This window comes from Devosia sp. Micro-HW1 (assembly GCF_056341075.1).
This window is the reverse complement of the sequence record NZ_CP094375.1, coordinates 1,930,665-2,158,429: the sequence shown is the minus strand read 5'-3', so window position 1 is coordinate 2,158,429 and position 227,765 is coordinate 1,930,665. Positions and strand designations below refer to the sequence as shown.

Sequence of the window (227,765 nt, the reverse complement as noted above, 5' to 3'; positions counted from 1 at the left end):
ACCTGGGAAGGCCGAACAGAAATGCCGATCCGCGAGCCAGGAGACCTGCCTCAACACATACGTCCACCGGCGGGGTTTCCGGGCGGCGGCGATCTGTGCCGGGTTCAGCCCAGCCCTGTCGTCTCGTCCTCTGCCCCCGCACCGAATACCAGCTTGGGGAAATTGATGAACATCACCGTCTATAGCAAGCCCGCCTGCGTCCAGTGCACCGCGACCACCCGCGCGCTTGACCGCAAGGGCCTCGACTACACCGTGGTCGACATCTCCGCCGACGCCGACGCCTATGCGCGTGTCGAAGAGATGGGCTATCGCCAGGTGCCGGTCGTCGTCGCCGGTGATACCCACTGGGCCGGTTTCCGCCCCGACATGATCGGCGCGCTGGCCTGATTCTGAAACGGGGTAGGGCGTCAGCATGGGCGGCCTCGTTTATTATTCCAGCACCTCGGAAAACACCCATCGCTTTGTCGAAAAGCTGGGCGTGGGCGGGGTCAGGTTGCCGGTGGACGCTTTGAGCGAGCCACCGGTGATGGACGAACCTTTCGTGCTGGTCCTGCCCACCTATGGGGGCGGCGACGGCAAGGGCGCGGTGCCCAAGCCGGTGATCCGCTTCCTCAATATCGCGGGCAACCGCAATCTCATCCGCGGCGTCATCGCCGCGGGCAACACGAATTTCGGCACGGGCTATTGCATTGCGGGCGACATCGTCTCGCAAAAATGCGCCGTGCCGCTCCTCTACCGGTTCGAGCTTTTCGGCACCGATGAGGACGTCGCCAATGTCAGACAGGGACTGGAACGGTTTTGGATACGCTCACACTAGACCGCACGGAAGAACGCCCCGCCAAGGGTCAGGGCCAGGATCAGTCGCTCGACTTCCACGCCCTCAATGCCATGCTCAATCTCTATGATGACCAGGGCAAGATCCAGTTCGACAAGGACAAGCAGGCGGCGCACCAGTATTTCCTGCAGCATGTGAACCAGAACACGGTGTTCTTTCACAATCTGCGGGAAAAGCTGACCTATCTCGTCGAAGAAGGCTATTACGAGCAGGACGTGCTCGATCACTACAGCTTCAACTTCGTGCGCGATCTCTACGATTACGCCTATGACAAGAAGTTCCGCTTCCCGACCTTCCTCGGCGCCTTCAAGTATTACACCAGCTACACGCTGAAGACTTTTGACGGCAAGCGCTACCTTGAGCGCTATGAAGACCGCGTCTGCATGGTGGCGCTGGCTCTGGCCCGCGGCGATGAAGTGCTGGCCCGCAATCTCGTCGACGAGATCATTTCCGGCCGTTTCCAGCCCGCGACCCCGACCTTCCTCAATGCCGGCAAGAAGCAGCGCGGCGAGCTCGTCTCGTGTTTCCTCCTGCGCGTCGAAGACAATATGGAATCGATCGGCCGGGCCATAAACTCGGCTCTGCAGCTTTCCAAGCGCGGCGGCGGCGTGGCGCTGAGCCTCACCAATATCCGTGAGATGGGCGCCCCCATCAAGCAGATCGAGAACCAGTCCTCGGGCGTGCTGCCGGTCATGAAGCTGCTCGAAGACAGCTTCTCCTATGCCAACCAGCTTGGCGCTCGCCAGGGTGCGGGGGCCGTGTATCTGCATGCCCACCACCCAGACATCATGCGCTTCCTCGATACCAAGCGCGAGAATGCCGACGAAAAGGTCCGCATCAAGACGCTGTCGCTCGGCGTCGTGATCCCCGACATCACGTTCGAATTGGCCCGCGATAACGAGGACATGTACCTGTTCTCGCCCTATGACGTGCAGCGCGTCTATGGCGTGCCGATGACCGAGATTTCGGTCACCGAGAAGTACCGCGAGATGGTCGAGGACAAGCGCATCAAGAAGAAGAAGATCAAGGCGCGCGAATTCTTCCAGATCATCGCCGAGATCCAGTTCGAGAGCGGCTATCCCTACATCATGTTCGAGGACACGGTGAACCGCGCCAACCCGATCGACGGGCGCATCACCATGTCCAACCTCTGCTCGGAAATCCTCCAGGTCAGCGACGCCTCGGTCTATAACGAGGACCTTTCCTACGAGCATATGGGCAAGGACATTTCGTGCAATCTGGGCTCGCTCAACATCGCCATGGCGATGGATTCTGATGATTTCGGCCAGACCATCGAGACCTCGATCCGCGCCCTGACAGCCGTCTCGGACATGAGCAACATCACCTCGGTGCCCTCGGTCGCCAAGGGCAATGCTGAAAGCCATGCCATTGGCCTCGGGGCGATGAACCTCCATGGTTATCTCGCCCGCGAACGCATCTTCTACGGGTCGGAAGAAGGCGTCGATTTCACCAATATGTATTTCTACACGGTGACCTATCACGCCATCCGCGCCTCGAACCTGATCGCCACCGAGCGCGGCGAGACGTTCAAGAATTTCGGCAAGTCCAAATATGCCGATGGCAGCTATTTCGACAAATATACCGACAGGGAATGGACGCCCGCGACGGCCCGCGTTGCCGAACTGTTCGAAAAGGCCGGCATCCATATCCCGACCCAGGAAGACTGGCGCGACCTCAAGGCCAAGGTGCAGATGACCGGCCTTTACAACCAGAACCTGCAGGCCGTGCCGCCGACCGGCTCGATCTCCTACATCAATCACTCGACCTCCTCGATCCACCCGATTGTCTCCAAGATCGAGATCCGCAAGGAAGGCAAGATCGGCCGCGTCTATTATCCGGCCGCCTTCATGACCAATGACAACCTGGAATATTACCAGGATGCCTATGAGATCGGCCCGGAAAAGATCATCGACACCTATGCAGCGGCGACCCAGCATGTCGATCAGGGCCTGTCGCTGACCCTGTTCTTCCGCGATACCGCGACCACCCGCGATATCAACAGGGCGCAGATCTACGCCTGGAAGAAGGGCATCAAGACCATCTATTACATCCGCCTGCGCCAGCTTGCCCTTGAGGGCACGGAAGTGCAGGGCTGCGTCTCCTGCGCGCTCTAGAGGACATTGAGCATGAACGTCCACGTCAAACCCCTGTCCCGCGTGCGCGCCATCAACTGGAACCGTGTCCAGGATGAAAAGGACCTCGAGGTCTGGAACCGCCTGACCTCCAATTTCTGGCTGCCCGAGAAGGTGCCGCTTTCGAACGACATCCCCAGCTGGGCCACGCTGAAGCCGGAGGAGCAGCAGCTCACCATCCGCGTCTTCACCGGCCTGACTCTGCTCGACACCATCCAGAATGGCGTCGGCGCGGTACGGCTGATGGCCGATGCGCAGACCCCGCATGAAGAAGCGGTGCTGTCCAACATCTCCTTCATGGAAGCGGTGCATGCCCGCTCCTATTCGTCGATCTTCTCGACCCTGTGCCTGACGCCCGACGTGGACGACGCCTATCGCTGGTCGGAAGAAAACGAGTTTCTGCAGCGCAAGGCGCAGATGATCCTCACCCAGTATGAGAGCGGCGATCCGCTCAAGAAGAAGGTGGCCTCCACCTTCCTCGAGAGTTTCCTGTTCTATTCTGGTTTCTACCTGCCCATGTACTGGTCGAGCCGCGCCAAGCTCACCAATACGGCCGACCTGATCCGCCTCATCATCAAGGACGAGGCCGTGCATGGCTATTACATCGGCTACAAGTTCCAGCGCGAAGTCGAGCGCCTCACCGAGGCCGAAAAGCAGGAAATCAAGGACTTCGCCTTCGACTTCCTGCTCGAGCTCTACGACAACGAGACGCGCTATACCGAGGAACTCTATGACAGCGTCGGCCTCGCCGAGGACGTCAAGAAATTCCTCCACTACAATGCCAACAAGGCGCTGATGAATCTGGGTTATGAAGCCCTGTTCCCGCCCGAGGCCTGCAAGGTCAATGCCGCCATTCTCTCGGCTCTGTCGCCAAATGCGGACGAAAACCACGATTTCTTCTCGGGTTCGGGCTCGAGCTATGTCATCGGCAAGGCCATCTCGACCGAGGACGAAGACTGGGATTTCTGATCCCGGTACGGATTGAAAAGGGCGCCGCGGGGCGCCCTTTTGTCTGTCTAGCTTCCGCCGCCGCCCGCGGGCATCGAGAGCTGGGTCATCAAGAGCGCCAGCTCGGCCTGGCGGCTGGTACCAGTCTTTTCCATCACCGACTTGAGCTGGTTGCGGATGGTGGCGAGGCTCCGCCCGGTACTCGCGGCGATCTGGCTGACCGACTGGCCGCCGGCGATCTTTTCGGCGACGCCGATTTCGGCCGGTGTGAGGTCGAACAGCGCATGGACCAGCCGCGCATCCGGCGTGGTGCGGGTGCGATTGAGCACGACGATGGCCGAAGAGCTGCCGAAAATGTCATGCACGGCGCGGCGAATGGGGATCACCTGGATCACCCCGGCGATGAGGTTGCTCTGGCTGTCGCGCAGCGGGATTGAGCGCTGGCCATGGTTGGAGCCGAGGGTTTCGAGCGCTTGGGAAAGGCTGGCATTGGCGCCTGGATCGAGCAGAGCCAGGCGCTCGCTCATGCGCGTCGTCCAGACCGAACCGGCCGTGTCGAACAGCTCATTGGCGACGGTGATCCGGCCTGAAGGGGTCACGGCGGCCGCCGGCAGACCCAGATCGGCAAGGGTTTCGATCGTGGTGCGGACGCGGGCCAGGTCCGCCCGTGCCGTGATCATGGCTGAGCGCGCGAAGATGGAATAGACACTGTTGAGCGCCGCCAGCGCGTCGCCGGTGATCGGGCCCTTGTCGTAATGCTGCTCGACATTGAGGATCAGCATGTCGTCCTCGGGCGTGCGCATCAGGAAGCCCGAAGCCCAGCCCATGCCACGTGGCCGGAACACGTCCCGCACGATGGGGTCTGACGAGGCATCGTCGAGACTGTCGTAATAGTCGTGCTCGTTGAGAAAGCGGGGATGGCCCACCAGGCCCTTGCGCATCACGGCTTCGGCGCGGCCGCTACGGGCCATGTAATTGCCCTCGAGAATATGGGCCCGCGCCTCGTCAAGAGAGGGCGAACAGAGGATATGCGCGCCGCGTTCATTGAGGGTGACGAGGCCGGTTCCAGCAGCTCCGGCAAAATCGCTCAGACGTTCAAGGACTTCGGGCCAGAATTCAGGAAGTAGAGCGGCCTCGTAGGCGCGTTGCTCAAGATCAAGAATAATATCCGACACGTCTCATCCTCCTGGATGCCCGGAATCCACTTTAACCAAGGTCTGCAAGATGTGTAGTGCTCCAGGTTGAGCGTAGAGTGAATTTTGTCGATGTCGTCACTTTTTGGATACGGTGACGGTCCTTTGCTTTATCTCGGCCCTTGGAACAAATCTCGCGCCGGAAATTAACGGCGCGTTAACACCGGGCTGACCGAAATAGTCGAGCGGGGGCGCAATCCCCGCCCGGTAGCGGGCGGCCTTTGACGAAAGGAAATGCCATGGCCCGCGTCCTGGTTCTGGGTGGAGATGGCTTCTGCGGTTGGCCGACGGCGTTGCATCTGAGCGCTCATGGCTACGAGGTCGGCATCGTCGACAATTTCTCGCGCCGCAGGATCGATGCCGAACTGGGGACCGAGAGCCTGACGCCCATTGCGCCGATGGACGAGCGACTGGCGGCCTGGAAAGCGGTGTCTGGGCGGGACATCGAATTCTTCGAGGTCGATGTGGCCGGCGACTACCGCGATGTCATGGCGGTCATCGATACGTTCTTGCCCGGCACGGTTGTGCATTTTGCCGAACAGCGGGCTGCGCCCTATTCGATGAGCTCTCCCGGACGCAAAACCTATACGGTCGACAACAATGTCAGCGGCACCCACAATGTGCTGGTGGCGCTGGTCGAGGCGCGGCGCGACATTCATCTCGTGCATCTGGGCACGATGGGCGTCTATGGCTATGACGCGGCCGGGCTCGAAATCCCCGAAGGCTATCTCGATATGCTGGTTCGGGGCCCGGATGGCGACAAGCATGACCGCTCGATCCTGTTTCCCACCGCGCCGGGCTCGGTTTATCACATGACCAAGTCGCTCGATCAGCTGCTGTTCCAGTTCTATGCCCGCAATGACGAGCTGCGCATCACCGACCTGCATCAGGGCATAGTCTGGGGCACCCAGACCGAGGAGACGCGCCTGGACGATGCGCTGATCAACCGTTTCGACTATGACGGCGACTATGGCACGGTTCTCAACCGCTTCCTCATGGAGGCGGTGGTCGATCATGCCCTGACCGTGCATGGCACGGGCGGGCAGACGCGTGCCTTCATCCACATTCAGGATACGGTGCGCTGCGTGCGCCTTGCCATCGACAATCCGCCTCAGCGGGGCCAGCGGGTCAAGATCCTCAACCAGATCGCCGAAACGCGGCAGGTGCGGGCGCTGGCAAGCCTGGTCGCCAGCATGACCGGGGCCAAGGTCGCCTTTGTCGACAATCCGCGCAAAGAGGCCGCCGAGAACGCTCTCTGGGCGTCCAACGCCACCTTCAGGGCGCTCGGACTCGATCCGATCCTGCTCGACCAGAAACTGCTCGAGGAAACCATGGAAATCGCCGAGCGCTTCAAGACGCGCTACAATCCGGCCGCGGTGCCGGCACGCTCGCTCTGGACCGACGCGCAAAGGCCCGGTCTCGCGTCCGAAGACCGGCGCGGCTAAGCCTTACGGGAACCCGCAATTCATGCCGCACGTTAAAGGCGGCATGGATAAGAGCGTCACTCCTGTCACCGATACATCCCTTAGCGCCCTCTGGTCTTTCGAGAGGGGGCGCTCTCCGCTTGTCGGTACTGCCATTCACGATGGCCACCATGTCTGGCCAGACCTTGTCGAGACCATGGCCCTCGACGAAGCCGGAAGGCTGCGCGAGGAGGATCCGTTCACAGCGGAGATGATCCAGGACATCGCCAATCGCGTCGTCGTGCATCGCTCGCGTTTCGAGGTCGATCTCAACCGGCCTGCCGAGGGCGCGGTCTACCTGACCCCCGAACAGGCCTGGGGGTTACATGTCTGGAACACTGCGCCGGAAGGGGAGCGGCTCAATGCCCTCCTCGCCCAGCACGCGGCCTACTACGCCATGCTCAAGGCGTTCCTAGAAAGCATCGTGGCCGAGCATGGGCGTTTCGTGCTGCTCGACATGCACAGCTACAATCATCGCCGGAACGGGGCCGATGCGGCCCCCACCGACCCGGACAAGGCGCCGGTCATCAATATCGGCACCTTCTCCATGGACCGGGCCCGCTGGGCGCATGTGCTCGACCCGTTCATGGCCGTGCTGCGCAAACAGACGGTCATGGGCCAGAAGCTCGACGTGCGCGAGAATGTCGCCTTCGAGGGGCGGGGCGAACAGACCCGCTTCGTGCATGAGCATTTCCCGGAGACGGGCTGCGCCATCGCCGTCGAATTCAAGAAGGTCTTCATGGACGAGTGGACCGGAGCGCCGGATCGCATGGTGATCGCCGAGCTGCGCGCCGCCATTGCCGCAAGCCTGCCCACCCTGCTCGATACCCTCGAGGCGCGGGCATGAGCGGCAAGGCCAGATCCGCCGGTCTCGACCTCGGGCAAATCGAAAAATGTCTCGCCAGCGACGGGCCGATCCGCCTTGACCTGGGCGGGCGCGGACGGCTCTATATGGACCGTCCCATGCCGTTCCTCGCCGTGCATGTGGGGCGACGGGCCGATCCGGCTGCGCGGGCTGCGGTCATGGCCAACTCGGCGCATCTGCTGGTGCGCAATCGTACCGATGCGGCCAGGGTGATTTCCCTTGTCGGCGCCGCCATGGCGGAGCGCTTCGGCGGCTTTCTGGTCATCGATATCGGTGAGCTGGCCGAGGATGACCTGGCCGAGGACGCGCCCTACCTCGCGCCATTCGAGGTCAGTGTCTCCGCCACGTCGGGGGCCACCATGCAGGCCGCCCAGGCCGATTTCGTCGGGGCGATGGAAAAAGTCGACGTGCGCTACCGGGCCCCGCGGATCATCCGCCAGGACATGGTCGAGGACCGCCATGCGGGCCTCGCCCAGAAGCTGCCGAAATATCCGGTGCTGACGGTCCGCTTTGCCCCCATCTACAAGGTGCCCAGGTCCCGCGCGGTCTATCCCGAACTGCGCGAGCGGCTGGTCGAAGCGGTGTTCGATGGCGCGCTGCGGGCCGCCCAGCGCTTCATCCGCGCCGAAACCAGTCTTTCCCCGGTCAGCCACCGCGCCCTTGGGCGGCGGGTGTTCCTCGATACGGTCAGCCGGGCCGACCGGGCCGTTGACGATGTGGCTTCGCGCTTCGATTTCCTGCTCGCCGTCACGCCCATCAATGCCGAGCCGGCCTGGGATGAATTCAAGGCCAGCGCTTTTCAACGCAAGCCCACCTTCCTCTATCGACCGCTCAGCGTGGACATATCGGAGGCCAAGCGGGCGCTCTGGGCCATCAATCTCGACCGTTTCGAGGATCCCGTACTGAGCGCGCTCTATCAGGAAAAGCAGCAGGAGCTGGACCTGCAACTGTCCATGCTCGAGGCGCGCGGCACGCGCCGGTTTCGCGAACTGGGGCGGGCGCTTTATCGCTCGGTCGAGCCGCGGCTCCTCGCTGCCGCCGGCGACATCCTCGAGGCAACGGCAGTCAGCCGCAGCAAGAATGAAGCGGAAAATGTCGACTATCGTTTCGTCGAGCGCCGGGCCCAGGCGATGATCGAGCGCTATGCCGGGCAGTCGAGCAGTTTTTCGGCCCGGATCGAAGTGCGCGACGACCTTCCGTCCGGGATGATGGTGTCCAATGGGCGCCTCCTGATCTCGCGCAACACCGCCATGTCGAAGGAGCGTGTCGAGGCGCTGTTGAGCCACGAAGTCGGGGTGCATCTGCTCACTTACTATAACGGCTCGGGCCATGGCCTGCTGCTGTTCCGCTCGGGCCTTGCCGGCTATGAGGGGGCGCAGGAGGGGCTGGCAGTGCTCGCCGAATATCTGGCCGGCGGCATGACCGTGCCGCGCCTGCGGCTGATCGCCGGGCGGGTACTGGCGGTGTCGGCGATGCTCGATGGCGCCAGCTTCGTCGACGTCTTCTCCATGCTGATCAAGGATCATGGCTTTGCCGAACGCACGGCCTTTACCCTGGCGCTGCGCGTCTATCGCGGCGGCGGCCTCGCCAAGGATGCCATCTACCTGCGGGGGCTTGTGGAGCTGCTCGGATATCTCGAAGGCGGCGGGTCGCTGGAGCCATTCTGGCTGGGCAAGATTGCTGCCGGGCATATCGGAGTGATGCAGGAGTTGAGCACGCGTGGCCTGCTCAAGCCTCCTGTCGTCACCCCGCAGTTTCTTTCCCTCAAGGGCGCTGATCAGCGCCTCGACCGGCTCCGGGCCGGCCTTTCCCCCATCGACCTTGTGGCCGCCTAGGAGCAACGCATGCGGATTGCCTTTTTCGTCAATGCCATCGAAGACGAGACCCCGAACTTTACCACCACCGTGCTGGCGCTGGCCGCGCTCAATCGCGGTCATGACATCTGCTATGTGACCCCGGGCGATTTCGTCCTACGCCCCGATGACAGCCTCGCCGTTACCGGCCTCGTCCTGCCGGCCAGCAATTACAAGAAGCCCGAGACCCTCTTCAAGGACCTGCAGGCGAGCCGGGACAGGCAGACCTTCGACGCCAGCGAGATCGACGTGCTGTTCCTGCGCAATGATCCGTCCCAGGACGCGTCCGACCGGCCCTGGGCGGCCAATGTCGGCCCGATTTTCGGGCGTCTCGCGGCAGATCGGGGGGTGCTTGTCGTCAATGATCCCGATGGCCTCGCCAAGGCACAGAACAAGCTCTACTTCCAGGACTTCCCGGCCTCTGTGCGCCCGACCACGCTGATCTCGAAGAATATCGAGGAGATCCGCGGTTTCATCGACAGCCAGAAGAAGGGCGCCATCATCAAGCCGCTGCAGGGTTCGGGCGGCAAGAATGTCTTCAAGATCGCCTCGCCTAAGGACCAGAACCTCAACCAGATCTTCGAGGCGGTGAGCGGGGAAGGGTATCTGATCGCCCAGGCCTTCATGCCCGAAGCGGGGGAGGGCGACGTGCGCTTCTTCCTCATGAACGGCAAGCCGCTGATGCGCGAGGGCAAATATGCGGCCTTCCGCCGGGTGCCGGCCAAGGGCGAGATCCGCTCCAATGTGCATGTGGGGGGCGGTCCGGCTCCGGTCGAAGTGACGCAGACCATGCTTGATATTGCCGAGGCGGTCCGGCCAAAGCTCATCCAGGACGGCATGTTCATCGTCGGCCTCGATATTGTCGGCGACAAGATTCTCGAGATCAATGTTTTCACGCCCGGCGGGCTGAACAACCTCTCGGAAATGTACGAAACCAATTTCTCCGAAACGGTCATCGTGGCGCTGGAAAAAAAGGCGGCGATCCGGCAGGCCTATGGCAGGGCCATCAGCAATCGCGAACTGGCAGTGCTTTAGCGGCTGCCGGACAAACCCAGCCTTTGGTGTGATAATTTCCGGGGCCGGGCTGGCTCTTGTGGAACAAAGGCACTAGCGTGGCGCTCCTGCCTTTGTTCCCTTCCGCGCTTGTTCGAGACGATCCATGGCCCAGACCAGCCTCTTCGCCCGCCTTGTAGCCCTTGTCGGCGGCGCTGCCGTCGCCATCCGCCATTCCGGCGATGGCCCGCGTCCGCCTGCCTATGGCACAACGCCCGCCATTCCCGATCCGAAGCCTCAGGGCAAGATCCCGACCCTCAAGATGCCGACGGCCAAGGGCTGGGAGGGCAATCACATGCCCACGCCCGCGCCCGGCCTCAAGGTCAATGCCTTTGCCCGCGATCTGGAGCATCCGCGCAACATGCATGTTCTGCCCAATGGCGACGTGCTCGTCGCCGAGTCCATGGGCGAGGAAGGCAGCGGGCCGCGTTCGCTGTTCGACCATGCCATGCATGCCACCATGAAGCGGGCCAAGGCCTCGGGCCAGAGCCCCAACCGGGTGACGCTGCTGCGTGATGCCGATGGTGACGGCGTGGCGGAAGAACGTCACGTGCTGATCGAGAATGTGCGCCAGCCCTTCGGCATCGTTCTCATCGGTTCGACCCTTTATGTCGGCGCCTCCGATGCGGTTCTGGCCTATCCCTATGCGACGGGCGAAACCCGGATCACGACGCCGGGCAAGACGCTCATGGACCTGATCCCGGGCGGTCACTGGACGCGCAATCTCATCGCCTCGGCCGATGGCACCAAGCTCTATGTGGCGGTCGGTTCGCTCAGCAATATCGGCGATGCCGGCATGGCGGCAGAAGAGAACCGCGCCTGCATCCACGAGCTCGACCTCCTGACCGGCCAGTCGCGCATCTTCGCCGGCGGCTTGCGCAATCCGGTCGGCATGGCCTGGGAGCCGGTGGGCGGCCAGCTCTGGACCGTGGTCAATGAGCGTGATGGCCTGGGCGACGAAACGCCGCCCGATTACCTGACCTCGGTGGTCGATGGCGGTTTCTATGGCTGGCCCTATTGCTACTGGAACCGGGTGGTCGATGACCGCGTGCCCCAGGATGCGGCCAAGGTCGCCTCGGCCCTTCAGCCCGATTATGCTCTGGGCGGGCACACTGCCTCACTGGGCCTGTGCTGGCTGCCCGCCGGCACGCTGCCCGGATTTGCCGCCGGCATGGCCATTGGCCAGCATGGATCGTGGAACCGCTCCAAGCTCTCGGGCTACAAGCTCGCCTTCGTGGAATTCCAGGATGGCAAGCCGGTCGGCATGCCGCGCGAAATCCTCAAGGATTTCCTTTCCCCCGACGAGCAGTATTCCTACGGTCGTCCGGTGGGCGTGGCCCTGGCCGGCGATGGTGCCGTGCTGATGGCCGACGATGTGGGCGATGTCATCTGGCGCGTGACTGGCGCCTGAATAGAGTGAAGCGGGGGTGTTTTACCCCGCTCACATTATTTTAAGTGCATCTGCGTAGATTCGGGCGAGATCAACAGCGAACTTCTTGGGAGAGGTCGCAGAACGCCCAAGAGAAGCGCGGTGTACACAAGTCCATCGGTCCATTCACGTCTTGCGGCGACCCAATATTCGGGTCGCTTCATCCTGGCCTATCGCTGGGTTGCCCTGTCTGTTGCCGTGCTCAGCCTGCTCTGGACCGCGTTCTTCGGCCTTCAGGGCAACTGGTTTCTGGCGAGTTCGCAATCTGTCGTCGCCGCGGTGGCGGTCTTTGGCGTGGTGCTGGCGACGCGGGGACAACTGGCCCGGGCGCTGCTCTACACACAGGGCGTGTTCCTGTTCTTCATCGGCCTTCTGTGTGTGGTCTTCGATGTCCCAAGCGCCGACGTGCCGCGCGTCTCGCACCTGTTTTTTCTGGTGCTGGCCATGGTGGGCTATCTCAATTTCAAGCGCCAGCCGTCGCGGACGCAGCAGGTGCTGATCGGCGCGAGCCTTGTCGGCTTCGTGGCCTTTGCCAGCAGCAATCAGGCCTTGCCGTTCGCCATGCCGATCTCCGACGAGGTGCGCCTTTATGGCGCCTAGGTCAATGCCGGCATGGCCACGGCGATGCTGGTTTGCTGCGTGTATTTCTTCCAGCTTGAGTTCGAGCGCGCCGACCGGCAGGCGGGCGATCTCAAGACGGCTCTCTGGGCCCGGCAGTTCGAGCTCTTCTATCAGCCGCAGGTCGACGCCGACGGCGCCCTGCTCGGCGCCGAGGCGCTGCTGCGCTGGAAGCATCCCCGGCGGGGCTATGTCTCCCCGGCCGAGTTCATCCCGCTGGCTGAAACGGCGGGGCTGATGAGCGAGATCGGCGCCTGGGTGCTGGATTCGGCCTTCCAGACCCTGGCGAGCTGGTCCAAGGGCGACGACACCCGTCATTTGACGCTGTCGGTCAATGTCAGCGCCAGCCAGTTTCTCGACGAGGATTTCGAGCAGACAGTGGTGCAGATGCTCGACCGCTACCGGATCGACCCAACGCGGCTCAAGCTCGAAATCACCGAAAGCGTGATGATGAGCAACAAGGACCTGGTCGCCGCCAAGATGCAGATTCTGCGCGGCATTGGCATCGGGCTGGCGCTCGATGATTTCGGTACCGGCTATTCGTCCCTCTCCTATATCCAGAGCCTGCCGCTGAGCCAGCTCAAGATCGACCGCAGTTTCGTTCAGGACGTCACCATCAGCGATCGCAGCGCCTCGCTGGCGCGCAGCATCGTCCAGCTCGGCCGCGACCTGGACCTGGTGGTGCTGGCCGAAGGGGTCGAGACCAAGGAGCAGTTCGAGTTCCTGCGCCAATGCGCTGCGCCGAGTTTCAGGGCTATTATTTCGGCCGGCCGGTACCGCTGGCCGAGTTCCAGTCGGGCCACCAGCGCCGGGCCGCCTGAGGGCTGGGCCGATTGAGGTCGGTGACGCCGGCATGGCTGTTCGGGCCGCGTGAAGCCGCTTCGCCGCCAGTCAGTTCCTGCCAGGCAATCAGGGCAATGACCTGCCAGCCCAGCACGCCGGCGCCATAGAAGGCGACATTCCGCGGAATGCATTGCTCGATGCCCATGATGATGATGGCCGGCATGATGAGGCCGAGAGCCAGCAAGCCAGAAGCCAGCGAGGCTTCGCGCTGCCTCCAGTAATGCGTGGACAGGACGAGGCAAGCCAGGATCAGGGCGCCAAAGCCGATTGAAACAATGATCAGGTGCAGGTTGGCGCTGAAATCCATGTCTGGCAGGCGGTTCCGGGCCGTTCCCAGGGGGAAGCCCTGTGCCCCGCGCGTCGGGAAGAAGCCCGCCAGCACGCAGCAGGCACCAAAGACCATCAGCAGTCCCGCCGCGAGGCGGGCGCCGCTCAATTGCCAGACGGCGAGGGCAAATACCAGTGTGAGAATGCCGCAAATCACGAAAGTAGCCACCATCAGCCAGCCTCGATCGCCCAGGCTCAGCATGGAAATCGTGTGCTGCTCGATGGAGAATCCGGGACGCACGCAGATTTCGACCAGCGTTACGACGATGAACAGAATGGCGGCGGCCAGGCCAGCGCCCAGCATCAAGGGATGGGTATTGGACACAGTCAAATGCCCCCTGGAGGCATTCGAGCGTCACGGGCCAGCCTCCATGCCCCGCGCATGACGTCATCGAGACCGGCCAGGCCGTTCCGACTCATCGTCCCCATAGGTGTGCTGAGGCCGGACTGTATCCTCGCGGAGTTTGGCGGGGAAGGGGCACGTCAACATTTGATTAACCCTTGCCAGGCGCCGACGACATCCAGGGTGACTGTGCTTTCAGAGGGGCAGGTTTCCACCCAGTTCGTCCTCGATATGGACGCGCACGATGTCGTCGAAGCTGGTCTCGGCGGCAAAGCCCAGCGACAGGGCGCGCGACGCATCGAAATTCTGCGGCCAGCCGGCGACGATGCGGGCAATGGTCGGGTCCGGCTCACGCCGGATCAGGCGCATGGCCCGTTGCCCGCCAAAGCGCTCGAGCGCGGCCAGTTCCTCGGCAATGGTGGCCGACAGGCCGGGCATGGTGAGGTTTCGGCGCTGGCCGAGCGGCATGGTATCGAGGCGTGCGCCGTGAATGAGGAAACCAACGGCCGAGCGGGGCGAGGCAAACCAGTGGCGCACTGTGTCGTCCACGGGCAACACGGATTCCTGCCCGTTCAGGGGCTCGCGGATAATGCCCGAGAAAAAGCCCGAGGCCGCCTTGTTGGGGGCGCCGGGACGCACGACGATAGTGGGCAGGCGGATGCCGACACCGTCGAGAAAGCCGCGCCGCGAATAATCGGCCAGTAGCAGCTCGCAGATGGCCTTTTGCGTGCCATAGCTGGTCAGGGGTGTATGGGCCATGTCATCGGGAATGGCAGCGGGCAGGGGCATGCCATAGACGGCAATCGAGGAGGCGAAGACCAGGCGCGGGGCATAGGGCGCGACCTCACCCTCCTTGCGAATGGCTTCGAACAGCAGGCGGGTACCGTCGAGATTGATGGAATAGCCCTTCTCGAAATCGGCCTCGGCCTCTCCCGAGACCACGGCCGCGAGGTGGAAGATCACGTCCGGTCGGCTGGCGGCGAGGATTTCGGCCGCTCCGGGCAGCGAGAGATCGGCAGGGACCGCCGAGATGTGGAATTGGGCCAGCGTCAGCTCCGGGGTGACCACATCGGCCAGCGTCAGCGCCGTGATCGCCTTTCCGCCGAGCTCGCCCGCCAGGATCAGGGCCTGGGTCAGCTTGCGCCCGACCATGCCGGCGGCGCCAATGATGAGAATATGCACGCCGGTCCTCCTTCGGTGTCCTGCCAATTGAGCATTGGCGCAAGGGGAACGTCCAGAGGGTAGAAAAGGCCGATGTCTTCTGACATCGGCCTTTGAAAGACGTGGCGGTCGTGGCGGGCCGCCACGACACCCTTAGTTGAAGCGGTAGCGCACTGTGCCACGGATTTCGTGGGCCAGCGAGTGGTTGATCTCGTAGGGATAGGTGGTCGCGTCGTTCCTGATCGAATTGATGTAGATGCCGCGATAGCCGATATCGGCGACGAGATCGCCATAGTCGACGCCGAAGCCGGCCATGATGGCGGCTGCCGGGGTCAGGTTGTGACCGACGACGTCCTGCGGACCGGCGCCCGGGGTCGTGGTATGGACATAGTAGTTATTGGCAAAACCGACGCCGGCGCCGCCATAGACGAATGTGCCTTTGCCCGGGCCGTTGCCGTCGAGATAATAATCGTAATAGGCGTTGGCCAGCACGATGGTCGAGCGCAGGTTGAGCGAATGCGGACCGTCAACCAGCGGTGGCGTACCGCTTACGGTGGCCGTCATGCCATCACTCGTGAAATTGTCGGCGGTGACGTCGAAGCGCACGCCATTGCCCAGTTCATAGCCGACGCCGACGCCCGCGGACATGCCGCCGCCCCAGCGGGTGACCGAAAGGTCGACACCCGTGCCGACCTGCGGGTGACGGGCGTGGTGGGCGCCGTGGGCGCCGAGAGCGACGCTGCCGCGCAGGTAAAAGGCGCCGCCCAGACCTGCATCCACGTCGGGGATCTCGATAACGGGGGGGAAGAAAATGTCCGCCGCCTGAGCGGTCGGCGCTGCAAAAGCTGCGGCTCCTGCCATCAGCACTGCTGCAAAAGAGGTACGCATGACGAAGTTCCTTGGGTTGCCACGACACCAGTCGATTGCAACCACTATCGGGCAAACTTCTTAAACAGCGCTTAACCCTAACATTTAACCCTACTGAATAGTCAAATACCGTGCTTTACGAGGCGTTACTTTACGCATCGTCGGGTTAAGTCCTTGTCAATACTTGTGGCGGCTCAGGCCACCTGGCGGATGGCGGTTTCGATCTGGCCCACCACGGTTTCCACCAGCATGGCGTCGTCGGCCTCGCCCATGACCCGGATCACCGGCTCGGTGCCCGATGCGCGCACAACAAGGCGCCCGCTGGTGCCCAGCATGGCATTGCCATCGGCAATGGCCTGGATGACCTGCTTGTGCTCGAGCGGCTTGCCCGACTTGAACTTCACGCTGCGCAGCAGCTGCGGCACCTTTTCGAAGCGGGCGCAGATTTCCGAGATCGGGCGCTCGATCTGCTTGAGCACGGCCAGCAGCTGCAGTGCCGCCACGAGGCCATCGCCCGTCGTGGTGAAGTCGCTGAGGATGATATGGCCGGACTGTTCGCCGCCCACGTTGAAGCCCTTGGCCCGCATGGCCTCGAGCACGTAGCGGTCGCCCACCTGGGTGCGCTCGAGGGTGAGGCCGAGGCCGCCGAGATAGCGCTCGAGCCCCAGATTGCTCATCACGGTGGCGACGATGCCGCCACCCATGAGCATCTGCCGCTCCATCCAGCTCTGGGCGATGACGGCCATGAACTGGTCCCCGTCGACGGCATTGCCCTTTTCATCGATGATGATGACGCGGTCGGCATCGCCATCGAGCGCGATGCCGATATCGGCGCGCACTTCCTTGACCTTGGCGGCAACCGCCTCGGGGGCCGTGGAGCCGACCTTGTGGTTGATGTTGAAGCCATCGGGTTCGGCGCCGATGGTGAAGACTTCAGCGCCCAGTTCCCAGAGGGCAATGGGAGCGACCTTGTAGGCGGCGCCATTGGCGCAGTCGAGCACGACGCGCAGGCCCGTCAGGTCGATGTTCCGGGGCAGGGTGCGCTTGGCATATTCGATATAGCGGGTACGCGCTTCCTCGTCGCGATGAGCGCGACCAATGTCACGGCCACGGGCCAGGTACCTGGTCATGTCGCTGTCGACCAGCGCCTCGATTTCCAGCTCCAGCTCGTCGCTGAGCTTGTAGCCATCGGGCCGGAACAGCTTGATGCCATTGTCGTCGTAGGGGTTGTGCGAGGCCGAGATCATGACCCCGAGATCGGCGCGCAGCGAGCGGGTCAGCATGGCCACGGCCGGGGTCGGCATCGGCCCCAGCAGATAGACATCCATGCCCACGGCGGTGAAGCCCGCGGTCAGGGCCTGCTCGATCATGTAGCCGGAGCGTCTTGTGTCCTTGCCGATCACCACGCGATTGCGATGGTCGCCGCGCACGAATTTCGTGCCGGCCGCCATGCCCACCTTCAGCGCCAGTTCCGGGGTCAGCTTGTCGCCATTGGCCAGGCCGCGAATGCCGTCGGTGCCAAAATATCTACGGGCCATGGGCTCGTCCCCCGATTCACTGGTCTTTGAGATTCAATACCACTTTGCGCGGCATTAGAAAGTGGATGGCAAAGCGAAAGGGTCGCCCGAGGGCGACCCTTGGCATTTTGGCCACAGTACCGTCAGCTTTCCGGCTGCGGTTCCATGCCGGTTTCGGGCGGGCTGTCCGGGCGCTTCTTGCCGGTCTTGCCGGCCGAAGGCACACCGGTCGCCTTGGGGGCGGCCGGGCCGCTGTCGTCCGGGCGGACCGGCTGCTTGCCATCCATCAGGGCGCGCAGCTCGTCGCCGGTCAGCGTCTCGAATTCGAGCAGCGCCTGGGCAATGGCTTCCCACTGGTCATTGTAGGTGGTCAGGATGTGGCGGGCAGAGGACTCGCCGTCCTCGATCAGCTTGCGCACTTCCTCGTCGATCAGCTTGGCGGTCTCGTCCGACATGTTCTGCGACTGGGTCACCGAATGGCCGAGGAACACTTCCTGGTCATTGGAGCGGTAGCGCACACGGCCGAGCTTTTCGCTCATGCCCCATTCCATCACCATGGAACGGGCGAGGTTGGTGGCCATCTGGATGTCGCCCGAAGCGCCCGACGTCACCTTTTCAGGGCCGAACTTGATGATCTCGGCCTCGCGGCCGCCGAACAGCATGGTCAGGCGCGCCAGCGCCTTCTCGCGGCTGAACGAATAGCTGTCGGTTTCGGGCAGGGTCATCACCATGCCCAGCGCACGACCGCGCGGGATGATGGTGGCCTTGTGGATCGGGTCGATGCCGGCAACCTTCAATGCGATGATGGCGTGGCCGGCTTCATGATAGGCGGTCAGCTTCTTTTCGTCATCGGTCATGGCCATGGTGCGGCGCTCGGCGCCCATCATGATCTTGTCCTTGGCGTCTTCGAATTCCTGATGGGTGACGAAGCGCTTGTTCTTGCGCGCCGCCATCAGGGCCGCCTCGTTGACGAGGTTCATCAGGTCCGCACCAGAGAAGCCGGGCGTACCGCGGGCCAGCACCTTGAGGTCGACGTCGGGGGCCAGTGGCACCTTGCGGACGTGAACCTTGAGCACCTTTTCGCGGCCCGAAACGTCGGGGTTCGGCACGACGACCTGACGGTCGAAACGGCCGGGACGCAGCAGGGCAGGGTCAAGAACGTCGGGACGGTTGGTGGCGGCGATCAGGATGATGCCCTCATTGGCTTCAAAGCCGTCCATCTCGACGAGGAGCTGGTTGAGGGTCTGTTCGCGTTCGTCATTGCCGCCGCCGAGACCGGCGCCACGCTGGCGGCCGACGGCGTCGATTTCGTCGATGAAGATGATGCAGGGTGCGTTCTTCTTGGCCTGTTCGAACATGTCGCGGACGCGCGAGGCGCCAACGCCGACGAACATTTCCACGAAGTCGGAACCGGAAATGGTGAAGAAGGGCACATTGGCTTCGCCGGCGACCGAGCGGGCCAGCAAAGTCTTACCGGTACCGGGCGGGCCGACCAGCAAGACGCCGCGCGGGATCTTGCCGCCCAGGCGTTGGAATTTTCCGGGATCGCGCAGGAATTCGACGATTTCCTCGAGATCCTGCTTGGCCTCGTCAACGCCGGCCACGTCCTCGAAGGTGATCTTGCCCTGGGTTTCGGTCAGCAGCTTGGCGCGCGACTTGCCAAAGCCCATGGCGCCGCCGCGGCCACCGCCCTGCATCTGCCTGATGAAGAAGAACCAGACGCCGATGATGACGAGGAAGGGCAGCCAGCTCGAGAGCAGGATCGACCAGAAGGGGCTCGATTCCGGCGCGCGGGCCGTGATGCTCACATTGGCATTTTCGAGCTTGGAGATGACATCAGCCCCATCGGGGATGATGGTTTCGAACCGCGTGCCATCACTGAGCTGGCCCGAGACCACATTATTGGTGATGGTCACGGTTGAGACACGACCCGCCTCGATGTCGCTCACGAACTGGCTGTAGCTCTTTTCGCCCACGGACATGGTCCGCGTCGAAGACTGGAAGACCTGGAACAGGCCCATCAGCATGAAGAGAATGACCAGCCAGATGGCGAAGTTGCGGAAGTTTCCGTTCATCAAATCCTGTCCCGGAGAGGCCAGCGCTCGGAGCGCGCCAGTGTTGGGGCGAATGTAAGACCCCCATTGGGGCGTTACAAGGGCAAGACCTCGGCGTTTCGTGGCCTTCCGTCCAGTCATATTGTCGCGACGGGGTTAATACGTTCTCACGGGCAAAAGGATGCATCGTGGCCATGCGCATGCGCCGGACAGCGCCGCCGCTTCCGGTTGGTGATTGGACGGACCCCGAGGCGGCTAGCGCCTCATGAGACAAAAAAACGAGACGCATACCGCCCCGGGGCGCCGGTTTTTGGAACTGTCCGGCGGTGGGGGATCGCTCGTCCCGTCGCGGCCGGACTGGAACCTGTGGGACAGGCAAAAGCCCCACCCGGCTCACCCGGCCACTGTTCGCCTGCAGGCCGCCGCGCCGGGTGATGCGGGGAGTATGGGGGATGGTGAGGGAGCGGGGATTACTTTTGCCCGAAACGTGCCGTCCCGCCCCCACGCAACGCGCGTGACCCTCGGCCTTGAGCCGAGGGCGTTTCACTTGCCGGTGTGATTTTGTGAGACGGGGACGCGAACAATTTTGTCGCTGCCCGCGCTCCTTCCAGGTGCAGAAGCCTCGGCTCAAGCCTGACGTGACGACCGGTGGGGCGGAAAATGCGGCGGAAACCAGTCGGGCCGGAGGCGACCCCTATTCGGACGTCAGGGCTAGTCGCGAGCTCCCAAAGCCGCCTTTGGTCGCCATCTTGAGTGCAAACTAATCGCCTCGGCTAGTGGGCGAGTTATCAGGAGGCGCGGGGAACACCACGATGCCGCCTCTTGTCTCCTCGATTGCCGTTCTACAGAGCTCTACAAAACGATGATTGTTGGGGTGATCTAGGATGAAAACGACCGCATCGTAAAGGTCTGATGTGCGCACGAGCGCTGTTCCCAATCGCTTTGCATTGGTCAGACACTTGGCCGTAAAATGATCCGCCCTCAGCGCGGGCTCAATAAGTCTGTAGGCATTGCCGAACAGCACTCCCTTGGCCGGTGCGGTTACCTCTTCTCGCTGAAAGTCTTCGTTGATATTAGACTCAAGCTGTCTAAACTTGGTGATGTCTACTGACGAATTTTCCTTGCCCTCCGACTCACCAATCATCCGGACTCCTGCGGGCCCGACGAAGATATGATCAATTTCTACGTCGCCCGCGCGGTAGTTCTCCACCGTGAAGCCAAGCAGTTGAAGAGCGGCCTCTATTGCGGCCTCCAAGGGCTTGCCGGTCTCGAACAGCAAACGCGAATGAGCCATCAAGGCCTCGGTTTTTGCCAGCTTTTCTTCTTTGCTGCTAACTAGCAGACCGACCTCGGCATCGATCCGCGCGACCTCCGCGGACAGCACCTCCACTTGCTTAGGTACAGGTGCGGTGGCTAGCCAATTGGGCGGCGGTGATATGGCTCCCTCGGCCCTAAGTGCTTTATCCACGGCGAGGAGTTGCGCAACAATGCCATGCGACAGCCGCTCAGCTTTGTCGGACCACATTTCGGGATCGTCGGTGTCGTACTCGATCATATTGAAGTATGGCAGCAGCACGAGGTGGCCCGACATACCCTTTGGTTTCAGCACAGAGCCAACTGCCGCTCCGTCCTTGGCGGCAAATATTGGTTTGCCGGCGCTCTCATCCAAAATAACTCGATAAGAGGCAACCTCCTTTAGAGTGTCCAAGAGACCTCTAAACATCCCGTCCGCCACTGTTATTTGTCGCCCTTTTGCATTTTTAACCGAGAGGCGAAACGGCAAAGCTTGGTAATTGTGTAGCGCGTAAGTGTTGTAGGACCTGCGACCTCTGGCGCCTACTTCATAGCCGCTGGCGCCGGAGTCTTCCTGATACTCAGCGAGAGTCACAAAGATCGTTTTGCCTGCCGAGAGGGCGCCGCCGATTTCCGTCGCCCAATGCTTCATTGCGGAACCCAGTTGCTTCGTACTTTCGATGTCTATGCAAGAACCGCCGCCACTAAATTCAATCCGGGTAAGGTATGGCAAAGTGGGATCGAATAGCGCGATGTCGTAATCCCGGAGCGATGCACCCGAGAAGTACTCGAACCGATCATCGACGTTGGGCAACGAGGCGTTAATCGTCACAACGGACTTCATACTTCCCCCAACAGCGCGAGGCGCCGCACTTAGTCAAACGAGCTGATCTTCTTAGAGCCCCGATCCAGAAGTCGGCAAGCTATCTCCATTACTGTCAAACTGTTAGACGCCGTTGCATAAATCAAGATTTCCGCACGCTTTTCATAGCCAGGTTCGCATTTCGTCGGCTTTGGCTGGGCAAAACTGACTGTCTTTTCACGTCTGCTTCTCTATGGCGTTTCCAGAGGCCGCCTGTCGCCTTTCCACCCCATCCCCGTCAAAACAAAACGCCCCGGCTCATCACCGGGGCGTTCTCAATTCAAGATATGTGCCGATCAGGCCCCCGCGGCTTCCTTGACCGCGTCCTGCACCTTTTCAAAGGCGCGGACTTCGATCTGGCGGATGCGCTCGCGGCTGACGTCATATTGCTGGGCCAGTTCTTCGAGCGTCGCCGGATTGTCCTGCAGGCGGCGGGCCTGGAAGATGGCGCGCTCGCGTTCGTTGAGCACGTCCATGGCCTTGTTGAGCATGCCCATGCGCTCGTCGAATTCCTCGGTCTCGCCCAGCGTGGTTTCCTGGTCGGGCGTGTCGTCGACCAGCCAGTCCTGCCATTCGGACGAGCCTTCATCCGCCCGCATGGGCGAATTGAGCGAGGCATCGCCCGAGAGGCGCGAATTCATCTGCACGACATCGGCTTCGGTGACGTTGAGCGTCGTGGCGATCTGCTTGATCTGGTCGGGGTGGAGCGAACCATCGTCGAGCGCAGCGATCTGGCCCTTCACCTTCCTGAGGTTGAAGAACAGGCGCTTCTGGGCGGCGGTGGTGCCGATCTTCACCAGGCTCCACGAGCGCAGCACATATTCCTGGATGGCGGCACGGATCCACCACATGGCATAAGTGGCCAGGCGAAAGCCCTTCTCGGGCTCGAAACGCTTGACCGCATGCATCAGGCCCACATTGCCTTCCGAGATCACCTCGGAAATCGGCAGGCCGTAGCCGCGATAACCCATGGCGATCTTGGCGACGAGGCGCAGGTGACTGGTGATCAGCTTCTGGGCCGCGCCGGGGTCGGCATGTTCCTTGTAGCGCTTGGCCAGCATGTATTCTTCATCCGCTTCCAGCATGGGAAACTTGCGGATTTCCTGAAGATATCGGCTAAGGCCGCCCTCGGACGAGAGCACAGGAAGATTGGTTTGGGCCATGACGCACCCCCTTTGCGGTATCCCCCGCCTCGCGCGGGCAGAAAAATCAGCCGCTGTCCGTGAGCAGGCACAGTGGCTGACGTGATGTATATAGGTCGCAGTTTGGCGATTTTAAGGGCCAGGCGTCGAACTATCGTTACAAATTCGACAGGTTCGCCCCAGCCGTCGCGGTTCATCGGTACAATACGATAAAAGCGGCCGGGGTTCAAACACCTTGCTGTGATGAAGGCGCGAGGGCGCTCTTTCCCTGCTTGCGGTTCGACTTTAGGCTGCGGCCATGTCTGAAATCCATATCCTGCCCGTTCCGGTTTTCTCCCTGCTCTGCAATGCGGCCTTTGCGCTGCGGCGCGAAGTCTTCGTCTGGGAACAGAAAGTGCCGGAGGAGGAAGAGCATGACCAATACGACCTCACCGCCACCCATTTCGTGGCCATTGCCGAGGGCGAGGTCGTGGGCACGCTGCGGCTGATCGACCTGCCCGAGCATGCCAAGATCGGGCGGGTAGCCGTGCATCAGGCTTTTCGTGGGCGGGGCATCGCCAGAAAGCTGATGGTCTCGGCCATGGACCATGCGCGGCAGCGGGGGACGGGCCGGTTCTATCTCACGGCCCAGTCCGACAAGCTCGGCTTCTATGAAAGCCTCGGTTTTGTGGCCTTCGGGCCCGAGTTTTTCGATGGCGGCATGCCGCACCGGGCGATGCGCGACTACGACCGCGACAGCGCCGTGCTGGTCGATTAGGCTTTCGTTAACGCATTAACCGGGCCGCCACTGCCCCGCCATCACGCTTGCGCTATGGTGCGCTTGTCGGCCCCCTTGCGCGCCCCATGCCGCGCCGCGGGGGGACCTGGATTGCCCGGCGTGTCGTGAACGCGACGGGGCAATCCCAAAAAAGATAGCCCGTTAACGGGAGGCGGGAGGAGCCGGCTCTGGAGCAACCAGGTGCCGGCTCTTTCTTTTTGTTCCAGAAATTCTGTCGGGAAATGCTGCGGAACGCCTCGCGCTTTGCATGCGTTGAGGGGACATAAACGGGCCGCACGACGCCATACCGGCAAAGTTTGCGTCGTACGGCCCTGTTCACACAACGATGAACCCTTGGAGTTTACTATGATCCGCACGCTTCTGACTACCTCGGCTGTTGCTCTGGTCCTCGGTACGGCCGCGATCGCCCAGACCCCGGCCCCGACCAACGAAGTCGCCCCCGCCAACGAGATGGCCCCTGCCAATGAAACGGCACCCGCCAACGAGATGGCACCCGCCAACGAAACCGCACCGGCTGATGCAACCACGCCGGCTCCGGCCGCTGACGGTGCTGCCCCTGCGGTCGATGCCCCTGCGGCGGACACCACCCTTGAGGCGGACGAGCCCTGGGATATGTCGGCCGGCTATATTGCGGGTGAAGGCGATGCCCTGGTTTCCGAACTGATGGGTGCCCCGGTCTTCTCGACCATGGGTGAAGACGCAGAGGAAATTGGCACGGTCAATGACCTGGTGATCTCGGTCGATGGCGAGATTCACGCCGTGGTCATCGGTGTCGGCGGCTTCCTGGGCATTGGCGAAAAGAACGTCGCCGTGGACTTCCAGGAACTGGAATACGGCATCGCCTTCGACAATACCGAACGCTGGGTGCTGCCCACCACCGCCGAAGCGCTGACCGCTGCTCCGGACTTCATCTGGGAAGATAATCTGGGTACCGATCCGGCCATGGCGCCGGCCGATCCGGCCATGGATCCTGCCGCTCCGGCCGATCCTGCCGTGGCTCCGGCCGACCCGGCAATGGCGCCGGCTGACCCGGCCATGGATGCTGACCAGACTTCGGTGAACACCTTGCCGCGTGAAGGTTATGCTCCGGTGGAAGTTGAAGCGCTGACCGCCGAAAACCTGACCGGTGCCATCGTGGTCGGCCCGGAGGGCGAGGATATTGCCGCAGTTGGTGATATTCTCCTGACCGCTGATGGGCAGGTCGATGCGATGCTGATCGACTTTGGCGGCTTCCTCGGGATTGGCGAAAAGCGCGTCGCCGTTGGCCTCGATAACCTCGAGTTTGCGGCCAACGAAAATGGTGATTTGGTGATCTACAGCGATTTCACCCGCGAGCAGCTCGAAGCACAGCCGGAATATGACGAAGCCACTTATGCCGAGGACCCGGCACAGCGCGCCACCGACATGTAATTGTCGAGGCGCGGGACTTCCGGTCCCGGACATGCAAAAGGCCCGCTTCGGCGGGCCTTTTCTATGCTGCACTTACATTATCGGCGCGGGTACGAGAACGCTGGCGGGGTCGAGCGTACCGGTAAATGGCTCCGCTTCATCGAGCATTTCCCGCGTCAGGTTGACCACCACACTGGGCCTTGCGCCGGCGCCACTGGTGAGCCCGGTGCTCAAGTCGATGGCGAATTGCTTTGCAATTCCATTGTCCCCGGTGACCGAAAGGATGCCGATATCCGTCCCATCGTTGGGAATGACGCCGGAGACCAGGCCCAGGGTTTCCCCGAAGGGATTGCGTACCAATGCCTGCGCAACGCCCGCTGCGGGCAGGGCGAAAATATCGCCTCCATCCACCGGTTCGAGGATCAGGTTGGCGGCCGTCGCCAGGCGGGCAGGCTCCGTCGCCAGTGTGCGGAAGCCATAGTCGAGCACGGCGCTTCTGCCCTCGGGGTCAATCCTCGATTCAAAATACATCCCCGGCGCTTCCGACACCGGCTCCTCGAATACCACGGCTGCAATCCGGCATCCGGACGGGGCGGTTGCCGTTCGCTCGAAATCTTCGGCCTGCGCCTTGCCCCCAATGGGCGCCAGTTCCCTGTCCAGCACCACCCGCATGGGGAGGCATGCGTCCTGCGTTGTGTCGAGGCTGGCAGTCTGGATCACGTCCGGATACGAACTGATGATATCGGGACGCGTCGCAAAGTCCGGGGTGCCGTTATAGGCCACCACGCCGCTGGCGAAAGCGGCCGCACAATCGGTGGCATCCGCCCAGAAGTCAGCCGTTACCGGCCCGACAGCCATGCCGGGGCCACCGAAGCGCGGGTCATCGCATTCGCCGTCGAAGGCCCACTGGCTGCTGTTGAGGCCGAAATCGATGGCCGCGTGCAGCACCTTGCTTTGCCGGGCCTCGATACGGAGCACCGCCACGACTTCCGCATCGGTCCGTGAGAAGTATTTGTAGGTCACCGTCACCACCCCCGCTTCCTCGCGGCCGATATTGAACGAGCGGATTGGGTGCTGGTCAGGGAATACTTCCACCTCGCCCAGCATGCAGCCGTCCGTCGGTCGGATGTCCTGGCGGTAGACATTCACTTCCGGCTGGCTGGAAACCGGAATCCGCACCGGAAGCTCGTAGGTGATGGTATCGCAGGTTGCTGCTACCGGAGGGGTCGTGTCGTTGGTGGCCATATCGGTGGCGGCCATGCCGGAAAGGGGAGAGACGGCCGAGCCGGGCACTTCTCGCGCCGCTACGGGCTCGGGCGGTGAATCGGTGGTTATGGCCAGGGTGCTGGTCACAGGCAATGTCTTTGGACAGGTCAGGCCGGTATCCATAAACATCGATCCAGCGCGGAAGAGCGGCTGGATCAGCACCGCATTCTCGAACGTCACATCGCCGATCGACAGGGCGCCGGCATTGATGCCGACAGCCCAATCGCCGGCAAGAACGGGACCGCCGCTCCAGCCCGGAACGATGTCGAGCGTGGTGGGGTAGAGAAAATCAGCATCGGCCTCACCGATCACCAGGCCGGGAGAGCGGCTGAGCGACGTCATCAGTCCAGGCGGATAGCCGAGCGAGACAATTGCTTCATCGCGAGCCATCGATCGGCACAGCATTGGCATGGGATGCTCGATGCGCGCGACTTCGACGTCCCTGGGGCGGATACGCAGCACGCAGAGGTCTACCGCCTCGTCGTCATCGCATTCCATGACATAGGCCGGGAAAACCTGCGCCAGACTGCCGAAATTGATCTCGTAGCGCCTACCGGACTTCTGTTCAGGCCGGACGACGTGCTTGGCGGTGACCAGGAGGCCGCTGGCATCGGCAAGAAATCCCGAGCCGACATCGAGCAGGGTGTTGGTGGCTTTTGAATAGACCTTGATCTGGAACACCGCCGCTTCGCTGGCAGCAGCGGGCGCCAGCATGCCGGCAGTGAGGACTAAGCCCCATAGAGCGCGTGAAGACATTTGTAGTCGCCCTCGCCGATCTGCATGTTCTGACCAAATTCCATACCGTTCTGCGTCCACCGTCGGGGAATTGGGTAGAGCATGATCGACGCCGGATTGAACTGTGGGTCGCCCAGACACGCATATTCGGGGCCGAACTTCTGGAAAATATTGTGTTCGACCATGCTGGCGGTCCAGCCTTGCCGCGCCATGTCAGCGATCACGACGGCCTTGTTCCAGACCACCGGATTGTTGGGATTGGCATGCTCGTGGCGCAGCCCCAGGGCGTGGCCGAATTCGTGGCAGACGGTCCGTTCGTCGGTCTGGGCCAGATGCATGGTCGGGCCGCTTTTGGCGCTGTTTCGACTTGCCCGGCCGATCAGGGAGCTGTTCTTGTTGGTTTCGAACAGCACCGAGATTTGCGCATTGCTTTGCGCGACGCCGAAGTCGAAAGCGAGGATGTTGCCGAGCGGCCCGGCCAGCCAGCGCGACGCCAGGGTCGCGACCCTGTTCCTCTTGTCCGCATTCCCATCGATGAAGTGGATGCCCAGGGTTATGCGCTCGCCGTTCGGCGTATTGCCGTCGCTGCGGCGCCACACGCTGCCGGCGCTGGCCGTGCCATAGGGGGTCAGGCCGGTTTCCTCGAGCGCGGCGGCAAACTGGGCGACGCCGGCCTCGTCCTCGGCGCTGGCGGCAATGCTCGATCCGCCTTCCGAGGTCCCGGTCTCGGCCTCGTCCAGTCCGATTTCGTCCACCGCGGCACAGATAAACTCGTCGTCCTGCGCCCAGACCGGTATGGCGCCGAGCAGTGCGTATGCCGATGTCGCCGCCCCAGCAAGCAGCAAAGTTCTCCGACTGATCATATAGTCCTCCCCAGACATGACTATGCAGAGCTTTGCGGCGATACTATTTCATCGGCGACAACTGTACAATTGAGTAAGTATTCTTGGCTTTTTGGGCGATGTTATTCATTTTGTTGAGAAATCAGGAAATAGGGCAAGCAAAAGCAAAGGCCCGCTTGCGGCGGGCCTTCTGGTTAGCTCCGAAGTAGGGGGGGACTTACTGACGGCGGTAGCGCAGGCGCGCCACTTCGTCATAGTTTTCCTGCTCGATCTTGTTCTGCTCGTCCTTTTCGCGCTGGTGTTCGCGCTGGTCGAGCAGTTCGACCTTCTTGAGGTCTTCGAGCGCCTCGGCCAGCGCGTCCTGCGCGGCTTCGAGCTTGCCCTTCATGTCATTGGCCGATGCCAGGAGATTGTCGCGGCGCGTCAGCGCCGCCTTGGCAAAGGTGGAATAGGCGAAATGGGCGACATCGGAAATGCCGGTCTTGGTATGCTCGATCTCGATCTGCTGGTCGAGTTCGGACGCCATGCGTTCGAAATCGGCCACCATCATTTCGATCTGCGTCACCTGGCGGCGCTTCTCGTCAACCTGGAATTTCTTGAGCCGGATGAGGCTCTCGCTGCGCGATTTCACGACCTGTACTCCTTACACACCAAGTCAGTCCGGACGGGCCGTACACATTCTGGCCTGCCCATCAGTTCCGCGCATCCGCCTCGGCGATCAGCTGGGCCAGCATCGCATAGCCCTCTGATATCGTCGTCGTCTCGTCCCGCTGCTGGCCCAGAAATGCCTCCAGCTGCGGGTTGATGGCGATGGCGCGGTCCACGTTTGGATCTGACCCTTTCCGGTAAGCCCCCAGCCGGATCAGTTCCTCCATGTCCGAGAAAATGGACATGAGCTCGCGGGCTCGGGACAGGGTGGGCCGGACATGGTCGGGCACGCATCCTGGCATGGTCCGCGAAATGGACCGGAGCACATTGACGGCCGGGTAACGCCCCCGTTCGGCAATGCCGCGCTCCATCACAATGTGCCCATCGAGAATCCCGCGAACGGCATCCGCAATGGGCTCATTGTGATCATCACCTTCCACCAAAACGGTAAATAGACCGGTAATGGAGCCCGAATTCGGTGTGCCCGGCCCGGCGCGCTCCAGCAGGCGCGGCAATTCGGTGAAAACGGTCGGTGGATAACCCTTGGCGGTGGGCGGCTCGCCGATGGAGAGGCCGATCTCGCGCTGGGCCATGGCAAAGCGGGTGAGGCTGTCCATCATGCAGAGCACGCGCTTGCCATGGTCGCGGAAATATTCGGCGATCGACATGGAGATGTAGGCCGCCTGCCGGCGCATCAGCGCGGCTTCGTCGGAGGTGGCGACCACCACCACGGCGCGGGCCAGGCCCTCCTCGCCGAGATATTCCTGGATGAACTCATGCACTTCGCGCCCGCGCTCGCCGATGAGGCCGATGACCGAGACATCGACATCGGTATTGCGCGCCAGCATCGACATCAGCACCGACTTGCCGACACCGGAGCCGGCAAAGATGCCCATGCGTTGGCCCTCGCACATGGTGGTAAAGGTGTTGAGGCAGCGCACGCCCAGCTCGATCGGCTCGCCGACGCGAGTGCGGTCATGGGCGGCCAGCGGAGACTGGCGCAGCGGATAGGGCGTTGCGCCGCGCGGCAGCGGTCCGAGGCCATCGATGGGTTCGCCATTGGCATTGACCACCCGGCCCAGCCACCCTTCGGAGGGATTGACCGAGCCGTCATGGCGGCGAAACACCGCCTTGCAGCCCATGCGCACGCCGCCCAGCTCGCCAAAGGGCAGGCAGAGGGCATGGCCGTCGCGAAAGCCGATGATCTCGGCGGCCAGATTGTTGCCGTCGGTGGTTTCGATGATGACACGGCCGCCCACGCGCAGCTCGCGCACCGGGCCGACGATCTCGATGAGCAGGCCCTGGACCGAGCGGACGCGGCCGAACACTTCCACGTCGTCGATGGAATCGATGGCCGAGATCAGCGCCTTCATGCTCATTGTGGGTTCACAGGTCGTTCATCATGGATAGCCAGGGGCGAGTCCGGTGCCGTACTTATGGTTTCCGGCGGGGCTCGAATCGCTCCCCGGGGCGAATCAGATCGTAACCGATCATTAACGCAAAAGCGCTATTGGCAGTGATGATCGGCGAATTGCGTCTGGTGGCGCAATTGTGGCGAAACTCCCCCCAAATGCCCGGAATGGTTGAGTCCCAAGAGTCTCTTGGAACCCTTTCTTAATGTAGTACCTTAAGAAATTTTAAGGGCATTTAGCGTGGTTTTTCAATAACTTAATATAAAGTTGTACTAACGCTCTTTGCGTATTGCGGATCGGAATTAAACTTTGTTAACTAGTTGGGCTTAGGCTTCAGTCATATCCAGTAGGGTTGGAGCGGGACAGGCAAAATGGCCTTGCCACCCGCGTGTTCCAGCAGGAACGAATGACAAGGGGAATATAATGCGGGTACTCCTTATTGAGGACGATAGCGCCACGGCGCAGAGCATCGAGCTGATGCTGAAGTCCGAAAGTTTCAACGTCTACACCACCGATCTGGGTGAGGAAGGCGTCGATCTCGGTAAGCTCTATGACTATGACATCATTCTGCTGGATCTGAACCTGCCGGATATGAGCGGTTACGAGGTGCTGCGCACCCTTCGCGTTGCGAAGGTGCAGACGCCGATCCTCATCCTCTCCGGTCTCGCTGGCATCGAGGACAAGGTCCGTGGTCTCGGCTTCGGCGCCGACGACTACATGACCAAGCCGTTCCACAAGGACGAACTCGTGGCCCGCATCCACGCCATCGTCCGCCGTTCGAAGGGCCATGCCCAGTCGGTCATCTCGACCGGCGACCTCATGGTCAACCTCGATACGAAGACGGTGGAAGTGCAGGGCGCCCGCGTGCACCTGACCGGCAAGGAATACCAGATGCTGGAGCTGCTCTCGCTCCGCAAGGGGACCACCCTTACCAAGGAAATGTTCCTCAACCACCTCTATGGTGGCATGGACGAGCCGGAACTGAAGATCATCGACGTCTTCATCTGCAAGCTGCGCAAGAAGCTCAGCGTTGCCACCGGCGGCAAGAACTATATCGAGACCGTCTGGGGCCGCGGCTATGTGCTGCGCGAGCCCGACGAGAACGACGTCTACAACGAGAACGTCGCCTGATCTTTCAGGCTTGCTGCGAATAGCAAGAACCCCGCGCCCCGGCGCGGGGTTTTTCGTTTTGGGCGAGGCTGCGTGAAGGACACGGTCTGGCCACCCGAACAGTTTCGCCCTCGGGCTCGACCCGAGGGCCACTCCGCCACCCGAAAAAGTCTCCATGTCGTGCGCGTCAACAATGGCCATCGGGTCAAGCCCGAGGGCGGGACCGTGGGAGCGGAGGCCACGCCTGCCTGCATCGGCCGGTGACGGCGCTTCGGATCAAATCAAAAAACTTCATGTCCCCATGTCGAACGGCCATCCGCCGTTCCGTCGTCTGCATGAAGGCGCCGGCTGCGCCATTGGAGGAAGTCGAAAAATGATCCGCACCATCTTCTTTGCAGGAGTCCTGCTGGCGACCACGCCCGCCTTTGCCCAGACCGCGCCGAAGGGCGACTATGTCGAGGTCAATGGCATGAACATGTATTACGAGGTTTCCGGCGAGGGCGAGCCGATGATCGTGCTGCATGGCGCCTATATGAACATCCCTTCCATGGGATCGATCATCGAGCGCCTTGCCGAGACCCACACGGTCTATGCGCTCGAAACACAGGGCCATGGCCGCACCAATGACATCGATCGCCCGATCACCTATCCGAACATGGCTGGCGACGTTGCCGCCTTCATGGATGCCGTCGGCATCGGACGCGCTGACATCTTCGGCTATTCCATGGGCGCGGCCACGGGCCTCAAACTGGCCATCGACCACCCGGAAAAGGTCGACCAGCTGGTGGCTGTCTCGGTGTCCTACGACATGGAGGGGGCGCAGCCCGAATTCCTCGCCATGATCCCGACCATGGCGCCCGAAATGTTCATCGGTTCGCCCATGGAGGATGCCTGGAAGCAGTTCGCTCCGGATCCGGACGGCTTCCGCCCGTTTGTCGAGCGCATGATTGCCCTCGAGCATGAGCCGCTGGCCTGGGGCGAGGACGTCGGCAAGCTTGACGTCCCGGTGCTGATCATCGCCGGCGATGCCGACATGATGACGCTCGAACACCTCGTGAGCATGTTCAAGCTCCTCGGCGGCGGTATGGCGGGAGACATGGGCAATCCGCTCTCGGCCTCGCGCCTCGCCATCCTCCCGGCGACCTCGCACACCGCCGTCATCAACCAGACCGATCTGCTGATGGGCTTCATCTCCCCCTTCCTCAAGGGGGAGACGTCCAAGGGCATGTTCTAGGCCGCCATGCTCAAGCCGGGGTTGCGATGCCCCGGCTTTTCCCTTGACCGAACCGCCAGGACACTGATGCTCTCATTCTCTGGAATCACGGACCATCAGCGGGAGGATGGGAGCCATGAGCGAGGCCGCAGCAGCGGGACGGCGGGAAACCGACCGTGCCATCGCCACCGTCTGGCGGCTCGAACAGGCGCGACTGATCGCCGGCCTCACCCGCATGGTGCGCGATATTTCCCTCGCCGAGGAGCTGGCGCAGGAAGCGTTGATGGCCGCCCTGCGCACCTGGCCGGAAACCGGCGTGCCGCGCAATCCGGGTGCCTGGCTGATGCAGGCGGGCAAGCGCAAGGCCATCGACTATTTCCGCCACCGCAAGATGGCGGCAGGCAAGCTCGAAACGCTGGGCCGCGACATGGAGGACGAGGTGCCTGACACCGAGACCGCCCTCCACGACAGAATGGACGACGATGTCGGCGATGATCTGCTGCGCCTGATCTTCACCTCCTGCCACCCCATCCTGCCGCCCGAGAGCCGGGTGGCGCTGACCCTGCGGCTGATCGGGGGGCTTACCACCGAGGAGATCGCCCGCGCCTTCATCGCCAATGACACGACCATCGGGCAGCGCATCGTGCGCGCCAAGCGCACCATTGCGGAGGCCAATGTGCCCTTCGAAGTGCCGCGCGGGGAGGACCGCGAAGAGCGCGTGTCCTCGGTGCTGGGCGTGCTCTACCTCATTTTCAACGAGGGCTATTCGGCCACATCGGGCGAAGACTGGATGCGGCCGCAACTCTGCGAGGAGGCCATGCGCATGGGCCGCATCCTCGTGACGCTGATTCCCGACGAGTCAGAAGTCCACGGCCTTCTGGCGCTGATGGAGCTGCAGCATTCGCGTGCCAAGGCCCGGACCAATGCAAAGGGCGAGCCGGTGCTGCTGCCCGACCAGAACCGGGCTCTCTGGGACCAGTTGATGATCAGGCGCGGCCTTGCGGGCCTCAACCGGGCGCAGCAGATGGGCGGCATTGCCGGGCCCTATACGCTGCAGGCGGCCATTGCCGCCTGCCACGCGCGGGCCCGCAAGGCCGAGGATACCGACTGGGGGCAGATCGCGGCGCTCTATGGCCTGCTCAACCAGGTGACGCCCTCGCCGGTCATCGAGCTCAACCGGGCCGTGGCGGTCTCCATGGCGCGCGGGCCGGAAGCGGCCCTGCCTATCGTGGACGCCCTGCTAACGGCCCCGGCCCTCGAAAACTATCATCTGCTCTATGGGGTGCGCGGCGACATCCTGCGCAAGCTCGGCCGCCACGACGAGGCCAATGATGAATTCCGCAAGGCGGCCGGCCTCACGCGCAATGCAAGGGAAAAGGCGTTTCTGCTGGGACGAGCGGAAGAAGGGGGCTAGGCGAGAGCCCCCATCGTCATTGCCCGGCGCGACAGGGCAATCCATCTCGGCGCGCCGCCCCGGAAAGGCAAGATGGATCACCCGATCAAGTCGGGTGATGACGGTAAACGTGAGGGCTGGGCTTTTGACTCAGGCCGCCGCGGCCTTGTCCTGGAACTTTGAGATCAGCACCGACTGGTCGAAGGGCTTCATCATGTAGTCATTGGCGCCGGCCTTGAGGGCCAGGGCAATGGCGCCGATGTCATTTTCGACCGTGCAGTAGATGACGCGGGGCTTTTCGCCCCCGACATAGGCACGCAGGAGTTTTAGAAATTCCAGCCCGCTCATGATCGGCATATTCCAGTCGAGCAGGATGGCGTCGGGCATTTCCTGGCGGCACTTGTCGATGGCTTCCTGGCCGTCCTCCGCCTCGTCCACGATGTAGTCGAGGTCTTCCAGGATGCGACGCGCGACTTTGCGCACCACGCTGGAATCATCGACGATCAGGCACGTGCGCATGAAATAGCCCTGGGACCGGTGTGACACTTGTCCCCACTATGCCGTCCAATTGGTTGGCGAAAGGTTAGCGTGCTCAAGCGAAAGCGCCGCAGCAGGGCTACGGCGCTTGGTAAAATTTCTATTCCTGGCAGCGGCTTGGCTGGTTCAGGCGGCTTCGGCCTTGGCCTTGGGCACGGCGGTGAAGAAGAACATGTCGTTCTCGAGGCCGATATTGACCTCCATGTCGGTCATGCGGGCGAGCAGGCCCGTATAGAAGGGCTGGATGCCGCGTGCATCGACCGAGCCTTCCTCGGGCATGCCCGAAAGCAGGCCCGCAGAACCGGAGGGAACCAGCGTCTTCTGGCGCTTTTCCGGGTCGGATCTGGAGGTGAATTCGAACTTTTCCTCGCCGGCCGGACCGGTGATCGAAGCGGTCACGAGGCCGCCGCGCGGCACAGAGCCGGCTGCGATCAGCAGCATGTTCATGAACAGCTTGGCCTTGTGCTTGGGCAGAAGGATCAGCGGCACGTTCCATTCGAGGTCGGCCTTTTCGATCTCGAACAGGATGCGGGCAACGCGCTCGCATTCGCGCGTGTCGATATCGGTGCCCGCGGTCGAGGAGGCGCCGTAGGCGAGGCGCGCGAATTCGAGCTTGGCGCGACTCTGCCTGGCGGCGCTGGCGATGAGGTCGCGCGCGCCCTCGGCCATTTCGCCCTGGCTGGGATCGGACAGGACTTCAAGACCATTGCCGATGGCGCCGATGGGATTGATGAGATCGTGGCAGACCCGTGAGCACAGCATGGCGGCGAGGTCGGTGGCCTTGAGCTCAATAATGTCCATGGTGGCAGGTCTCCGTGGGCGCCAGGCGGCGGTAAATGGCGAGAATCAGTAAGGCGACAATAAAGCGCGCGGCCGGTGCGGACTACCGTGTCGAGAGTGTTTTGGACAGAACCTGCCAGTGTTCCTCGGCGCGCAACGCCGCGGCATCGGGCGCCAGCAGGAAGGCCTCCCGGTTGGATGCCGAATAGAAGAGATAGAGCCGCTGCTTGTAGACCACATAGATCGCGGCATCGCTGTCCGAGACGAAGCCGCGCGACATGCTCATCGCGCCGTGCCCGCCGAATTGGGGAGCATAGATTTCCGGGTTGCGCGAGAAGACTTCGAGATTGGCGGCATTGGCGAACTGGAACGGCGCGCCCATCCAGGTGAATTCGAGCTCCGGCCGGCCGGGCAGGGGCTGCGGTTCGGTAAAATAGGAAACCGGGTCCATGCCATCAAGGGCGATGCCGGTCAGCGGGTCGGTCTGCACCCAGGTGACGATGGACTGTGCCGATACCGGGGTGATCGCGGCGCTGGAGAGCCCGAAAAGCGGCAGAAACAGGGCGATCATGGTTAAGATTTGTTTAGAGGTTTGTAGCATGATTGGCCCAAATGATCGCCATTCCGGGCCCCCAGACTAGGGGCGAGACCTTAAGGTCTTCGTAAAGGTGCGCGATCGCCACGGGAGACCTGCCATGTTCAAGCGCCTTGCCCAGCTTGCCACTCTTTTCGCCGCCCTCTGGGCGTTCGGCGCACCGGCCCATGCGCAAGGGTCACTCAGCGACACGTTTTCGGGCGATGAGCTGGTCGAGAGCGGCCGCGAATTCTTTGGCTCGGCGGCGCAGGGCCTGGCCTCGGTGGTCGAGCGCGCGGTCAGCCAGTATGGCCAGCCCAATGGCTATATCCTGGGCGAGGAAGCCGGCGGGGCGCTGTTCGTCGGCGCCAAGTATGGCGAGGGCACGCTCTACACCCGCAATGCCGGCCAGTTCAAAATCTACTGGCAGGGCCCCAGCATCGGCCTCGACATCGGCGGAGACGGCTCGAAGGTGATGATGCTGGTCTATAATCTCTCCTCCATCCAGGACATTCTCGGACGCTATCCGGGTGTCGATGGGTCCGCCTATGTCATCGGTGGCGTCGGCATGACCGTGACCAAGCGCGCCGATGTCGTGGTCGTGCCGATCCGCTCGGGCGTCGGAGCTCGCCTCGGCATCAATGTGGGCTATCTCAACTTCACCGCCCAACCCACCTGGAACCCGTTCTGACCCCACGACGTTCACTTCCGCATCAAGCCGGGGCCAAAAACCCCGGCTTTGTCGTGACGGCGGGCCCCAAACCCGTTAGGGTTAAGCAAAGCCGAAGATGGCCCGGAGCCGTCTTCGCTGCCAAACTGTTCAATGAAAGTCCCAAGGCAGGCGTTTTGCCGCCCGGAGGCCGCAAAGCATGCTGATCGAAAACATCATGTACTTCGCGCTGGGCCTGATGGTGGCGGGCCTGGTCGCGCTCATCATCATGCCGGCAGTCTGGAAGCGTGCCGTGCGGCTGACCAAGCGGCGCATCGAGGCGGCGACGCCCATCACCATGGCCGAATTCCGGGCCGACAAGGATCAGTTGCGCGCCGAATTCGCGCTTTCGACCCGTCGCCTCGAAATGAATGTCGAGGCCCTGCGCAAGCGCCTTGCCGAACAGCTCAGCGACGTCAATCAGAAGCGCACCGATCTCGGTGCGCTCAAGGCCGAGCGCGAGGGGCACCTGGCGGTCGTGCACGAGCTCGAAAGCCGCGAGGTCGAGTTGCGGGCCCGCATTCTCGAACTCGAGAAGGACGGCGCCGACCTCGGCAATCGCCTGCGCAAGCGCGACCGGGAGCTCGAAACCCGCAACGAAGAGATCGAGACCCTGCGCAACAGCCTGCGCGGTGGCCTTGCCAAGGCCACCCGTGTCGACGGTGTGGCGCTCTCGGGTGAATACGAAGCCGATATCGACCAGCTTACCACCGCGCTCGCCATCGAGCGCAAGCGCGCTGCTTTCCTCGAAGACCAGGCCAAGAGCCTGATCGACCGGCTGGAAAACTCGGATCGCCGCAGCGCCGAGGCCAGTGCCGCCATTGCCCAGATGCGCGATGCGCTGGCCGGGCGTGAGGCGCAGCGCGAGGCCGATGCTGCCGATCTCGTGGCTGCCGAGGCGCGCATTGCCAGCGCCGAAAACCGGCTCAACGCGCTCCTGGCCGAAACCAGCGACGTGGTGGAAAAGTCCGAGGGCAGGGTCGAGCAGCTCCTTGCCGACAAGCTTTCCATGGAAGAGGAAATCGAACGGCTGCGCGACAAGGTCAGCAAGGTCGAGGCTGGAATCCTGCTTGACTGGGAAAGCGAGCGCTTCGAGGAAGCGCATCTGCGCGAAAAGCTCAATGACATTGCCGCCAGCGTCAGCCGGCTGGTCTATGCGGTCGAGCACGACACGCCAGTCAACGTGCTGCCCGAGGAAAGCCTCTTCGATCGCGTGCAGCGTTTCGCCGACGACGGCGAAGGGATCGAAATCCTGCCCACGCCGGCCAACAGCCAGCGCGGCGCCGTATCCGACCGTCTGGCCGCGCTCAAGGAAATCCAGGGACGGTAGAGTCTCCCCGGCGCGCCGTCTTATGTTCCGTCACACCCGACTTGATTGGGTGATCCATCCTATCCACAACACCGCGGCGCCCTCGGACTTGATCCGAGGGCCGGCCGATGCGCCCGCGCTGTGGAGAGTGGTCCTCGGGTCGAGCCCGAGGACGGCGCGGTGCGTGTGTTGGGCTTGGCCTATTCCACCCCGATGGTCACGCTGCGCTGTAGCGCGCCCGTTCCGGCATCATAGACATTGAGCATGATCAGGCCGCCGGCGCTGAACGTCACCTGGATCGTGCCATCGGTAGTGATGGCTGAAATCACCTCGGAACCTTGAGGAATCGCGACGGTTTCGGCCGTTGCGGGCGGCGGACTGTCGCGCATGACGCGATAGACAATCGCAAAACCAATCGCCATAAAGCCGAGCAACATGATGCCCATCGAGAAGGCAAACCTCCGGCGGACCTTGGTGAAAGCCTCCTGCGCCTCCGGGGACAGCTTGTAGTCGGCGGCATGAGACGGATTGTGTTCAGGATTGCTCATGGCAGACGATACCGATTTCGAGTTTGAGGGCGAGCCCATTGAAGTTGCTGTCGATGCCGCCATGGAAGGCGGCCGGCTCGATGCGATGCTGGCCAGGGCGCATGATGCGCTGAGCCGCAGCCGCATCAAGGACCTGATCCTGTCCGGCGCTGTTTCGGTCGATGGCAAGACCGTTGCCGAACCCAAATACCGGCTCAGGGCCGGCGAGACAATCGTCCTTCTCGCCCCACCCCCCGAGGATCCGGATCCGCAGCCCGAGGACATTCCCCTCGACATCCTCTACGAGGACGAGCACCTGATCGTCATCAACAAGCCGGTCGGCATGGTGGTGCATCCGGCGCCCGGCTCGCCCACGGGCACACTGGTCAATGCGCTGATCTTCCATTGCGGCGACAGCCTCAAGGGCATTGGCGGGGTCAAGCGCCCCGGCATCGTCCATCGCCTCGACAAGGACACGTCGGGCGTCATGGTGGCGGCCAAGACCGAGAAGGCGCACAAGCACCTTTCGGAGCAATTTGCCGACCACGGCCGCACCGGGCCGCTGCATCGCGCCTATATTGCCTATGCCTGGGGCTCGACCAAGTCGGGCATGGGCACGGTGGACGCGCCGCTCGGACGCGACCCGGGCAACCGCCTCAAGCAGGCGGTGCTGAAGAGCGGCCGCGAGGCCATTACCCATTATGCGGTGGAAGCCCGCTTCCGGGGCGAAGGCTGGGATGTCACCCGCATCCAGTGCCAGCTCGAAACCGGCCGGACCCACCAGATCCGCGTGCACATGGCCCATATCGGCCACCCCCTGGTCTCGGACCTTCTCTATGCCCCCGGCTTTGCCACCAAGGTCAACAAGCTGCCCACGGCTCTGGCCGAGGTGGTGCAGGCCCTGGGACGGCAGGCCCTCCATGCGGCCGAACTGGGCTTCGAGCATCCCGCCACGGGCGAGGAAATGATGTTCGAGGCGGAGCTGCCCGATGATCTCCAGGCCCTCAAGGCGGCCCTTGAACCCTACGATCAGGTCACGCGACGGTCGTAAGCCGGTCCAGCTGGTCCCGGGCAGGCGCCTGGTGCACCAAAGTGTTGATATAGGCCAGCTTGTCGATGACGGGCTGGGTCAGCACGAAAGGATAGGCGTCGGGCTGCCCGATGGCGCGGTTGAGATTGTTGAGCAGTGAGGCCAGCGGCACCCAGTTGTCGATGATGACGGCCATGTCCGGCTCGAGATAGGGATCAAAGGTCACTGGCGGTAGGGTGAGGGCCTCGTCGCCGGTGCGGGGCCTGGCGCGAATGCCAAAGGCACCGGCCATTTCCACCGTGTCGACGATATGCAGGTAATGCGCGAAGGTCTCGGCGAAGTCTTCCCAGGGATGGGCGGTGGCATAGGCGCTGATATGGGTCTGCATCCACCCGGCTGGCGCGCCATTGGCATAGTATGCCGCCAGAGCTTCCCCATAGTCAGGGGTTTCGTCGCCGAACAGGGCGCGGAACTGGGCGAGTGGCGGCCGGTCGGCGACCAGGTGGGCCCAGTAATAATGTCCGATTTCATGCCGGAAATGGCCCAGCAGGGTGCGGTAGGGCTCGTTCATGCTGGTGCGCCGGTATTCGCGTTCGGCGTCATCGGCCTCGCTCACGGCAATGGTAATGATGCCGCTGGCATGTCCGGTCATGACCCGCTCGGGGGCGCTGAGATCATCGGCAAGGAAGCGGAAAGCCAGCCCATGCTCGGGGTCTTCGGCACGGGTCTGCACAGACAGGCCCAGCCGGATCAGCGAATAGCCGAGCCGCTTCTTGGCCCGCTCGATGGTCTGCCAGCGCCTGAGGTTGGCGGGATCGGATATGTCGGGAATGGTTTCATTGTGCCGGCAGGCGGCGCAATAGATCTCGCCTCCGGGCGCGGCCGGGACCAGCCAGTTGCAGGCGCCGTGGGCCGCATTGGCGCAATAGACGAAGTGCTGGCCTGGAAAGGCCGGACTTGCCCAGGCGCCATTGTCATCTTCCAGTGAAATCAGTGCGTTATGCTGAGGGGCATAGCCCAGGGCATGCCCGCAGCGCTCGCAGGTATCATTCTCGAAATAGAGGGTGTTGCCGCAGTGATCGCAGGAAAAAAGCTTCATCTCTGGTCCCCGTCGTCCTGGCCACAATGCGTCTGGTCACATTGGCGTTCCGGCTGCAACTGCCGGAACGACAGCACGTTGCAGAAATATTTGGAGGAGGAGACCACAATGCACACGATCGACGAAGACAAGATCCGCGACCGCGCCTTCCAGCTCTGGGATCGCGCCGGCCAGCCGGAGGGGCGCGAGCAGGAATTCTGGTTCGAAGCCGAGCGGGAGCTGGCCGAGGAGGAGATGGTGGATACTTCTGCCGAGGCTTCCGTCCTCGACCTGCCGCCGGTCGTGCCGGGCCGGCTGAGCTAGCCAGCGCTCTGGTGCTTCCCGCCTCGGCAGGGCATAGTGCCTGGCGAGGCGGGAGGTCACGATGAGCATCGAATTCCTTATCACCACGCTTGTTGTCGTTGTTTCGCCCGGCGTGGGCGCACTTTACACCATTGCCGCCGGGCTTGGTCGTGGCGGGAAGGCCAGCCTGTGGGCAGCCCTTGGCTGCACGCTCGGCATCGTGCCCCATATGCTGGCGGCCATCACCGGCCTCGCCGCGATCCTGCACGCGAGCGCGCTGGCCTTTGAAATCATCAAGTATGCCGGGGTGGCCTACCTGTTGTGGATGGCGTGGTCGACGCTCAGGGAGACCGGTTCATTGAGCGTCGAAGCCGAGCGTGCACCGAAGAGCGTGCGCAAGGTGATTGGCGAATCCATCCTCATCAACATCCTCAATCCCAAACTTTCGATCTTCTTCTTCGCCTTCCTGCCGCAATTCGTGCCGGCCGATACGCCACAGGCCCTCACGCGGATGCTGGAGTTGAGCGGCGTGTTCATGGCCATGACGTTTGCAGTATTTGCCCTTTATGGCCTGTTTGCAGCCGCTATTCGCGGACATGTCATCTCGCGCCCGGCAATCATGGTGTGGATGCGCCGCAGCTTTGCCGCGGCCTTCATGGCCCTGGGCGCCAAGCTGGCCCTGACGGAGCGGTGAGCGCCACGCTGTTCATCATCACCGGCCTGCCGGGCGTGGGAAAATCCACGCGCGCTGCGATGCTGGAGGCAAAGACCGGCGCCGTGCGCATGGAGCCGGACGCCTGGATGAGCGAGCTCAAGCTCGACCTCTGGGACGAGGAAAGGCGCTTCATCATCGAAACCATGCAATGGCGACTGAGCCGGCAATTCCTCGCCGCAGGGGTGAGCGTCATCGTGGAATGGGGCACCTGGGGGCGCGGCGAGCGCATGCGGCTGGCCAGTGAGGCGAGGGCACTGGGCGCTCTAACCGAACTCCATTGGCTGACCGCGCCGCTCGACGTGATGCTGGAGCGTATTCGCGCGCGAGGGAGAGAGAACCCGCCCATTACGCTTGACGATATCGAGTCCTGGGTGGGCCTGTTCCAGACGCCGGATGCTGCGGAACTGGCCGCCTATGATGCGGTCTATCTGGACTAGGCTTGTCGGGTAGACAGCCACCAGGTCGTGCCCGAAGGGTCCACGATGCCGCCTCTCAAATCGGGATCGTCCTTTTGCACCGGCTCCTGAACGGAGGTGCCGCCGGCCCGGCGGGCCCGCTCGAAGGTTTCGTGGACATCGGGCACATAGACATGGACATGCGCCACGGCGCCGCTGTCCTTCCACTGGCCAAACATCAGAATGGTGTCGTCGATCCACACTTCGGCATGGGCAATGCTGCCATCCGGGCCGGGATGAGTGGCGTGCGGTTCGACATCGAACACCGCCTTTATGAAGTCGAGCGTCGCCTGGGCGTCGTCCACGATCAGGTAGGGCGAGAGGCTGGTATACCCTTGCGGCTTGTACATGGCGTCCTCCTTGAGCCCGGACAACGCAGTGGTCCCGGGCCGGGTTCAGCGCCTAGACGCTGCCCACGGTCTTCAACCGGATGCGCGGATGCACCTCGTTCTGGCTCATGACCACGGTCTGGGGCCGGAAGCGCTCGATGATCGAGCGGACATGCGGGCGGATTGCGGGCGAGGTGATGAGCACCGGCAATTCGCCCATCTGGGCGGCGCGTTCAAAGGACGACTGCACTGCGCCGATGAACTGCTGCAGCTTGCTCGGCGCCATGGCCAGGTGCCTGTTGTCGCCGTCGCCGGCCATGGCCTCGGCAAAGTCGCGCTCCCACTGGGGCGAGAGGGTCAGCAGGGGCAGGTTGCCATCGGGTCCGACATTGGCAGCGCAGATCTGGCGCGCCAGGCGCGAGCGTACATGCTCGGTAATGGTCTGTACCGACCGTCCATTGCCGGCTATTTCGGCCACGGCTTCGAGGATGGAAGACAGGTCGCGGATGGAGATGCGCTCGGTCAGCAGCGACTGCAGCACGCGCTGCAGGCCGGAAACGGTGATCTGGCCGGGGACAATGTCCTCCACCAGCTTCTGCTGATCCTTGGGCAGGCCTGTGAGCAGGCTCTGCACATTGGCATAGCTCAGAAGGTCGGCGACATTGGCCTTGAGCACTTCGGTCAGGTGCGTGGAAATCACCGTCGACGGATCGATGATCGAGAGGCCGCGCAGCTCGGCCTCGTCGCGAAGGGCCGGCTCGATCCAGGTCGCCGGAAGGCCGAAGGTCGGCTCGGTGGTGTGATTGCCCGGCAGGTCGATGGGGTTGCCATAGGGGTCCATGACCATCAACTGGTTGGCATAGATCTGGCCCGAGCCGGCTTCGACTTCCTTGATGCGGACCTTATAGTCGTTGGGCTCGAGCTGCATGTTGTCGAGGATGCGCACCGGGGGCATGACAAAGCCGAGTTCGAGCGCCAGCTGGCGGCGGAGCGCCTTGATCTGTTCGGTCAGGCGGTCTTGGCCATTGGCGTCTTCCTTGACGAGGCTGAGGAGCCCATAGCCCAGTTCGAGCTTCAGGTCATCGATCTTGAGGCTGTCGGTGATGGGCGGCTCGCTGGCCTGCGGGGCCGGGGTGGCCTTTGCCTCCTCAACCGCCCTTTCCTCCACCTGCTTGACAGCCTTGGTCCTGCCGGCACGCCAGGCCACATAGCCGATGCCGCCAGCCAGGGCCATGAAGGGAATGAAGGGCATGCCGGGCAGGAAGGCGAGGGCGCCCATCACGGCCGAGGACATGCCCAGGGCGCGCGGATAGCCGGTGAACTGGGCCGTCAGTGCCTTGTCGGCAGCGCCGGCGACGCCCGACTTTGACACCAGGATACCGGCGGCGGTCGAGACGATCAGCGCCGGGATTTGCGACACGAGGCCGTCGCCGATGGTCAGCAGCGTGTAGACATTGCTCGCTTCCTGGAAGGACAGGCCCTGCTGCATGATGCCGATCAGCATGCCGGCGGAGACGTTGATGCCGGTGATGATGAGGCCGGCAATGGCGTCGCCGCGCACGAATTTGGACGCACCGTCCATGTTACCGAAAAAGGCGCTTTCGCCTTCGAGTTCGGCGCGGCGCTTCTTGGCGGTGTCCTCATCGATGAGGCCCGCCGAAAGGTCGGCGTCGATGGCCATCTGCTTGCCCGGCATGGCATCGAGGCTGAAGCGGGCGGCGACCTCGGCGATACGGCCAGAACCCTTGGTGATGACGATGAAATTGACGATCACGAGGATGATGAAGACCACGATGCCGATGACGAAATTGCCGGCGGTGACGAAGGCGCCGAAGGCCTCGATGACGTGACCGGCCGCGTCGGTGCCGTTATGGCCTTCGGAGAGGATCAGGCGGGTGGTGGCCAGGTTGAGGCCCAGCCGCAGCATGGTGGCGATCAGCAGCACCGTGGGGAAGGACGAGAATTCCAGCGGCTTCTGGATGAACAGCGAGGTCATGAGGATCATGACCGAGAAGACGATGGAGATGGCCAGCAGCATGTCCACCAGCAGCGGCGGCATGGGCACGATCAGGATGACGATGAGCGCCATCACGCCCGTAGCCAGCGCAATGTCGCCCGAGCGCAGCGTATCGATCACCGTCTTGATGGACGGGAGCGAGAAGCCTGAACCTTTGCCTGATGGAATATCGGTCACGATGTTTCCCCAAACACCGTTGTCATCCCGGCGAAGGCCGGGATCCACACGCGGGCCTCGCCGCTAACCCTGAGGGCGCGGAGAGTAGCGGATCTGGATTCCGGCCTACGCCGGAACGACACGGTGGTGTTGAGGTGCATGAACCTTATGCCGCCCCGCGCTTTTCGCCGGGTTCGGGCACATGCACGCCCTCGTCGGCATATTGGTTGAGCTTGTTGCGCAGCGTGCGGATGGAGATGCCCAGGATATTGGCTGCATGGGTGCGGTTGCCCAGCGTGTGATCGAGCGTGTCGAGGATGAGGTCGCGTTCCACATCGGCGACGGTGCGGCCAACGAGAGCCCGGTTCATCGCCTCGGCAGTCTGGGCCAGCTGGGCAGCGGGCGAGGCGGCGCGGGCCGCTTCGGCCAGGCCCATGCCGTCGGGCAGGACGATGGCCTCGGGGCCGATGACATCGCCTGAAGACAGCAGCACGGCGCGATGCAGCGTGTTTTCCAGTTCGCGGACATTGCCCGGCCAGGGCGCCTTGACGAGAGCCTCGCGCGCCTCGGCAGAAAGGCTGCGCGGCGGCAGACCGTTGGCCTTGGCATATTTGGCCACGAAGTGTTCGGAGAGCGCCACGACGTCGCCGGGGCGGTCGCGCAGGGCCGGGAGCTTGAGATTGACCACGTTGAGGCGGAACAGCAGGTCTTCGCGGAAGCTGCCTTCGCGCACCGCTTCCGTCAGGTTGCGGTTGGAGGTGGCGAGGATGCGGATATCCACCGGTACCGGCTTGGTGCCGCCAACACGGTCGATGACGCGCTCCTGGATGGCGCGCAAGAGCTTGGCCTGCAGACGCACATCCATTTCGGAGATTTCGTCGAGCAGCAGCGTTCCGCCCGAGGCTTCCTCGAACTTGCCGATGCGGCGGGCAATGGCGCCGGTAAAGGCACCCTTTTCATGGCCGAACAGCTCGCTTTCAAGCAGCGCTTCGGGAATGGCGGCGCAGTTGACCGAGATGAACGGCTTGCCGGCGCGCTTACTCCGCGCATGGACATATTTGGCGACGACTTCCTTGCCGGTGCCGCTTTCGCCGGTGATGAGGATCGAGGCTTCCGAGCCGGCAATCTGCTCGGCCATGCGCACGACGCGCTCCATGGCCGGGTCGCGATAGAGGAAATCCGAGCTTTCGCGGGCCACGGCGGCGATGACGGCGGCAATCAGCTCGGCATCGGGGGGCAGGGGGATATATTCCTTGGCGCCGGCGCGGATGGCGTTGACGGCGGCGGCTGCATTGGTCTCGACGCCACAGGCGACCACCGGCACGGCAATGCGCTCGGCTTCAAGACCGGCGATCAGCCCGGCAATGTCCATCATGACGTCGACCAGCAGCAGGTCCGCGCCCTTGCCCGAGCGCAGCGAGGCGAGCGCGATTTCGATGGAGGGGGCGTGGGCGACCTTGGCGCCGCCATCCATGGCCATCTTGGTTGCGGTGGAGAGCTGGCCCTCGAGGGCCCCGATGATGAGCAGGCGCATGATCGTCTCCCCCTTATTGCGGCTTGATGATTTCGGTCATGGTGACGCCGAGCCGGTCTTCGACCAGCACGATTTCGCCACGGGCAACGAGACGATCGTTGATGAAGATCTCGACGGCCTCGCCGACCTGGCGGTCGAGTTCGATCACCGTACCGGTATCGAGCTTGAGGAGGCTGGAAACCGGCATCTTGGTGCGTCCCAGCACGACGGAGACGCGGACAGGAACGTCGAACACCGCTTCGAGGTCGGCGGCGGTCCGCTCGACATAGCCCTGGCTTCGCTGGTCGCGCTCGGGTGCATCCATCTCGCTGAGATTGAAGCTCTCGGAAGCGGTGATGTCGTCTTGAGGATCGGTCATGAACCGTTCTCCTTGTGCTGCCCGCGTGAGCGGGACGCGAGATAAGTGGCAATCTGCTGGTCGATCTGGCGGGAGATGTCGGCGATGTCGCGCACCAGCCCGCCATCGACCCATTCAAGCCGGCCATCGCCGAGGCGGATTTCGGGATCACCCATGACGACGAGCCGGCCGGCAAAGCCGGCATGCGCCATCTGCGCCGTGGCGGTGTCGCGGATGGCGTCGGCCAGATCGGGGTGGCAGCGGATGACCAGGTGCGGCACGCCGGAAAGGCTGGGAAGGCATTCGGCGACCAGCGCCTCCAGTTCGCCAAGCGGGTACCGGGCCACCAGATGCAGCGCGAGCTTGCGGCCGACATTCAGTGCCAGGTCGACGGCCTGTTGATGGTCGGCAATGCGGGCCTCGTCGAGAGCCGCCGACATGCGCGCCGATTGCGTGGCGAGGCTTCCGGCGGCGGCGGCAATGGTCTGGGCGGCCATGGATGCAGCATTCTGTTCGCCGGCCTTGAGCCCCTCCGCATAGGCTTCCTCGCGGGCATTGGCAATCAGCTGGGCGACCACATCCTCGGGGATCGAGGGGATGACCGGCGGCGCTTCGGGCGCGCGGTGCATGGGCCGGGGTTCCAGGTTCAGATCGAAAGTGTAGCGGGCGGGGCTGGCCATGGCGTTACGCAATCATCTGGTCGTCGGACTTGGTCTTGAGGATGATGATGTCGCCCTTGGCGGCGAGATCCTTGGCCGTGGCAACCATGCGGGTCTGGGCCTCGTCCACATCCTTCAAGCGCACCGGGCCCATGCCGGCCATATCATCCTGCAACATCTTGGCGGCACGGCTGGACATGTTTTTGAAGAAGCTGTCCTTGACCTGGTCATTGGCGCCCTTGAGCGCCAGGGCCAGGTCGCGCTTGTCGAGCTTCGACAGCAGCGTCTGGATCGCCGACATGTCGAGCTTGGCCAGATCCTCGAAGGTGAACATCAGCTGCTTGATGCGCTCGGCATCGTCGCGGTTGGCTTCCTCAAGATTGGTGATGAAACGTGCTTCGGTCTGGCGATCGAAGGAATTGAAGATTTCGGCCATCTGTTCGTGGCTGTCGCGACGCTTGGTGTGGTTGAGCGTCGACATGAATTCGGTGCGCAGCGTCATCTCGATCTTTTCGAGAATTTCCTTCTGCACCGGATCGAGGCCGAGCATGCGGCCGACAACGTCCATGGCCAGTTCCTCGGGCAGCACGGCGAGCACCTTCGAGGCGTGCTCGGTGGCAATCTTGGAAAGCACCACGGCAATGGTCTGGGGATATTCGTTCTTGAGATAGGCCGCCAGCACGTCGGCCTGCACGTTGGAGAGCTTCTCCCACATGTTGCGGCCGGCCGGACCACGGATTTCTTCCATGATCGCGTCGACCTTGTCCTGCGGCAGGAAGCTCAGGAGAAGGCGTTCGGTGCTATCGGTATTGCCCGAGAGCGAGCCATTGGACGAAATGGTGGTCACGAACTCGATCATCAGGTCATCGAGCATTTCCTGGGTGATCGGCCCCAGCCGCACCATGGCGCGGGAGAGCTGCTTGACCTCGAGTTCGTCGAGCTCGTCGAAGATCGGCTTGCCATAGTCTGGGCCGAGCGCCAGCAACAGGGCTGCCGCCTTTTCGTCGCCCGTCAGCAGGCGCTGCTCGCCGCCCACCTGCAGCTGCGCGCCCACCGTTGCCGGGATGCCGTTTTCGTCGTTGGATTGGGAAACCAGGGCCATGGGTGCTACGCCGCGTTACCCAGCCAGTCGCGCACGATGAGTGCGGCCTGGCGGGGGTTTTCTTCGACCAGCGTGCCGACCGTCTTGAGGGTCTGGAGCTGGGTCTCACCCATGGACTTGGCATTGGTCACCCAGGCCGGGGTCTTGTCGCGGGGCTCCAGCTCTTCCTGGTCGGCGACGACGATGCCATCGGCGCCCAGCACGCCATGATGACCGAGTTCGGCGGCCACGGGCAGGGCGAGAGGCGTTGTTTCAGGGGTCAGGGCCTTCTTGATCAGCGGACGCATCACGAAGAAGACCAGCGCCAGGGCGATCAGCAGGGTGACGGCCATTTCGGCGCCGTTCATCAAGTCGTCCCGGGTGAAGTCGAGCAGGCCACCCGCTGCCTCGGTGCCCAGCGGGGCGAGTTCGGGACGTTCGGCAAACTGCATGTTGACGACTTCGACGCTGTCGCCGCGTTCGGCCGAGTAGCCAACGGCCGAGCGGACCAGGGTGAGGATCTGGGCGACTTCGTCCGCGGAGCGCGGTGTATAGGTCTGGTTGCCCGCGCCGTCGTCGGCATAGGTACCATCGACCACGACGGCCACCGACAGGCGCTTGAGCGTGCCGGCTTCGGTGACATTGGTCTGGGTGGTCTTGGAAATCTCGTAATTGATGACTTCCTCGGTCGAGGTGCCCTGTTCGGACACGCCACCCGCACCATTGTTCTGGCTGGCGCCGGGCAGTTCGTTGGCGACGGTGACCTGGCCATTATTGCCACCCGAGAGGTTTTCGCTTTCGCGCGTCTGGGTGGAGCGAACGACCTGGCTTTCCGGGTCGAAGCTTTCCTGCGTGGTCGTCGAGCGGTTGAAGTCGAGCTCGGCGGCGACCTCGACACGGGCGCGGCCGGCGCCGACAATATTGGCCAGCATGTCCTCGACACGGGTGCGCAGGCGGTTTTCGTAGCCGAGCGTGCGCTCGTCATTCTGGCCGCTCATCACCCCGGCAGTATCCTCGCCGGTACCGGAGGCGAGCAGGTTCCCCTGGTCATCGACAATGGACACGCGGCTGGGCGTGAGGCCTTCGATGGCCGAGGCGACCAGATGCTGGATAGCGCGGATTTCGCCCGAGGACAGTTCGCCGCGCGTGGTCAGGACGATGGAGGCCGAGGGGTCCTTGCGCTCGCGGCGGAACAGTTCGCGCTCGGGCAGCACCAGATGGACGCGGGCGCCGGTGATTCGGGTCAGCGAGCCGATGGTGCGGGCCAGCTCGCCTTCGAGGGCGCGCACATTGTTGATATTCTGCACGAAGCTGGTCGCGCCCAGCGTCGACTGCTGGTCGAAAATCTCGTAGCCGACCTGACCGCGGGTCGGCAGGCCTTCGCTGGCCAGCGACATGCGGGTGGTGGTGATCTGGTCGCGCGGGATCAGGATCGTGTCGCCGTCACCACGCAATTCGTAGGGAATGCTAAGGGTTTGCAGCTCGGTGACGATGGCGGAGGAATCTTCGAGACTGAGACCGGAATAGAGCGGAGCCAGGTTCGGGGTCTGGCTGCGCGTGATCAGGAAGGCGAAAAAGCCCAGCATCAGCACGGCAACCATGGCCATCGCTGCCAGGCGCGGCAGGCCGATCCGGTTGATAAGATTGGTTAGACTTTCCACGCCGCCACTCTGGTCCAAATGATGCGGTCGATGGTGCCCCCAGGACCGATGGGCAAAAATTACCTACCGGATGGTAAACAATGTATTAACCGGCTGTTGCAGCTTGCGATTTTAGGCAAGAACTGCCGGGTTCCGTTAACAAGGAGTGAATTGTCATGCTGCGCGTTCTGGGTCGGGTGACCTCCATCAATGTCCGCAAGGTGCTCTGGGCGCTGGACGAACTGGGCCTGGCCTATGACCGGGAGGACTGGGGACTGCCGATCCGCGACCCGAAAGTGCCGGAATTCCTTGCGCTCAATCCCAACGGGCAGGTGCCGGTGCTGATCGACGGCGATTTTTCCATGTGGGAAAGCAATGCCATCCTCGTCTACCTGGCCGAGAAGTTTGGCATGGGGGTGCTGCTCTCGGACGACATCCGCATACGCGCGATTGTCCTGCAATGGCTGGGTTGGCAGGTGTCGGACCTCAATCCATCCTGGATGTACGCGGTGCTGGCCCTGCAGCGTAAAGTGCCGGGCTACGACCAGCCGGACCGGATTTCGGAATCCCTGGTCCGCTGGACCGCGCGCATGGACATAATCGAGGCCGAACTGGCCAAGGGAAAGACCTACCTGGCCGGTGAAGCCTTCTCCATTGCCGACATCGCCATGGGCCTCTCCATCCATCGCTGGTTCTGCCTGCCGGCCGAAAAGAAGGCCATGCCTGCGGTCGAGGCCTATTACCAGCGGCTGATGGCGCGGGAGGCGGGCGCCCGCTGGATGAGCGCAGCGACGCCCTGACAGCAAACAAAGACCCGCCGGAGCGATCCGGCGGGTCGGTTCTTGTGGCCTTGCACCTGGCCGGCCACTAGGGCCTCGAAAGTGATCCGAAGATCATCCCTCTCTATAGTGCTGAATCCAGGTGGTCCGCAGACCAGCAAGGCCATGCTTGTCGATGGCGGCCTGCCAGTTGAGGAATTCATCAACGCTGAGCGTGTAACGCTCACAGGCTTCTTCAAGGCTCAAAAGGCCTCCGCGCACGGCGGCGACCACTTCGGCCTTGCGGCGGATAACCCACCGTCTCGTATTGGCAGGCGGGAGGTCCGCTATGGTGAGCGGGCTGCCGTCTGGACCAATCACGTACTTCACGCGAGGACGCATCTGTACGGTCATTTTACTCTCTACTCAAACCTGACCATATGATCCGAGAGTAGAGGAGTTGGTTTAAAATACCCCTAAGGGGAAACTTACAACAGGTTAAGAAACGTCAGTCGTTTCAATCAATTGAGTGTTGCAAAATGCGAAAAGGCGGCCCTGCTTGGCCGCCTTTGGTATCGGATGGGTCGATCCGCTCAGGTGGTGGTCTCCGGCTCTTCTTCGTCGGGCTCCTCGGCAGGCGGCGGGGTCGCCTCGACCACCTGGCGGATGCTGGTGACGTCGGACAGGGCCACCTTGTTCTTGCCGATGGTCAGCATGGGCTCGGAGCCGGAGAAGTCCACGGCGGTGACAATGCCCACCGAGGAGGTGGAGACCTTCACCGTATTGCCCGCCAGGTTGGTGCCCTTGATCTCGATCGTATAGACGCCATCGGGCTTGGTGCTGCCATCCGAGCCTACGCCGTCCCAGAGGAAATTGCCGGGGCCCTTATTGAGCGAGCCGGTTTCGGTATAGACCACCTGGCCGGCCGAATTCTTGATGGTCACCGTGGCATTGGCCACATTGGCCTCGGCATTGTAGGCCCAATAGGCGCCGCCATCCTTGAGTTCGGCTGTCTCGCCCGAGGCCGTCACTTCCTTGCCGATATAGGAGACCGCGTCGGAGCGCGCCGTGCTCTGGGTGTTGAGCAGCAGTGCCTCGAGGAATTCATTGGTCTTCAATTGCTGCTCGACGCCAGTGAACTGCACCAGCTGCTGGGTGAACTGGTTGGTGTCGAGCGGATCGAGCGGATTCTGGTTCTTGAGCTGCGTCGTCAGGATCGACAGGAAGGTGTCGAAATTGTCCGCAATGGTCTGGCGCGAGGCCGCGTTCTTGGTCGCTGCTGAACTGGCTGCGTTGACGCCATCGACTGCCATGACACCTACTCCTTACGCGATGATGTTGACGCCGCTGGCCTGCAGCGCGCCACGATAGAGATTGACCATGGGGGGCGCCTGCTCGACCTCGGCCGCGCCATTGTCATTGGCCGATGCGCCGGCCTCGCCGCCGCCCTGTCCCTTGCCCTCGCCCATCTGCCCCTGCTGGCCGGCAAACGGGTTCTGCCTGAGCGAGAATTCGAGATTGGTCTTGGCGCCGTCGAGCCCCGCCTGCTGCAGGGCCCGTTCCAGCCCGCGCTGGTCGCGCTGCATAAGGTCGAGGGTTTCGGCCTTTTCGACGACGAGGCGGGCATTGACCTGGCCGGCCTGGTCGATCTCGAGACGCACGTCGATGCGGCCCAGTTCGGGCGGGTCGAGACGGATCTGGAAGCGGGTATTGCCGTCCTGCACCTGGCGAGCCAGCTCAAAGGCGATCTGCGGCAGGTTGAGTTGCTGCTGGCTGGTCTGGTAGCCGGCCTGGATGATGCGCGGATTGGCAGCGGCATCGACGCGGGCGCTCTGCGCCTGCTGGGTCGTCGCGTCGGCGGATGGCGCGGGGGTGTTGGAGGCATCGGTCGGGGCCGGGGCGGCGGCAAAACCGGGCCGTGCATCGCGTGCCGGCTCGGGCCGTTCGCGGCCGCGATCCTCACCCTGCCGCCCGGCGCTCTGGTCAGACGCCGGTTCGGTCGGCCTGGCTGGAGCAGCGGCCGTCTGGGGCCGCTCAGTCGTGTCGGCGGTCTCTGTCGCTTCGGTCAGGTTTCCGGCAAGCACCGGTTCGGTCACCTTGAGCGTCGGGGTCGCCAGCACCGGTTCTTCGGGCACGGCGACGGGCTGATTGGTGATCCCCGCGGCAAAGCGGCCGAGCGCCGCTTCGATTTCGGCATCGAGCGGCTGGCCCGGCGTCATGCCCAGGGCCGCCAGCTTGTCGGCCGGAACCTGTCCGTCTTCCAGCGCCGAGAGCAGGGCGGCGAGCTTGTCGCCCAGCGCCTTGAGCTGGGCATCGACGGCCGGCGCCTGGATCGTGGCATCGGTGCCGGTCGCCGGCTGCGCGGTGGCGAGCGACTGGGCCAGCGGCGCCAGCAGCTGGGTCAGCGCTCCGGCAAGGCCCGTTTCGTCGGCGCTGGTGGTTTCCAGCAGGGCGGCAAAATCCTCGGGGATGGCCAGGGTCTCGATGTCGAGCCCCAGCGCCTCGGCAAGGCCACCAAGTGCCGTCTCGACCTGCTTGATCAGTTCCGGGTCGAGCGGTTCGCCCTTGTCGAGGCTGGCCTTGAGCGCGCCCAAAGCCTCGACGAAATCGACCATGGGCTTGGGCTCGGCCGGAATGGCCGGCAGAACCGGACTGTCAATGGCGACTGCCAGCGCCTCGGGGTCGGTGGTCTCGTCGTCGGCGGCTTCGCCAAAATTGCTGTCGAGGCCCAGGCGGAACAGGCCTGCCAGATCCAGCTCGGGATCGGCAGCGATGGCGGGTGCGGTCGCGGTGGGGGCCGCGGTCGCATTGCCGAGCAAGGCCGCAAAGAGACCGAGCAGGCCGCCCGGCTCGCTGGTCGCGTCCTGTGCGCCCGCCTGCTGACCGCCAAATGTCCGGCTCAAGGCGCTGGCGCCGCCCGTTCCGCTGATTACCGTCAGATGTGAAGCCACTTGGGCGCCCCTGAACAAACACTCATCCAGCCAATGCGATGCAAGCACCTTGCCAGTTCGCGATATTTCCAAAATCTTCTTATTTTCAGTGGCTTGCCGACCCCCTGGCGCATCCAGGCCCTCTGGCTCGGGGTCAGTCCTGCCGGGCAGGCGGCAAAAGCTGCCGGGTGGGTCCATGGACAGAGCAGGCGCTTTTGCGTATGGAAGCGCCACAGAGTAGCCGCTGGCCCTTGACCCCAACCGGATACGAGAAGAGATGCTGAACTCGCTTGATATTGCCAAGCGCCCGGAGGACACGCGCGTCGTCGTCGCCATGTCCGGGGGCGTGGATTCCTCCGTTGTCGCCGGATTGCTCGCCCGCGAGGGCTATGAAGTCGTGGGGGTCACCCTGCAGCTTTACGACCATGGCGAAGCCATTCATCGCAAGGGCGCGTGCTGTGCCGGGCAGGACATCCACGACGCACGCCGCGTCGCGGCCAAGCTCGGCATCCCCCATTACGTGCTCGATTACGAAGAGCGCTTCAAGAACGCCGTCATCGAGCCCTTCGCCAATGCCTATCAGCAGGGCGAGACGCCGGTGCCCTGCATTGCCTGCAACCAGTCGGTCAAGTTTGTCGATCTGATGACCGTGGCACAGGACCTGGGCGCCGATGTGCTGGCGACCGGACACTATGTGCAGACGAAGCTGGGCGAGGATGGCAGGCGGCACCTCTACCGCCCGGTCGACAATGACCGCGACCAGTCCTATTTCCTGTTTGCCACCACGCAGAGCCAGCTCGATTTCCTGCGCTTTCCGCTCGGCGGCATGGGCAAGGCCGAGGTGCGCCAGCATGCGCGCGACATGGGTCTCGAAATCGCCGAAAAGCACGACAGCCAGGACATCTGCTTCGTGCCGCAGGGCAAGTATGCCGACATCATCGCCAGGATGCATCCCGAGGCGCTCAGCAAGGGCGAGATCGTCCATCTCGATGGCCGCGTGCTGGGCGAGCATGAGGGCATCGTCCATTACACGATCGGCCAGCGCAAGGGCCTGGGCGTTGCCGCGGGCGAACCGCTCTATGTGGTCAAGCTCGATCACCGGACCATGCGGGTCATTGTTGGCCCGCGCGAGGCCCTCAAGACCCACACGGTGCGCCTGCGCGACGTCAACTGGCTGGGCGGAACGCCGCTGGCCGAGGCATCGGCGGGCAATGGGGCGCCGGTGGAGGTCAAGGTCCGCTCGACCCGCGGCCCGCAGCCGGCGGTGATCCAGACCCGCGGCGATGGTGTCTATGTGACGCTGATGAGCGGCGAATACGGCATCTCGCCGGGCCAGGCCTGCGTCTTCTATGCCGATGACAGCGAAATGAGCGAAGTCCTGGGCGGCGGCTTCATTGCCGAAGCCGTGCCGCAGGCGCTGGTGGCATAGAGCCGTCCCGCAGGGCCTTCACCTCTCCCTTTGGGGGAGAGGTCGGCTTGCTTGCAAGCCGGGTGAGGGGGCCTATCGCTCAATGCCTGCGACAAGGCCCCCTCACCCGCCGCTTCGCGTCGGCCTCTCCCCCAGAGGGAGAGGTGGCTTCGCCTACTCTCCGCTCAATTGCTCCGCCGTGGGCTGGGTCGCCGCCGCATTGGCTTCCTTGAGCGCCTGATAGGCGTTGGGGCCGCCCAGGAACATGCCGATGGAAATCAGCAGCACCAGCGCGCCCATGGCGAGGATCATGATGCGGATGGGGTTGAGCCCGAAGGGGCCGGTTTTCGGTGCATCCGACATGGCGGGACCTTTCAGATACTATCTCATGCAAAAATTGTTGCGGACGCGCCAAAGGACTGGCGCATTCCCTTCGTCTTAGTCTCTACAATAGACCGGAGAGGCAGGACGTGCATGCACAGATGATGGGACTGACCGCCGCACCCCCACCAGATGCGATCGAAGCGCCTGCAAGCGCGCTGGTTGCGCGCGCGCGGGGCGGCGACAGGGCTGCCTTTGCGGCGCTGATCGAGGCTCATTACGACCGGATCTATCGCATCGCCTGGCGCTGGTGCGGCCGTCGCGACGATGCCGAGGACATTGCCCAGGAGGTCTGCGTCAAGATCGGACAGGGGCTCTCCGGTTTCGACGGGCGCAGCGCCTTTTCGAGCTGGGTCTATCGCATCACGCTCAATGCCGTCCGGGACTGGCAAAGGGCAGGGGCTCGCCGGGGACGAAACCACGACGCCTTTGCCGATCTCAGCCCCACAGAGGCCGAGGCGGAACAGGAGGCGGTCGCCACCGCCTGCGAACTGTGGGCCGCGGTGCGCAGCCTTCCTGAAAAACAGCGCGATGCGGTGCTGCTGGTCTATGCCGAAGAGCTGAGCCACGCCGAAGCCGCCACCATCATGGGCATCAAGGAAGCGACCGTTTCCTATCACGTGTTCGAAGCCCGCAAGACATTGAGGGGGCTGCTATGAGCTTTCCCGAAGACCACGATCCATTCACCAATCTGAAATCCGGCGCCGTGCCGCCGCCGCGTCAGGCGGCGCGCGAACGCGCCATGGCGGCCGCTCGCGCGGCGTTTGAAGCCGAGGCCCAAAAAGCCGCTGCCGCCTCCCAAGGAAAATCCCTGTTCCGGCGTCTCATGTCCATCATCACTTCCTTGAAAGGGATTTCGATCATGGACTTGCGCATCCCCGTTGGCACCGCCGCCATTGCCCTGCTGGTGCTGCCGCTCGGCTGGCAGCTTTATTCCTCGACGTCGCTGACCCAGACCGCGCCCGTCGCGCCGCAGGTCAGCCAGCCGGCCGAAATGGCGGTTGCAGAGGCCGAAGCGCCAGTTGTCGCCCAGCGCGAGGAAGCGCCTGTCGATGCCGATATGGTCGTGGCCGACAATGTCGCCCCCCCGCCGGCGCCCGAACCCATGGTGCTTTCCGAAAGCGAAGTGGGCCGCGCAGTGGCTGCGCCCAAATCCGTCGCCATGCCGGCGCCGGCGACCTCCTTCGCAGCGCCCACTGGCGGCATGGCGGCGGAAAGCGCCGCCGACATGCTGCTGCCCTCGCAGTCGACGCAGCCCAGCGGCGACGCGTTCACCAGTTTTGACGAACAGCGGCTGAAAGTCGCCGCCGAGGAGCCGGTCTCGACCTTCTCGCTCGATGTCGATACGGCGAGCTATGCCTATACCCGCCGCCTGCTGGAGGACGGCTATGTGCCCGAGCGCGACGCCGTGCGCATCGAGGAGTTGATCAACTATTTCCCCTATGATTATCCCGCGGCCGAGAGCGCCAAGGTGCCGTTCAGGCCGACGGTGATGGTCTATCCGACGCCGTGGAACCCCACGACGCAGCTCCTCCACATCGGCATCAGGGGTTTTGAGCCCCCGGTCGCCGATATGCGGAGCAATCTGGTCTTTCTCATCGACACGTCCGGGTCGATGGACGAGGCCGACAAGCTGCCGCTGCTGAAGCGGGCCTTCGGCCTGCTGCTGGAGCAGCTTTCGGCCAATGATACGGTTTCCATCGTCACCTATGCCGGCTCGGCCGGCGTGGCGCTGAAGCCGACTTCGGCAGACAACAAGGCTGAGATCATGGCAGCGCTGGACCAGCTCTATGCGGGTGGGTCGACGGCCGGCGCCGAAGGGATCGAGCTGGCCTATCGGCTGGCCGAGGATGCCCGGATCGAGGGTGGTACCAATCGCGTCATCCTCGCTACGGATGGCGATTTCAATGTCGGCATCGACGACCCGGAAAGGCTCAAGGATTTCATTGCCGACAAGCGCGCCAGCGGCGTCGGCCTCTCGGTGCTCGGCTTCGGGCGAGGCAATCTCGACGACGCCACCATGCAGGCCCTGGCCCAGAACGGGAATGGCAATGCCAGCTACATTTCGAACTTTGCCGAGGCGCGCAAAGTGCTGGTCGAGGAGATCGGCGGTACGCTCCACACCATCGCCAAGGACGTGAAGGTCCAGGTCGAGTTCAACCCGGCCGTGGTGGCTGAATACCGGCTCATCGGCTACGAAACCCGCCATCTCAATCGCGAGGATTTCAACAATGACGCGGTCGATGCCGGCGATGTCGGGGCCGGGACGACGGTCACCGCGCTGTATGAGATCACGCCTGTGGGTTCGGGCGGCGAACTGGTCGATCCGTTGCGCTTCGGGTCCTCGACCAGTGTCGGCGACAGCACCGACATCGCCTTCCTCAAGATGCGCTACAAGCTGCCCGAGAGCGAAATCAGCCAGCTGATCGAAGTGAAGGTAACGCCCGACCTGGCCTATGGCGACATTGCCGATGCCGGTGTCGACGCCCAGTTCGCGGCCGCCGTCGCTGCCTTCGGGCAAAAACTGAAGGGCAGCGCCTATGGCACGGCGATGAGCTGGAACAAGGTGGAAGCGCTGGCCAAGGCCGGGCGTGGCGAAGACGATGGCGGCTACCGCGCCGAATTCATCCGCCTGGTCGACATGGCGAGCCTGCTCAAGCCCGATACCCACACCGATGTGTGCGAATTTGCCACCAGAGCGGATGATTGCGACTGAACGCGATCAGCTCCCTCCCTCGTCAAAGGGGAGGAGTGGCCGGTGGTCCGCGGTCCTCGCGACACACACGATAGGCCCCTCCCCCTTTTTCAGGGGGAGGCTGGGTGGGGGTGACGAGCGCAGCGAGACCTCTCCCTTGGGGGAGAGGTCGGCCGCAGGCCGGGTGAGGGGGCCCAGTCTATTCGTAAAGGGCCCCCTCACCCGCCGGCTTCGCCGTCGACCTCTCCCCCAAAGGGAGAGGTATACTTCAAACCAGCGGCTTCAATCCTGCCTCGATCTGGGCGCGCCTGCCTTCGAGGAAGGGCGGCAGCGAGAGGCTTTCGCCCAGGGTTTCCATCGGTTCGTCGGCGGCAAAGCCGGGAACGTCGGTGGCGATCTCGAACAGGATGCCGTTGGGCTCACGGAAGTAGAGCGAGGTGAAGTAGAAGCGCTCGACTTCGCCCGAGGAGCGGATGCCAAAGCTGTTCACCCGCTCGATCCATTCGCGCAAGGACTCCTGGTCCGGGGTGCGGAAGGCGACGTGGTGCACGCCACCGGCGCCGGGGCGGGCACGCGGCAGGCTCGGATCGACTGAGACGTGCAGTTCCGCACCCGGACCGCCCGGACCCATTTCATAGACAAAGACCTCGCCATTGCGTTCGCGCGCCGGGTAATGCCGCACCTGCCGCATGTTCATGACGCGGGTCAGCATGGCGTCGGTTGGTTCGAGCGCCGGCACCGATAGGGTGATGGGCCCGAGGCCGATGATCTGCTTGTCTTCCGGGACGGGGGACTTGGCCCAGGGGACGACCTTGTTCTTGTCATCGACCACGAAGCGGAAGCGCTGGCCTTCGAAGTCCTCGAAATCAAGGGAGACATGGCCGAAGCGTTCCTTGATGCCCGAGGTCGACACCTTGTTGGCTTCCAGATGCTCCTTCCACCACTGCAGCGTCGCTTCGCTGTCGACGCGGAGGCCCGTGCGGCCCACCGTGTGGTTGCCGCGCTGTTCGCGCAGGGTGGGGAAATCAAAGAAGGTGAGGTCCGCGCCGGGCGAGGCAACGCCGTCGCCATAGAAGAGGTGATAGGCGGTCGTGTCGTCCTGGTTCACGGTCTTCTTGATCAGGCGCATGCCCAAGGTCTTGGTGTAGAAGGCCAGGTTCCTGGGGGCGTCGGCGGTCACGGCGGTCAGGTGATGGATGCCGCCAAGTTCAAGGGTCATTTCGTTTCTCCTCGGCGGCTCAAGCCAGAGCCGGCCAGTTCGTGGGGCGGCGCATCCGGCGCCGTCGTTCGAGGGTGAATGTATGGACTGGTCGTAGCTTTGGCTAGCGAACCAATCGCAACTCACTGGTGTCTATTATTGAACGATCCGCGCATAGCTCCCGTGGGAGGTCGTTGTTGTGGGGCCATCCACAACGTTGCCAGACCCACCACGCATCACCCTCGGGCTTGACCCGAGGGCCCTGAACTTCTGAAGGCCAAGTTCGCGCTGCCCGCGATGAAATCGCCAAGTGAAGTGCCCCTCGGGTCAAGCCCGAGGGTGACGCGTGGTGGATATTCAGACGCTAGGGATTTCATCGCTCGTCTGGCGTCAGTCCCATCACAAGTTTGCGTCCTATGTCATAGTTACATGCGCCCGGCCGTTTCATCCTCTACAACAAGAACAAAGGATGAACACATGGTCGCGCTGAATCTCACTCGAAAACTTGCCATTCTGGCCGATGCTGCCAAATACGATGCGTCCTGCGCCTCGAGCGGCAGCGAAAAACGCAATTCTTCTGGCACCAGAGGGATCGGCTCCACCGAGGGCAGTGGCATCTGCCATTCCTATGCGCCGGACGGCCGCTGCATCAGCCTCCTGAAACTGCTGATGACCAATTTCTGCGTCTATGACTGCGCTTATTGCATCAACCGCTCCTCCTCCAACGTGCAGCGGGCGCGGTTCTCGGTCGAGGAGGTGGTGCGCCTCACGCTCGACTTCTACCGGCGCAATTATATCGAGGGCCTGTTCCTTTCCTCCGGCATCATCCGTTCGCCCGATTATACGATGGAGCAGATGGTGCTGGTGGCGCGGACCTTGCGCGAGCAGCACCTGTTTGCCGGCTATATCCATCTCAAGGTCATTCCCAATGCCGCGCCCGAACTGCTGGTTGAAGCGGGGCGTTGGGCCGACCGGCTCTCCACCAATATCGAACTGCCCACCGACGGCGCGCTGGAGCAATTCGCGCCGGAAAAGCGCCCTTCCGAAATCCGTACCGCCATGGCGCGATTGCGCGGCAAGCTCGATGAGGCAATGCCCGAGGGCAAGAGCAAGGCCAAACCGGCAAAATTCGCGCCGGCCGGGCAATCGACGCAGATGATCGTCGGCGCCGACGGGGCCAATGATGCCGCTATCCTCACGCGCGCAGCGGGGCTCTATTCCGGCTACCGCCTCAAGCGCGTCTATTACTCCGCCTTCTCGCCCATTCCCGACGCCAGCTCCCGCCTGCCGCTGAAACCGCCGCCGCTGATGCGCGAGCACCGGCTCTACCAGGCCGACTGGCTGATCCGCTTCTATGGGTTCGACGTGCCCGAAATCGTTGCGGGCGGCGAGGCGGGCGATCTCGACCTTGCCGTGGATCCGAAACTGGCCTGGGCGCTCAAGCACCGCCATGACTTCCCCCTGGACGTCAACCGGGCCGACCGCGAGCGGCTGTTGCGCATTCCGGGGCTCGGCATCAACGCCGTCGACCGCATCCTCACCTCCCGTCGCCACCACCGCCTGACCCTGGCCGACGTGGCTCGCATGACGGCCTCCATCGACAAGGTGCGGCCCTTCATCACCTGTGCCGACTGGACGCCGGGGACGACGCTCGACGATGCCAAGCTCCGGCAAAAGCTCGTGCCGCCCCCCACCCAGTTGAGCCTCTTCTGATGCTGGCGGTACGACTTGAAAAACCCAATGACCTCGCGGAGTGGCGCGCCAAGGCGCGTCGGCTGCTGGTGGCCGGCATGGCGCCGAGCCAGGTCGTGTGGCGGACCGGGTCGGAAGAAAACGGTCTATTCGAAGCAGGCGACGACATGCTGCCCTCTGCCGATGGCCCAGTGGGTTCAGTGCCGCGACAATTCATCGACCTCGCCGCCTCCGTCATCCAGCATGCCAACCCGGATCGCTTCGCCATCCTCTACCGGGTGCTCTGGCGGTTGCAATCGGACCCACATCTGTTCACCAATGCCGGCGATCGCGACAACAGTCTGCTGGCAAATATGGCCTCGGCGGTGCGTCGCGACGCGCACAAGATGAAAGCCTTCGTGCGCTTCCGGTCCGTAGGGGAAGGCGCGGACGAGCGCTTCATCGCCTGGTTCGAGCCCGACCATTTCGTCCTCGAGGCCACCGCGCCTTTCTTTGCCCGCCGCTTTGCCGGCATGCGCTGGGCTATTGTCACACCCTATGCAAGTGCCTGGTGGGATTTGGAAAAATTAAGCTTTGGCCCGGGCGGCCGCAAGTCCGATGTACCATCCGCTGATGCAGTGGAAGACGATTGGAAGACCTATTATGCCTCGATCTTCAATCCGGCCCGCCTCAAGGTGGCGATGATGAAGAGCGAGATGCCGGTCAAATACTGGCGCAACCTGCCCGAGGCCGAACTCATCAACCCCTTGATCCAGAACGCGAAAGTCATGGAGGAGGAGATGATCCGGCGCGCCGCCACCCAGCCGCCGACGCGCCATGTCCGGCAACTGGCGCAGCAGCCAGAAACTGTTAAAAATCATGAACTTACCTCGCTTGCCGCAGCGCGGGAGGCGGTGCAGGATTGCCGCCGGTGCCGGCTTTGCGAACAGGCCACTCAGGCCGTTTTCGGTGAGGGACCCGGTGGCGCAGAGGTGATGTTCGTGGGCGAACAGCCCGGCGACCAGGAAGATCTCGCCGGCAGGCCGTTCGTCGGACCGGCTGGTCAAGTGCTTGATGAAGTTATCGAAAAGGTTGGAATCGACCGGGGACGAGTGTATGTCACCAATGCCGTCAAGCATTTCAAGTTCGAGCCGCGCGGCAAGCGTCGCATTCATCAGCGGCCCGATATGGGCGAGGTCCAGGCCTGCAAATTCTGGCTCAATTTGGAATTGCAGTTCGTTCGGCCCCGGCTCGTGGTTGCCCTTGGCGCGACGGCGGCGCAGAGCCTGCTGGGCAAAGCGAGCGTTTCCATCAGCACTTTGCGTGGTCAACCCATTGAAATGGCTGATGGTTCAGTGCTCCTGGTGACCAATCACCCATCCTACCTGCTGCGCATCCCGGATGCCGGGATGCGCCAGCGGGAGCGGGCAAAGTTCGAAGCCGACCTGACGCTGGTGCGGGATATGCTGAGGGCCCTGGAAAAATCCGAAGCAGATCGCAGCAGTGCTTGACAGGACGCGGCCGCAAACTTAGTTAAGCGCGCATCGGCTCGCCGATAGCCCTTTGGGGCGGAGTAGCTCAGTTGGTTAGAGCAGCGGAATCATAATCCGTGTGTCGGGGGTTCAAATCCCTCCTCCGCTACCATTCAAACCCCCGGGAAACCGGGGGTTTTGCTTTTCTGGGCTTCCAACTCATGTGGCACCAGGACGAGTTTAGGACGACCCACGTGCGACCGGCACGAAAAAGCCGGCGCGAATTGCGCCGGCTTGGGGGTCGAGTTGCCGGTCGTTAGCTGAAGGCGGCGGCGATGGCGTCGAGGTCATCGGCGGGGACGGCCTCACGCTTTGATCGCCGGCGCTTCCAGTACTCCTTTTCTCGATGGATCAGCGCATTGACGGCCATGCGGCGGCTGCGCACCCATGGCTGCAGTGGCATTCTGTAGCGCGTGTTGATCGCATGCCAGACGAACTTGTTCCGCTCCCGTTCGCCGTAACCGATCGGCCTACCGATCGGGTTTGGCACGCTGAAAACGATACCGACGAATTCGTCATTATCGTCTTTCACTTCGAAAGACTCGATCATGCTATCGATCCAGTATCCCTCGATGCGAGTATTGAGCACGAGATCGTGGCCCAGGAAGCCGTCCAGGGACAGCCTTCTGGTCTGGCAGTGATAGAGCCACTTCGCTTTGTGCCACTGCGGCTGTCTGATCGTCCTCATGCTGCCTCCTCAGCTTCGGCGAGGATCTGCAGCAGCACAGCAGCACGACCATCCTTCTTCGCCTTCTCCGCCAAACCGGCTGAGCCGTAGGAGCTCTTCGCCTGGGCGCCAAGATAGATGGCTTCCGCCAGCTCCCCGGCGCGATCGGCATTGATGACGCCGTCGTCGGCAAGATCCGACAGCGTCGAGTCGGACTCGATCAGCAGCCCGATCTCCGTGCACAGCTCGTAGTAAAGCTGGCCCTCTTCATCATCGATGAGAGCGTCTTGCACATCGAGCGCGAGCGCATACTCGATGCGCCACGGCTCCTTCCGCGCTGCCAGGATCTCGTCGTCGTCGTTCAGATCGATGGGGTCGATGTTCATGCTCTGTCTCCATGTTTGAGCGTTTGCCGGCTATGTCGGAGGGGCTTGCGGCGCCGGCAACCGGGCCCCTCTTGCATTCGTGTTTGTTAGTCGCGCTGCAGCAGAGCGCCGCCGATGACTTCGCGGGCTTCGTCGCCGCAATGGCTTAAGCCAGCCAGGAAACCATCGAAGCCGCTTTGCTGCGCGATCTTCTGAGAGATGCTGGCGTAGTCCATCGTCCAGCAGATGCCGGCAATCGCGATCAGCTCGTCGCGCTCAAGCGGATCGCGGCAGAGCTTGTCGACGCGATCGAAGATCTTTTCGCGATCGGCGTGATAGACGGCGGCCTTGTACTGATGCCACGTCGACAGCTGCTCTAGATCGATTTTGACGATCTGAGGCACGAATTGTCGGACCATCGACAGCCGCTTCCATTCGCTGAAGGTCATCACAGCCATCCCTCTTCCATCTGCCGTTGCCGCATTTCCTCGGCCTCGATCTCCTCGAGCTGATCGTAGTCGGCGCCGGTCGGCCAGCTCACGCTGCGATACGCTGCGATCGCCTCCTCAAGCTTTTCCTTGGCTTCGATAAGCCGGTCGCGCACGTCAGACGGGTAGACCAGCACCCCATATCCGTTCGTTTGAACGGACCGATTCAGGATGCTGGCGGCATCGAACATGTTGTCCAAGACGATGTCTGTTGCCTTGTCGGCGGCATTGATCAAATCGCGTGCGTTCATTTCCCCTGTTCCTTTTCTTCGTCTGCGACGGCGCTCAGATAATTCGCGAGCATCAGCTCGCGCTGGAGCTCGTCGAGCAGCCGGGCATTTTCGATGATCGTGACGCTGTGAGCGTGCACGAGGTCTTGCAGCTTGCGATCAAAGATCGGGCTTTCGTCTTTCGTCAGCGTCGACCGGACGGCGCCTTCCGTGATGTCTAGGGCGCGGGCCAGCTTCGACATCCAGCCCTTTTCGGGGCCGCCATCCGCTGCGCGTCCGAAGATGATCGCAGCGACGAGCTCGATCCGCTCTTTGCGAGTGCGTGTCATTGATGTCTCCTGGAGAAGAACGGGGGCCTCGGCCCCCGATGATGGCGATCGACGATCAGTCGTCGGTCCAGTCGCTGTCCCAGCCGCCGAGGATATCGCCGGCATATTCGAATACGGCATCGCGATGCTCTGTCGTGGCAGCTACGTAGAGATCGGTCACGTCGTCACCGGTGCTCCAGCGAGTCATCTCCATCTCGCGATTTTCCGTCTGCGAGAATTCCGCGGTCCAGCCGTATTCATGCGACATCTGCACATAAAGAACGGTAGGCAGCGCGCCATTGGCTTCGCTCTTCTGGAATTCAGCCGCCGCGAGCCGCAGCTGAGTGGCGAGATCTTCGACAGTGCCGTCGACGTTCGTGACGATCAGGTCGTCTTCAGAGGCCCTGCATTCGTCGGGGGTTTCGGCGTGAGACTTGTAGCCCGCTTCGACGGCCATGGCGTCAAGGGCGCCTTCCGGGCTGTCGGCGACGAAAACGCCGAAGTCGTTGCCGGAGAGCCTGTGGGCGATGTTGTAGGCGTGGCTGGTCATTGTCGTGGTCCTCGTATGCTCCGTATCGCTCAGCGGCGATGTAGGGCGTGGGTCTGATCGGAGGCGGTATGCCGTTCCGATGATTTGAAGATAGCTCCGTCCCCAGCACATTGCAATAGAAAATACGAAAAAATCGTAATTGCTAATGCATTATGTCTAGAACGCATTGCATTTGAATGGCTTAGCGAGCGTGCTGGATCGGCGAACGCGAGTCATCTATCGTGCGCGCATGAGCGAAGATCCCGATTTCGACCCCCTTGCCGATCACAACGTTCGCGGTCGCAGCCTGACGCATTTCAAGCTCGCGCTGGTGTTCCCGGAGTGGAGCTCAAATAGGATCGCGCGCTGGCTCGGGATCAATCCACGCACGCTGCAGCGCATGCTGTCGAAAGATCCCGATGTCGCCGAGCGCAACAAGATCCCCGACGATCTTGCGGGCAAGATCGCGCATCAGCAGTCCGCGTTGAATCAGTACAATCTCGGCGAAGAGCTCGACATCACGATCCGCAACGCCAAAAGATTTAATATCGACGACGAGGTCATCGGTGCGTGGTTGGCCCACCGCTACAAGAAGCTGCTCGGGCGCGACATCGACTGAGCAAGGATTTCTTTACCTTTCCTTCACGGACTGATTGATTGAACGGCGGCGGCGTGCTGTATGCCGCCTCCCATCGTTGCTGTGCACGGCTAGGCCGTCGCGGTAGCGGTCGAAAGACCGGAGACGCAAAATGTCCGACGCCCCCAATTCGGCTACGGCCGAAACAAATCGCGCACGCATCACTCGCATCGAAGCCATCGTAAACGGCGCCCTGCCGGACGTATTCGACTGGATGCATGGCATGCCGTTCGCTCGCCGATCCGCTGAGCGCGACTGCCAGCTTTTCGTCGACGATCTCATCGCCGACCCCGATCAGCCACCACTCGATTCCATCCTGCAGCGCGACCTCGAGCGCTTGGCGCGAAAGTTCAATCTGCAGAACGCGCAGAAGTGCTCGCGGTCGGCAGAGCGCGCCGAAGATGCAAGGGAAGTCGTCGGCAGGCTGCTGTGGTACCGGGCTGCGCTCGGCGATGCCGAATGCATGTCGCGTCTGAGCGCGATCTGCCTATCGCGCGCTGTCTTCCCCGGCCTGACGGGGTGCTTCGCGCTAGCGACGGGGATCGGCTACGCGCAGCGCTGCTCGACGCCAGACGAGGCTTTCAAGCGCGGCGATCAAATGCTCAGCCAGCTCATCAGCCGGCGCGAGAAGTTCGTCGCTGTCTCGAAGGACGATGCCAAGCCTGAGCCCGTCGACGACTTGGACGAGACCGATGACGAATGGATCGCGCGGGTCTTGGAGGACCGTGCCGAATTCCCTGCGGCGGGCGAGAAGATGTCGCCGCTTGAGCGCCAGCGTATCCTGCGCGAGCGAGCGAAGTCGAGCATGATCGTCGTCCCGCAGCTGCCGGAAACGGGCAAGACGCATAAGGGCGAGATCTATAAGAGCTGGGCTGGCATCGCCGGCAAGCCGCTGCCGCTCGTGCGGCGGCCGGATCTCGTCGAAGCGCGGGCGAAGCTCGTGGCACGCGGCGAGCATACAGTCGACGTCGTGGATGTAATGCTGCGCGACTTAGCGCCGAGCGAATTCGTGCGGTTTCGGCCCACGATCCTTGTCGGCAGCCCCGGCGCCGGCAAGAGCGCTCTGGCGCTGGCGATGGCAGAGGCATGTGGTGTCCCCGGGCGCGTGATCTCGCTCGCTGGCGCGTCCGATGCATCTGTCGGCGGCACATCAGCGCAATGGCATAGCGCTCGCGAAACGCCGGTGTTGCAGCTCATTCGCGAGAAGAAGATCGCCAATCCTTTGATCGTCCTCGACGAGGTCGACAAGGCGTCGTCGAGCCGGCACAACGGATCCGCATTTGACGCGCTACTGCCGCTCTTGGAACGCGATCAGGCGAAGCGTTTCGTCGACCCGGCCCTCGAAGTCGAGTGCGATCTGTCGATGTGCAGCTTCCTGCTCACAGCGAATGACATTGATCTCGTCCCGGCGCCGCTCAAAGACCGCTGTCGTGTCCTGCGGGTGCCGGCGCCGGAATGGCGGCATATCGGGCCAATCATCGACCGCATCATCGGCGACATCGCCGAAGAGCGAGGCGTGGGCAGGCAGTGGTATCCGCCGCTGGCGCAGGACGAGCTCGAGCTCATCAAGCAAGCTTGGACGTCGGGTTCGATCCGGCAGCTCCGAAGGGTCGTCGAGGTGGTCCTCGATGGCCGTGATCTGATCCTCGGGAGATGCTGAAATGAACACCGAAATCCTTGAACACGTCCTCGACGAGCGGCTGGAAACCTTGCGCGACAAGCTGCGCCAAGCCGCCGTCCACAGTCCTTCCGCTCGCACCCGCAACGCCGCGACGGCCGCTCTTGAGCAGCCGTCTGACATCAATCTGCTGCGCGTCGTCTCGTCGCTGTCGTGCAGTTATGCGCCGGCGCTGCGTCGCCTCGTCGCCGAGTATCACGGAGATCGCTCATGAGCATGATTCAAGAGACTGAGACACTGATGCGGACGCTGCTGCGCTCCGATCCGGGGGGCTTGCGTTCGCTCAATGTCAGCGGGTCGACGCCGGAGTCGCTGTCGGTGACGGTCGCGCATGGACCGATTCCAGTCGAGAAGCCGTACAGCAGCCATCGCAGGGAGATCGTTGCTGGCCTTGTGCAGCGCATGCAGCAGCGGCGGTGGAGCAGCTTCGACGACTTCACGCTGTCGCTGCCGATGCCGAACCGCGACGATTTGGACTCGCTGTCGGAGAAGCATGCCGCTTGCACGAGCGTCTGCGATTGCGGGCCGGGGTGGAGCTGGCTGCTTGATGCGACTTTCTGTTATGTCGCCGAGCTGGCGCCCGGCGAGCGTTGGCACACGACGCAGATCAAAGAAAAATTTGCGGGGCTGAGGATCTACTACAGCGGGCATCCCGGCGACAATGGCGATGATGTCATCGAAGCCGCGGAGATGATCTCACACTACATCTGCGATGTCTGCGGCGGTCTTGGAAAAGTCCGCAAGGGCGGATGGTGGACAACGCGCTGCGACGCTCACGCGAACGTCACGGAGATCTGAGGTGGCTAGCTGGGCAGACAATGAACATGCGCTGGAGCGTGCACGCCGGCTACTCGCTGAGCGCTTCCCGGGGGCACAGATCGAGATCCTGGAATGCTTCGACATCGCGTATTCGGGCTGGGAGTGCGAGTATCAGGGCGCCCTCATCACAGTCGACGGCGTGCCCGAGATCGTCATCGTGGATCGCGTCGGCGGCGACCGCCGCCCTGATATCGAGCAGGTCCGAGAGCAGCTCGCTGAATACAGCAGGCTGATCGACGACACTGAGCGTGTGCTGAAGCGATATCGCGAGCTCGCGGGCACCGCCGATCACGTCGATATGGACGGCGGCGACAAGCCGGAAGTCCGCGAGCTTAAATGGGAGCTTTCAAAAGCCATTGTCTACGCGACAGAGGCCGCCGCTGCGTGGGATCAACCCGCTTTTCTGCGCGCTCTCGGTATGCCGGAGGACTGGCTGAATACAGCTGTCGAAAAGCCCAACGACGTGCCCCTCGACGAATTCATTGCCGTATATGCAGCCGCCGCAAAGCGCGCACGCTGGCGGCCGCTGGCTGAGATCGTCAAGGAAGTCACGCAACGCCAGCGCTTCAAAGAGTGGCCGTGATGCCATTCGACATGCAAGATTTCCTCGGCCTCGACGATCGCGATTTCAAGCTGCTCAGGATCAAATGGTCGCTGATCAACGGCATAATCTTGATGGCCGAAGACGCCGGCATCGACGCCGCTGCGCTGGCAGCAGCAGCGGCCATGGACGAGCGGCATATCGAGCTGTTGCTTCGCGGGATCGTCATCGACGATAGTCTCGATTCGCTGGTGTTGCTGTATGACGCCGCCGCCGATATTGCCGTGCGGCCGACGCTGGAAATGCTGATCAGCGACCCGCAGACAGACGACTAACCCGTCACGCCATCACGCTGTTGTCGTGGATGGCGTGATAAACCTCGAAATCGACGGCCTGCAAGCGATTGTTTTTGATAGATTATTGAGGATTTTGGCGGTTTATGACCCTGCTGGCGGTTCGTCAGCAGGTTGCCAGCAGGTCATGCCGCACATTCTGGCCATGTTTTCTTGCGCTCAGTGAGCCGCGCCATCTCGGCGGGAGTGATGGCGTATGCCGGCGATCATAGATCAGCGTGCCGGCGGCGCCCGCGTCATTGGCGGGCATCCTCTTGGTTAGTTTGATGCGGCTGCCCGAAGCGGTTTCATCGCGGACCGTTTTGAGGTGAGGACATTATCGCCCTCCTTGCGCCGGGCGAATGAAGAGGAGATGCCGCTGCACCACCACGTGGTCCAAGCGAAGCCGGGGTGAGGCAAATGCTGGGGCGACAACACGGAAAGGAGTCATCGCCGGGACTCGCCGGATATATTGGCGGTATCAGTCTCCAGCGAGGGTCAAACTTGCTTTGCAAACGACAGGCCGAAATGGGCTTCTACAGGGGCAGGATGACCTGTTTCAGTGTGTGGGAATTCGTAACGGAAGGTCCTTTTTGAAGGGCCGTTCAAGAAAAAATCCAACACACGTTGCAGTTGGGTGTTTGTCGAATTTTCTGTTTCTGGGTGACCTCAAGCATCCCAAACACCAAACACTCCTACACCTTCCTCTTAGATTCTTCTTGAACGGGTTTCTGTCGTTGGTACTTGTTCGTTCTATCTACAGGCGCGGTGTTTTGGTGTTTTGAGGCGCTGCTTCTTCCGCGCCGCGGGCCGGAGTGATGTGACACGATTGTAAATGGATAGAAGAAGTATTCTCGAAAGCATTCAGAAGGGCAGCTTAACTCCGGACGAGGGGGAGCGGCTGGCCGAAAAGGCGGGTCTGCCAAGTTTGCGGCAGCCCGATCCGGATGCTTCTCTGTTTTCCTTGGAAACCCTTCCTTTTTGGTCGCCCGCCATGGTCGTCGCATGGATCGTCTGGCGCTCGCAGGAAGAAGTCTTGCTCGAGATGCAGGACTACAACGATGTCCGGGAAGTCTGGCAGGAAGTCAGAATAGGGCATGGCAAGGCAACCGGGTGGCGTCTCGGCGTACCGCCGCGGCCGGACATGACTCGAGTCAATCGAACGTATCCATTTACGGTCGGTCACAGCGAGACCCCGAGCGAGCGTGTTTCAGATGCTGTCACCGAACTCATCAACGAGTTATCGCTGGGACACCTGACAGCCACTGGCGTGGAATTTCCTCGCCGGATTCCTCGAGAGATTGAGCCGAGCGAATGGTCTCAGCTTCGCCATGGTTGGAGTCCGAAGGACGGTGACACATTCCGTTTTGCTACGGATGCCCGTAGGCACTTCGTTTCAGTCGAGCTGCGGCAAAGCCAGGTGGCGGCGATTTGGCCCGCAGCCGGGACATCGGGACCAGCCATCGGCGAAAGCGGACCACGCTATTCCGTTGTTCCACCGCCGGCGAAACGCAACACGCTTCAGCAGAAGCTCTTGGAAGGCTTCTTTTCGGATTCCAGTGCTTGTCCAGACCCCACGGACCCCGACGATGGAAAGGTTTATGGCCAATTCGTGAAATGGCTAGAGTCGCGGAAGGCGCGTACGATTCCATCAATGTCGACGTTTCGGCGACATCGGCGGAGGTGATTTGGTGCCAAATTTCTGATTCATTGAGGTTTTTTGTGCTGTTGCCACTATTGCTCCAGTTGACCTTATTGGCGGTAGCGACTGAGCAGGTCTGAACCCATCCTCGTGTGCAGAACAAGCACACAGGACATCATGCCAAGTTCAACCAGTTTCAAGAGTATTGCCGAGGCGGCCCGTTTGGCGTCTCCCCGAATGGCCAAAATGCTGTTGGGAGAGCCGGTCTGGACCAGCAAGGAAGAATGGAGATGGCGAAAGAACCTTTCGTTGTCGCTCTGCGTATCCGGGCACAATAGGGGCCGGTGGCGCGACTTTGAGTCCGGGGAACATGGCGACATCCTTGATCTCGTTCAGAAGTTGCAGGGTCTTTCACTCAGGGACGCGGCGCGATGGGTCGCCGATCAAACTGGCGTTGCTGACCGAACCACAATAGTTGAGCCGTCATTTTCTCGGGGGTCGTCTCGTCCGGAGAAGCTGGAGGACGCACGCCGAATATGGGACGCCTCCTCCCATCTGTCCGGATCATTGGCCGAGCAATATCTGCGCTTTCGACTTTGTGGCGAGGCAATTCCAGAACGAGTTCTTGAAGACGATAGCGTGCGCTATTGCGCAATGTCGCACATGCCGGCTCGTCGGCGGTTTTCCGGGCCATGCGGAGCAATGATCGCAAAGCTCGTAGATCCAAAGAGCAACGAGTTTCGGGGCGTGCAACGAACTTTTCTCGATGCTCACGGTCGCCGTTTCATCGACAGGGATGGAACTACGATGACGGCTCGACTTCTCGGATCCTCTGGCGTCGTGAAATTGTGGGACGACGCAGAAGTGTCGGTCGGTCTGGCCCTGGGGGAAGGCGTCGAAACCTGCCTCTCTGCGTACCACCTCCTAGGTGGCCCGCCCGTCTGGGCCACTCTATCGGCATCGACTCTTGCGGGCTTTCCCCCATTGACCGGCATTGAGGCCGTCACCCTCTATGTCGATGCAGACCTTCCAGACAAGAACGGGCGTAAGGCAGGGGAGGCAGCCGCGGCTTCCTTGGTAGCTCGCTGGAACTCTGTGGCTCCGCGAGTCGAGTTCACTCGACATGCACCTCGTCGTCCGGGTCAGGACTTCAACGATCTGCTGCAGGACGTTTTTAGGATTGCCGCATGACGATGGATACGACACGGCGCGCGCTAGCACAGCAGCTGACGGAAACGGTCGTCTCATCGGGCGGACAGATTGGGGCCAATCAAGCAATTCCATATTCGACGAACACTTCGGATGGTCCCGAAAGTCCCACCGCAGTGGTCGAACCGGATGTGCTGGATCCCGTATCTCAACTGCTTCAGACCGGACCTGCAAAGCTGTCGGTCAAATGCGGCGAGTACGTTAGTCATGGCGGTTACCGCTCTACGGACAGGGGGCTGTTCTTTGTTCCATCTGCGTCGGTGGAAGATGGCTCACAAGGAGATCCCGTCTTCATCTGTGACCCAGTGCGTATCGTGGCCCAAAGTCGCGACGAGGCTCGCACGTCATGGGGTATCATCGTGGCATGGACCGACGATGATGGTTTCGAGCACGCGGCAGATATCGCGTTCGACAGCCTTCAATCCACGGGAGAAGCAGTCCGAACGCTGTTGTTGTCCGGTGGTCTCCGGACGGATCCTAGTCGGACTGCACGAACGCATCTTGTTCGCTACCTTTCAGGGGTCCGGAGCAATCGTCGTCTGACGATGACGGATCGTTGCGGTTGGCATGCTGCTGATTATGTCACAGCAAGTCGGGTTTTCGGCGCACAGCAGAGTGTCCTCATTTTCAAGTCGCGGGCCGAGAGCAATAGCCGGCTTGAGCAGCGGGGCTCACTTAAGGACTGGCAGGAAAGCATTGGCAGGTATGCCATAGGTAATCCATTGCTTCTGCTTGCGCTGGGTGCCGCGTTCGCCGGACCACTTCTCCGCCCACTTGGTCAGCCCGGGGGTGGATTCCACTTCCGAGGTCCTTCTAGCGTCGGGAAGAGCGTGCTTCTGAAGGCTGCATCGAGCGTATGGTCAGTTTCCGGAAGTTTCGTGAAGACATGGCGCGCGACGTCGAACGGACTTGAAGGGATCGCGACCGGGCACAACGACGGACTTCTTCTTCTCGATGAACTGGGTGAAAGCGAGCCCAAATCGGCATTGGCAGCGGTTTATATGCTGGCTAATGGCGTTGGAAAGGTACGCGCCAATAGGGCCGGTGAGGCAAGGCCAGCTGCCCGCTGGTCGCTGCTATTTTTGTCGACCGGCGAAATCTCGCTTGCGGACCTCGCATCTTCCGATCGCTTCGCCAAGTCGGACGATACGATGGCCGGGCAGGAAGTTCGGTTTCTCGACGTTTCGGCCGATACCGGCTGCCATGGAGTTTATCACAGACTTCATGAGTTCAGCACCGGACGGGCGTTGTCTGAGCACCTCGAGGACGCCTGTCGCAGGATTGGTGGCAGGCCAATTGAGAGTTTTCTGCAACGAGTTGTCGAATGGCAACCGTCTGACTTCGAACGGCTATCGAAGCGTTTGGAGGATCAGCGAAAAATGCTCGTGGAAGACATTGCCGATGGCCAAATTGGCCGAGCGGCGCGACGTGTGGCGCTGGCGTCGATCGGCGCGCAAGTCGCTGCCGAGCTTGGCGTAGCACCGTGGAGCCCATCTGACGCCTTCGATGGTTCCCGGGTGCTTTTCGAGTCCTGGCTGAGAGAGCGCGGAGGCACAAAACCGCTGGAGGACGTGCAGGCTGCTCGTCGAGTGAGAGACTATATTCTCGCCAATCTCGGACGATTCCAGGAAGCTTCGAGCAAATACTCAATCGATCAGCGGGCGGGGTTTGTCATAAGGTCGGAAGGGCAGGGCCACACATATGCCCTACAGCCGAAGGCTTTCACCGACGCACTTAGGGGCCTGAACACGACGACCGCAGCGAGGGCTTTGCACGATATGGGATACGGGGAGGGACCGGATACGAACGGCAAATTCAGCCACTCGAAATTCCTTGGCGGGCATCAGGTCAGGGTCTACCTGATCAACGAGTCAATCATGGGCGCGGAGTAGGGGCTCCATCTGCGGAAACTTCTTCCAGATCCCTTAAACTTTGCGTCAAAGTCGCCAGTCTTGATCAGGATTGGCAAAACATGCGTAGTTTAGGTTGTGTGTGCTACCAATACCTGCCGCGCGAGCGGCTGAAAAAAGGTTCGACAGTGGCTCCTCGAAAAGGAACGCTATACCTGTCGCGAAAGCGGCTGTGGCAGCCAGCCGCCATCGCGTCGATGCTAGACTAAAAGCTTCTTAAGGGCCCATTTCCGGACAGACCGTTGAGCGCCCCATTCCTGCCATTCAGGCTGTCTTCTGCACTTCCCGGAAGACGACGGTCCGCTCAAGTCGAGGCAATCTCTATTGCGACGCGCGCGCGAACTCTCTGGAATGGAGCGCCAGGCCCGCCACGACAACAAACAAAGACGCAAACACCCGTAAGTCGCCTTTAAGGAGGTTCTCCTAAGCTCAAATCGCCAAGGAGCTATGGGAATGGACTGGTTATCGGAACGGCAACTAGCGGGCGCTGTGCTCGACGCACTTACAGCAAGCATCTGCGTTGTCGATCACAACGGTGTAATTGTGGCCGTCAACGAGGCTTGGCGGCGCTTTTCGAGCGACAATGGTGGCGCGGGCGCCTTTCTTGGTGAGAACTATCTTGACGCCTGCAGACACGCAACGGGAACAGACGCCCGTGCGGCCAAGCGCTTCGGTGACAGGGTCGAGGATGTGCTTGCGGGACGTTGCGAAAGATTTGAAACTGAATATCCTTGTCATTCACCAACGCAGCAGCACTGGTATCTTGCCCGCGTGACCCGCTTACGCACACCTGACACGGGTACCATAGGCCACACCCCCAGTGTTGCGGTTATCTCGCATCAAGACATTACGTCCCGAAAGCTCCTGGAGTTCGAACTAAAAAAACTTGCTGAAACTGATGAGCTCACTGGCCTTAAGAACCGAAGGCGGTTTCTAGCGGGAGCCGGTAAGGCGTTGGAGCGGCTCAAGCGCAATGGCACGCCAGCCTGTCTATTTATCGTCGACCTAGATCACTTCAAAGCCATCAACGACACACACGGACACGCGGCCGGCGACGAAGCCCTTCGCCACGTTGCAGGGCAATTTAGGTGCGCTATCCGTCGTCGTGATCTGTTAGCGCGGATTGGCGGGGAGGAGTTCGCAGTCCTTTTACCCAGCACTGATGAGTGGGGTGCCATCATGGTCGCGGAGCGTTTGCGCGCACTGATCGCCTCATCTACACTGGACGTAGAAACTGGAACGATCAACCTGACTGCAAGCATCGGTGTGACGGCTCTACGAAAGGGCGATCACAATCCAGATGATGCTATGGGACGCGCTGACCGTGCGCTCTATCGCTCCAAGGATGAAGGACGCAATCGGGTCCGGGCTTCGACCTTACTCCCGGCGCCAGCCGTCATCGCATGATCCAATCGCCAATCGAACCGCGGTGGACTGCCCCTGGCCCGCAAGATGCGGCCCGCACTATGAGGCATACGCGACCATAGATGCGCCCGTTGCCCTTACCGTCAGCAAGGACACGGTCTGCACGCCAATAGATATGGTCATAGGTTGAGTGCCACAGCGTGACGGCGCGCGTGCCAAGCCTGGGCGCGACCATCAGAGGTCAGGTGGTTTGGCCGCTGCTGAATTGCGTGCGAAGACAACCTTTGTCACGATGTGCGCGACCGCCAGACTAGGATTCATACTTTGTCGCCGCTCTTCGGCTGCCGATGCTGCGAAGATAGGAGCCAGAGCCTACGGCCAGACGAAATAGATATAGGCAACGTATCCGGCAAGTAGAACTGCCCCTTCCCTGCGGCCGATCCGCAGTCCGGTCCACGCGAAGAGTACGAGCACCAGAGATACACCGACCATGACGAGATTGTCGAAGCCGACAATCTCAGCGGGGACTGCGCCAGGTGCAATCAGGGCTGTAACGCCACCGATGCCGAGGATGTTATAGATGTTCGAGCCTATGATGTTTCCGAACGCTACATCGCCCTGCTTGCGGAGGCCGGCAACAACCGAGGTTACAAGTTCGGGCATGGACGTGCCAACCGCGACAATGGTCAACCCAATGACTGTCTCCGCAATGCCTAAACCGCGCGCCAGTGATACCGCCCCATCAACGAGAAACCGCCCGCCGAGAATGACCAGGACAAGACCGCCCAAAGCGATCAGCCCTGAGACGAGGAGGGAGCCGCCCATCTTCGCTGGCGGTACAACGCCAGTATCGGTCTCTTGTAGCGCGAGGCTCTTGTCATAGATTGCCCCATGGCCATCGGGAGCTGATGATTGCTCTTGCCGGAACGCAAGATAGACATAGGCGACAAGCGCACCGACAAAGACGACGCCAATGCCCCGGCCAAGCGGCACAATAAATGCGATCGCGGCAAAGGCTGTCACGACGGCAAGCATGACAACGCCATCGCGTTTCAGCGCCGTTGAGGCAATAATCATCGGGCTTATTGTGGCTGCAACACCTGCGATCAGCAGCGTATTTGCGATATTTGAACCTACGATGTTGCCATAGGCGATGCCTGGCGCATTTGCGAGCGCTGCTTGCACTGAGGTGACCAGTTCCGGAGCAGAGGTGCCAAAACCGACAAGGGTCAGTCCAATCACTAGCGGCGACACACCAAGACGGGTCGCAACCTGCACGGCGCCACGCACAAGCAGTTCGCCGCCCAAGATCAAAAGGACAAGCCCTCCAAAGAGCGGTACCCAGATCTCCATCAAATTTCGTGCTCCTGTATTTGAGCGTTTGGAACGTGTCGCCAAACTCGCGGCGTCGGCGAAACTGGGGCTTCCTGCTGCAGGAGCTTTCCGCGACGGCCGGATCGCGTATGTTGAACATCAAGCATACTGCAAAAACTTGGCATGCAAATTTCGCCAAGTCGACCGGCAGATCCTCTCAATGTGGCCTTGCAGAACGGGTTTAGGATTGCGCGTGAAGTTTTCACCGCATTTCCGCAGCCGAACGCCCAGCTGGCCACCACGATATCGCCGGACGCATCCCAGTCCATTCCAAGGCTCTGTCCAGGGAATCGACCGCACGGCCTTTATGTTAAAGGGTGATACCGCGTGCCGAATTCCGAAATTGGGGCTCAGTCGAGCTCGTGTTTTTCTGTGGCCGCAAGGTCAAGTGCAATCAACTGAAGACGCTCTTGCAAGAAACGCATTCGTGTAATGTCACTCTGGATGCCGATATAGTGCGTTGCTCTGCCCATAGGATCCTTGACCGGCGTCAGCGAGAGCCGGTTCCAGAATGGAGTGCCGTTCTTTCGGTAGTTTAGCACGTCCACGATCAAGGGGGCGCCACTGGCGATTGCAGCCCTCATTTGCGCGATGGCGTCTGAGCTCGTATCTGGCCCTTGAAGAAAGCGACAATTTTGCCCGATGACTTCGCTGCGTTCATAACCTGTCATTTTTTCAAAGCCGCGGTTCACGTAGACGAGCGGTGCACCAGGCATGCGAACATCAGACAACGTCAAAGCTTGGATCGAAGGATCGAGCTTTGCGTCGGAAATTTCGGGCCCAGGGAGGGCGTGCCTTGTGAGCGTCATTGTTCCGCAGACCAGATGCAATCGGTTCGAATGTTTGGCTATCGCTATGATAGCACAGGTGCGGGCGGACAAGTATGCCGACTATGCCACGAAGATCGCGCCGCTCGGTTTGCAAGCTGTTGGGTTGATATGGGTACAGACTTCATGATGGAAGGAATAAATGGGATCTGACCCGACCAATTTCTTATTGCCGCTGCCAGCACTCGACGGCCTCGCACTGCTGGACATCGCGGCCTCGATAGCCCTGCTCGGCCTCTTGGTGGTGATCCGCTTGGTCGCCACCCGCTTGCTCCGGAGCAAGACGGAAGCCAGTCCGCATATTCAGCGTCGCTGGTCCGCAACGATCCGCAACGTCTTGTTCCTCCTGGGCGTGATTGGCCTGGTGCTGATCTGGGCCCCGCAACTTCGCACCTTTGCCCTTTCGCTGACCGCTGTTGCAGTTGCCCTTGTGGTGGCGACCAAGGAACTTATCCTGTGTTTTTCAGGGTCGTTCCTGCGTGCCTCGACCCGATCCTTCTCCATTGGAGATCGGATCGAAATCGGCAATTCGCGAGGCGAGGTTGTGGACCACAACATCTTCGTCACCGCATTGCATGAATTCGATGGCAACGTCCAATATTTTCAGTTCACCGGTCGGACCGTTGTGATCCCCAACAGCATCTTGCTCAACACGCCGGTGCGCAATTTCTCACTTTTGCGAGATTTCATCTATCATAGTTTTTCGCTGACGCTCGAGCCGACCACGAATGTGTTCGGGCACCGAGACATGATCGAGGCGACCGTCGATCAGCACTACGCTCCCCACCGAGCGCAGGCCGAGCATGTCAATGCCTCCATCGAGCGGCGCAGCGCTGTCGACCTCAAAGATGCACTAGTGTCTGTGCGTTTTGGCACCACCGACATCGGAAAGTACCGCGTCGCCATCACCCTGTTCTGCCCCAGCAATGCTGCCGAGACGCTGGAGCGCCAGATTACCTGCGATCTCATGAGCCGAATGCACGATCTGGCGCGGCAGGCAGAATCCGAGGCTGAACAGTCCAATTCATCTCGGGTTGAGAACACTCTTTAGGTGATGTTCGAAGGCAGCAGACTTCCTCCGCTGGCGACACCAAGCAAGGCGTTGAGGAAGAAGCTCGCCTGATCGACTGCTGCGCGTTTCAATCATCTCCGCTGATCTGCGAAGGGGCATTGCAGGGATTGGACGACTGAACCGGTGCCTTATTAAGCTACAGTCGGCGTGTCTTGCTATCCCGCAAACGGCAGAAATGGGGCTGACACTTGCCGATCGGCAAAGCGCACCATTCCTGCCGTTGAACGGGGTTTCGCGATTGCCGGAAAGCCGACATTGCCGATTGAACGGAGCTACGGCGAATTAGGGGTGGGAAGACGACTGGCAGCAGTCGGCACCGAGAGGCGAATAGCGGACGTGTGGGGTCGAAAACCATTTGTGCAATAGGCGGCGGATTGCAAATCCGTGTACTCCGGTTCGTTTCCGGAGACGGCCACAGCAAATTTTCAAATAAATTCAGATAGTTGCCTTTGAGCAGGGCGCTCGGTAGGGCCTCGCCGTGTTGCATTCGTGTTGCGTCCAGCTACCCAGCATTTCCAGGCCTTTCTCGACACCCCCGGCGAATCCATGCGACATGGATGCGACATGCGGTGGCGCCTAGGCCAGGTCGGAGCGGGGTTAGTTGGAGTACGGAGACTACGTCATCTACGTGGATGAGAGCGGTGATCACAGCCTGTCATCGGTTGATGACAACTATCCGATTTTCTGCTTGGCCTTATGTATCTTCAAGAAGGCGGACTACGTGCATGTAGCCGTTCCGGCCATGCAGGACTTCAAGTTTCGCTGGTTTGGACACGACATTGTGGTGATGCACGAGGCGGACATTGTAAAGCGCCGCGGACTGTTCCACTTCCTTCAATTCGACAAGCGCCGCGAGGAATTCCTGGATGACCTTACCAGCGTCATAGAAGCAATGCCGATGACGGTGATCACCGCCGTGATCCGCAAGGACGGCCTGAAGCGGAAATACAAAGCTCCCGAAAACCCATATCAGCTCGCGCTGCTCTTCTGCCTCGAGAAGGCGCACAGGTTTTTACAGGAGGTGGATGCGCAGAACGCGCGCTGCCATGTCGTTTGCGAATCCCGCAGCCCAAAGGTGGCTGGTCAGGGTAAAGAGGACAAGGACCTGGAGCTTGAGTTTCGGAGGATTGTCGCCGGCGATCATTACCTGGCGCGCGAGCAGAAGATGCCGTGCTTTGAAATCGTATTTGCGTCCAAGCTGGCAAATAGTACGGGACTGCAGATCGCGGACATGATTGCGCGACCAATTGGTCTGCGAGTTCTTCGGGGCGGTCAAGAAAACCGCGCCTTCGACGTCATCAGTCCAAAAATATGGAGGGGCCCGCAAGGGACGAACCTGCAGTTTGGGATGAAGGTGTTCCCCTGAAAAAGCGAAAGGCCCCGGATAAACCGAGGCCATGACGCCGGCCAGGAACGAACCCCAACCCATTTACACAGGTATATACACGCTCATACCCGAGAGTTCCACGATTCTCTCGGAATGGTGACTGCGTCGCGTTTCGGCAGTGCTGTCGTTACGGCCCTGTCATGATAAGTTGGCTGCTTTCGCCCTCGCGTGCGGCTGTCGCGGTGACCATCACTTCCTGTACTGATAAAGCCGTTTATCGAAACGCCGAGCGAATCCTAGAACGGCCGCTTTTGGGTAACGGGCCAACTCGGGGCCTAACCTGATAGAGAGCAGCCCGCGTTGAACGGCTGTAGGATCCGGTGGGCGGACATCGGGATGGGCCCGCGCCTGTGCCGGGGTGACAGCCGGTGGATCAGGATACTGCTACGGCAGGCTTCAGGCATTTGCTTGGTTCGGCGGAACGACCGCAATGGGGTCGGGAGAGGCCGGTCGGCAAGGCGCCCCATTCCAGTCGTTAGACGACGCCTCTCGACCTCCTGAAAGCGGACATTCCCTGAAGCCGAGTGAGCGACCAGTTTGGGGTGGGTTTCGGACTGTACGCTTCTGATCAGGATCGAGCCAATCCAGACGGCTTAACGCGCAGCGTCCGGCCACATCACGTGATCGCTGTCGATGACGAAGGCATGGCTGTGGCTGTGCCCTGCCTGCACATGCCGTGCACCTTGTAGATGCGGATGGTCGGCGGGGAGGTTGGCGTGCACATGTTCCAGCTCGACCGGGTCAGCGGCGGGCCAGAGCCACAGCGCAGCGACCATGCCAAGTGTGGCGACAGCACCCATGACGACAAAGGTTATGGGCAGTCCGGCCGTCGCCCCGAGCCAGCCGGCCAGCGGATAGGTGACGAGCCAGGTGGCATGCGACAAGGCGAACTGCGCCGCAAAAAGGGCGGGCCGGTCTTCGGGATGAGAAGAGCGCCGGATGAGCCGGCCAGACGGGGTTTGGGTCGCGGAATAGCCGATACCGATGACGAACCAGATGGCCAGCAGCACCCCATAGGACGGCAAGAGGCTCCCCGCCAACATCGTCAGCACCAGAATGCCGGCACCGGACAGCATCACGGGCCGGTCGGCATATCGATCCAGCAGGCGCGGCAGCGCGAACGCCGCCAGCATGGAGCCACCGCCGAACGCGGCAAGTGCGAAGGCCGTCGACTGCTGGTCGAGGCCGAAACGCGATTGCACCAGAACGACCGTGTTGACGATGACCATCGCCCCGGCGGCCGAGACGGCGAAGGTCAGCGCCAGAAGGCCGCGCAACCGAGGCGTCTTGAGGTAGATGCGCATGCCGCGCGTCGTACGGTCGTATATGCCACGCGGTGCAACCGGCTTCGGGCTGGGCAGGACCACCGACACGACCAGGAACGCCGAGACGATGAAGCCGATGACGGTGCCGGCAAACAGGTTGTTGAAAGTCATGGCGGTCAGCAATGCGGCCGCGAGCAGGGGACTGGCGACGCTTTCTAGATCATAGGCCAGTCGCGACAACGACAGCGCCCGGGTATAATCCCGCTCGTCGGGGAGGATGTCCGGGATGGTGGCCTGGAAGGTCGGCGTGAATGCTGCCGATGCCGACTGCAGGACGAAGATGAGGACGTAGACCTGCCAGATCTCGGTCACAAATGGGAGCAGCACAGCGATGGCCGCCCGGACCAGATCGAGGCTGACCAGCATCGCCCGCCGCGGCAGACGCTCGGCAAAGGCAGAGGCCACCGGCGCCACGGCCACATAGGCGACCATCTTGATGGCCAAGGCCGTGCCGAGCACCGCGCCCGCATCGTCGCCGGCCAGACTGAAAGCCAGAAGCCCCAGCGCCACGGTGGCCAGCCCGGTGCCGACCAGCGCGACGATCTGTGCCGCGAACAGGTGACGATAGGTGCGGTTGGCGAGGATGGAGAGCATGTCAGAGATACCGGGCGATGTCGCGGAACTGGTCGATCGTGGCGCGGCTGTCGTCGTCGAGCGTTCCGACAGCGTCTTCGAGGCAATGATCGAGATGATCGTGGATCAGCGCCTTCTTGGCCTGGGTGATGGCCTTTTCAACGGCATGCAACTGCTGGGCGATATCGAGGCAGGGCTTGCCGCTCTCGATCATGGCGATGACCGAGTTGAGGTGACCGCCGGCGCGCTTGAGGCGCTTGACGATATCGGGATGGGAGGCATGGACATGTTCATTCATGCCGCCAGCGTATCCCCCTGGGGGGATGAGTCAAGGGGGCGAGTTTCGCCCCCTTGCTCGGTCAAATGAGCTTGCGCAGCTCCTGATAGTCGCCGCCGGTGCGCAGCGTCACCGTCACGTCCTGGTCCCCCCGATTGCGGAAGAACCAGCCATGCGTTCCCGAAATCGGTGGCACGAGCTGGCCGCTATCGGAGGCAACCCCCCGGCCTTCCTCATAGGTCAGCGACTGGCCTTCGCCCTCGCCATGTGCGTCGAAATTGATGACGCCGCCATCGACCACGAATTCATAGGTGGCGACCGAACCGGCCGCCATGACCAGCTTGTATTCGGTCCCTTCCATCGGGGTCAGGGTGAAGGTGACTTCATCGCGCCATTGCGGGGCGACCGCCACCGGTTCGACGGCTTCGGCCGGGGCGGTTGCCGCGGGGAGCGGAGCGGCAGCCACTGGTGCAGGTTGCGCCGGAACAAGCAATTGCTCGAGGGCAGCAACGCGCTGCGCCAGTTGTTGCAGTTCGGCCGAACTGGCGCTGGTCGCGGGGGTGAATGCGGTGTCGGGGCCAAGGCCGGCGCGCATCTGCGCGCTCAGCCGCTCTTCATCCGCGGCCTCCTGGGCGAGCTGCATCTTGATCTCGCCCATGGTCGTCAGCCCGGTGAGCCGGCCGAAGCCGGTGACGTCCAGTCCGTATTCGGACGGGAGGACCACCGTGACCAGGATGACGACGGCGCTGACGCCGGCGATGATGGTCGAACGGACGAGCTTTTCGTTGGTGGGCAGGTCGGCCTTGCTCGGGAAGTCTGTGTTGTACATGGCGGAATTCCTTTATGGCACGACCACGAGGCCGACGAGTTGGTAACCGAACAGCACGAAGCCGGCGCACATCATGGCGACGTTGGCGGAGTAGGCGAGGGTCCAGAACGAGCGCGTGCGGCGCCAGAAACCCATGACGATGAGGATCGTGGCGAGGGCCAGCAATTGCCCGATCTCGACCCCGACATTGAAGGCGATGAGGTTGGGCAGGAGCCCATCCTCGGACATGTTGTATTCGAGCACCTTCGTGGCGAGGCCCAGGCCATGGAACAGGCCGAAGATCAGCGTCGCCGCCTTGGTGTTTGGCTGGAAGCCCAGCCAGCGCTGGAAGGCGCCGATATTGTCCAGCGCCTTGTAGACCACCGAGAGCCCCGATAATAGCATCGATGAAATAGGAGCTGATGGCCCAGTTGAAGTAGACGCCAAGCACCATGGTGGTGGAATGGCCGATGGCGAAGAGCGACACGTAAATGCCGATATGCTCCATCCGGTAGAGAAAGAAGATCACCCCGAGCAGGAACAGGATGTGATCGTAGCCGGTGATCATGTGCTTGGCCCCGAGATAGACATAGGGCAGCAGGTTCCAGCCGGTGATTTCGGCGATATAGCCAGCGTCGCTTGTGTCGACGCCATGAGCATTGGCAGCGCCGGTCAAGGCGAGCAAAGCCAATAGTGCGAGACTGCCGATCAGCCATGATGGCCGACCCGCCCGCGAAGGATGCAGGGACATAAGGGTTATCCGTGATGCGTTGAAACGGCGCCGATGAAGGCGTGTCGGATCACAGGACCTGTCTGGGTGGGCGCTCGAGGCCCGGCGGCGCTCTTTCGGTCAACGTGTCGAGGAGACTGACCAGGAAGGACTGCGGCAGATCGGGCGTTAAGAGGGCCCAGATCGGCAACCCGCAGGGCACGTCATGGGCATGCTCTATAGAGTCGTGTGCGTCGGAAACATCGCCGGCGTGGGAATGGCCGTGGCTCTCCAGGTCCTCGATCATCGTGGCCGATGACAAGACGTGCGCGGCATTGGCCGAGACCGGCGCGGCCAACATGGCGCTGGCAAGAACCAGCACCATCAGGATCAGCGATGTCAGTTTGCGAAACGGCATGAGGGGAGAGATTACGGCATTGACGTTAAGAATCCGCTAACCTTTCAGCGTCCGCTTTGGGTAAGCTGAAAAGGAGCGGCCAACGACCGAAATGGGGTCGGATGCAGATCGTCAGCGATGCGCCCCATTTCGGTCATTCAACGGATTATTGCATCAACGAGAAAACGGACATGACCTGGATTGTCACCTGATGTGAGAATGCAAAATCAAAAAATCGCAATGGACCAAACTTCAGCATCAGTCACTCCGCAGAAGAGACAAGGCTTCAGGAAAAGAGTGTTGGCGTTCCTCGCCGTGCTATTGGCCCAAGGCGTGCGTACTCGTCATCGGTGAACAAGCGGGAGCGCGTGAGGAACCGCCGCTCGGTGCCATTATCGAGACTGAACATGCCGCCACGACCTGGAATCGCATCGATGATCAACTGGGTATGCTGCCAATATTCGAACTGGCTGGGTGACATGTAGAAGGGAGCGCTGCCGATATCACCCATCTTGACGTCATGGTCGCCGACGATGAATTCGCCTTCAGGATAGCACATCGGCGACGAGCCATCACAACACCCGCCGGACTGATGAAACATAACCGGCCCATGGCGGGCCGTGATGGTGGCGATGAGACTTAAGGCGGCGTCGGTGGCGACGACGCGCGGAACGAGATCAGTCATGGCGGGTTCCTTGCTCGACGGTCATTCCAGCGGGAGGTGGCCAGGGAGAGAGTGGGGTTAGGGCTCTTCCCGCCGGAATGATTTCTGGCGCCCGGAGCTCTCCCCGGGCGCCCGCTCAGGGAGGAGCGGCTTAGAAGAAGCCCAGCTTCTTGGGCGAGTAGCTCACCAGCATGTTCTTGGTCTGCTGGTAGTGGTCAAGCATCATGCGGTGGTTTTCGCGTCCGATGCCGCTCTGCTTGTAACCACCAAAGGCGGCATGGGCAGGATAGGCGTGATAGCAATTGGTCCATACGCGCCCCGCCTGGATGCCTCGGCCGAAGCGATAGGCCCGGTTGGCATCACGCGTCCACACGCCGGCGCCCAGGCCATAAAGCGTGTCATTGGCGATCTCGAGGGCTTCGGCATCGGTCTTGAAGGTCGTCACCGAGACCACCGGGCCAAAGATTTCCTCCTGGAAAATGCGCATCTTGTTGTTGCCAGCAAACACCGTCGGCTTGACGTAGTAACCACCCGCCAACTCGCCACCCAGATTGTTGCGCTCGCCGCCAGTCAGCACCGTGGCGCCTTCCTGCCGGCCGATATCGAGATAGGAGAGAACTTTCTCGAGTTGCTCGGACGAGGCCTGGGCCCCGATCATCGTGCTCATCTCGAAGGGAGAACCCTGCTTGATGGCTTCCACCCGCTTGATCGCCCGTTCCATGAAGCGGTCATAGACGCTTTCCTGGATCAGGGCGCGGCTCGGGCAGGTACACACCTCGCCCTGATTGAGCGCGAACATGGCAAAGCCCTCGAGCGCCTTGTCGAAGAAATCATCGTCTTCGGCCAATACGTCGGCAAAGAAGATGTTCGGCGATTTGCCACCCAGTTCCAGCGTCACCGGGATCAGGTTCTGGCTGGCATATTGCATGATCAGCCGGCCCGTCGTGGTCTCGCCGGTAAAGGCGATCTTGGCGATGCGGTTCGAGCTGGCCAGCGGCTTGCCGGCTTCAAGGCCAAAGCCGTTGACGATATTGACCACGCCGGGCGGCAGGATGTCTTCGATCAATTCCATGAGAAAGAGGATTGATGCCGGCGTCTGCTCGGCAGGCTTGAGGACCACGGCATTGCCTGCCGCTAGCGCGGGCGCCAGTTTCCAGACCGCCATCAGGATAGGGAAGTTCCACGGAATGATCTGCCCCACGACGCCGAGGGGCTCGTGGAAATGATAAGCCACCGTGTCATGGTCAAGTTCGGAAATGCCGCCCTCCTGGGCGCGGATGGCACCGGCGAAATAGCGGAAGTGGTCGATCGCCAGCGGAATATCGGCAGCAGTCGTCTCACGAATTGGCTTGCCATTGTCCCAGGTCTCGGCCAGCGCGATCTCGTCGAGATGTTCTTCCATGCGATCGGCAATCTTGTTGAGCATCACCGCGCGCTGAGCCACCGAGGTTTGGCCCCAGCCCGGCGCGGCCTTATGGGCCGCATCCAGCGCCCGCTCGACATCCGCCGCCTTGGAGCGCGCGACTTCGCAAATCACCTGCCCAGTGACTGGCGAGGTGTTCTCGAAGGTCTCGCCGTCGAGCGCGTCCACCCACTGCCCGCCGATATAATTGCCGTATTTCGCCTTGTACGGAGACTTGGTCCGCTGGCCGACGAATTCAGGTTTATTCATGGCATCCTCCCTTGTTCTTGGATGCCACCGTCATTGCAACCGGCGTGCCAGATGATATCAACCTGTTGAAGCTGTTAGGGAATTCTTGTGGCACCAAGCAGGGGTGGACGCGGTGCGAATTCGGATGCAACACTTTGCAACAACCAGACGCGATGGCCGATGCAACACCTGTTGCAAATTGCCACAACTGGTAGGGAGAGAGCCATGCAACAGGCGTCCGATGCTGCCTTGGTAGCCGCGCGCGAGCGTTTCTTTTCTGGGCACGATCTACCTGAGGGCCTGGTGCCTGCGCCCATATTGCGGTCCTGGCAGCGCTGCGCACAACAGGGCCTCGATGCCTCGGCGGTCATTCATGCCGAACCGGTCACCGCACCCGAGCTTCGCGCCTTCCATGAGCAGAACGAGACCTTACGCCTCCTCTCGCGCTCTGAACTGGTGTCGCTGCGCACCGAAGCGCGGCTTACCGACAGTGTCGTCATCCTCACCGATGCCAATGGCCTCGTGCTCGATACCACGGGAAGCCCCGAATTCGCCGGCCGCGCCGCCGAAGTGGCGCTCCGCCCCGGCGTCACCTGGTCCGAAACTGCCACTGGCACCAATGCCATCGGCACGGCTCTCGCCGAACGTCGCGCCATCGAGGTGCATGGGGGAGAACACTTCTTCGAACCACATGGTATCCTGCATTGCGCCGCATCGCCCATTTTCGACCCTTTCGGGAAGCTCGCTGGCGTGCTCGATCTCTCCGGCCTTGCCTCGGCTGAGCACACCCATGCCATGGGCCTGGTGCGCCTCGCCGTCGAGCAGATCGAACATCGCTTCTTCGCCCGCGGCTTCGATGACATGACCGTGGTGCGCTTCCACCGTACCGCTGATCTCCTGGGCACCGCCCGCGAAGGCATTCTGGTCTTTGATGGCGGGCGTTTGATCGCCGGCAATCGTCGCGCGCTCCATCTCGTCGGGCTCGACCGCAAGGCGCTGCGCCAGTCCACCGCCGAGGAAATCTTTGAAACCGCGGCGCTCGCCACACAGCGCGGCGAACTGCGCGCCCGCAATGGCGAGCGCTTCTTTGCCGCCGTGTCCGAGCCGCGCAAGTCGCCGCTGCGCGTCACCGGCACCCTGCCGCGCGTCGCCAAGTCGGGCGAGCCAGCGCCTTTTCTCACTCCCGAAACCCGCGCCGATCTCGCCAAGGCCATCCGCCTGGTCAATGCCGAAATTCCCCTGCTCATCGCTGGGGAAACCGGTGCCGGCAAGGAAGTCTTCGCCCGCTACCTGCATGGCCTCACCCAGCGCGCCGGCAAGCCCTTTGTCGCCATCAACTGTGCTGCACTGCCCGAGAGCCTGATCGAATCCGAACTCTTCGGCTACCAGCCCGGCGCCTTCACCGGCGCCCGCAAGCAGGGCGCCATTGGCCTGGTGCAACAAGCCGAGGGCGGCATTCTCTTCCTCGATGAAATCGGCGACATGCCGCTCTTGCTGCAGTCGCGCCTCCTGCGCGTCTTGCAGGACAAGGAAGTCGTGCCACTGGGCGGCGGCACCGCGCAGAAGGCTGATTTCGTGCCCGTTTGCGCCACCAATCGCGATCTCAAGGCCATGGTCGAGGCAGGCACCTTTCGCGCCGATCTCTACTACCGCATCGCCCAGTTCACCATCCGCCTGCCGGCCCTGTGTGATTTCCCCGATCGCGCCACTGTCGTCTCGAGCCTCTGGTCCCAGCTCGCGACGGGCCATCCGCCGCTGCCCGCCCCGGTGCTTGCCCGCCTCGCCGCCCAGCCATGGCCAGGCAATTTCCGCGAACTGACCGGGACGCTGCGCGCCCTATCAGCGCTGTGTGAACCAGAACAGCCCATCACTTTGGCCGATCTACCCCAGTTCACCGAACAGGTCACCGCGGCACCTCTGCTGTTCCAGAACGATTTGGGCAGTCTCACCGAAGCCGCAATGCGTCGCGCGGTGGACCAGAATAACGGCAATCTTTCCGCCGCTGCGCGCGCTCTCGGCATCGACCGCTCGACCCTCTACCGACGGCTGGTCTGGAAATAGTTGGAAGAGGCTGATTGAACAGCTGCGTTGGCTCGTGGCTTTGCCAGTATGGGCGCCGCAGTAGACCCGTATTGGCTTTCATTTGACACTCATGAGTGACAACGCGAGGGCCAGCGAATGGCAGTTAATCCACTAGGTCGGCCCGAAAGCCGACAGGCTACAAACGGCCCCGCTGGAGGCGCTGCCGGGGAGGACTGCGGGGCAGGGGGCAATTCTCGCGAGACGGCAAGGCGCCGGCCGGCGAACGTCTCGCCTTAATCGTTCTCAGATTGGCCGATGTTGGCCATAGGAGAATGAAAATGGGTATCTCACAGTACGACCCCGCCGCCAGAGGTCGGCCGGCGTGGAACGCCGGTCGGCAAGTCGGCGCCAAGCGAGCGCTCAAGGTCCGCCAGATCTGGGCAATCAGGTTTTTTCTGGATCGGGAGGGGCGAATGCGCGATCGAGCGCTGTTTGATATGGCAATCGACAGCAAGCTGCGCGGTTGCGACCTGGTCAAGCTCAAGATCGGCACGCTTGTGACCGGCCGTGACATACGCGCCCGGGCGATGGTCATTCAGCAGAAAACCGGTCGACCGGTGCAGTTCGAGATCACAACAGACGCCAGAGCAAGTTTGCTGGCGTGGCTCGAAAGGCGAGGGGGCTCGGTTGAGGATTTCGTCTTTCCCAGTCGAGCCGATCCGAACGACCACCTAAGCACCAGACAATATGCTCGATTGGTCGACGAGTGGGTGACCGCCATCGGTCTTCGCAAGGAGGAATATGGTACGCATTCGCTGCGGCGTACCAAGGCCTCGCTCATCTACAAGGCCACAGGCAATCTCCGGGCCGTGCAGATCCTTCTTGGCCATACCAAGATTGAAAACACGGTCCGATATTTGGGCGTCGATGTCGAAGACGCACTGGAACTTGCGGAACACACCGAGGTCTGATGATCAGCGGCCCCACCGCAGGTGAGGCCGCAACGAGGACACCGCCGGATGCGATCCACAGTAGGAACGCTGCATCCGGACGGTCAGCAATCGCGTGACCGCGGCTATTCCAACGAGCACAACCGGACCATCTTCGACGCGCCCCATTCCGGCCGTTCAACGAAACGTCGCGTGCTCCCAAAAGCGGACACCGCCGGACCGCTGGCTCAACGACCAGATGGGGGTGGAAAAGGGACCGACGGCTTTCAGCGCGGAACTCGCGCTATGAAGACGTCCAACGTTTGGGCACCAAGATTGCCCCACCCACCGGCCGTCACCCTCGGCCTTGAGCCGAGGGCTCTGTATTTTGGGATTTCGGTAGAGGTGCCATGAAGCGAGACAACCCCGAATGGCGCGACTTATGGGACGACATCGTCAAGTGAAACGCCCTCGGCTCAAGGCCGAGGGTGACGCTCGGTGGGTGGGAAAGCGGCGGGTTTCGGACGACGCGCTCAGAGTTGCGAACGGCCTCAATGGGGTCGAGTGCCGCCGGACGGCAGCGCGCCCCAAACCGGTCGCCGGAAATGCGCTTGTACTTTCCTGAAAGCTGTCACTGGCTTTGCTGATGTCCGGCCATCGGAATGGTGTCAGCTGGGATCGCACCAATACTTTCTGATGCAGCCGCGCCGCTCTCCTCAAAACTCACAAACGATCTAATCTCGGCTCGTCAGCTATGCCTGGCGAATTTGGCCGGAGCAGCACTCGGGATCCGTACACTGCGCAAACTCAGTTGCCAGCGTCCTGAACCTGTGCGGACATCGCCGTCCTTACACTGTCAATGATCGCCTTGGGCGCCGGCTGGTGCCAGATCACCTGATAGGCCTCGATGACATCGGATGGCCTGACTTCGCGGCCGGCCAGCGCCACCCAGGGCGGCACCGGCAGTCCAAGCAGCGCGGCCAGTGTCACCCGCGCTGCCGCACTCCCCTGGTCATAGGGCAATTGGGCGCCGACGCCCTTGATCATCCCATGGCGCGCCATGTCGAGGGCAACGTCATTACCAAGGTCGACCGTGGTGATCGGAATGTCGATATGCTTGTGGGCAAGTGCCTGTACGGCTATCATGGCGGGCACGTCCCAGACCGCGAAAATGCCTGAGAGACCTGGCGCCTTTTCGACCATTGCCACGGCCGCCATGCCGGCCTCGTCCAGTTCTGCAAACCGCTCCCGCACCAAGGTGACATCCGGCCGATGGCTGCCCATCCATTTGCGGAAGGCGATCTCCCGTTCGTGGGTGGCGAAGAAATCGATGCCGTAGCCAAGGATGCCTGCGGCCCCGCCTTGTGGAATGTGCGTCGACAGCATCGCCGCACAGCTCTGCCCCAGGCCGAAATTGTCGGTGGAGACGACGCTGGCATAGTCGGTGCCCGGAAGCATGCCGGTGGGAGCATTATCGAGCAGCACCAGCTTGCGCCCGCTCTGTGTCAGCGTTCGATGGGCCTCTGCCACGCGCGCGTTGCCGATGGGGATCGAGATCACCGCATCCACCGGCTCACGCGCCAGGCGCGCCAGTGCGGCGACCTGCAGCTCGACGTCGAAATTACAGTCGACCACTTCCACCAAGGCGGCGGAGTAGAGGCCCAGCGTGGCGGCAATCCCGGCCAGTTCCTGCTTGGACCAGTCGCTGGTTGTGGTGTGCAGAACCACTGCTACCGAAAACCGCCGGGCTCTCGCCTGGGCGGCGTCGGCCTGGGTCAACTGGATCTGGTCGGCGGGAACCGCGCGCTCCCCATGGGGGCCGAGGCCTGCAATCGACATGGCGGTATCCCCCGGCGTCTTACCCGGTGTCTTGTTGTTCATGGCGCAACGCGCCCTGCGGGTTGCGATGCCTTGGTTGTCAGCGCGGCGGTGACGCGCTCCAGGCTTTTCTGGAATTCGGGGTGGTGCAGCGGTGCCCCCTGTCCGACCCAGCCCTGCAAAAGGGTGGGAGAGAACAGCTCCTCCACCACAACCTGCGCAGCGCCGACCAGGCCAGAGGACGCGCCCATCTGCGAGCGCATGATCTGGAGGTCGCGCGAGACCATGGGATGGGATTGACGATACACCGCCTCGCGAATGCCGGCGAGGAGGCTATCGCCCCCCGATTCGGCGACGACGCCCCCAATAACGATCAGTGCCGGATTGACCAGGTTGGTGAGCGGCGCGAGCGCTTCACCCACCAGGCGACCGCACCTGCCCAACAGCTCGACGCAGAACAGGTCGCCCAGTTGCGCCGCATGCCCGATATCGACGACGGAAAGTTCGCCCTGCCGCTCCAGCGTCTGGGCCAGATAGGGACTGCGCCCATCCTCGGCTGCGGCCTTGCCTTCACGGGCGATGGCTTCTGCACCGGCCACCGCCTCGAGCAGCTCGTCGCCAACCCTGCTGTGACCAATCATGCCCGCAGCGCCCTGGGCACCGCGGTGCAACCGGCCTTCGGAAATCAGGCCCGCGCTGATCGAACGTCCGAGCTTGACATAGATGAGGTCGCTCAGCCCGCGGCCACCGCCGGCCTTGGCCTCGCCCATGGTCATGGTCTGGACGCCGCTGCGCGCAAAGATTGGCGCGCCGAAGCGCACTGAAAGGCGTTCGAGGAACGGAAAGCCCTGCCATGATTGCACGGTCTGCAGGACCGGCACGGTCTCGAAATCTGCCGCCGGCTTTTCGATCGGACCTGGTAAGGCGAGGCCGATGCCCCATGGAGCCGGTTTCTCCGTTTCCCGGAGCAGCCAGTCGAAAATGGTCGCCAGCCGGTCCAGAATGGCCTCGGGTCCGGCATCGAGCTGGGCGGCTTCGTGATGCTCCACCAGAAGCTGACCGTTGAGATCAGCAATGCCGAGCGCGATGGAACTCTGGTCAATCGCGGAAACCAGCAGCGAGCCGGCATCCTGGCGGAACTGCATCTGCCGGGGCGCGCGACCACCGGTGGCCTGGCCCAACTCGCCCTCCTTGAGCAAGCCCAGTTCCATCATTGTTGCCAGCCGGTCGGCGACGACGGCCCTGCCCAGTTCGGAGCGGCGTTCGAGTTCTTGCCGCGTGGTGGCCTTTCCCGTTCGCACCAGATTGAGCAGCAAGGCGAGGCTTGCCTGGGCCGCGTCGACACTGCGGGGGCGGCCGACCGACCGCAGCGTTGTTTTCTCCTCCGCCACGATTCCACCCCTTCATCCGACTTTTCGCCCAACCTAGCCCGGTCGATTTTTTGCTTCAAGCTGACACTTGTGCTTATTTTACGACAAAAGATACGACGCTTATGCTGATTTAATGTTGACTTCGCGTTTTCAGGCTGCGTAACCTTGGGTCAACAAACGGGCGACGGCATAGCCAGCCCAATCTCCGGCAACAGCCGGAACTGCTTTTGAGGAGGACTGCATGGCCGTCAAACTGGCCTATCACGCCAATTGCTGGGGGCCGCTCGGCGGCAATGCCGTGGGGGTGACCTCGATCACCCAGCTCACCTACCGGACCTTTGCCGACATGGATCGCGCCTATGCCGACATTGCGCGGGCCGGTTATGAAGGCGTCGAGATTTTCGACGGCAATCTGCTCGACGAGACGCCGGCGGGTCTGCGTCGCAAGCTGGCCGATGCGGGCCTCGAACTGGTCTCGACATATTCGGGCGGCAATTTCATCTTCCCCGATATTCTCGGCGAAGAACTGGCCCGGATCGAGCGCGTTGCGGCTGCTGCGGCGGAGGTCGGCGCCAGTCACTATGTCATCGGCGGCGGCGCCAAGCGCGCCGACGGTATCAAGGACGACGACTACAAGCGTCTGGGCGAGGCGCTCAACAAGGTCGGCGAGATCGCCCGTCGCGCCGGACTGCGGCCCCACTACCATCCGCACCTTTCCACGATCGTCGAGGGTCCGGCCGAGGTCACCAGGATTTTCGGGCTGACGGATCTCGATTTCTGCCCGGATACCGCGCACCTGGCCGCGGCCGGCGGGGATCCGGCGGCGCAGGTGCGCGAATTCTCTGGGCGCATTTCGCTCGTGCACCTCAAGGGGCTGCAGCGCGAGCCGTTCGGCTTCACTCCGCTCGATGCGGGCGACCTCGACAACGGCGCGATCATCCAGGCGCTCAAGGACATCAACTATTCCGGCTGGGTCATGGCCGAGCTCGACAGCTGGCACGATCCTCATGAGGGGGCGGCGCGCAGCCACGCATTCCTGAAACGGCATTTTGCCTGATCAGACCACACCAAAGTCACCACAGGGAGGAAACCATGGGACATTTGAAGACATCGGCGCTGCTGAGTGCTGCCTTGCTGGCCAGTACGATCACTGGAGCAGCGTTCGCGCAAAGCCCGGACGAGGCACTGGCTGCCCTCGCCAACCAGACGCTGAGCACCGGCCCGGGCGGTGAAAGTCCGGTCTCGGCTTCCGAGATCACCCTCACCGATGAGGAACTGGCAGAAATCAAGGCCATGGGCGCCACCGCCGCCATCGTCATGCACTATGGTGGCGACGACTGGAGCCAGGCGCAGATCAACGGTCTGCAGACGCAGTTCGAGGCCATGGGCATCGAGGTGATTGCCACCACCGATGCCGGTTTCAACTCGGCCAAACAGGTTTCCGACATCGAAACCATCATGGCGCAGAACCCCGACATCATCGTGTCTATCCCCACCGACCCGACCGCGACGGCAGGTGCCTACCGCCAGGCTGCCGAGGCCGGCGTCCAGCTGGTGTTCATGGACAATGTCCCGGCCGGGTTCGTCGCCGGCACCGACTATGTCAGCGTCGTTTCCGCCGACAATTACGGCAATGGCGTTGCGTCGGCCCACCTGATGGCCAAGGCGCTCAATGGCGAGGGCCAGATCGGCATCGTGTTCCATGCCGCCGACTTCTTCGTGACACGCCAGCGCTACGACGCGTTCAAGGCCACGATCGAGCAGAACTACCCCAATATCGAGATCGTCGCCGAGCAGGGGATCGGTGGTCCCGACTTTACCGGTGATGCCGACCGCGCCGCCTCGGCCATGATGGTGGGCAATGCCGATATCGACGGCATCTGGGCCGTCTGGGACGTGCCCGCCGAAGGCGTCATCGCCGCGGCCCGCGCCAATGGCCGTGACGACCTCGTCATCACCACCATCGACCTGGGCGAGAATGTCGCCATCGAGATGGCGCGCGGCGGTTTCATCAAGGGCCTGGGCGCGCAGCGGCCGTTCGACCAGGGCGTGACCGAAGCCAAGCTGGCCGGCTTCGGGCTGCTCGGCAAGGACGCGCCGCCCTACGTGGCCCTCCCGGCCCTGCCGGTCGAAAAGGACAACCTGCTCGATGCCTGGCAGACGGTCTATTCCACCGAGGCACCGGCCACCATCCGTGACTCCATGAACTAGGTGCGCCTCCTTGCACCTATCGCGGGGACGGGTCCTCCCAAGCCGTCCCCGCACATCATTTCCAAAAGCGAGACAGCAAATGCGAAAGCTCAATGTCGCCATGATCGGTGGCGGTTTCATGGGCAAGGCCCACGCCATGGCCTATGCCGCCATGCCGATGTTCTTCTGGCCGGCACCCGCCATCCCGGTGCGCAAGGTGGTTGTGGACGTCAACCAGGAGATGGCCGAGACGGCCCGTGAGCGCTTCGGTTTCGAGGAAGCCTCTGCAGACTGGCGCGCCGTGGTGGCCCGGCCCGACATCGACATCATCGACATCTGCACGCCCAACAATTCTCATGCCGAGATCGCCATCGCGGCAGCCAAGGCCGGCAAGCACATTATCTGCGAAAAGCCGCTGGCGCGAACGGGTGAAGAGTCCAAGACCATGCTCGACGCCGTCCAGGCGTCCGGCTCCATTCACATGGTCGCTTTCAACTACCGCCGCACCCCGGCCGTAGCCCTTGCCAAGAAGCTGATCGAGGAAGGCCGGATCGGCGACATCCTCAACTTCCGCGGCACATATCTGCAGGACTGGTCCGCCGATCCCGACAGCCCGCTCTCCTGGCGCTTCCAGAAGTCGGTCGCTGGTTCAGGCACGGTCGGTGACATCGGCACTCACGTTGTCGACTTTGCCCGCTACCTCGTCGGCGAAATCGCCTCGGTCAGTGCGCTGGTCAAGACCCATATCCCCACCCGCCCCAAGCAGTCCGGCGGCGTCGACAAGCTGGGCGTGGGCGGCGGTGACAAGAATGCCGAACGCGGTCCGGTCGATGTCGACGACGAGATGCTGACCATGCTCAAATTCGCCAATGGCGCCATCGGCTCGATCGAAGCCACCCGCAACGCCTATGGGCGCAACAATTTCCTCACGTTCGAAATCCACGGCACCAAGGGTTCGCTGGCCTTCAACTACGAGCGGCGCGACGAGCTCCAGGTCATGTTCGCCGATGACGTCGGCGATGCGCGCGGCTTCCGCACGGTCTATACGGGTCCCGCCCATCCCTACGGATCTGGACTCTGGCCCATTCCGGCGCTCGGCATCGGCTATGGTGAGACGAAGATCGTGGAATGCTACGATCTCTGCACCGCCATTGTCACCGGCAAGCAGCCCTCGCCCAATTTCGAGGACGGGTATCGCATTGCCCTCATCGCCGACGCCATCCTCGCCTCGGGCGAGAGCGGCCAGTGGGTGGACATTCCGTGACCGAAATGGCGATCAAGCCGATCGCGGTGGAGATGGATGCCATCTCCAAGCGTTTCGGCGGCGTCCACGCGCTGCGTGAGGTCAGCCTCAGCGTCTGCAATGGCGAGATCCATGCGCTGCTGGGGGAGAACGGGGCCGGCAAGTCCACCATTCTCAAGATCCTGCGCGGCGTCCAGGCGCCCGATGGCGGCAGCATCATCATTGGAGGGGAGGCGTTCGAGCGCCTCTCCCCGCAGCTGGCCCGGCAAAAGGGCATCGGCATGATCTTCCAGGAGATGAGCCTGGTGCCGACGCTGAGCGTGGCTCAGAACGTGTTTCTTGCCAGCGAACCGCTGACATCGACCGGCCTGATCGACGACCGGGCAATGGAGCAGCGCAGTGCCGCTATCTTTACCTCCATGGGGGTGAGCGTAGATCCCACTGCCATGGTGGCGGACCTCTCCACCGGCCAGCAGCAGTTGACGGAGATCGCCAAGGCCCTGTCGCAGAATGCCGAGGTGCTGGTGCTTGATGAGCCGACCTCGGCGCTCACAGCGAGCGAGGTGGATATCCTTTTCGACCTGCTGCGGCGCCTCCGGAGCGAGGGCAAGGCCATCATCTATGTCAGCCACCGCATGGATGAAATTTTCCGCATCGCCGACCATGCGACCGTATTGCGCGATGGGCGGCTGATCGATAGCCGCCCCATCGCCGATTATACCCTGGCGACGCTGATTGCCGACATCATGGGCAAGGAAACCCGTGACCTGTCCGAATTCGCGACCGAGTCTACGGTGCAGGACGACATTATCCTCAAGGTCGAGCACCTCTCGAGCAAGCTGCGCCGGGATGGTGATGTCAGCTTTTCGCTCCGGCGCGGCGAAGTGCTGGGGATCGCGGGCCTGCTGGGGGCAGGGCGCAGCCGATTGGCCCGCATGCTCTTCGGGCTCGAACCGATTGCCGGCGGCACCATAACACTGCGGGGAGAAACCATCTCCATCGGCTCGGCGCGGCAGGCCACCGAACTCGGCCTGGCGCTGGTGCCCGAAGACCGGCGGCGGCAAGGGCTGGTGCTCGCTCATTCCATCCAGGACAATATCGAGCTGCCCATCCTCAAGCGCCTCGGCTCGACGCCATTTGTCGATCGGCTCAAGTCCCGAACGACGACCGATGACCTGATCAAGCGCCTCGCCATCAAGACGGCATCGCGCGAGGCACCGGCCAATTCCCTGTCGGGCGGCAATCAGCAGAAGATCGTCATCGGCAAGTGGCTGGCGACCGATCCCGACATCCTCATCATGGATGAACCCACGGCCGGTATCGATATCGGCTCCAAGGGCGAAGTGCTGCGCCTCGTGCGCGCGCTGGCGGCCGAGGGCAAATCCATCATCTTCATCTCGTCCGAACTGGCCGAACTTGCGGCGGTCAGCGACCGCATCGTGGTGATGTCAGGCGGGCGCCTCGTCGAAACCATCGACAAGGCGGAATTGATGAACACTACCGGCGACGCAACGGAATTGCGCGCCGAACAGAAGCTGCAACTGATCGTGCAGCGGGGAGGAAACAATGTCTGACACCATGGCCGTGGCGGGCCGCGAAACACCATTGGGCTATTTCAAGCGCACGTGGCGGCAGAACATCATCTATATCGGCTTCGTGGTCGTGTTCGCGTTCTTTGCCATCACCCTCTACGACAAGGGTTTTCTGGCGCCCAACAACATTCTCAACATCGCCCGGCAGACGGCCATGATCGCGGTCATGGCGGTGGCGATGACGCTGGTCCTGTCTTCAGGCGAAATCGACCTGTCGGTTGGCGCGGTGGCGGGGCTGGCCTCGGTCACGACGGCGATGGCCGTTGCCTGGGGAGGGCTGCCAGCGGGCATTGCGGCCGGCATCATGACCGGCGTCACCGTGGGCCTTATCAACGGGTTCCTGTCGACACGGCTGATGATCCCGACCTTCCTCACGACCCTCGCCATGATGGGCATTGCCAAGGGCACGGCCATGTGGATTTCCGGTACCGCCGCCATTCCCGTGCTCGACCGAACCTATCCGGCCATTTTCGGCGGCGGCAATATCGGGCCGATCCCGACCCTGCTGCTCTGGATGCTGGTCATCGGCGTTATCGGCCATATCGTGTTGCGGCGCACTAAGTTCGGCCGGCAGGTCCTGGCGGTGGGCGGCAATGTGGTGGCAGCCCGCTATAGCGGCATCAATACTGGCCGGATCAAGCTCTGGGTCATCGTCATCTCGGCGGTCACTGCGTCCATTGCCGGCATGCTCTATGCCGGACGGCTGCAGACAGGCCGCTTCCAGTTGGGCGAGGGCGACGAACTCTCGGTGATCGCGGCCGTGGTACTGGGTGGCACCAGCCTCTTCGGCGGCAAGGGGACAGTCATCGGTTCGATTATCGGCGCCCTCATGATCGGCGTCATCAATAACGGCCTCATCCTTATGGGCCTCGAATATTCACAGCAACTCATCGCCCGTGGCGGGATCATCATCCTTGCCGTGGCTCTGAGCCAGGCGGGCACGCGCCCCGCCTGACGACCAAGCGATCGGACCCGGATTCCCTGGCAGGCATGCCGGCATTCGATCGCCACAACCGTGAGAGCGTGCCGAAAAGAGCACGCATCACACACCATAAACCGAGGAGATATCTATGCGTGACGACACGTCCGTATTGCCCCAAGGGAGGGGCGAACGCGCCGCAACAGGCGCCGGGAGTGGCTGGAGGACGGCGGGGCGGAAATTTGCACTCGCCCTGGCTCTGGCTGCGGGCATCAGTTCCGGCGGAAGCACTGCCTTTGCCCAAGGGTGGATCGATACCTGGGCTGCTGCGCCCCAGCCGGTATGGGGTCCCGACTTTCTGGCCCCGCTGGGCTATCCACGCAACCTTTGGGATCAGACGGTGCGACAGGTCGCACGTGTTTCCCTCGGTGGCACGCAGGTCCGCATCACTCTCTCCAACGAATATGGCGACCAGCCGATGGTTGTCGGCGAGGCACGCGTCGCCCTCCATGATGAAGGCGCAGACATCCAGGACGGCAGCGACCGCAAGCTGACCTTCGGCGGCCAGGATTCCATCACCATTCCCGCCGGCGCCGCAGTCGTCAGCGATGCCGTCGACCTCGACGTGCCCGCTCTCGGCTCGGTTGCCGTCAGCCTCTATTTTCCCGAGGTCACGCCAACATCGACCGTCCACAGCGACGGCCGCCAGACCGCCTACATCGTCGCCGGCAACAAGACAGCCGACGTTGAGATCGAGACGGACAATACGACATTGTCACGGCTTTTCCTGAGTGCCATCGCCGTCGATGCTCCGGAAAACGCGCGTGCCATCGTGACATTCGGCGATTCCATCACTGATGGTGACGGGTCCACTGCGGACGCCAATACCCGCTGGCCCGACATCCTGGCGGAACGCCTCCAGAAAGCAGGCGGCGTCCCGACAGCCGTTCTCAACGAAGGCATCTCCGGTCAGCGCGTCCTGGCCGATCGCATGGGAGCCAATGCTCTCGCCCGCTTCGAGGAGGCCGTGCTGAGCCATCCCAAGGTGGAAACGGTGATCTTCATGATGGGGATCAACGATATCGGCTGGCCCGATTCAGTTCTCGACCCCAAGGCGGTTGCCCCCGAGGCCGAGGATATCATCGCCGGCTACAAGCAGATTATCGCCCGCGCCCATGACCACGGCATCCGTATCATAGGCGCCACTCTCACGCCCTTCGACAACGCCTTTGCCGGCGGCCCGCTGGAGGGCTTCTACAATCCCGACAAGGAAACAGTTCGCCTTGCGGTGAATGACTGGATCCGCACCGGCGGTGGGTTCGATGCCGTCATCGATTTCGACAAGGTCGTGCAGGATCCCGCCAACCCGGGCAAGGTCCTGCCGGCCTTCGACAAGGGTGACAACCTGCACCCCAACGACGCCGGATACAGAGCCATGGCCGAAGCAATCGAACTCGACCTGCTCGACCGCGACTAGCGCTGCGCTGGCCGTGTCCATGCAGGCGGATGCACATCCGCTTGACGACCGGGCGATCGGATCCGGATTCCCTGGCAGGCATGCCGGTGTCCGATCGCCTCAGCCGTGAATGCGCGACCGAGAAGAGCGCGCATCACACACCAAAAACCGAGGAGATACCTATGCAAGACAACCCGTTCCGATTGCAACGGCGCTTGCGGCACTGTGCCGTGATTTCCACCAGCAGCATCGCACTGCTGCTCGCGGGCTCTGCGCTGGCCGAAACGGCCATTCCCAGTGTCGAAGGCCCCATCCCCGTGACCGAGGCGTCAACCATCTTCACGACCGGCGGCACGGACCTCGAAGCCCACGGCTATGAAATCGAGGAATATTTGGTTTCCGGCACGGCCAATGTCTACGACTGGGGCGCCGACGGCACGGCAGCCGAGCCGCAGGTAGCGACCGCCGACGCGCCCTATACCACGCGCATTGTGGTCCGGCGTCCCGCGGAGGCTGCTGATTTCAGCGGTACGGTCTGGGTCGAGCTCAACAATCCCTCACGCGGATGGGACGTCGAGGTGCAGTGGCCCGTTGTCCAGGACAAGGTCATGCGGGACGGCGACATCTGGGTGTCGATGACCGCAAAGCCCAACGTTATTGCCTCGCTCCAACGCATTGACCCCGAGCGCTACGGCCGGCTGTCCATGGCCAACCCCTTGCCGTCCTCCGAGCAGGCGTGTGGTCTCCTGCCAGGAGAGGAGGGCTATGACGAGAACCTGTCACGCCTCTACGAAAATGGCCTGGTGTGGGACATGATCAGCCAGGTCGGGGCCTTGGTGCGCGACACTTCCGAAGAGGCGCCGCTGGCCGGCTATGATGTCCAGCATGTCTTCGGTACAGGGGAATCCCAGACAGGGTTCTTCCTCAATACCTACGCCAACAACTTCGCCAATGCTGCCGTACTGGCCGACGGCTCGCCGGTCTATGAGGGCTTCCTCTCGGCGTCCGGTGCAGGCCGCACCGTTCCGATCAGTCAATGCGTCACGGCCATGCCGGTCGACGATCCGCGCGGCCAGTTGCCGGCTGAGCATGTGCCGTTTATTCGTGCCGACGCCCAGGGAGATGTCTTCCTACTCGGCTCCTATGATTGGCGGCGCGAGGACAGCGACGATCCGAAGGCCGGGTATCGCATCTACGAAATCGCCGGCGCCCCGCACGGTCCGGCTTTCATCACCAATTACCAGCCCGATCCGGAAGCGATCAAGCGAGCCGGCGATCTGCCAACCCAGGTGGCCTATGAATATGGCGGTGCCGAAACCACTGCCAACCATTTCCCGCGCCAGTACTTCGAGCCGGCCATGTACGCCAACCTCGAGAAATGGGTGATCGACGGCGTCGCCCCGCCAAAGGCCGAGCCCATCGCCACGACCGAAGGCGAGAGCACATCGCTGTTTGGAACGGTCTATCCGCTCACCTTCGAGAAGGACGAACATGGCAATGTTCTGGGCGGCGTTCGCAGTCCCTATCTCGATGTGCCCACTGCGACCTATATCGAGACCGCAACTGCCGTCGAAGGCCTGCCCTATGCCTGGTCCTTTGGGCACCAGATCGATTTCGGCACTGCCAAGCTGCACGAGCTCTACGGCATTGTCGGCGCGCACCAGAACTACGTGGCCAAGGTGCGTGCCTCGGTCGACAAGCTTCTTGCGGAGGGATGGCTGCTCCCCGAAGATGCCCAGCGTATCTTGACCGAGGCCGAACTGCGGCCGGTGCCCTGACAGACTGGCCGTGGCGGTGCTGCCGCCACGGCCAACCGGGCATTGACGGCACAACCAGGTGTAAGGCGTGGCTAGATTTCCTCGAGGGCAGAAGCCTGACCGCGCCCAAGCGCTTCCCGAAGGCCCTTACGAGGCTCAGGATACGGCTCCTGACCGCTCTGCTTCCAACGTGGCGATGCTTCAGACCATCGAGTTCGTGGATGGTCTGCGCAATACCAGCATCAACCATCTGCGTATCGATACGCGTGACATGGGCATCGTGCTGCATGTCATGCGCAATCATGTCAGCGGCCGGCTGACGACGATGTCTTCCCTGGCTACTGCGTCGGGTTTGACCTATGGCACGGCGTTCAGGGCGATCGAGGGATTGATCGCCGAGGGCATCCTGGTCCGGCGTCCTCGCACGACGACGGGCCGCTCCTTTTCGCTGCATCCGTCTTCGGAACTACTGCGCCGCTGGCAGCTCTTTGCCGGACACACGCGCCGCCTCATCGAGCAGGCCGGCGGCGATAGCGGCGGGGTGGTGCGAAAGCCGGTCGCCGACATCGCTGCGGTCATCCCGCCGCCCACTGTGCTGGAAAACAAGCTGGCTCTGCCGCGCGGATTGCGCTTGCTGGTCCATGCGGATCCGACATTCATGGCCATGAACACGCTCAAGCGCCAGTTCGAGATGATCCTGGGTGTCCCGATCCAGTCCAAGGCGCTCTCTATCGACCGCCTGCGTGCCGAAATTGTCCAGAACGGACAACGTCCGGCCTCTGCCTATGACATCATCGCCTGCGATCTGCCCTGGTTCGGCGACATGGTCCGGCGCGGTCGCCTGCGCTCGCTCGATGATCTCATCGTCCAGTCGGACCTGAATGTCTCCGATTTCCTGCCCGATGCCATGGCCAGTGCCCGCCGAAGGGGGCATCAATACGGTATTCCCCTTTTGAGCACCGCCGAACTTCTCGTTTACCGGACGGACCTGCTCGAAGCGGCGGGCCTTGCGCCGCCACGGACCACCGCGGACACGCTTGCCGTCGCCAGGGCCCTGCATGCGCCCGAGCGCGGCCGGTTCGGCATTGCCTGGAATGGCGGGCGGGGCACCGCTCTTGGGCACACATTCATGGTGACCATGGCCGCCCATGGACAGCCCATCGTCAACCTGGAGCGGTTGGCCGATGGCTTTCGGCCCGAGGACATGACGGAGGCTCACCTGCGTCCGATGTTCGACAGCGATGCAGCCCACGCCGCGGCCGATTATCTGCAATCCCTCCTTGCAGTGTCGCCGCCGGGCATCCTTTCCATGACCTGGTACGATCGCGCGCGCGCCTATGCCAGCGGCAATACGGCCCTGGCCTATGCGCATACCCTGCTCGTCAACCTCTTCGAGCGGGATGCAAGTTCGCCAGCCTACGGAAAAACCGCCTATCTGCCGCAGCCCACCGGGCTAGCCGGCCGGCCGATTTCACCTCTGGGCGGCTACGCCCTGGCTATCCCGAGCAACATAGCGCCAGACCGGATTGCACCAGCCTGGGCCGCGCTCGCAGCGCTGACATCGGCAAGCGCGGCCAAGCTGTTCATGACCAATGGCAGTCTTGCCAGCCCGCGCTTCAGCGTCAATCGCGATCCCGAAGTGCAGGCAATGTCGCCGGTCATCGGCATCGTCGATACCATTGCGCGCCAGGGCGTGCTGCGTGCATGGCCGCGCCCTCCCGTGCCCGGCATTTCAGCTTTGATCACGATAGCCGGAGAGGAGATCCATGACATGCTCAGCGGCCGAAAGAGCCGCGCCGAAGCCTTGAACAGCGCACAGAGCCGCGCGGAAACGGTCATGCGCGGTCTCGACCCGGCATGATGCCCCAGGGCTCGCAAATCTATCCAATCTGGACATTTTTGCGGGTGTTGCGACGCGATGCCGTACCGTAAGCCATAGGAACAAACGCAAAGCACATCCGGCGCGCAGAACGCCGGGTCCACTTGGGAAATCACCGATTCCCGGGATGAGACCGCCTTGCCTGAAGGAGGACAGACTTTGAAACTGGCATTCAACACGTGGGTCTATTCGAGCTTCCCGGTATGGGTGCCGGCCTATCCGCTCGAAGAGGTCATCAAGCGCATCGCGCGCATCGGCTATGACGGCATCGAAATCGGCGCTGCCAGCCCGCACGCTTATCCCGAATACCTGACCAAGGAACGCCGCCGCGAAATTCGCCAGGTCCTTGACGACAACGGCCTGGCCGTCTCGAGCATGCTCCCCGCTCCCGGGGGCGGTCCAGGTTTCAATGTTGCATCGGCCAATCCGCTGGAGCGCGCGGGCGCCATCGATCAGTACAAGCAGGTCGCCGAACTCTGCGCGGAATGGGGTGGCAAGACGCTGCTCTATGTTGCCGGCTGGCAGGTCTATGGAACCAGCCGCGAGCAGGCCTGGGCCTGGAGCCGCGACGCGCTGCGCGAAATCGCCGAATTTGCTCGTCCGCTGGGCATCACCGTTGCGGTCGAACCCACGGCATCCGACAGCAATCTCGTCGACGATTGCGATGATCTTATCGCGATGCTGGGACAGGTCGCCCTGCCAAACGTCAAGGCGATGTTCGACACATTCCATACGCTCTACCGCAATGAAGTACCCACCGACTACGTGCACCGCCTTGGCCGCGACCTGACCCATATCCATCTCGCCGACGTGAACCGGGAACCGCCCGGCAGCGGTGTCGTGGATTACCGGAGCCTGCTCGATGCCCTCAAGACCGAGGGTTTCGACGGCTATCTCACCATGGAGATCGGGTTCAACCGCCGCAACGTGGAGCCTGACGACCTGGCCCGGCGCGCCCACGATTACATCCGCTCGTTGCTGGCCTGAAGCGCCGACACCCCATCACCGCTGCTCATAGAAGGAGGAAACTATGACACTTTCACCCCGCGGCTCGCTGCCCGTCCTGCTTGCCGCCGGCCTGGCTGCCAGCGTCTCGATCCAGACCGCCACGGCACAGACCGTCGTAACGCAATGGGATCAGTTCGCCATGGCCGGCATTACCGCCGCCGGCCCGGCAATGGACGAGCTGATCGGCACCTGCGAGCCCGATCTTGGTGGCGCCACCGTGCTGCGGACGATTGCACCTTCGATCGGCATCCGTGACAGCTATCGCCTCGCCGTCTCGGCCAACAAGACCCCCGACCTCGCCTACACCTGGCCCGCCGCATCCGTGCTGGCCGGCTATGCGCGGGTCGGCGCACTGGCGCCGCTCGACGACTATTATGAGCAGTATGGCTGGGAGGGCATCAACGACTTCTATCGCGGTCGCAACAGTTTCGAGGGCGCCATCTATGGCGTGCCCATGGAGCAGGACCTGATGGGGGTCTATTACAACCCGGCACTGTTCGAGGAAAACGGCATCGCCGTGCCCACCACCTATGCCGAATTCCAGGCCGCGGCCGAAGCATTCAAGGAAAAGGGCATTACGCCTATCGCCTTCGGCAATCGCGACCGCTGGCCGGCCACCAATACGCTGAGCCTCCTGCTCGGCCTTTCGGCCGGCAAGGCCGTGGAGGAAGAGGTCCTTTTCGGCGACACGCCCTGGGCCAATGAGCAGTTCAAGCTGGCGGCAGAAACCTTCCAGTCCTGGGCCGAGAACGGCTACTTCCCCAACGGCTTCAATGGCATCGGCTATGACGAGGCCAATGCGTTGTTCCTGTCCGGTCGCGCCGCAATGACCATCACCGGCACCTGGGTGCTCCAGGATATGGCCCGGGGCGCCTCCTTCGATCTCGGCGTCTTCATGCTGCCCCCGGTCGCCGATGGCGTAGCGCCCGGCACGATGTGGGGCGAAGGTTCGCAATGGCAGGTCTCGGCCAATTCCAGCCAGGAAGTGAAGGACGCTGCCGCGGCTTACATCAACTGCCTGATTTCGCCGGCCAGCCGCGAAGTCTGGGTTGAAAAGGGCTTCCTTGTCCCCATTGGCACCACGCCCGAGGAACTCGAGCAGTGGGACGCACTGCCCATCGTCAAGTCGTTCTACGCACAGGGCCTCGCGACGCCGGACGCCAATTTCTACGACCTCCACACGACCCTGCCCGAAAGCGTCACCCAAGTGCTCTACGCCGAATTGCAGCGCCTTATTGGCGGCGATGCCACGGCCGATGAGTTCCTCGGCGCGATGGATACGGCCTGGCAGACGGCCATCGACAACGGCGAGCGCTGGGTGCCCTGACCGCCCTTGCTCCCCGAAGGCGGGCTCTCATGGGAGCCCGCCTCCCCCGTCCATGATGCGAGTGCGCCATGCTGACCACCCGATCCGCCTATCTGTTTCTGGCGCCTTCACTGGCCCTCTATTTGCTGTTCGTCGGCCTGCCCATCCTGCAGGTCTTCGGCTTCAGCTTCTTCGACTGGGACAATGGCATTGCCGGTGACTTCATCGGGCTCGCCAACTATGGACGACTGCTCGGCGACGGCGTATTCTGGACCGCGCTCTGGCACAATGCCATCTGGGTGGTGCTGACCCTGGCCTTTCCCCTGCTTGCCGGGCTGGTCATCGCCGCCATCCTGGCCGAGCGCAACGCCAATGTCGTGCGCTGGCTGGGCGCGATCTATTTCATCCCTCGGACGATCCCGCTGGTGGTTGCCGGCATCATCTGGGGCTGGATCTACAATCCCATTTTCGGCCTGCTCAATTTCGGGCTCGAGGCGGTTGGACTCGGCGGGCTGGCCGGCGCTTGGCTGGCCCAGGACAATACTGCGCTGCTCTCGCTCAACGTCGTGGGCGCCTGGACCTTCTTCGGTTTCTGCGTGATCATCTACCTCGCCGCCATCCAGTCGATCGATCCTGCCCTTTACGAGGCCGCCTCGATCGATGGAGCCAGCTGGTGGCGCAAGTTCCGCGATCTTACCGTGCCCCTGCTGCGCGGCTCCACCCTGTTTCTCGGGCTCTATGCCGCCATCGAGGCCATGCGCTTCTTCGACCTGGTCTGGGTCACGACCCAGGGCGGGCCGGGATACGCCACCGAAGTGCTCACCACCCACATCTACAAGACCTTCTTCCTCGTCGGTGACTTCGGCTACGCCGCCACTCTCTCGGTCGTGCTGCTCATCATCGTTCTCTCCATCAGTGCCGGCGCCTTCGCCCTCCTGAGGAAGCCATGACCAAAAGTACCCGCCTCGTTCAGAACCTGATCCTCCTGGTCTTCGCGCTTTATGCGCTGGTGCCGGTCTACCTGGTCTTCCTGGCTGCCATCCGTAGCGAGGCCGACCTGTTTTCCGGACCGCTGACCCTGAGTTGGCCGATTAACTTCGCCAATTTTGCCCGCATCTGGAGCGAAGCGGGCTTTGCCACCTACTTCATGAACAGCGTTATCACCGCGGTCAGCGTCACCGTTCTGGTGGTGTTGACGGCGCCCCTGGCCGGCTTCGCCTTCGCCAAGATGAACTTTCGGGGCCGCGAAGTGCTCTTCGGCCTGTTCCTCGCGGGCCTCGTGGTCCCGGCGCCTTCGGTGATCGTGGCGCTTTACGGAAACCTGCAGGCCCTTGGCCTCATCGACAACCGCATCGGCGTGATCCTGCCCCAGGCCGCGCTGCTGATGCCGTTCTCGGTCTTCATGATGCGCACCGTCATGCAGGACGTGCCAGACGAACTTATCGAGGCGGCGGTGATGGACGGCGCCGGCCTGTTCAAGATGTTCCTCACCATCGTCGTGCCTGTGGTCAAGCCCGGCCTCATGTCCCTGGGGCTGATCACCTTCCTCTTCGCCTGGCAGGAATATCTGCTGCCGCTCGTGGTTTTCCAGACCGAAAGTCTCAAGCCGCTGACGGTGGGGGCGGCCAGCCTCCAGGGCCGCTACGGCGTCGACTATGGCGGAATTGCCGCTGCAGGTCTGATCGCCTTTGCGCCCCTCGTCGTGCTGTTCCTCGCCATGCAGCGATCCTTTGTGCGCGGCCTCACCGCCGGCGCCGTCAAGTAACAGGAGAAATTCCGTGTCCCAGATGCAAGCCGTCTTCCTGCCCGGCAACAAGCAGGTGGAAATCCGCTCTATCCCCGTGCCCGAGGTTGGCCCGGACGACGTGCTGCTCGAAATGCATGCCTCCTGCATCTGCCGCAGCGATCTCAGCCTTTATTACGGCAATGCCGTCGTCGGGGGAGGGGATGCGACCGGGGGATTCGTCTGCGGCCATGAACCGGCAGGCACCGTTGTCGCCACGGGCGAAGCGGTGACCGAGTTTGCCGTGGGTGATCGCGTCGCCGTCTACCTCGCCATCGGCTGCGGCGTCTGCGCCCATTGCCGGCGCGGCGACATGCACCTCTGCCCCAAGTGGAAGTGTCTCGGCTTCACTTATGATGGCGGCAATGCCGAGTTCATCAAGGTGCCGGCGCGTAATTTGCTGAAAGTGCCGGGCCACATGTCCGCTGTGGCTGCTGCCATCTCCACCGACGCGTTCGGCACTCTGTTCTCCGCCTGCCGCAAGGTCGGCGTCAACGGGCTCTCCCGCATCGGCATCTGGGGTCTCGGCCCCATGGGATCGGCCGGCGTGCTCGCGGCCAAGGCGCTGGGAGGGCAGGTCGTTGCCCTCGACCCCATTGCCGAAAGACGGGAATTTGCCAGTAAGCTTGGCGCCGACTTGGTGCTGGACCCCACCGATCCCCAGGCGGCGCAGGCCATCCGGGAGTTCTCCGGCGGCGAGGGGCTCACGGGCGCCATCGATTGCTCGGGCAATACCGCCGCGCACAATATGGCACTCGATGCGTTGGCACCCCTGGGACGGATGGCTTTTGTAGGCGAAAATGCCCAGACCACCATCCGCCCCAGCGACCAGCTCATCCGCAAGCAGCTGACCGTGTTCGGTTCCTGGTATTTCGGCATCAACGAATACCAGGACATCCTCGCCACCCTATCGACGCACAGGATCGACCTGGAGCGGCTGGCGACCCACACCTTCCGGCTCGATGAAGCCGAAACCGCCTTCCGTCTCTTCGATCAACGCGAAACCGAAAAGGCCGTGTTCGTCCGCTAGGCCGACCGGAGCCGCATTCATGGCCAAACTGACGATCAGAAATCTCGATAAGCGCTTCGGCGCCCTCGACATCCTCAGGAATGTAAATCTGGAAATTCCGTCCGGCGAATTCGTTGTTTTCGTCGGGCCATCCGGCTGTGGCAAGTCGACCCTGCTCCGGTGCATTTCGGGGTTGGAGACTGTCAGCGGTGGCACGCTGAACATTGGTGGCAAGGACGTCACCAATGTGCCGCCGTCCCAGCGCGGCATTGCCATGGTGTTTCAGTCCTATGCGCTCTATCCGCATATGAGCGTGTTCGACAACATGGCCTATGCGCTCAAGATCCAGAAACTGAGCAAAGCGGACATTGATTCCAAGGTGCGCGACGCGGCGCGCAAGCTTCAGCTCGAGCCATTGCTGGACCGCTTGCCGCGACAGCTTTCGGGTGGCCAGCGCCAGCGTGTTGCGATCGGCCGCGCCATCGTGCGGGATCCCAAGGTTTTCCTGTTTGACGAACCGTTGAGCAATCTGGATGCGGCCTTGCGGGTACAGACCCGCCTTGAAATTGCGACCTTAAAACAATCGCTCCCCCACACCACGATGATCTATGTCACTCATGATCAAGTCGAGGCCATGACTCTTGCTGACCGCATCGTGGTGCTCAACGCCGGTGGGGTCGAGCAGGTTGGAAAGCCGCTGGACCTCTACGAACGGCCCGCGTCATTGTTCGTCGCAGGTTTCATCGGCTCGCCCAAGATGAACTTACTCGTCGGTGAACATGCGGCAAGATTTCATGCCTCGACCATCGGTGTGCGGCCAGAACATCTGACGGTCAGGTCCGGTGGAGAAGGCTGGGCGGGCAGGGTGTTGCGTACGGAACATCTGGGCTCGGAATCGTATATTTACGTGGATATCGGTCTGGAAGAGCCGATGATCGCCCGTCTGCCCGGTACATCAGTGATCAAGCACGGCGACGCCGTCGTGCTTCAGGCGAGCGAGCAGGCCATCCTGAGGTTCGATGCGAAGGGCGGCAGGATTGATCGGATGCACTGACGTCCGGCAGCAAGGCGCCCCATTCCGGCCATCGGACGAGGGTTGGCGAACTACCGAAAGCGGACATCGCGCTGCAGGCGAGCAAGCGACCAATTTGGGACGGGTTGCAGACAGTCCGCTCGCAGGCGAGATTGTCCGGAGGGCAGGCTGGTGCAGCCGTCCGCGAACATCGCTCTGTCCCACCTCAACAATGAGGCGAACTCTACGATTCGTGCTCAGCGATGCCAGAAGGAACCTCAATGAGAGCGCCACTTTATGTGATCACCGGTGCTATGGCGGCTGGTAAATCTACAATCGCCAAAGCCTTGGTTCAGCGTTTTGAAAAATCCGCTCACGTGGGCGGCGACGCATTCCTACGCATGATTGCCAAGGGCGGAGCGGCAATGGGCCCGGCGCTCAGCCGTGATGCGGTAGAGCAGCTGCATCTTCGACAGGATATCGCCATGGATGCGGTCCGGCGGTTCGTTGGTGCCGGATTTACCACCGTATATCAAGACATTCTGATTGGTGCCGACTTCATACGCATCACGCGAGCATTGGCAGATCTCAACCCGCGCATCGTCGTGCTCAACCCAAATGTGGAGACGCTTGCTGCACGTGATGCAGAGCGGCAGAAGACGGGATACGGGGAACATTTTCCACCCCATATCCTTGCTGAGGCACTGCAGGCAGATACGCCACGCGTGGGGCTGTGGCTGGATACTTCAGCGATGAGTGTAGACACCGTAGTGGATCAGATAATCCAGGCGTGGTAACCCTGAACGGCTTGGGTCCCGGGGGTGGTGGGAAGACAGTCTGCATTACAATTGCTGCAGCTAAAAGCGGGATCGGGTTCAGACCGATGGCCAAGCGCCCGATTCCGGCCGTTCAGACACATAATACACCTTACTAAAAGCGGACTTGATGCTCGACGAAACGAGCGACAGAGGTCGTGTCGGTCTCCGACCCGCCAGCCAATATATGACGGGGACGAGATGGCGCTCGCTCCCTGGCGACTGACGAAAACGGTACCCGACAAGTCGCATACAGGCACTCTCAGGCTACTCAGTGTGCCGGTGAGCCATGCAAATTAATAGTTCTTCTCCACACTTGCGATCTTGTCGGGAAGGTTCGATTATTGTGCCGCTACAATACCGAAATGCATGTCAGTAATGTTGCCGTTTATTTTGGTGGTCTCATCTGGCTCGTCTCAAGATGGCATTGTGACCAAAATTGGCTGGCCTTCATAGACCGTCTCAGTGGAGGGGGAGGCGAAATTGATAAGGATTGCATTTGTAGATGACCATCCGATGCTTCTGCGCGGAATGTCGGAAATATTCGAGCACAAGAAGAATTTTGAGATCGTTGCGCAGGGCGAAAATGCTGACGCCGCAATAGACATCGCTTCACGTCTCAAGCCTGACGTTCTGGTCACCGATTTGTCGATGCCGGGGGATGTATTCGGCGCAATCCGCCAGATATCCCAGCAGTTTTCCAGTATCCGAGTGGTGGTGTTCACGGCCTTTTCCGGGCTGGACTACTTGCTCAAGGCGCTTGATGCAGGCGCCACTGGATTTGTGCTGAAAGGTGGGCGCATTCGCGATCTGACGGACTCAATCGACGCTGTCATGCGCGGGGAGATGTATATCACCAAGCAGTATGCCGGGCAGGTACTCGGCGGACTGCGCAACCGCGAGACTCAGGACAAGCTCGCGATCAAGCTCAGTACGCGCGAGAAGGAAATCGTCGGTCACCTCATGCAGGCCCGAACCAACCGAGAAATCGCCGACGCCATGAACCTGAGTGAAAAGACGGTGAAGCACTACATGAGCAGGCTCATGACCAAGCTGAATGCACGCAACCGGATCGAGGTCGTTTTTGCGGCACAGCAATTCCGGAACCTGGACGGTTAGTCCGGCGGCTTCCGGAGGTCGAGCGGCAGGATCGCTTGGATTTTTGTGCCCTGTCCTGGTTCGGACAGGACCGACAGTTGTCCGCTAAGCGCCTGCACTCTGTTCCGCATGCCAGAAAGGCCGAGTTGCGATCGGCTTTTGATTACATTCAGGTTTGGTTGTATCCCGGGACCATTGTCCTGAACCTCCACAGTGATCCGATCCGCGTCTGCGTGAACACTGACTGTCTTGCGGGCACCGGGTGCGTGCTTGGACGCGTTGTTGAGCCCCTCCTGTATGACGCGGAAAATGCAGATCTTCAGCGCTTCCGGCACGCCGTTGGGCAGCGCGGATCCGGTGAAGGCAACATCGTCGCCGGACAGGTATTTGTGCCGGTCGATGGCGAGCTGAACAGTTTCTCCGAGCCTCAGCTTGTCGAGTTCGGGCATGCTGAGGCCGGTGGAGATGTTGCGCAACTCGGTGAGTGCAACCTGGGTGCTGTGCAGGGCCTCGTCGACTTCCTTTTCAAGGGCCTCCCTGCCTTCGTCCGGTGGATCGTCGATCGCCGAAGAGAGGCGCAGTGTTGACAGGGTCAGCACCTGGATGGGGCCGTCGTGAATATCCGAACCGATATGCGCGAGAAATTGCTCATTGGCCTCGCTTGCCTTGAGACGGCTGAGTTCAGCTGCCTCGCGGAGCGCCGCATTCTGGGTGGCAAGAGTATTGGCCTGCTCGTAGCGATTGCCCAGTTCGGTACGTTGTGCCGCGATCGTGGCGGCCCCACGCCGCACGATGAGGTAGAGGACGCCGATCATGATGAGGGTGAAGGCCCCGACCACCAGCCAGGTTGTGACCTGGCTCTGGAAAAGCTCCGCCGCCAGGGCATCGGCATTCTCGTAGATTTCTCCGACAGCCATGACTTTGCCGGTGCCTTCCTGGTAGAGCGGTCCATAAACCTCGATGAGGTGCATGGGCAAAGTCTGCTCGTAGGCACTTTCCTGGCTGATCAAGTCCTCATATTCGGCCACAAAGTTGCCCTGGGCTGCCTGTGCGACGTCGGTGGACACGAACTTCTGGCCAATCAGGTCCTTGGTCGTCGCATAGAGTACCAGCCCGTCTTCGCGCCAGATCTTGATGGAGACAACGGTCCTGCCCAGCGGCGTCCCAATGAACAGTTGGTCGAGCGCGGCGTGGTTCTCAGGTGTCAATGACCCATCGGGCTCGAGCTCCTGCACGAAAGGCTCGAGAAATCCGCGCATGAATTCACTGGCTTGGGCACCTGAAGTGGTCAGAACGGAGTGTTTCACCTGTTGCGTGACCCACTGGCCGAGAACGGTCATGAACAGGCACAGAACCACACCCGAGACGATCAGGAACTGGCTTGAGATCGATCGCTCAACAATGGGAATCTTGGACCAAAGTCTAGGAATTATTGTAACCAAAGTACGTACTCCCCAGTGGGCCGAAGTCGCGGTGAATGACTCGACATAGGCCACTATCTACCCCCTCCGCCGCTAAGCAACACTGATGTTGGACGATCAACACTTGGGCTCGCGCCCATTCATTGTTGGTGGGCGTGCCGTGGCCGCCCCGACATCAGGAGGTAGAAATGGCCGTCAAGCTCAACCAGCATGACCTTGAATTCATTCTCAAGCAGATCAAGATCGCCGAGGCCCATGTGGCGGGTACGCCGCTGCCGCAATTGATTGCGCAGCCGCATCTGCCCTACGGGCTGCGTACGGTCGATGGCAGCTACAACAACCTGATCCCGGGGCGCGAACTGTGGGGCGCTGCCGACCAGTTGATGCCCAGGATGCTCGATCCCGACTACCTGGCGGACACGGACAACGAGCAGCAGGACATAAATGGCCCCTCTACACCTGGGGGAAATCTCACCAACAATGATTATGGCGCCCCAGGAAGCGTGGTCGACAGCGATCCGCGCATCATCACCAACCTGGTGGCCGACCAGACGCTGAAGAACCCGGCGGCCATCATGAAGGCGCTACAATTCGCCGAGTATGACGGGGATATTCTCGAAGCGGTCACCACGATCCGGGCCGCCTATCAGAGCTATGTCGACATGGCGAGCGCCGCAGCGACGGCAGCTTCCAGCGCGGTGATGGGTTCCCCTATGGACCCCGCCGTCATCGCAGCAAAGAAGGCAGCGGCACAATCGGCGCTCGAGGCGCCGGCGATCGTGGAAGCCAAGAACGCGCTCTATGAGAGCCTTGCCACCGACTATGGCATCGAAATGGACGGCAATAGCATCGTGCTGCCCAATGTGGCGCCGGACGAAGGCCTGTCGGCCCCATTCAATGCCTGGATGACCTTCTTCGGTCAGTTCTTCGACCACGGCCTCGACCTCATCCACAAGGGTAATAACGGCACGATCTTCGTGCCTTTGGCCGCTGACGACCCGCTGCGCACGCATGGCCCCGACGGCATTGCTGGCAGTGGCGACGAAGTGCCGCCGCACCTGGCCTTCATGGCGCTGACGCGTCTTGATCCAACCGTCACCGCCGGACCGGACGGCATTCTGGGGAATGGCGACGACGTCCCGGAGGCCCGGAACAAGACCACATCTTACGTCGACCAGAACCAGACCTATACATCCCATGCTTCGCATCAGGTCTTCCTGCGCGAATACAAGATGGTGATGGACCCCGAACTGGGTCATCTGGTTCCGATGGCCACCGGCCATTTGCTCGACGGTGTCAATGGCGGCCTTGCAACCTGGCTCGACGTCAAGAACCAGGCCCGAGACCTGCTCGGCATTGAACTCAGCGACCTCGATATCATGGGCGTGCCGCTGCTACGCACGGACCCCTATGGCGAGTTCATCCGGGGTGAGGATGGCTTCCCGCAGATTGTCTACAATCTCGGCCCCGATTTGATTCCCAATACCGAAGACGACCTGACCGTCAGCGCCAGCCCGGGCAGCCCGATCGTGGTCGCCAACATCAATGGCGGCCTTGGGCCCGTTCGCACGTCGCACCAGTTCCTTGACGACATCGCACACAATGCCAATCCGATTGGCTCGATCAATGGCCAGCCCGCCATCCTGCAGCCTGACGCCAATACCGAGACCGATCCGCTCGGTAATCCGATCCCGAACAATCCCGACCTCAACCCGGCGTATGACAACGAGCTGCTGGACCGCCACTTCATCACCGGCGACGGGCGCGGCAACGAGAATATCGGTCTGACGGCGGTGCATCACGTGTTCCACTCCGAACACAATCGCCAGGTCGATGACATCCAGAAGCAGGCCCTTGAGATCGCCTCGAGCGGCAAAGCCGCCGACCTTGCCTTCCTCAACGAATGGCTGCTCGAGGATATTGCTGCAGACAGTGTCATCCGCGACCAGATTGCCGAGCTGGCCAACCCGCTGCTGAGCGCCAGCGCCAAGCATGTTCTGGCCGCCTCGATCATCGATCAGTTGTCGTGGGACGGCGAGCGCCTGTTCCAGACGGCGCGTTTCGCGACCGAAATGCAGTATCAGCATCTGGTATTCGAGGAGTTCGGGCGCAAGGTGCAGCCCAATATCGATCTCTTCGTGTTCAACACCATTACCGACGTCAATCCGGCCATTTTCGCCGAGTTCGCGCATACGGTTTACCGGTTCGGGCATTCCATGCTGACGGACCACCTCAAGCTCCTGCCGCTCGATGAAGATGGCAATCTGGTCGACGCGACCGGCAACATCGTTCAGTCCATGGGCTGGGAAGGGCTTGATGTCGGGTTGATCGAAGCCTTCCTCAATCCGGTCCTCTACGACAACGATGGCGACGTCAGCGCCGAACAGGCGGCCGGCGCGATCGTGCGCGGCCTGACGGGCATTCGCGGCAATGCCATCGATGAATTCGTGGTGGAATCGCTGCGCAACAACCTGCTCGGCCTGCCGCTCGACCTGGCGGCCATCAACATCGCTCGCGGCCGTGACGCCGGCATCCCCTCGCTCAACGAGGCACGTGAACAACTCTACGCCGCCTCGAATTCAAGCTGGCTCAAGCCCTATGAAAGCTGGGCCGATTTTGGCGCCAATCTCAAGACGCCTGCATCCATTATTAACTTCCTCGCCGCCTACGGCACCCATCCGTTGCTGCTGCTCGCCGACACGCTTATCGAAAAGCGCGATGTGGCCATGCAGCTCTTGGGCTTCGACGTCGGCGCCCAAACAGCAGGCAGTGTGAGCAATGCCGGCTTCCAGGCGGACTCGATGGCATCGGGCGCTCCTGGGGTCATTACCGACAGCCTGGGCAATTACCTGGTCGGCGCACCCACCGGATGGGTCTTGACCGGCAATGGCGGGGTGTTCGCTCCGGCGGCCGGCGTCACCGATCCGGCAGGCCCGACCGGCGGCAATGTTGCCTGGCTCGGGCAGAATGCCCTTCTGTCGCAGGATACGAGCATCACAATGGTGGCGGGCGCCAACTATCGCCTCAGCCTCGACATCGGCGACCGCTTCGATACGGCCTTCCCCGGTGGCGTGGTGCGCCTCAAAGCGGCCGACGGGACTGTGTTGGCGACCTACAACCTGGTGGCGCCCGCCAACGGTGGCTGGACGTCTGTCGAACTCGAAACAGGGGTGATTGCGGCCGGTCTTGCCGGACAGGACCTCGTCATCGAGATCCAGAATTTGGATGGATCGGGCAACCAAATCCTTGTCGACAACGTGCAGGTTGACATCGTCCAGGCGCTGCCGCCGATCGCTGATCGGCTCGATTTCCTCAATGGGACTGGCGTTTACGCGGCTATTGAGACCGGCATCAACCTGATCGATCTTTGGATCGGTGGCCTTGCCGAACGCATCATGCCCTTTGGCGGCATGCTCGGCTCCACCTTCAATGCCGTGTTCGAGCTGCAGATGGAAAACCTGCAGGAGGGCGATCGCTTCTACTATCTGACTCGTACGCAGGGGCTGAACCTGCTGAATGAGCTGGAAAACAACGCCTTCGCCAAGCTCATCATGGCCAATACGGACCTGGTGCAGCCTGGCCCCGACGGCGTGCGTGGCACAGATGACGATATCATCACCCATCATATCGGCGTGGATTCCTTCGCCAAATATGACGGTGTGCTGGAGGTCGATCTGGCCCGGCAGCTTGCTGCGGACGCGCAAGGGGACGATCCCTTCCTCGACGCGCTCCGGGCCAAAGTGCAGCGCGACGATCCGACCACGGCCGCCGTCGAGACCAACTACCTTCGCTTCACCGGCGGTGAGCACATGGTCATGGGCGGGACTGCCCAGGCCGATACGATCATCGGCGGTGACGGCGATGATGGCATTTGGGGCGGCGCTGGCGACGACCGCATCGAGAGCGGTCACGGCGTTGACTTGGTCGTCGGCGGCGCGGGCGACGACATCATCACCGATAGCGGCGACACCGGCGATTTCCTCAAGGGTGAAAGTGGCGACGACGTCATGGCCAATTCGAACGGCCTCGACGTTATGATGGGTGGCGACGGCAAGGACGTGTTCTTTGTCGGCGTGGACGCCACCGAGGTGTTCGGCGGCGAAGGCGACGACTTCATGCTTGGCGGGCTCGATCACGACTTCCTGCTCGGCAATGAAGGCGATGACTGGATGGAGGGTGGCGACGGCTTCGACGTTCTCAACGGCGACAATTCCGAGCTGTTCTTCAACTCCACCATTCTCGGCCATGACGTGCTGATTGCCGGCGAGAACGAGAACGATTTCGACGCTGAATCGGGCGACGACATCATGGTCCAGGGTGAGAGCGTCATGCGCAACGAGGGCATGTACGGTTTCGACTGGGCCATCTACAAGGGCAGCGCCGTGGCGGCCGATGCCGATATGCGCATCCCCTTCTTCACCACGGTCGCGGACGACATCCTGCGCGATCGCTTCGACCAGACCGAAGCCATTTCAGGCTGGGACCACAACGACATCATCCGTGGCGACGACCGCGGCAGTGACGAAGAAATCGAGCTTGAACTCAGCCTGCTCAATCACGAGCTGAGCCAGGCCGGCGTCAATCGCATCGACGGGTTGCGCGAATTGCTCGGACTGGCCGAATATGTTCCGGCCAATGCCGACGTCGACCTTGAAAAGGAAGTCGCTTGGACCGGTGGTAACCTGCTCATCGGCGGTGACGGTGGCGACCTCATCGAGGGTCGCGGCGGCGACGACTTCATCCATGGCGATGCCTGGCTGAATGTGCGCATCCGCATTACCGGCATGGGCGAAGCTAACCTGGCTGGCAACGAGATCGCCACGGTCGACACGCTGGCCCATGTCTTTGGGCCGGGCCAGTTGACGACCGATGGAGAGGCGATCCCCGCGGAATGGCACGGCAAGTCGCTCAGCGAACTGATGCTGACGCGGGTGATCCGGCCCAACCAGCTCCATATCGTGCGCGAGATCAAGTACGATGAGGACGCGACCAACGACACCGATACGGCAGTGTTTGCGGGCAATCGGGATTGGTACGAGATCACCCATGTGGGCGACCGCACCATTGTGGCCCGCCGCGAAATGGAAGAAGTCGATCCCCAGATCGACGAAGGCACGGACATTCTCGTCGGAATCGAACGCATCCTCTTCGCCGACGGGATCTACACCATCCGCCAGACGGGCAATATCGACCCGACCGGTCGTCTGACCATCAATGGCTTGCCTGCAGAGGAAGGCGAGACGTTGACCGTCGATGCCAGTGCCATCAGGGATCTCAACAATCCCGACGGCACCGTTCTGCCGGGCCAGATCACCTTCCGCTGGCAGATCGAACGCAATGACGGGACGGGCGACTACATCAACATCCCGGGCACATCGGGCAACAGCTTCACCCCCACCGGCGACCATGTCGGCCTGCGCATTCGCGTGATAGGCACCTACACCGATGGCGGTGGCGTGCTCGAAGTGGTGTCGTCCCAGCCGACGGACCCGGTCATCAACGTGGATGGGGATCCGACTGGCAACGTGCTCATCAGTGACGTGAGCCCGACCGAGGGCGTGCCCCTGACGGCGACGGCGGCCTTTACCGATCCGGATGGGATCACCGACGCCTTCGAAGAGGGCCTGCTGACCTATCAGTGGGAATATTCCGAGAATGGTGGCTCAACCTGGCTGAGCGTTGCCGCCGCAGACGGTGGCAATGACCGAACATTCGTGCCCGGACCCGAACTGGTCGGCACACTTCTGCGGATGCGGATCGACTACACCGACGACGGCGGCAATCTAGAACAGGTCATCTCGGCCCCGACAGGGGTGGTGGGCAATTTCATCCAGTCCAACGGTGCTACCATCAATAGCACCACGGGCGATGCGGACGGCGGCACCAATCCGGGCGATGACATCGTCCAGGGCGGCGCTGCGGCCCAGACCATTCTGGGCGGGCTAGGCAATGACAGCCTGCATGGCGGCGGCGGCAATGACGACCTCCAGGGCCAGGAGGGCAATGACACCCTCAATGGCGGCACCGGCAATGACGATCTCGACGGTGGTGCGGGCAACGACGTCCTCATCTACGCCAACGGCGAAGGCTCCGACACAATCGACGGGGGCGACGGCAATGACACCCTGCGGGTTATCGAAGGTGTGTTCGGCGCCAATGACACCATCTCCGTAGTGCTGGCCGGAGGCGTCGTGACCTCGATCAACGGCACGACAAGCGTCACCAATGTTGAAGCAGCCGAACTGCATCTGGGTGCCGGCAATGACACGCTGGTCTACGACACCGACCAGAATATCTCGGTCAATCTGCTGTCTGGCGCGGCGACAGGCTTCTCGTTCACGCGCGGGCTGGAAAATGTCCAGTCCGATGCCGGCAATGACACTTTGCTGGGCAATCTGGCGGCCAATGCGCTGTCGGGCGGCGGCGGCAACGACACGATCCGCGGCGGTTTCGGCAACGACACCCTGTCGGGCGATGCCGGCAACGACGATCTCTACGGCGATGACGGTGACGACGTCCTGACCGGTGGCAGTGGCAATGACCGCATCGATGGCGGTGCAGGACGCGACACGGCATCCTATGCCGCTGCCGCGGCAGCCGTGACCGTCTCTTTGGCGGGAACCGCGACGCGCGCCAGCTTTGAAGAACAGGATACCGGTGGTGGCGGCCTTGATCGGCTGATCAGCATCGAAAACCTGGTCGGCAGCGTCTTCGACGATACGCTTATCGGCGATGCCGGGGACAATGTCATCGACGGCAATGGCGGTGCTGACACCATGACCGGCGGGGCCGGGAACGACACCTACATCGTCAACAATGTCTCGGGCAGCGGCGAGCCGGGTGCGGATACCGTGGTTGAGCTCGCCGGGGGCGGCATTGATACGGTCATTGTGACTGATGCCGTGCCCAACTACACCCTCGGTGCCAATGTCGAAAACCTGACCGTCCGGGGCAATGCCGCTGGCACCACGATCTTCAACGGCAACGAACTCGCCAATGTGATCATCGGCGGTGAAGGCAGCGACAATATTTTCGGCCTCGACGGCGATGATACGCTGGTGAAGTCTGCAGGCAACGACACGCTCAACGGTGGCGCGGGCACTGACACGCTCCAGCTCGATGGACCGCTTTCCAGCTATGCCTTTGTCCATAACGGAACCAACCCCACGGTCGGTGACGTGGGCGGTGGCAATGTCAGCTCGCTTGTTGGTATCGAAAAGATCCGGATTGGCGGGGCCGACTACAACTTTGCGGCAGGGACCAATGTCGTGAACGGCTCGGGTGCAAACCGGTTTACTGGGGGCCCAGGCGCCGATTTCGTCCTCGGCTTTGGTGGAAATGACTTCCTGGGCGCCGGGGACAGTAATGACATCCTGATCGGCGGCGATGGCGATGACAATATTGCCGCCGGCAACGGCAACGACCTCCTGATCGGGGGCGCTGGCAGCGACATCCTCGACGGCCAGGGCGGTATAGACACGGCGGACTACAGCCAGTCGAACGCCGGCGTGAACGTCGACCGGCTCGCCGATACCGCCTCCGGTGGCCACGCAACGGGCGACACGTTGGATGGTATCGAAAACGTCGTCGGCTCAGCCTTTAATGACACTCTGACCGGTAACAATTCCGCCAATGAACTCAGTGGCGGGGCAGGTAGTGACACCCTGAGCGGCAATGGCGGCGCCGACATTCTGCGCGGTGGCATCGGGACCGACACACTCAATGGCGGTGACGGCGACGACACGCTCGATGGCGGCGAAGGCAATGACACACTCAACGGTGGCACTGGCACCGATACAGCCGTCTATGCAGGCTCGGTCAATGACTACGTCTTCGGCAGGAATGGTGCGGGTCTCGTCACCGTCACGCATCTGACGACAGGTGCCGTCGACACACTAACCGGTGTCGAGCGGGTCCAGTTCGGATCGGCTCCGGCGCTGGCGCTGGTCACCAATGTCACCGGCATCCCAACGGGACCATCCGTGCTGTTCGGCACTGCTGGCGACGACGAGATCGTCGGTGGGCCGGGCAATGACGTGATCATTGGCGGTGCTGGCAATGATACGCTGAATGGCAGCGATGTCGGTGACGGGGACAACAGTGCAGCCCCCGGTACGCCCGATGACGATACCTTCGTCTGGTCGCCCGGCGATGGGTCAGACACCATCAATGGCGGCATGGAAGGGGCGGATGGCGATCTCTTCCAGATCATCGGCAACGCCGAGGCCGAAACCTACCGTATATACACCTATGACGAAGCGGTGCTGCGGATTGGCTTCGCCGGCAGCGACGAAGTGGAGATCGTCGTTACCCGCCAGGTGAGCGGACAGCCCGAAACCGTTATCGCCGAACTGACTGAGATCGAGGAGATCATTGTCAACGGCGCGGGAGTCAGCGGCAATGGCGCAGCCGGCGGCGACAGTTTCGAGATGTACGGGGACTTCTCCGTCACCACCAGTCTGCGGCCCGACACGATCACTATCCTGGGTACGGCAGGCGACGACACAATCAATGTTTCCTCTCTGCTCTCGGCGCACCGTGTGGTGTTCCGGACCGGCGGTGGCAATGACGTGATCATCGGCACCCTGCGTCCGCAGGACGTGATTGAGCTGCCCGAGGGCCGGTCGCTGGACGAATATGCTGTCCAGCCCAACGGCGATGGGACGACGACGATGAGTGCGCCGGGCCATTCCCTGACCTTCCTCAGCCCTGCAGGTATGCCGGTTGTCGTCGAGGCAGGCGAGGATTTGCCCGATGATGACGGTGAGGATCCGGTGGATCCGGTCGATCCGGGTGAAGACGATGACGAAGATCCGGTTGATCCGGTCGACCCGGGTGAAGATGACGACGACGAGGATCCCGTCGATCCGGATGATGACGACGACAATGACGATGGTGGTTCTGCGATCGGCGCTCCGATTGTCGGGACGCCTGCCGGCGGGGTTCTGCTGGGGACGTCTGGCGCGGATCTGATCTTTGGTCAGGGCGGCGTGGATTACGTCATCGCTGGAGCCGGGGCGGATATTGCCCGGCTTGAAGGTGGCAATGACTTTGCCGATGGCGGTGCGGGTCGCGACGTGATCTGGGCCGGCGACGGCGATGACGACGTACTGGGCGGCGACGACGACGACATGCTCTATGGCGATGCCGGGAACGACTGGATCTCCGGTGATGCCGGCAATGACATGATCGACGGCGGTGCCGGGGATGACGAGCTGTTCGGCGGTGCTGGCAATGACAAGTTCATTGGCAGGATCAATGACGGCAACGACCTCATCGATGCCGGATCGGGCATCGACACCCTGGACCTTGGCACCTTGACGGCGGCGACGCAGGTAAACCTGGGAACGGGCGTGGATGGTCGCGGTTCAGTCTCTGGATCGCAGTCGGGCACCGATGTTCTCTACGGTGTGGAGAACGTGACGACTGGTTCGGGAAACGACCGGATCGTGGCCAGCAATGCCGTCAACGTGATCGATGGCGGGGCTGGGCAGGACGTGTTCGTGTTCGGCAGCGCCGCTGCCGCGGATGGCGACACGATCCTCAACTTCGAGGCCGGCGACAAGGTTGACCTGAGCGGCATGCTTGCGGGCAACCAGGCATTCACCCTGGTGAACGGGGCGCCGACGGCAGGCCAGATCGCGGTGACCCATGAAGTGCGCGATGACGGTGAGTACACGGTTGTGACCGGCAATGTGGATGGAGCCGATGCGGACTTCCGCATCTCCATCACCGGTAACCACAACCTGACCGCCACCGACTTCAACCTCTGACGGAACAGGCCTGGCCGGCCACGAACCGGCCGGGCCTGACGCATTTCGAGGGTTTCCAAAATGGCCAAACCAAATTCCAACAAGGCACTTGCCGAACGGCGCGCCGATGCCATGCTCAAGAGTGAGTTCAAGGGCATCGGTATCTTCCTGTTCTGGATTTCCGGCATCATCAACGTGCTGGCCCTGACCGGCTCGTTCTATATGCTGCAGATCTACGACCGGGCGCTGACCAGCGGCTCGGTCCCAACGTTGATCGCGCTGTCGGTCCTGGCGGTGGGGCTCTACCTGTTCCAGGGCGCCTTCGACATCATCCGCTCGCAGCTTCTGGTGCGCATCGGGGCGCGGATTGACCGCATCCTGTCGCCCATTGCCCACCGGGTGGCGGTGGACATGCCTCGCTTCGGCTTTTCGACCTCGGAAGCGCTGGAGCGCGGCCGGGATGTGGATACGCTGCGCGGCTTCATGGGGGGGCAGGGGCCGATGGCTCTCTTCGACCTGCCCTGGGTGCCGCTTTACATCCTCTTCGTCTATTTCCTGCACCCGGTCCTGGGGGCGGTGACGCTGGGCGGGGCGGTGGTGCTGACGCTCCTGACGGTGTGGACTGAACTCAAGTCGCGCAAGCTGGCCAGTGCCGCGCACCAGGCCAATATTGCGCGCAATGCCATCGCCGATTCCAACGCGCGCAACTCCGATATCATCAAGGCAATGGGGATTTCCGGGCGGGCGGTGGAGCGCTACACGCGGGCCAATACTGAGCATCTGGTGCTGCAGACGCAGGTGACCGACGTCACCGGCACATTCAGCGCCATTTCCCGCGTCCTGCGCATGCTGCTGCAATCGGGGCTTCTGGGCCTTGGCGCCTATTTCACCATCCAGGGCCAGATGTCGGCCGGGGCGATCATTGCGGTGTCGGTGGCGTCGGCGCGTGCCCTCGCGCCAATCGACATGGCCATCGGCAACTGGAAGGGCATGGTGATGGCGCGCCAGGCGTACAAGCGCCTGCGCGAAACGATGGTAGCGCTGGCCGACCTGCCCGAGCCGATCGACCTGCCGCCGCCCAGCCAGTCGATGCGGGTGGAAAAGATCACGGTGGCGGCGCCCTCATCGGGGCAGATCCTGCTGACCGAAGTCGGGTTCGAGATCAAGGCGGGGCAGGGCCTTGCGATTGTCGGTCCCAGCGGCGGGGGCAAGACCACCCTGGTGCGGGCGATGACCGGGATCTGGCCGATCCTGCGGGGCTCGGTGCGGCTGGACAATGCCGACCTGCCGCAATGGAAAGAAGACGTCCTGGGGCGCTATGTCGGCTACCTGCCGCAGGAAGTGGCCCTGATGGACGGCACCATCGTGGAGAATATCTCCCGCTTTTCTCCAAAGCGCGATGGCAAGGGCGTCGTTGCGGCGGCGATGGCTGCCGGCATACACGAGATGATTGTCCGCCTGCCCGATGGCTACGATACCCAGCTCGGACCCCAGGGCACGGCCTTGTCGGCCGGGCAGCGGCAGCGGATCGGACTGGCCCGGGCGCTTTACGACAATCCCTTCGTGGTGGTGCTGGACGAGCCCAATGCCTTTCTCGATGCCGAAGGCGAACAGGCGCTCAACCGTGCCATTGCCGGGATCAAGGAGCGTGGCGGCATTGTCATCGTGGTGGCCCATCGCCCGAGCGTGCTCGAGCAGGTGGAGCTGGTAGCGGTGATCCAGTCGGGCAAGCTGACCGCCTTCGGGCCCAAGGCGCAGGTGCTGGGCATGCAGACCAGCGTCGAGAAGGGCAAGCCCGACCGGCAGCCGGTGCGCGCAGCGGAGTGATGAGAGATGCTGATCGAGGTCAAGTCCAGCCAGAATGCGGATGCTGAAACCAAAGGAGCCAAGCGCTTTGAGTTCAATCTTTCCGAGCGGCTGACGCGCCTGCCGGCGTACTTTGCCCTGCTGGTTCTGGGTATTGCCGCCTATATCCGCTCACTGGGTCCGGTCCAGGCCGGTGTACCGGAGATGGCGGGCCGAAGCGGCCAAGACAGCGACGCTGAAGAAGCGCCTAAAGAGCAGACCGTGGCCCAAGTCGACGATCTGGTGTCGCCCGAGATTGACGACACCACGACCGGCAGTATTGGTGAGGGTGGCGGCCGGCAGAGCCTCGGCATCGAGACAGGCAATCCCTGGCCTGGTCCCTTCGTAATCCCGGACTTTCCGCAGCTCTATTTTGTCGAGCCGAGCTTCTACGTCCCGGCCATGCGTCCCTTCCTGCCTGCTGCGCTCATGGATTTTCCGGGAAATGACAATTTTGGTGGACGGTTCGCCCCCATCCCCGCCAGTCCGCCGGTCCAGGTTATTCCGGACCCAGTTGACCCCAGCGGGCCGGATGAAGGCGACGATGACGAGGATGAGGACGACCCCAAAACGGGCAATCGAGCCCCGGTCGTTGCCGGTCCGGTGCGCCTCAATGATGTCTTTGCCGGACAGGTGGTACTGATCGCCCTGGTTCACCTGCTGCGCGGCGCCTCCGATCCCGATGGCGACGCCATGCGGGTCAGCAACGTCGTGGCCACCGGCGCCGACCTCGTGGCCACGGCCGAGGGTTGGCTCCTCCAGACCCGTCCGGGCATGATCGGGCCGGTTATGGTGACCTACCGGATCACCGACGGCCAGGCCTGGGTCAACCAGGAAGCCACGTTCGAAATCGTGCGCAAGGTCATGGCGCTGGGTGATGGCGACGATCTCATTATCGGCTCGCCCTATGACGACGACATCGATGCCGCTGGCGGAAACGACATAGTCGACGCCCTTGCCGGCAATGACCATGTGACGGGTGGCGTGGGCAATGACCACATCAATGGCGGCGACGGCGACGACGTGCTGCTGGGCAATGCCGGCGATGACGTGATTTTCGGCGGCAATGGCAAGGACCTGATCCGTGGTGGCGACGGCAATGACCGCCTGTTCGGCGATGCCGGGGACGATACGGTCCTGGGCGAGGCGGGCAATGATTACATCGAGGGTGGCGCGGGCAATGACCATCTCGATGGCGGCGATGGCGATGACGCCATCCACGGCGGGACCGGCGACGACCGGCTGGTCGGTGGCGCGGGCGACGACATGCTCAAGGGCGAGGCCGGCAATGACTTGCTCGAGGCTGGTGCCGGCGACGATGCGCTCGATGGTGGCGCAGGAAACGACGTGCTGGTCGATGGCGCCGGCAATGACACGGTCTCCGGTGCGGCAGGCGACGATACTCTGGTGGCCGATGCCGGCGACGACGTCATGGATGGCGGCGAGGGCTTTGACACGCTCGACTATTCCGCTGCCACCGATGGCATTGTCGTGGATGTGGTCGGCAGTACCAGTTTCAGCGACGAGCTGGGTACCGACAGCTTCACCAGTATCGAAGAAATCATCGGCGGCGCCGGCGACGACCTGATCGTGGTTGGCGGCAAGGCCACCGTGCTCTCGGGCGGCCGGGGCAAGGACACCTTTGTCTTCGAGGTCACCGACGTCAATCCTGGGCTCAGCGACCATGTCGTGCACAAGATCCTCGACTTCGTCGTCGGGGATCGGGTGCGGATGCGGGACTATGATCTGGATCGCACCGCCCGCGAAGCCGAGCGCGACATGTTCGAAGCCATCTATGGCGACGACAGCGATGACTGGCTGAGCTCCGACGTGCCCCTGCAGGTCTCGCACGAACTCATCGATGACGAGAACTGGACCATCATCGTCGCCGATCTCAATGGCGACGATGTCTACGATCTGGCGATCAACATTCAGGGCGTGATGCTGCTGCTGCCGGACAATCTTGTCTGAACTGTAAAGCGTTGAGGGGACCTTTAGCATGACCATGATCGATGCCGCCGGCCTGTTCGGGCCATCATCTTCCGACCGCGCCGCCCGCCAGGGGCCGGATCCGGCAGGCTTTTCCATGCGTAGCAGAGTGATCTGGGGCCTCGTCTTCGCCCTTATCCTCGTCGCCGGCATCGGTGGCTGGGCCGTCACGGCCAAGCTCTCGGGCGCGGTTATCGGGCAGGGCACAGTCATGCTCGACGAGGACCTCAAGGTGGTTCAGCATGTGGATGGCGGCGTGGTGCGCGAGATCGCTGTGCGCGTCGGCGAACGGGTGCAGGCCGGTCAGGTGCTCCTGCGCCTCGATGCCTCCCAGGCCCAGGCCGAACACGCCATTCTGACCGGACAGGTCATCGAACTGGAAGCACGGCGCTTCCGCCTCGTGGCCGAGCGCGACGACAGTACTGGCCTCGACGTGCCGGCCAGCTTTGTCGAAGAGAACCAGTCCGGGCAGGTGGCCGTGGATGAAGAGACCCAGCTGTTCGACAGCAATCTGGCTTTCCGCACCACTCAGCTCGAACAAATGGAGCTGCAGCTGAGCCAGTTGCAGCAGGAGATCGTCGGACTAGAGGCCCAGCAGGCAGCGACCGCCAGCGAGTTCGAACTGGCCAGCACCGAACGCCAGCGCCTTGATGAGCTGGCCAGCGAACAGCTGGTGGAAGTCTCCCGCCTCACGGCAGCCGAACGCGATACCGCTCGGCTCGAGGGCCAGATGGGTGAGGTCGGTGCCGCCATTGCCCGCGCGCAGTCGCGCATCAGCGAGCTGCAGGTGCGGATCATGGGCATGGACAGCGACCGTCGCACCGTGGCGCAGCGCGAACTGCGCACCGTCGATGCGCAACTGGCCGAGCTGCGCGAACGGCTCAACGCTGCCACGGCGCGCTTAGCTCGTGTTGAAATCCTGGCGCCCGCCTCGGGCGTGGTCAACGAGCTCAATGTGAATACGCTGGGCGGCGTCATATCTCCCGCTGAACGCCTGCTCACCATCGTTCCTGACGACGCTGACCTCACCATCGAGTTCCGCGTCGCCGTTACCGATATCGACCAGGTCACCCTGGGCAAGGCGGCAACGCTCCGCTTCTCGGCCTTCAACCAGCGCGTCACCCCCGAGGCCGAAGGCGAAGTCACTCGCGTCGCCGCCGCCGCCCTGATCGACCCCGCCACCGGCCAGAGCTACTACAACGCCGTGGTCGAGGTCACCGACGAGGCCATCGACGTCACCCAGCTCGTCCCCGGCATGCCCGTGGAAGTCTTCGTTCAGACCGAAGAACAATCCGCCATCGCCTACTTCATGAAGCCCTTCACAGATCAGGTTTCGCGAGCGTTCAGGGAAGATTGACCTCCGAAGGCCTTGATCCATGTCGAGAAACTTGAGGTGGAGGAAACCGGTGCCAAACCTGAACGGCCTCTTTCCCGCCATCAGGCAGAGAGCAAGTCGTCAAGGTCTGCTCGTCGTCATCTTGTTCGCCACACTCGCGAGTATCCTGTGTGTTTGGTTTGGGTGGATAGTGTGGCTCGGATGGATGGTTTGGACGGCTTGAGTTCCTGGCTGCAGCGGTAGCGCGCCTGCAAAATCGAAATGGCAGCAGGTCCAATTCGTCCCGTATTGGTCGATATACAGTGGACAAAGCCCCCCAAACTGGGCGTTTCCGCTATAAGTTTGCTTCCATTGAAATCTGACCAAAGCTGTCGGCCCCAAATGAGAAATCGGTGACACGGCGCGCTTGATGGCCGCTTTGCACTATGCTGCTACTAAAGCGGACAGGCGGCTGTCGGCCCCCCATCGGTCACCTGCGAAGCTAGCGATCAGGGCAGGGGGCTCTCATTAACCCGACGGGCAGATGAGCGCCCCACTACAGTCATCCAAGTCGCGTTTTCACTTTCGCAAAAGCGGACTGTCTGGAAGGGCTCTAGGCCATGGCTCTCAGTAGGCTCGAGTAAAACCGCCATCGTGCAAAACGTTCAGCCCTGTCATGTGGTCGCTGAAGGGTGACAGGAGTCCCTCGACAGCAACTGCAACCTCGGACGGCTCGCCATATTTGCGAAGTGGTACATTGTCAGTTTCGACATCCAACCGATCTTCAAAACTCTGCCCCGCTGCTGCTGCCCGTTTGGCAATAGACTCACGGTAGCCGGGGGTCAGTGTGCCGCCGAGTGAAAGCGTGTTGATGTGGATGTTTCGTGTTCCTAATGCAAACGCCAGAGTCTTGGCCTCGCCCAACCAAGCCGTACGAATAACATTGCTTGTCGCGTAGTGACCAAGAACCTGGGCAGATGAAATCCCAGAAATGATTACAATCTTCGCGCGTTGCCCGCTGTTCACGTCGGGTTTCATCCGGGAGATAGCCGCCTTGAGTGTAGCAAGAGGGCCGATAAAACTGGTCTGGAAGAGTGACCGCCATACCTCGGAGTCCGGCAACGGATCGTTCGCGGCATGTGGCTGCGGTGGCATGAGAACGGCCCCGTCCAGAATCAATTCGAGGCGCTCAAGTTGTTCCGAAAAGACTGCGATGGACTGGTCTGAGGACATGTCGAGACCAATCACCCGGTGTCCTTCGCCAGGCAACGCGCCTTGTAGCGTCTCGAGGCGATTAACATCGCGCGCCGCAAGGACTAGCTGGTGCCCGGCCTTCGCCAGGCGCAGGCTCACTGCCGACCCAATCCCTCCGCTCGCGCCCGTTACTAGAAAAGTCGACATCGGCGGCCTCCTGCTGGACACCCACGATGGGCACAGTCAGTCCGGTCAGAAGAACTGTCAATACTCACTGGTTGGCTACCATCACCTGACCACAAGCTTTGCGTCCGCCCTCGGTAGGACAGCCAGCACTCGAATACGATCACTATGGGAGTGAGGCTGCCTTCGGCAACGCGCCCCATTCCTGCCGTTCAGCGCTGTCACACCAAATCCCAAAAGCGGACATGTCCATCGGCAAGGGCAGACGTCTAATCGGGGGTGGAAAGAGGACAGGCGGGTCTCGGGTATAATCCATACAGAAACAGTCAGCTCCGCCTATAAGAGCTCCCATATCAGTGGCTTGGCAACAGGTCGGTGACAGTGATTTGCTGCGCGCGGAGTGCTCCAGAGAAGACGGTGCCGTAGAACCAAGCTTCGGTGCCGTCTTACTCTTTCAGGCCCTCGCGTCGGCGATCTTCCCACTGACCAACATCGCGGTAGTCCATTCCCTTGAGAAATCCCGGCTTAAAAACCGCACCCTTATTGCCGTGGATTTCGAAGTCCATGAGATCAGGTTTGATCATCACGAATGGACAGAAGCTCTTCCGGAACTCGGCGAACATCACGAAGAAGCCGTGCGGGTCCGCGTCATCATAATACCAGTCGTACTGGAACTGATCGGCAGCGCTGTTTCGTCCTGCCTTCAATGTTTTCGGTTCACGCATCACCTGGAAAATCCGCGGATCGACCTCACCCAACTGGATTTCTGCGGCTGTGTAGTAAGTGGTATAGATCCGCATCTGAGGTGCCGCCGGTTTTCCGGCGCGCTGCCGATAAAGACCAAGCGCCAAACGGGCACAAAAGGCGTTCATCGCGTAGTGCATCCTGGCTGCGTTAGGACCGCCGATCTGGATAGCGATGTTACCGTCAGGCATTTCAACACCGCCACGGAAAAGCTCTAGTATCTCCGGGTAGTTATTCTTGGTCGCCTCGGCATACTTCCAGATGTCTGCTTCTTCCGATTCGGTCTGCGGACCAGGCATTAAGCGACTGAATGTGGCTGCGATCTGATCGATTGCTCGAGTGGGCTGATGGCAGGCATCGCAGCAGCCGAACTCTAGACCCTTTGGTCGAAGACTGCCAATAAAGACTGACTTAGGTGGGCAATGGTCCACTTGCTCAGTCGGCGATACCCCACAATAAGTGCAGATCGGCTGTTCTTTTCGAACGCGCGCCGGGAGCTTGTCTCGAGCCATCAACGCCAGATCGTGACCAAAATCAGCAGCACGAGTAGCCAAATTATCCATTTGCCGGTCTTTTGCAGCGACACAAACAAAGCCGTGGTCTTTGGATCTATCCCGTCGGCGAATTGCGGTAGAGCGGCGTCCGGTCGAACCAGCGACTCCCCGGGTTCATCGTGCAATTCGGTCTCATTGCTCTGCAACGGCTTCGCCACCCGGGCCGTATTTATGTAGAGTCGGACTTCTCCAACTCGTCCAAGGCGAGGTGGCTCGAACTCGACCCCGACAGGCAGCTCAATAGCCTGCTCTTTGCCAGGTGCGAGGATCTTCACGTCCTGCGTGACAACGTCGGGCGACCAATCGGAGTAGAACCCTGAGACCATGCCGACGCTAAGCACGATCTCGTCGGCACTGCCCTCTGCAATTCGCTGCGCATATCTAGCAAAAGTCGCTGGCTTCACCTGGAGATTGAAGCCCACCATGTCATCGTCCGACTGAGTTCGGATATCGCGATATTCGTAAGCGACGAAGCCCCAAGCTTGGCATTCCTCGTCTTCTTCCTCTGTATCCAGCGCGGTGATGTCGAGCTGGAACTGTTGCAGGATGCGATCCGTGCCGAACATCTTGTAAGTGGTGCGCCGAAACCAGTCCTTGTCGGAATGGCTATCGCCCGGCCGCATCTTGCAGCGGATGACTCGGCTCTGCGACCGTTCCGACCAGCTATCTACCCGCCCTTCGGTCTTCTCGCCGTCTTTCAAGTTGAGAATGTCACCTAGCACGATCTCGGTGGCGGTAAAGGTTAGTGTCCATACCCATGGGATCTGGTCACGGCCTAGGACCTGCCCACGCTCGTCGACTTCCAAAATAGCCCATGAGTAAAGAGACTTGTGCTCAGGCTCAGTAAGTAGCCGAAGTCTACGATCGAGTTGATATTTCAAGCTGCGCCCCACGCCTTGTTAACTCACCTTGCCACCAATCTTACCGTCCGCAAACCCCTGCAAATACTGGGCTCTCGGAATACCCAATTTGCCTTCTGAAAATTCATGAGCAAAGAGAAACTACTGGTGTTGAACTCGATGTCCGCTTTTGGGCGAGTGCCGCGGCGGCCTGAACGACAGCATTGGGGTCGGGAGAGGCCGGTCGGCAAGGCGCCCCCTTTCGGTCACTGGCGCGGGCCGGGCTTGATCCCGAATGCGGTCAGTCTGCTCACCAGGCTGTCAAAGGATGCTACGGCTCGCCACGAATATAGCGAGGGGATCCGGCCAGAGCACCCGTCGTGCCACCGTCAACGACAAGTTCGCTGGCTTGCAAACCGGAACTGGCGTCAGAAGCGAGGAAGACCACAGCAGAGGCAACCTCTTCGGCAGTCAGCATGCGATTGAGTGGCGCGCGCTCTCCAATCAATCGCTTGTGTTCAACGCGAGCTTGTTCCGTGAGCTGCTGCAGACCCCAACTGGGTGTGTCTATGGCTCCCGGCACGACAAGATTCACCCGTATGCCTCTGGGCGAAAGCTCAGAAGCCATGGAACGAGTGAGCGCGCCCGCGGCCGCTTTGCTTGCGGCATAAGCCCCGGCCCCGGGAGGGCCCATTGTCGCATAGACCGAGCCCATAAGGATCACTGAGGCGCCGTCCTGCAAATAGGGAAGCGCCGACTGTACCGTCATGAAAATATTGGCCACAACCCCCATCTGGCTCTCAATATCCGCGCGGGAGGTCTTTCCCAGCGCTGAGTGCACGTAGTGGCCTGCATTTGCGAAAAGGATATTGATTTCGCCGGTTGCTTCCGCGGCTGACTTCAATGCTCTTGCCATTGCCTCATCGTCGGACGCGTCAGCTACAAATCCCAGGCAGCCACGTCCTACCTTGGCAGCCGCCGCTTCCACCCGGTCTTTGTCGCGGCCCGTTATGGCGACCTTCGCGCCATGGTTCGAGAACGCTACCGCGGTCGCGAGTCCGATTCCACTCGTGCCGCCAGTGATGAATGCTGACTTTGATCCAAGCAATGTCGGGAACTCCCAAGCTTAGCTGGCGTACAATAGCATCCCATAGGCTGTGGTCGCTATTGGATCGTCACCAACGTTGGGCCATGTCAGTGACGCGCCCCATTCCGGCCGTTCAATCTGCTTGGACGTACTCCCATAAGCGGCCGTGCAGATCGGTCGCTTATGGTGCCTCGTTCGGTAGGGAAACTGATAGCTCAAAGGCGGATGCCGGTTCCCGCGTCAAACAGGTGAAACTTCCCTGGGCTGATGGCGATGTTGATTGTATCGCCCATCTGGCCACTAAACCTGTCCCGCAGCACGATCGTCATGGCCTGCTCGGCGACGCTGACAGACATGTGGGTCTCTGAACCGGTGGGTTCCACTACCTTTATCGTCGCCGGAATCCCGGCCGGCGATAACAGGATGTCTTCGGGCCGAATGCCGAGCACGACCGGTCCTGGACGAGTAGCGGCGCTGCCGGGCAGTGCGATCGCAATGTCGGGCGCAAGCTGGAAATGCAGTCCATCGGCCTGTACGATTTCACCGCGCAGAAAGTTCATTGATGGCGAGCCAAGGAAGCCCGCAACGAACTGATTTGCGGGGCGATCGTAAAGCTCGAGCGGCGAGCCGACCTGCTCGACGATGCCACCATGCATGACCACGATCTTGTCGGCCATGGTCATGGCCTCGATCTGATCATGGGTCACATAGACGATGGTCGTGCCCAACCGCTGATGCAGCGCCTTGATCTCCGCACGCATTTGGACGCGCAGCTTGGCATCGAGGTTGGAAAGCGGCTCATCGAACAGGAAGACCTGCGGATTTCGGACAATAGCGCGGCCCATGGCAACGCGCTGCCTTTGTCCGCCCGACAATTCCTTCGGATAACGATGGAGCAGGTTTTCGAGGCCCAGAATGCCGGCAGCACGTTGAATGGCGGCGTCGAATTCGCTCTTGGAGGCTTTGCGCAGACGCAGCGAGAACCCCATGTTCTCGGCGACGGTCATGTGGGGGTAGAGCGCGTAGTTCTGGAACACCATGGCGATGTCCCGATCTTTGGGCGGCAGGTCGTTCACGACCTTGTTGCCAATGCTGATCGTTCCGCCACTGATGGGCTCAAGACCGCCGATCATGCGCAGGAGTGTGGACTTGCCGCAGCCTGACGGCCCCACCAGTGTCACAAACTCCCCTTCGGCAATGTCGATCGTAATGCCGTGGATGACCTTGGTGGCTCCATAGGCCTTCTCGACCCCCGCGATCTCGATTGATGCCATGTCCCATCCTCCATTCCTGCCCCTGGGGCGATAATTCGTGCAGGCATCAAAATGCCCTTGACGTCTTCAAGCACATATTCTTATAGTCTGTAAATTATAAAATATATGGATCGGCCAATGAAAGTCGCCAGCGTCGTCGCTATTCCTCTCGAAGCCCGTTTTGCCGACGTCTTTGGCGGCGCAGATAAAGTGCCAGCTCACATCAGCTCGCCGGCAAGCCATTTTCGCCGCATCCCGCGAACAGGGCAGGTGACGACGCTGGTTATCGTGACTGCCGACGATGGCAATGTTGGCTATGGCGAATGTTTCGGCCTGCCGCATCCGCAACTGGCCAGCACGCTCGTCAGCCACGTCATTGCAGATTTTCTCAAAGGCGCGACCATCGACGACCCGTCAGAAATGACGGCTGATCTCTACCGCTATTTCATCGCGCTGGGCGGTACGCATGGCGCGCCCATCGAGGCGCTGAGCGGTGTCGATATTGCCCTTTGGGATCTGAAGGCGCGGGCGGCTGGCATGCCCCTCGCCACGCTCTTGGGCGGCGAGCCTGGCCCGGTCGATACCTATGTCAGCCCGGTGGGGCTTCACGTCACGCCCGCCGAAACAGTCGCGGCGGCGCGCGCCTATGGCGAGCGCGGATTCCATGCCCTCAAGCTCAAGATTGGTCGTGGCGCCAAGGTGGATGCGGAGCATCTCAAGGCCGTCCGCGAAGCCATGGGCGATGATTTTCCGATCTATCTGGATGCCAATTGCGCCTATGACGAAGTGTTGGCTCTGGAGGTGGCGGAGGCCCTGGCGCCCTATGCACCTGGCTGGCTGGAAGAGCCGATACCGCCGGGCGATGTGTTGGCTTACGCCCGGCTGCGGGAGCGCTCTCCGGTCCCTCTCGGCGCAGGGGAGAACGAGTTCACGCTCGACGCCTTCCGTCGGTTGGCCGACGCGGGTGCTGTCGATTTTCTCCAACCCAATATTTCCCGAGCCGGCGGCGTCTCAGGCCTGCTCGCGATTGGCGCCCTCTGCAAGAGGGCGGGCATTGTCCTCGCGCCGCATGGCGTTGGTGGGTCCATAGCGGTTGCCGCCGCCGTCCATACCTGTCGGGCCGCGCCGGCCTTTGGTCTCTACGAAGCCAATATGCTGCTCAACCCGCTTCGGGATGAGCTGAGCGCCAAAGCTCCACTGATCGCCAATGGGAATCTGGTCGCGCGGGACTTGCCGGGCCATGGTGCGGGACCAGACCCGGCGATGGTGGACCGGTTCCGCTGGACAGCAAGGAGCTGAAGCCATGCAATTCGCAGCCCCCATTCAAGTTCGTGACTTGTCCGACATGGGCCAGCTTGTCGGCAAGCCCGGCGAGACGCTCACCGAAACCTTGCGGCGAACGCTCCTGGAAATGATCGTGTTCGGATATTTCGATCGCGGCTTCCGGCTTTATCCCGACAAGCTGGCGGAGCAGTTCGGCGTCAGCCAGACGCCGGTGCGCGAAGCCCTGATGCGCCTGGCGTCGGAAGGCTATATCGAAGCGGTACAGCGGCGGGGCTATCACATCCGCACACCGAGCGCCAAGCAGGTCCTAGACCTTTGGCAGGTGCGTCTCGGCCTGGAGTTGGCCGCTGGCGAAATTGCCATCGAGCGCCTTGAGGCGGGGACGCTCCTGTCCGGGCAACTGGACCAGCTCGACCACATCCGCGCACAACTTGAAGCCGATCCCGACCATATCGAACACCGCCGCAAGCTGGGCCTGAATACCGAGTTTCACCAGCACATCGTCGCGCTAAGCGGCAATGACATGCTGATCTCGATCTATTCGGGCATCCAGATGCAACTGCTCGGCGAATGGATCCAGCGCGGGCTGCAATCCTGGCGCAAGCGCCTCGATAACGAGGCCGAGGAGCATGCGGCCATCGTGGCTGCGCTGCGGGCCCGTGACAGGGACGCCTATTCCGCTGCCATCCGCATTCATATCGGCCGCTCCCTCAAGGACGCGCTCGGCGACCTGAACAGCCAGGAACAGCGGCCCGACTAAGCTATAACAAGGAGGAACTTATGAAACGACTGACCAGCACATTCCTGGCCACATTAGCCATGAGCACCATGTTGCCCTTTGCGGCCATGGCGCAGGATACCACCATCCGGATGTGGACCTTCCTGAACCCCACGGGCACCTCGCCGCGCGAAGTGGCTCTGGCCGAGATCATCGCCAGCTACGAAGCGGCCAATCCCGGCGTCGATATCGTGGTGGAAACCCAGGCATGGGACCAGATGACGCCGAAATTCCTGGCCGGGCATGGCACGGGCAATAATCCCGATGTGATCTGGGTTGTCACGGACTTCCTTGGGGACGCTATCAATTCGGGATCCCTGCTCGACCTGGGCCAATCCTTCATTGCCGACTGGTCGCCGGAAGAGATTGCCGACCGCGCCGGCCCCTATTGGGACCTGACCGCCGATGGCGACAAGCAATATGCCCTGTTCACCTCGCGCAATTACATCTCCATCATGTACCGCCCGGACCTGTTCGCCGAGGCAGGCATTGATCCGGAGAGCCTGACGACCTGGGATGCGTTTCTCGACGCCGCCAAGGCTTTGACCGTCACCGACGCCAATGGGCAGGTCAGCCGCTACGGCTTCCTGCAAGGCTATAGCGAGAGCCAGGCCGATCCGGCGCTGATGATCTCGATGATGCTGGGCAAGGGTGAAACGCTGTTCAACGACGATGGCACCGCGGCCTTCGCGACGCCAGCGGGTATTGAAGCCCTCGAATTCCAGACAGCTCTTACCACTGAGCATGGCGTCTTGCCCGAGGCCGCCGTGACCTGGACTTCGGATGACGTCTACGAGCAGTTCGCCTCCGACCGCGCTGCCATGATCCTTGGCGCGAGCGTTCGCGTTTCGACGCTGCAGGACAAGCTTGGCAAGGACAAGGTCGGGCTGATGCTCTGGCCGGGCGATGGCGCCACCGAACACTCTCCGGCGGTCATGGCCGGGTGGGCTGTTGGTGTCTGGTCCGGTAGCCCGGTCAAGGAGCAGGCCGGCGATTTTGTCGAATACATGCTGGGTGCAGACTCCGACCCCATCTGGGTTGCAAAAGGTGGCCAGACCCCCGGTATGCTGTCCACACTCGACAACCTGGCGGATTTTGTCGCTCAGCCGGGCAACGAATATCTCTCGGTGGTAGGCGAGGGTGCCGCCCAGTACGGCTGGCTCGCGCCGATCGAATATTCCGTTGGCGGCTATCGTCAAGCCTTCAACAAGGCCATCCAGAACGTGCTGATCAATGGGGCAACGCCCGAGGCCGCCTTGCAGCAGGCCGAGGACGACTTCAACCGCTCGCATAATCGCTAAGGCATGGGCGGGGTGCAGGCCTTGCGCCTGCACCCCCTTGCAACGAGAGATTTCCATGTATTCGCGCCGTACCGGCCTGACCTATATCGCCCCGGCATTCGCCATGCTGGCCCTCGTGCTGTTCTCACCAGTATTCTACGGGTTCTGGTTCAGCCTCTTTCGTATCCAGTACGGCAACATGACCGACTTCGTGGGTCTGGAAAACTATGTCCGGCTCATGGGCGACCCCGCCCTTATCAACACGCTTGGTCGCAGTGCATGGTTCACCTTCTGGGCCGTTCTGCTCACAGTTGTGCTCGGCCTGGGCCTGTCCGTCTGGATCCACAAGCTGGGGGAAAGGCGCGGCTTCATCGTCCAGATGGTGGTCATCGTTCCCTGGATCATCTCCACGGTGGTAGCCACATTGCTGTTCCGTTGGGTGTTCGTGAACGACACCGGGTTGCTGCTGTCGGCGCTGCGCTGGTTCGGTATTGATGGCTCCAGCATGCTGACCAATCCCGACACGGCCATGAACTTGCTGATCGGGGTCTCGGTGTGGAAGCGCACCGGCTATGCGGTAATCATTATCCTGGCCGGGCTTAAGGGCATACCTGACGATTACGAGGAAGCCGCACGGATCGATGGCGCGACTGCCTGGGACATTTTCTGCCGCATCACCCTGCCGCTGTTGCGCACTCCGCTGCTGCTGGTGACAGTGGTTCTGACGCTCTCCAATCTCAATACTGTTGAGACGCCGCTCGTGTTGACCGGCGGCGGGCCAGCCAATGCGACGCGCATCCTGCCCATGGAGGTCTACGACCGCGCCTTCATCTCCTATGACATCGGCTCCGCCACCTCGCTGGCGCTGCTTATGTTCCTCGGGAATATCCTTTTGGTGCTGGCCTATGTTCGGCTCGCGAAGTGGAAAGTTTGAGCATGACGATGGCAATCTCCTCCCAAACTCAAACAAAGCCACCACGCGCTCATCGTCGCCACCTGCCCATCGCATCCGGTGTGGCGCTGGCACTGGCCTTTACGGTGCTTGTCGTTCTCAACTTGCTGCCCCTGGTCTGGGGTGTGATCACCTCGCTGAAGTCGGAAGCGGATCTGTTCCGCTTTCCGCCAACTCTGTTCAACTTCACGCCAACCGCGGAAAACTATCAGCGCGTGGTCCAGAGCGGGTTCCTGGGCAATATGCAGATGAGCCTGTTTTACAGCCTCGCCACTGTCATCGGCACCCTGGTGCTGGCACTTCCGGCAGCCTATGCCTTCGACCGCTTCCAGTTTCCATTCCGCAACGCGCTCTTCCTGCTCATCGTCGCCAGTATCCCGCTGGCGCTCGGGGCGGCGGCGCTTCTCATTCCCAACTACGTCTATTTCTCGCGTCTGGGACTGACGAACCAGTGGTACACGCTGCCGCTTATCTACATCGCCCATCAGCTCCCGATGGCGATCTGGATCATGAAGGGCACGCTTGAGGGGATTCCCCGCGAACTGGACGAAGCCGCCATTGCCGATGGCGCGAGCCATTTTGAGGTCCTGCGGCTGATAATCCTGCCGCTGACAAAACCCGCTCTGGGCGCCGCCGGTGTCCTTACCTTTGTCGGGGCCTGGAACGAGTTCGTGGCCGGATCGGTCATGGTCGACAGTCCTGCGCTGCGCCCGATCCAGCCGGCAATCTATAATTTCATCGGCTATTTCGGCCGCGAATGGGGCCCCCTCACGGCTTCCGCGACCTTGGCCATCCTGCCGATCCTTATCGCCTTTGCGCTGTTCGGACGGTTGATCGTATCGGGCCTCACCAAGGGCTCCGTCAAAGGTTGAACGAGGAATCTACTATGCTTAAGGGCAAAGTCGCGCTGGTGACCGGCGCGGGCCGCGGTATTGGCAACGCTGTTGCCAGGGGATTGGCCAAGCGCGGCGCGACGCTCGCGGTCAACGATCTGGACGGGAATACTGCAGCGGCAGCGGCAGCGGAGATCGGCAATGGGGCAATCGCTGTGGCCGGCGACGTTTCCGATGAAACCGTCGTCAGGTCGATGGTCGAGACAACGCTGGCCAAACTCGGTCGCATCGACATTCTGGTCAACAATGCCGGCATGGATCGCGCTGCATCAATCGTCGACATCTCGGTCGACGAGTGGGACCGGTTCATGGCGGTCAATCTGCGCAGCGTCTTTCTCTGCTCCAGGACAGTGCTGCCCCATATGCGCGAGCGCGGCAGCGGCAGTATCGTCAACCTGTCTTCGATCGTGGGCCGGCAGGGCGCCCTCAATGGCGGAATTCATTACGCGACGACCAAGGCCGGCATTCTGGGCTTCACGCGGACCCTTGCGCGACAGACCGCCACGCAGGGCATTACGGTCAACGCCGTAGCGCCGGGCGTCATCGATACCGACCTGATCCGCGAGAATGTGACGCCCGAGGCAAGGGATCGGCTGACCTCTGCCATTCCCAAGCAGCGACTGGGAGAAACAGACGAAGTGGCCAATGCCATCGCCTTCCTGGCGTCCGAGGAGGCCCGTTACATCACCGGCGCCACCCTGGACGTCAATGGCGGCTTCTGGATGGGCTGACGATGCTCAACTTACTCTCGATCGGGCTTGAGGAAGCCGACACTGTCATTGCTGCCGCCAGCCAGGCTGCCCTTGCCATGAACGTGCCGCAGAATATCGCTGTGGTGGACGCGGCGGGCCACCTGGTCGCGTTCCGTCGCATGGACGGGGCCAAGTTTTCTTCCATAGATATCGCGCTGGCCAAGGCCTACACGGCGGCAGGCGCGCGCAAGGCGACAAGCGACATCCTGCCGGCGACCTTGCCGGGTCAACCCGGCTTTGGCCTGCAAAGTCTTAATGGAGGACGACTGACGACCTTGGGTGGCGGTGTTCCTCTTGAAGTGGATGGTCAGGTCGTCGGCGCCATAGGTGTCAGTTCCGGTAGCGTCGATCAGGACCGGCAGGTTGCTGAGGCCGGCGCCAGGGCCTTCAGGCCCATAGGCGTGTAAAATGTGGGACGTCATCATTGTCGGCGGCGGCAGCGCGGGATGCGTGGTCGCCAATCGGCTCTCTGCCGATCCCAAGCGCAGGGTACTGCTTATCGAAGCGGGACGTGATGTTCGGCCCGGCGAGGAAGGCGCGGCCATTCTCGACACCTATCCCGGACGCGCCGCCTTCGATCCTGCCAATCACTGGCAGGGTCTTCTCGCGCATCGCGGCGCAGCGCAGGAAAATGTCCCGGCGAGGCCACCCCGTCCCTATGAACAGCCCAAGCTTATCGGCGGTGGTTCCAGCATCAATGGCCAGATGGCCAATCGCGGCACGCCTGATGACTATAACGAATGGGAAGCGCTTGGGGCCAGGGGCTGGAACTGGGACCAGGTCCTGCCCTATTTTATCAAGGCCGAAAACGACCTCGACTTTGGCGGACCCTTGCATGGCAAATCCGGTCCAATTCCCATTTCCCGTATTCCGCGCTCCAAATGGCCGCTGTTTTCGCTGAGGGCTGAAGAAGCGCTCAAGTCGTTGGGCTTTGCCCACCTTGAAGACCAGAATGGTGTCTTTGGTGATGGTCATTTCCCGGTTACCCTGTCCAATGACGGACAGCACAGGGTCTCTACGGCCATGGCCTATCTGGACGCCTCGACGCGCGCCAGACCAAACCTCAGCATCCTGTCAGATGCAGAGGTTACTCAACTCATCTTCGAGGGACGCAAAGTTAGCGGTGTGAAGCTGCGCCGGAATGGTGTCGAGACGCAGATCAAGGCGACCAATGTTGTCGTCTCGGCCGGCGCGCTGCATTCGCCTGCCTTGTTGATGCGATCGGGAATCGGTCCCGCGCTGGCGTTGCGAAAGCTTGGTATTGACTGTCTCGTAGACCTGCCTGGAGTGGGTGCCAATCTACAGGAACATCCTGGCATTTCCCTGTCTGCCTATCTACGGCCGGAGGGCAGGCTCGGTACGGCGACCCGTCGGCATATTCATCTGGGGCTGCGCTACAGCTCCGGAATTGAAGGCGGAAGCGTTTCGGACATGTTTACGATGATGGTCGCCAAATCAGCCTGGCATCCACTGGGTCGCCGCATCGCGACGATGATCACCTGGATCAACAAGGCTGAATCCCGCGGCAGTGTGTCTCTGACCAGCGCGGACCCGCTCGCCGCGCCAATCGTGCATTTCAACTATCTCTCGGACCGCAGCGACCTTGTCCGGTTAATGGACGCGGTACGGTTTACGGCGCGTATCATGGCCGCCGATGCTCTGTCCGGTCTGGTGGAGTCGACAGGTCCGTCGAGCTATAGCGGCTTTGCAAAATCACTGGGTCGGCAGACGCTGCGCAATTACCTGCTCACCGCTCCCGTGGCCGCGGCAATCGACCTGGCCCCGCCCATCCGCAAGCTGTTCTTTCGCACCATGGTATCGGGCAATCTCTCGCTTGCCGATTTGTTGGAGGACGAATCTGCCTTGGAGGAATATGTCCGCAGCACCGCTTTCGGCCAATGGCATGTCTGCGGCACCTGTCGGATGGGACCAGCCGATGACCGGGAAGCTGTCGTGGAGCCCGAGACCGGTGGAGTGCACGGCATCGGAGGTCTCTATATCGCTGATGCCTCGATCATGCCCACCGCACCACGCGCAAATCTCAACCTGCCAGTCATCATGCTGGCGGAGAAAATGTCAGACGCGATTGGATCGCACATCGTGTCTGCTTGAAAATCAGGCGGGTGGTCGAGACTATCCCGTTGGCAGCACAGGTGGCAGATGTCTGTTTTTAACTGCCTGCGTACAAAAGCCGACCGTCCGTAGACGGCCCCTACCCTGCCCTTCCAGCGAGCTGGGCCAATGACGGAATTGGGGCCGAAAGCGGACTTGCAGCTGTCAGGATTACCCCCGTCGAAAGCTGACGCCCAGCAGCGTACCGGGCGTAAGCAGCCTCCCAGAATATTCGTCGTTCGTTGTTGTTGGTCCAATGTCAAGCGTTGCACTTCGCTACGGCAGTAAGGCAAGCGAAAAGAACAGGCGCTATTAAGTGGGCCTAGGTCTGAACTACACCTGCGGCATTTTGGGATTCCAGACCCTATTCCGCAACTCACGTCTTGCTCAGGATACGGAACGTTTAAGTCCACCGTTCCCGGACTTTGCCCTCCAATGCAACCACCATCACGAAGAGCACAACCGATCCTGTTGTAGCGCACACGCTAGCACCAAGAGCGCGTTCGGTATTGAAAGCTTGACTGGCGGCATGCAGTAGCTGCCCGAGGCCGCCGGCGCTCATCAAGAACTCCGCGACCAAGGCGCCCAATATCGCGTTGGCGGTCGCCAAGCGCAGCGCCACTGTCCAACTGGGCAAAGCGGCGGGCAACGCTAGCAGACAAAGCCGCTGCAGTTTGCGCGCTCCAAGAACCGAAACCAGATCCGCGCTTCCGGGCGGCAGCAGGCGGAGGCCCGAGCCGGTAAATACAAAAAATGGGAAGAACGAGAGTATAGCGACGATCGCGAGCACCGTTTCGGTGCCGTATCCGAGCATGCGTGCCAGAATCGGGATCATGGCGACCACCGGGACCGAGGAAAAGATCAAGCCAAGCGGTGTCAGCACGCCATTGAGCAGGCGCGACGCCCAAGCGAGGATCGCCAGTGTGGTCCCCGCCAGCATGCCGACCAACAATCCGCCCAGTGCCACTGTAGCGGTTTGCAGGAAGCTGGCGAAATAGAGCGTTGGGTTTGCCAGGATATCGGCCAATACGGCCCACGGGCGAGGCATGACGATAGCGTTGAAGTTGTTGAGCAAGACCATGGCCTCCCACAACAACAGGATCACAGCTATCGCCCAGAAGTTGAGGAGGGCGCGCGTCGCCCGCTTGGCAAGCGTTGCGACCGAAGAGGGGGAGGCTGAATTCATCTGTAGCGCTCGTGCACGATGCGTTCGAGGAAGGTCATGGCCGCAAAAAGAACAAGCGAGGTGGTCGCTACGAGCACGACGACGCTCCAGAGCAGGGATATCTGGAAGTTCTGCATCGCGTTGACGATTAGAATGCCCAAGCCGCGAGGCGCGCCGAACCACTCTCCGATGATGGCGCCGATCAGGGCGGCGGGAACCGCCAGCTTCATGCCGCTGACGATGCCCGGAAATGCTGCGGGCAAATCGACGTGGAGGAAACGCTTCAGCCCCGAGGCGCCGAGTGCCGACATGAGGTCGCGCTGGGTCTGGGTCGACGAAGCAAATCCTGAAGCGCCCGAAACATAGAATACAAAAAATGCGTTCAGTGTAGCGATCGCTGCCGGAGCTGCGTCGCGGCTGAGCAAGACGATGAAGATTGGAGCCAAGGCAATGGAGGGAATGGCGTGTATCACAGCCGTTGCTCGGTCAGTACCTGGACGGAGTGACGGTACGATCTGGCCGAGCATAGCAAAGGCAAGGCCCGCCAGGGCGCCCATCAAATAGCCCGCCAAGGCTGAACTCAGAGTGGATGAAAGCGCCCGGCCAAACAGCGCAGACCGAGAAGGATCGAGGAGAAGCGCAACCACGGTGGAAAACGGCGGCCATGTCATGCCGACCAGTCGCATTTGACCTATCAGTTCCCAGGCGCCCAGCAACAAGGCAACGCCCAGGGCGCCGAGCAGGAACGATTCTGTGCGCTCGCTTATCAACTCCCGATCCCCTGCGTAGGGTGGAGAGTTTCGGTCAGTTGATCCACCAATTCATGGAACTGCGCTGTGCGCATGACGTCAGGATGGCGCGGGCGGGCGAATGGCACATCCAGTTCAAGCACTACCTTGCCCGGTCGCCCGCTCAGGACGATCACGCGGTCGGCCAAAAACAGGGCTTCTTCCACCGCGTGGGTCACCAGAAGCGTTGAAATCTGCTTTTCGGACCAGATGCGCTGCAATTCCACGTTCATTTGCCGGCGCGTCACGGCATCCAGCGCGCCAAAGGGCTCGTCGAGCAGCAGGACTTCGGGGTCGAGCACCAGGGAGCGTGCAATGGCAGCACGCTGGCGCATGCCACCCGAAAGCTGCTTGGGACGTGCAGCCTCAAAGCCCGCAAGACCAACCAGTTCGATCAGCGCCTTGACCTTGCCGTGCTCGATGCGGCGGCCAGCGATACGGAACGGGAGCTCGACATTTTGCTGAACGGTTAGCCATGGAAGCAGTGCGTGCTCCTGAAACGCAATGCCAAGCCTATGGGCGGCGACGAGTTCACGGGGTGCACGACCTTCAACGCTCACCGACCCGGTGGTAGGCTTTTCCAGCCCGGCCACCAGACGCAACAGCGTGCTCTTGCCACAGCCGCTGGGGCCCAGCAGCGCCACAAACTCACCTTTACCCACCGTGACTGTGGTATCGGACAACGCGGTCAATTGCTTGCCCCCGGGCAGGGAGAAGCTCTTGCTTACGCCGGTAAAGTCGATTGCGGTGGCAACTGGCACAGTGCTCATGCGACCAGCGCCTCGAAGCGCATCATGAGTTCGGGCCCCCGTGCAGCAAGCCGAGCCTTGATTGCGTCGATGTCGACGGTCAGGAATTCTCTTTCCTTCATAACCAGCTTGCCGTCCACGATAACGCTGCGCACATCTCGTCCTACCACCGTGCTCGATACGGCAAACAAGGGATCCAGAATTGGCTGCTGATCCATCTGGGAGGAATCCACCAAAAGCAGATCTGCGCGCTTGCCGACTTCCAGGCTACCCAACTCGTCGGCAAGGCCGAGGGATCGGGCGCCGCCGCGCGTAGCGATGGCCAGCAGTTCCTCGCTGGAGATAGCGGTGCGCATGTGCCAGGGCGTGCCGGCCAGGGCCTGTTGGCCGATCCGGGTTACATGCGCCACCTGGAAGATATCGAGCGAACCCCACGCTGCGGCACCGTCCGTGCCCATGCCAATGTCAATTCCCTTGCGCCACATCTCGATCAGTCTGGGCGCGCCAATGGAATAGTTATTGAACCCGCAATGGCAGGCTGAAGGGCGATGCTTGACGTAAAGGTCCACTTCATCAGGCGACAACAGAACCGAGTGGGCGCAATGAAGGTGATGATCAAGCACGCCCAGATCGGCCAGATACTCGGTGGGGCGCTTGCCGAAATGCTCCAACGCGTAGTCGATCTCATAGGCGCCTTCGCAAAGATGAGTGTGGATCTTGACGTCCAGCTCCCGCGCCGCAGCGGACATCGACTTGATGAGTTCGGGGCTGCAGACAATGATCTGGCGCAGGCCCAGCCACGCCTTGACGCGGTCCTGGTCCTGGTCCGCCCAGCGCTTGACTAGCTCGATGTTGCGATCATACGCCTGCTGGGTGTTCATCATCATCGACTGAGGTACCGAAGCACCCACGTTCGAGGTTTGATCGACGGTCGAAAGGGCAATGAAGCCGCGGATGCCAACATCGAGGGCAGCCTGGCCCATGGCGTCCGGATGAGGGCCGCCCGCTTCGGCAAAGCAGGTCGTGCCGACACTGATCATGTTGGTGTAGGCGACAAGCCCCGAAAGCTCGACGTCCTCGTGGGTCAACATGCCCTCGAACGGAATATAGTAGTTCTTCCAGATCGGAATCTTGAGGGCCCGCTTGCGCTGCATCTCGAAGATCTTGCCGCGCAGCAGCTGCTGGGCGGTGTGCATATGCCCATCGATGAGCCCAGGCATGGCGATACGATCAGAGCCATTGAGGCGGGTTTCAGGCGTGAACAAAGCCGCAGCGTCGTCAGCCTTCCCCATCCAGACAATCCGCCCGTCGGAAACAGCAATCGCACCATTGCGAATGATCGTGCCTGCATCGTCCAAGGTTACAATATCGCAGCCTGAGACCAGGATATCGACGGTTTGTGGAGCAGCGTTGTTGGTGTCGGTCACTTAGATCCTCGTGACGGGAAGTGGCAATTGCGGCCGGAGCAGCCAGGGCGCTCCGGCCGGCGGTCCTAGAGGCTTGCTTGCGCTTCGGCCAGCAGACTGATGTCGAGAATGTCCGAGACAGCAGCGGGGAGCTCACGCTTCTGAACTCGCGCAACATCGTACATGGGGCCGGTCACCATGGCTTCATCGAGCCAGAACATCCCCTTGCCGTTGGCAGCCTCGACATAGGGGATCTGCAGTTCGTTCTGCCGGATCTGCTGATTGAGATCGAGGCCTAGATCCGCACCGTATTTCTCGACAACCAGACGAGCTGCCACTTCAGGATCTTCGGCATTCGCCTTCCAACCGCGCAGGAGTGCGCGAAGGTATCGCACCAAGTCGTCTCGGCGGCTTTCAAGGGTTGCCCGGTCCGTGGTGAAGATCACGCCAGGCTGAACATAGCCGAGGTCGGCCAGCAAAGTTACGATGAAGTCCTTGTCCTGCACCATGCCCAACTGCTCGAGGGTGATGGGCTGGTTGGTCACAAACGACATGTAGACGTCGCCGTCGCCCGCCAGGAGGGGCTCGGGGGAGAAGCCCGAGGGGACAAAGGTATAGTCGGGTTCGAGGTTGTTCAGCGAGAAGATGGCTTCGATGATTTCCCGGTCTGCTTCGCCCTGCGCAAGAATGCGGGCGCCGACCAGGTCACTGGCCTGACGGATCGGCTTGCCGGGCAGCGAGATGACGCCTGCCGGATTGATCGGAAAGTTCGCCCCGATCATCACGAAGTCATTTTCCCGAGCTCGTGCATCGAGCAAGGGCAGCCATTGGCCATGGGCCACCTGGGCGGCGCCGGTCGCCAGTGTCACCAGCGATTGCGGCGCATTGGGACCGCCAGCCAAGTGCTGAGCATCGATGCCTTCTTCCGCGAAATACCCGTTCTCCAGGGCAATCCAGTGGCCCGCATACTGAACATTGGGTACCCAGCCAAAAGCTGTGGTCAGCGACGCTTGCGGCTGCGCAAACGCCCTTGCACCCAAGAACGGCATCAGAGCCAGGCCTGCGGCTCCAGCGGCAACGAAACAGCGGCGTGAAATCTGCGAATTGTGTGTCATGTTCCCTTCCTTCCGGATCTCCCGGCGATCACCTGCGAGAGCCTAACAGAAACTTCTGTTACATTTCAGCTTATCTGATGTTACAAATATATCAACGGAGAAAGAGTCGATGCCCTCGCCACAGGTTGGATCCATGGAAAACCGCGGCTTTGCTGGCACTATCCCGGACCGCATCTCACGCAAATACCCCGAGTTCACCGATGCCATCAGGGTGTTTGCCGACTATGTGCTGGCCGAGCCGGTGGAGGTGGCGCGTGTCAGCATCCATGGCGCGGTGGAAAGCGCGGGGGTGTCGGTGGCGACTGCAAACCGGTTCGCACAAGCTATCGGTTTCAAAGGCTACGCAGAGTTCAGGGCAGAGCTGATTAGCGGCTTTTCATCGGCATTCGCGCCCGTCGAAAAAATACGAAACGAAATTTCGCGCCAGTCCACCAGCCGAGAGATCATCGCCGCATCCATCAAGCAGGACCTTGCAAACCTGGAGTCAACGCTCAACGAATTGCGGCCCGAGGTGTGCGAAAGGGCGGTCGACCTGATCCTTAATGCGAACCGGATCTATGTGGTAGGCATCGACAATTCCGCACACCTTGCCGGCCTGCTCGCGAGTGGTCTTGGCCGTTACCGCCACAACGTTCGAAGCCTATCGAGCGCTGACGGCGCGATTGGTGCTAGTCGCCAGCTGTTTCGCTATGGGTCGAACGATCTGGTGATCACCATCGCCTTCCCCCGATATTTCCGCGACTCCGTTGAACTTTCGCGCTTCGTGAAGGATCGCGGAGTGCCGCTGATTGCGATCACTGATGGACCTAAATCCCCGATCGCTTCCTTGACCGATACGGTGCTCTACGCTCGCGCCGAGCGCCAGCTCGCCTCGACATCAAACACCAGCGTACTGGCTCTGCTTGAAGGCCTGATTGGTGCCGTCGCGCACCGATCTCCCAACTCGGTGGAAATGGAGCAGCAGTTTGCCAGTTTTGCGCTGCCCTGGTTCGAGCCGCACTACGGGACTACGAGAAAACGTCCCAGAACCTTCCCGGCCGGGCGCAATCCGGTTCCGGTTCGTCAAACCAAGAAGAAAACCAAGTAACATCTCGAAAGTAATCCCATGATCATCCTCGATTGCGATCCCGGCCTCGATGACGCCGTTGCCATTCTGCTGCTGCTTGCGGCCCCTGAGGCAGTTGCCGGGATCACGACCGTTGCGGGCAATGTCGAGTTGCACCAGACCCAGTGGAACGCGCGAGGCATCGTTGATCACGCACCGCGGAGTGTACCGGTATACGCCGGCTGCCCCCGCCCGCTGGCGGTTGAGCACGTTCATGCCAAGCACATCCATGGCGAAACCGGCATTGCGGGCACGCGCTTTGATGCTGTCGAAACGCCCCTCGAAGACGAGCACGCAGTCGACTTCCTCACACGCACGCTTCAAGGCGCCGAGGATCGCAGCATCACCCTGTGTTTCGTCGGCCCGCTCACCAATTTGGCAGTGGTGCTGATCAAGGCTCCGCAGCTTGCGCGCAAAGTGAAGCAGTTGGTGCTCATGGGCGGAGCTATCGGCCTTGGTAACACCACGCCGGCCGCTGAATACAATATCTACGCCGACCCACATGCGGCCCGCGTGGTTTTCGAAGCTGACTTCGAGAGGGTTGTACTGCCGCTCGACACCACATCAACTGTGTTGGTGGACGGCGCGCTGGCCGAGCGTGTCGCCAGCATTGGAACGCCAGCCGCAGCTTTTCTTGCTCCGCTCCTTGCCTTGCCGGTCGCACATCCCCGTTTTGCCGGGAAGGGACGCCCCATGCACGACATGTGCGCCGTAGGATATTGTCTGTGGCCAGAGCTTTTTACCGGGCGCATGTGCAATCTCACGGTCGATTGTTCGGAGGGTCCGAGCCGGGGTCGAACGATCATCGATTACTGGGGCAACACACGCCAGCCGAACGCCATGGTCATCGATCAGGTGAACAACGAAGTCTTTCTCGATCGTTTCGTTGCAACCCTCGCCTTTCGGGTCCAGCCATAATGATCAAGGTCTATATCGCAGGTCCCGAGGTCTTTCTCCCAAACGGCTTCGAGCAGGTCGAGCGCAAGCGCGCCTTGTGCCGTGCATACGGCATGGAGCCGAGCGCCCGCCAGGGCGATTTCATCCACTATCAGGGCGGCGATAAATTCGTGTTCGGCACCATGATTGCCCGGCACAATGAAGAATTGATGCTGGAGTCAGACATTATCATCGCGAACCTGACACCCTTCCGCGGAATCAGCGCCGATCCCGGTACCGTCTACGAAGTTGGGTTTATGTGTGCCTGGGGTCGCAAGGCCTTCGGCTATAGCAACACCACCCGTTCCTATGCGGAACGGGCGTCTGAGGATCATTACAACGGCGAGGTAGAACGTGACGTGTCAGGTCGGTTGGTGGCAATGGACGGACAAATGGTGGAGGACCACGGGATGACCGATAATTTGATGATCGATGGCGGCATCGCCCGAAGTGGCGGCTTCATTCTTCGTGGCGACGTTGCAGCCGGTGATCTTCTTACAGATTTGACGGCATACGAAGCTTGTCTGAAGAAGATCACAGAGCAAACGGGCCTTTCTCACGGCAGTACTCCTTACCTTCGACAAGGTACGTAGAGCCTGCGATCGCGCAGGATCGATGTTGCGGAACTCGCCCGCGAGCGTCCAGCGCCTGCCGTGACCGAAATGGCGTACTGGGAACCGGTTGCGAGTACGAGCACGTCGTAGTAGTGGGTCGATCCATCCTCAAGGGAGATTACTAGACCGTTGTGATCGACGCTGTGACCTCTCCCATGATTACAGAAACGTTGCGGTGGGCCTCGACCAATTTCCGGATGGGTCGTCGATGTCGGCGGGAGAAAGAGCTCCGGTAGCGACCTGATAGAGCAGGGGCTGAAACAAATGATAGTTGCGCCTGTCGATGAGCAAGACATCGTGTTCGGATCCTCCGAGTTCCATGGCACAAGCCAGACCCACCGAACCCACCTCCGACAATAACAATCCTCATGCGCAAATTACTCCTTTGAGGCAGCGTTAGGCAGGTGCGGACCAGCCGAAGCAGCCGGCCGGCAGCCAGCTGTTGCTCACAAGGATGGCGCCGTAGGCGTAGAACCGGCACACCTGCGTGGTCGACGGTGACACCGTTTGGCCCGATGGGGTGAACCTTCGGCTCCAGAGCTATGACACTCTAGAGCCATATAGTCTGCTCTGCGGGGTGAGCCGGAAGTGGCACCGGCAAAGCCGCCGAGCGCACGCTGCTTGATCTTCTGAACTCCAACCCGATCGTTGAGGAAACCTTCGGCTTGGACGATACCGGCGAAAGGACTCTGGCAACGATCACATATGATCGAGCTCTGCGGTGGTTTTCCGCGCTCGGCAGCGGCTTCCCATTAGGGGTAGGAGAGTGCTCACGTTCAACCCCATCGGAACGTTTACCCTCGCATTTTGGTCAGATCACGCCTAGGGCGCGCATCGAATCCGCGACTGTCACGAACCCCGCGATGTTCGCCCCAAGCACATAATCGCCGGGAGCCCCGTATTCCTCTGCCGTTCCCGCACAGTTGTCATGGATGGTGCGCATGATCTGAGCAAGCCGCGCTTCGGTCTGCTCAAAAGTCCAACTGTCTCGCGATGCGTTCTGCTGCATTTCCAGCGCCGAGGTGGCAACGCCGCCCGCATTGGCCGCCTTGCCCGGTGCGAACATCACGCCCGCTTCCTGGAAGAGGCGGACTGCCTCGGGGGTAGAGGGCATATTAGCGCCTTCACCCACCGCCATTACCTTGTTGGCGATCAGGGCCTTGGCGTCTTGTCCCGTAAGCTCGTTCTGTGTGGCGGAGGGCATGGCCACATCACATGGCACATCCCAGATCGAGCCGTCCCGCGCCTTGATGAAGGATGTGCCGTGGCTGGCGCCCTTTAAATCGACATACTCCGAAATGCGGCCACGGCGCACCTCCTTGACCTGTTTCAATAGCTCTAGGTCTATGCCGCCTTCGTCAACGATGTATCCGGAACTGTCGGAAACCGCGATCACGGTTCCGCCGAACGACTGAACCTTTTCCACGCTGTAGATCGCCACGTTGCCGGATCCGGAAACGACGACCTTCTTGCCTTCGAAGCTGTCGTTCCGCATCTCTAACATCGACTGCACGAAGTAGGTGTTGCCATATCCGGTTGCTTCGGTTCTGGCGCGCGAACCGCCATAGAACAGAGCCTTTCCGGTCAGCACGCCCGCCTCGTAGCGGTTGGTGAGACGCTTGTACTGCCCGAACATGTAGCCGATTTCGCGGCCTCCTACACCGATGTCCCCAGCGGGCACGTCGGTGTATTCACCAATGTGACGATGAAGTTCTGTCATGAATGACTGGCAGAACCGCATCACCTCGCCATCCGAGCGCCCGCGGGGATCGAAATCGGATCCGCCTTTGCCGCCGCCGATGGGCATGCCGGTGAGGGCATTCTTGAATGTCTGTTCGAAGCCGAGGAACTTGATGATCCCGATATTGACGGAAGGGTGAAAACGGATGCCGCCCTTGTAGGGCCCGAGGGCGGAGTTGAATTGCACGCGGAAGCCGCGATTGATCTGGACCTGTCCCTTGTCGTCGACCCAGGGCACTCGGAAAATTATCTGGCGTTCAGGCTCGCAAATCCGCTCGATTAGGGCTTGGTCTAGATATTCCGGCCGCTTTGCAACAACACGTCCAAGGCTCTCCAGAACTTCTCTTACGGCTTGGTGGAATTCGGGTTCACCCTGATTGCGGTGAAGAACCTGGTCGAAAATCGTTTGAAGCTTGTCGTCGATCATATTGCCGCCCTCAGCCCAATTGCTGTGCAGGTGCATACGACGAGGCGGGGCCAATTTGAACAAGGAAAAGGCAGTCTGCCCAAATGGTCGGCGGATAGAAATAAAGGCTCGACCCTGCCGGAGCAGGGTCGATGCAGCTTCATTGCACTAACGCTTCGGGCACTGCCATGCCGTGCGGGTGTTCGGCATTAGGAACATGGGTCAGCAGTTCGCCATTGGGCGCTACGGGTACGGCTCGGTCGGTCTCGTAGTCATAGAACGCGCCGTGCAGGGTCCAGTAGCTGCCGGCGATGATTACCAGGGCGGCCACCAGTCCGGCTGGGACGCTGCCGAGAGCGGGCGCCGTGCCGTTCAGCTTCAGCCCCGAGGGCGTCGGATCGGCAGCGATCAGGAACAGCGTTCCCATGATCAAGGCGTGGCCTACCAGGTCGATGCGACCGAACGGATAGACCGCAGCCGTGAAAATGACGATCAGTGCCACGGCCGACAGGCGACGGATCAGGGCGGTCCAGAGAAGACCGAAGCCCATAGTGAACTCGGCGACGCCGGCCATCGGGATGAAGACGTCCCGGGGCATGCCGAAGGTGAGAAAAGGACGTTCTTCGACCAGCGGATAGAACCACTCGGCATAGGCGAATTTTTCAAGGCTCGACCACATTAAGGCGATGGCCACGCCCCAGCGCAGGACTACGAAACGATGCTGGTAGAATTTGCTCTCCGGGTTCGAGGCGAGAACCAGGAAGCCGGCGACACCGACGCCCAGCGCCAAGTAGTCGAGAAGGTGGAAGAAGTCGTAGTCCCGTAGCGCGATGGCCCATAGGCCAATGATGCCGGCAGCGGCCAGCGGCATCGTCCGGCGCGAGAACACCAGCAAGGCGATCAGCAATTGCAGCCACGAAACCCATTCGTTGGGCGTCTGTAGGTCTGGCGTGAGGTACACGCCGCCGACCGCAAAAATTGCCACGAAGAAGGCGCCGATGATCGCCCGCATGAAGTCATCATTGCGCGCCCAGATCGCACCGGTCAGCCGATCAAGCGACGCGCCGATTGCGGGACCGGCGGTGCTGCGCTCGACCAGGACTGTTGCCGCAAAAAATGCGAGCACCAGAACGATACCGGTCCAGAACCATCCGTTCGACAGAGTGTCGGCGATGGGGGCTGGAGCCGCGCCCACGACGTAGGGCGCGAACCACTTGACGTGGGCATGGGCAGGTGTCGCCGCCAGCAGTGCCGCGACCACGGACACGACGGGAGCACCGACCGCGACACAGCCAAGGCGCCGCCCCAATCCGCTTTGTGCCACGCCAATCCTATCGATAATCACTTTAAGCTCCATCACTGCTGCATCCCTGCCGATAAAGGCACATAAACATCCATCACCGTTGCAGGTTTGACCTGGATCAAGCGCTGCACGATTTCTTCGGCGCATGGTTGGGCCACCAGGAAAGAGGATCAAGATGAATTATGTGCAGTGGGGCGCGGCTGCCGTGCTCGGTGCCGCTTTTGTCGGAGCGCTTGTGGTCCAGGATCAGCCCGCCAGCCTCGCCGCTACCCTGCCGTTGCCCGACATATGTGGCGACGCGCAGGCGGACCATGGAGGCATGTCGATGCAGGAGCACATCGACATGATGGCGGCCCAGGCTGACGCGGGTCACGCCGCCCTGCTGCAGACGATGGAGCCCATGCATTCCGACATGATGCGCGGTATGACGGCGGCAGACTTCCAGACCGCGTTCCTCTGCTCGATGATCCCACATCACCAGGGCGCCGTAGAGATGGCGCAAGTTGCCCAGCAGTACTCCAATGACCCTTGGATACTCATGTTTGCGCAGGAAATAATTGCGACGCAGCAGGTCGAGATCGCGGAAATGCAGGCCTGGCTTGCCCGAGTTAGGAACTAGCTGGAGCAGGAGTGTGGGATTTTGCTCTAACGCCTCGGAAGCGGCTTGAACCGCAAGCTGCTGGAGAACGCTGGCTGCTCTGCTTCCGCAGCACATTACGCTTTCGGGCCGACGTTCCAGGTTGTCGAATGTCCGCTTGCCATTGGCAATGCCGATTTAGAACTTCGCGTTTGCAGCGGCCTAAAACGCTCTCGGGTTCTATCGTGAAGGTCCGCTGTCGTCTGTTCTATGGATGAACCAGAGGTGACTGGCTCGGCACTAACCATCTCTTATCTTGGTGCGGGCGAGACACCAAGCAGCACGACCGCTTTCGGCAAACCGAAATGCCCACTCACACGGCAGGAATGGGGCGCGATTCTGCCTCCAGCGATGCCCTCCGAAGAGGCGAAGTGAAGCTTGGTGTTCCTAGCTTCACTTTAGTTGTATCGCGCCATCCCAATCGAATTGCACTACGCGATAAGTGAAGGTTATCGCGTACTGGCGGCACAGGACCAAATTTTCGATACCTCGACCCAAGCTGCCCTTCGGCGGTAGAAGCCGGCGGCGCGCGAGCGTGATGGCGTACGAAGAGGTAACGGGGGTGGTAGCGAAATCGCTTCGTGATGGCGAACGGTCACCGTTCGGGAGCGGATTATTCCGCGTCAGTCGGGTGAACCCGATCGGTTACGAAACGCACCATCGTAGCCACCCGAGTACGCCAGGTGCCCAACCTCGGCGGACGTAGCCTTTCCGGCTCAATGCAGAGCGAGGGCATGTAATGCGGATCGTTATGCTCGACCCGCCTCGCTGTTCGTGCCGCCACCGCAGTCGCGGTAACTGACGGTTCGAATCCTTCCCGTTCGAGAATGAAACGAGTCATTGCTGCGACCGCCAGAGGCTCAATTCCAATGTTGACACCATCCCTGGCGACATAAAAAGCCACTGCCTCCGCAATAGCCGCGTCAATGTCACGGGCCTCCGGCGACGCAGCGGCCTTCTTGCGCTGACGCCAGGCACGTGAGCGAGCAGCGGCCTTGCGCTTCTGCTCGGCGTTCCGTTCGGCTTTGGACACGTGGGTCGGCGTGGTCATAACGCGACAAGCATCACGCCGCAACGCATGGCACAAGCTCCGTCAGGGAGTTCGACGCGCCTAGTACAGTCGGTACAGCGGTGGAGGGCCGCGCAACTACCGTGGAGATCGGAAGGGCGGTTCGTCGATGGCAATACGCCAGCAGGGGTAAATCCAAAAATCAATGGCCGGGTCCACGAACGAGATTTTGGTCCGTCAGCGTCGATCCTGATCATGCAGGACCATGACATCGGCACCATGCGGCTCGCGTCCAACGAGGCCATCGACAGGCTCGGACTGGAACCCAAAACACCGCTATCACGCATCATCCAGACTTATTTGCAGCCCTTCATCGACGATCTGGGCCGCATGGGATGCCATGTCGAAGTCGACATGCGCCGCGTCGGCACGCTCAGGAATCCCAAAGGCAAAGTTCGGGACTTCACGGTCCTCGTCAATCTCCTGCGGCCGTCCCTCGTCGAGAGAGAGAGAGGCCATCAAGAAAGCCTACGAGGGCGAGGAGAAAAGGCATGAGCGCCGAAAGTCCGGCAGCGCCAGAACCGGCGTGGCCGCAACTTGCCGCCAGTGGCCAGGTCGAGAACGTCATCGTTTTCAAGCCGGCAGCCTCGCCGATCAAGCCGCCTGAGCGCGTATCGCCATGGACCGATAAAATTGATTCCAATGGCCAGCAGATTCGCCAGGACATCAATGATAGTGATGAGATCGAATTCTAGAGCAGCAGGGAGCATGCAAATGATCGATAGTTGGGAAACAGTCGCTGTCGCACAAGCAGCCGGCCGGAATTTGCGTGCCGCTGTCGCCAAAGGGCAGCAGATCGTCGATCGCAAGAATCGCGAGCTCGGCGCGGCTTATCGCAAGATCGCTGCGCTTGAAGCAGAGCTTGCTGAGCTGCGCGGCGATCGCGTCGCCCGTCATCGTGCCGTACTGCTGGAATCGCTGTTGCAGCACTGACAGCTGTAAGCACGAAATGATTACGGGGGCCTCGCAGCCCCCGTTTGCTTTAGATCGCCGCTGGCATCAGACCCAGCTCTACGTCCTGCTCTCGCTCGCGCTGCTTACGCTTCGCTGCTCGATATTCAGCAACAGCGATCTTGTCGCGATTGAGCACGCCCCGGATCATCCGCTCGCCGCGCATATGCGCTCGCAGATCCGTGTCGCTCGCTGTCGCCACAGCGCAGTGCATCTTCTTCGACAGCGCACCGAGCCAGCTGATGTCATCTTCCGACAGCTTCGCCAGTGCCTTTTCCGGCGGCAAGTGCCCGCTTGCGATATGCGCAGCGGCCGTGCGTACTGCTTCGAGATGCTCATCTGCACGATTGTCCGCAGCATTAGGCTCCGACTGCTGCGGCTCGGCCGGCACCGCCACCAGCCTCATGACCCATTCGCCTGCCACGCGCACGCGCTGCAGCACATACTTCGGCATTGCTGCAATGAAGCGGCCGATAGCCGCCAGCACTGATTTCAACATCGGATATCTCCCCGGCCGTGATTGGCCTTTGCACGACCCTGCCGCCACCTGATGCAAGGCACCAGCCCCTCCATGCGTAGGAAACCATTCCCAACTTCGCTTTTGGGGGCAATGGATAGCGATTTCGATCCATGCCACGAATCAATGATTTCTAGGGCTGTCGAATTTCGACCCATGACCCCAAAAACTATTTTTCGAAACAGTAGATTTTATTGCTATCGACGTTCGCAGGAACGTTCACAACACGTTGAAATCTCTACGATCCAATGTTTTCTAGGGCTGTAGAGGGGTCGCCAAGAACGTAGAGGCTAACGTAGCGCGATCCGGCGAGTTCTAGAAAAGTGTTATTGAGGCCTTCTGGAGGATTGTTGACACCGACCGCCCCCTTTTGACGGACCTCTGGCTGCCGTAAATTGGTTTCATCAAGCAACGGATTTGCCAAATATTCCGACGCACACAGCTTTCTCCAAATTCCACGGACGGCGCCCACAAGAGCGCTGAGAAGCTCGCGCCCATACAGTTCTCCCGCATCCGCTTCAGGATGCCGGCGGCTGCTGCACCCGCGGTGTCGGAATTCGTATCGCAGCTCGCTGAGTTGGATGCAGATCTGAAGCAAGAACAGAAACCACGACCGCGGATCGGACTACCGAAGCGGCTCTAACAGCGCTCAGGGGAGCATCATTACATGACTAAGAAAACTGCGTCTTCGGACGCCACGGCGAAGCCTTGCCCGATTGCCGATAAAGCTGACCGCCAGATCATCGAGACGCCGCACGGCGCCGTATCCATCCGGTCGCTCCATGCGAGCCTCACCCGCGACGCCGCACAGGCCGTCAGCGCCTTCTTCGAGAACGAGCGCCTCGGATGGCCCGAGAAGCTTGTCATCGATCCTTTTTGGGCCGTAGAGCGTATCAACTACGACGACGGCAGGCCGGCGATCATCATCGCTTCTGACAGCGATCTGCTCGCGACCGAAACGAAGCTCGCTGCCGTGCGGGGGCATGACGGCGATCTGATCCCCGTGCCAGGCGACGATCCCGATTTCGAGGAATCGATGCGCTATAAAATGGAGCGCAGGCTCGGCGTCTGGATCTCGCCATCCTGGTCGACAGCAACACTGCTTGACGATTTCGGCGATGGCACCGTTCTCGTCGTTTCCGGGCCGGACGCAGCACTTGTCCAGCGGGCTGGGAACATCCTCAGCGCAGCTCTCGATTTCGATCTTGCCTCGGATAGCGACGAGCCTACCTGCGACGAGGACGACGTCGATGTCATCGACGAGGACTGCGAAGCCGTTTCGGCACCGTCACGCAAGCAGCCCTTCAGCGACGACAAGGACCTCGACGAACTCGTCGACGCCTACAACCAGCTCGGCGCCACCTACAGCTCTTATGCCCGCGCCCTGAGGACTGGCGACGATGAAGTCGCTGATCGACTCGCCCTGGTGCTGACTGAGCTCGAAGTTTGGATCGAGCGGCTTGACATGCCGGCTTTCGTCTCTCCGGAAGCGCGTGCCGAGGCCATCTTCGCGATCCGCGACAGCAAGCGCAACGGACGCCGTCGCTGATGATCGCCGCGACCCCAAAACCAACAGGAGCGATCGGCTCGCATGCCGGTCGCGACACCCAGGACGAGCTGCAGCTGATGCAGAAAGCGCTCGCTGAATTGCTCGTAGACGAGGCGCTCGACGACCTCGAGCGCGAATGGAGGAAGCGAAAATGATCGCACTGAATCCTAAGACCGCGATTGCCAGCCAGATAGCCGCCGGCAAGAGCGTGGCCGACATGGCGAAGTCGATGGGCGTGTCGACGCAGACCATCTATCGCCGGATCGATGCATTCGGCCTGCAGCTTCCCCGCCGGCTCAAATATCAGCACGTGCCGCATGGCCGCGATCTGATGCGTGAGCTCGAAGCCGGCGCGACGATCGCGCAGCTGTCCGCAGCGGCGGGGGCTTGGGGCGTGCCACGGCAGACACTGTTCGCTGTCGTCAATGGCGACCGGCCGTGCCCGCCGAGGATCTTGGCGGCGTTGGGATTGGAGAAGGTGCCGTCCGGAAGGCGGCTGTACAGAGAGCTCTAGTGGCTTGCTAACGGATCCGGCATACCCTGCGGATCACGGGGAAACACAACAATGAGCCAAACCTTTTTCACGGCCGATACGCATTTCGGCCACGCCAAGATCGTCAGCATGTGCGAGCGACCTTTCGACGTCGACCAGCACGACGAAGCGCTGATCCGCAACTGGAACGAGCGCGTTCGCGACGATGACATCGTCTATCATTTGGGCGATTTCGCATATCGCACGTCGCCGCAGCGCGTTCGCTGGATCTTCGATCAGTTGAACGGCATCAAGCATTTGATCGCAGGCAATCATGACCACTTGCACGGCGCCAAGATCCATCCGACGCAGACCTTGCCGTGGGAATCGATCTCGGAGCAGAAGGAGATCGTGATCGACGGCCAAGCCATCGTTCTCAATCACTACAGCCTGCGCGTGTGGAGGAACATGCGCAGGGGCGCGATCCAGCTCTATGGCCACTCGCATGCGCGGCTGCCCGGATCGCGCCAGTCGATCGATGTCGGGGTCGACAACTTCAATTATCGTCCTGTCACTTTGGACGAGATCCGCGCGCGCCTGGCGCTGTCGTCGCCGATCGAATTCCGCGATGCCGACGACGAGATCGAGCAGCTCGTGCCCAATACGGGCGTGAACACGATGTTCGTCAGCCGCGACATCGACGGCGGTTTCATTCTGCAGCCGCAGCACGTCGACGAGCCCAAGCCTGTCGCGCTGCAGTACGGCGGCCAAGTGCCTGTCCGCGTCAGCGGCCGCAATCTCGTCATCCGGCCGGAGCACGTCGCCGGCTTCGAGCAGACGATCGCGGAGATGCGCCGCTTCCAGCAGCCCAACGCCGTCCGCGTCTCCATGACGGACGGCAAGCTCAGCATCGTCGGCACCCGCATGGGCGACGGCGAGTATCCTCGCCTCGAGGACGGCGTGCTCGTCGTCCCCGCCCGTTGGGACCACGATGCCTATGCGATCGACGAGCGGCACGTCGACGCGCTGCGCGAGATGCTGTCGCCGAGTGCGGGGATGAAGCCGTGAAGATCTGGACCTTCAGCGATCTGCACATGCCGAACGGATACATTGATGCCGATCGGTATTTTCCATCGATTCCAGATGCGGACGTCTGCGTCGTCGTCGGGGATCTGATCGAAGGCGATCCCGAAGAGGGCGTAGCATGGCTCGATTTCTACATCGGCCAGCACATGCCTGTGGCTTACATCCTCGGCAACCACGAATTCTACAGCTTCGAGCGCAGCATGCAGCGCAACCGCGAGCTCGCCGGGCGCGCAGCAGCGCGGACGAACAACAGGGTACACGTCCTCGACGACATGGTCTTGACCATCGATGGCGTGAAGATCCTGGGCACGACGCTCTGGTACGATCTCGCGATCTTCGGCCGCGATACGCACACCATGGCATATGCCTCCCGCGGCGCCGCGCAGCTCAATGACTCGCGCTTCCGGCATCGCGACGAATCGACCGATCGATGGACGCCATCGCTTGCCCGGCAGCAGCACTATCGATCGAAGCGATGGCTGGAAGCAGAGCTGGCCGCGAGCGACATGCCTACAGTCGTCGTCTCGCATCATGCCCCGCACCCCGGATCGATCGCGACCCGCTTCGCGAAGGACTGGTCGACTGCAGGCTTCGCCAGCGACCTCACGCGGACGATCGAGCAGTACAAGCCGTCGCTGTGGCTGCACGGGCACATGCACGACAGCTTCGACTACACTGTCGGCGAGACGCGCATAGTCTGCAATCCGCACGGCGTAGGCCGCGAGAACGAGCGCGACTTCGACCCCGCGATGATCATCGAGATCGGGGGTTATGAGCCGAAACCACCAGGTATGTGACGGGCTTCGAAAACCGACAGGGAATGTGAAGCGTGGGCGACTGCGCTTCATTTCTCCGCATACGGCTCCGATCTCCATAGCTGGATCTGCCTGACACCGTCCGGCCGGCGCATGATCGTGCGGCCGACATCATCCGGCCCCGGGAAGCGCGATCGCACGCTGACCCAGTCGCTCTTCCCACATTTCGAGCACGCCGGCCGCCACTCGTGCGCGAGCATGTTCGGGTCGTAGACCTGCACTAGATCGCTGGCATAGAAGTGCAGCGTGCGCCGGCACAGCGCGCATCGCACGCGCACGATCCGGCCATCCGCTGCCCAATGCTTCAGCTGTGCCCACTTGCTCCGATTTGATGGCGGGTTGTGTCCCAACGGCGATTCCTCTTCGCCGGCAGAATAGAACGGAACGAGAACGGATTGGAAGGAAGTTCTCCACTCTGCGACGGAACTTCACACCCAAGATCACACCAGCAGGTGTGAAGTTTGATGTGATCTTCCGCCAGATTGTGGGGGAAATCAGAGGCACACCGGTCCCCGTAACCGGCTTTGTTCTCAATGACCAAAATATTGGTCATTATGCCCATCAATCGGCTTTAGCGACCAACATAATGGTCACTATCGCCCACGCTCGAAAAAGCAAAAGGGCCGCCGAAGCGACCCTTTCCATGGCCCAAACTCTTGCTTGCGCTGGCGGATTGTGGGGCTAAAGCGCGACGGGCTCCGGCGACATCGGCGGCACGACGACCTTCACGTCCTTCTTGAGGGAGACGCGTGGCCGCTTGCCGGACTTGTGGGCGTCTCGCTCGGCGACGATGAAGCGCTTGAGCCAGTCGACGTCTTCCAGCCTCTTGTCGAACCGCAACTCCTCCGCAGCCGCCTCCTCGAGCAATCCTGCCCATGCCCTCATCATCGGCCACTTGGCGTCCGTTCCGTCGTAGAGATAATGGACCCGGGTCACGTCGCCAGAGCCGTGACCCTCGTTGTGATCCAGGATCGTCTTGACCTCGGCGAGGGTCCACTTGAATGCCTTGCTGCCATGCTTGGCGAAGGCACGACGGATGTCGTGAGGGGTCCAGTCGACGCCGGGCATGTACATGAGCCCGTGCTGCAGATTCGATGCCGCGATCGATGTCACGGGATCGCCGGCCCGACGTGGGCGCAGCGCGGGGAATGCATACTGGCTGGTGTCGATCGTATCGCTCTCGTCCAGCAGCCGCTCGATGACACTCCAGATGGATGCCGGCAGAGGCACGATGTGACTGTCGGAATCGCGACGCTTCTCGGCGGTCTTGCGATGCGTCGGCGGCATAATCCAGAGACCCTCGCCGTTGCCGATGCCGTAGAAATGGCGGCGCTCGGCGACCACAGTTGCCGTGGCGCGCTGGACACCGAAGATGAGCAGCTGCAGGGCTGCGCTCACTGTCGGATGGAAGACGCCGGAACGGGCGATGATCAACGCACGAGCGACGAAGCGCATGTCCGGCGCCGTCTTGACCACGCGAGCGGCCGCTGCGGCGCGCGTGCGCCTTGGTGCTTCGAGATCCATCATGACGCGGGGACTGTCGAGCCCGGAGAGGTCCTGCTGGTTCATGTGGCCCATCCAGCGCCACATCGGTCGGATCACGCTCGCAACGTGTTCCGCATGACGTTCGACGCCGCGTCGATGGATGTCAGCAATCGCCGCTGACATCGCCTTCAGGCTGATCGACGCGACAGGCTTGCCGGCGAAACGCTCGAGCTCGGGCGTGCCCAGGACGGACTTGTAATCGGCCCATGTGCGCTCCTTGAGCGTCTCGGCGACGTGAGCAAGATACTCGCGCTTTCCGTCCTCCCACGACCACTTCAAGCTCAGCCGAGGATCGAGCTCGGGCGCTTCCGGCGCCTCGACCTTGCCCAAACGGATCCGCTGCAGGTGGACCCATTCCGCGTCCGGGCGCTGCAGGCCCGAGCGCATGACACGCTGCGCCTCGGCTGCGATGTCTCTGGCTTCCGCGATGCTCCAGTCGTCGATGCCGCCGAGATCCAGCCGGCTTTGCTTGCCGTCGAGCTGGAACCGCAGACCCCAACGAGCCCCTCTTGCGCCGATACGGATGCACAGGCCTTCCGCACGCGCGTCCGTAAGCTCCGACTGCTTGGCGCCGGGGACGGATGCGGCCTTGGCCTTGGCAATGGATTGTGCTGTCAGAACAAGTTTCGGCATGGGTAATCGGACTAGGACGAGATTAGGACGACCTGCACAAAAACAGGACGAGCCCTCGATTCCTAGCCGCAAGCGGCAATCATCGTTAATTTCCAAGGATTGCGGGCGTCTCGGGGATGCCGTAGGGTGGCAGGAATGGCTCCTGACAGCTTTGACACGCGGAATCATAATCCGTGTGTCGGGGGTTCAAATCCCTCCTCCGCTACCAAACCCTTCCTTCCAGATGGATCTGCCCGGTCGGCTCGCCTGAACCTCAGGCTGAACCGCGGCGGATCAGTTCATAGCCGACATCGTTTATCGTTTCGGGCCTGGCGCCGCCAAAGCGGGCGAGGAGTGCGTTGGCGGCCGTCTGGCCGAGGTTTTCCCTGTCGATGCGGATGGTCGTCAGCCCTGGCTCCGTTGCCGCGGCAAAGTCCTGGTCGCCGAAGCCGATGACGGCAATATCCCTGGGCACTGACAGGCCGCGCGCCGCAGCTTCGATCAGAATGCCCTGGGCGAAGAGGTCGGAGCTGCAGAACAGCACAGTGCCGCGCTCCAGGCCGGCTTCGACCAGATTGGCAAGCGCCTGGCGTCCAAGACCGAGCGTGGCCGCGCTCGTAAAATCAAGGCGGTGTGGCTGAGCCCCCATATGGACGGCAATTCGGGCGGCAAAAGCGTCGCGGCGACGTTCCGCCCGCTCGTTTCCGGCGGTCACGGTGATGGCCCGGCGATAGCCGGCCGCAACCGCAAAATCGGCGGCGGCCTGCGCTGCGGCCTCCTGCGCAAAGCCGACACAGCAATCGATGGGTGTCTGGGTCAGGTCCCAGATCTCGACCACCGGAATTTCGGCATTGAGCAGCATGCGCCGCGCGCCGGCGCTGTGTTGCACCCCGGTGAGCAGGATGGCGTCGGGCCGGCGCGACAGGTGTGCGGCGATGGCCTGTTCCTCGCGCTCGGGGTCATAGCCGGTTTCGCTGAGCATGATCTGGTAGCCATGGCCGCGCATGATATCGGAAAAGGCCTGCAGCATGCTCGCATAGACGATGTTGGTAATGGACGGCACCAGCGCCGCGATCAGCCGGGATTTGCTGGAGGCGAGCGCGCCAGCCACGGCATTGGGCACATAGCCGGTGCGGGCAATGGCGTCCCTGATGCGCTGCAGCGTCTCGGCCGAAACCTTTTCGGGCGTGGCGAGGGCGCGCGACACGGTGACCTGCGAGACGCCAGCCAGCCGCCCCACCTCGGCCATGGTCACGCCGCTGCGGCGCTCGGTGTTGTCCGTGCGGGACCGTGCCACCATTGAATGCTCCGACTGCTTTCCAACCATCATGTATGCGTGTTCACGACGTCAAGGCAAGTCGCAGAGCCAATTGACGATCAGTTATGTATGCGCATACATTTAATGGCAAAGGGGAGGAGCCAATGGGTTCAGCACCAAGAAGGCGCGCCGAAGACTTGCGATCAGCGCGCTGGTTCGCGCCCGATGACCTGCGCAGCTTCGGTCATCGTTCCCGGATGATGCAGCTGGGCTATTCCGAGGCCGATTTCATGGGCAGGCCCGTGATCGGCATTCTCAACACCTGGTCCGAGCTCAATGCCTGCCATAGTCACTTCCCTGAAAGGGTCGAGGCGGTCAAACGCGGCGTGCTTGCTGCCGGCGGCTTTCCGGTGGAGCTGCCGACGCTGTCGGTGGACGAGAGTTTCACCAAGCCCACCTCAATGCTCTACCGCAACATGCTCGCCATGGAGACGGAGGAGATGATCCGCTCGCATCCGCTCGATGGTGTCGTGCTGATGGGCGGCTGCGACAAGACCACGCCTGGCCTCGTCATGGGCGGCATCACGGCTGCCGTGCCGATGATCTACCTGCCGGCCGGCCCGATGCTGCGCGGCAACTATGCCGGAAAGGCGCTGGGCTCGGGTTCGGATGCCTGGAAATACTGGGACGAGCGCCGCGCTGGCAATGTCAGCGACGAACAATGGCAGGGGGTGCAGGGGGGCATTGCCCGCTCGGCCGGGGTCTGCATGACCATGGGCACGGCCTCCACCATGACGGCCATTGTCGATGCGATGGGGCTGACCTTGCCGGGCGCCTCGTCGATCCCTGCCGTCGATTCCGGGCATCAGCGCATGGCAGCGGAGTGTGGTCGGCGGATCGTCGACATGGTCTGGGAGGACCTCACGCCGGACCGGATCGTCACCGATGCCTCGGTGCGCAATGCCGCTATTGTCGCCATGGCCACTGGCTGCTCCACCAATGCGGTGGTGCACCTCATCGCCATGGCGCGCCGCGCCGGGGTGGCGCTGGGCCTTGACGATCTCGACGTGCTGGGGCGCGAAACGCCGCTGCTCGCCAATGTCCGGCCTTCGGGCAAGGACTATCTCATGGAGGATTTTTATTTCGCAGGCGGTCTGCTGGCGCTGATCCGGCAGATCGCGGACCGGCTCGACCTTGATGCGCCGGCGGTCAATGGTCGGACGCTGGGCGAGAATATTGCGCAGGCCGTCGTCTTCAATGATGACGTCATCCGCCCGCTCAATAACCCCGTCTATCACGAGGGCTCGCTGGCCGTGCTGCGCGGCAATCTCTGTCCCGATGGCGCCATCATCAAGCCGGCAGCCTGCGATCCGAAATACTATGTCCATGAGGGACCGGCGCTGGTCTTTGATTCCTATGCGCAGATGAAGGCGGCCATTGACGATGAGGACCTCGCCGTGACGCCAGACCATGTGCTGGTACTGCGTAATGCGGGGCCGCTGGGCGGTCCGGGCATGCCCGAATGGGGCATGCTGCCCATCCCCAAGGCGCTGATCAAACAAGGCTATCGCGACATGCTGCGCATTTCCGACGCGCGCATGTCGGGCACATCCTACGGGGCCTGCGTGCTGCATGTGGCGCCCGAGAGCTATGTGGGCGGGCCGCTGGCTTTGCTTCGGACCGGCGACATCGTTCGTCTCGACTTGCCCAGTCGGCGGCTCGACATGCTGGTCAACGAGGCCGAACTGGCTGAGCGCAAGGCCGCCTGGATTCCCCCGCCGCCCCGCTTCGAGCGCGGTTGGGGCTGGATCTATTCCAGGCACGTCACCCAGGCCGACAAGGGCTGCGATTTCGACTTTCTCGAGCGCGATTTCGGCCAGGCGGCCGGCGAACCGGATATTTACTAGGGAAGGCCGCGACAATGGCACTGACACTCGACCAGGCACTGATGGGCATTTCCGGCATTCTCGTCACGCCCTATGACGCCAACGGCGACGTCGCTCCGCAAAAACTCGTGCCCGTTCTCGATCGCGCATTGGGCGCCGGGCTGCATATGCCTGTCGTCAATGGAAATACTGGCGAATTCTACGCCCTCACGACCGAAGAAGCGTCGGTCATGGTGCGCGAAGTGGTGCGCCTGGTCGACGGACGCGCGCCGGTTCTGGCCGGCGTCGGGCGCGGCATTCGCGACGCCGTGGCGCTGGCGAAGGTTTCGGCCGCAGCCGGGGCGACGGCGCTGATGGTGCACCAGCCGCCTGACCCCTTCGTCTCGCCGCGCGGCACGGTGGACTATCTGAAGGCCGTCGCCGACGCCTCGGACGGTCTGCCGATGATGCTCTATCTGCGCAATGACGCCATCGGCACCAAAGCCATTGCGGAGCTCTGTGCGTTGCCGCAGGTCAAGGGCATCAAGTGGGCGACGCCCAACCCGCTGAAGCTCGCCGAAGCCATGGCCGCCTCCGATCCGGGCCTGGTCTGGGTTGGCGGGCTGGCAGAAATCTGGGCGCCGGCCTTTTACGCGGTGGGTGCCCGCGGCTTTACCTCGGGGCTGATCAATGTCTGGCCGGAGCGCTCGCTGGCCATCCACGCGGCGCTTGAGGCGGGCGACTATGCGGGCGCCAATTCTCTCATTGCCGGGATGAAGGCTTTTGAGGAAATCCGCGCCGAAGAGATGAACGGCACCAATGTGACCGGGGTCAAGGCGGCCCTCAAAGCGCTCGGCCGCGATTGCGGGCCGACACGCCCTCCCTCGGCCTGGCCACTGACCCAAAGCCAGCAGGCAAAGCTCGATGCCTTCATTGTCCGTAACGGGCTGCGCTGATCACAGCATGAAGGCGTCGAGGTCCATTTCCGCTTCCGGCTCGGGATCGTTGGCTGCAGCGATCGCTGACGCCTTCGGGAACAGCCGGTCATGGGCCTGCCGCTCGGCCTCCATCGTGTAGGTCTTGCGCAGCCCGGCAAGGATTTCCGTCAACTCGACCGAAAGGCCTGAAGGTGCGGGGTCGCGTGAAAGGGCTGCGACGGCCAGGGCGAGGTCGTCGAGTGTCTCGGCCATGGCTGACTGGCCGGAAAGGCCGGAAGCGGCGCCTTCGAGCAGCTTGATGACCTTGGGTCCATCAGCGTTGAGCCTCGCAAGCGCTGCCGCCATGTGCTGGTCGAGGCGGGCAAGAATATCGAGGGCGAGATTGGCCTGCTGCTCCAGTTCGCCCACCTGACCGGCGCCCTGACCGGATGCGGCGCCGAATGAACCAGCAAGGGTGGAGGATTCTCCGAGCCGCGCCATGGCGGCTTCTGCGGCCACTACGGTCTCGCTGGTCAACTCGCGCAATTGCGTGGCGATCACGGTGAGCGAAGCGCCGCGCGGCCCCAGCTGGGCGCAGCGCACAGCGGCATTGAGACTGACGAGGCGCATATTGGCCTCGATCTCCTGCACCGCTTCGACATGTTCGAGCAGCGTCCTGACGGTGCCCTGCACCGCTGCAGCGACGATTTCGAGTTTGCCGCGCTCTGTTTCGAAATCGGCAAGGATGGTCACGGCAGTGCGCAACTGTGCCGAGAGACTGGCAATCGCAGAGGACTTGCCGCGGTCGTCGCCACCAAAGTCGCGGCTGCGCGCCATGATCGTGCCGGCGTCGCTGGCAAGGGCCGAAAGGTCTGCTTCGGCCCGTTCGACTTCCTGGGCAAAACTGGCGGCGGTCTGGGTAAGCTGGGTCTGTTCGAGCGCGGCAATGGCGGCGAGGGCAGCCGCATGGTCGTCGGTGTCAATCGCCTGGCCATGGGCCGGCTTGCCGTCCAGCAGGTCCGCCAGGGCGGCAAGGCCGGCCTCGACATGCTCGATGCGCTGGCGGGTCGCGTCCCCGACCTGAAGCGACATGACGGCGCTGCCGATGCGGCCGACGATCTGACGGGATACCCGACCGGTTTCGGCGCTGCTATCGAGCGCGCCGGCGCGCTGCTGGCCGAGGGCATCGAGCGTCGTGGCCAGGCTCGATCCGAGATGGGTGAGGGTATGGGCGTGCGTCGCCTCGAAGCGGGCACGCTGGCTGGCGGCGCGATCGACCTCGGCGGTCAACTGCCGGTAGACCTGGGCAAAATCCTGGATGGTGCGGTTGGCCGAGTCCGAGAGGGTGGCAATATCGGTGGTGAAGACGTCGAAATCGTCGCTGTCGCCGACAATGCCGGCAGCGGTGACGCGTGCATTGACCGAGACAATGCCCATCATCTTGACCGCGCGCTTGAGGTCGGAGATCGGAGAATTGGCGGCGGCAACCACTTCGACCAAGCGCGCCAGGTCGGCCTTTTCCTGCGAAAAAGTGCTGGCGAGCTGTTCAGCCCGGGCGGCCACTGCGTTTAGACGGGTCGTGGCCTCCTCGACCTCGGCGCCACCCAGGGCCTCCGGCAGAGCTTCGAACACGCGGCTCAGCGTGTTGAGCAAGGCCGCGCCTTCGGTGAGGCGGCTGCCCACGGCCACGAAGGCGGATTCAATGTCTTGTCTGGGACGGGCAAGGTCATCGGCCAGCTGCCGGATGGCGGCGGGATGGACTGTTGTGCTCATGCGGCGCCTCCCGGGGCGGATGCAGTCTTGCGGCCAAAGGCGACGATTTCGCCGGCCATCTTATTGAGGGGCAGGGTGCGCAGGGCGGCGCCGCGCTGGATGGCTTCCTTGGGCATGCCGAAGACGACGCAACTGGCTTCATCCTGAGCCAGGGTAAGGCTGCCCATCTGGCGCATTTCAAGCAGGCCTCTTGCGCCATCGTCGCCCATGCCGGTCAGGATCATGCCCATGGCGTTTTTGCCGGCCGCCTGGGCGGTCGAGCGGAACAGCACGTCGACCGAGGGGCGGTGGCGCGAGACATGCGGGCCTTCCTCGATCTTGACCGTATAGCGCGAGCCATTGCGTACCAACATCATGTGCAGATTGCCCGGCGCGATCAGCACGTGGCCTGGCTGAACCAGGTCGCCATCCTCGGCTTCCTTGACCGTGACCGCGCAGCTCATGTCGAGGCGCCGGGCAAAGGCAGTGGTGAACTTTTCCGGCATGTGCTGGACAATGAGAATGGGCGGGCTATTGGCCGGCAGGGCCTCGAGCACCTCGCGCAGAGCCTCGGTGCCGCCGGTGGAGGCCCCGATGGCGACGATCGGCTCGGTTACCGGCAGGCGGGCAATCAGGCTCTCGCGGCGGGCATCGGAAATGGCCGGGATGATGGCGTCGGCCGTCAGCTTGGCTTCCACCTTGACGTCGGGGCTGGGCACGCGGAGGGCTGGCGCGACCTTGGCAATGCCGCGCATCTTGGCATGGGCGGCCGCCTTGGCGGCGTCGCAGATGCGCATGCGCGATTCCTGCAGGAACTGGGCCGTGTCGACGCGTGGCTTGGCCACCACGTCGACGGCGCCGGCTTCGAGCGCCTGCATGAAGGCATCCGAGCCGTCCTGGGCCAGGCTCGAGCAGATCACCACCGGAATGGGGCGCTGGCTCATGATCTTTTTCAAGAAAGTGATGCCGTCCATGCGCGGCAGCTCGATGTCGAGGAACATGACGTCCGGCACTTCCTGGCGGATGCGTTCGACCGCGACATAGGGGTCGGCGGCGGTGGCCATGACTTCGAGGTCTGGATCGGCCGAGATGATGTCGGAAAGCGTCGTGCGCACGGAAGCGCTGTCATCGACAATCAGGACGCGGATTTTCGGGCTCATCGGACGGCTCAGACCTTCTGGAAGACGGCAGGCGCGATCTGGCGCATGGTGATCGAGGTCCCGATCATGGACTCCGAATGACCAAGAAGAAGATAACCGCCGGGCCGGAGATGCCCGACCAGCCGGCGGATTACGTCGGCCTGATCAGATTTCTCGAAGTAGATCAGCACATTACGCAGAAAAATAATGTCCACATCCCGGTCATAGGGATAGGTGTCGTCCATGAGGTTGAGGCGGTCGAAGCGCACCTGGCGACGCAATTCGGGCACGATACGCACTTCAGGGCGGGCGCCGGGGCGGCGCGCATGCATGAGGTAGCGCGACTGCATGCCCAGGGGCACAGGCGCGATCTGTTCAGCCGGATAGATGGCGCGGCGTCCGGTCTCGATGACATCGGTCGAAATGTCGGTGCCCAGGACCGCGAAGCGGAAATCCCGGCGCTCCATGGCGAGGTCGGCGAGGACCATGGCAATGGTGTAGGCCTCGGCGCCCGTTGAGCTGGCCGCACTCCAGACTTTGAGCAATGGCGCCCGTTCGCGGCGACCTGCCAGCAGGCCCGGCAGCAGCACCTTTTCCATGCACTCGAAATGTTCGGGCTCGCGGAAGAAGTCGGTCTTGTTGGTAGTGACGGCGTTGATCAGATAGGTCAGTTCGCGATCGAGTCCGTCGCCGCGGAACAGGTAGTCGCCATATTCGGCGAAACTGTCGAGATTGAGATGCCGGAGGCGCCGCCGAAGCCGGCCCTCCACCATCAGGCGTTTTGCGGGCGGCAGTTTGATGCCGACTTCCTTGCCGATCAGCGTAGCGATGCGCTGGAAGTCGCGCATGTCGAGATGGTCTTCGGCATCGTCATGCAGGATTTTGCTGGCAGTGGCAGACATAAACTCACTCCGATACGCGGGGTCCGGCCGGCCCGTAGGCCGATCAGGGCAGGTCAGGCTGCGATGCCAAGCGCTGCAGCGTCGCCAAGCAGGCGGTCCAGGTCGAGGACGGTGACAAAGCGGCCATTGCGGCGGCCAATGCCCTCGATGCAGTGCCCGCTCCAGCGGGCGCTGATGGCGGGGGGCGGATCGAGGGTCTCGCTGTCGAGCACCGTGACTTCAAACACCCGATCGGCACGCAGGCCAACGGTCACGGCCCCCGATGGCCCATTGACGGCCAGTACGACAATGCGGGTGTTCTCCGTATCGGCGGCCGGATCGATGCCCAGCGTCAGCCTCAGGTCGAGCACCGGGACGCCCTCGCCGCGCACGTCGATCATGCCCAGGAGGTTTTCCGGGGCCCGGGGCAGGCGGGCTATCGGCCGCATGTCGAGGATTTCCTGCACCTTGGTGACGGGCGCCGCAAAGAGGTCGTCGGCGACACCCAGGGTGACGAATTGAGAGAGTTCGGCCATGATCTTTCCTATGCGGCGCCGCGGCGGGTAAATTCGGAGTCCAGCTCGTCCTGGCCCTCTTCGAGGGAAATGTCGAAGCCTCCGCCGCGGGATTCGGCTGCCGCGCGGCCGGGCCTGCTCTTTTTCATGTGCGGGGCCTTGGCCATCACTGCGTCGCGCAGCTCCGAATCCTGGGCTTGAGCGGAAGCCGGGGCCGCAACGGCCCGGCCCGAACCGGCCTCGATGCGGAAGTAGCTGATGGCTGATTGCAGGTGCTCGGCCTGGCTGGCCAGTTCCTCGGAGGTCGATGACAGTTCCTCGGCAGCCGACGTGTTCTGCTGGGTGACCTTGTCGAGCTGCTGGATGGCCGTGTTGATCTGGGCGGCGCCGGCATTCTGTTCCCTGGAGCCAGCGGAGATTTCTTCCACCAGTTCGGCGGTGCGCTGGATGTCCGGCACGAGCTTGCCAAGCATGGCGCCGGCCGACTGGGCGGCCTTCACCGTGGTGCCCGAGAGGGTCGAAATTTCGGCCGCGGCAGCCTGGCTGCGCTCGGCCAGTTTGCGCACTTCCGAAGCCACGACGGCAAAGCCGCGACCGTGCTCGCCGGCACGGGCGGCTTCCACCGCGGCATTGAGCGCAAGGAGGTCGGTCTGGCGGGCGATTTCCTGAACCACCATGATCTTTTCGGCGATGGTCTGCATGGCGGTGACGGCATTGTTCACCGCTTCGCCCGAGGCGATGGCATCCACGGCCGACTGGCGGGCGATCTTTTCAGTCTGGCTGGCATTGTCCGCCGACTGCTTGATGGTGGCGGCCATTTCTTCCATGGATGCGGAAGCCTCTTCGGTCGAGGAAGCCTGCTCGGTGGCGCCCTGGCTCAGCTGTTCGGCGGTGGCCGACATTTCCTGGCTGCCAGCGGCAACATTGCGGGCCGCCTGCATGGCGTCGGAGACCACATCGCGCAGCTTTTCGACCATGCGCTCGAGTGCCAGGCCGAGCGTGTCCTTGTCGGAGAGCGGGGTGGGGCGCACGGTCAGGTCGCCATCGGCGATCTTGTCGGCAATGCCCGCCGTCTGGCGCAGGTTGTCGGTCATGGCATTGAGCGCGTCGACCAGGATTTCCACCTCGTCACCCGACTTGACCGACACTGCGGCAGAGACGTCGCCAACGGCCACGGCATTGGCCAGGTTGGTGGCCGCCGTGAGGTTGCGCTTGATGCCGTTGGTGATCAGCAGCACGATGCAGGCGGCAATTGCCGTGACCAGTACACTCACGCCAATCATGATCCAGGTGAGCAGGCCAAACAGCGCTTCGCCTTCTTCCTTGAGGTGATGGGCGGCCGCGAGCTGGTAGGAGGAGAGCTCGGCAATAGCTTCCGTGGTCGGGTCGATGGCGGCATAAAGCTGGGTATCGGCAAAGGCCTTGAGGGCCTCGATGTCGCGACTGGCAAGGATGGTTTCGAGCTGGGCAACCTTGGCGTCGGCGGCGACCTTGCTGGTCTCGACGCGGGCGGCGATCTCGGCCTCTTCGGCGGTCATAAGCCCGGCGGCGTAAGTATCCCAGTGTTCGTTGATGATTTCGCTGGCGTCATGGACCCGGCTTTCGGCCTCGGTCCAGCTCAGCGAGCCCGACGCGACGCGATGGGTCGTGTCGACAATGTCGATGGCATAGGCATCGGAGACAAATTTGAGCTCTTCGAGCGGCACGATGCGTTCATCGTGAATGGCCAGCATGGCGTGGTCCATGCTCCACATGCCGAAATAGCCCACGCCGCCGACAATGCCCGCTATGGCAATGCTGGAGGCAAGCTGCAAGGCGAGAATTTTTGCCGGTATGGACCGGAACATCGGGCGGCGGTGACTGCTCATCATTGGTCCCTTCTAGTGATTGTCAGCCATGCCCGGCCGCCTCCTGGCGGCCGGGTCTAGATAATCGGACTGGATCAGGCGGCGCCGCGGCGGGTGAAGTCCCCGTCGAGGTCGTCACTGGCGTCGCCCATGTCGAGGTCGAAGCCACCACCGGCGCCGCCCTTGGCCTTGGCCTTTGCGGGCTTGCCCGGCTTGGCCCTGGGCGCCATGTGCGGCGCCTTGGCAAGGATGGCGGCCTTGAGATCGGCATTGGCAGGCGCCGGGTCATTGGCTGCCGCAACCGAGCTGGCGTCGATCCGGAAATAGCTGATGGCGGCCTGCAGCTGTTCTGCCTGGCTGGCCAGCTCTTCCGACGTGGCCGACATTTCCTCGGCCGCCGAAGTGTTCTGCTGGGTGACCTTGTCGAGCTGCTGGATGGCCGTGTTGATCTGGGCGGCGCCGGCATTCTGCTCGCGGCTGCCAGCGGAGATTTCCTCCACCAGTTCAGCGGTGCGCTGGATGTCGGGAACCAGCTTGCCGAGCATTTCGCCGGCCGACTGGGCGGCCTTCACTGTGGTGCCCGAGAGGGTCGAGATCTCGGCTGCGGCGGCCTGGCTGCGCTCGGCCAGTTTGCGCACTTCCGAGGCCACGACCGCAAAGCCGCGACCATGTTCGCCGGCACGGGCGGCTTCCACCGCGGCGTTGAGGGCGAGGAGGTCAGTCTGGCGGGCGATTTCCTGCACGACCATGATCTTTTCGGCGATGGTCTGCATGGCAGTGACGGCATTATTCACCGCTTCGCCCGAGGCAATCGCATCGGCAGCGGACTGGCGGGCGATCTTTTCGGTCTGCGAAGCATTGTCCGCCGACTGCTTGATGGTGGCGGCCATTTCCTCCATCGAGGCCGAGGCCTCTTCGGTGGAGGAGGCCTGCTCGGTGGCGCCCTGGCTCAATTGTTCGGCGGTGGCCGACATTTCCTGGGAGCCGGCGGCGACATTGCGGGTTGCCGCGGTCACCTCGGTGACCACTTCGCGCAGCTTGGTGGTCATGGCATTGAGGGTCTTGATGAGGTCGGCGACCTCGTCGTCGCCCTTGACCACGGCCGAGGCGGAGAGATTGCCTCCCGCCACTTCGTCGGCGAGGCGCACGGCGCTGGAGAGAGCCCGCGAGATGCTGACGACGATCCAGGTGGCGGCGACCAGGGCGATGAGAGCGGAGCCAACCAACAGGCCGATCAGCAGCATCATCGAATTGTCGTAGAGGACCTGGGCTTCGGCGTCAGCCTGGATCATCAGCTCCTGGTTCCGGTCGATCATGGCCTGCAGGATGGTATTGGCGTCGCGACGGAGCGTGCTGACGGTTTCAAGCGACAGATTGGCGTAGAAATCGCCGTTTTCCATCGAGACGGCGACCGCCTTGTTCATGGCAGCCACCATGTCGTCATAGGCACTGCGCGCGGCATTGAACAGGGCTGCGTCAGAGGGGGGCATGATGCGACCCATCTCGGCCACGCGCTGCGCATTGGCCTCGACGCCCGCCAGATAGTCCGCGTTCCAGGTTTCCTGGAGTGCGCGATCCTGCGAGGCGGCAAGCAGGACGTTGCGCTGCTGGCGGAACATGTCGGTGCCGGTCACGAACATTTCGGTCGCGGCCTGGTAGCCGGCAAAGGCCGAGATATCGCCCGCTTCCACCTTGCGCTGCAGCGAGGCGCGCAGGGCAGCCATTGTCTCCTCGAAGACGCCGAGTGACCCCGAACCTTCGCTGCGGCTGATCTGCAGGGCGGCGGTGTCCGAATTCTTGAGCGTCAGTTCCTCTGCCACCTGAACTTCGGCCCACATTTCGCTGAGCTTGGCGCCGAAGGCCGGCAGTTGTTCACGAATGGCCGGATCGGCAACATTGGCTTCGAGCGAGGCGAGGCCCGCGGTCAGTTCCGCATAGTCTTCGGCGACCGATGCGACATAGTCCTGCTTGGTCGCCGGATCATTGCTCAGGATCATTGCCCGCATGCGCGAGCCCAGGCTTTCCAGGCTGGTCTGCATCTCCGATGAGGTGACGAGATTGGCCGAACGGACCTGTACGATCGTCTCAAGCTTGGAATTGAGCGTACCCAGGTTCTGCAGGGCGATAAACATGCTGCCGGCCGACAGCGCAACGACGATGCCGAAGACGGCCGCCAGTTTTGTCTTAATAGTCAGTCTCACGATGCAGGCCTTTCTTCTGAAGCTGCAACAGGCGCGCTTCTGGCGCCCGGTGTTTCGAAAATTCGTTCCATGTTCGGAATGATGATGAAGCCGCCATTGCGCTTGCCGATGCCCTTGATGAATTCGGGGCGCCAGCGCATGCCGACCTTGGGTGCCTCCTCGATCGAGGCGGCTTCGATGTCAGTGACGTCATGCACCTTGTCGGCGAGGATGCCGGCAATGGTTGGCTCGCCGTCCATGTCCACTTCCATGACGACGATGCGGGTGTCCTGGTCGGGTTCGGGACGGTTCATGCCAAACATGACCCTGAGGTCCGCCAGCGGCACGACGCGGCCGCGGACATTGATGAGCCCGCCCACGAAGTCAGGGGCGTTGGGCACTTCGGTGATGGGCACGAGGTCGAGAATCTCGCGCACCCGGCCCGCTTCCACCGCGAACAGTTCGTCATCAAGCCGGATGGTAAGAGCCGTCATCGAGGAGGGCAGGTGGTCCTGGGTCTGGCTCATGCGGCCCTCCCGGTGAGGTTGCGATCGACATAGGTCTGGCCCGAGGCCACCAGATGCGCCGTGTCGAGGATCAGGGCCACCGTGCCGTCACCCAGAATGGTGGCGCCGGAGAAGGACTTGATCCCGGAATGGAGCTTGGAGAGCTGCTTGATGACGGTCTGGTTGTTGCCGATGATCTGATCGACCACGAGCCCCACCCGGCCTTCGCCGGAGGAGACGATCACCACCTTCTGGTGCGGTTCCGGCTCCGACGTCGTGCCGAACACTTCACGCAGCCGCAGATAGGGGACGAGGGCCCCGCGGATGTCGAGGAAGTTGCGGCCCTTGGCATGGGCCACGATGCCCTCGGGCAGCTCGACGCACTCTTCCACGGCGGCCAGCGGGATGGTGTAGCGGCCGTTGCCGACGCGGACCAGCATGCCATCGATGATGGCCAGGGTCAGCGGCAGGCGCAGCGTCATGGTCGAGCCTTCGCCGGGCTTGCTGGCCACGTCGATCGTGCCGCGCAGCCCGTCAATGGTGCGCTTGACCACGTCCATGCCGACGCCACGACCCGAGAGGGAGGTGACTTCCTTGGCGGTGGAGAAGCCAGGCGCGAAGATCAGGTGGTGCAGTTCCTGGTCGGTGAGCTTGGCGTCGGGAGCAATCAGGCCATTTTCTTCGGCCTTGGCGCGTATGCGCGCCGTGTTGAGCCCGGCGCCGTCATCGGTGACCGAGATGGCGACTTCGGCGCCGGAATAGACGGCGGAGAGTCGCACGACCCCCTTGGCCGGCTTGCCGGCAGCGATGCGCTTGTCGGCGCTTTCGAGGCCGTGGTCGACCGAATTGCGGATGAGATGGACCAGGGGATCGGCGAGGCGCTCGATCATGGTCTTGTCGAGTTCGGTGTCTTCGCCCGAGGTGATGAACTCGATCGGCTTGCCCAGTTCGCCCGAGAGGTCGTGGATGAGGCGACGGAAGCGGCTGAACAGGGTGCCGATCGGCACCATGCGGATGCCCATCGTGGTATCGCGCAGACCTGAGGAGAGGCGTTCGAGCTCTTCGGCAATGGTCTTCAATGCCGTGTCCGAGCTGAGGCCGGCAATCTGGCTGAGCCGAGCCTGGGCGATAACCAGTTCGCCCACCCGGTCCATCAGCTCGTCAAGGCGTTCCGCCGGGACGCGCAGCGACGAGGCGGCACGATCGGGCGCTTCGGGTGCGGCATTGGCCTTGGCGCGGGGCGCTGCCGCAGCGGCGGGCTGGATTTCGGCAACGGCCATCTCGAGCAGCGCTGGCGCCGGGGGCGGCGCTGCCGCGGCAATGGCCGGCGCAGCCGATACGGTCTGTGCCGCGTCATCGAGCCGCGCCAGGGTCAGTTCCATATTGTCGCGCAGGAACAGGAACACGTCGTCGATCGCCGCTGTCGGATCGGCTGCCTCGATGTCAACGCGCCAGCCGATATGGGGTACTTCGGGGTCGAGCGTCGCCAGATCCGGAATGCGGCCGGTCAGCGCCGTGACCGTGGTCGGTCCGATCTGGGCCAGCTCATCGAGCAGCAGCAGCGGGTTGGTGCCGTAGATGAGCGCGTCGGAAGGCAGATAAAATTCGAGCCGCCAGATGGATGTGGCGGCCGGCACAGGCGCAGTCTTGGGCTCCGGGGCGACAGGCAGGGCCTGAGGCGGCGCGGCGGAGGGGATGCCGCCCGAGATCACGGCCCGCAGATGGTCGAGAATGTCAGCGCCGCCGCTGATCTCGGCATCGGGCGTCTCGATCAGCAGGTGAATGTGATCCTTGGCGTCGAGCGCCACTTCGATCAATGCCGAATTGGCCGCGCTCTGGCCCTTGCGCACCTGGTCAAACGCGGTCTCGAACTCGTGGACGAATTCGGCAACCGCGGTGAAGCCAAACATGGCCCCCGACCCCTTGATCGTGTGCAGGGCCCGGAAGGTCGAGTTGATCAGGTCGGCATTGGAGGGATCCTGCTCAAGGTCGAGCAGCCCGGCTTCGAGCTGGTCGAGCAGCTCGCGCGCCTCCTGGCGAAAAGTCTCGGTCGGATCGGATATGTTCATGCGCCCGTGACCTTCTTTATGATTGCAAGCAACTGATCCTGCTTGAAGGGTTTGACGATCCAGCCGGTCGCGCCTGCTTCCTTGGCCTGGCGCTTGAGCTCTTCGTCCGACTCGGTGGTGAGCAGGATGATCGGGATGCCCTTGGATGAGGGGTGCTGGCGATATTTGCGGATGAATTCGATGCCATTCAGCACCGGCATGTTGAGATCGGTGAGGACTGCATGGACCGTGTTGGTGGTGGCCTTTTCATAGCCTTCCTGGCCATTGCCTGCCTCGATCACGTCGAGACCGGCTGACGTCAGCGTCATGGCCACCATCTGGCGGATGGAGGCGGAATCGTCGATCGTGAGGATAGTCTTGGTCATGCTCAGTGTCCTGCTGGCTGATCGGATACGGCGGTCCAGAAGCGCGCATGCTCCTGGCCGGGGCTGAGGAAGCCGGCTGCGTGCAGCACGGCCTGCAAGGGCGCGCCCAGCGGCGCGAGCAGGGTGAGCTGCTGGTTGCGGGCATGGGCCGACGCCCTTGCCGACAGCAATGTCTGCACAGTTGTGATGTCGGCGGTGGACACAGTCTGTGTGTCGACCTCGATGCTGGTGTGGCTTTCGATGGCCTCATGCAGGGCGCCCGCAACTTCCTTGGCGGACTTGATGCCTGCATCGCCCGAAATGACGAGCGTATGGATACGGTCTTCGGTCATGGTCATGACCGGACGCAGTTGATTGAGGATGACATTCTGTCTCTCTACCGCAAAAAGATACTAGGGAAATCGGTAGGCGATTGTGGACCGGGGCCGCTTAGTCTCGCTGCTTTTTAAATCTAAATCTGTCCGCCGTATTCCCATCCGGCTTTAAGCTATACTTGCATCTCTAGCTTAACTATTAGTTACCTCTGCGAAAAACTTGAAACTTGGAATCATTTACCTAGTTATTACTTCAAATAGTATTCATTTTAATCAAATTGTTTCTACTGTCTCCTCTTGAGTCACGTTGAATCCAGGCTGAATCGACTCGAATCTAGCGCGTTTGATTCAGAGTCCATTGCAAAGAAATGGGTCGGATATATTGTTTGATTCATTTGGGCCGCATGCAGCCGCGTCGCCGGTCAATAGGCGAGACGTCGCGCCGGTCGCGTGGACCGGCGCAATGATCAGGATGATATCGGGATGGTGACTAGAAGCCGGCGGCCATGGCCGGCTGCGCCGGCTGCATGGTGGCGCAGATTTCGGGCCATTTGGCACGGAAGGCGGCGACACAGGCGGGGTCGAAATGTGTACCGCTGCAGCGGATGATCTCGGCATAGGCCTTTTCGATCGGCCAGGCTGGCTTGTACGGGCGCTCCGAGCAGAGGGCGTCAAAGACGTCAGCCAGCGCGACGATACGGGCTTCGATGGGGATGTCAGTACCCGAGAGCCTGTCGGGGTAGCCGGTGCCATCCCATTTTTCGTGGTGGCTCTGGGCGATGAGTTCCGCAGTCCGGATGAGTTCGGAACTGCCGCGCTCGAGGATGCGGGCGCCTATGGTCACATGCTCGCGCATGATCGCCATTTCCTCAGGCGTCAGCTTGCCGGGCTTGGACAGTATGGCGTCGGCAATGCCGATCTTGCCGATGTCGTGGAGCGGCGCGGCCAGGTAGATCATGCGGCAGCGATCCGGCGGCAGGCCGATGCCTTCGCCGATCAGCTGGCTGATTTGGGCGACGCGCGAGACGTGTTCGCCGGTATCGCCGTCACGATATTCAATGGCCCGGGCCAGGCGATAGATGATCTCTTCCTCGCGGGCGAGCAGATGGGCGGTGGCGCGCTCCACTTCGCGGGTCAGCCACTGGGCGCGGTCGGCCAGTTCAACCTGGGCCTGACGCAGCGCGAGCAGATTTGAGGCGCGCGCCTGGAGTTCCAGCGGGTCGAAGGGCTTTTGCAGAAAGTCGGTGGCGCCGGCCTTGATCGCCTCGATGCGCACCGATTTGTCGGCGTCCGAGGTGACCATGATGATCGGCACGATGCGATAGGCCGGGCGCGAACGCAGGGCTGCGGTAAAAGCCACGCCGTCCATCTCGGGCATGATGTGGTCGACGATGATCAGATCGAACTGGACATCGCGGCACATTTCGAGCGCTTCGAGCGGATTGAGGCACAGATCCACCTCACCCATCAGCGCCTCTTTGACGATGCTGCCGATGAGCGCCAGACTTGACCGGCTATCGTCGACTACAAGCATGCGCATCGTCGGGCCCCCGCCAGAATTGGGGGATCATAGGGGGCGATCCCTTAGGCGAAACTTAACAGGAATCGCGGTTCGGCCAGTGTTTGCCGTTGGTGGGGGCATGGGATATGCCAAGGCTGAGCAGATGGAGGCGGTATGTCCCGCATTGCAATTATCGGCGGGGGGCCTGCAGGCCTGATGGCTGCGGAGGCGGCAGCTGGCCGGGGCGTGGATGTCGTGGTCTATGAGGCCATGCCGACGGCCGGGCGCAAGCTGCTGATGGCCGGCAAGTCGGGCCTCAACATTACCCATGGCGAGGACAAGCCGGCTTTCGATGCGCGCTATGGTGCCGCTCAGGGCCGGCTGCAGCTCGCGCTCGACGCATTCTCTGCCTCGGCAGTGCGCGACTGGTGCGCGGCCCTGGGCGTCGAGACCTTTGTGGGCTCGTCGGGCCGTGTCTTTCCCAAGGCGATGAAGGCGTCGCCGCTGCTGCGCGCCTGGCTCAACAGACTGGGTGCGCAGGGTGTCACCCTCAAGGTGCGCCATCGCTGGACCGGTTTTGATGGCGATGCATTGGTGTTCGAGACGCCCGGAGGCCATGTGCGGGACCGGTTCGATGCGGTCGTGCTGGCTCTGGGCGGCGCCAGTTGGCCGGAACTGGGATCGGACGCTGCCTGGCTGCCCTGGCTCGAGGCGCGCGGTGTCGATATTTCGCCTTTTCGTCCCGCCAATTGCGGCTTTGATGTCGCCTGGAGCCCGATCTTTGCGGAGCGGTTTGCCGGTGAGCCGGTGAAGGCAGTGGTCGCGCGCAGCGACGCAGGGGCGATGCCCGGTGAATTCGTCATCAGCCAGGGCGGCATCGAGGGAAGCTTGGTCTATGCCCATGCGGCGGCTTTGCGGGACCGGCTGGAGCGCGATGGCGAAGCGACGTTGACGCTGGATCTCGCGCCGGGACGGACGGCGGACAAGCTGGCGCGGGATATCGACCGCCAGCCGGCCAAAGCGAGTTTTTCCAACCGGCTGCGCAAGGCGACAGGGCTCGATGCGGTGAAACTCGGCCTGTTACGCGAGCTGGTGCCGGATGTTTCCGGTCGCGCTGCGGCGGAAATTGCCATGTTGATCAAGGCTTTGCCGTTGCCGGTGCTGCGGCCACGACCGATTGAAAAGGCGATTTCGGTGGCCGGGGGCGTGGCCTGGTCGGAAGTGTCCGGAGACTTGATGCTCAAGGCTTTGCCGGGCACGTTTGTCTGCGGTGAAATGCTGGATTGGGAGGCGCCGACGGGGGGATACCTGCTGACGGCGTGTCTGGCGACGGGGCGTGCGGCGGGCCTGGCGGCGGCACGGTATGCCGGTGCGCAAATTCCGGGGTGAGGGCCTGGAGGGTCAAGTTGAACAGGATTTCGCAGCAAAGCAGCCTTAAGGCCAGCGTCTTCGACCTGTCGTATGGTGAGGCGATCTATTGATGGCCAATCGCTGAGGCGGGGCATTCAACGCAGTCGCCGCTCCAGTCGATCTCGACCGTGGCATGGCCGATGCCATGCGCTTCGGACAGCCGCGCCTTGACTGCTGCCGCAACCGTCGCAGGGTCGGCGCCGGGCGCGAGGGCGATTTCCAGCGTCGCCATGGCCTGACCCGACGACAACGACCACACATGCAGATGCCCCAGATTGGCGAGGCCTGGAACGGACTGGCGCAAGTCGGCCGAGACATGCTCGAGGTCGACCCCGTCAGGCGCGCCTTCCATCAGGATGTTGAAGGTTCGGGTGAGCAGGCCCCAGGCGCTGCGCAGGATGAGCAGGCTCACGATCACCGAGAGGATCGGGTCGATGGGCATCCAGCCGGTCAGCCAGATGATGACGGCGGCGGCGATGGCACCGACCGAGCCCAGAAGGTCGCCAAGCACATGCAGCAGCGCGCCCTTGATGTTCACATGGTCCTGGTCGGCGCGGGATAGAATGCGGAAGACTACAAGATTGACCACGAGCCCCAGCACGGCGACGACCAGCATGGGGCCTGCCAGCACGTCTTCGGGATTGAAAAAGCGCTGCACCGCCTCCCAGGCGATCCAGCCCACGAGGGCGAACAGCGTCACCGCGTTGATGAGCCCGGCCAGGACTTCGAGCCGCGAATAGCCGAAACTGCGGCGGGCATCGGCAGGACGGCTGCCGAGACGGAAGCCGAGCCAGGCGAGGAACAGGGCGACCGTATCGGTCAGCATGTGCCCGGCATCGGCGATCAGGGCGAGGGACCCGGAAAGCACCCCACCAACGACTTCGGCGATCATGAAGCTGCCGGTGAGGCAGAGGCCGATCAGGACCGCACGTTCATTGGCCTTGCTGACCTTTGGTGCATGGCTGTGGCCGGCATGATCGTGGTGCTCATGCTCGTGCCCGTCATGGTCATGATGGTCGTGGCCTACGCCGTGGGTGTTCGTCGGCATGTGTGATCCTCAATTACATGCACACATGAACAGTTATTCATATGAAAGTCAAGAAGGCGCCACTGACACGACGCAACGCGACCGCTCCCGTCAGGCTGTCGCCGGTCCGTGCCGCGACAGACTGGCCATTGCCGTCAAGGTCAGGCCGGGGACCGGGGTTTTGCCACGCGTTGGAGGGCGTCTCGCACGGCGTCATGCGTTGACGCGCCCAAATGGGAGGTGGCCTGGAAAACATGGACACCGCCTCCCAGGTCGAGCTTGCCGGAGCGCCGCAGCTGGTTTGCCAGATCGGTCCCGACGCCACTGAGATAGAGGGCGCCGCCGACCACGGCCAGGCGTTGTGCATAGTCATCGAGCACGTCGATCAGGGTGGATCCCGCAGGCGTGTAGCCCCTGAGGCGCAGGATGACGACCGGCGCCATCGCCTCATCGGGGGAGGGCAATTTTTCGGCCAGGGTGCGCGCGCCGGCGAAGAACAGGCTGCCTTCAACATCGAGGACAATGACCTGTCCGTCGGTGAGGGCAGCCGGCGGATCGCCGACAAGGACGTCGCCGTTCTCGCCTGGCGCAAGCGTATGAATGGTGACATCGGTCGCTGACGAGACGATGAAATACACCACCGTCACCAGCACGCCGATGCCGACGGCCACGGGAATGGACGTGAGCACGACGGCGACAAACGTGACAAACAGGGCGCCGCGTGCGCCGCCCCCCGTGCGCCAGATCCAGAGCGCCTCTCGCCCATTCAGTGCGCTCAGCCCGGCCATGATCATCAATGCGGCCAGGGCTGGCATCGGCACCAGCCCGACAAGGCCCGGAATGAGTGCAACAATGGCGAGCATCCAGATGCCCGAAAACACCGAGGCCCAGCGCGTTCTGGCGCCCAGACTGACATTGAGCGCCGTCTGGCCGACCGATCCGCCGGCAGGGATGGCTGACAGCATGCCGCCCGCCAGATTGGCGGCGCCCTGGGCGACCATGTCGCGCGAAACGTTGATGCGCTTGCCATCCAGATTTGGAGCGCCCTGGCTGACCCCGGCGGCCTGTATAGCGATGATGGCGGCTATGGCCAGCGCAGAGCCGACAAGGTCGATGGTGATGATGCCAAGGTCAGGCAGGCGCGGCCATGGCAGGCCCTGCGGGATGGCGCCTTCCGAAGCCACCGTGTCGACATCGTCCCACCCCAGAGCGATCAGCAGGACGGTCGGAACGATGAGGGCAATCAGCGACCCCCAATTGGTCCGCACCTGGCTGGCTCCGACAAGAATGGCAATGGCGAGGCCGCCGATCATCGTGGCGTGGAGGGAAAGCTCTGCCAGGTGAGCGGGAAACGCGATGATCCGCGCCAAGACGCCTTCGCCGGGCAGGTCGAGGCCGATCAGCTGGGGTATCTGGTTGAGGATCAGGGTGACGGCCACACCGAGCAGGAAACCGGTCATCACCGCGTGCGACACAAAACGCATCAGCCGCCCCGCGCCGGCAAGACCCAGGGCGACCAGGAAGGCGCCTGTCAGCATGACCAGCGCCATCAGGGCGCTTTCCCTTTGCGCTGACTCGTAGGCGCCGATGGCTTCGGCAGCGGCAATGGCCGAAGCGCTGGTGGAGGCGATCTGCATGCGCTGCGTGCTGGTCAGCAAGCCCCCCAGACCAGGGCCAACGATGCTCGTATAGAGACCCAGAACCGGATTGACGCCGACCATAGCGGCCGAGGCCAGGCCATCGGGGATAGCCACCACCGCGTCGACAAGTCCGGCAAGCGGCTCCTTGCGGAATTTCTGGAGACGGCTTTTCAGCCCGTCATCCGGCGGTGCGGGAGGGTCGTGTTCGGCCATCGGGCAGACCTGCAACGCTACTTTCGACCAGCCGCCTGCGCTCAACGCGTGAAGGGCGCTTGCGTTGCTTTGCCTCGCTGCCGGTTGTGATGAGGGCGATCCGAGCGGCCTGAATCCTTGCCTGGGCGGCAGTGCTGACGCATTCTGGCGGCATGACCGCGCCAAAATCCCATGATGACTATATTGCGGCCGCGCCCGAGGCCTTCCGTCCTGAACTGGCGCGCCTTCGTGCACTGCTCCGTGCTGCCCTGCCAGAGGCCGAGGAGGTCATTTTATACAATATGCCGGGCTTCAGTATCGGCGGGGCGGTTGTGGCGAGCTACGCCGCCTTTTCCAGGCAATGCGGGCTCTATTGTGCCGCGGCGGCCCTGACCGAATATGCCGACGAGCTGGCGGCGGCGGGCCTCAAGCCGAGCAAGACGGGTGTCACCTTCTCGCTGTCGCGGCCCATTCCCGACGCGCTGGTGACCAGGCTGGCGCAGGCGTCGCGCAAGGGCGCGCAGGGGTAGAGGACCGTCACGCCCTCATCGCTCAGTCATCCTGCGCCTCATCCCCGACGTCTTCCTGGGCATGGGCGAGCATGTCGGCCAGCATGCGGGCGATGTGATCGTCCTCGACCTCGTAAAAGACCTGCTTGTTGCGGCGTGTGCCGCGGACGAGGCGTGCGGCGCGCAGGAGGCGCAGGTGGTGGCTGACCAGCGACTGGCTGGCCCCGGTGGCCTTGGCGATGTCGCCCACGGCAATGGGGCCATCGAGGCAGGTCAGCATGACTTTCAGGCGCGTCGGATCACCGAGCAGCCGATAGGTTTCGGCAATGACGGTGAGATCGTGGTCGTCGGGCAGGGGCACGTGACAGGGTCCGCTCGGGGCTTGCTAGAGCCAATAGTTAGGTTGCTTTGCCCCGGCTGACCAGTCAGACGCGGCGGCCTTCATTGTCGATGACCACCTCGCCATCCTCCTTGGCAAAGGGAATGCCGAGCGCCTCGGGCAGGATGTCGAGCAGCACTTCGGACGGACGACAGAGCCGGACGCCGTGCGGCGTTTCGACAAAGGGGCGATTGATGAGAATGGGGTCGGCCAGCATGGCCTCCACCAGTTCGGCTTCGGTGAGGTCCGGGTTGTCGAGCCCGAGCTCGAAATAGGGCGTGTCCTTGATCCGCACCGCGTCGCGCACCGAAAGGCCGGCACGCTCGATCAGCTCAACCAGGCGCGCCCGATCCGGCGGGGTCTCGAGATAAAGGATGACCTCCGGCGCGATGCCAGCGCCGCGGATCATCGCCAGCGTGTTGCGCGAGGTGCCGCAATCGGGATTGTGGAAGATGGTGACGTTCATCAGCGATAGCCCGCGGCCTGGAGTTCGAAGAGTTCGGCATAGCGGCCCTTCATGGCGACCAGCTCCTCATGGGTGCCCGCCTCCAGGATGGCGCCGCCGTCGAGCACGAGGATGCGGTCGGCCATGCGCACTGTCGAAAAGCGGTGCGAGATGATGACGGCGGTCTTGCCATGGGCGAGGCCCTTGAAGCGGGCAAAGACCTCGGCTTCGGCCTTGGCGTCGAGCGCGGCGGTCGGTTCGTCGAGGATGATCAGTTCGGCGTCGCGCATATAGGCGCGGGCGATGGCGACTTTCTGCCATTCGCCGCCCGAGAGATCGCGCCCTTCGCGGAAGAGACGCCCCAATTGCTGGTCATAGCCCTTGGGAAGCCTGGCGATGACGCCATCGGCGAGACTCTGCTCGGCGGCACGGTCGATACGCTCGCCATCCTCGCGCCGGTCGATGCGGCCGACGGCGATATTGTCGCGTGCGGTCAGCGAATAGCGGATGAAATCCTGGAAGATGACGCCGATATTGGCGTGGATGTCTTCGAGCGCCAGGTCGCGCAGGTCGATGCCGTCAATGGTGACGCGGCCTTCGTCGGGGTCGTAGAGGCGGGTCAGCAGCTTGACGATTGTGGTTTTGCCGGCGCCGTTCTCGCCGACAAGCGCCAGCGTTTCGCCGGCCTTGAGCTCGAAGCTCAGGTTCCGCACGGCCCAGGTTTCGGTGTCCGGATAGCGGAATCCGACATTTTCAAAACGGATGCCCTGTTTCAGCGGCGAAGGGAAAGCGACCGGCACGGCCGGCGACATGATGCCGGGCTCGATCTCGAAGAAGGAGAAGAGATCGTCGAGATACATGGACTGGGCGGCCACCTGGGTGAAGCCGAGAAGGATGGCCTGGAAGAGGCCATTGAGCCTCAAAAACGAGCCCGAAAGGAAGGCAAGGTCGCCAATGGAGAATTCGCCGGTGACAGTGCGCCAGACGATGAAGGCATAGGCGCAATAGTAGGTGATGGTGGAAATGGCCGCGAAGATGGCGCCCCAGAAGGCACGCTGGCGGGCCACGCGGGTATTTTCGACGAAGATCGTGTGCGCGAGGGTGCGGAAGCGCTCGACGAGGAAGTCGCCGAGGCCAAAGAGCTTGATCTCCTTGGCGGTCTCGGGTGTGGCGCCGATATAGCGAATATATTCGAGTTCGCGCCGTTCCGGGGTGCGCCAGCGGCTGAGCCAGTAGGCCAGCTGGTTGAAGCGGGTTTCGCCCAAGACGGCCGGCGTGAAGGAAATGGGCAGCAGCAGGATCAGCCAGGGCGCGTAGATGAACAGGCCGGCCGCGAGCGTTGCAACGGTGATGACATTCTGCGCCTGGCCAAACAGCACCGAGAGCAGGGCGTTGCGCCCGGCGGCCTGGCGGCGGGCGCGCTCCAGCCGGTCCTGATATTCGGCACTTTCAAAATGCCGCAGGTCGAGTCGCGCCGCATGCGACATGAGCTCGACACTCATCTGGTTGGAATGGAGTTCGGTCAGGATGGAATCGACCAGGTTCATCCCGCGGTTGATGATGTCGATGCCGACCACCAGCGCCAGTTCGATCAGCAGGAGCGTGAGTACATGGTTCAGCGTGCCGCTGGCCCACCAATCGGCAAAGGTGGGGCCCGGCGGGGTGATGCCGGTGAGGCGGACCACGTCGTCGATGATGAGCTTGCCGACCCAGAGCATGGCAATGGGCTGCAGCGCACCGATGAGGCGCAGGACGACGCTGGCGACGGCCAGAGGCGGGCTAGTGCGCCAGATCTGCACCAGCAGACGTCCGAGCAGGCGGAAGTTTTCCAGCTGCTCGCGAATGGTCGGGGCGGATTCGGGAATGGGCGGTGGACGCCGTCCGGGAAGATCGGTCATGGACCCAATGTAGTGGCTCCCGATGCGGTCGGGAATAGCTGCAGGGCCCGGAAATTTTTAGCCGCGGCGGGAACCTAGGGCAGGTTGCGCAGGAATCCGGCGAGATCTGATGTGACGTGGTGCACATGCGGACCGGTGGAGCGGCCCAGCTCCCAGGCCTCGACCTGGTCATGAGCAAAGTCGTCACCGGCGACGACCTGCACCGTCGCCATGCCCGCTTCATGGGGTACGACGAGGTTTTTTTCGAGATCGTCAAACATGATGGCGCGCTTCGGGTCGATGCCGTGGAGCGCGAAAAAGCCGTCATAGGCGGCCCTGTGCGGCTTGGGCACGAAGGTCATGGCGCGGATGTCATGCACATGCTCGAAGAGCTCGTCGCCACCGAGGCGCTTGAGCACTGAGCGCGCATGGCCGGTATCGCCATTGGTCAGGATGAACTTGCGACCGGGCAGCGCCCTGATCGCGTCAACCAGATCGGGATGCGGATCGACCGGGGAATAGTCGATGGCATGGACCGTGTTGAGGAAATGATCGGGGTCGATGGCGTGTCGCTGCATCAGTCCGTTCAGCGTCGTGCCAAAGTCTCGGTAATAGGTCTTTTGCAGGTCGCGTGCCGCGGCAAATTCGAGCGCCGTCACCTTCATCACATAGTGGGTGATCAGCGTGTCGATCTGCGCGAAGAGATTGCACTCGCGCGGATAGAGGGTGTTGTCGAGGTCGAACACCCAGTCGGTGACGTGATCGAGGCGGGTGCGGGGAGCGGTAAGCGCGGTCATTGCGGTATTCTGGCACAAAGGGTGAAGGGTTCACCAGTGCCTGGGACGCGGGGCCCGGATGCCGGGCCCCGCAATCGGGATTACTGGTTGGCGGTGACGGCCAGGCCCAGAGCCGAGATCAGGCTGGCCGGGTTCGAGGCGGCGGCACCCAGGACCAGGAGGCTGGTCGGGGTCGGCGGCTGCACGGAGATTTCAAGGCTCTGCGGATCGTCGAGGAAGGCCGAGACCGGCGGCACGACAACATCGGTCAGGGCGGGGATGCCGCTTTCGGCGATCATGGTCGGCAGCATGGCCTTGAGGCCTTCGACGAAGGTGGCGCGGTCGGCGCCCGACTGGGCGGCGAACATGTCCAGCAGCTTGGGCGCCAGACCGGCGTCGTCGTAACGGATGGCGGCGCTGGTGATGGTCAGGGCCTGGGCGATTTCCATGCCGGCCATCATCTGCTGGGCCTGGGCTTCCTCGCTGGTCGGATCAAGGTCAGACGCCTGCATGGCGTAGATCTTGTCCAGCATGGCGGGGGTGAAGCCGGAGAAATCGGCAGTGATGTCGAGCGCGCCGACATCGGCGAAATCGAACTTGAACTCGTCCATGACGATGTGGCCATCGGCCATCGACCAGGTCAGCGCCTGGGTGATGTTGCCGTTGATCGTGGTCAGGCCGAGGGCTTCGATGATGGCGCCGGCTTCGGGCTCTTCTTCGCCCACGGTGCTGAGGTCAGCCCAGATGTTGGAAATGGCCAGGGTCGAGGAGAGGGATTCAAGCGTGTCGTCGGCCGCGAAGGTGAAATCCGAGGCCGCTTCCATGGAGTCGATCTTGATGACTTCGGTGCCCTCGCGGGTAATGGTTAGCGGGCCGGTGGAGATGCTGCCCACGGTCTGCAGCAGCAGGTCGGACGTGGTTTCGCCCTCGGGCGGAAGCCACAGATCGGTGGCCACGATGTCGGTCAGGGTCAGGTGACCGGCGGGCTCGGTGGAGAATTCGGTATCGATATCGGGAACGGTCAGGCTCTCGGCCGAGTAACTGCCATCATCGTTCTCGACCACGCCATTGAAGGTGAGTTCGGTGTCGATGGTCATGGGCTCGGCGCCGGCGCCCAGCACGTTGACGGTCACGCCGTCCACGGTGATCGTGTCGCCGTCCAGCGTGGCATCGCCAAAGGTCAGCTCATAGCCCATGGCCCTGTAGACTTCGGCGGCGCGCTCGAGGAAGGCATCGGCTTCCAGCGCCATGGCCGGCTGCAAAAGCGTCATGGTGGCCAGAGCTGTCGCTGCCAGCAGGCCGGTAGTCTTGATCGTCCCGATCATCGTGTTTTGTCCCTCAATATTAAGGCGCGCGGAAGGAGCACCTCCGTTCCGCGTGGTTGATCAACAGATCGCCCCTGGATTCCCCAAAAGCAATGGGGCATGGCGGAAATAAGTCCGCCCGTTCTAGATGCGGTTTATTTCATCCTAATGTCGCCCAGGGCCTCGTGGTTTCACGCCAATTCGAGAAACTGCCGATAGGCGGGGTTCTCGGTTTCATCCCAATAGGGGAAGCCGATAGCATCGATATGGGCGATGAGGTCGGCATGGGTTTCGTCCGGCACCTCGATGCCGACAAGAACGCGGCCGTAGTCGGCGCCGTGATTGCGATAATGGAACAGCGAGATGTTCCAGCCGTCATTGAGCCCTTCGAGAAATTTCAGCAGGGCGCCGGGCCGTTCGGGAAACTGGAAGCGGAAGACTTTCTCGTTGACGAGGCCGGCGACGCGCCCACCCACCATATGGCGGACATGGAGCTTGGCCACTTCGTTGTCGGTGAGATCGGTGACCTTGAGGCCCCTGGTCTCAAGCAGCGCGATGATTTCATGCTTTTCGACGTCGCCGCCCGAGAGCTTGATGCCCACGAAGATATGGGCGCTGCCACCGGGGGCGTAGCGATAGTTGAATTCGGTGATGGCGCGGCTGCCGATGAGGCGGATGAAGGCGCGATAGGAGCCGGGCTGCTCGGGGATGGTGACGGCCAGCAGCGCCTCGGCGCGTTCGCCGATCTCGGCGCGCTCGGCGACATAGCGCAGGCGATCGAAATTGACATTGGCCCCGGAATTGATGGCAATCAGGGCGCCCTCCGGCGCCTTGCCATCCTCGATGTCGCGCCGCAAACCTGCAAGCGCCAGCGCGCCAGCCGGTTCGGTAATGGCGCGGTGGTCGTCAAAGATGTCCTTGATAGCGGCGCAGATCTCGTCGGCGGTGACGGTGACGATGTCGTCGAGCAGCTCCCGGCAGATGCGGAAGGTTTCCTCGCCCACCTGGCGGACGGCCACGCCATCGGCAAACAGGCCTACCTGGTCCAGCGGCACCGGCTTTCCCGCCGCAATGGCCGCCTTCATGCTGGCGGCCTCTTCGGGCTCGACGCCGATGACGCGGATGTCGGGGCGCAGGAATTTCACGAAGCTGGCAATGCCGGCCGCAAGGCCGCCGCCACCAATCGGCACATAGATGGCGCCGATCGGCTCGGGATGCTGGCGCATCAGTTCGAGCCCAACCGTGCCCTGGCCGGCGATGACATCGGGATCGTCGAAAGGATGGACGAAGACATAACCATGCCGCTCGGCAAGGCCCGAGGCATGGGCGCGGGCGGCGTCGAAACCGTCGCCGAACAACACGACCTCGCCGCCGAGGCGCCGGACGGCATTGACCTTTATGAGGGGGGTCGTGGTGGGCATGACGATGATGGCGCGGATACCCAGTCGCGTTGCCGAAAGGGCGACACCCTGCGCGTGGTTGCCGGCGGAGGCACAGATGACGCCGCGTGCACGCTCCTCGGCGGTCAGGTGCACGATGCGGTTATGGGCGCCGCGAATCTTGAAGGAAAAGACCGGCTGCAGGTCCTCGCGCTTGACCAGAATGGTGTGGCCAAGCCGGGCCGAGAGCAGTTCCATTTTCTCCAGCGGCGTCTGCTCAGCCACTTCATAGACGGAGGAGGTCAGGATCTTGCGGACATAGTCGGTCATGGCACGGCCTTGTGGAATATGGGGCTGATGGACGCCTCCTGACAGCAAATGTCAACGGCCTGGCCTGTGGCGCGGTCATGCAGTTCCGGCATGTCCGCCAGACTCAATCAAATGATTGATTGATGAAATCGGGCGCTGTAGGAGAACCATCCCGCAAACCGCTCTCAAGGTCTTCATGACAGCCCCACTTGCCAAACGCGAAAGTGGCGACGAGCGGCGCCTTGCCATCGCCCGGGCGACGCGCGCGCTGATCGTCGAGAAAGGGCTCGAAGGGTTGCGCACGCGCGACATTGCCGAGCGTGTCGGCATCAACATTGCCACGCTGCACTATCACGTGCCCAGCAAGGAGGCGCTGGTGGCTTTGGTGGCCGCGTCCCTGCGCGATGATTTCAAGGCGCAGGCGCTGCGTCATCCCAAGGATGGCCTCAATGGACGCGAGCAGCTGCGTGAGGAATTCGCCGAGTTCCGCGAGACCGTGGCCGAGATGCCCGAGCTGATCGTCGTGCTGAGCGAACTGGTGGACCTCGCCCGCCGCGATCCCGCCATCGCCGAGATCATCCTGCCCATGCAGGCCTTCTGGACCGGCCAGTTTGCCGACATCTTCGCGCTGGGCGTGGCCGATGGCTCGTTCCGCCCGGATGTGGATTGCCAGGCCGCCGCCATACTCGTCACCGCCGCGCTCTCCGATTGCGGGCGACCCCATCGCCGCGCTGCGCTCGATGCCGTCATGGCCGAGCTGGAACGCGGATTCTCCCTCTCTCCTTCAGAAGGTTAGTGCCCATGTCTGCCCCTCACGCGCCAGCTGCCGATGCGCCACCCGATCCGCGCCGCTGGATCGGCCTCTTCGTGCTGCTGATCGCCAATTTCATGAACCTGATCGATGTCACCATCGTCAATGTGGCCTTGCCCTCGATGCGCGAAAGCCTGGGCGCGACCGACAACCAGATCGAATGGGTGGTGGCCGCCTATGTCCTGGCCTTCGCGCTGGGGCTTCTGCCCTTCGGTCGGCTCGGCGACATTCTTGGGCGCACCCGGATGTTCCTCTGGGGTGTTGCGGCCTTCACCGTTGCTTCGGCTCTTTGCGGCATGGCCGGCTCGATCGAGATGCTGATTGCAGCCCGTGTTATCCAGGGTCTGGCCGGGGCGATGATGACGCCACAGGTGCTGGCCATTGCCACCGTGACCTTCCCGCCGCACGAGCGCGGCCAGGCCTTCTCGCTGTTCGGCCTCACGGCCGGTCTTGCGTCGGTCTGCGGTCCCATCCTGGGTGGCCTGTTGATCGAGGCGCAGATCTTCGGGCTCGACTGGGAGCCGATCTTCCTCGTCAACGTGCCCGTCGGCATTCTGGCGGTGATCGCCGGCTGGCTGCTCATTCCGAGCCTGCCGGGCCATCCCGATCTCAAGAACGACTTTGTCGGCATCGGCCTTTTTGGTCTTGGCATCGTCGCGGTGGTGTTTCCCATCGTCGAGGGCCGTGCCTATGGCTGGCCGCTCTGGGCCTTTGGCCTGATCGCGGCCGGGCTGGTGCTGATCGGCCTGTTCGTGCTCTGGACACGGCGCCGGGCAGCGGTAGGGCAGTCGCAGCTGCTCAACTACGACCTCATAAAGAATCGCGATTTCATGTTCGGCGCCTTCGTGGTGACCGTCTATGCCTCGGGTATTCCTGGCATGTTCATGATCATCTCGCTGCTGCTGCAAAGCGGCTTCGGCATGACGCCCTTGCAGTCGGGCCTCACCAATACGCCGTTCTCGGTGGGGGTTCTGATCGCGTCGCTGATTGCCAGCCGGTTTGGCGCGCACTACCTGCGGGCGCGGCTCGGTGCGGCGGGCCTGTTGCTGGCGGGTGGCATCGGGTCGCTGCATTTCATCATCGGCGCGGCTGGCGACACGATCAGTTCGTGGAGCTTTTTGCTGCCGCTGCTGGTGGCCGGCATCGGCCTGGGGACCGGCTTCTCGTCGCTGTTCCAGCTGGTGCTGCGCAATGTGCCGCCGCGCGATGCCGGTGCAGGTTCGGGAGCCTTGCAGGCCTTCCAGCAGGTGGGTGGCGCGCTGGGCGTGGCCCTGATCGGGGAAATCTTCTTCACGCACCTGGCCGGCTCGCTTGCCGGGGGCAATCCGCCGACCGTGGCCTTCGCCGACTCCGCGTCGCTGGCGCTCTGGTATCAGGTGATCAGTTTCGGGCTGATCTTCTTCCTGGCCTTTGCCTTCCGGCGTCCGGGCGGGCAGAGGCCTGGCGGTGCGGCACAGCCGGTGCCGGTGGAAGCCTGACCAAGACAGGGCCGCGCATCGCGCGGCCCTTTTGCCATCAGACCAGCAACTGCCAGGTCTGGTAGACCGAAACCAGCAGGACGAGCCCGCCGACCAGGATCATCAGGCGCTGCGGCGGGATGATGCGGACCACAAAGCCGGCCAGGGGCGCGGCGAGCAGCCCGCCGACCACCAATCCGGCAACCGACCAGAAATACTGCATCAGCCCGTCCGCCTCGTCCCAGTGGCCGGTGACGAGGGCGGTGATGAAAGCCACCGATACGGCGGTGGTGACAAAGAACTCGACAGTGTTGACCGTGCCGATGACGTAGCGCGGCGCGCCGCCGGCGCCGATCAGGGTCGAGGTGACGATCGGACCCCAGCCGCCACCACCTACGGCATCGACGAAGCCACCGGCCGTGGCGAGCGGCGCCACGAAGGTCGTGCCGTGCTCGCGGTACTCATCGCGTCGGCGGAAGGCGCGGAAGCAGGATGTATACGCCCAGAATGCCGAGATAGGCGGTCACGAAGGGCCTGATCATGGCGCCATCGATGGCGGTCAGTACATAGGTGCCGATGACCCCGCCCAGGATGCCGGCCGGGGCGAGCTTCCAGAACAGGTTCCAGCGCACGTTGCGCTGGCTGAGATGGCTGGTGGCGGAGGCGGCCGTGGTGAACATCTCGGCGGCATGGACGCTGGCGGAGGCGGCCGCGGGCGGCACGCCGAAACTGAGCAGCATGGTGGAGCTGACCACGCCATAGGCCATGCCCAGGGCCCCGTCGACGATCTGCGCCAAAAAGCCGACCGCGGCGAAAATGAAAAACTCGCTGCCCATGCAGTCTCCCCAGACTTTATGGGCAGCGAGCCTAACTTATTATCTACGTGCCAAGTAGAGATTTAAGGGGCACAGCATTGCGCTGTTTGCCACAAGGCTAAAAGGCTTTTGCGCGCCCTCAGCGCACAATGAGTGTGCCGGCGCCGAACTCGGTAAAGAGTTCGACCAGCACCACATGGGGCTGCTTGCCGTTGAGGATGACGACACCCTCGACGCCATTGTCGAGGGCTTCGAGGCAGGTTTCGACCTTGGGGATCATGCCGCCGGAAATCGTGCCATCGGCGATCAGCGCCTTGGCGTCACGCACGGTCAGTTCCGGGATCAGCTTGCCATCGCGGTCAAGCACGCCGGGAACGTCGGTGAGGAACAGCAGGCGCTTGGCGCCGAGCGAGCCGGCAATGGCGCCGGCAAAGGTATCGGCATTGATATTGTAGGTATTGCCATCGCGGCCCGGGGCCACGGGGGCGATGACCGGGATCATTTCGGAGCGGGCGAGCAGATCGAGCAAGGTGCGGTCGACCTCCACCGGCTCGCCGACAAAACCCAGATCGAGCACGCGCTCGATATTGGAGGTCGGGTCGATGACCTTCTTTTCGGCCTTCCTGGCAAACACCATGTTGCCGTCCTTGCCGCACAGGCCAATGGCCCACTCGCCCTCGGCATTGATCAGCGCCACGATTTCCTTGTTGATGGAGCCGGCCAGCACCATCTCGACGATTTCCATGGTCCGCGCATCGGTGACGCGCAGGCCGCCCTCGAACTTGGATTCGATGCCCAGATTCTTGAGCATGGAGGCGATCTGCGGGCCGCCGCCATGGACCACGATCGGGTTGACCTTGGATTGCTTGAGCAGGGCGATGTCGCGGGCAAAGGCCTGGCCGAGCTTGAGATCGCCCATGGCATGGCCACCATATTTCACCACGACGGTCTTGCCCTCATAGCGCTGCATGTAGGGCAGGGCCTGGGCGAGGATGCCGGCGTCGTGGCTGAACCGGTCGGTGGACGCTTGATCGGTCATGGTGGTTGGCGGCTCCCTCAAAAGGCCTCGTCGTTCGGGAAAAAGGGTCTAGTCGATTTCGGGTTCCGATGAAACGGCTTTGGCCCAAGTTTTTTGAGCCGGGGTGATCCGATCGCCGCAGTCTTTCGTTTAACCATCGGATCGTAGAGTGGGGTTTCCATGCGGGAGGAGGGCCGAACCATGGCCACTGCACAGGCCAGCGCCGAGATTGCCGAGTTGATCGCCCGTTGTTCGCTCAGGGATCGGAGCGCCTTTCGCCTGCTCTATGATCGCACCAGCGCGAAACTCTTCGGCGTGGTGCTGCGTATCTTGAAAAGCCGAGCGGAGGCCGAGGAGGCCATTCAGGAGGTGTATATCAAGATCTGGCAGCGTGCCGATCGTTACGTCGCCGGGAATTATTCCCCGATCAGCTGGCTGGTGGCCATTGCCCGCAATCATGCATTGGACATGTTGCGGGCGCGCCGTCCGTCGGGTGATGATCTGGACGTGGCGCTCGAGGTCGCCGATGCCGCGCCCGATCCAGAGCGGATGACCGAAGCGAGCGAAGACGGCGCGCGCATTGCTGCGTGTCTTGCACAGCTGGACGAGGACAAGGCCGAGGCGGTGCGCGGGGCCTATCTCGACGGCTATAGTTACGAGGAGCTGGCGCAGCGCTTTGCCGTGCCGCTCAACACGATGAGAACCTGGCTGCGGCGCAGCCTTATCCGACTGAGAGAGTGTCTGACGGCATGAGCGGGGATAGTGACCATATCGAGCAGGATCGGCGCGGCGCGCTGGTGGCCGAATATGTCCTGGGCCTCCTGGGCCCCGAGGCCCATGACCGGGTCGGCCGGCAAATCGACGCGGATCCGGCGCTGCAGCGCGAGCGCGATTTCTGGCTTGCCCGCTTTGCGGCGCTCGATGGAGAATTTGCCGAAGTAACGCCGCCGGCCCACGTGCTTGAGCGGCTGGAGGCACGCCTTTTCGGCGCAGAGACCAAGCCGTCGCTGTGGAACAGCCTGGCCCTCTGGCGCGGCATTTCGGCGGGCGCGATTGCGGTGGCCGTGGCCGCCATAGGTTTCACCCTGATGCAGCCGGCCCCCAGCGTCTCGACGCTGGCCACGCAGCTTGTTGCGGCGCTCGGCGCCGAGGGCAGCGACGTGCAGTTCCTAGCGCTTTATGACGGCCAGGGCACGGTGCGGCTGACGGCCCTGTCGGGCGACGTGCCCAGCGACCAGGATCTGGAACTCTGGGCCATACAGGGTGGTGGCGATCCCATTTCCATGGGCGTGATCCCGGTCAATCAACGCTCCGAGGTCACGGTTTCCGAAGAGGTCATGGCGGGCTGGGGCGAAGGCTCGGTGCTGGCCATCACGCTCGAACCCAAGGGCGGCGCGCCAGAAGGCAAGCCGACCGGCCCGGTCGTCGCCTCGGGTGAAGTGCACCAGATCTAGGGCAGATCTACCACGTACTCGATGCCGCCCTCGGGCTCGACCCGAGGGCCACTCGCAACATCGCGATTGTATCGGCTGGTCCTTGGGTCATGCCCGATGGCGGCCGCGCGCTGATGGCCCTCAATCGATCATGAAGACCAGGATACGCCCCAAACCCGATGTCATACCGGCGAAGGCCGGTATCCGTTTTGCGGTCTCAGCATGGACCCCGGCCTTCGCCGGGATGACTTCGTGGAGTAGGGGCATCGGTGCCCCAATCAATCGATCAGCAGTTCGACCTTCACCCGCTCATCAAACGACCAGCCGCCAAGAGCGAGGATTCCGCCCTCGGCATCGCGCACCAGGGGCGCGGTGCGGATGGCTTCGGCGGGGGTTGTCACCTTGAAGCCGAGGAAATCCTCGAGCCGGTGGCGCGGCATGAAGTCCGTGGCGCCGGCGACGAGGTCCTTGTCGTCAGAGACATTGGTGATGAGGAACCGCTGATCCCAGACGAGGGGTGCGCGGGGCTGGAGAATGATGTTCTCGGGCAGCGCCCGCCCGGGTTCGCGCGACACCGACAAGGTCTCGCCCTTGAGCCTGACCACCGCCCCGAGCAGGGTTGCCGCCCGTGGCAGTTCGCCTTCGGCGATCTGGTCATAAAGGCGCTCGACCTGTCCCAAGGCCCGCGGCTTCTGCCGGCCGCCGACAATGTTGAGCACGCGTCCCAGCAGGCGCCGGCCGATGGCGGGGCTGAGCGACGCAAACGTGGCACGGGGCAGGCTGGCGGCGCCAAAGCCATCGAGCGTGACCAGTTCGGCAAAGGCGGCCTCGGCCATCTGGATCAAGGCGGCGTCGGCTTCGGCCATGCGGAGCGCGAGGCGCGCGAGGGCGGCACTGTCCAGGCCTTCGGCGGCCAGGGCGGGCAGCAGCTTGCGCCAGCGCACGCGTTCGTAGGTGGGGTCTTCGTTGGAAGGATCGCGGGCGGGGGTGAGGCCTGCTTCCGCCACAAGGGCAGAAAGGCTGGCCGGTTCGACATCGAGCAGCGGCCGGAAGACAGATACGCCCTCGACCTGGCTCAGCGTGGTCATGGCCTTGAGCCCTTCAATGCCGCTGCCATGAGCGAGCCGCATCAGGACCGTTTCGGCCTGATCGCCGCGATGATGGGCGGTCAGCAGCAGCGTGGCGCCATCGGCCTGCATAGCCTTGCCGATCAGGCGGTAGCGCGCCTGTCTGGCGGCTTCCTGCAGGCCGGTCTCGGGCTTTTCGCCGGTCCAGGCTAGGGCGCGTGCCACAAGGCCCAGCCGCTCGGCTTCGGCCATCACCAAAGCGACCTCGTCCGGGGCCTCGGCTCGAAGGCCATGATCGAGGCTGTAGACCACCAGCGCCGGTGGCGCCGCGAGCGAGGCGGCCCAACGCTGGGCCAGCAGCATAAGGGCGAGGCTGTCGGGTCCGCCTGATACGGCCAGGCCCAGCACCTTGTGCTCCGCGGCCGGCGCGAAGAGTCGCGCCAGCACATCGGGATCGCCCAGATCGGGCGTCAGGCCGGCGGACATTCAGCCTTGGCCTTTTCCTCTGCCAGCCGGGTCTGGAAAGCGGGAATGGTGTTAGGATAGCGGGTCGAGACTTCCGCGAAGGTGCGGCAGGCTGTTTCTCTCTCGCCCACACCCGCCAGCGACACGCCCAGCTTCAAAAGCAGGTCAGGCGCACGCGGATGGTCGGGGTTCTTCTGGTAGGCATCGACCAGGACATCGGCCGCTTCTGCATAGCCGCCGCGGGCAATCATGGCTTCGCCCAGCCAGTTGCTGGCATCCATCACCTGGGCATTGTCGGGGTAGAGATCGATGAACTGGGCAAATTGCTGTTCAGCGAAATCATAGTCGCCGGCCACCAGGGCCTCATAGCCGGCCCGATATTGTGCGTCCGCATCCGGATTGCCGGTGGCGGCCGTGGCCGGATTGTAGCTCAGGTCGAGCGGCTGGCCGGTGATCAGGTCAACACCGCCTGGTCGTCCCGTACCCACCAGCGGGTCACCCGATGCGGGCAGGGAGCCATCGTCGAAGGTCGGATCGAACTCAACCTCGCCGGGCAGGGGCTGCACGCCCTGCTCGGGTATATCGGTCAGCGGGACGTCGGATTCAGTGGCTGCGGGGTCCTGCGGCAACGCCTCGGGCTGCGTCGCGCTGCCCGGTTGGGTTGCCGCATCAGTTTTTCCCCCGGCACCGCCTTCCAGCGCCTGGAAGCGGAACTCGGCGTCTTCCTGGAAGCGGTTGAGGATTTCCTGCAACTGGGTGAGCTGGAAGGTCAGGCCTTCTACCTGGCCGTTGAGCAGGCGGATCTGCTCTTCGAGCTGCTGGATGCGCACCATCTGCTGGGCGCTATCGGCCTGGGCGACCAGAATGCGCCCACCATCATTGTTGTAAGTGAGGCCGCTCAGTTCGCCGGGCGGGAAAATGGTCTGCGCGTTGACGGCAGGGGCGGCCGTGAAGCCGACGCCGAGCGCGCAGAGCGCCGCGCGCCCGAGTTTGGAAATTCTAGATAGCGACAAGCCTGCCTCCGATGCTGCCAGTGTCCGGCCAAGATGGGTATTCTTGTTCCGGCGATAAAGGCCAATTTTGGTGAAAAGAAAGCGCCCGGGCCATTTTATGGCTCCGGGCGCTCTTGCCTCCAGTTTGCACTGGAAGGGGTGGCTGCCGTTGCGGCAACCGCGATCGTTACTGGACGACGGTGACCGCGCGGCGGTTCTGGCTCCAGCAGGAAATGTCGTTACAGATCGCCACCGGACGTTCCTTGCCGAAGGACTGGGTGGTGATGCGCTGGGCATTGACGCCCTTGGAGACAAGGTAATTGACGACGACCGAACCACGGCGTGCGCCAAGGGCGATATTGTATTCGCGGGTGCCGCGCTCGTCGGCATGGCCTTCGATCATGACGCGGTAGTTGGCATACTGGTTGAGCCAGGCGGCCTGCTTGTCGAGCGTGGCCATGGCTTCGGCGGTGAGCGAGCTGGAATCAGTTTCGAAGAAGACGCGGTCACCGACGGTGACGATGAATTCCTGCTGGCTACCCGGAGCGCCTGCCCCGGTATTGCCGACGCCGGTCAGGCCGACATTGTCCGTGGCGCTACGCGAACAGGCGGCGATGACCATGACGAACAGCAGCATGCCTGCGGCACGCATTGCGGTGGAGATGGGGGCGGGGATGACCAAGGTAGGCTCCTAAGAGAAAGGCAACAATCTTAAGCGCAGCATTTACCGCGCTTAATCTTAAAAGCCGGTGTGCCGGAATGGTTAATCTTTGCCTATTGGGGCGCGGATGTGGCGGAAATCCGGGCTTTTTTGTGGCGTTGCCATGCTGCAACAGGGCAGTGCGCGGGCGGCGTTAAGGTTAAGCCAGTGCATGCTTTTGTTCCAACCAACCGGCGCAGCTCGCCACATTTGCCTGTCTGGCATCGCCCGGCGGCCGATGACGGCGACGCGCTTTTTTGCGGTGCCTGCTTTCGCCGGACGTGGCACTCTGGTAACCCACGGCGCGACACTATCCCAAGGCGGAGGCAGCACAATGGGCAATGGCTTCAAGACCCTCGACGAACTCGATCTGACGGGCAAGCGCGTGCTCCTGCGGGCCGATCTCAATGTGCCGGTTGCCGAGGGCAAGGTCAGCGATGCCACTCGTATCGAACGCCTGGTGCCCACCATCCGCGAAATCGTCAAGAAGGATGGCAAGGCGATCCTCCTCAGCCATTTCGGCCGCCCCAAGGGCAAGGTCGATCCGGAATTCTCGCTCGAGCAGGTCTGCGTGTCCGTTGCCAACGAGACCGGTCATCCGGTCGGCTTCGTGGCCACCGACTGGGTCGATGTGAGTGCCGCCAGGGCCGCCATCGACGAAGCCCCGGCCGGCTCGGTCCTGGTGCTCGAAAATACCCGCTTCCATCCGGGCGAGGAAGCGAACGACATCGAGCTGGCCAAGCGCATGGCCGAACTGGGTGACGTCTATGTGAACGACGCCTTTTCCGCCGCACATCGCGCCCATGCTTCGACCGAGGCGCTGGCGCATCTGCTGCCAGCCGCAGCGGGCCTCGCCATGCAGGCCGAACTCGAAGCCCTCGAGTCGGGTCTGGGCAAGCCCAAACGGCCGGTCGTCGCCATCGTTGGCGGTGCAAAAGTCTCGTCCAAGATCGACCTGCTCGAAAACCTGGTCACCAAGGTCGATGGCCTGGTCATCGGCGGCGGCATGGCCAATACATTCCTGTTCGCCCAGGGGCACGGCGTGGGCAAGTCGCTCTGCGAGAAGGATCTCGCCGATACCGCCCGCCGCATCATGGACAAGGCCGAAAAGGCCAATTGCGCCATCATCCTGCCCATCGACGTGGTTGTCTCCTGGCACTTCAAGGCCCATTCGCCGACCCGGCTCTATGGCGTGGATGCGGTCGACCCCGATGGCATGATCCTCGATATCGGCCCGTCCTCGATCGAGCGCATCAATGGCGCCATCGACGATGCCCATACCGTGGTCTGGAACGGGCCGGTCGGCGCTTTCGAAATGGAGCCGTTCGACGCCGGTACGGTCGCCATTGCCCAGCATGTCGCCAAGCGCACGCATGACGGACACCTGGTCTCGGTGGCCGGCGGCGGCGACACGGTCAGCGCGGTGGCCCATGCCGGCGTCAAGGACAAGCTCACCTATGTGTCGACAGCCGGCGGCGCCTTCCTCGAATGGATGGAAGGCAAGCCGCTACCGGGCGTGGAAGCGCTGAAGAAGTAGGGGTGAAGGGGGCATTTCCCCGCCGCTCCAAACTCAGTGTTCTTCGTCATTGCCGGGCTTGTCCCGGCAATCCAACTCTTCGCAAGCATGGACCACCGGGACAAGCCCGGTGGTGACGATGGGGCAGAGGCCAGAGGTCAAATAGTCGGAGACCGGGCCTAGAACTGCGCCGTCAGCGGGTCCGACCCGATCCGGCCATCCGCGGCATCGAGCCCGGCAATCGCGGCCTTGTCCGCGTCGCTCAGCGTAAAATCGAAGACATCGAAATTTTCGATGATGCGGCTTGGTGTCACCGATTTGGGGATCACCACCAGTCCCAGGTCGAGATGCCAGCGGATGATCACCTGGGCCGGAGTCTTGCCATGGCGGGCGGCGATTGCGCCGATCACCGGGTCATCAAGCACCTGGCCCTGACCCAGGGGACTCCAGCTTTCCGTGACCACGCCGAGCTTCTCATGCTTTTCCCGCATTGCCCGCTGCTGGAAACGCGGATGGAGCTGGATCTGGTTGATGGCCGGCGTGACCCCGGTCTCGCGGATCAGGTCGTCGATATAGTTTCCCTCGAAATTGGAGACGCCGATGGAACGGGCCTTGCCGTCTTCCTTGAGGCGGACCAGCGCTTTCCAGGTCTCGACATATTTGCCGCGATAGGCCGAGGGCCAGTGGATGAGATAGAGGTCGACATAGTCGGTCCCCAGGCGCTTGAGGCTCTGGTCCATGGCGCGCAATGTCTCGTCAAAGCCCTGATCGTCATTCCACACCTTTGTGGTGAGGAAGATGTCTGCGCGATCGACACCCGAGGCGCGCATGCCTTTGCCCACGCCCTCCTCGTTCTGATAGACGGCGGCGGTGTCGATATGGCGATAGCCGGTCCTGAGGGCGGTGCTGACCGCCTCGACAGCAACGTCATCAGGGGTGCGCCATACGCCCAGTCCAAGCTGGGGAATCGAGCGGCCATCATTGAAGCTCACGTGCGGTTGCGTGCTCATCTTGTTATCCTGACTGTGTGTGATTTTGGCGCCGTAACGCCCACGGATCATCGTCAACCTACGATGGAGTTAGGGAAATTCCAAGCCCGCCAATTCGTTCCCGGCAATCTTCCATACAAGATGCGCCTTTCGTCTCATAACCGGAGGTCTAATCGAAAGCAGGGTAACGAAAGTCTAATCTCGGGGCAGTCCAATTCGAGGTTCAGACGCCATGACCAAGTCGCTCAATGCCATCGCCCAGAAACTGATGACACCCGGCATGGGCATTCTTGCCGCCGATGAATCCGAGGGCACGATCGGCAAGCGCTTCTCCAAGATCAACCTGCCCAATACGCTGGATCTGCGCCGCGACTATCGCGAAATGCTGTTCGGTGCCACCGAGGCCATGCAGCGCTATATTTCGGGCGTCATCCTCACCGAGGAAACCCTCAAGCAGGAAGCGGCCGACGGCAAGCCGTTCCGCGCCATCCTCGCCGATGCCGATGTCATTCCCGGCATCAAGGTTGACCGCGGCGCCTTCCCGATGCCGGGCGAGGGCGGCGAGAAGATCACCGAGGGTCTCGATGGCCTGCGTCAGCGCCTCGAGCACTATGCCGAGCTCGGGGCCGGCTTTGCCAAGTGGCGCGCCGTCATCACCATCAATGACATTGCCCCCACCCGCAACAATATCCGCGCCAATGCCCATGTGCTGGCCCGCTATGCCATGCTCTGCCAGGAAGCCGGCATTGTGCCGATCGTCGAGCCGGAAGTGGTGGGCGATGGCGAGCCGGGCAATCACTCGCTCGAACGCTGCGCCCAGGTGACCGGGGACGTTCTCGAAAATGTGTTCAAGGAACTGCGCCTGGCCGGCGTCGACCTGGCGGGCATGCTTCTCAAGCCCAACATGATCCTGCCCGGCGTCAATTCGCGTGAACGCCCCAGCGTCGAGGAAGTGGCCCGCCGCACGGTGGAAGTGCTCAAGGAACATGTGCCGGCGGCCGTTCCGGGCATTGCCTTCCTCTCCGGCGGTCAGACCGACGAGGAAGCCACCGCACACCTTTCGGCCATGAACCGCATCAGCGGCAAGCCGTGGCCGATGACCTTCTCCTATGGCCGCGCGCTCCAGAATGTGGCCCTCCGGACCTGGGCCGGCCGTCGCGAGAATTTCAATGCGGCCCGCCAGGCTTTCGCCCATCGCGCCCACATGAACTCGCTCGCTGCCATTGGCGAGTGGAACAACGCGCTCGATCGGGCTGCCTGAGCCTTTCTCCCCGCGATCTCCCAACGTCGCGGTTCGACGCGCGCTTCCTCGTGAAGCGCGCGTTTTTCGTTCTGCCCTCGGCCATTGCCTGACCGGGGTGCATCCCCTATTGAGGCATGTCCCTTTCTTGCCAAAATGGCATTCTAGGGAGCGCTTCCGGCAAGGGTGGCTGTCCCTTGCCTTCAGGAAGGGCGACAGACCCAGAATGACAGCGTCGTCTTCACCCAGGTATAAAATGGCTCCACAGCTCTACCTCGTTACGCCCGAAACCCCCAATCTGGAGCAGTTTCCGCGCCAGCTCATGGGCGTTCTGTCGGGCCCTGAAGTGGCCGCCCTGCTGGTGCGGCGTGGCGGTCTCGACGACGTGGGCTTTGCGACACTGGCCGAGCGGCTGATCCAGATCGGACAGGCGGCGGGTGCGGCCGTGCTGATCGAGGACGATGTCGATCTGGCGAGAAGCCTTGGCGCCGATGGCGTGCATGTCACCTCGGGTGGGGTCAAGGCGCTGCGCGCGGCCATCGCAGCGCTCAAGCCCGACGGCATTGTCGGCGCCGGCAATGTGCGCAGCCGCCATGACGCCATGAGCTTTGGCGAGCTCGATGTCGACTATGTCTTTTTCGGTCCGCTGGGCGGAACGACCGATCCGCAGGCGGCCGAACTGGCCCAGTGGTGGGTGGAAACGTTCGAAGTGCCCGCCGTCTATTCCGATCCGGCCGCCGAAACCGCGCTGGTCGAGGCCACCACCGCAGAATTCATCGCGCTCTCGGACTGCGTGTGGGCCGCGCAGGACGCGAGCCTGGTACTGGCGGGCTTCGACCAGGCGGTGAAGGCCTCGACATGAAGCTGATCCGTCCCCTAGCCATCGCATTCATGTGCGGGCTGAGCCTTCCGGCCCTGGCACAGAACAATGCCGCCGATGCGATCAGCAATGACGTCTTTGGTCCGCGCGTGCCAGTCGACTATGCCTTTGGCGCCTTCCAGCGCGGCTACTATCTGACAGCGCTGGAACTGGCTCTGCCGCGCGCCGAGCAGGGGGATGCCGCGGCCCAGACACTGATTGCGGAGCTTTATGCGCGCGGGCTGGGCGTGGTGCAGAACGCCGAGCGGGCCGCCGGCTGGTACCAGCTGGCCTCGAAAAACGGCGACCGGCTGGCAACGTTCGAGCTGGGCATGCTCTATCAGGCGGGCACCGGCGTGCCGCGCAACCGGCAACGGGCGGCGGAACTGTTCAAGGCCTCGGCCGAGGCCGGCTATATCCCGGCCAAGTACAATCTGGCTTTGCTGCATGTGGAAGGTGTCTATGCCGAGCCGAGCCTGTCGAGGGCGGCGACGCTGATGAAGGAAGCGGCCGATGCCGAGCTGCCAGAAGCGCTCTATGACTACGGCGCCATGCTGCTTGAAGGGGCGGGTGTCGCGCCCGATCTGGCCGAGGGCGCGCGCTACATGCGCCTTGCTGCCGAAGCAGGTCTGGCCGATGCCCAGGTCGACTACGCGACCTTGCTTTATCTCGGGCAGGGCGTGACCCGCGACATCGCCGAGGCCGCCCGCTGGTATGGCATTGCCGCGCAGAATGGCAGCGCAGTGGCACAGAACCGCTATGCCAAATTGCTGGCCGTGGGCGAGGGCGTTGACGTCAATCTCGAGGAAGCGGCGATGTGGCGGGCGGTGGCGCGCCGCCGGGGCCTGACGGATGCCGATCTGGACCGGCTGCTGGTTTCCATCGCCCCCGAGGCCCTGACCCGGGCCGAGGAGCGGGCGCGCTTCTGGCCATCGCCGCCGCCCAGCGCCGAGGCCCAGGTTCCCCCTGCCGAGGTGCAAGGTCCGCTGCTGCCAGCCCCGACCGATGCCGACAACGCACCCGCAAGGCCGGCCGAAGCCGGTGCGGAAGCAGCCGATGATGCGGCGCCGGCCGACGAGAGCGAGGCAGTGCCTTCCGAGGACGTGGTCGAGGGTGAAGCGCAAGACCCTTGAACCCATGGCGGTTCTGGGGCAATAAGCCCGCCACACTTCAATTGAGCGGCCACACACGCCGGCAGGCAGCCCCTTCTGCCCGCCCCCACCGGTCCGCATGAGCAAGCGAGCATTTAGCCAATGGCGCGTTCCGCCCTTCTCAACGTCATGGTCAGCGCCGCCATCAAGGCCGGCAAGTCGCTGTCGCGCGATTTCAACGAGGTCGAAAACCTGCAGGTCTCGCGCAAGGGACCGGCCGATTTCGTGTCCAAGGCCGATATTCGCGCCGAACAGATCGTTTATGACGAGCTGCGCAAGGCCCGCCCGACCTATGCCTTCCTGATGGAAGAGGGCGGCGAGGTTGCCGGCACCGACGGACAGCATACCTGGATCATCGACCCGCTCGATGGCACCACCAATTTCCTGCACGGCATTCCGCTGTTTGCCGTCGCCATTGCCCTGCAGCGCGGCGATGAGATCGTCGCCTCGGTGATCTACAACCCCATCATGGACGAGCTCTATACCGCCGAAAAGGGCGGCGGCGCGTGGCTCGCCGATACCAAGCGCCTGCGCGTGGCCGCCCGCCGGCACCTGTCCGATGCCGTGGTCTCGACCGGCATCAAGACGCAGGGAACCGGCAATGACACGCTGCAGCTGCGCCAGCTGGCGACGGTCAATCCGGCGGTCGCCGGTATCCGTCGCTCGGGCTCGATCTCGGTCGATATGGCCTGGCTTGCAGCCGGCCGTTTCGATGCCATCTGGGAAGCCGGCCTCAAGCCCTGGGATGTGGCGCCGGGCCTGCTGCTGGTCAAGGAAGCGGGCGGTCTCGTTTCCGACTTTGCCGGCACCACTGGCTCGGTCTGGAATGGCCAGATCGTTGCCGGCAACGAGACCCTACATGGCCAGCTGCTCAAGACGCTGCGCACCATCCAGTGATAAGTTGACTATATAAGTCAGCAAAAATACAACCCTCGGAGATTTTTCCTCCGGGGGTTTTTCATGTTTTTTCGCGCATCCATGCTGGCCGTTGCGGTCGCTGCAGTTGGTGTCTTTCCTGTGGCCGCGCAGGACACCGTCTTTCCGCTGACCGTCGAACATGCTCTGGGCGCGGTGACGGTTGAGGCGGCGCCCGAGCGCATCGTGGTGCTCAGCAATCGCGATGCCGATACCTTGCTGGCACTGGGCGTGCAGCCGGTGGCGATCCGCTCCATCTATAATTTCGAAAAGGGTGTTGGCCCGTGGGCCGAAAACCTGCTCACCAGCGAACTCACTGTTTGGGTCGGTCGCGAACTCAATTTCGAAGCCATCGCAGCGGCCGAGCCCGATCTCATCGTCTATGCGACATCGGGCGGCGACCAGGCCGAGTATGATCGTCTCAGCCAGATTGCCCCGACCCTATCGCTGCCCAAGGGCGCAGTACCATGGGGCGCCAAGGTCGACGAGTCGACCCTCGCCATTGCCGACGTATTGGGTCGCCGGGCGGAAGGCGAGGCGCTGCTGGCCGAGCTCGACGCCTATCTCGCAGAGGTTAAAGCCGCGCATCCCGAATTTGCCGGCAAGACCGCCAATTATCTCGACATCTATCCGGGCGGCATTGCCAGCTATGCCGACGATCACATCGTCAATGACGTGCTCTACACGATCGGCTTCTCGCCCATTGTCGGCGCTACCGACATTGCCGAGGGGGAGTCCTCGGTGGATGTTTCGGCCGAGTTGCTGCCGGATTATCTGGGCGATGTGAACCTGATCTTCCCCTACGGCCGGGCGCTGGACGAACTGATTGCCGAGACACCGACCCTGGGCACCGCCCCGCAGGCCGAGACCGGCGGGCTGATCATTCTGGACAACCTGGCTTTCTCCAACTCCTCCGTGGTCTCCATCCCCTATGCGCTGGACCAGCTGGTTCCTGAATTCAGCGCCGTGGTTGCCAAGTAAGCTTTGACGGGGCGGGTTTCCCGCCCCGATCCTGCCACAGCGTCTCGTTAACCTTTTCCATTGTCACGCCTTTCGACCGCCTCTAGACTCCAGAGCGGTTGATTTGCGGCGGCAGAGGGGCAAGGTTCGGCAAAGATGACGCAGAGTTACGATCCCTATCATCTCGCCAGTCCGGCCGTCTATCTGGTCAAGATCGTCATTTTCCTGGTGCTGGTGGGGCTCGTTGCCGCCATCCTCATCACCAATATCATCAGCTTTTTCTGGGCCAATCCGTTCATCAATTCGATGATCTTCTTTGCCCTGTTTGTTGGCATCTTCCTCAGTTTCCGGCAGATTTTCCGCCTGTTCCCGGAAGTGAAATGGGTCAATTCGCTGCAGGACGGCACCGCCACTTCGGTGCGTCCGCCCGTGCTGCTGGCGCCGGTGGCGGGCATCCTGCGCGAGCGCATCGGCGAGGCGGTCATTACCCCGTCCTCGATGCGCTCCATCCTCGATTCCGTTGGCAACCGGCTCGATGAAGCCAAGGATACCTCGCGCTACCTGACCGGGCTTCTCGTTTTCCTGGGCCTGATGGGCACCTTTTACGGCCTGCTCGAAACCGTCAGTTCGGTAGCCGGCGTCATCAATGCGCTCGATGTGACCTCGGCTGACTCCGCTTCGCTGTTCTCCAATCTCAAGGAAGGCCTCGCCGCGCCCCTTGGCGGCATGGGAACGGCCTTCTCGTCCTCGTTGTTTGGTCTGGCCGGATCGCTGATCCTGGGCTTTCTCGACCTGCAGACGAGCCAGGCGCAGAACGCCTTCTATACCGATCTCGAAGACTGGATGACCTCGATGACCGAGCTCGACCATCCGGTCAGCGCCATGCAAGCCAATGCCGGTGGACCGGAAATGCAGGCCATGTTCGAAAAACTGGGCGACAGCATGCAGAGCCGCGATTCCAGCCAGAACGCCATTCGGGCCATGGCCGAACTGGCGCGCGGCATTGACGGGTTGGTCAAGCATATCCGCACCGAGCAGGACGATTTGCGCAAATACATTACCGAGCAGGGCGAGACCAACAAGAAGCTGCGCGACCTGATCGAGGCTATGCTCAACGAAGCCGACAACGAGCGCCGGAACTGATGCCCGGAGCCCGCGCCCGCCGCAGACAGGAAGCCAATTACTGGCCCGGCTTTGTCGATGCCCTGTCGAGCCTCCTGCTCGTCATCATCTTCATGCTGTCGCTGTTCATGCTGACCCAGTTCTTCCTCGGGCAGGAAATCCAGGGCCGCGACACGGCGCTGGCGCGGCTCAATAGCCAGATCGCCGAATTGACGGACCTGTTGCAGCTCGAGCGCGCCAATTCGGATGACCTCACCGCGCAACTGGCGACGCTGACCGCGACGCTGGCCGGGGCGCAGTCGGAAAATGACGACCTCGCCAGCCAACTGGCCGGGATCGGTGCCGGGCTGGGAGATCGGGATTCCACCATTGCCGGGCTCGAATCAGACCTGCTGGCGGCCGAGCAGCTCTCCGACGAGGCCAATGCCCAGGTCGCCCTGCTCAACCAGCAGCTGGCGGCCCTGCGCACCCAGATCGGGGCGCTGGAAGCGGCGCTCGAGGCCTCGGAGACGCGTGACGCGGAGTCGCGTACCCAGATTGCCGATCTCGGGCGCCGGCTCAACCTGGCGCTGGCCCAGCGCGTGCAGGATCTGGCGCGCTATCGCTCCGACTTCTTCGGGCGCCTGCGGGAAATCCTCGAAGACCGCGCCGATGTGCGGGTGGTGGGGGACCGCTTCGTCTTCCAGTCCGAAGTGCTGTTCGATCCCGGCCAGGCCGATATCGACCCGGGTGGCACGCCGGAACTCGATGCGCTGGCCGACGCCATCCTGCAGCTCGAAACCGAGATCCCGCCCGATATCAACTGGGTGCTGCGCGTCGACGGGCATACCGACAGCCGCCCGATTTCCAATGAACGCTTCCCCTCCAACTGGGAGCTGTCGGCGGCGCGCGCCATCTCCGTGGCGCAGTATCTGGTCTCGAAGGGCGTGTCGCCGAACCGCCTGGTGGCTGCGGGCTTTGGCGAATTCACCCCGCTTGATCCGGGCGAGACCGAGGAAGCCTATCGCCGCAACCGGCGCATCGAGTTCAAGCTGACGGAGGGGTGATGTCCGACCCGCGCAAGGCGCGGGTCAAATTGCTCCGGTGGAGCAATTTGAGGACATCACGCCCTGAGCCATGCGAAACCCCGGGCAAGCGTTTCCCATACTCCGCGCCGCCCTCGGGCTTGACCCGAGGGCCATTCGAGGCGGGCGCCGAAGCTTCTGGTGGATGTGGTGGGCGGACCTCGGGTCCAGCCCGAGGGCGGCCTCTGGTGGGGAAAGCGGAGGTGCTAAGCTCTACACCACGCTGCCCACAATCGACCCCGCCAGGTAGATCACCGGCGATACCAGCGTCTGCCCGCCGAGACGCAGGAGGTCGTCGACCATGACATGCTTGGCAAATCCGTCGCTGGCCAGCGGGGCGATGCCCACCTGGGCGAGAATGCGCCCATGGCGCCAGATAAGGAAAGCCAGCATGGCCAGGGCCGGGAAGGGCAGCAGCCAGATCTGCTGTCCGAGGCCGATCGCCAGATAGGCGAGGGGCAGGCAGGCGCTCAGGCGTCTCGTGACATGGAACATAGTGCTGCCCCGTTTCTCGACGCTGCAGCCACTACCCTGATTGGGTGACAGGAGCGTGACCGGCAAAGTCAGTCCATGCGCTCGAAGAGGCCGGGATAGGTGGTCACCAGATTGTCGCCATCCACTTCCAGCACCCGTTCAAAATCGCCCGACCGGTAGCGGAAATGACTGTCGTCCAGTTTTGTGTAGACCTGTTCGGAACGCCGGAAGCTCATCTCGGTGGCGTCGATCCAGGCCATGGCGAAGCGCACGGGCCTGTCGATCTCGAATTCGGTCCGCCAGAGGGGCAGCGAATTGGTCAGCGGGGTAGGCCAGATGTCGACATCGACGCAGCCACGCAAGGCCGCGATGGGCTCGGCGCGATCATCGGACCAGCCGCCTGCGCCATCGCAGAAGAGTTCGAGCACTTTGCCGTCGGCGCGTTCGATCCGAACAGTACGCGTATGGCCGTTCTCATCGAGTTTCAATCGGTAGAAAAGGCCGAAATCGGGGCCGATAATGGCGCTGCGGATATGGGTGATCCTGCCGTCGGCAATGTGGCAATGCTCAGTTGTTGCAAGGTCGAGGCCCTTCCAGCGGACAGATCTGTTGAGCACGGCACGCCTTCCCCGGTTTCCTGCATTTCCACCAAAGATGCGTGCATTGCACAAGCGTCGGGATAGCAAATTCGTCAGATCGGTCGCACCGGCTGGCGCAGGATGGTCTTGAGCTTTTCTGGAACGGTGCGACGCGGATCGCTGAGATAGATTTCGTGGTGATGACCGTTGAAGGTCAGGCCTCGCGTGGGCATTTCCACATCATGCAACTGCGCCAGAACGGGCCCCTCGTCGTCATAGGCGCCGACGTGAAGGATCTGCAGGCAGTGGCCTTCCGTCAGCGTGGCGAGCCGCAGGCTTTCCGGTGGTGCGCCAAGCTTGGCCATAGCCTTGCTCCGCGCGGCCTCGAACATATCCTGGGTAATGACATCAGGGGCGAGGATCATCATGGTCCAGCGCCAACTATCCTTGCGGCGGGCGACGAAGTCGGCTGGATCATCACTCCACCAGAGGCCTTCAAGAGGCGGCACGACATAGTCCTGGCCCAGGGCCTTGGCGGCGAATTTGAGCGCGTAGCTGGTGGAATAGAGCCATTCCACGGCACTTTTGTAGTCAGGGGCGGTGTTGGGATCGCCTGATCCGTCGACCATCACATAGGTGAGGGGCGGGACGTCGATGAGGGCGAACTCTTGCCGCGCGGAATAGAGGTGTTTCAGTGTCTTGCGAATGTCGCCTTTTGCTACCGTCACTCTTCCCTCCCAAGGCGTCCCTGAACGCTCCACGCCATCGTCATTGCCGGGCTTGACCGGGCAATCCATCTTTACCCGGCTTCGCATGGACCACCCGGTCAAGCCCGGTGGTGACGATGGGTGAGGTATCCGGGCCCGCTGCCAAATTCCGTCAGCAGCCTCCCCCAACAGAAAGGGCGCCCCGGAGGACGCCCTTCAAAATCCAGTACCGCCTCAATTCGCTCCACCGGAGCGAATTGCCCTTCAGGGACGGTTCGACGTTCAGAGAGTCTTGCCCAAAGCCACGGCGGTGTCGGCCATGCGGTTGGAGAAGCCCCATTCATTGTCGTACCAGGAGAGGACGGATACGAAATTGCCGTCCATCACCTTGGTCTGGTCGAGCGCCATGGTCGAAGAATGGCTGTCGTGGTTGAAGTCGATGGAAACGTTGGGCTGGTCGGTATAGCCGAGCACGCCCTTGAGTTCGCCGTCGGCATACTTCTTCACGGCCGCATTGATTTCCTCGGCGGTCACGGCGCGCTTGGCAATGAACTTGAAGTCGACGCAGGAGACGTTCGGGGTCGGCACGCGGATCGAGACGCCGTCGAGCTTGCCCTTGAGCTCGGGCAGCACCAGGCCGATGGCCTTGGCAGCGCCGGTCGAGGTCGGGATCTGGCTGAGCGCAGCCGCGCGGCCGCGATAGAGATCCTTGTGCATGGTGTCGAGGGTCGGCTGGTCACCGGTATAGGAATGGATGGTGGTCATCATTCCCTTTTCGATGCCGAATTCCTTGTGCAGCACATAGGCCAGCGGCGCGAGGCAGTTGGTGGTGCACGAGGCGTTCGAAATCACCACGTCATCCTTGGTCAGCGACGCATGGTTGATGCCGTAAACGATGGTCTTGTCGGCGCCGTCGCCGGGGGCCGAGATGATCACCTTCTTGGCGCCGGCCTTCAAATGCGCCGAGGCCTTTTCCTTGGAGGTGAAGATGCCGGTGCATTCGAGCGCAATATCGACGCCCATGGCGGCGTGCGGCAATTCTTCGGGATTGCGGACGGCAGTGACCTTGATCGGGCCGCGACCGACGTCAATGGTGTCGCCATCGACCTTGACGGTGTGCGGGAAACGGCCATGCACGCTGTCGAAGCGCAGCAGGTGGGCATTGGTTTCCACCGGGCCCAGATCATTGATGGCCACGACTTCGATATCGGTGCGGCCGGACTCGATGATGGCGCGGAGGACATTGCGGCCGATACGGCCAAAACCATTGATGGCGACGCGAACTGCCATGGAAAGACGCTCCTAACGGGGAGGGGAGAGAAAGGGAGGCGAGGCTCTCTTACAACTGTGCGGTGACGGCTTCAACAACGGCCTTAGACGTAATGCCGAAGTGGGCATAGAGCGCGTCGATGGGGCCGGAAGCGCCGAAGGAATGCATGCCGACAAAGCGACCCTTGTCGCCCAGCAGCTTGTTCCAACTCATCTCGATGCCGGCTTCGACGGCGACGCGGGCCTTGGCCTTGCCCAGCACCTCGGCCTTGTAGGCGTCGGACTGCGCGGCGAAGAGTTCCATCGAGGGCACGGAGACGACGCGGGCCTTGATGCCCTTTTCGGAAAGCTCCTTCTGGGCCTCGACGGCAATGGCGACTTCCGAGCCGGTGGCGAAGATCACCGCATCGGCATCGGCAGGGCCGACCAGGGTATAGGCGCCCTTGGCCGACTTGTTTTCGGCCGAATATTCGGTGCGCACGGCCGGCAGGTTCTGGCGCGAGAGGGCAAGGATCGACGGACGATCAGCGGTTTCGATCGCCAGTTCCCAGCATTCCGCGGTTTCCATGGCGTCAGCGGGGCGGAAGACCAGGAGGTTGGGAATGGCGCGCAGGGCCGTTAGGTGTTCCACCGGCTGGTGGGTCGGGCCATCTTCGCCCAGGCCGATCGAGTCATGGGTCATGACATAGATGACGCGCTGTTCCATCAGCGCCGAGAGACGGATGGCCGGGCGGGCATAGTCGGTAAAGACCATGAAGGTGCCGCCATAGGGAATGAAGCCGCCATGCAGGGCCACGCCGTTCATGGCCGAGCCCATTTCATGCTCGCGGATACCATACATCATGTAGCGCCCAAGGCGGTTGTCCGCCTGGAACGGGATCATTTCCTTGGTATTGGTCAGGTTCGAATGGGTGAGGTCGGCCGAGCCGCCCAGGGTCTCGGGCAGCACGGCATTGATGACATCGAGTGCCATCTGGCTGGCCTTGCGGCTGGCGACCTTGGGCTTGTCCTCGGCCAGCTTCTTCTTGTAGTCGGCCATGGCCGACTGGAAGCCCTCGGGCAGCTTGCCGGACATGCGGCGGGTGAATTCGGCCTTCTTGTCGGACTTGGCGAGGCGGGCTTCCCATTCGCCGCGAATATTCTGGCTGCGGGTGCCGGCGGCGCGCCAGGCGTCGAGAATGGCGGCGGGGACTTCGAAAGCCGGATAGGTAATGCCCAGGGCTTCCTTGGCGCCGGCCAGTTCCTCGGCGCCGAGCGGGGCGCCATGGACCTTTTCGGTGCCGGCCTTCTTGGGCGCGCCGAAGCCGATCGTGGTTCTGGCGGCGATCAGGGTCGGCTTGTCGGTCGACTTCTTGGCGTCGTTGAGGGCCTTTTCGATGGCGGCCTGGTCATGGCCGTCGATCTCGATCGTGTTCCAGCCGACGGCCTTGAAGCGGGCGATCTGGTCGGTCGAGTCGGCATTGGAGACCTTGCCGTCGATGGTGATGTTGTTGTTGTCCCAGATTACGACGAGCTTGTTGAGCTTGAGGTGACCAGCGAGCGAAATGGCTTCCTGGGAAATGCCTTCCATCAGGCACCCGTCACCGGCCAGAACCCAGGTATAGTGATCGACGAGGTCGGAGCCGAATTCGGCAGCGAGCTTGGCTTCGGCAACGGCGAAGCCAACCGAGTTGGCAAGGCCCTGGCCGAGCGGGCCGGTCGTGGTCTCGATGCCGGTGGCATGACCGAATTCGGGGTGGCCGGCGGTCTTCGAACCGATCTGGCGGAAGTTCTTGACCTCGTCGATGGTCATGTCTTCGTAGCCGAGCAGGTAGAGCGAGGAATAGAGCAGCATCGAGCCGTGGCCGGCCGAGAGGATGAAGCGGTCGCGATCGGCCCAGTGCGGGTTCGCGGGGTCGAACTTCATCACCTTGGTGAAGAGCACAGTGGCGATGTCGGCGCAGCCCATGGGCAGGCCAGGGTGACCGGAATTGGCTTTCTCGACCGCGTCCATGGAAAGGGACCGGATCGCATTGGCCAGGTCGTTCTGCTGGGCTGTATTCGTCATGGGAAGGACCGCTCGCTTGCTCGAAAGTCTAGGATTTATCGGGAGCGGCGGCCGGGCCAGCCTCCTCCCAAAGGCGGGTTTGAGCCATAACAGGTTCGGCCTTCCTGTCAATGTCACCAAAGGGCTTTGCCGTTCGGTCTATGGCCGGATTTCGGGGGAGTTGGGCGCTCAAGGCAGTTGCAATGCCATAATCGGTGGGGCAGGCTGGAAAAGTTGGAATCGTCGCGTCTTAAAGGCAGTAGCGGCCATGAGTGAGACGGAACTTGAAGAGGGCCTGGTCGCGGCCGCCGCCCGGTTTGACCGGGCCCTGGCGCGGCTTGGCACGAGCGCCCGCGATCTCAATACGCGGCTGGCGCGGCACCAGCGCATGGAAGTGGATACCCAGCGGCTGATCCATGAGCGGGCGCGGCTCGCCACCGAACTCGACAAGACTGCGGCGCGTGCCAAGCGCCTGGACGACAGTGCCCACGAAGTGTCGCGCCGTCTCGTGGATGCCATGGAGACCGTGCGCTCCGTATTGGCCAAGGCGGAGTAGCCCCGGGTGCCCGAAGTCAATGTCGAGATCAATGGCCGCAAATACCGCATGGCCTGCGAAGAGGGCCAGCAGGGGCACCTGATCGGCCTGGCCGACCGCTTCAATGCGCAGGTCGAGGGCCTCAAGGGCGCCGTCGGCGAAATCGGCGACAACCGCCTGACGGTCATGGCGGGCATTGCGGTGCTCGACGAGCTGTCCGAGGCCGAACGCAAGATCAAGGCGCTGGAAACCCAGGTGCTCGAACTGACCCGCGCCGGGCAGGATATCGCCGTCGAGCTGGAAAACACCGAAGCGCGTTTTGCCCAGAAGCTGGTCGAGGCCGCCAAGGCCCTCGAGGGCGTGGCCGATACGCTGGACGAAGTCGCCATCCTGCCATAATCTTTGGCAAAGATTGGCAAGGTTTGCCAATGAGGACGGAGAAGCGCCATGGCCACCATGAACATATCTTTGCCCGATGCGATGAAGGACTGGATCGAAGAGCAGGTCGGCAGCGGTCGCTATGCCAACAGCAGCGATGTGGTCCGCGATTTGGTGCGGCGCGAGCAGGAGCGGGCGGATGCGCGCGAAAAGCTGCAGCAGTTGGTGGATGATGCGCTGGCAAGCGGAATTACCGAGATGAGCCGAGAAGACCTGCTGGCCCGCATGAAGGAAAAGCGCCTGGAAGCCATTGCGCAGCAAAAATTGGCCTAAGATGTGGAAGCTGACAACGGATGCGCGCGATGACCTCGACCGCATCTCGTTGTGGGGCCTGGAGCAGTTCGGGCTAAATCAGGCTGAGAAGTATGACCTGCGCCTGGCGGACGCGTTTGACGCGCTGGCTGCCAATCCCAGAATGGCCCCGGAGCGTCTGGCTTCCCATCGCAGCGTCCGGCTCATGCCCTGCGAAGCCCACCACATCCTCTACATCATCGATGGCGAGGACATCATCATCCTGCGCGTTCTGCATCATTTGCAGGATTGGTTCGAGCTCCTCTAGCCCTTTCCCACACTGTCCATGAAGGCCTGTTCGAGGTCGAGCTTGTCGAGCATGTCGCGCACCACCGTATCATCCAGTTCCTGATGGTCGCGCGCCCGCACCAGGCGGCTGCGGCGCGCCGCCAGCAGATATTGGCCGATGGCGAGGGCGGCCTGGGGGTCGACGCCGCGGGGTTGCTGCGCCTTGCGGCCGGCATCGAAGCGCTGGCGCATGCTGGCGACGAGGCGCTGTGAGGCGGCATCGGGATTGTCCCTGGCGTAGGAATCCAGCGCCTGCATCGTGGCTTCGTGCGTCAGGGCTTCGGCGCGCTCCACCTGCTGGGCGACGAACTGTTCGTGCCGCCGGTTATCGAGTTTCAGGCGGTTGATCAGCAGCGGCAAGGTCAGCCCCTGGATCAGGAGGCTGGCTATGGTGACGAGGAAGGCCAGGGAGACGATGGCTTCGCGTCCGGGCAGGGCGTCTCCCGCCGCCGTGAGAAGCGGCGTACCGGCTGCGGCCGCCAGCGTGACGACGCCACGCATGCCGGTCCAGGAGAGCACGGTGTTTTCGCGCCAGGTCAGCGGCGGCTGTGGCCTTTGGCGCCGCCCGCGCCGCGATGCGGGAGCGGCGCCCCATTTGCGGTCGAGCCGCCGGTAGCGCCAGCGGCCCAGCCAGCCGGAGCCAAAGACCCAGGCGAAGCGCGTCGCCACCAGAGCCAGGAACAGGGTGAGCGTCGCAACTGTCAGTTCCATGGCGTCGAAGCCCGCCTCATTGGCGTCGGTGATGACGAAGCGCAGCTGCAGGCCGATATAGGCGAAGACAAAGGTTTCGAGCAGGGTGTCCACGGTGCGCCAGAAGGCGCCTTCCTGCATGCGCTCTTTGTACTGTGTCTGGACTCCATGGTGGCCGACGGAAAAGCCGGCTGCGACCACGGCGAGCACACCCGAGGCATGTAATTCCTCGCCGATCAGATAGGCGGCAAAGGGTACGACGACCGAAAAGGCGGTGGCCAGGGCCGCATTGGACAGCCGGCCGCGCACCCAATGGGCGAGGTTGCCGACCGCGAGGCCCACGATGATGCCAACACTGGCGGCATAGAGGAAATAGAGCGGCACATTGTCGATGAAGGCATGGGTTCCGGTTGCCACGGCCACCAGGACCGAAAACATGGTCAGCGCCGCCGCGTCGTTGATGAGGCTTTCGCCCTTGAGCACGGTCATCAGTCCCGTCGGCAGCCCGGCGCGGCGGCCGATGGCGATGGCGGCCACGGCATCGGGCGGAGCCACCACCACGCCCAGGATCAGCGCGGTGATAGGCAGGAGATCGGGCAGCACGCTGATGGCGGCCACGGCGGCCACCGCGGTCGAGGCAAAGACCAGGAATACGCCCAGGTTGACGATGGAGCCCAGCCGTCGCTGGAAATCGGCGAAGGAAAAATCGCGCGCCGCGGTGAACAGCATGGGCGGCAACACGATGGAGAGAATGGCTTCCGGCTCCAGTTGCAGCGGCGGAATGCCCGGAACATAGGAGGCCGCCAGCCCCACCATCACCACCAGCAGCGCCGGCTGGATATTGCGCCGTTCGGCCAGGGCACTGACGGCGATGGCAATGGTGATGACGATCAGCGTATAGGCGAGCATCCGGCGCTCCGTGCCGCAGGGTCGAGATCAATTCTATGGTGCAATCGTGCCCTTGGGGAGTGTGGGCCTCTTTGCTTGGCGAAGGGAAGCGCCTATATCTCTTGTCGCTGCCCGGCGCGTGAGGACACACATATCCCCGGGGCCTTAATCGATCCTAAGGGAGCTGTCCCTGACCAGGCCCGTGGGCTTGGACATACGGCGCCCACCTACGTTTGTAGGTTCCCGGGATCGCAAGTCCCACGGCCAGGGTGGCACTGAATTCGACGAGGGCGCATGGCGGACCAGGACATCGAAGAGACCAAGGCCGCCCTGCGCAGGCAAGCTCATGCCAGGCGCGCCGCGCTCTCCGATGAGGCCCGGGCCGAGGCCGCCAGCGCGGTCGCCGCGCATTTCTTCGACTCCGTCGCCTTCGAGCCCGAACATGTGATCGCCGGCTATTGGCGCATCCGCGACGAGCTCGATTGCCAATCCATCCTGGTGCGCCTGATGGATAGCGGGCAGAGGGTGGTGCTGCCCGTGGTGGCCGGCGACGACGCGCCGCTGGAGCTGCGCGTATGGGAGGCGGATGCGCCCCTCTACGAGGCGGGCTTCGGCACGCTTGCCCCGGCCGATCTGGCGCCGCGCGCCGTGCCCGATCTGGTGCTGATGCCGCTGCTGGGCTTTGACAATGCCGGCACACGGCTGGGTTATGGCGGAGGCTACTATGACCGCACGCTGGCCACACTGCCCAAAAAGCCCCTGCTCGTGGGCCTCGCCTTTGCAGCGCAGGAGCTGGACCACATCCCCCGGGAGCCGCATGACGTGCCGCTCGATGCCATCGTGACCGAGCGTGGCGTCCGCTTCTTCGAGGCCAGTGAATGAGACTGTTGTTTCTGGGCGACGTCATGGGCCGGTCCGGCCGTGACGGTGTGACTGAGCGACTGCCGGGCCTGATCGCCCGCTACGGTTTCGATTTCGTGGTGGTCAATGGCGAGAATGCCAGCCACGGCAAGGGTCTCATCGAGAGCCATTTCCAGGCCTTGCGCGATGCCGGCGCCGACATCGTCACCCTGGGCGACCACGCCTTCGACCAGCGCGAGGCGCTGAGCTATATCGAGCGTGAACCAACCCTGGTGCGCCCCATCAACTATCCCCCCGGTACGCCGGGGCGCGGCGCCATGATGGTGGAAGGCCGCAACGGTCACCGCGTGCTTGTGGTCAATGCGCTGGGCCGGGTGTTCATGCCACCCATCGACGATCCCTTCCGCGCCGTCGAGGCGGCCATAGCAGAGGCACCGCTTGGCCATGTCGCCGATGCGGTCATCGTCGATTTCCACACCGAGGCGACCTCGGAGATCCAGGCCATGGGCCATTATCTCGATGGCCGGGCGACCCTGGTCGTGGGCACTCATACCCATATCCCGACGGCCGATCATCGCGTGCTGAGGGGTGGCACTGCCTTCATGGCGGATGCCGGCATGTGTGGGGATTTCGACTCGATCATCGGCACCGAGACCGATGAACCGCTGAACCGTTTCCTCACCGGCATTCCCAATGGCCGCTTCACCCCGGCAGAGGGGGAAGCGACGCTCTGCGGCGTCGCCGTTGAGACCGATCCGCTTACGGGTCTTGCCCGTTTCGTGGCGCCGCTCCGGGTCGGGGGCGTCCTCAGCCAGATGCTTCCGGATTTTCCGGTCCAGTAGGCATCGTCAGAATTCCCGCTTGCCGAAGATGAGAATTTGAGGTCCGATCAAGATGTTGCGCCGGGCGCGCACCTTGTTTGGTTGGCTTGAAAAGGAAGACTGGCCCCGGACGCGGCATGACGTGCCGATCAATCGTCCACGCATCATGGAGATGTGGCCATGCTCGATCCGGTCATCAACTTTCTCAACGAAATCTTCTGGGGCTACGTCCTCATCTACGGCCTCCTGGCTGTCGGCCTGTTCTTCACCGTGCGGCTGGGCTTCATCCAGTTCGTCAACTTCCCCGAAATGTTCCGGGCAGTGCTCGGCTCCAAAAAGAACGACAGCGCCGGCATCACGCCGTTCCAGGCGCTCTGCACCTCGCTTGCCTCGCGCGTCGGCACCGGCAATCTGGCCGGGGTGGCCGTAGCGCTCTATCTGGGCGGACCGGGAGCGATCTTCTGGATGTGGATGGTCGCGCTGGTCGGCATGGCGACGGCCTATTCCGAGTCCACGCTGGCCCAGCTCTACAAGACCAAAAACGAGCAGGGGGAGTATCGCGGGGGGCCGGCCTTCTACATTGCAAAGGGGTTGGGCGCGCCCTGGGCAGGGGCGATCTTCTCAGTCTGTCTCATCCTGGCATTCGGTCTCGTCTTCAATGCGGTCCAGGCCAATTCCATTGCCGACGCCATGCAGGGCGCCTTCGGTTTCGACAAGATATGGGTGGGGGTGGCGCTGGCTCTGCTGACCGGGATAGTGATCTTCGGCGGCATCAAGCAAATCGCCCGCGTGGCCGAGATCATCGTGCCCTTCATGGCGGTCATCTACCTGCTGGTGGCGCTCTATGTCGTCATCATCAATATTGGCGAGGTGCCGGCAATGCTGGGCCTTATCGTGCAGAGCGCCTTCGGGCTCGATGCAGCCGCCGGGGGTATGGCCGCCGCCATGCTCAACGGGGTCAAGCGGGGGCTCTTTTCCAACGAGGCCGGCATGGGCTCGGCGCCCAACATCGCCGCTGTCGCCACGCCCGATCCGCACCATCCGTCTTCCCAGGGCTTCGTGCAGGCGCTGGGCGTTTTCATCGACACCATCCTCATCTGCACGGCCACGGCGCTGATGATCCTGCTTTCGGGCGTCATGGTGCCGGGCAATGAGCTGACCGGCACCCCGCTCACCCAGGCGGCAATGAGCGTCCATATCGGCGGGGCAGGGCAGTATTTTATCGCCATCGCCATCCTGTTCTTCGCTTTCACCTCGATCATCGGCAACTATTCCTATGCCGAGAACGCCATGGTGTTTCTCAAGGCCGGTAGTTCGATTGGGCTAAGCCTGCTGCGGCTGGGCGTGTTGGCCATGGTCGTGTGGGGGGCCTATGAAAGCGTCGCGACGGTGTTCAATGCCGCCGATGCGTCCATGGGCCTGATGGCAACGGTCAACCTGATCGCCATCGTGTTGCTTTCGGGCACCGTGGCCAAGCTGACCAGGGATTATCGGGCGCAGCGAAAGGCCGGCAAGGAGCCGCTTTTCCATGCGGCGGACTATCCCGAACTGGCCGAAAAGATCGACCAGACGATCTGGAACAAGCACGATCCGGGCTGATGCTTCGGCACTTGCCGGGGGCCCGTCCTGCCATTCGGCGGGGCGGGCGCTTTCTTTTTGCCGTCCGGCCCCCTATAAGCCATGCCGAAAATCCAGAATTGCATATCCGAGGTTTCACATGGCTGGCCATTCCCACGCCAAAAACATCATGCATCGCAAGGGCAAGTCCGACGCGATCCGCTCCAAGATCTTCTCCAAGCTGGCGCGCGAAATTACTGTGGCGGCCAAGATGGGCATGCCCGATCCGGCCTTCAACGCCCGCCTGCGCCTGGCCGTAGCCAATGCGCGCTCCCAGTCCATGCCCAAGGACAATATCGACCGTGCCATCAAGAAGGCGTCGGGTGCCGACAGCGAGAACTATGACGAAATCCGCTACGAGGGCTATGGCCCCGGTGGCGTCGCCGTCATCGTCGAGGCGCTGACCGACAATCGCAACCGCACCGCCTCGAATGTGCGCTCCTATTTCTCCAAGAATGGTGGCGCCCTGGGCGAAACCGGTTCGGTCGGCTTCATGTTCGACCGCGTCGGCGAAATCACCTATCCGGCCACGGCCGGCTCGGAAGACAAGGTCATGGAAGCGGCCATCGAAGCCGGTGCCGACGATGTCGAGAGCGACGAGGACGGCCACTATATCTACACCTCCTTCGAAGGCATGGTGGAAGTCTCCGCCGCCCTTGAAAAGGTGCTGGGCGAGGCCGAGTCGGTGAAGGCCATCTGGCGCCCGCAGAACCAGACCCCCATCGACGCCGAGAAGGGCGCGACGCTGATGAAGCTGATCGCCACGCTCGAGGAAGACGACGATGTGCAGAACGTCTATTCCAACTTCGACATGAGCGACGAAGACGCGGCCAAGCTCGAGGCCTGACGGCAAGCACCGGCCCGGGCCGGGTTCGATGATCCATTTCGGGCTTGCGGCTCCGCCGCAGGCCCGTTGTATTTCTCCTCACGGGGAGGAAAGGTCATGATCATCGTTCTCAATGGCTATCCGGGCACCGGCAAGCTGACCATCGGCCAGCACCTCGTCGAGCGCCTCGGCGGGCGGCTCCTGGATATACATTCTGTCTACAACATTGCCTTTGCGCTGACCGAGTTCAAATCCGCTCAGTTCGTGACCGCCGTCGAGCGAATCGAGGCGATCGCGCATGATCTGGTCCTCGATCTTCCCCCCGACGTTCCTGTGGTCCTGACCACCGTACTTGCGGGGCAAAGCGAATGGGGCGATGCCGAATGGGGCCGGCTGGCCCGGCTGGGGGAGCTGCGCCCGCCCTTCTGCGTGGTCCATCTTCGTTGTGCGCTCGACGAGAATATCCGCCGCATCCAGAGCGAAGGGCGTGCCGCCAAGCGCAAGCCACGCGCTGCGGACATGGCCCGCCGCAACCACGCCGAGGCCAAGCCTTTGCTCGGCGCAGACGCGCCGCATCTGCTGGAACTCGACGTCACCGCGCTCTCGCCGGATGCCGCAGCGGTCCGCATCGCCTCGTGGCTGGCCCAGCAGGCGTAGACCTCCCTGAATGCCCCGTCAGCCCGTGCGCTTGAGATTGATCACCGGGTGATCTTCGACCTGCACGACGGCGGCGGTGTTGCGGCCGGCATGCTTGGCCCCGTAGAGCCGCTGGTCGGCAATGCGGAACAGCTGGGCGAAACTGGTGGTCTGGGCGAAAGCGGCCCCGCCGATGCTCACCGAAAGCGGGCGCATCTCGCCATGCGGACGGAACTCGGCGCCGTTGACGGCCGCGCGGATGCGCTCGGCTACAACCTGGGCCTGATGCTGGGTCACGCCCGGCAGGAAGACACCGAATTCCTCGCCGCCCATGCGGCCCACAATGTCGCCACTGCGCAGGGTCGAGCGAATGGCCCGGGCGATCACCGTCAGCGCCTCGTCGCCCATGTCATGGCCATAGAGGTCATTGATCGATTTGAAGTTGTCGGCGTCGATCATCAGCAGCGCCCCGCAACTGGCGGTGGCAGGGTGGCGCAGCCAGGTATCGATATGGCTGGTAAAGGCGCCGCGGTTGAGGCAGGCGGTGAGGCTGTCGGTGCGCGCGACGCGTCCAAGCCGGGCATTGGCTATGACGAGGCCCCGCATCCGCATGCTGAAATAGAAAAACAGCGGCGCACCGATGATGATGGGTAATGCCACGGCACTGACCAGTATGCGCACGGCCAGATCGCCGCTCAGATCGCCAAAGGCAATGAGCGTGAAGCTGATCGATGCGCCGATGCAGGCCAGGGTGCCGAACAGGGTCCAGCGCCCGACGCTGGTCCAGCCGAGCAGGGGCCGGTTTCGCGGTGACTGCATCTGGGTCAAATTGCGCTTGTCTGCGTGCCGAGCAGCGCGAGCGGCATCTGGTGACGGCAGATCTGCGACGCCCCGTGCGCCAAAAATTGTTTCGCCTCTGCCATTTCGCGCCCCACATCACTGCATTCCCAAGGCTCGGACGCTAGCCGCTGGTTCATCAACGTGACGTGTTTTTTGTTGCTCGCATTTTAACGACCGGTGGCGGCAAAATGAGTTTGTTGCTCATTTGTTCACTTTGTCCTTGGTAAGCTCCGGCGCGCTCACTACAAGGAACACCATGACACGTTCTGTGCGAATCATCGGCATCGATCCGGGCCTGCGCCGCTGCGGCTGGGGCATTATCGAGGCGCTGGACAATCGGCTGAGCTTTGTGGCCGGCGGCACGATCACGCCGCCAACCGACGGCGCCCTGGCTGATCGTCTGGCGGCGCTGGCCGGCGGCCTGGGCGAGGTCCTGGATCGGCACAGTCCCGATGAGGCCGCCGTGGAAGAAACCTTCGTCAATGCGGGTGCCCGATCGGCACTGATCCTGGGGCAGGCGCGCGGCGTCACCCTGGTCGTGCCCGCTCTGCGCGGCCTTGTCGTGGCCGAATATGCCACCAATCTCGTCAAGAAATCCGTGGTCGGTACGGGCCATGCCGAGAAGAACCAGGTGGCCCTCATGGTCAAGACGCTGCTGCCGGCGGCGGTGATCAAGGGGGCAGACGCGGCCGACGCGCTGGCCGTGGCCATCTGCCACGCTCACCATCGTGTTTCTGCCCGGCGCATGGGAGCCTATGCATGATCGGCAAGCTGAAGGGCCTGGTCGACAGTTTTTCCGATGACAGCGTGCTGATCGACTGCGGCGGGGTCTGCTACGAGGTCTTCTGTTCCGGTCGCACCTTGCAGGCGCTGCCGCGCGTCGGGGAGGCGACGGTAGTCTTCATCGAGACCATCGTGCGCGAGGATTTCATTAAGCTCTATGGCTTTGCCAACGAGGCCGAGAAGAGCTGGTTCAACCTCTTGACCACTGTGCAGGGGGTGGGCGCGCGCGTAGCGCTGGCCATTCTTTCGGTGATGACTCCGTCGGAATTGTCGAGCGCTGTGGCGCTGCAGGACAAGGCGATGATTGGCCGGGCCAATGGCGTTGGACCCAAGCTGGCCCTGCGCGTGGTCACCGAGCTCAAGGGCAAGGTCCCGGCCATGGGCGCCTTGGATGCGGGCACGCTGGGCCTGCAGACGGCTCTCGGGGAAGGCGTGGCGACCAGCAATGTGACCGATGCCGTCTCGGCGCTCACCAATCTGGGCTATTCCAGCGCCCAGGCCTCGGCCGCGCTGGCGCGGGTCGTGGGCAGGGAAGGCGAGGACACGCCGACCGAAAAGCTGATCCGGCTGGGCCTGAGGGAATTGAGCAGCTAGGGTGCTGCCTGAAACCAGGGGAGAACAGCATGACGGGCATGGGACGGAAATGGTGGGTGGCAGGCCTGCTGGTCGCGGCGACTTTGGCGCCGGTTGCGGCTTCAGCCGACCAGAACGAGCCGACGGCGGTGGCTATCTGGTTCGTCGAGGACGATGGCTCGACCAAACCCTACTATTTTCACGATCCGGCCAATCCCATGCCGCGCTGGTCCTGCGTGCCGCGACTGGATTATCTCACCAAAATGTTCTTCCGCATGACGCGGCAGAACCCCGATCTCAAGGACAAGACGGCCGTGCGGTCGGCCTGTGTCCCGGTATCGAGCATTCAATAGGCCAGGCGTGACCAATCTGACATCTGCATCTGCCGGTCGGGACGACAATCTCGACGTTTCGCTCCGCCCCTCGGGCTTTTCCGATTTCGTGGGGCAGGCGGCAGCGCGCGCCAATCTCGAAGTGTTCATCGAGGCCGCCAAAAAGCGCGGCTCGGCGCTGGACCATGTGCTGTTTGTCGGCCCGCCGGGCCTGGGCAAGACCACTTTGGCGCAGATCATCGCCAAGGAACTGGGCGTGGGCTTCCGCGCCACATCAGGTCCTGTTATCGCCAAGGCCGGTGACCTCGCGGCGCTTCTGACCAATCTCGAAGAGCGCGATGTGCTGTTCATCGATGAAATCCATCGCCTCAACCCGGCGATCGAGGAAGTCCTTTATCCCGCGATGGAGGATTTCCAGCTCGATCTCATCATCGGCGAGGGTCCGGCCGCGCGGTCGGTTCGCATCGATCTGGCCAAATTCACCCTGGTTGGCGCCACCACCCGCGCGGGTCTGCTGACGACGCCATTGCGGGACCGCTTCGGCATTCCCGTCCGGCTCAATTTCTATACGCCCGAGGAACTGGTCAAGATCGTGACCAGGGGCGCGCGCCTCATCGGCATGCCCATGTCACCGGACGGGGCGATGGAGGTGGCACGACGCTCGCGCGGCACGCCACGCATTGCCGGACGGCTCTTGCGCCGCGTCATCGACTTCGCGCAGGTCGAGGGGGTGGCTGAGGTCAACAGTGTGTTAGCAAATAAGGCCCTGCTGCGCCTCGATGTCGACGCGCGCGGCCTCGACCAGCTCGATCGCCGCTACCTCAATGTCATTGCCGATTTCTACAATGGTGGGCCTGTCGGCATCGAGACCATCGCGGCGGCGCTGTCCGAACCGCGCGACGCCATCGAGGAAATCGTCGAGCCCTATCTGTTGCAGCAGGGCTTTATCCAGCGCACCCCGCGCGGCCGCATGCTGACCGCTATCGCCTTCCAGCATCTCAATAAAATCATTCCGCAGGGCTTTGCGGGCCTGCAGGCCAGCCTGTTCGAGGAGAGCGAGGAGTGAGCGCCCGCCACGTCATCAGCTTTCCCATCGAAGGGCAGCGCTTCAACTTCCGGGTCGCCGGGATCATCATTGCCCAAGGCCATGTGCTGATCTGCCGCGAAGATGATGACGACTATTGCATGCTGCCCGGAGGCCGGATCGAGCTGGGCGAGGACAGCCGCCTCAGCCTCATCCGCGAGATTGCCGAAGAGCTTGATCTGCCAGCGGAAATCGGCGCGATGCTGGCCACTTCGGAGAGCTTTTATCGCCGCGAGGGCGAGGATTTTCACGAGCTCGGCTTCTTCTATTCCGTGACCCTGCCGGGCCAGGGGCCGGATGGCAGATCACCCTGGCTGAAGCGTTTCGACGAGGGGCATGACCTGTCCTTCCATTGGGTGCCGCTTGCGGGCAGGGCACTGGAAGAGTTCAATCTCCTGCCGCACTGGCTGCCGGATTTCCTGCGCGGCCTCCCCGATCAGTTGACCCATGTGGTGCACGACGAGAGGGTGGGGCGGTGAGCAGCGCCGGGGACCGCATCGCCGATACGCTGAAGCTCAGCCGTCCTGCGCATCGGGCACTGGCGCAAGCGGGCCTTTTCAGCTTTACCGATCTCGCCGGCTGGACCCGCAAGGAGGTGGCGGACCTGCATGGCGTCGGTCCGAAGAGCTTTGTCGAACTCGATCCTGCGATGGCCGAACGCGGCCTGGGTTTCAAACCGGCATGAGCATCCATACCCATTCCGTCCGCATCTATTACGAAGACACCGATTTTTCGGGCAATGTCTATCACGCCGCCCATCTGAAGTTCTTCGAGCGCGGCCGTACCGAGTTCCTGCGCGATCTGGGCATCCATCATCACGAGCTGGTCGAGCAGGGCATCGCCTTTGCCGTACGATCAATGGAACTCGACTTCGTCGCTGCTGCGCGGATCGACGACCTGCTGACGGTAAGCACCGAAGTGGTGGAGGCCGGCGGGGTCCGGCTGGTGCTCCGGCAGACACTTTATCGTGACGACAAGGTCATTACCCAGGCCAGGGTCACGGTGGTGGCGATCAAGATGTCGGGCGGACCGGCGCGCCTGCCGGCCGACCTGCGGGCCCGTCTGGTGCCCGGCGCCTGAGGGCGGTGTATCTCCGCCCCGAGGGCTCGGACTCTCTTTGTTAACTCCTTGGTGACCATAAGGGTGAATTGGCAGATTTGCACCGCGCCGGACCCTCACCAGCGCCCGGCATAGCGGGCATTTCTCTTAATTTTGACAGATTTCGTCCCCATCGCAACGGCAATGGGGCCGCACATTCGAGCCGGCCAGAAGGAAGAAAGTTTCATGGAAGCCATGGATGCAGTGGGAGCGGTCGCTCCGCATGCTGACCTGTCCATCTGGGGCCTGTTCTGGGCCGCTGACTTTGTTGTCAAATCGGTCATGCTCGGTCTGCTCGCAGCATCGGTCTGGTGCTGGGCGATCATCATCGACAAGTCCATCACCTATCGCCGCACCCAGGCGGAGATGAACCGCTTCGAGCGCACGTTTTGGTCGGGGCAGTCACTCGAAGAGCTGTATCAGCAACAGGCGGAGAAGCCCTCGGGCGGGCTTGGCGCGGTGTTTGTCGCGGCCATGAAGGAATGGAAACGCAGCCACGAGCAAAATGCAGCGAGCTTCGTGGGCATGCAGCAGCGCCTCGACAAGGTGCTCGACGTGGCCATTGCGCGCGAGAGCGAATATCTCGAAAAGCGCCTCAACTTCCTGGCCACGGTGGGCTCTGCCGGCCCGTTCATCGGTCTGTTCGGCACGGTCTGGGGCATTATGAATGCCTTCACCAATATCGCCGCGTCCTCCGATACCAATCTGGCTGTCGTGGCCGGTCCGATCGCCGAAGCGCTGTTTGCCACCGCCATTGGCCTCGTCGCCGCTATTCCCGCGGTTATCGCCTACAACAAGCTGTCGTCCGATGCCGGCAAGATGATCGGGCGGCTGGAGGGCTTTGCCGACGAATTCTCCACCATCCTCAGCCGCCAGCTCGAAGCGCGGGGCCGCTGACATGGGCATGGGTGTCGCATCGGGCGGAGGAGGCGGCGGCGGGGGGCGTCGTCGCCGGCGCAAGCGCAGTGCAGTGATGAGCGAGATCAACGTGACGCCGATGGTCGACGTCATGCTGGTGCTGCTCATCATCATGATGGTCGCGGCGCCGATGATGACGTCTGGCGTGCCGGTTGACCTGCCGCGCACGTCCGCTGGTGAAATGCCCAGCCAGACCAAGCCCATCACCGTGGCCGTGACCCCCGAAGGCGCCATATTCGTCGATGAAACGCCGGTGACCGAAACCGACCTGATCGCCACGGTCGGCACATTGGCAACAGTGGAAGACCGCGTCTATCTGCGCGGCGACACGACGGCCAATTATGGCACGGTCATGCGGGTCATGGGCATGCTTTCGGCTGCCGGCTATACCAAGATCGGGCTCGTCACCGAGCGCGAGAGATAGGCCCCAGCGTATGCGCACCGGCCTCGTCGTATCGATATCTGCACATGTGCTGCTGCTGGTGCTCGGCCTGGTCAATCTTGGCCTGACCGAGCC

General features: G+C 62.4%; 209 protein-coding genes, 1 tRNA gene, 1 other RNA gene, 2 pseudogenes and 1 riboswitch (2 of these 214 cut by a window edge). Of the genes and pseudogenes, 119 read left to right on the top strand and 94 right to left on the bottom strand.

Annotation, left to right across the window (positions count from 1 at the left end; all coding sequences use genetic code 11):
* Positions 1–67: riboswitch (cobalamin riboswitch) on the top strand (it extends 156 nt beyond the left edge of the window).
* 98 nt (positions 68–165) lie between these two features.
* Genes nrdH through nrdF form a run of 4 tightly spaced genes read left to right on the top strand, consistent with a single transcriptional unit; the run spans position 166 to position 3,957 of the window.
* Positions 166–387, top strand: a complete 222-nt coding sequence (gene nrdH, locus MQW79_RS10235) for a glutaredoxin-like protein NrdH (protein WP_476584387.1) — start codon at positions 166–168, stop codon at positions 385–387.
* Between the two features lie 25 nt (positions 388–412).
* Positions 413–817 carry a class Ib ribonucleoside-diphosphate reductase assembly flavoprotein NrdI gene (gene nrdI / locus MQW79_RS10230; RefSeq protein WP_476584386.1) on the top strand — a complete coding sequence of 135 codons (405 nt, stop codon included), beginning with the start codon at positions 413–415 and terminating at the stop codon, positions 815–817.
* Positions 799–2,970, top strand: a complete 2,172-nt coding sequence (gene nrdE / locus MQW79_RS10225; protein ID WP_476584385.1) for a class 1b ribonucleoside-diphosphate reductase subunit alpha — start codon at positions 799–801, stop codon at positions 2,968–2,970. Before nrdI ends, nrdE begins: the two co-directional genes overlap by 19 nt.
* A gap of 12 nt (positions 2,971–2,982) precedes the next feature.
* Positions 2,983–3,957, top strand: a complete 975-nt coding sequence (gene nrdF, locus MQW79_RS10220) for a class 1b ribonucleoside-diphosphate reductase subunit beta (protein ID WP_476584384.1) — start codon at positions 2,983–2,985, stop codon at positions 3,955–3,957.
* Between the two features lie 47 nt (positions 3,958–4,004).
* Here the strand turns inward: nrdF and MQW79_RS10215 are convergent, their stop codons facing one another.
* Complete coding sequence (locus MQW79_RS10215) at positions 4,005–5,111, bottom strand: helix-turn-helix transcriptional regulator (protein WP_476584383.1); 1,107 nt, start codon at positions 5,109–5,111, stop codon at positions 4,005–4,007.
* 257 nt (positions 5,112–5,368) lie between these two features.
* Here MQW79_RS10215 and MQW79_RS10210 point away from each other — a divergent pair, with 257 nt between their 5' ends.
* From MQW79_RS10210 to MQW79_RS10180, 7 genes are all read left to right on the top strand, one after another.
* A complete protein-coding gene (locus MQW79_RS10210; protein ID WP_476584382.1) occupies positions 5,369–6,574 on the top strand; it encodes an NAD-dependent epimerase/dehydratase family protein in 1,206 nt (401 codons plus the stop codon).
* Between the two features lie 43 nt (positions 6,575–6,617).
* On the top strand, positions 6,618–7,439 hold the full coding sequence (locus MQW79_RS10205) for an N-formylglutamate amidohydrolase (protein ID WP_476588215.1): 822 nt from the start codon (positions 6,618–6,620) through the stop codon (positions 7,437–7,439).
* Complete coding sequence (locus MQW79_RS10200) at positions 7,436–9,292, top strand: flavohemoglobin expression-modulating QEGLA motif protein (RefSeq protein WP_476584381.1); 1,857 nt, start codon at positions 7,436–7,438, stop codon at positions 9,290–9,292. Before MQW79_RS10205 ends, MQW79_RS10200 begins: the two co-directional genes overlap by 4 nt.
* Before the next feature lie 9 nt (positions 9,293–9,301).
* The gene (locus tag MQW79_RS10195) at positions 9,302–10,345 is read left to right on the top strand and encodes a glutathione synthetase (RefSeq protein ID WP_476584380.1); all 1,044 of its coding nucleotides are present in this window, start codon (positions 9,302–9,304) and stop codon (positions 10,343–10,345) included.
* A gap of 124 nt (positions 10,346–10,469) precedes the next feature.
* Positions 10,470–11,774, top strand: a complete 1,305-nt coding sequence (locus MQW79_RS10190; RefSeq protein WP_476584379.1) for a PQQ-dependent sugar dehydrogenase — start codon at positions 10,470–10,472, stop codon at positions 11,772–11,774.
* A 120-nt stretch (positions 11,775–11,894) separates the two neighbouring features.
* Entirely contained in the window at positions 11,895–12,392 is a 498-nt protein-coding gene (locus MQW79_RS10185; protein ID WP_476584378.1) for a hypothetical protein, read from the top strand.
* 12 nt (positions 12,393–12,404) lie between these two features.
* Positions 12,405–13,247: a putative bifunctional diguanylate cyclase/phosphodiesterase gene (locus MQW79_RS10180; protein WP_476584377.1), complete on the top strand. Its 843-nt coding sequence runs from the start codon at positions 12,405–12,407 to the stop codon at positions 13,245–13,247.
* Here MQW79_RS10180 and MQW79_RS10175 read toward each other — a convergent pair.
* The 7 genes from MQW79_RS10175 to rpoH form a co-directional block, all read right to left on the bottom strand.
* Complete coding sequence (locus MQW79_RS10175; RefSeq protein ID WP_476584376.1) at positions 13,168–13,905, bottom strand: DUF998 domain-containing protein; 738 nt, start codon at positions 13,903–13,905, stop codon at positions 13,168–13,170. The two genes, MQW79_RS10180 and MQW79_RS10175, sit on opposite strands and share 80 nt — an antisense overlap.
* A 213-nt stretch (positions 13,906–14,118) precedes the next feature.
* Positions 14,119–15,105, bottom strand: coding sequence for a D-erythronate dehydrogenase (denD, locus tag MQW79_RS10170; RefSeq protein ID WP_476584375.1), 987 nt, complete (start codon positions 15,103–15,105; stop codon positions 14,119–14,121).
* 132 nt (positions 15,106–15,237) lie between these two features.
* Positions 15,238–15,972, bottom strand: coding sequence for an outer membrane protein (locus MQW79_RS10165; protein WP_476584374.1), 735 nt, complete (start codon positions 15,970–15,972; stop codon positions 15,238–15,240).
* 173 nt (positions 15,973–16,145) lie between these two features.
* On the bottom strand, positions 16,146–17,489 hold the full coding sequence (gene glmM, locus MQW79_RS10160) for a phosphoglucosamine mutase (RefSeq protein WP_476584373.1): 1,344 nt from the start codon (positions 17,487–17,489) through the stop codon (positions 16,146–16,148).
* A gap of 122 nt (positions 17,490–17,611) precedes the next feature.
* Entirely contained in the window at positions 17,612–19,543 is a 1,932-nt protein-coding gene (gene ftsH / locus MQW79_RS10155; RefSeq protein ID WP_476584372.1) for an ATP-dependent zinc metalloprotease FtsH, read from the bottom strand.
* A 739-nt stretch (positions 19,544–20,282) separates the two neighbouring features.
* Positions 20,283–21,659: a hypothetical protein gene (locus MQW79_RS10150; RefSeq protein WP_476584371.1), complete on the bottom strand. Its 1,377-nt coding sequence runs from the start codon at positions 21,657–21,659 to the stop codon at positions 20,283–20,285.
* A 314-nt stretch (positions 21,660–21,973) separates the two neighbouring features.
* A complete protein-coding gene (gene rpoH, locus MQW79_RS10145) occupies positions 21,974–22,840 on the bottom strand; it encodes an RNA polymerase sigma factor RpoH (RefSeq protein ID WP_476584370.1) in 867 nt (288 codons plus the stop codon).
* A 277-nt stretch (positions 22,841–23,117) separates the two neighbouring features.
* Between rpoH and MQW79_RS10140 the strand changes: the two genes are divergently transcribed.
* Both MQW79_RS10140 and MQW79_RS10135 read left to right on the top strand, forming a co-directional pair.
* Positions 23,118–23,576, top strand: a complete 459-nt coding sequence (locus tag MQW79_RS10140) for a GNAT family N-acetyltransferase (RefSeq protein ID WP_476584369.1) — start codon at positions 23,118–23,120, stop codon at positions 23,574–23,576.
* A 366-nt stretch (positions 23,577–23,942) separates the two neighbouring features.
* On the top strand, positions 23,943–25,007 hold the full coding sequence (locus tag MQW79_RS10135; RefSeq protein ID WP_476584368.1) for a PRC-barrel domain-containing protein: 1,065 nt from the start codon (positions 23,943–23,945) through the stop codon (positions 25,005–25,007).
* 72 nt (positions 25,008–25,079) lie between these two features.
* Here MQW79_RS10135 and MQW79_RS10130 read toward each other — a convergent pair whose 3' ends face one another.
* The 4 genes from MQW79_RS10130 to fliI form a co-directional block, all read right to left on the bottom strand.
* Positions 25,080–27,008, bottom strand: coding sequence for a S1 family peptidase (locus MQW79_RS10130; protein WP_476584367.1), 1,929 nt, complete (start codon positions 27,006–27,008; stop codon positions 25,080–25,082).
* Positions 26,981–27,850: a zinc metalloprotease gene (locus tag MQW79_RS10125; protein ID WP_476584366.1), complete on the bottom strand. Its 870-nt coding sequence runs from the start codon at positions 27,848–27,850 to the stop codon at positions 26,981–26,983. The genes MQW79_RS10130 and MQW79_RS10125 overlap by 28 nt, the downstream gene beginning before the upstream one ends.
* A 196-nt stretch (positions 27,851–28,046) precedes the next feature.
* Positions 28,047–28,460 (bottom strand): flagellar export protein FliJ, encoded by a 414-nt coding sequence (gene fliJ / locus MQW79_RS10120; protein WP_476584365.1) that lies wholly within the window; start codon positions 28,458–28,460, stop codon positions 28,047–28,049.
* A 61-nt stretch (positions 28,461–28,521) separates the two neighbouring features.
* Positions 28,522–29,850, bottom strand: a complete 1,329-nt coding sequence (gene fliI / locus MQW79_RS10115) for a flagellar protein export ATPase FliI (RefSeq protein WP_476588214.1) — start codon at positions 29,848–29,850, stop codon at positions 28,522–28,524.
* 462 nt (positions 29,851–30,312) lie between these two features.
* Between fliI and ctrA the strand changes: the two genes are divergently transcribed.
* From ctrA to MQW79_RS10100, 3 genes are all read left to right on the top strand, one after another.
* A complete protein-coding gene (gene ctrA, locus MQW79_RS10110; RefSeq protein WP_198878170.1) occupies positions 30,313–31,020 on the top strand; it encodes a response regulator transcription factor CtrA in 708 nt (235 codons plus the stop codon).
* Between the two features lie 448 nt (positions 31,021–31,468).
* Entirely contained in the window at positions 31,469–32,233 is a 765-nt protein-coding gene (locus tag MQW79_RS10105) for an alpha/beta fold hydrolase (protein WP_476588213.1), read from the top strand.
* 115 nt (positions 32,234–32,348) lie between these two features.
* Positions 32,349–33,626 (top strand): RNA polymerase sigma factor, encoded by a 1,278-nt coding sequence (locus tag MQW79_RS10100; RefSeq protein ID WP_476584364.1) that lies wholly within the window; start codon positions 32,349–32,351, stop codon positions 33,624–33,626.
* A 129-nt stretch (positions 33,627–33,755) separates the two neighbouring features.
* Here the strand turns inward: MQW79_RS10100 and MQW79_RS10095 are convergent, their stop codons facing one another.
* The 3 genes from MQW79_RS10095 to MQW79_RS10085 form a co-directional block, all read right to left on the bottom strand.
* Positions 33,756–34,124, bottom strand: coding sequence for a response regulator (locus tag MQW79_RS10095; protein ID WP_476584363.1), 369 nt, complete (start codon positions 34,122–34,124; stop codon positions 33,756–33,758).
* Positions 34,125–34,268: 144 nt separating this feature from the next.
* Positions 34,269–34,943 carry a histidine phosphotransferase ChpT gene (chpT, locus tag MQW79_RS10090; protein ID WP_476584362.1) on the bottom strand — a complete coding sequence of 225 codons (675 nt, stop codon included), beginning with the start codon at positions 34,941–34,943 and terminating at the stop codon, positions 34,269–34,271.
* A gap of 82 nt (positions 34,944–35,025) precedes the next feature.
* The gene (locus tag MQW79_RS10085) at positions 35,026–35,493 is read right to left on the bottom strand and encodes a YHS domain-containing (seleno)protein (protein ID WP_476584361.1); all 468 of its coding nucleotides are present in this window, start codon (positions 35,491–35,493) and stop codon (positions 35,026–35,028) included.
* A 124-nt stretch (positions 35,494–35,617) separates the two neighbouring features.
* Between MQW79_RS10085 and MQW79_RS10080 the strand changes: the two genes are divergently transcribed.
* Both MQW79_RS10080 and MQW79_RS10075 read left to right on the top strand, forming a co-directional pair.
* Positions 35,618–36,187, top strand: a complete 570-nt coding sequence (locus tag MQW79_RS10080; RefSeq protein WP_476584360.1) for a DUF1134 domain-containing protein — start codon at positions 35,618–35,620, stop codon at positions 36,185–36,187.
* A 178-nt stretch (positions 36,188–36,365) separates the two neighbouring features.
* Positions 36,366–37,535 carry a hypothetical protein gene (locus MQW79_RS10075; protein WP_476584359.1) on the top strand — a complete coding sequence of 390 codons (1,170 nt, stop codon included), beginning with the start codon at positions 36,366–36,368 and terminating at the stop codon, positions 37,533–37,535.
* A 179-nt stretch (positions 37,536–37,714) separates the two neighbouring features.
* Here MQW79_RS10075 and MQW79_RS10070 read toward each other — a convergent pair whose 3' ends face one another.
* A complete protein-coding gene (locus MQW79_RS10070) occupies positions 37,715–38,062 on the bottom strand; it encodes a DUF6476 family protein (RefSeq protein ID WP_476584358.1) in 348 nt (115 codons plus the stop codon).
* Here MQW79_RS10070 and MQW79_RS10065 point away from each other — a divergent pair.
* The gene (locus MQW79_RS10065; protein WP_476584357.1) at positions 38,061–39,092 is read left to right on the top strand and encodes an RluA family pseudouridine synthase; all 1,032 of its coding nucleotides are present in this window, start codon (positions 38,061–38,063) and stop codon (positions 39,090–39,092) included. The two genes, MQW79_RS10070 and MQW79_RS10065, sit on opposite strands and share 2 nt — an antisense overlap.
* Here the strand turns inward: MQW79_RS10065 and MQW79_RS10060 are convergent.
* Positions 39,076–40,170, bottom strand: coding sequence for a zinc-binding metallopeptidase family protein (locus MQW79_RS10060; protein WP_476584356.1), 1,095 nt, complete (start codon positions 40,168–40,170; stop codon positions 39,076–39,078). The two genes, MQW79_RS10065 and MQW79_RS10060, sit on opposite strands and share 17 nt — an antisense overlap.
* 108 nt (positions 40,171–40,278) lie before the next feature.
* Here MQW79_RS10060 and MQW79_RS10055 point away from each other — a divergent pair, with 108 nt between their 5' ends.
* The 3 genes from MQW79_RS10055 to MQW79_RS10045 all read left to right on the top strand — a co-directional run bounded on the left by MQW79_RS10055 (position 40,279) and on the right by MQW79_RS10045 (position 41,604).
* Entirely contained in the window at positions 40,279–40,473 is a 195-nt protein-coding gene (locus MQW79_RS10055; RefSeq protein WP_476584355.1) for a DUF2934 domain-containing protein, read from the top strand.
* Between the two features lie 61 nt (positions 40,474–40,534).
* Positions 40,535–41,146, top strand: coding sequence for a LysE family translocator (locus MQW79_RS10050; RefSeq protein ID WP_476584354.1), 612 nt, complete (start codon positions 40,535–40,537; stop codon positions 41,144–41,146).
* Positions 41,143–41,604 (top strand): P-loop nucleotide/nucleoside kinase family protein, encoded by a 462-nt coding sequence (locus MQW79_RS10045; RefSeq protein ID WP_476584353.1) that lies wholly within the window; start codon positions 41,143–41,145, stop codon positions 41,602–41,604. Before MQW79_RS10050 ends, MQW79_RS10045 begins: the two co-directional genes overlap by 4 nt.
* Here MQW79_RS10045 and MQW79_RS10040 read toward each other — a convergent pair.
* The 7 genes from MQW79_RS10040 to fliF form a co-directional block, all read right to left on the bottom strand.
* Positions 41,601–41,972 (bottom strand): VOC family protein, encoded by a 372-nt coding sequence (locus tag MQW79_RS10040; RefSeq protein ID WP_476584352.1) that lies wholly within the window; start codon positions 41,970–41,972, stop codon positions 41,601–41,603. The two genes, MQW79_RS10045 and MQW79_RS10040, sit on opposite strands and share 4 nt — an antisense overlap.
* A 52-nt stretch (positions 41,973–42,024) precedes the next feature.
* Positions 42,025–44,145, bottom strand: a complete 2,121-nt coding sequence (gene flhA, locus MQW79_RS10035) for a flagellar biosynthesis protein FlhA (protein ID WP_476584351.1) — start codon at positions 44,143–44,145, stop codon at positions 42,025–42,027.
* 145 nt (positions 44,146–44,290) lie between these two features.
* A complete protein-coding gene (gene flbD, locus MQW79_RS10030; RefSeq protein ID WP_476584350.1) occupies positions 44,291–45,658 on the bottom strand; it encodes a sigma-54-dependent transcriptional regulator FlbD in 1,368 nt (455 codons plus the stop codon).
* A 13-nt stretch (positions 45,659–45,671) separates the two neighbouring features.
* A complete protein-coding gene (gene fliN / locus MQW79_RS10025) occupies positions 45,672–45,962 on the bottom strand; it encodes a flagellar motor switch protein FliN (RefSeq protein WP_476588212.1) in 291 nt (96 codons plus the stop codon).
* 50 nt (positions 45,963–46,012) lie between these two features.
* Positions 46,013–46,675 (bottom strand): FliH/SctL family protein, encoded by a 663-nt coding sequence (locus MQW79_RS10020; protein ID WP_476584349.1) that lies wholly within the window; start codon positions 46,673–46,675, stop codon positions 46,013–46,015.
* Positions 46,676–46,679: 4 nt separating this feature from the next.
* Positions 46,680–47,756: a flagellar motor switch protein FliG gene (gene fliG, locus MQW79_RS10015; protein WP_476584348.1), complete on the bottom strand. Its 1,077-nt coding sequence runs from the start codon at positions 47,754–47,756 to the stop codon at positions 46,680–46,682.
* 5 nt (positions 47,757–47,761) lie between these two features.
* The gene (gene fliF / locus MQW79_RS10010; protein ID WP_476584347.1) at positions 47,762–49,396 is read right to left on the bottom strand and encodes a flagellar basal-body MS-ring/collar protein FliF; all 1,635 of its coding nucleotides are present in this window, start codon (positions 49,394–49,396) and stop codon (positions 47,762–47,764) included.
* 155 nt (positions 49,397–49,551) lie between these two features.
* Here fliF and MQW79_RS10005 point away from each other — a divergent pair, with 155 nt between their 5' ends.
* On the top strand, positions 49,552–50,175 hold the full coding sequence (locus MQW79_RS10005) for a glutathione S-transferase family protein (protein ID WP_476584346.1): 624 nt from the start codon (positions 49,552–49,554) through the stop codon (positions 50,173–50,175).
* Positions 50,176–50,268: 93 nt separating this feature from the next.
* Here MQW79_RS10005 and sciP read toward each other — a convergent pair whose 3' ends face one another.
* The 3 genes from sciP to MQW79_RS09990 all read right to left on the bottom strand — a co-directional run bounded on the left by sciP (position 50,269) and on the right by MQW79_RS09990 (position 53,084).
* Positions 50,269–50,547, bottom strand: a complete 279-nt coding sequence (gene sciP / locus MQW79_RS10000) for a CtrA inhibitor SciP (protein WP_035085775.1) — start codon at positions 50,545–50,547, stop codon at positions 50,269–50,271.
* A gap of 179 nt (positions 50,548–50,726) precedes the next feature.
* Positions 50,727–51,446, bottom strand: coding sequence for a flagellar hook assembly protein FlgD (locus tag MQW79_RS09995; protein ID WP_476584345.1), 720 nt, complete (start codon positions 51,444–51,446; stop codon positions 50,727–50,729).
* A 12-nt stretch (positions 51,447–51,458) separates the two neighbouring features.
* Complete coding sequence (locus MQW79_RS09990) at positions 51,459–53,084, bottom strand: flagellar hook-length control protein FliK (protein WP_476584344.1); 1,626 nt, start codon at positions 53,082–53,084, stop codon at positions 51,459–51,461.
* A 259-nt stretch (positions 53,085–53,343) separates the two neighbouring features.
* Between MQW79_RS09990 and mnmA the strand changes: the two genes are divergently transcribed.
* Positions 53,344–54,492, top strand: coding sequence for a tRNA 2-thiouridine(34) synthase MnmA (gene mnmA / locus MQW79_RS09985; protein WP_476588211.1), 1,149 nt, complete (start codon positions 53,344–53,346; stop codon positions 54,490–54,492).
* Positions 54,493–54,645: 153 nt separating this feature from the next.
* On the opposite strand, the gene MQW79_RS09980 is transcribed toward mnmA, so the two are convergent.
* Complete coding sequence (locus MQW79_RS09980; RefSeq protein ID WP_476584343.1) at positions 54,646–54,834, bottom strand: hypothetical protein; 189 nt, start codon at positions 54,832–54,834, stop codon at positions 54,646–54,648.
* A gap of 119 nt (positions 54,835–54,953) precedes the next feature.
* Here MQW79_RS09980 and MQW79_RS09975 point away from each other — a divergent pair, with 119 nt between their 5' ends.
* Together MQW79_RS09975 and MQW79_RS09970 are read left to right on the top strand one after the other, a co-directional pair.
* On the top strand, positions 54,954–55,511 hold the full coding sequence (locus MQW79_RS09975) for an RNA polymerase sigma factor (protein WP_476584342.1): 558 nt from the start codon (positions 54,954–54,956) through the stop codon (positions 55,509–55,511).
* Positions 55,508–57,568: a vWA domain-containing protein gene (locus tag MQW79_RS09970; RefSeq protein WP_476584341.1), complete on the top strand. Its 2,061-nt coding sequence runs from the start codon at positions 55,508–55,510 to the stop codon at positions 57,566–57,568. The genes MQW79_RS09975 and MQW79_RS09970 overlap by 4 nt, the downstream gene beginning before the upstream one ends.
* Positions 57,569–57,815: 247 nt before the next feature.
* Here MQW79_RS09970 and MQW79_RS09965 read toward each other — a convergent pair whose 3' ends face one another.
* Positions 57,816–58,766 (bottom strand): ring-cleaving dioxygenase, encoded by a 951-nt coding sequence (locus MQW79_RS09965; protein WP_476584340.1) that lies wholly within the window; start codon positions 58,764–58,766, stop codon positions 57,816–57,818.
* Positions 58,767–59,222: 456 nt separating this feature from the next.
* On the opposite strand from MQW79_RS09965, the gene MQW79_RS09960 reads away from it, so the two are divergent.
* From MQW79_RS09960 to MQW79_RS09950, 3 genes are all read left to right on the top strand, one after another.
* A complete protein-coding gene (locus tag MQW79_RS09960; RefSeq protein WP_476584339.1) occupies positions 59,223–60,458 on the top strand; it encodes a putative DNA modification/repair radical SAM protein in 1,236 nt (411 codons plus the stop codon).
* Positions 60,458–61,927, top strand: coding sequence for a UdgX family uracil-DNA binding protein (locus MQW79_RS09955; RefSeq protein ID WP_476584338.1), 1,470 nt, complete (start codon positions 60,458–60,460; stop codon positions 61,925–61,927). Before MQW79_RS09960 ends, MQW79_RS09955 begins: the two co-directional genes overlap by 1 nt.
* 56 nt (positions 61,928–61,983) lie before the next feature.
* Positions 61,984–62,060, top strand: a tRNA-Met gene (locus tag MQW79_RS09950).
* A 144-nt stretch (positions 62,061–62,204) separates the two neighbouring features.
* Here the strand turns inward: MQW79_RS09950 and MQW79_RS09945 are convergent.
* From MQW79_RS09945 to MQW79_RS09920, 6 genes are all read right to left on the bottom strand, one after another.
* A complete protein-coding gene (locus tag MQW79_RS09945; RefSeq protein ID WP_476584337.1) occupies positions 62,205–62,636 on the bottom strand; it encodes a hypothetical protein in 432 nt (143 codons plus the stop codon).
* Positions 62,633–63,001, bottom strand: a complete 369-nt coding sequence (locus MQW79_RS09940; protein ID WP_476584336.1) for a hypothetical protein — start codon at positions 62,999–63,001, stop codon at positions 62,633–62,635. The genes MQW79_RS09945 and MQW79_RS09940 overlap by 4 nt, the downstream gene beginning before the upstream one ends.
* 86 nt (positions 63,002–63,087) lie before the next feature.
* On the bottom strand, positions 63,088–63,429 hold the full coding sequence (locus MQW79_RS09935) for a hypothetical protein (RefSeq protein ID WP_476584335.1): 342 nt from the start codon (positions 63,427–63,429) through the stop codon (positions 63,088–63,090).
* On the bottom strand, positions 63,429–63,719 hold the full coding sequence (locus tag MQW79_RS09930; protein WP_476584334.1) for a hypothetical protein: 291 nt from the start codon (positions 63,717–63,719) through the stop codon (positions 63,429–63,431). Before MQW79_RS09930 ends, MQW79_RS09935 begins: the two co-directional genes overlap by 1 nt.
* Positions 63,716–64,027 carry a hypothetical protein gene (locus tag MQW79_RS09925; protein WP_476584333.1) on the bottom strand — a complete coding sequence of 104 codons (312 nt, stop codon included), beginning with the start codon at positions 64,025–64,027 and terminating at the stop codon, positions 63,716–63,718. Before MQW79_RS09925 ends, MQW79_RS09930 begins: the two co-directional genes overlap by 4 nt.
* A 55-nt stretch (positions 64,028–64,082) precedes the next feature.
* Positions 64,083–64,556 carry a hypothetical protein gene (locus MQW79_RS09920; RefSeq protein ID WP_476584332.1) on the bottom strand — a complete coding sequence of 158 codons (474 nt, stop codon included), beginning with the start codon at positions 64,554–64,556 and terminating at the stop codon, positions 64,083–64,085.
* Positions 64,557–64,785: 229 nt separating this feature from the next.
* Here MQW79_RS09920 and MQW79_RS09915 point away from each other — a divergent pair, with 229 nt between their 5' ends.
* The 10 genes from MQW79_RS09915 to MQW79_RS09870 all read left to right on the top strand — a co-directional run bounded on the left by MQW79_RS09915 (position 64,786) and on the right by MQW79_RS09870 (position 74,710).
* Positions 64,786–65,154 carry a hypothetical protein gene (locus tag MQW79_RS09915; protein WP_476584331.1) on the top strand — a complete coding sequence of 123 codons (369 nt, stop codon included), beginning with the start codon at positions 64,786–64,788 and terminating at the stop codon, positions 65,152–65,154.
* A 130-nt stretch (positions 65,155–65,284) separates the two neighbouring features.
* A complete protein-coding gene (locus tag MQW79_RS09910) occupies positions 65,285–66,832 on the top strand; it encodes an AAA family ATPase (RefSeq protein ID WP_476584330.1) in 1,548 nt (515 codons plus the stop codon).
* Position 66,833: 1 nt separating this feature from the next.
* The gene (locus MQW79_RS09905) at positions 66,834–67,064 is read left to right on the top strand and encodes a hypothetical protein (RefSeq protein WP_476584329.1); all 231 of its coding nucleotides are present in this window, start codon (positions 66,834–66,836) and stop codon (positions 67,062–67,064) included.
* Positions 67,061–67,648, top strand: coding sequence for a hypothetical protein (locus tag MQW79_RS09900; RefSeq protein WP_476584328.1), 588 nt, complete (start codon positions 67,061–67,063; stop codon positions 67,646–67,648). The genes MQW79_RS09905 and MQW79_RS09900 overlap by 4 nt, the downstream gene beginning before the upstream one ends.
* A 1-nt stretch (position 67,649) precedes the next feature.
* Positions 67,650–68,252, top strand: coding sequence for a hypothetical protein (locus MQW79_RS09895; protein ID WP_476584327.1), 603 nt, complete (start codon positions 67,650–67,652; stop codon positions 68,250–68,252).
* Positions 68,252–68,545, top strand: coding sequence for a hypothetical protein (locus MQW79_RS09890; protein WP_476584326.1), 294 nt, complete (start codon positions 68,252–68,254; stop codon positions 68,543–68,545). Before MQW79_RS09895 ends, MQW79_RS09890 begins: the two co-directional genes overlap by 1 nt.
* Before the next feature lie 832 nt (positions 68,546–69,377).
* Positions 69,378–70,229 carry a hypothetical protein gene (locus MQW79_RS09885; protein ID WP_476584325.1) on the top strand — a complete coding sequence of 284 codons (852 nt, stop codon included), beginning with the start codon at positions 69,378–69,380 and terminating at the stop codon, positions 70,227–70,229.
* 192 nt (positions 70,230–70,421) lie between these two features.
* Positions 70,422–71,375: a DUF7146 domain-containing protein gene (locus MQW79_RS09880; RefSeq protein ID WP_476584324.1), complete on the top strand. Its 954-nt coding sequence runs from the start codon at positions 70,422–70,424 to the stop codon at positions 71,373–71,375.
* Positions 71,372–73,285: a DUF927 domain-containing protein gene (locus MQW79_RS09875; RefSeq protein ID WP_476584323.1), complete on the top strand. Its 1,914-nt coding sequence runs from the start codon at positions 71,372–71,374 to the stop codon at positions 73,283–73,285. Before MQW79_RS09880 ends, MQW79_RS09875 begins: the two co-directional genes overlap by 4 nt.
* 471 nt (positions 73,286–73,756) lie before the next feature.
* A complete protein-coding gene (locus MQW79_RS09870; protein ID WP_476584322.1) occupies positions 73,757–74,710 on the top strand; it encodes a sensor domain-containing diguanylate cyclase in 954 nt (317 codons plus the stop codon).
* 330 nt (positions 74,711–75,040) lie between these two features.
* On the opposite strand, the gene MQW79_RS09865 is transcribed toward MQW79_RS09870, so the two are convergent.
* Positions 75,041–76,021 (bottom strand): calcium/sodium antiporter, encoded by a 981-nt coding sequence (locus MQW79_RS09865; protein WP_104893304.1) that lies wholly within the window; start codon positions 76,019–76,021, stop codon positions 75,041–75,043.
* A 371-nt stretch (positions 76,022–76,392) separates the two neighbouring features.
* Positions 76,393–76,851: a PAS domain-containing protein gene (locus MQW79_RS09860; RefSeq protein ID WP_104893305.1), complete on the bottom strand. Its 459-nt coding sequence runs from the start codon at positions 76,849–76,851 to the stop codon at positions 76,393–76,395.
* Positions 76,852–77,011: 160 nt separating this feature from the next.
* Here MQW79_RS09860 and MQW79_RS09855 point away from each other — a divergent pair, with 160 nt between their 5' ends.
* Together MQW79_RS09855 and MQW79_RS09850 are read left to right on the top strand one after the other, a co-directional pair.
* On the top strand, positions 77,012–77,920 hold the full coding sequence (locus MQW79_RS09855) for a mechanosensitive ion channel family protein (protein WP_104893306.1): 909 nt from the start codon (positions 77,012–77,014) through the stop codon (positions 77,918–77,920).
* 622 nt (positions 77,921–78,542) lie between these two features.
* Positions 78,543–79,307, top strand: coding sequence for a DUF3800 domain-containing protein (locus tag MQW79_RS09850; protein WP_476584321.1), 765 nt, complete (start codon positions 78,543–78,545; stop codon positions 79,305–79,307).
* A gap of 614 nt (positions 79,308–79,921) precedes the next feature.
* Here MQW79_RS09850 and MQW79_RS09845 read toward each other — a convergent pair.
* The 7 genes and pseudogenes from MQW79_RS09845 to adh form a co-directional block, all read right to left on the bottom strand.
* Complete coding sequence (locus MQW79_RS09845) at positions 79,922–81,247, bottom strand: MFS transporter (protein WP_476584320.1); 1,326 nt, start codon at positions 81,245–81,247, stop codon at positions 79,922–79,924.
* Position 81,248: 1 nt separating this feature from the next.
* Positions 81,249–81,524 carry a metal-sensing transcriptional repressor gene (locus MQW79_RS09840; protein WP_476584319.1) on the bottom strand — a complete coding sequence of 92 codons (276 nt, stop codon included), beginning with the start codon at positions 81,522–81,524 and terminating at the stop codon, positions 81,249–81,251.
* A 61-nt stretch (positions 81,525–81,585) separates the two neighbouring features.
* Positions 81,586–82,332, bottom strand: a complete 747-nt coding sequence (locus MQW79_RS09835; protein WP_476584318.1) for a hypothetical protein — start codon at positions 82,330–82,332, stop codon at positions 81,586–81,588.
* Between the two features lie 12 nt (positions 82,333–82,344).
* Positions 82,345–83,062: pseudogene (locus MQW79_RS09830) on the bottom strand (HupE/UreJ family protein).
* Positions 83,063–83,111: 49 nt separating this feature from the next.
* The gene (locus tag MQW79_RS09825; RefSeq protein WP_476584317.1) at positions 83,112–83,438 is read right to left on the bottom strand and encodes a hypothetical protein; all 327 of its coding nucleotides are present in this window, start codon (positions 83,436–83,438) and stop codon (positions 83,112–83,114) included.
* Between the two features lie 265 nt (positions 83,439–83,703).
* Positions 83,704–84,102, bottom strand: a complete 399-nt coding sequence (locus MQW79_RS09820) for a DUF779 domain-containing protein (protein ID WP_090597856.1) — start codon at positions 84,100–84,102, stop codon at positions 83,704–83,706.
* 130 nt (positions 84,103–84,232) lie between these two features.
* Positions 84,233–85,753 (bottom strand): aldehyde dehydrogenase, encoded by a 1,521-nt coding sequence (gene adh / locus MQW79_RS09815; RefSeq protein ID WP_476584316.1) that lies wholly within the window; start codon positions 85,751–85,753, stop codon positions 84,233–84,235.
* A gap of 204 nt (positions 85,754–85,957) precedes the next feature.
* On the opposite strand from adh, the gene MQW79_RS09810 reads away from it, so the two are divergent.
* Complete coding sequence (locus MQW79_RS09810; protein ID WP_476584315.1) at positions 85,958–87,793, top strand: sigma-54-dependent Fis family transcriptional regulator; 1,836 nt, start codon at positions 85,958–85,960, stop codon at positions 87,791–87,793.
* 299 nt (positions 87,794–88,092) lie between these two features.
* Positions 88,093–88,725: a tyrosine-type recombinase/integrase gene (locus MQW79_RS09805; protein ID WP_476584314.1), complete on the top strand. Its 633-nt coding sequence runs from the start codon at positions 88,093–88,095 to the stop codon at positions 88,723–88,725.
* Between the two features lie 765 nt (positions 88,726–89,490).
* Here MQW79_RS09805 and MQW79_RS09800 read toward each other — a convergent pair.
* Positions 89,491–90,564: a substrate-binding domain-containing protein gene (locus MQW79_RS09800; RefSeq protein ID WP_476584313.1), complete on the bottom strand. Its 1,074-nt coding sequence runs from the start codon at positions 90,562–90,564 to the stop codon at positions 89,491–89,493.
* On the bottom strand, positions 90,561–91,892 hold the full coding sequence (locus tag MQW79_RS09795) for an ROK family protein (protein WP_476584312.1): 1,332 nt from the start codon (positions 91,890–91,892) through the stop codon (positions 90,561–90,563). The genes MQW79_RS09800 and MQW79_RS09795 overlap by 4 nt, the downstream gene beginning before the upstream one ends.
* Before the next feature lie 220 nt (positions 91,893–92,112).
* Between MQW79_RS09795 and MQW79_RS09790 the strand changes: the two genes are divergently transcribed.
* The 16 genes from MQW79_RS09790 (at position 92,113) to MQW79_RS09715 (ending at position 110,959) form a co-directional block, all read left to right on the top strand.
* On the top strand, positions 92,113–92,928 hold the full coding sequence (locus MQW79_RS09790; RefSeq protein ID WP_476584311.1) for a sugar phosphate isomerase/epimerase family protein: 816 nt from the start codon (positions 92,113–92,115) through the stop codon (positions 92,926–92,928).
* 35 nt (positions 92,929–92,963) lie between these two features.
* Positions 92,964–94,082, top strand: coding sequence for a substrate-binding domain-containing protein (locus tag MQW79_RS09785; RefSeq protein ID WP_476584310.1), 1,119 nt, complete (start codon positions 92,964–92,966; stop codon positions 94,080–94,082).
* A 79-nt stretch (positions 94,083–94,161) separates the two neighbouring features.
* Positions 94,162–95,325, top strand: coding sequence for a levoglucosan dehydrogenase (locus tag MQW79_RS09780; protein WP_476584309.1), 1,164 nt, complete (start codon positions 94,162–94,164; stop codon positions 95,323–95,325).
* On the top strand, positions 95,307–96,878 hold the full coding sequence (locus tag MQW79_RS09775; RefSeq protein WP_476584308.1) for a sugar ABC transporter ATP-binding protein: 1,572 nt from the start codon (positions 95,307–95,309) through the stop codon (positions 96,876–96,878). The genes MQW79_RS09780 and MQW79_RS09775 overlap by 19 nt, the downstream gene beginning before the upstream one ends.
* Entirely contained in the window at positions 96,871–97,851 is a 981-nt protein-coding gene (locus MQW79_RS09770; protein WP_476584307.1) for an ABC transporter permease, read from the top strand. Before MQW79_RS09775 ends, MQW79_RS09770 begins: the two co-directional genes overlap by 8 nt.
* A 115-nt stretch (positions 97,852–97,966) precedes the next feature.
* On the top strand, positions 97,967–99,292 hold the full coding sequence (locus MQW79_RS09765; protein WP_476584306.1) for an SGNH/GDSL hydrolase family protein: 1,326 nt from the start codon (positions 97,967–97,969) through the stop codon (positions 99,290–99,292).
* A 161-nt stretch (positions 99,293–99,453) separates the two neighbouring features.
* Positions 99,454–101,049 carry an alpha/beta hydrolase domain-containing protein gene (locus tag MQW79_RS09760; RefSeq protein ID WP_476584305.1) on the top strand — a complete coding sequence of 532 codons (1,596 nt, stop codon included), beginning with the start codon at positions 99,454–99,456 and terminating at the stop codon, positions 101,047–101,049.
* Between the two features lie 67 nt (positions 101,050–101,116).
* Positions 101,117–102,889 (top strand): ABC transporter substrate-binding protein, encoded by a 1,773-nt coding sequence (locus MQW79_RS09755; RefSeq protein WP_476584304.1) that lies wholly within the window; start codon positions 101,117–101,119, stop codon positions 102,887–102,889.
* Positions 102,890–103,066: 177 nt separating this feature from the next.
* Positions 103,067–103,894 carry a sugar phosphate isomerase/epimerase family protein gene (locus MQW79_RS09750; RefSeq protein ID WP_476584303.1) on the top strand — a complete coding sequence of 276 codons (828 nt, stop codon included), beginning with the start codon at positions 103,067–103,069 and terminating at the stop codon, positions 103,892–103,894.
* A 43-nt stretch (positions 103,895–103,937) separates the two neighbouring features.
* Positions 103,938–105,242 carry an ABC transporter substrate-binding protein gene (locus MQW79_RS09745; RefSeq protein ID WP_476584302.1) on the top strand — a complete coding sequence of 435 codons (1,305 nt, stop codon included), beginning with the start codon at positions 103,938–103,940 and terminating at the stop codon, positions 105,240–105,242.
* A 68-nt stretch (positions 105,243–105,310) separates the two neighbouring features.
* The gene (locus MQW79_RS09740; RefSeq protein ID WP_046141053.1) at positions 105,311–106,171 is read left to right on the top strand and encodes a carbohydrate ABC transporter permease; all 861 of its coding nucleotides are present in this window, start codon (positions 105,311–105,313) and stop codon (positions 106,169–106,171) included.
* Positions 106,168–106,986 carry a carbohydrate ABC transporter permease gene (locus MQW79_RS09735; protein ID WP_476584301.1) on the top strand — a complete coding sequence of 273 codons (819 nt, stop codon included), beginning with the start codon at positions 106,168–106,170 and terminating at the stop codon, positions 106,984–106,986. Before MQW79_RS09740 ends, MQW79_RS09735 begins: the two co-directional genes overlap by 4 nt.
* Before the next feature lie 22 nt (positions 106,987–107,008).
* Positions 107,009–108,034: a zinc-binding dehydrogenase gene (locus tag MQW79_RS09730; protein WP_476588210.1), complete on the top strand. Its 1,026-nt coding sequence runs from the start codon at positions 107,009–107,011 to the stop codon at positions 108,032–108,034.
* 19 nt (positions 108,035–108,053) lie between these two features.
* The gene (locus MQW79_RS09725; RefSeq protein WP_476584300.1) at positions 108,054–109,067 is read left to right on the top strand and encodes an ABC transporter ATP-binding protein; all 1,014 of its coding nucleotides are present in this window, start codon (positions 108,054–108,056) and stop codon (positions 109,065–109,067) included.
* 239 nt (positions 109,068–109,306) lie between these two features.
* Positions 109,307–109,822: an AAA family ATPase gene (locus MQW79_RS09720; RefSeq protein ID WP_476584299.1), complete on the top strand. Its 516-nt coding sequence runs from the start codon at positions 109,307–109,309 to the stop codon at positions 109,820–109,822.
* A 501-nt stretch (positions 109,823–110,323) separates the two neighbouring features.
* On the top strand, positions 110,324–110,959 hold the full coding sequence (locus MQW79_RS09715) for a response regulator (protein WP_476584298.1): 636 nt from the start codon (positions 110,324–110,326) through the stop codon (positions 110,957–110,959).
* Here MQW79_RS09715 and MQW79_RS09710 read toward each other — a convergent pair.
* Complete coding sequence (locus MQW79_RS09710) at positions 110,956–112,434, bottom strand: sensor histidine kinase (RefSeq protein WP_476584297.1); 1,479 nt, start codon at positions 112,432–112,434, stop codon at positions 110,956–110,958. The genes MQW79_RS09715 and MQW79_RS09710 overlap by 4 nt on opposite strands.
* Before the next feature lie 113 nt (positions 112,435–112,547).
* On the opposite strand from MQW79_RS09710, the gene MQW79_RS09705 reads away from it, so the two are divergent.
* From MQW79_RS09705 to MQW79_RS09690, 4 genes are read left to right on the top strand one after another with little or no spacing between them, the layout of a single operon-like run.
* Positions 112,548–122,132: a peroxidase family protein gene (locus MQW79_RS09705; RefSeq protein WP_476584296.1), complete on the top strand. Its 9,585-nt coding sequence runs from the start codon at positions 112,548–112,550 to the stop codon at positions 122,130–122,132.
* Positions 122,133–122,192: 60 nt separating this feature from the next.
* A complete protein-coding gene (locus MQW79_RS09700; protein ID WP_476584295.1) occupies positions 122,193–123,938 on the top strand; it encodes a type I secretion system permease/ATPase in 1,746 nt (581 codons plus the stop codon).
* Positions 123,939–123,944: 6 nt separating this feature from the next.
* Complete coding sequence (locus MQW79_RS09695; RefSeq protein ID WP_476584294.1) at positions 123,945–125,927, top strand: cadherin-like domain-containing protein; 1,983 nt, start codon at positions 123,945–123,947, stop codon at positions 125,925–125,927.
* 28 nt (positions 125,928–125,955) lie between these two features.
* Complete coding sequence (locus tag MQW79_RS09690; RefSeq protein WP_476584293.1) at positions 125,956–127,302, top strand: HlyD family type I secretion periplasmic adaptor subunit; 1,347 nt, start codon at positions 125,956–125,958, stop codon at positions 127,300–127,302.
* A 585-nt stretch (positions 127,303–127,887) separates the two neighbouring features.
* Here MQW79_RS09690 and MQW79_RS09685 read toward each other — a convergent pair.
* The 5 genes from MQW79_RS09685 to MQW79_RS09665 all read right to left on the bottom strand — a co-directional run bounded on the left by MQW79_RS09685 (position 127,888) and on the right by MQW79_RS09665 (position 133,135).
* On the bottom strand, positions 127,888–128,661 hold the full coding sequence (locus MQW79_RS09685; protein WP_476584292.1) for an SDR family oxidoreductase: 774 nt from the start codon (positions 128,659–128,661) through the stop codon (positions 127,888–127,890).
* A gap of 422 nt (positions 128,662–129,083) precedes the next feature.
* Positions 129,084–129,944, bottom strand: a complete 861-nt coding sequence (locus MQW79_RS09680) for a hypothetical protein (protein ID WP_476584291.1) — start codon at positions 129,942–129,944, stop codon at positions 129,084–129,086.
* Positions 129,893–130,816 carry a hypothetical protein gene (locus tag MQW79_RS09675; RefSeq protein ID WP_476584290.1) on the bottom strand — a complete coding sequence of 308 codons (924 nt, stop codon included), beginning with the start codon at positions 130,814–130,816 and terminating at the stop codon, positions 129,893–129,895. The genes MQW79_RS09680 and MQW79_RS09675 overlap by 52 nt, the downstream gene beginning before the upstream one ends.
* Positions 130,817–131,105: 289 nt before the next feature.
* On the bottom strand, positions 131,106–131,882 hold the full coding sequence (locus MQW79_RS09670) for an SDR family NAD(P)-dependent oxidoreductase (RefSeq protein WP_476584289.1): 777 nt from the start codon (positions 131,880–131,882) through the stop codon (positions 131,106–131,108).
* A gap of 194 nt (positions 131,883–132,076) precedes the next feature.
* Entirely contained in the window at positions 132,077–133,135 is a 1,059-nt protein-coding gene (locus MQW79_RS09665; protein WP_476584288.1) for an ABC transporter ATP-binding protein, read from the bottom strand.
* Between the two features lie 117 nt (positions 133,136–133,252).
* Here MQW79_RS09665 and MQW79_RS09660 point away from each other — a divergent pair, with 117 nt between their 5' ends.
* The 8 genes from MQW79_RS09660 to MQW79_RS09625 are packed head-to-tail and all read left to right on the top strand — an operon-like array spanning position 133,253 to position 141,165.
* The gene (locus MQW79_RS09660; protein ID WP_476584287.1) at positions 133,253–134,413 is read left to right on the top strand and encodes a mandelate racemase/muconate lactonizing enzyme family protein; all 1,161 of its coding nucleotides are present in this window, start codon (positions 133,253–133,255) and stop codon (positions 134,411–134,413) included.
* A 4-nt stretch (positions 134,414–134,417) separates the two neighbouring features.
* On the top strand, positions 134,418–135,158 hold the full coding sequence (locus MQW79_RS09655) for a GntR family transcriptional regulator (RefSeq protein WP_476584286.1): 741 nt from the start codon (positions 134,418–134,420) through the stop codon (positions 135,156–135,158).
* 20 nt (positions 135,159–135,178) lie between these two features.
* Positions 135,179–136,477, top strand: coding sequence for an ABC transporter substrate-binding protein (locus MQW79_RS09650; protein WP_126148629.1), 1,299 nt, complete (start codon positions 135,179–135,181; stop codon positions 136,475–136,477).
* 55 nt (positions 136,478–136,532) lie between these two features.
* Positions 136,533–137,390, top strand: coding sequence for a carbohydrate ABC transporter permease (locus MQW79_RS09645; protein WP_164550182.1), 858 nt, complete (start codon positions 136,533–136,535; stop codon positions 137,388–137,390).
* A gap of 2 nt (positions 137,391–137,392) precedes the next feature.
* Positions 137,393–138,280: a carbohydrate ABC transporter permease gene (locus MQW79_RS09640; RefSeq protein ID WP_126148627.1), complete on the top strand. Its 888-nt coding sequence runs from the start codon at positions 137,393–137,395 to the stop codon at positions 138,278–138,280.
* Between the two features lie 14 nt (positions 138,281–138,294).
* On the top strand, positions 138,295–139,032 hold the full coding sequence (locus MQW79_RS09635) for an SDR family NAD(P)-dependent oxidoreductase (protein ID WP_476584285.1): 738 nt from the start codon (positions 138,295–138,297) through the stop codon (positions 139,030–139,032).
* A 2-nt stretch (positions 139,033–139,034) separates the two neighbouring features.
* Positions 139,035–139,460, top strand: a complete 426-nt coding sequence (locus MQW79_RS09630; protein WP_476584284.1) for a GlcG/HbpS family heme-binding protein — start codon at positions 139,035–139,037, stop codon at positions 139,458–139,460.
* Between the two features lies 1 nt (position 139,461).
* Positions 139,462–141,165 (top strand): GMC family oxidoreductase, encoded by a 1,704-nt coding sequence (locus MQW79_RS09625; protein ID WP_476584283.1) that lies wholly within the window; start codon positions 139,462–139,464, stop codon positions 141,163–141,165.
* A 403-nt stretch (positions 141,166–141,568) separates the two neighbouring features.
* Here the strand turns inward: MQW79_RS09625 and MQW79_RS09620 are convergent, their stop codons facing one another.
* The 5 genes from MQW79_RS09620 to MQW79_RS09600 form a co-directional block, all read right to left on the bottom strand.
* Positions 141,569–142,351, bottom strand: a complete 783-nt coding sequence (locus MQW79_RS09620; protein WP_476584282.1) for an ABC transporter permease — start codon at positions 142,349–142,351, stop codon at positions 141,569–141,571.
* Positions 142,348–143,100 (bottom strand): ABC transporter permease, encoded by a 753-nt coding sequence (locus MQW79_RS09615; protein WP_476584281.1) that lies wholly within the window; start codon positions 143,098–143,100, stop codon positions 142,348–142,350. Before MQW79_RS09615 ends, MQW79_RS09620 begins: the two co-directional genes overlap by 4 nt.
* Positions 143,097–143,888, bottom strand: coding sequence for an ABC transporter ATP-binding protein (locus MQW79_RS09610; RefSeq protein ID WP_476584280.1), 792 nt, complete (start codon positions 143,886–143,888; stop codon positions 143,097–143,099). The genes MQW79_RS09615 and MQW79_RS09610 overlap by 4 nt, the downstream gene beginning before the upstream one ends.
* Positions 143,885–145,294 carry an amidohydrolase family protein gene (locus MQW79_RS09605; protein WP_476584279.1) on the bottom strand — a complete coding sequence of 470 codons (1,410 nt, stop codon included), beginning with the start codon at positions 145,292–145,294 and terminating at the stop codon, positions 143,885–143,887. Before MQW79_RS09605 ends, MQW79_RS09610 begins: the two co-directional genes overlap by 4 nt.
* A gap of 65 nt (positions 145,295–145,359) precedes the next feature.
* Positions 145,360–146,388, bottom strand: coding sequence for an ABC transporter substrate-binding protein (locus tag MQW79_RS09600; protein WP_476584278.1), 1,029 nt, complete (start codon positions 146,386–146,388; stop codon positions 145,360–145,362).
* Positions 146,389–146,521: 133 nt separating this feature from the next.
* Here MQW79_RS09600 and MQW79_RS09595 point away from each other — a divergent pair, with 133 nt between their 5' ends.
* Genes MQW79_RS09595 through MQW79_RS09585 form a run of 3 tightly spaced genes read left to right on the top strand, consistent with a single transcriptional unit; the run spans position 146,522 to position 149,022 of the window.
* A complete protein-coding gene (locus MQW79_RS09595; RefSeq protein ID WP_476584277.1) occupies positions 146,522–147,475 on the top strand; it encodes a MurR/RpiR family transcriptional regulator in 954 nt (317 codons plus the stop codon).
* 18 nt (positions 147,476–147,493) lie between these two features.
* Positions 147,494–148,411 carry a nucleoside hydrolase gene (locus tag MQW79_RS09590; protein ID WP_476584276.1) on the top strand — a complete coding sequence of 306 codons (918 nt, stop codon included), beginning with the start codon at positions 147,494–147,496 and terminating at the stop codon, positions 148,409–148,411.
* Positions 148,411–149,022: a nucleoside 2-deoxyribosyltransferase gene (locus MQW79_RS09585; RefSeq protein ID WP_476584275.1), complete on the top strand. Its 612-nt coding sequence runs from the start codon at positions 148,411–148,413 to the stop codon at positions 149,020–149,022. The genes MQW79_RS09590 and MQW79_RS09585 overlap by 1 nt, the downstream gene beginning before the upstream one ends.
* Positions 149,023–149,854: 832 nt before the next feature.
* Here MQW79_RS09585 and gdhA read toward each other — a convergent pair.
* Together gdhA and MQW79_RS09575 are read right to left on the bottom strand one after the other, a co-directional pair.
* The gene (gene gdhA, locus MQW79_RS09580) at positions 149,855–151,210 is read right to left on the bottom strand and encodes an NADP-specific glutamate dehydrogenase (protein ID WP_476584274.1); all 1,356 of its coding nucleotides are present in this window, start codon (positions 151,208–151,210) and stop codon (positions 149,855–149,857) included.
* A gap of 139 nt (positions 151,211–151,349) precedes the next feature.
* Positions 151,350–152,534 (bottom strand): hypothetical protein, encoded by a 1,185-nt coding sequence (locus tag MQW79_RS09575; RefSeq protein WP_476584273.1) that lies wholly within the window; start codon positions 152,532–152,534, stop codon positions 151,350–151,352.
* A gap of 133 nt (positions 152,535–152,667) precedes the next feature.
* Between MQW79_RS09575 and MQW79_RS09570 the strand changes: the two genes are divergently transcribed.
* The 4 genes from MQW79_RS09570 (at position 152,668) to MQW79_RS09555 (ending at position 155,131) form a co-directional block, all read left to right on the top strand.
* A complete protein-coding gene (locus tag MQW79_RS09570) occupies positions 152,668–153,111 on the top strand; it encodes a DUF305 domain-containing protein (RefSeq protein ID WP_476584272.1) in 444 nt (147 codons plus the stop codon).
* 1,282 nt (positions 153,112–154,393) lie between these two features.
* Positions 154,394–154,693 (top strand): hypothetical protein, encoded by a 300-nt coding sequence (locus MQW79_RS09565; RefSeq protein ID WP_476584271.1) that lies wholly within the window; start codon positions 154,394–154,396, stop codon positions 154,691–154,693.
* Positions 154,690–154,893, top strand: coding sequence for a hypothetical protein (locus MQW79_RS09560; RefSeq protein WP_476584270.1), 204 nt, complete (start codon positions 154,690–154,692; stop codon positions 154,891–154,893). The genes MQW79_RS09565 and MQW79_RS09560 overlap by 4 nt, the downstream gene beginning before the upstream one ends.
* 19 nt (positions 154,894–154,912) lie before the next feature.
* Positions 154,913–155,131, top strand: coding sequence for a hypothetical protein (locus MQW79_RS09555; protein ID WP_476584269.1), 219 nt, complete (start codon positions 154,913–154,915; stop codon positions 155,129–155,131).
* Between the two features lie 49 nt (positions 155,132–155,180).
* Here the strand turns inward: MQW79_RS09555 and MQW79_RS09550 are convergent, their stop codons facing one another.
* The gene (locus tag MQW79_RS09550; RefSeq protein WP_476584268.1) at positions 155,181–155,648 is read right to left on the bottom strand and encodes a hypothetical protein; all 468 of its coding nucleotides are present in this window, start codon (positions 155,646–155,648) and stop codon (positions 155,181–155,183) included.
* A gap of 685 nt (positions 155,649–156,333) precedes the next feature.
* On the opposite strand from MQW79_RS09550, the gene MQW79_RS09545 reads away from it, so the two are divergent.
* The 5 genes from MQW79_RS09545 to MQW79_RS09525 are packed head-to-tail and all read left to right on the top strand — an operon-like array spanning position 156,334 to position 159,570.
* Positions 156,334–157,215 (top strand): hypothetical protein, encoded by an 882-nt coding sequence (locus tag MQW79_RS09545; RefSeq protein WP_476584267.1) that lies wholly within the window; start codon positions 156,334–156,336, stop codon positions 157,213–157,215.
* Positions 157,215–157,370: a hypothetical protein gene (locus tag MQW79_RS09540; RefSeq protein WP_476584266.1), complete on the top strand. Its 156-nt coding sequence runs from the start codon at positions 157,215–157,217 to the stop codon at positions 157,368–157,370. Before MQW79_RS09545 ends, MQW79_RS09540 begins: the two co-directional genes overlap by 1 nt.
* Complete coding sequence (locus tag MQW79_RS09535) at positions 157,367–157,729, top strand: hypothetical protein (RefSeq protein ID WP_476584265.1); 363 nt, start codon at positions 157,367–157,369, stop codon at positions 157,727–157,729. The genes MQW79_RS09540 and MQW79_RS09535 overlap by 4 nt, the downstream gene beginning before the upstream one ends.
* A gap of 51 nt (positions 157,730–157,780) precedes the next feature.
* On the top strand, positions 157,781–158,755 hold the full coding sequence (locus MQW79_RS09530) for a metallophosphoesterase family protein (protein WP_476584264.1): 975 nt from the start codon (positions 157,781–157,783) through the stop codon (positions 158,753–158,755).
* Positions 158,752–159,570 carry a metallophosphoesterase gene (locus MQW79_RS09525; protein ID WP_476584263.1) on the top strand — a complete coding sequence of 273 codons (819 nt, stop codon included), beginning with the start codon at positions 158,752–158,754 and terminating at the stop codon, positions 159,568–159,570. Before MQW79_RS09530 ends, MQW79_RS09525 begins: the two co-directional genes overlap by 4 nt.
* A gap of 699 nt (positions 159,571–160,269) precedes the next feature.
* Here the strand turns inward: MQW79_RS09525 and MQW79_RS09520 are convergent.
* Both MQW79_RS09520 and MQW79_RS09515 read right to left on the bottom strand, forming a co-directional pair.
* Positions 160,270–161,766: an integrase arm-type DNA-binding domain-containing protein gene (locus tag MQW79_RS09520; protein WP_476584262.1), complete on the bottom strand. Its 1,497-nt coding sequence runs from the start codon at positions 161,764–161,766 to the stop codon at positions 160,270–160,272.
* A gap of 253 nt (positions 161,767–162,019) precedes the next feature.
* A complete protein-coding gene (locus tag MQW79_RS09515) occupies positions 162,020–163,045 on the bottom strand; it encodes a LacI family DNA-binding transcriptional regulator (protein WP_476584261.1) in 1,026 nt (341 codons plus the stop codon).
* A gap of 122 nt (positions 163,046–163,167) precedes the next feature.
* Here MQW79_RS09515 and araD point away from each other — a divergent pair, with 122 nt between their 5' ends.
* Both araD and MQW79_RS09505 read left to right on the top strand, forming a co-directional pair.
* Complete coding sequence (gene araD, locus MQW79_RS09510) at positions 163,168–164,910, top strand: L-arabinonate dehydratase (RefSeq protein WP_476584260.1); 1,743 nt, start codon at positions 163,168–163,170, stop codon at positions 164,908–164,910.
* A gap of 14 nt (positions 164,911–164,924) precedes the next feature.
* Positions 164,925–165,824: a dihydrodipicolinate synthase family protein gene (locus MQW79_RS09505; RefSeq protein WP_476584259.1), complete on the top strand. Its 900-nt coding sequence runs from the start codon at positions 164,925–164,927 to the stop codon at positions 165,822–165,824.
* Here MQW79_RS09505 and MQW79_RS09500 read toward each other — a convergent pair whose 3' ends face one another.
* The 11 genes from MQW79_RS09500 to MQW79_RS09450 all read right to left on the bottom strand — a co-directional run bounded on the left by MQW79_RS09500 (position 165,825) and on the right by MQW79_RS09450 (position 178,893).
* On the bottom strand, positions 165,825–167,558 hold the full coding sequence (locus MQW79_RS09500) for a hypothetical protein (RefSeq protein ID WP_476584258.1): 1,734 nt from the start codon (positions 167,556–167,558) through the stop codon (positions 165,825–165,827).
* On the bottom strand, positions 167,555–168,697 hold the full coding sequence (locus tag MQW79_RS09495) for a protein-glutamate methylesterase/protein-glutamine glutaminase (protein WP_476584257.1): 1,143 nt from the start codon (positions 168,695–168,697) through the stop codon (positions 167,555–167,557). Before MQW79_RS09495 ends, MQW79_RS09500 begins: the two co-directional genes overlap by 4 nt.
* Positions 168,698–168,705: 8 nt before the next feature.
* Positions 168,706–169,578, bottom strand: coding sequence for a CheR family methyltransferase (locus MQW79_RS09490; RefSeq protein WP_476584256.1), 873 nt, complete (start codon positions 169,576–169,578; stop codon positions 168,706–168,708).
* 53 nt (positions 169,579–169,631) lie between these two features.
* On the bottom strand, positions 169,632–170,093 hold the full coding sequence (locus tag MQW79_RS09485; protein ID WP_476584255.1) for a chemotaxis protein CheW: 462 nt from the start codon (positions 170,091–170,093) through the stop codon (positions 169,632–169,634).
* Between the two features lie 8 nt (positions 170,094–170,101).
* Positions 170,102–171,943 (bottom strand): methyl-accepting chemotaxis protein, encoded by a 1,842-nt coding sequence (locus tag MQW79_RS09480; RefSeq protein WP_476584254.1) that lies wholly within the window; start codon positions 171,941–171,943, stop codon positions 170,102–170,104.
* Between the two features lie 71 nt (positions 171,944–172,014).
* Complete coding sequence (locus MQW79_RS09475; RefSeq protein ID WP_476584253.1) at positions 172,015–174,120, bottom strand: HAMP domain-containing methyl-accepting chemotaxis protein; 2,106 nt, start codon at positions 174,118–174,120, stop codon at positions 172,015–172,017.
* A complete protein-coding gene (locus MQW79_RS09470) occupies positions 174,117–174,626 on the bottom strand; it encodes a chemotaxis protein CheW (RefSeq protein WP_476584252.1) in 510 nt (169 codons plus the stop codon). The genes MQW79_RS09475 and MQW79_RS09470 overlap by 4 nt, the downstream gene beginning before the upstream one ends.
* On the bottom strand, positions 174,623–176,674 hold the full coding sequence (locus MQW79_RS09465; RefSeq protein WP_476584251.1) for a chemotaxis protein CheA: 2,052 nt from the start codon (positions 176,672–176,674) through the stop codon (positions 174,623–174,625). The genes MQW79_RS09470 and MQW79_RS09465 overlap by 4 nt, the downstream gene beginning before the upstream one ends.
* Positions 176,671–177,039 carry a response regulator gene (locus tag MQW79_RS09460; RefSeq protein ID WP_476584250.1) on the bottom strand — a complete coding sequence of 123 codons (369 nt, stop codon included), beginning with the start codon at positions 177,037–177,039 and terminating at the stop codon, positions 176,671–176,673. Before MQW79_RS09460 ends, MQW79_RS09465 begins: the two co-directional genes overlap by 4 nt.
* Before the next feature lie 2 nt (positions 177,040–177,041).
* A complete protein-coding gene (locus tag MQW79_RS09455) occupies positions 177,042–177,371 on the bottom strand; it encodes an STAS domain-containing protein (RefSeq protein ID WP_476584249.1) in 330 nt (109 codons plus the stop codon).
* A 472-nt stretch (positions 177,372–177,843) separates the two neighbouring features.
* Positions 177,844–178,893, bottom strand: a complete 1,050-nt coding sequence (locus MQW79_RS09450; protein WP_476584248.1) for an HD domain-containing phosphohydrolase — start codon at positions 178,891–178,893, stop codon at positions 177,844–177,846.
* A gap of 135 nt (positions 178,894–179,028) precedes the next feature.
* Here MQW79_RS09450 and MQW79_RS09445 point away from each other — a divergent pair, with 135 nt between their 5' ends.
* The gene (locus MQW79_RS09445) at positions 179,029–180,243 is read left to right on the top strand and encodes a TIGR03862 family flavoprotein (RefSeq protein ID WP_476584247.1); all 1,215 of its coding nucleotides are present in this window, start codon (positions 179,029–179,031) and stop codon (positions 180,241–180,243) included.
* A gap of 85 nt (positions 180,244–180,328) precedes the next feature.
* Here MQW79_RS09445 and MQW79_RS09440 read toward each other — a convergent pair whose 3' ends face one another.
* Positions 180,329–181,312 carry a cation diffusion facilitator family transporter gene (locus MQW79_RS09440; RefSeq protein ID WP_476584246.1) on the bottom strand — a complete coding sequence of 328 codons (984 nt, stop codon included), beginning with the start codon at positions 181,310–181,312 and terminating at the stop codon, positions 180,329–180,331.
* Positions 181,313–181,452: 140 nt separating this feature from the next.
* Positions 181,453–183,144, bottom strand: a complete 1,692-nt coding sequence (locus MQW79_RS09435) for a SulP family inorganic anion transporter (protein WP_476584245.1) — start codon at positions 183,142–183,144, stop codon at positions 181,453–181,455.
* A 152-nt stretch (positions 183,145–183,296) separates the two neighbouring features.
* Between MQW79_RS09435 and MQW79_RS09430 the strand changes: the two genes are divergently transcribed.
* The gene (locus MQW79_RS09430) at positions 183,297–183,653 is read left to right on the top strand and encodes an iron chaperone (protein ID WP_476584244.1); all 357 of its coding nucleotides are present in this window, start codon (positions 183,297–183,299) and stop codon (positions 183,651–183,653) included.
* Between the two features lie 22 nt (positions 183,654–183,675).
* Here the strand turns inward: MQW79_RS09430 and MQW79_RS09425 are convergent, their stop codons facing one another.
* The 6 genes from MQW79_RS09425 to ilvA form a co-directional block, all read right to left on the bottom strand.
* Positions 183,676–183,993 carry an ArsR/SmtB family transcription factor gene (locus MQW79_RS09425; protein WP_476584243.1) on the bottom strand — a complete coding sequence of 106 codons (318 nt, stop codon included), beginning with the start codon at positions 183,991–183,993 and terminating at the stop codon, positions 183,676–183,678.
* Positions 183,994–184,057: 64 nt separating this feature from the next.
* Positions 184,058–184,477: an arsenate reductase (glutaredoxin) gene (gene arsC, locus MQW79_RS09420; RefSeq protein WP_476584242.1), complete on the bottom strand. Its 420-nt coding sequence runs from the start codon at positions 184,475–184,477 to the stop codon at positions 184,058–184,060.
* Positions 184,477–186,354, bottom strand: a complete 1,878-nt coding sequence (locus tag MQW79_RS09415; protein ID WP_476584241.1) for an ABC transporter ATP-binding protein — start codon at positions 186,352–186,354, stop codon at positions 184,477–184,479. The genes arsC and MQW79_RS09415 overlap by 1 nt, the downstream gene beginning before the upstream one ends.
* Positions 186,355–186,428: 74 nt before the next feature.
* Entirely contained in the window at positions 186,429–187,130 is a 702-nt protein-coding gene (locus MQW79_RS09410; RefSeq protein WP_476584240.1) for a pyrimidine 5'-nucleotidase, read from the bottom strand.
* Between the two features lie 80 nt (positions 187,131–187,210).
* On the bottom strand, positions 187,211–188,434 hold the full coding sequence (locus MQW79_RS09405) for a hypothetical protein (protein ID WP_476584239.1): 1,224 nt from the start codon (positions 188,432–188,434) through the stop codon (positions 187,211–187,213).
* Between the two features lie 170 nt (positions 188,435–188,604).
* The gene (ilvA, locus tag MQW79_RS09400) at positions 188,605–190,122 is read right to left on the bottom strand and encodes a threonine ammonia-lyase, biosynthetic (protein ID WP_476584238.1); all 1,518 of its coding nucleotides are present in this window, start codon (positions 190,120–190,122) and stop codon (positions 188,605–188,607) included.
* 175 nt (positions 190,123–190,297) lie between these two features.
* On the opposite strand from ilvA, the gene MQW79_RS09395 reads away from it, so the two are divergent.
* Together MQW79_RS09395 and MQW79_RS09390 are read left to right on the top strand one after the other, a co-directional pair.
* Positions 190,298–190,897 carry a TetR/AcrR family transcriptional regulator gene (locus tag MQW79_RS09395; protein WP_476584237.1) on the top strand — a complete coding sequence of 200 codons (600 nt, stop codon included), beginning with the start codon at positions 190,298–190,300 and terminating at the stop codon, positions 190,895–190,897.
* Between the two features lie 5 nt (positions 190,898–190,902).
* Positions 190,903–192,390, top strand: a complete 1,488-nt coding sequence (locus MQW79_RS09390) for a DHA2 family efflux MFS transporter permease subunit (protein ID WP_476584236.1) — start codon at positions 190,903–190,905, stop codon at positions 192,388–192,390.
* A 37-nt stretch (positions 192,391–192,427) separates the two neighbouring features.
* Here MQW79_RS09390 and MQW79_RS09385 read toward each other — a convergent pair.
* Positions 192,428–193,205, bottom strand: a pseudogene (locus MQW79_RS09385) (sulfite exporter TauE/SafE family protein).
* Positions 193,206–193,323: 118 nt separating this feature from the next.
* Positions 193,324–194,223, bottom strand: a complete 900-nt coding sequence (gene argB, locus MQW79_RS09380; protein WP_476584235.1) for an acetylglutamate kinase — start codon at positions 194,221–194,223, stop codon at positions 193,324–193,326.
* Between the two features lie 180 nt (positions 194,224–194,403).
* Between argB and MQW79_RS09375 the strand changes: the two genes are divergently transcribed.
* Positions 194,404–194,955: a sigma-70 family RNA polymerase sigma factor gene (locus tag MQW79_RS09375; RefSeq protein WP_476584234.1), complete on the top strand. Its 552-nt coding sequence runs from the start codon at positions 194,404–194,406 to the stop codon at positions 194,953–194,955.
* Entirely contained in the window at positions 194,952–195,656 is a 705-nt protein-coding gene (locus tag MQW79_RS09370) for an anti-sigma factor (RefSeq protein WP_476584233.1), read from the top strand. The genes MQW79_RS09375 and MQW79_RS09370 overlap by 4 nt, the downstream gene beginning before the upstream one ends.
* Before the next feature lie 257 nt (positions 195,657–195,913).
* Here MQW79_RS09370 and tilS read toward each other — a convergent pair whose 3' ends face one another.
* From tilS to pal, 3 genes are all read right to left on the bottom strand, one after another.
* Positions 195,914–197,188, bottom strand: coding sequence for a tRNA lysidine(34) synthetase TilS (gene tilS / locus MQW79_RS09365; RefSeq protein WP_476584232.1), 1,275 nt, complete (start codon positions 197,186–197,188; stop codon positions 195,914–195,916).
* The gene (gene ybgF, locus MQW79_RS09360) at positions 197,173–198,180 is read right to left on the bottom strand and encodes a tol-pal system protein YbgF (RefSeq protein ID WP_476584231.1); all 1,008 of its coding nucleotides are present in this window, start codon (positions 198,178–198,180) and stop codon (positions 197,173–197,175) included. Before ybgF ends, tilS begins: the two co-directional genes overlap by 16 nt.
* 166 nt (positions 198,181–198,346) lie before the next feature.
* Positions 198,347–198,811: a peptidoglycan-associated lipoprotein Pal gene (gene pal, locus MQW79_RS09355; protein WP_476588209.1), complete on the bottom strand. Its 465-nt coding sequence runs from the start codon at positions 198,809–198,811 to the stop codon at positions 198,347–198,349.
* Between the two features lie 382 nt (positions 198,812–199,193).
* On the opposite strand from pal, the gene MQW79_RS09350 reads away from it, so the two are divergent.
* Positions 199,194–200,396, top strand: coding sequence for a phosphoglycerate kinase (locus MQW79_RS09350; protein ID WP_476588163.1), 1,203 nt, complete (start codon positions 199,194–199,196; stop codon positions 200,394–200,396).
* Between the two features lie 158 nt (positions 200,397–200,554).
* Here the strand turns inward: MQW79_RS09350 and MQW79_RS09345 are convergent, their stop codons facing one another.
* Entirely contained in the window at positions 200,555–201,385 is an 831-nt protein-coding gene (locus tag MQW79_RS09345) for an aldo/keto reductase (RefSeq protein ID WP_476588162.1), read from the bottom strand.
* A 211-nt stretch (positions 201,386–201,596) separates the two neighbouring features.
* On the opposite strand from MQW79_RS09345, the gene MQW79_RS09340 reads away from it, so the two are divergent.
* The 7 genes from MQW79_RS09340 to MQW79_RS09310 all read left to right on the top strand — a co-directional run bounded on the left by MQW79_RS09340 (position 201,597) and on the right by MQW79_RS09310 (position 208,657).
* Positions 201,597–202,625: a class I fructose-bisphosphate aldolase gene (locus MQW79_RS09340; protein WP_476588161.1), complete on the top strand. Its 1,029-nt coding sequence runs from the start codon at positions 201,597–201,599 to the stop codon at positions 202,623–202,625.
* 235 nt (positions 202,626–202,860) lie between these two features.
* Positions 202,861–203,466: a thiamine phosphate synthase gene (locus tag MQW79_RS09335; protein ID WP_476588160.1), complete on the top strand. Its 606-nt coding sequence runs from the start codon at positions 202,861–202,863 to the stop codon at positions 203,464–203,466.
* Positions 203,463–204,596: a tetratricopeptide repeat protein gene (locus MQW79_RS09330; protein ID WP_476588159.1), complete on the top strand. Its 1,134-nt coding sequence runs from the start codon at positions 203,463–203,465 to the stop codon at positions 204,594–204,596. The genes MQW79_RS09335 and MQW79_RS09330 overlap by 4 nt, the downstream gene beginning before the upstream one ends.
* 120 nt (positions 204,597–204,716) lie before the next feature.
* Positions 204,717–205,511 (top strand): inositol monophosphatase family protein, encoded by a 795-nt coding sequence (locus tag MQW79_RS09325; RefSeq protein WP_476588158.1) that lies wholly within the window; start codon positions 204,717–204,719, stop codon positions 205,509–205,511.
* Between the two features lie 63 nt (positions 205,512–205,574).
* Positions 205,575–206,510, top strand: a complete 936-nt coding sequence (locus tag MQW79_RS09320) for an ABC transporter substrate-binding protein (protein ID WP_476588157.1) — start codon at positions 205,575–205,577, stop codon at positions 206,508–206,510.
* Positions 206,511–206,645: 135 nt separating this feature from the next.
* On the top strand, positions 206,646–207,632 hold the full coding sequence (locus MQW79_RS09315; RefSeq protein WP_476588156.1) for a flagellar motor protein MotA: 987 nt from the start codon (positions 206,646–206,648) through the stop codon (positions 207,630–207,632).
* A complete protein-coding gene (locus MQW79_RS09310) occupies positions 207,632–208,657 on the top strand; it encodes a peptidoglycan -binding protein (RefSeq protein WP_476588155.1) in 1,026 nt (341 codons plus the stop codon). The genes MQW79_RS09315 and MQW79_RS09310 overlap by 1 nt, the downstream gene beginning before the upstream one ends.
* Before the next feature lie 231 nt (positions 208,658–208,888).
* On the opposite strand, the gene MQW79_RS09305 is transcribed toward MQW79_RS09310, so the two are convergent.
* The 5 genes from MQW79_RS09305 to tkt form a co-directional block, all read right to left on the bottom strand.
* Positions 208,889–209,170: a hypothetical protein gene (locus MQW79_RS09305; protein WP_476588154.1), complete on the bottom strand. Its 282-nt coding sequence runs from the start codon at positions 209,168–209,170 to the stop codon at positions 208,889–208,891.
* A gap of 68 nt (positions 209,171–209,238) precedes the next feature.
* Positions 209,239–209,766: a putative glycolipid-binding domain-containing protein gene (locus tag MQW79_RS09300; protein WP_476588153.1), complete on the bottom strand. Its 528-nt coding sequence runs from the start codon at positions 209,764–209,766 to the stop codon at positions 209,239–209,241.
* A 74-nt stretch (positions 209,767–209,840) separates the two neighbouring features.
* Positions 209,841–210,455 (bottom strand): GyrI-like domain-containing protein, encoded by a 615-nt coding sequence (locus MQW79_RS09295; protein WP_476588152.1) that lies wholly within the window; start codon positions 210,453–210,455, stop codon positions 209,841–209,843.
* A 261-nt stretch (positions 210,456–210,716) separates the two neighbouring features.
* Positions 210,717–211,724, bottom strand: coding sequence for a type I glyceraldehyde-3-phosphate dehydrogenase (gene gap / locus MQW79_RS09290; protein ID WP_476588151.1), 1,008 nt, complete (start codon positions 211,722–211,724; stop codon positions 210,717–210,719).
* 49 nt (positions 211,725–211,773) lie between these two features.
* Complete coding sequence (gene tkt / locus MQW79_RS09285) at positions 211,774–213,750, bottom strand: transketolase (RefSeq protein WP_476588150.1); 1,977 nt, start codon at positions 213,748–213,750, stop codon at positions 211,774–211,776.
* A gap of 247 nt (positions 213,751–213,997) precedes the next feature.
* Here tkt and MQW79_RS09280 point away from each other — a divergent pair, with 247 nt between their 5' ends.
* Genes MQW79_RS09280 through MQW79_RS09265 form a run of 4 tightly spaced genes read left to right on the top strand, consistent with a single transcriptional unit; the run spans position 213,998 to position 215,261 of the window.
* Positions 213,998–214,285, top strand: coding sequence for a DUF4164 family protein (locus MQW79_RS09280; protein WP_476588149.1), 288 nt, complete (start codon positions 213,998–214,000; stop codon positions 214,283–214,285).
* A gap of 6 nt (positions 214,286–214,291) precedes the next feature.
* The gene (locus MQW79_RS09275; protein ID WP_476588148.1) at positions 214,292–214,663 is read left to right on the top strand and encodes a cell division protein ZapA; all 372 of its coding nucleotides are present in this window, start codon (positions 214,292–214,294) and stop codon (positions 214,661–214,663) included.
* 48 nt (positions 214,664–214,711) lie between these two features.
* The gene (locus MQW79_RS09270) at positions 214,712–214,975 is read left to right on the top strand and encodes a type II toxin-antitoxin system ParD family antitoxin (RefSeq protein WP_476588147.1); all 264 of its coding nucleotides are present in this window, start codon (positions 214,712–214,714) and stop codon (positions 214,973–214,975) included.
* A 1-nt stretch (position 214,976) separates the two neighbouring features.
* Positions 214,977–215,261 (top strand): type II toxin-antitoxin system RelE/ParE family toxin, encoded by a 285-nt coding sequence (locus MQW79_RS09265; protein ID WP_476588146.1) that lies wholly within the window; start codon positions 214,977–214,979, stop codon positions 215,259–215,261.
* On the opposite strand, the gene MQW79_RS09260 is transcribed toward MQW79_RS09265, so the two are convergent.
* Positions 215,258–216,880 (bottom strand): cation:proton antiporter, encoded by a 1,623-nt coding sequence (locus tag MQW79_RS09260; RefSeq protein WP_476588145.1) that lies wholly within the window; start codon positions 216,878–216,880, stop codon positions 215,258–215,260. The two genes, MQW79_RS09265 and MQW79_RS09260, sit on opposite strands and share 4 nt — an antisense overlap.
* A gap of 101 nt (positions 216,881–216,981) precedes the next feature.
* Between MQW79_RS09260 and ssrS the strand changes: the two genes are divergently transcribed.
* The 6 genes from ssrS (at position 216,982) to MQW79_RS09230 (ending at position 221,641) form a co-directional block, all read left to right on the top strand.
* Positions 216,982–217,139, top strand: a non-coding RNA gene (gene ssrS, locus MQW79_RS09255) — 6S RNA.
* Positions 217,140–217,153: 14 nt separating this feature from the next.
* The gene (locus MQW79_RS09250; protein WP_476588144.1) at positions 217,154–217,741 is read left to right on the top strand and encodes a 5-formyltetrahydrofolate cyclo-ligase; all 588 of its coding nucleotides are present in this window, start codon (positions 217,154–217,156) and stop codon (positions 217,739–217,741) included.
* Positions 217,738–218,562: a TIGR00282 family metallophosphoesterase gene (locus MQW79_RS09245; protein WP_476588143.1), complete on the top strand. Its 825-nt coding sequence runs from the start codon at positions 217,738–217,740 to the stop codon at positions 218,560–218,562. Before MQW79_RS09250 ends, MQW79_RS09245 begins: the two co-directional genes overlap by 4 nt.
* Before the next feature lie 159 nt (positions 218,563–218,721).
* Entirely contained in the window at positions 218,722–220,140 is a 1,419-nt protein-coding gene (locus MQW79_RS09240; protein ID WP_476588142.1) for an alanine/glycine:cation symporter family protein, read from the top strand.
* A 118-nt stretch (positions 220,141–220,258) separates the two neighbouring features.
* Positions 220,259–221,005: a YebC/PmpR family DNA-binding transcriptional regulator gene (locus tag MQW79_RS09235; protein WP_476588141.1), complete on the top strand. Its 747-nt coding sequence runs from the start codon at positions 220,259–220,261 to the stop codon at positions 221,003–221,005.
* A gap of 96 nt (positions 221,006–221,101) precedes the next feature.
* Complete coding sequence (locus MQW79_RS09230) at positions 221,102–221,641, top strand: AAA family ATPase (protein WP_476588140.1); 540 nt, start codon at positions 221,102–221,104, stop codon at positions 221,639–221,641.
* An 18-nt stretch (positions 221,642–221,659) separates the two neighbouring features.
* Here the strand turns inward: MQW79_RS09230 and MQW79_RS09225 are convergent, their stop codons facing one another.
* A complete protein-coding gene (locus tag MQW79_RS09225) occupies positions 221,660–222,439 on the bottom strand; it encodes a GGDEF domain-containing protein (RefSeq protein WP_476588139.1) in 780 nt (259 codons plus the stop codon).
* A 277-nt stretch (positions 222,440–222,716) separates the two neighbouring features.
* On the opposite strand from MQW79_RS09225, the gene ruvC reads away from it, so the two are divergent.
* The 10 genes from ruvC to MQW79_RS09175 form a co-directional block, all read left to right on the top strand.
* A complete protein-coding gene (gene ruvC, locus MQW79_RS09220; protein ID WP_476588138.1) occupies positions 222,717–223,223 on the top strand; it encodes a crossover junction endodeoxyribonuclease RuvC in 507 nt (168 codons plus the stop codon).
* Positions 223,220–223,837: a Holliday junction branch migration protein RuvA gene (gene ruvA, locus MQW79_RS09215; protein WP_476588137.1), complete on the top strand. Its 618-nt coding sequence runs from the start codon at positions 223,220–223,222 to the stop codon at positions 223,835–223,837. Before ruvC ends, ruvA begins: the two co-directional genes overlap by 4 nt.
* A 29-nt stretch (positions 223,838–223,866) precedes the next feature.
* Complete coding sequence (locus tag MQW79_RS09210; RefSeq protein WP_476588136.1) at positions 223,867–224,169, top strand: hypothetical protein; 303 nt, start codon at positions 223,867–223,869, stop codon at positions 224,167–224,169.
* A 7-nt stretch (positions 224,170–224,176) separates the two neighbouring features.
* Positions 224,177–225,214: a Holliday junction branch migration DNA helicase RuvB gene (gene ruvB / locus MQW79_RS09205; RefSeq protein WP_476588135.1), complete on the top strand. Its 1,038-nt coding sequence runs from the start codon at positions 224,177–224,179 to the stop codon at positions 225,212–225,214.
* Positions 225,211–225,711 carry an NUDIX hydrolase gene (locus MQW79_RS09200; protein WP_476588134.1) on the top strand — a complete coding sequence of 167 codons (501 nt, stop codon included), beginning with the start codon at positions 225,211–225,213 and terminating at the stop codon, positions 225,709–225,711. Before ruvB ends, MQW79_RS09200 begins: the two co-directional genes overlap by 4 nt.
* Positions 225,708–225,917, top strand: coding sequence for a helix-hairpin-helix domain-containing protein (locus tag MQW79_RS09195; protein WP_476588133.1), 210 nt, complete (start codon positions 225,708–225,710; stop codon positions 225,915–225,917). Before MQW79_RS09200 ends, MQW79_RS09195 begins: the two co-directional genes overlap by 4 nt.
* Complete coding sequence (gene ybgC / locus MQW79_RS09190; RefSeq protein WP_476588132.1) at positions 225,914–226,312, top strand: tol-pal system-associated acyl-CoA thioesterase; 399 nt, start codon at positions 225,914–225,916, stop codon at positions 226,310–226,312. The genes MQW79_RS09195 and ybgC overlap by 4 nt, the downstream gene beginning before the upstream one ends.
* A gap of 204 nt (positions 226,313–226,516) precedes the next feature.
* The gene (gene tolQ / locus MQW79_RS09185; protein ID WP_476588131.1) at positions 226,517–227,227 is read left to right on the top strand and encodes a protein TolQ; all 711 of its coding nucleotides are present in this window, start codon (positions 226,517–226,519) and stop codon (positions 227,225–227,227) included.
* 7 nt (positions 227,228–227,234) lie between these two features.
* Complete coding sequence (locus tag MQW79_RS09180; protein WP_476588130.1) at positions 227,235–227,672, top strand: ExbD/TolR family protein; 438 nt, start codon at positions 227,235–227,237, stop codon at positions 227,670–227,672.
* A gap of 10 nt (positions 227,673–227,682) precedes the next feature.
* On the top strand, positions 227,683–227,765 hold the 5' portion of the coding sequence (locus MQW79_RS09175) for a hypothetical protein (protein WP_476588129.1). Its footprint extends 1,066 nt past the window's final position; 83 of the gene's 1,149 nt are visible here — the first part of the coding sequence; the start codon lies at positions 227,683–227,685; its stop codon lies off the right edge, out of view.

What these genes read in the sequence shown, in the direction of transcription:
- MQW79_RS09370 (WP_476584233.1), top strand. Translation starts at nt 194,952, where the DNA reads ATGAGCGGGGATAGTGACCATATCGAGCAGGATCGGCGCGGCGCGCTG.
- MQW79_RS09435 (WP_476584245.1), bottom strand. Translation starts at nt 183,144, where the DNA reads ATGGCCGAACACGACCCTCCCGCACCGCCGGATGACGGGCTGAAAAGC.
- ftsH (WP_476584372.1), bottom strand. Translation starts at nt 19,543, where the DNA reads ATGAACGGAAACTTCCGCAACTTCGCCATCTGGCTGGTCATTCTCTTC.
- MQW79_RS09855 (WP_104893306.1), top strand. Translation starts at nt 77,012, where the DNA reads ATGGGATCTGACCCGACCAATTTCTTATTGCCGCTGCCAGCACTCGAC.
- MQW79_RS09965 (WP_476584340.1), bottom strand. Translation starts at nt 58,766, where the DNA reads ATGACCCTTGAACTTGGCGGCATCCATCACCTGACCGCCGTGACCGCC.
- MQW79_RS09835 (WP_476584318.1), bottom strand. Translation starts at nt 82,332, where the DNA reads ATGTACAACACAGACTTCCCGAGCAAGGCCGACCTGCCCACCAACGAA.
- MQW79_RS09335 (WP_476588160.1), top strand. Translation starts at nt 202,861, where the DNA reads ATGGCTCCACAGCTCTACCTCGTTACGCCCGAAACCCCCAATCTGGAG.
- gap (WP_476588151.1), bottom strand. Translation starts at nt 211,724, where the DNA reads ATGGCAGTTCGCGTCGCCATCAATGGTTTTGGCCGTATCGGCCGCAAT.
- MQW79_RS09910 (WP_476584330.1), top strand. Translation starts at nt 65,285, where the DNA reads ATGTCCGACGCCCCCAATTCGGCTACGGCCGAAACAAATCGCGCACGC.
- MQW79_RS09820 (WP_090597856.1), bottom strand. Translation starts at nt 84,102, where the DNA reads ATGACTGATCTCGTTCCGCGCGTCGTCGCCACCGACGCCGCCTTAAGT.
- MQW79_RS09725 (WP_476584300.1), top strand. Translation starts at nt 108,054, where the DNA reads ATGGCCAAACTGACGATCAGAAATCTCGATAAGCGCTTCGGCGCCCTC.
- MQW79_RS10205 (WP_476588215.1), top strand. Translation starts at nt 6,618, where the DNA reads ATGGATAAGAGCGTCACTCCTGTCACCGATACATCCCTTAGCGCCCTC.
- MQW79_RS09490 (WP_476584256.1), bottom strand. Translation starts at nt 169,578, where the DNA reads ATGTCTGCCACTGCCAGCAAAATCCTGCATGACGATGCCGAAGACCAT.
- MQW79_RS09730 (WP_476588210.1), top strand. Translation starts at nt 107,009, where the DNA reads ATGCAAGCCGTCTTCCTGCCCGGCAACAAGCAGGTGGAAATCCGCTCT.
- MQW79_RS09790 (WP_476584311.1), top strand. Translation starts at nt 92,113, where the DNA reads ATGGCCGTCAAACTGGCCTATCACGCCAATTGCTGGGGGCCGCTCGGC.
- MQW79_RS10085 (WP_476584361.1), bottom strand. Translation starts at nt 35,493, where the DNA reads ATGATCGCCCTGTTTCTGCCGCTTTTCGGGCTCTCCAGCGCCGCGATC.
- MQW79_RS09455 (WP_476584249.1), bottom strand. Translation starts at nt 177,371, where the DNA reads ATGACCGAAGACCGTATCCATACGCTCGTCATTTCGGGCGATGCAGGC.
- MQW79_RS10190 (WP_476584379.1), top strand. Translation starts at nt 10,470, where the DNA reads ATGGCCCAGACCAGCCTCTTCGCCCGCCTTGTAGCCCTTGTCGGCGGC.
- MQW79_RS10020 (WP_476584349.1), bottom strand. Translation starts at nt 46,675, where the DNA reads ATGGCCAGCCCCGCCCGCTACACTTTCGATCTGAACCTGGAACCCCGG.
- MQW79_RS09305 (WP_476588154.1), bottom strand. Translation starts at nt 209,170, where the DNA reads ATGTTCCATGTCACGAGACGCCTGAGCGCCTGCCTGCCCCTCGCCTAT.
- MQW79_RS10080 (WP_476584360.1), top strand. Translation starts at nt 35,618, where the DNA reads ATGTTCAAGCGCCTTGCCCAGCTTGCCACTCTTTTCGCCGCCCTCTGG.
- ybgC (WP_476588132.1), top strand. Translation starts at nt 225,914, where the DNA reads ATGAGCATCCATACCCATTCCGTCCGCATCTATTACGAAGACACCGAT.
- fliG (WP_476584348.1), bottom strand. Translation starts at nt 47,756, where the DNA reads ATGGCCCTGGTTTCCCAATCCAACGACGAAAACGGCATCCCGGCAACG.
- MQW79_RS09210 (WP_476588136.1), top strand. Translation starts at nt 223,867, where the DNA reads ATGACGGGCATGGGACGGAAATGGTGGGTGGCAGGCCTGCTGGTCGCG.
- MQW79_RS09450 (WP_476584248.1), bottom strand. Translation starts at nt 178,893, where the DNA reads ATGCGCATGCTTGTAGTCGACGATAGCCGGTCAAGTCTGGCGCTCATC.
- adh (WP_476584316.1), bottom strand. Translation starts at nt 85,753, where the DNA reads ATGAATAAACCTGAATTCGTCGGCCAGCGGACCAAGTCTCCGTACAAG.
- MQW79_RS09745 (WP_476584302.1), top strand. Translation starts at nt 103,938, where the DNA reads ATGACACTTTCACCCCGCGGCTCGCTGCCCGTCCTGCTTGCCGCCGGC.
- MQW79_RS09315 (WP_476588156.1), top strand. Translation starts at nt 206,646, where the DNA reads ATGACGCAGAGTTACGATCCCTATCATCTCGCCAGTCCGGCCGTCTAT.
- MQW79_RS09720 (WP_476584299.1), top strand. Translation starts at nt 109,307, where the DNA reads ATGAGAGCGCCACTTTATGTGATCACCGGTGCTATGGCGGCTGGTAAA.
- MQW79_RS09560 (WP_476584270.1), top strand. Translation starts at nt 154,690, where the DNA reads ATGAGCGCCGAAAGTCCGGCAGCGCCAGAACCGGCGTGGCCGCAACTT.
- MQW79_RS09545 (WP_476584267.1), top strand. Translation starts at nt 156,334, where the DNA reads ATGACTAAGAAAACTGCGTCTTCGGACGCCACGGCGAAGCCTTGCCCG.
- MQW79_RS09700 (WP_476584295.1), top strand. Translation starts at nt 122,193, where the DNA reads ATGGCCAAACCAAATTCCAACAAGGCACTTGCCGAACGGCGCGCCGAT.
- MQW79_RS10095 (WP_476584363.1), bottom strand. Translation starts at nt 34,124, where the DNA reads ATGCGCACGTGCCTGATCGTCGATGATTCCAGCGTGGTGCGCAAAGTC.
- MQW79_RS09520 (WP_476584262.1), bottom strand. Translation starts at nt 161,766, where the DNA reads ATGCCGAAACTTGTTCTGACAGCACAATCCATTGCCAAGGCCAAGGCC.
- gdhA (WP_476584274.1), bottom strand. Translation starts at nt 151,210, where the DNA reads ATGATCGACGACAAGCTTCAAACGATTTTCGACCAGGTTCTTCACCGC.
- MQW79_RS09625 (WP_476584283.1), top strand. Translation starts at nt 139,462, where the DNA reads ATGTGGGACGTCATCATTGTCGGCGGCGGCAGCGCGGGATGCGTGGTC.
- MQW79_RS09325 (WP_476588158.1), top strand. Translation starts at nt 204,717, where the DNA reads ATGGCGCGTTCCGCCCTTCTCAACGTCATGGTCAGCGCCGCCATCAAG.
- MQW79_RS09975 (WP_476584342.1), top strand. Translation starts at nt 54,954, where the DNA reads ATGATGGGACTGACCGCCGCACCCCCACCAGATGCGATCGAAGCGCCT.
- MQW79_RS09495 (WP_476584257.1), bottom strand. Translation starts at nt 168,697, where the DNA reads ATGAGCCCGAAAATCCGCGTCCTGATTGTCGATGACAGCGCTTCCGTG.
- MQW79_RS09440 (WP_476584246.1), bottom strand. Translation starts at nt 181,312, where the DNA reads ATGCCGACGAACACCCACGGCGTAGGCCACGACCATCATGACCATGAC.
- MQW79_RS10050 (WP_476584354.1), top strand. Translation starts at nt 40,535, where the DNA reads ATGAGCATCGAATTCCTTATCACCACGCTTGTTGTCGTTGTTTCGCCC.
- MQW79_RS10135 (WP_476584368.1), top strand. Translation starts at nt 23,943, where the DNA reads ATGATCCGCACGCTTCTGACTACCTCGGCTGTTGCTCTGGTCCTCGGT.
- MQW79_RS09705 (WP_476584296.1), top strand. Translation starts at nt 112,548, where the DNA reads ATGGCCGTCAAGCTCAACCAGCATGACCTTGAATTCATTCTCAAGCAG.
- MQW79_RS09925 (WP_476584333.1), bottom strand. Translation starts at nt 64,027, where the DNA reads ATGACACGCACTCGCAAAGAGCGGATCGAGCTCGTCGCTGCGATCATC.
- MQW79_RS09645 (WP_164550182.1), top strand. Translation starts at nt 136,533, where the DNA reads ATGTATTCGCGCCGTACCGGCCTGACCTATATCGCCCCGGCATTCGCC.
- MQW79_RS09885 (WP_476584325.1), top strand. Translation starts at nt 69,378, where the DNA reads ATGGATAGAAGAAGTATTCTCGAAAGCATTCAGAAGGGCAGCTTAACT.
- MQW79_RS09480 (WP_476584254.1), bottom strand. Translation starts at nt 171,943, where the DNA reads ATGATGAGCAGTCACCGCCGCCCGATGTTCCGGTCCATACCGGCAAAA.
- MQW79_RS10100 (WP_476584364.1), top strand. Translation starts at nt 32,349, where the DNA reads ATGAGCGAGGCCGCAGCAGCGGGACGGCGGGAAACCGACCGTGCCATC.
- MQW79_RS09245 (WP_476588143.1), top strand. Translation starts at nt 217,738, where the DNA reads ATGAGACTGTTGTTTCTGGGCGACGTCATGGGCCGGTCCGGCCGTGAC.
- MQW79_RS09695 (WP_476584294.1), top strand. Translation starts at nt 123,945, where the DNA reads ATGCTGATCGAGGTCAAGTCCAGCCAGAATGCGGATGCTGAAACCAAA.
- MQW79_RS09890 (WP_476584326.1), top strand. Translation starts at nt 68,252, where the DNA reads ATGCCATTCGACATGCAAGATTTCCTCGGCCTCGACGATCGCGATTTC.
- MQW79_RS09180 (WP_476588130.1), top strand. Translation starts at nt 227,235, where the DNA reads ATGGGTGTCGCATCGGGCGGAGGAGGCGGCGGCGGGGGGCGTCGTCGC.
- MQW79_RS09805 (WP_476584314.1), top strand. Translation starts at nt 88,093, where the DNA reads ATGGGTATCTCACAGTACGACCCCGCCGCCAGAGGTCGGCCGGCGTGG.
- MQW79_RS09740 (WP_046141053.1), top strand. Translation starts at nt 105,311, where the DNA reads ATGCTGACCACCCGATCCGCCTATCTGTTTCTGGCGCCTTCACTGGCC.
- tkt (WP_476588150.1), bottom strand. Translation starts at nt 213,750, where the DNA reads ATGACGAATACAGCCCAGCAGAACGACCTGGCCAATGCGATCCGGTCC.
- MQW79_RS10150 (WP_476584371.1), bottom strand. Translation starts at nt 21,659, where the DNA reads ATGAAGTCCGTTGTGACGATTAACGCCTCGTTGCCCAACGTCGATGAT.
- MQW79_RS09945 (WP_476584337.1), bottom strand. Translation starts at nt 62,636, where the DNA reads ATGAGGACGATCAGACAGCCGCAGTGGCACAAAGCGAAGTGGCTCTAT.
- MQW79_RS09930 (WP_476584334.1), bottom strand. Translation starts at nt 63,719, where the DNA reads ATGAACGCACGCGATTTGATCAATGCCGCCGACAAGGCAACAGACATC.
- MQW79_RS09470 (WP_476584252.1), bottom strand. Translation starts at nt 174,626, where the DNA reads ATGAGCCAGACCCAGGACCACCTGCCCTCCTCGATGACGGCTCTTACC.
- MQW79_RS09960 (WP_476584339.1), top strand. Translation starts at nt 59,223, where the DNA reads ATGGTCGCGCTGAATCTCACTCGAAAACTTGCCATTCTGGCCGATGCT.
- MQW79_RS09530 (WP_476584264.1), top strand. Translation starts at nt 157,781, where the DNA reads ATGAGCCAAACCTTTTTCACGGCCGATACGCATTTCGGCCACGCCAAG.
- MQW79_RS10195 (WP_476584380.1), top strand. Translation starts at nt 9,302, where the DNA reads ATGCGGATTGCCTTTTTCGTCAATGCCATCGAAGACGAGACCCCGAAC.
- MQW79_RS09600 (WP_476584278.1), bottom strand. Translation starts at nt 146,388, where the DNA reads ATGACACACAATTCGCAGATTTCACGCCGCTGTTTCGTTGCCGCTGGA.
- MQW79_RS09540 (WP_476584266.1), top strand. Translation starts at nt 157,215, where the DNA reads ATGATCGCCGCGACCCCAAAACCAACAGGAGCGATCGGCTCGCATGCC.
- MQW79_RS09840 (WP_476584319.1), bottom strand. Translation starts at nt 81,524, where the DNA reads ATGAATGAACATGTCCATGCCTCCCATCCCGATATCGTCAAGCGCCTC.
- MQW79_RS10070 (WP_476584358.1), bottom strand. Translation starts at nt 38,062, where the DNA reads ATGAGCAATCCTGAACACAATCCGTCTCATGCCGCCGACTACAAGCTG.
- chpT (WP_476584362.1), bottom strand. Translation starts at nt 34,943, where the DNA reads ATGGACATTATTGAGCTCAAGGCCACCGACCTCGCCGCCATGCTGTGC.
- MQW79_RS09595 (WP_476584277.1), top strand. Translation starts at nt 146,522, where the DNA reads ATGGAAAACCGCGGCTTTGCTGGCACTATCCCGGACCGCATCTCACGC.
- MQW79_RS09900 (WP_476584328.1), top strand. Translation starts at nt 67,061, where the DNA reads ATGAGCATGATTCAAGAGACTGAGACACTGATGCGGACGCTGCTGCGC.
- MQW79_RS10180 (WP_476584377.1), top strand. Translation starts at nt 12,405, where the DNA reads ATGGCCACGGCGATGCTGGTTTGCTGCGTGTATTTCTTCCAGCTTGAG.
- MQW79_RS10140 (WP_476584369.1), top strand. Translation starts at nt 23,118, where the DNA reads ATGTCTGAAATCCATATCCTGCCCGTTCCGGTTTTCTCCCTGCTCTGC.
- MQW79_RS09350 (WP_476588163.1), top strand. Translation starts at nt 199,194, where the DNA reads ATGGGCAATGGCTTCAAGACCCTCGACGAACTCGATCTGACGGGCAAG.
- MQW79_RS10125 (WP_476584366.1), bottom strand. Translation starts at nt 27,850, where the DNA reads ATGATCAGTCGGAGAACTTTGCTGCTTGCTGGGGCGGCGACATCGGCA.
- MQW79_RS09690 (WP_476584293.1), top strand. Translation starts at nt 125,956, where the DNA reads ATGACCATGATCGATGCCGCCGGCCTGTTCGGGCCATCATCTTCCGAC.
- argB (WP_476584235.1), bottom strand. Translation starts at nt 194,223, where the DNA reads ATGACCGATCAAGCGTCCACCGACCGGTTCAGCCACGACGCCGGCATC.
- flbD (WP_476584350.1), bottom strand. Translation starts at nt 45,658, where the DNA reads ATGCGCCTGCTCATCATCGGGGCCCTCGAGGGCCAGCTCTCCACCGCA.
- MQW79_RS09515 (WP_476584261.1), bottom strand. Translation starts at nt 163,045, where the DNA reads ATGGTGGCACGGTCCCGCACGGACAACACCGAGCGCCGCAGCGGCGTG.
- MQW79_RS09780 (WP_476584309.1), top strand. Translation starts at nt 94,162, where the DNA reads ATGCGAAAGCTCAATGTCGCCATGATCGGTGGCGGTTTCATGGGCAAG.
- MQW79_RS09390 (WP_476584236.1), top strand. Translation starts at nt 190,903, where the DNA reads ATGTCTGCCCCTCACGCGCCAGCTGCCGATGCGCCACCCGATCCGCGC.
- MQW79_RS10065 (WP_476584357.1), top strand. Translation starts at nt 38,061, where the DNA reads ATGGCAGACGATACCGATTTCGAGTTTGAGGGCGAGCCCATTGAAGTT.
- MQW79_RS10040 (WP_476584352.1), bottom strand. Translation starts at nt 41,972, where the DNA reads ATGTACAAGCCGCAAGGGTATACCAGCCTCTCGCCCTACCTGATCGTG.
- MQW79_RS09955 (WP_476584338.1), top strand. Translation starts at nt 60,458, where the DNA reads ATGCTGGCGGTACGACTTGAAAAACCCAATGACCTCGCGGAGTGGCGC.
- MQW79_RS09570 (WP_476584272.1), top strand. Translation starts at nt 152,668, where the DNA reads ATGAATTATGTGCAGTGGGGCGCGGCTGCCGTGCTCGGTGCCGCTTTT.
- MQW79_RS09785 (WP_476584310.1), top strand. Translation starts at nt 92,964, where the DNA reads ATGGGACATTTGAAGACATCGGCGCTGCTGAGTGCTGCCTTGCTGGCC.
- MQW79_RS10210 (WP_476584382.1), top strand. Translation starts at nt 5,369, where the DNA reads ATGGCCCGCGTCCTGGTTCTGGGTGGAGATGGCTTCTGCGGTTGGCCG.
- MQW79_RS10005 (WP_476584346.1), top strand. Translation starts at nt 49,552, where the DNA reads ATGCTGCGCGTTCTGGGTCGGGTGACCTCCATCAATGTCCGCAAGGTG.
- MQW79_RS09620 (WP_476584282.1), bottom strand. Translation starts at nt 142,351, where the DNA reads ATGAATTCAGCCTCCCCCTCTTCGGTCGCAACGCTTGCCAAGCGGGCG.
- MQW79_RS09655 (WP_476584286.1), top strand. Translation starts at nt 134,418, where the DNA reads ATGCAATTCGCAGCCCCCATTCAAGTTCGTGACTTGTCCGACATGGGC.
- MQW79_RS09880 (WP_476584324.1), top strand. Translation starts at nt 70,422, where the DNA reads ATGGCCAAAATGCTGTTGGGAGAGCCGGTCTGGACCAGCAAGGAAGAA.
- MQW79_RS09465 (WP_476584251.1), bottom strand. Translation starts at nt 176,674, where the DNA reads ATGAACATATCCGATCCGACCGAGACTTTTCGCCAGGAGGCGCGCGAG.
- MQW79_RS09565 (WP_476584271.1), top strand. Translation starts at nt 154,394, where the DNA reads ATGCAGGACCATGACATCGGCACCATGCGGCTCGCGTCCAACGAGGCC.
- MQW79_RS09800 (WP_476584313.1), bottom strand. Translation starts at nt 90,564, where the DNA reads ATGAACAACAAGACACCGGGTAAGACGCCGGGGGATACCGCCATGTCG.
- MQW79_RS09635 (WP_476584285.1), top strand. Translation starts at nt 138,295, where the DNA reads ATGCTTAAGGGCAAAGTCGCGCTGGTGACCGGCGCGGGCCGCGGTATT.
- MQW79_RS09735 (WP_476584301.1), top strand. Translation starts at nt 106,168, where the DNA reads ATGACCAAAAGTACCCGCCTCGTTCAGAACCTGATCCTCCTGGTCTTC.
- MQW79_RS09460 (WP_476584250.1), bottom strand. Translation starts at nt 177,039, where the DNA reads ATGACCAAGACTATCCTCACGATCGACGATTCCGCCTCCATCCGCCAG.
- fliN (WP_476588212.1), bottom strand. Translation starts at nt 45,962, where the DNA reads ATGGATGCACCCGAGCGCGACCAGCGAAGCCAGGGCTATGTCGAGCGG.
- MQW79_RS09330 (WP_476588159.1), top strand. Translation starts at nt 203,463, where the DNA reads ATGAAGCTGATCCGTCCCCTAGCCATCGCATTCATGTGCGGGCTGAGC.
- MQW79_RS09550 (WP_476584268.1), bottom strand. Translation starts at nt 155,648, where the DNA reads ATGTTGAAATCAGTGCTGGCGGCTATCGGCCGCTTCATTGCAGCAATG.
- MQW79_RS09765 (WP_476584306.1), top strand. Translation starts at nt 97,967, where the DNA reads ATGCGTGACGACACGTCCGTATTGCCCCAAGGGAGGGGCGAACGCGCC.
- MQW79_RS09230 (WP_476588140.1), top strand. Translation starts at nt 221,102, where the DNA reads ATGATCATCGTTCTCAATGGCTATCCGGGCACCGGCAAGCTGACCATC.
- MQW79_RS09235 (WP_476588141.1), top strand. Translation starts at nt 220,259, where the DNA reads ATGGCTGGCCATTCCCACGCCAAAAACATCATGCATCGCAAGGGCAAG.
- MQW79_RS09280 (WP_476588149.1), top strand. Translation starts at nt 213,998, where the DNA reads ATGAGTGAGACGGAACTTGAAGAGGGCCTGGTCGCGGCCGCCGCCCGG.
- arsC (WP_476584242.1), bottom strand. Translation starts at nt 184,477, where the DNA reads ATGAACGTCACCATCTTCCACAATCCCGATTGCGGCACCTCGCGCAAC.
- MQW79_RS09310 (WP_476588155.1), top strand. Translation starts at nt 207,632, where the DNA reads ATGCCCGGAGCCCGCGCCCGCCGCAGACAGGAAGCCAATTACTGGCCC.
- MQW79_RS09995 (WP_476584345.1), bottom strand. Translation starts at nt 51,446, where the DNA reads ATGGCAGTCGATGGCGTCAACGCAGCCAGTTCAGCAGCGACCAAGAAC.
- MQW79_RS09875 (WP_476584323.1), top strand. Translation starts at nt 71,372, where the DNA reads ATGACGATGGATACGACACGGCGCGCGCTAGCACAGCAGCTGACGGAA.
- MQW79_RS09260 (WP_476588145.1), bottom strand. Translation starts at nt 216,880, where the DNA reads ATGCTCGCCTATACGCTGATCGTCATCACCATTGCCATCGCCGTCAGT.
- MQW79_RS09485 (WP_476584255.1), bottom strand. Translation starts at nt 170,093, where the DNA reads ATGGCCGAACTCTCTCAATTCGTCACCCTGGGTGTCGCCGACGACCTC.
- MQW79_RS09505 (WP_476584259.1), top strand. Translation starts at nt 164,925, where the DNA reads ATGGCACTGACACTCGACCAGGCACTGATGGGCATTTCCGGCATTCTC.
- MQW79_RS09860 (WP_104893305.1), bottom strand. Translation starts at nt 76,851, where the DNA reads ATGACGCTCACAAGGCACGCCCTCCCTGGGCCCGAAATTTCCGACGCA.
- MQW79_RS09590 (WP_476584276.1), top strand. Translation starts at nt 147,494, where the DNA reads ATGATCATCCTCGATTGCGATCCCGGCCTCGATGACGCCGTTGCCATT.
- nrdF (WP_476584384.1), top strand. Translation starts at nt 2,983, where the DNA reads ATGAACGTCCACGTCAAACCCCTGTCCCGCGTGCGCGCCATCAACTGG.
- MQW79_RS09685 (WP_476584292.1), bottom strand. Translation starts at nt 128,661, where the DNA reads ATGTCGACTTTTCTAGTAACGGGCGCGAGCGGAGGGATTGGGTCGGCA.
- MQW79_RS09650 (WP_126148629.1), top strand. Translation starts at nt 135,179, where the DNA reads ATGAAACGACTGACCAGCACATTCCTGGCCACATTAGCCATGAGCACC.
- MQW79_RS09340 (WP_476588161.1), top strand. Translation starts at nt 201,597, where the DNA reads ATGACCAAGTCGCTCAATGCCATCGCCCAGAAACTGATGACACCCGGC.
- nrdI (WP_476584386.1), top strand. Translation starts at nt 413, where the DNA reads ATGGGCGGCCTCGTTTATTATTCCAGCACCTCGGAAAACACCCATCGC.
- MQW79_RS09250 (WP_476588144.1), top strand. Translation starts at nt 217,154, where the DNA reads ATGGCGGACCAGGACATCGAAGAGACCAAGGCCGCCCTGCGCAGGCAA.
- MQW79_RS10105 (WP_476588213.1), top strand. Translation starts at nt 31,469, where the DNA reads ATGAACATGTATTACGAGGTTTCCGGCGAGGGCGAGCCGATGATCGTG.
- glmM (WP_476584373.1), bottom strand. Translation starts at nt 17,489, where the DNA reads ATGGCCCGTAGATATTTTGGCACCGACGGCATTCGCGGCCTGGCCAAT.
- MQW79_RS09870 (WP_476584322.1), top strand. Translation starts at nt 73,757, where the DNA reads ATGGACTGGTTATCGGAACGGCAACTAGCGGGCGCTGTGCTCGACGCA.
- MQW79_RS09770 (WP_476584307.1), top strand. Translation starts at nt 96,871, where the DNA reads ATGTCTGACACCATGGCCGTGGCGGGCCGCGAAACACCATTGGGCTAT.
- MQW79_RS09680 (WP_476584291.1), bottom strand. Translation starts at nt 129,944, where the DNA reads ATGGATAATTTGGCTACTCGTGCTGCTGATTTTGGTCACGATCTGGCG.
- MQW79_RS09640 (WP_126148627.1), top strand. Translation starts at nt 137,393, where the DNA reads ATGACGATGGCAATCTCCTCCCAAACTCAAACAAAGCCACCACGCGCT.
- MQW79_RS09375 (WP_476584234.1), top strand. Translation starts at nt 194,404, where the DNA reads ATGGCCACTGCACAGGCCAGCGCCGAGATTGCCGAGTTGATCGCCCGT.
- MQW79_RS09265 (WP_476588146.1), top strand. Translation starts at nt 214,977, where the DNA reads ATGTGGAAGCTGACAACGGATGCGCGCGATGACCTCGACCGCATCTCG.
- MQW79_RS10055 (WP_476584355.1), top strand. Translation starts at nt 40,279, where the DNA reads ATGCACACGATCGACGAAGACAAGATCCGCGACCGCGCCTTCCAGCTC.
- MQW79_RS09535 (WP_476584265.1), top strand. Translation starts at nt 157,367, where the DNA reads ATGATCGCACTGAATCCTAAGACCGCGATTGCCAGCCAGATAGCCGCC.
- MQW79_RS09610 (WP_476584280.1), bottom strand. Translation starts at nt 143,888, where the DNA reads ATGAGCACTGTGCCAGTTGCCACCGCAATCGACTTTACCGGCGTAAGC.
- MQW79_RS10200 (WP_476584381.1), top strand. Translation starts at nt 7,436, where the DNA reads ATGAGCGGCAAGGCCAGATCCGCCGGTCTCGACCTCGGGCAAATCGAA.
- MQW79_RS09430 (WP_476584244.1), top strand. Translation starts at nt 183,297, where the DNA reads ATGACCGCGCCAAAATCCCATGATGACTATATTGCGGCCGCGCCCGAG.
- MQW79_RS09555 (WP_476584269.1), top strand. Translation starts at nt 154,913, where the DNA reads ATGATCGATAGTTGGGAAACAGTCGCTGTCGCACAAGCAGCCGGCCGG.
- ruvC (WP_476588138.1), top strand. Translation starts at nt 222,717, where the DNA reads ATGACACGTTCTGTGCGAATCATCGGCATCGATCCGGGCCTGCGCCGC.
- MQW79_RS09865 (WP_104893304.1), bottom strand. Translation starts at nt 76,021, where the DNA reads ATGGAGATCTGGGTACCGCTCTTTGGAGGGCTTGTCCTTTTGATCTTG.
- MQW79_RS09665 (WP_476584288.1), bottom strand. Translation starts at nt 133,135, where the DNA reads ATGGCATCAATCGAGATCGCGGGGGTCGAGAAGGCCTATGGAGCCACC.
- MQW79_RS09320 (WP_476588157.1), top strand. Translation starts at nt 205,575, where the DNA reads ATGTTTTTTCGCGCATCCATGCTGGCCGTTGCGGTCGCTGCAGTTGGT.
- MQW79_RS09630 (WP_476584284.1), top strand. Translation starts at nt 139,035, where the DNA reads ATGCTCAACTTACTCTCGATCGGGCTTGAGGAAGCCGACACTGTCATT.
- MQW79_RS09905 (WP_476584329.1), top strand. Translation starts at nt 66,834, where the DNA reads ATGAACACCGAAATCCTTGAACACGTCCTCGACGAGCGGCTGGAAACC.
- MQW79_RS09845 (WP_476584320.1), bottom strand. Translation starts at nt 81,247, where the DNA reads ATGCTCTCCATCCTCGCCAACCGCACCTATCGTCACCTGTTCGCGGCA.
- MQW79_RS09345 (WP_476588162.1), bottom strand. Translation starts at nt 201,385, where the DNA reads ATGAGCACGCAACCGCACGTGAGCTTCAATGATGGCCGCTCGATTCCC.
- MQW79_RS09415 (WP_476584241.1), bottom strand. Translation starts at nt 186,354, where the DNA reads ATGACCGATCTTCCCGGACGGCGTCCACCGCCCATTCCCGAATCCGCC.
- MQW79_RS09980 (WP_476584343.1), bottom strand. Translation starts at nt 54,834, where the DNA reads ATGTCGGATGCACCGAAAACCGGCCCCTTCGGGCTCAACCCCATCCGC.
- fliI (WP_476588214.1), bottom strand. Translation starts at nt 29,850, where the DNA reads ATGAAGGCGCTGATCTCGGCCATCGATTCCATCGACGACGTGGAAGTG.
- MQW79_RS09585 (WP_476584275.1), top strand. Translation starts at nt 148,411, where the DNA reads ATGATCAAGGTCTATATCGCAGGTCCCGAGGTCTTTCTCCCAAACGGC.
- MQW79_RS10130 (WP_476584367.1), bottom strand. Translation starts at nt 27,008, where the DNA reads ATGTCTTCACGCGCTCTATGGGGCTTAGTCCTCACTGCCGGCATGCTG.
- pal (WP_476588209.1), bottom strand. Translation starts at nt 198,811, where the DNA reads ATGCGTGCCGCAGGCATGCTGCTGTTCGTCATGGTCATCGCCGCCTGT.
- MQW79_RS09445 (WP_476584247.1), top strand. Translation starts at nt 179,029, where the DNA reads ATGTCCCGCATTGCAATTATCGGCGGGGGGCCTGCAGGCCTGATGGCT.
- MQW79_RS09660 (WP_476584287.1), top strand. Translation starts at nt 133,253, where the DNA reads ATGAAAGTCGCCAGCGTCGTCGCTATTCCTCTCGAAGCCCGTTTTGCC.
- rpoH (WP_476584370.1), bottom strand. Translation starts at nt 22,840, where the DNA reads ATGGCCCAAACCAATCTTCCTGTGCTCTCGTCCGAGGGCGGCCTTAGC.
- ruvA (WP_476588137.1), top strand. Translation starts at nt 223,220, where the DNA reads ATGATCGGCAAGCTGAAGGGCCTGGTCGACAGTTTTTCCGATGACAGC.
- MQW79_RS09500 (WP_476584258.1), bottom strand. Translation starts at nt 167,558, where the DNA reads ATGAGCACAACAGTCCATCCCGCCGCCATCCGGCAGCTGGCCGATGAC.
- MQW79_RS10075 (WP_476584359.1), top strand. Translation starts at nt 36,366, where the DNA reads ATGCTGATCGAAAACATCATGTACTTCGCGCTGGGCCTGATGGTGGCG.
- MQW79_RS09395 (WP_476584237.1), top strand. Translation starts at nt 190,298, where the DNA reads ATGACAGCCCCACTTGCCAAACGCGAAAGTGGCGACGAGCGGCGCCTT.
- araD (WP_476584260.1), top strand. Translation starts at nt 163,168, where the DNA reads ATGGGTTCAGCACCAAGAAGGCGCGCCGAAGACTTGCGATCAGCGCGC.
- MQW79_RS09920 (WP_476584332.1), bottom strand. Translation starts at nt 64,556, where the DNA reads ATGACCAGCCACGCCTACAACATCGCCCACAGGCTCTCCGGCAACGAC.
- MQW79_RS10060 (WP_476584356.1), bottom strand. Translation starts at nt 40,170, where the DNA reads ATGAAGCTTTTTTCCTGCGATCACTGCGGCAACACCCTCTATTTCGAG.
- MQW79_RS09935 (WP_476584335.1), bottom strand. Translation starts at nt 63,429, where the DNA reads ATGACCTTCAGCGAATGGAAGCGGCTGTCGATGGTCCGACAATTCGTG.
- ctrA (WP_198878170.1), top strand. Translation starts at nt 30,313, where the DNA reads ATGCGGGTACTCCTTATTGAGGACGATAGCGCCACGGCGCAGAGCATC.
- MQW79_RS09810 (WP_476584315.1), top strand. Translation starts at nt 85,958, where the DNA reads ATGCAACAGGCGTCCGATGCTGCCTTGGTAGCCGCGCGCGAGCGTTTC.
- tolQ (WP_476588131.1), top strand. Translation starts at nt 226,517, where the DNA reads ATGGAAGCCATGGATGCAGTGGGAGCGGTCGCTCCGCATGCTGACCTG.
- sciP (WP_035085775.1), bottom strand. Translation starts at nt 50,547, where the DNA reads ATGACCGTACAGATGCGTCCTCGCGTGAAGTACGTGATTGGTCCAGAC.
- MQW79_RS09410 (WP_476584240.1), bottom strand. Translation starts at nt 187,130, where the DNA reads ATGACCGCGCTTACCGCTCCCCGCACCCGCCTCGATCACGTCACCGAC.
- tilS (WP_476584232.1), bottom strand. Translation starts at nt 197,188, where the DNA reads ATGTCCGCCGGCCTGACGCCCGATCTGGGCGATCCCGATGTGCTGGCG.
- MQW79_RS09970 (WP_476584341.1), top strand. Translation starts at nt 55,508, where the DNA reads ATGAGCTTTCCCGAAGACCACGATCCATTCACCAATCTGAAATCCGGC.
- MQW79_RS10165 (WP_476584374.1), bottom strand. Translation starts at nt 15,972, where the DNA reads ATGCGTACCTCTTTTGCAGCAGTGCTGATGGCAGGAGCCGCAGCTTTT.
- MQW79_RS09915 (WP_476584331.1), top strand. Translation starts at nt 64,786, where the DNA reads ATGAGCGAAGATCCCGATTTCGACCCCCTTGCCGATCACAACGTTCGC.
- MQW79_RS09940 (WP_476584336.1), bottom strand. Translation starts at nt 63,001, where the DNA reads ATGAACATCGACCCCATCGATCTGAACGACGACGACGAGATCCTGGCA.
- MQW79_RS09270 (WP_476588147.1), top strand. Translation starts at nt 214,712, where the DNA reads ATGGCCACCATGAACATATCTTTGCCCGATGCGATGAAGGACTGGATC.
- MQW79_RS09760 (WP_476584305.1), top strand. Translation starts at nt 99,454, where the DNA reads ATGCAAGACAACCCGTTCCGATTGCAACGGCGCTTGCGGCACTGTGCC.
- MQW79_RS09240 (WP_476588142.1), top strand. Translation starts at nt 218,722, where the DNA reads ATGCTCGATCCGGTCATCAACTTTCTCAACGAAATCTTCTGGGGCTAC.
- MQW79_RS09825 (WP_476584317.1), bottom strand. Translation starts at nt 83,438, where the DNA reads ATGCCGTTTCGCAAACTGACATCGCTGATCCTGATGGTGCTGGTTCTT.
- MQW79_RS09405 (WP_476584239.1), bottom strand. Translation starts at nt 188,434, where the DNA reads ATGATCGGGACGATCAAGACTACCGGCCTGCTGGCAGCGACAGCTCTG.
- ilvA (WP_476584238.1), bottom strand. Translation starts at nt 190,122, where the DNA reads ATGACCGACTATGTCCGCAAGATCCTGACCTCCTCCGTCTATGAAGTG.
- nrdH (WP_476584387.1), top strand. Translation starts at nt 166, where the DNA reads ATGAACATCACCGTCTATAGCAAGCCCGCCTGCGTCCAGTGCACCGCG.
- MQW79_RS09225 (WP_476588139.1), bottom strand. Translation starts at nt 222,439, where the DNA reads ATGCAGTCACCGCGAAACCGGCCCCTGCTCGGCTGGACCAGCGTCGGG.